The following is a 220,337-nucleotide window of genomic DNA, read 5'->3' on the forward strand; positions in this document are numbered from 1 at the left end:
TGCGATCCATCATCGCTCATCTGGAATGATTGCGTTTGCCCGCATCCTCGGCGTTCTGACGCTGCTTGCGCTGGCAATCACCGGTGCCATCCCGCAGGGCTGGATGCCCGCGCGAGGTCACGATGGCAAAATTCTTCTGGTGCTCTGCACTGGTGAGGGAACGGTCGAGCAATGGGTCGATCTTGATCCAAGCGACCCGATCCATGACGAAACGGATGAGCGTGTCATGTGCCCCTTTGCGGGTCTGACCGCTGATGCCACTGTGCCGGAACACAAGGTCATTCTTCCTTTTGAGATGCCGATTCAGCCTCGCTGGTCGCACGAAGACTTTACGCATCGAAGCGCGGGTTTCTTTGCCCGATATGATGCGAGGGCACCGCCCCTACACTCCTGATTTCGCGAAACAAACAGGTAAGTCCGCGCGTTAGCTGCGCGGGCCTCTTTCTCGAATTTGGAGACTATTATGGCAATGGACAGCCAAAACAGGGCCGCCGACGCGGCCCCGCGCGATGCTGCGCAAAAATTCTACTTCGCCGCCTGGCGGTGGCACTTTTATGCAGGGATCTTTGTGATCCCGTTCCTGATCATACTTGCCGTGACGGGGTTGATGATGATGTTCATCACTCAGTTCGACGGTCGTGATGGGGAAAAGATTGCGGTCGAAATTCAAGGGGATCCATTACCGGTTTCTCGGCAGGCAGAGCTAGCCCTGGCCGAAGTTCCGGGACAGGTTGTGGAATGGATCGGCCCCAAAGCTGCCGATCTGGCCACAGTCTTTCGCATCAAAACCGACGCGGGTCAGCTTATGGTCGCCCTAGACCCGTATAGCGGTGATGTGATCGAAACATGGGACCGTCGCGCTGGCTGGTATGACCTCGCCGATAACATCCACTCGACCCTGATGATTGGCGATACGGGTGACCGAATTCTCGAGATCGCAGCCGGGCTCAGTCTGGTTCTTGTTTTCACGGGCCTCTATCTCTGGTGGCCGCGCGGGAATTCCATGTCAGTCTTCGTCCCCAACCTGCGTGCACGTGGGCGGGCGCTCTGGAAATCGCTGCATGCTGTTGTTGGTTTCTGGATGTCAGGGCTTTTAATCGTCTTTCTGGTCTCAGGCCTGTCGTGGGCCGGCGTGTGGGGTGGCATGATCGTGCAGCCGTGGAGCAGTTTTCCGGCCGAGAAATGGGACAATGTGCCCTTGTCGGATGACATCCATGCCAGCATGAACCACGGTCACCAGAATGATGTGCCCTGGGCGCTGGAGCAGACGCCAATGCCTGCCTCGGGGTCTGATGCCGGTATCGATGGAATTGCTCAGAGCGTGCCAATCGATATTGATGCGGTGGTACAGTTGGGCACCTCACTGGGAATGCAGGGCCGGTTCCGCGTTGCCTACCCCAGCGGGGAAAACGGGGTCTGGACCCTGAACCGCGACAGCATGAGCAGTGACTCCACGGATCCGGTCAACGACAGAACCGTGCATGTTGATCAATACACTGGCAAGATTCTGGCTGATGTCAGATATCAGGATTACTCCGTGATGGGTAAAAGCATGGCCATTGGCATCCCGCTGCATATGGGCCTGATGGGTGTTTGGAACTTTGTTCTGAATCTGGTGTTCTGCCTATCCGTGATTTTTGTCTGCATCTCTGGTGTCGTTATGTGGATCAAACGTCGTCCCAAGGGGGAGGCGCGTCTCGCACCGCCCCCCTTGCCAGCGGAAATGCCGATCTGGAAGGGAGCCGTGCTCATCGGCCTGTTCACCGCGATGGCGTTCCCGCTGGTGGGGCTGACGCTGCTTGGCGTTCTGGCACTTGATCTGCTGATCATCAGCAACATTCCTGCGATGAAGCGCGCGCTGAGCTAACCGGTTGGGGCTGCACCTGCCGGTGCGGCCCCGCTGCGTGGCACGTTTGCGTCCCTTATGGCGTGCCGCGCAGCAAATCAGGTGTTTCGGGTCATCTGGACTTGGCAGCCCTCTCCAAAGCCCCTAACAGGGTTGATCAGAGGGACGACAGCGATGAAGACAAGAGACATGGACCGGGACTGGATCGCCACTGCGGCCACTTTGAACAGTGCGCTGCCTTATCTGCAACGTTACGACGGTGCTATCGTCGTCATCAAACTGGGTGGTCACGCCATGGGCAGTGACGAAGCGATGGAAAGCTTTGCTCGAGACGTTGTTCTGATGCGACAGGTTGGCGTGAACCCGGTGATCGTTCACGGCGGTGGCCCCATGATCAATTCGATGCTGGATCGGCTGGACATTCAGTCCGACTTCGTCAACGGCAAACGCGTCACCGATCAGGCCACGGTCGAAGTGGTCGAGATGGTGCTGTCAGGTGTCGTCAACAAACGTATTGTTCAGGCGATCAACGCACAGGGTGGCATGGCTGTTGGGCTTTCCGGAAAGGACGCACATCTGATGATGTGCGAGCAAACAGACGCCTCGCTGGGATACGTGGGAACACCTGCGAAGATGGACCCGAAGATCCTGCATGACCTGTTCTCGCATGACGTTATCCCGGTGATTGCCCCCTTGGGCGCCGGCGCTGAAGGGGAGACCTTCAACGTAAACGGTGATACGGCTGCAGGTGCGATTGCCTCCGCTCTGAAAGCGGATCGCCTGTTGCTGTTGACCGATGTTTCCGGCGTAAAAAACGCGGCCGGAGATGTCGTGACCGAACTGAAGGCCGGGCAGATCCGTGAAATGACCCGCGAGGGCACCATTGCAGGTGGTATGATCCCAAAGACCGAGACCGCGCTGGACGCCCTGCACAGCGGTGTGCGTGCCGTTGTCATCCTAGACGGCCGTGCACCAAACGCCGTTCTACTGGAACTGTTCACCGAGCACGGTGCTGGGTCTCTGATCCGACCAGACTAACACCTAAGTGATCCCGGTGGCCTTGCGCCGGGCACTAACATGCCTGAATGTGAATGTATGGACAATGAAACCATCATTCGACTGGGTGTGTTTGTGGTGCTGTTTGCGATCTTTGCAGGTGCCGAAGCGCTTGCACCACGTCGGCCACGCAACTGCCACAGATCGCGGCGTTGGCTGACCAACCTGTCAATTACTGTTTTGAACACAGTGATGCTCCGGGCGATGGCGATTGGCTTCCCGCTTCTGGCTGTTGGGGCCGCAATTGATGCCAGCCAGCTTGGGATGGGTCTGTTCAATAATCTCAACTGGCCCGGTTGGTTTGAGGTCATTCTCTGTGTCCTGATCCTCGACTTCGCGATCTGGCTGCAGCATCTGATTACGCACAAGGTTCCAATCCTCTGGCGGCTGCACCGTGTACACCATGCCGACAGAGATATGGATGTCACAACAGCCATCCGGTTTCACCCAATTGAAATCGCGCTGTCCATGATCCTGAAAATCGGCCTGATCTACGTTCTCGGCCCAAGTGCACTGGCCGTGGTCCTGTTTGAAATTTTGTTGAACGGGACTGCCCTTTTCAATCATTCGAACCTGAAACTCCCTCTTGCTGTGGACGCCGTGTTGCGTAGGGTTCTTGTGACACCTGATATGCATCGGGTGCACCATTCGGTTCTGAGGTCAGAGCACGACAGCAATTATGGCTTTGCGCTGTCAGTCTGGGACCGGCTGATGGGAACCTATGTGGCGCAGCCCGGGGGCGGGCATGAACAGATGAATGTGGGGCTGGAATGGCAGGACGATCGACCGACCCGACTGGGATGGAGCCTGTCTCTTCCGTTTCAGCGCAGATGACCTATCAGGAGGTTGAGAGAGCGGCGCAGGAGGTCGGCCTCATCGTGATGGGCACCCAACATCCCCGAGAAAGCGGTGCAAAACAGCTGGATGCGGGCACATTGATCCTGTTGGGTACAGCGGCCGAATTCTGGCCGCTTTTCATCGCCTCGCCTGAATGGACTGATGGCCGTTCAGATCCAGTGGATCGCTGGTCGTCGCGTGTGATTGGCAAACTGGCATCCGACATGGGCGCCACACCCTACTTCCCCTTTGGGGGACCGCCTTATACCCCGTTCATCGACTGGGCGTTGAAATCCGCACGCACGTACCAAAGCCCGGTTGGTGCACTGGTGCATGACACGGTTGGTATGCTGATCTCATACCGAGGAGCGCTGCACTTCCCGATGGAGTTTGACTTGCCGCCAGTTCCCGGCAGCTCGCCCTGTACTGATTGTCCAGCCCCCTGCACGACGGCCTGCCCCGTAAGCGCGCTGAATGCCGACAGCTTCTATGACGTCGAAGCCTGCCATGGCTACCTTGACACTCAAGCCGGACAAACCTGCATGACAAGTGGCTGTATGGCGCGATTGGCCTGTCCCGTCAGCGAAGGTGCAGGTCGGCAGCCTGATCAAACAGCACATCACATGAAAGCCTTTCATCCTTCATGACATATACCCTGATCCTGACACGCCACGCCAAATCAAGCTGGAATCACCCCGGCCTGACCGACCACGACCGACCCCTGAACAAACGTGGCCAAAAGTCCGCTACAGCGATTGGTGACTGGCTAAAGCGACATAGTTATTTACCGGATGAAGTCCTCAGCTCCAGCTCAACCCGTACCCGCGAAACCTGGGATGGCATGGGGCTGGAAGCGTCGAACATCAGATTTTTACAGGACCTGTATCACGCAGACCCGGCGCAAATGCTGAACATTCTTGCAACAGCACAAGGGGCCACAGTTTTGATGCTTGGGCACAATCCCGGGATCGCCGAATTCGCTGAGCGTGTCGTTAAGAAAGCGCCGGATCATCCAAGGTTCTTTGACTACCCCACCTGCGCGACCACCGTGATCCGATTTGATTTTGCGGGTTGGGAAGACCTGCACTGGCACAGTGGAAAAGTGCAGGATTTCATAATTCCACGCGAATTGCTGGAATAGAAAAGGCGGGGAATGCCCCGCCTTTTCATAAACTTGCTGATCCAGGTTTGTCTTAGTGTCCCAGGATCTGGCTGAGGAACAGCTTGGTCCGTTCGCTCTGCGGATTGTTGAAGAACTCTTCCGGTTCGTTCTGTTCCACGATCTGACCTGCATCCATAAAGATCACGCGGTTCGCCACCTGACGGGCAAAACCCATCTCGTGCGTCACGCAGAGCATGGTCATGCCCTCTTCGGCCAGTTCGATCATGGTGTCGAGCACCTCTTTGATCATCTCCGGGTCCAGCGCTGATGTCGGTTCATCGAACAACATGATCCGCGGGCGCATGCACAGGCTTCGCGCAATCGCCACACGCTGCTGCTGACCACCCGACAACTGGCCAGGATACTTATTGGCCTGCTCGGGGATCTTCACCTTCTCAAGGAAATGCATCGCCGTTTCTTCGGCCTCTTTCCGGGGTGTCTTGCGAACCCAGATCGGAGCCAGCGTGCAGTTCTCCAGAATGGTCAGGTGTGGGAACAGGTTGAAGTGCTGGAACACCATGCCAACTTCGGACCGGATCTTGTCGATGTTCTTGAGGTCATTCGACAACTCGGTTCCATCCACCACGATCTTGCCCTGCTGGTGTTCCTCCAGCGCGTTCAGGCAGCGGATCAGGGTGGACTTACCCGACCCCGACGGCCCCGCGATCACGATCCGCTCGCCCTGATTGACGGTCAGATTGATGTCGCGCAGCACGTGGAAGGACCCGTACCACTTGTTCATGTTGTTGATTTCGATGGCGACCTCGTCGCTCACCTGCATCTTTGAGCGGTCAATTTCGCGTTCTACGGCAAGTTGAGACATTGGGCCCTCCTCAGCGATGGCCAGTGTGGAGCTTGCGCTCCAGATACATGGAATAGCGGGACATGGAGAAACAGAAGATGAAGAACAGCAGGCCAATAAAGCCGTAGATCTCCCATACAATACCGTTCCAATTCGCGTCCGCGCGGATTGCGGTGGCAAGGCCCAAAGGATCCAGAAGCCCGATGATCGAGACCAGAACGGTATCTTTGAAAACACCGATAAAGGTCGAGACGATGCCCGGGATCGAGATTTTAAGCGCCTGAGGCATGATGATCAGTCGCTGTGCCTGCCAGTAATTGAGGCCAAGCGAATCCGCGCCCTCGTACTGGCCACGTGGCAGCGCGGCAAGACCACCCCGGATCACTTCAGCCATGTAGGCTGCCGAGAACAGGGTCACCATGATCAGAACCCGCAGGATGATGTCAAAGTTCGTGCCCGGCGGCAGAAACAGGTTCAGCAAGGTCGACGCCACGAACAGCAACGTGATCAGCGGAACGCCCCGGATGAACTCGATGAAGCCTACACTCAAGTATTTGACGATCATCAGGTCCGATTGACGACCCAAAGCCAGCACAATGCCCAGAGGCAGTGAGCAGGCAATGGCCACGACGCCGATGGTAATCGACAGCATGAAGCCACCAAACTTGCGGCTTTCGACAACCTCGATGCCAATCGCCGCAACAGAATCCATTGCACCGACAAAGTAGCTCGAGATAACCAACCACCAGACCAGCGAAGCAAGAACACCGAGGATGATGCCAAGCAACCCGCTCATCGTTTTGCTGATGAGTGTGTAAACTGCCCAGCCCACAACAAAACCAAGCAATGCCGAGATCGGTCCCCAGATCGTTCCACCCCAAAGAAGCCAGGGGAAGATGAACGGGTACAGGCCTGAGAAAATCAGGAGCTTCGACGGTACCTTGTCAGCGAACAGCACAGGTGCCAGTGCAACACCCAGCAGCACAAAGGCTGCAATCGGGCGCCAGTACAGTTCCGGTGGGTAGAACCCGAAGATCAGCTGAATCCAGCGCTCGTGGATCACACCCCAGCACGCGCCGGCATAGTGGCCTTCACGTCCAAGCGCATGCAGGATTTCACGACACTCCGACAACGATCCGGCATCCCATGTGGGAGAAATTATCCACGGGACCACAGCTGCCAAAATCTTGTAGACAAAGTAGATCGACAGCAGCGTCAGTATCGAGTTGAACCAACCGGAGAACAGGTTGTGGCGCATCCAGCCAATTATACCAACCTCTGAGGCTGGTGGCTCCTTCTCAGGGAGCATTTCGGTACGGACATATCCAATGTCAGACATCTTAACGCTCCTTCAGCTTCACGGATTCATTGTACCAGTTCATGACCGCTGAGATCGTCAGCGATATGGACAGATACACAAGCATCAGCAACAGAACGCATTCCAGCTCGCGACCGGTCTGGTTCATGGTGATGCCACCCAGAGTACCGGTGATATCCATGTAGCCCACGGCAATCGCCAGCGACGAGTTCTTGGTCAGGTTCAGATAGTTCGAGATCAGCGGTGGAATGATGACGCGCAGCGCTTGTGGCAGGATCACCAGATTCATGATCTTGTTCTGACGCAGACCCAGAGCGGCCGCAGCCTCAGACTGACCTTTTGAAATCGCCATGATACCGGCACGCACGATTTCTGCGATGAATGCCGCGGTATATAACGAAAGGGCAAGCCACAGCGCGATCAACGAGTTCCGCATATGGGTCCCGCCCTTGAAGTTGAACCCTTTCAGTTCGGGGTAACCAAGGTGAAAGCCCAGAGCATACATCAGAAGACCAATAGGCACGACGAAGACAGCAAGACGCTGCCACCATGTGACAGGCCGGTCACCGGTCTGTTCCTGAATCCCGTCTGCGCGACGTTTGATCCACCGCGAGGTCCAGATGGCACCCCCGAGTACGATCAGAAAGGCAACCAGGTCCAGGCTGACATCGAAACGCAGGCTGGAGGCACCAAACAGGTGAATATCGCCCAAACTGTTCGAGAACAAAACCTCGGGCACATAGACACCGCGGTTCGTCACCGCAACACTATCGGCAAGCATCATGCTTGCTTCCGGGTTCTCTCCTCGGAATGCGCGCGGTGCGGGTAGAGATTCGATCAGGACCGCCATGATGAAAACGATCCAAAGAAGGACAGGCACGTTGCGGAACATCTCGACATAAACGGTCATCAACCGCGCGATGATCCAGTTGTGCGACAGACGCAGAACACCAATTACCACGCCCAAGATAGTGGCCGTGATACACCCCAGAACCGCAACTACCAACGTGTTGAGCAAGCCGACGAAAGCTGCCCTCAGGTGCGTGTCACGTGAGGAATACTCCAACAGTCTCTGGTTGATGTCATAGCTGGCGGGTTCACCAAAGAAACCGAATTCAACCGGTTTTCCCAGTGCTGCCAAGTTGTTGATAGTGTTGGATACAATCCAGGCTGCCAGTAGCATGAAACCGATCAATGCGATGACCTGAATGGTCGCAGATCGATACCGCGTATCATAAAGGAGCATGGACAGCCGGAACTGCTCCTTCGGCGGGTCAGTGAGAGTCGTCATGACCTATGTATATCCCCGTGACATCCCGGTTATTTTTGTCGGCAGAGTTTCTCTCTGCTCAATCTATCCGGGCATGTTTTTCTATGATGCAAAAAGGGCGCAGGTTGCCCTGCGCCCTTTTCGCGGTTTTCTTAGCGGAACGGCGGCGAGTACAGCAGACCACCTTCGGTCCATTGTGCGTTCAGGCCACGTGCCAGACCGATCGGAGTTTCTTCACCGATGTTCTTGGCAAACACTTCACCGTAGTTGCCACCCGCTTTAACAGCGCGCTTGGCCCATTCGGCGTCCAGACCCAGCATCTCACCCAGAGTGCCTTCGCTGCCCAGCAGACGGTTCACTTCGGGGTTGTCGGTGCCAGCTGCCATCTCGTCGATGTTGGCCGAGGTGATGCCCAGCTCTTCAGCCGAGACCAGCGCGTTCAGAGTCCAGCGGACAACGTCGCCCCACTCGTGATCGCCGTGACGGACCAGCGGGCCCAGAGGCTCTTTCGAGATGATTTCGGGCAGCAGGACGTGGTCACCGGGGTTTTCGAACGTGGCGCGAGTAGCAGCCAAGCCCGATGCGTCGGTGGTGTAAACGTCACATGCGCCAGCCAGGTACTGCTGCTGTGCTTCGGCGTTGGTTTCGATCGGAACCGGCTCGTAGCTGATGTTGTTCGAGCGGAAGAAGTCCGCCAGGTTCAGCTCGGTTGTGGTACCGGTCTGGATGCAGACGGTCGCACCGTCCAGCTCTTTCGCCGAGGACACGCCCAGCGACTTGGGAACCATGAAGCCCTGACCGTCGTAGTAGTTGACGCCAGTGAATTCAAACTTCAGGTCCACGTCGCGACTGAAGGTCCAGGTGGTGTTACGGGCCAGCATGTCAACTTCGCCCGATGCCAGCGCGGTAAAGCGTGTCTTACCGGTGGTCGGAACGAATTCAACAGCGTTTGCGTCGCCCAGAACAGCTGCAGCTACGGCGCGGCAAACAGCCACGTCAAAACCTTGCCATTCGCCATTTGCGTCGGGCGCAGCAAAGCCGACCAGACCGGTGGTAACACCGCAGTTCAGCTTACCGCGCGCCTTGACGTCGTCTACGGTTCCCGCCGCAGCTGCGCCAGCGGCCAGACCGGCAATCGTAGCCGCGCCCAAGATTACGGATTTTTTCATTTTTACCTCTTCCTGATTTCCCATCCCCAGAGGGAACGGTTTTGTCCGACAATAGATGCCGGTAAGGTTACCCCAAAGGTGTCTCCCCTTTAGTGGGCATGAGTTTGGTCGCATTCATAAACAAACGTCAAGGGTTCGATCAGGGAATTCGATGAGTTGACCGGTCTTGAATGCGCCAGATTACTGAAAATCAAGAAAATAAGGCTCAAACCGATAGATCGTAGAACCGTTTGGCGTGCAAAAAGGCCTCTCGTTTGGTCTTCTCGACCTCCTGAGCCTCTTCATCCTCGCCCCATTGCTCGGTCTGCCAAATTTCGTCCAGCCTAGAAATGCGCCATATCTCGTCCGGATTGCGCCAATTCTGCGCTGCGGCGAAACCAAGAATCAGGGAACCGGACAGGCTGACAAGGTCGTGAAAGGCGGCGAGTCGGTACTCATCCAGCTGATGGACCTGCTGCCGAAGTGTGTCCAATGCGGTCGACGATTGAGGCTGATGCAAAACACCCGATACCGGAACCAGACGGGCGTTCAAAACGTCCGCCGCCCAGTCCAGCGCGGGATCCCATGCCTCGGCTTGTCGCTGTTCCAACGCTTCGGGATGCGTGGCGCGATAGCACAGCAGATCCGTGTCGCCATAGTCGGCGAGCATGTCGGCAACTTCAGCCTTTTGATGGCGCACTTTATCGATTGCTGCATTGGCGGACCGGGTGAATGGCATCGTGGTCGGATCGACCTCTTTCTCCTGCGCGTCCCATTCATCTGCGACCGCTTGCGCCATCGCAGCCGTAGGCAGGATCAGAGCCGCTTTTGCCGGAGTTTTCACACTGCGACCATCCAACTCGACAGAATAACCCCCGTCAGCCTCGACCACAGCGCTTGATGTCCAGAAGCGTTTTGGTTTCCATTCGCTCATGTTCTTAGTCCCATATCCCGGCCAAAGCCGCTGGTAGCTGATCAAATGCATCGATCACACAGAATGCGTCACGCAGCGCAGATCGATCGTGATATCCCCAGGACACACCAACGCCCGCGACACTGGCTGCCCGCGCCATTTCCATGTCAAAACTTGTATCGCCGATCATGACCGCATCTGCAGCGGAAACACCTGTATCTGACAGTGCCGTTTCAATCATTGAAGGATGCGGTTTCGACGGATGGTGATCCGCCACCTGCCGAGTGACGAAGTAGCTTTCCAGCCCGTGCACCTCCAGCAAGGCATCAAGACCACGCTGTGATTTGCCTGTTGCCACACCCAGCAACACTTCCGGTACCGCGTGCAGGGTTTCGATGATGTCCCTGGCACCTGGAAACAGGGGTGAGCTTGCAGCACCCTGATCCAGACGATGCGCGTGATAGGCCTGCTTATAGCCTTCGACCAGTCGATCCTGCACCGCTGGTGCCTCGGTTGGGGCCAGCCGGGCAATTGCGACCGGCAGCGACAATCCAACAATCGAAAGGATCGCACTTCTGTCAGGTACGGGCAGCGAAAGGGCCTCGAAACTTGAAGTCATGGCCAGAACGATGCTGCCCTGGCTATCGACCAGCGTTCCATCTACGTCGAACAGAACCAGACGCAATTGTGCGCTCATTGCAGTTCCTCGAACGGATCATCGGCCGCCAGATCTTCGGTCCAGCCGAACGTATTCCAACTGTCTTTCATGTGATCCGGCAGAGGTGCCTTGATCGTCACCTGCTTGCGGGTAACCGGGTGTTCAAAGGAAATCTGCCGTGCGTGCAGGTGCAGTTTCTTACTGATGATCCCACCCAGTTGCGCACCCCAGCCATCGCCGAGGTTTTCCTGACCCGAACCGCCGTATTTGCCGTCTCCGATGATCGGGTGACCAATCGCGGCCATGTGCGCGCGCAGCTGATGTGTACGGCCCGTGATCGGCTCCATCGCCACCCACGAGGCGCGTCCGGCAACCCGGTACAGCGTGGCATAAAGCGTATGCGCGCGCTTGGCGCCCGGCGTGCTGTCCACCTCGTTCAGATGTATGGCGATCATCTTTTCGCCCTCGCCGTGTTTGCCGTGCCCCGGGGCCTTAACCAGCCCGGTCTTGATCTCGCCCAGATATGGCGTAGGCACGCCGGCAACCAGCGCCCAATAGATTTTGCGCGTATTGCGATGACGGAAGGCCGCCGTCAGCCCTTTGGCAGCTTCGCGTGTGCGTGCCAGCAGCAGGACGCCCGAAGTATCCTTGTCCAGCCGGTGCACAAGCCTCGGGTTTTCATCAAAGCCAAAGCGCAATGCTTCGGACAGGCTGTCGACATGGCGGCTCTGGCCGCTGCCGCCCTGAACCGGCAATCCGCTGGGCTTGTTCAGGGCCAGTACGTGATCGTCACGATAGATCACGCAGGACTGGATCATCTCGGCGTCGCTGTCCGAGACACGATGCTTGACCTCGGCCGGTTTGTGATCGGCATCCGGCAGCGGTGGCACACGAACGGTTTGACCGACTTCCAAACGGGTCGAGGCCTTCACCCGCCCGCCTTCAACACGCAGTTCACCCTTGCGGCACATCTTTTCGATACGCCCCTGGCTGACATGCGGGAACAGGCGCCGCAACCAACGGTCCAGACGCTGGTCGCCATCACCTTCGGCTACCGTGATCATTTGTACGCCACTCATGCCAATGCCCCTTGCCCCGTGCGGCGATCCCGCCCGGATTGCGTGTTCGTCAGTGCCTTAGAAAACATGCGCGTCTGTCGCGCGCTATACCAAAAGAGTCAAGGCAGGACGGAGTATGCAAGCAGCACCGGATTAGATTTTTGAGAAATCTCCGTGACGTCCCGCACCATCCCGGAAACGTCCGGCACCGGCAGTCCCTTCCCTTCGGATCGCTTCGGTCCCATTGGCCCATTCTACCTTCAGGGCTTCACGAACGGGCATGCCACGGGTCTCGATGATTGAACGGCGGTCCGCCAACACGGCCTCCTGAGGGAAACGCGCAATTTCATGGGCCATCGCTTCGGCGACCGCACGTGCTTTGCCATCCGGCGCGATTTTTTCCGCCAGACCAATGCGATAGCATTCCTCGGCTTCGACCTTTCGCCCCGTCAGTGCGATCTCCAGCGCCTTGCCCTGTCCCACGAGCCTAGGCAACCGCACCGTTCCGCCATCCATCAAAGTTATGCCCCAGCGCCGGCAATACACGCCCATATAAGCTGTTTCGGCCATCACCCGGATATCGCACCACAGTGCCAGCTCCATCCCTCCCGCGACAGCTGCCCCTTCAATCGCGCCGATAACCGGCTTGGACAACTCCAGACGAGACGGCCCCATAGGACCCAGTGTTGAGGGTGCCGAACCCAACGGAAAGGCGTGCTTGTCCATGTAGCGCTGAAGCAGGTCGGGATCGGACAGCGTCGCGGCCATCTTCAGATCCCACCCCGCGCAGAAGTTGCCGCCTTTGCCCCAGAAAACTGCGGCTTTGGCCGGGCTTTCATCGAATTCCAGAAATGCCTCCATCAGGGCCTTGGCGTGGTCTGCATCCACTGAATTCCGTGCTGCTGGCCTATCATGTACGATGGTCCAGACGTCTTCGGTTTTTTCGATTGAGACGGTCACAGGCTTCCCTCCCTTGAAACTGCTGCCCCAAGGGAAACCTTTATGCCGTGCCTGTCGCTTGTAACGCCACGGCACGCGCCAAACTGACCCTGCGTAATTAGCTGTTTCGCTGTGTGCGCAGTTTGGCGAAGTAGTCCAACCGCTTTTTCAGCTCTCTCTCGAACCCGCGTTCGACAGGCTGATAAAGAACCGGGCGTTTCATCGTTTCCGGAAAATAGTTCTGCCCCGAAAACCCATCGTCGGCATCGTGGTCGTAAGCGTAACCCGCGCCGTACCCCTGATCTTTCATCAATGAGGTTGGCGCATTCAGGATATGCTTGGGCGGTGGTTCACTGCCGGATTGCTTGGCCAGCCTCATGGCAGCTTTGTAGCCAACATAAGCACCGTTCGATTTTGGCGCGAGCGCGAGATAGACAACGGCCTGCGCCAAGGCAAGCTCACCCTCGGGGGAACCCAGCCGCTCATAGGTCTCCCAGGATTGCAGACAAACTGCCTGCGCCTGAGGGTCGGCCAGCCCGATATCCTCGACCGCCATGCGGGTAATGCGGCGCGCCAGAAACCGGGGATCCTCGCCTCCGGTCAGCATCCGGGCAAACCAGTAAAGGGCCGCATCGGGATCTGATCCGCGCACCGATTTATGCAGGGCTGAAATCAGGTTGTAATGCTCGTCACCTGATTTGTCGTACTTTGCCGCGCGCTTCATCAGACGGGTGGACAAAGCATCCGGGTCCAGTGGCGTCTCGACTTTCCAGGCAGATATTTGCTCGATCAGGTTGAGTAGAGCACGACCATCGCCGTCTGCCATCTCTTGCAGCGCGTCACGCGCGGCGGGCGTCAGCGGCAGGGCTCGACCAAGTTCCTTTTCAGCCCTTTGGGTCAGTCGCTCAAGATCACTCAAACTCAGCCGTTCGAGCACCAGAACCTGTGAACGGCTCAAAACCGCTGCGTTCAGCTCGAACGAGGGGTTCTCGGTCGTCGCCCCGACCAGAAGAATGGTGCCGTCTTCCATATGTGGCAGGAATCCATCCTGCTGCGCCTTGTTGAACCGGTGAATCTCATCAACGAACAGCAGGGTTCCCTTGCCGTTCTGCCGGCGCAGTTTGGCTGCCTCGAATACCTTCTTGAGGTCAGGGACACCTGTGAAAATCGCGCTGATCTGCACGAAATGCAGGTCGGTCTCGCTGGCCAGCAGACGTGCGATGGTCGTTTTACCAACCCCTGGCGGCCCCCAGAAAATCAGACTGGAAAGGCTGCCTGATGCAAGCATCACGCCCAATGGCGCGTCCGGCCCAAGAACCTGTTCCTGCCCGATCACCTCTGCCAAAGTTTGCGGCCGCAACCTGTCGGCCAATGGCCGATGGGGTTCAGCCGCAGGCTCAGCCGTACCGGTGTCGAACAGATCGCTCATCGGGTCACAGCCGGAACCGCAGGGACACGACCTGACCGCCACGCAGTACGTCCATCTGCAACCGGCGCCCCGGTTCGGTCAGCACGGAAACCACATCTCCGGAACGTTCCATCACTTCACCATTGATGGCCTTCAACACATCCCCGGCTCTCAGACCAGAACGCCCCCCATAAGGACCGGGATCAACAACGACCACGCCGGTCTGAGACAACAACAAACCCATCCGCGCGATCAGCGCCGGGTTGACCCGTGCCACTGTGAGGCCGGGCATGACCGTGTCCTCATCCAGCGTCGTTTCTTCGGCGGGTGGCGTTTCCGGGGCTTCGATAAGTGCCACGTCGATCTCTGGCTGTTCCTCACCACGCAGTAGCGTCAGGCGCGATGTACCCCCAACACCGGCAATGGACATGCGGAATTTCATCTCGGCCGGAGAGTTCACCTCATCCCCATCCACATGGGTAATGATATCCCCGACCTTCAGCCCGGCTTCGGCAAGTGGGCTGAGATCGTGCAAGTCCGAAACCACTACCCCCAAGGGCAAAGCCAGACCCAGCGACTCCGCAATATCAGCACTCATATGTTGCCCGGCCATGCCGGCCCATGGGGTGACAAAGCTGTCATTGCCCGCTTGCGCCTGGCGTAGGAATTCCGCCACCAAATTGGCCGGTATCGCAAACCCGATGCCATTCGAACCACCGGATCGAGACAGGATCGACGTGTTGATGCCAATCAAGTCTCCGTTCACGTCGATCAGCGCGCCACCAGAGTTACCCGGATTGATCGGTGCATCGGTCTGAATGAAGTACCCACGCGCATTCCCGGTCGCCGTACCAGTACGCGCCAGTCCAGAGATGATCCCTGAAGACACTGTCTGCCCCACCCCGAACGGGTTGCCGATGGCCAGTGCAAGCTCGCCTACTTCAACATGATCAGAGTCGCGCATGTTCAGCGACGGCAGGCCTTCTGCTGCGTTCAGACGCAGGATCGCGATGTCACTCTCCTGATCCCCCAATACAACTTCGGCCGAGAATTCACAGCGATCCGTTGTCACCACCCGGATTTCGGTCGCTGTTCCCACGACGTGATAGTTTGAGACCACATATCCATCGTGAGTCAGAATGACCCCCGACCCCAACGAGTTCTGCACGCGGGGTTGTGGTGCACCGAATCCACCACCAAAGAAGTCCTGAAAAAACGGGTCCGAGAAGAACGGGTTCGCCCGACCCTGCCTGACGATCTTGGCATAGATATTCACCACCGCCGGTGAGGCCTGCTTGACGACGGGCGCAAACCCCAGACTGATCTCGGACTGGCTTTGAGGGACCCGGGTTTCGGCGGCGGCGGAAAACGCCCCCAACAGCAAAACAAGCGAACACGCGATTTTCCGCATCATCAGTCCTCCGGCACCTTTGCTCATCGGATATGCGGGGCTGACGGCGGGAATGCAAGCGGCTTGGGCCAAACACTTATTGGAAAGCAAATTCCCCGGTTTGAGGTATAGTGAAAGGGAAGTTGTTTTTTGAAAGAGAATTACATGCATCAGGATCGTGAACTGACATTCATATCAGCCGTCGCAAGCCATCATCAAAAGCGGCAATTCACCCCGGATGAGCACGCGCATGAATACTATCAAACCTCGTTGCTCAGTGCCGTGATGCAGGGTGTCTATGATGGCACTGTGTCCATTGATGAACTTCTGAAACATGGCGATTTCGGCCTGGGCACGTTCAACGCGCTGGATGGAGAGATGATCGTTCTCGACGGTGTCGCCTATCGGCTGGATGGAGACGGCAAAGCATCAATTGCCCAAGGCAAAGCGCTGACCCCATATGCAGCGGTCATAAACTTCGAACCTACAGTGTCACTCGCACTGGAAACGCCTGTCGAAAAACAGGCCTTCGAAAACGGGCTGGATTCCATCGCCGAGGCCAGAAACCTGTTCTATGCAGTGCGGTTTACCGGGCAGATCAAACACATCAAGTATCGAAACGTATTGCGGCAGGAACGCCCCTACAAACCACTACTGGAAGTCGTGAAAACTCAGGCCGAGTTCGAATTGAGTGAAACCGAAGGTACGATACTGGGCTTCAGATGCCCTGACTACGCCGTGGGCATAGGCGTGCCCGGCTATCATCTGCATTTCATCTCCAGCGACCGTTCAACCGGCGGTCATGTCCTGGACTACACTCTGACCAGCGGCCAGATCGAGATCGACCACACATCGTCGCTGCATCTGGAACTTCCGGAAACCCGAGATTTTTCAGACGCCAACCTGTCAGCCGGAGCTTCGGCCGATGGTATACGGAAAGCGGAAGGTGATTAAGTTCGCAAAGCTACAAAGCGCCGTTGGTTACAGTCCCAGAGCAACAAAAAACCCCCGCGCCTTGGGCACGGGGGTTAGAAATCAGATCTGGATCGATCTTATTCTTCGTCTGCTGCCTCTGCGGCGGCAACGCGGGCTTTGTCAGCCGCGCCTTTGGCGTCAACGTCACGATCAACGAATTCGATGATCGCCATCGGAGCCATGTCGCCATAGCGGAAGCCAGCTTTCAGGATGCGGACATAACCGCCCTGACGCTCGGCATAGCGGGGGCCAAGAACTTCGAACAGCTTTGCGACGTCTTTGTCTTCTTTCAGCTGTGCTGCGGCCTGACGACGGGCGTGCAGGTCGCCGCGCTTGCCCAGGGTGACCAGCTTTTCGATGATCGGGCGCAGTTCTTTTGCCTTCGGCAGAGTTGTTTTGATTTGCTCATGCTCGATGAGCGAGCCAGCCATGTTCGCAAACAGCGCCTTGCGGTGCTCATGAGTACGGTTCAGGCGGCGGTAACCACGTGCGTGACGCATTTTCTAGTTCCTTCTTTCGCGTTTTGCTTTGTCTGGCCGGCGATGCGTGTCACCGGCTCTCCTTGGGGCATCATCGCCCTTGTATTCCCCGGCATCCCGGGCATTGGGGAAGACGCGCTTAGAACGCGTCTTCGAATTTCTTCGCCAGATCTTCGATGTTGTCGGGCGGCCAATCCTCGACATCCATGCCGAGGTGCAGACCCATGCCGGACAGCACTTCTTTGATCTCGTTCAGCGACTTGCGGCCGAAGTTCGGGGTGCGCAGCATCTCGGCTTCGGTCTTCTGGATCAGGTCGCCGATGTAAACGATGTTGTCGTTCTTCAGGCAGTTTGCCGAACGGACCGACAGCTCCAGCTCGTCCACTTTCTTCAGCAGCAGTGGGTTGAACTCCAGACCATCGTCTTCGTCCTGGCGGCCAGCCGATTCCGGCTCGTCGAAGTTGACGAAGATCGACAGCTGATCCTGCAGGATACGTGCGGCAAAGGCCAGCGCGTCTTCCGGCGTGATCGAACCATCGGTTTCGATCTTCAGGGTCAGCTTGTCATAGTCCAGAACCTGACCTTCACGGGTCGGCTGAACGTCATAGGCAACCTTTTTGACCGGCGAATAGATCGCGTCGATCGGGATCAGACCGATAGGCGCGTCTTCCGGCTTGTTTTTCTCAGCCGAGACATAGCCCTTACCGGTGTTGACGGTCAGTTCCATGAACAGGTCAGCGCCATCGTCCAGGTGGCAGATGACGTGATCGCGGTTCAGAACCTCGATGCCAGCGCTTTCGCTGATGTCGCCTGCGGTGACAACTGCGGGGCCTTTAGCATTGATCGACAGGCGCTTGGGGCCTTCGACTTCCATGCGCAGGGCAACCTGCTTGAGGTTCAGGATGATGTCGGTGACATCTTCGCGAACGCCTGCGACGCTCGAGAACTCGTGCAATACGTTGTCGATCTGAACGCTGGTAATGGCCGCGCCTTGCAGCGAGCTCATCAGAACGCGGCGCAGCGCGTTGCCCAGAGTCAGACCAAAGCCGCGCTCCAGCGGCTCGGCAACCAGAGTCGCCTGACGCGCGGGATCGTTGCCCGGCTTGCCTTCCAACTGGGTCGGCTTGATCAATTCTGCCCAATTCTTATGGATCATGTAATCCCTCCATTCCTGTCCGCGCCCCATGACCAACAAGGTGCAGACGCCCGAGGTTTAAAATGACGTGCTGGGGCCGTGCAAAAACACAGCCCCAGCTCAATTCAAAATCGCTTAGACGCGGCGGCGCTTCGGCGGGCGGCAGCCGTTGTGAGCAATCGGAGTCACGTCGCGGATCGATGTGATGTTGAAGCCCACTGCAGCCAGCGCGCGCAGAGCCGATTCACGACCCGAACCGGGGCCCTGAACTTCGACTTCCAGCGTCTTTACGCCATGTTCCTGCGCCTTTTTGCCTGCATCTTCTGCAGCCATCTGAGCGGCGTAGGGGGTCGATTTCCGCGATCCCTTGAAGCCCATGGTACCGGCAGACGACCACGAGATGGCGTTGCCCTGTACGTCCGAGATCAGGATCTTGGTGTTGTTGAAGGTCGAGTTCACATGGGCAACGCCCGATGCGATGTTCTTACGCTCTTTGCGCTTAACGCGAGTCTTATCACGTGCCATCAGTCAGACCCTCCCTTATTTCTTCTTACCAGCGATGGCCTTTGCGGGGCCTTTGCGGGTACGAGCATTGGTGTGGGTACGCTGACCGCGAACCGGCAGGTTGCGGCGGTGACGCAGACCGCGATAGCAGCCCAGGTCCATCAAGCGCTTGACGTTCATCTGAACTTCACGACGCAGATCACCTTCAACGGTGAAGTTTTCGTCGATGTATTCGCGGATTTTCAGAACTTCGGCGTCGGACAGTTCGTTGACGCGACGGGTCGCTTCAATGCCCACGGCTTCGCAGATCGCTTTGGCCGAGGTGTTGCCGATACCGGTGATATATGTGAGGGCGATAGGTACCCGCTTTGCAGTCGGGATGTTTACGCCGGCAATACGTGCCACGTGTCACTTTCCTTTTTGTTGCGGTTCCGTAGCTCCGGAACCTTTTTTCACAACACTTGATCTTGGCAGTGACGCCAGAGGATCCAGCATTTGTAAGAGGTAGTTACGACAAACAGGACGAATCCCGAATGCGCAGTTGATTCCCAAAAGGGATGGGGGTCGATATGGGCTTTTGGCGGTGCCGTCAAGCCCATTTCAGATTTAGCCGAGAACAGCCTCGATCGAAGCGGTCACTTCGTCAATGCTGGCCAGACCATTGACCGGGCGCAAATCGCCCTTGGCGTAGTAGTAGCCGATCAACGGAGCGGTTTTCTTGTAGTACTCCATCAGACGGATGCGAACGCTCTCTTCATTGTCGTCTGCCCGAACGGGTTCACCGGCAGCGCGTGCCTCTTCGGCCCGGTTGACGATGCGCTTGACCAGCGTTTCGTCATCAACACGCATTTCGATCACGGTGTGCAGCGACTGACCCAGCTTGGCAAGCAGAGCCGCCAGCGCGTCGGCTTGCGCCAGCGTGCGTGGGAAGCCATCGAAGATAAAACCAGCGCCTTTTTCGGTCATCAGCTTTTCTTCGATCAGGCCGATCACGATCTCATCGGTGACCAGCTTGCCCGCGTCCATGATAGCCGCAACCTTCTTGCCCATATCGGTGCCCGAGGTCTTGGCTTCGCGCAACATGTCGCCGGTGCTCAGCTGGACCATGCCGCGTGTCTTGACCAGGTGTTGCGCTTGCGTCCCTTTACCTGCCCCCGGGGGGCCCAACAATATGATGTTCATCGACGAGCGGGTCCCTTCCTGCCGCGTTTCTTGCTTTTACCGCGCAGCTGGGACTTTTCGATAAGCCCTTCGTATTGATGCGCCAGCAAATGGCTCTGCACCTGTTGGATCGTGTCCATGGTCACAGAGACGATAATCAGAACCGACGTGCCGCCGAAATAGAACGGGATGGCAAACTGGTTCCGCAGAATTTCCGGCAACAGACAGACCAGCGCCAGATAGGCCGAGCCCAGCACCAGCACACGATTGACCACGTATTCCAGGTACTCCGAAGTTTTCTTGCCGGGACGAATGCCAGGCACAAAACCGTTCTGCTTTTTCAGGTTGTCTGCAACATCGTCCGGCTTAAACGACACGTTGAACGTGTAGAAGTAGGCAAAGAACACGATCATTGCAGCGAAGAACAGCAGATAAAGTGGCTGCCCGGGGCCAAAGTTGGCCAGCAACCAAGACATGACCGGTCCATTCGTTGCGCCCGACGAGAAGGTCGAGATCGTCACAGGCAACAGCAGCAGTGAGCTGGCGAAGATGGCAGGGATAACACCTGCGGGGTTCACCTTGACCGGCAGGTGGCTGGAACCACCCTCATAAACCTTCATGCCGACGTTACGGCGCGGATACTGAATATGGATCTTGCGCAGTGCGCGTTCCATGAACACCACGAAGGTGATGACTGCAATCACCATGACGATGACGCCAACGATGACAGCTGGGCTGATCGCGCCCGAACGGCCAGAAGCAAAGAACTGTGCCAGTGCCGCAGGAACCTCGGCGATGATGCCGACAAAGATAATCAGAGAGATACCGTTACCGATGCCACGCGCGGTGATCTGCTCACCCAGCCACATCAGGAACATGGTGCCGCCAACCAGCGTGATCATGGTCGACATACGGAAATAGAGACCGGGATCAGTCGCAAGGTCACCCGATTCCAGCGAAACGGCCAGGCCATAGGCCTGAACAGTCGCCAGAGCCACGGTGCCAAAGCGCGTATACTGGTTGATTTTCTTGCGCCCTTGCTCGCCCTCTTTCTTGAGTTGCTCAAGCGCAGGAACCATCGCAGTCAGCAGCTGCACGATGATCGAAGCCGAAATGTAAGGCATGATGCCGAGGGCAAAGATACCCATCCGCCCCAGCGCCCCGCCGGTGAACATCGAAACCATGCCGCCGATGCCTTGCCCCGCCTGCTCCATGAACTCGCGCAGCGCTTGTCCGTCAATCCCCGGCACCGGAATAAAGGTGCCCAGACGATAGACGATCAGCAATGCAAGCGTGAACAGGATGCGGTTGCGCAGATCGGTGGCTTTGCCAAGGGCAGCCCAGCTTGTGTTGGCCGCCATTTGTTCTGCTGCTGATACCATAAATCGGTCTCTCTTGTGAAAACGCCGCCCGGAACCGTTTTCCGGCTCGGACGGCGTCTTGGAAAACTCTGAAGTCTATGTAAGCGGGTCTTCGCCCGCTCACAAGCGCTTACTCTGCCGCAGCAGCTTTTGTGACTTTCAGTGAACCGCCCGCTTTTTCAACTGCCTCTACGGCAGCTTTCGAAGCACCGGTGACTTCCAGGTTCACTTTGGCGCTGATTTCGCCTTTGGCCAGAACGCGAACACCGTCCAGTTTGCGACGAACCAGACCGGATGCAACCAGTGCGTCCTCGGTGATCGCAGCTTTGGCGTCCAGCTTGCCGGCGTCGACGAATTTCTGGATCAGGCCCAGGTTGATAACAGCGAATTCCTTGCGGTTCGGCTTGTTGAAGCCACGCTTGGGCAGGCGCTGGTACAATGGCATCTGGCCGCCTTCGTAGCCATTGATGGCCACACCCGAACGGGATTTCTGGCCTTTGATACCACGGCCACCCATTTTACCTTTGCCGGAACCGGGACCACGACCAACGCGGGTGCGTTTCGGTGCGGCGCCAGGATTGTCGCTCAATTCGTGCAGTTTCATATCGCTTCTCCTAAGCCGGATGTGGCCCCCGAAGCGTGATGGGCCAAACACGGCATTTCTTGGTTTTGATTCTCGCAGCCCATACGGCCACCGAGCGCGTATAGACGGATGACATCTGTGATTCAAGAGGGTTGCAAACCTTGCACCTAGGGTCACGTGCCTTTGAATGCCCGACACATATTCCGATTGCCGGATCAGTGTCCACAACGATGCTTTGTACGAATGGCGATCCCGGAAGGACTCGAACCCTCAACCTGCTGATTAGAAGTCAGCTGCTCTATCCAGTTGAGCTACGGGACCGCTGGGCCCTTCTTGATGGTTTTAGCGACCGGGTTCAAGAGCCAAGCGCATGAATGCGCTGTTCGGGTCGTTGGTGTAGCCGAAGATTGGTTCGCAATAGGAATAACCAAGCGCTTCATAGAGTTTGCGCGCGGCATCATATTCGGTCAGGTGCGCCGCGCCAGTCTCAAGCACCAGTGCCGAAACCCCCTCGTCCCGCGCCAGTTCGGCAAGGTGATTCATAATCACCCGGGCCAATCCACGACCGCGCGCCTGCGATATTATGTGAACCGATTTTACCTCGGCCGTTCCATCGGGCAATGTCTTGAGTGCGCCACAGCCGAGCGGCTGGTCGGACTCATACAGCGCCCAGAACCGCATATCCGGCCCCGCCAGCGAGTCGGCATCCATTGTGTGATTGCTTTCTGCAGGCCCCGCCGTCTCACTATGAGCAAAATGCGCCTGCACCACCGGACGCAGATCGTCCGAAGTAGGATCGGCCTCGCGGATATCGATCATGCGATGGGTCTCGCTCAATGTGTCCAGGGACTGCGGCGGTCTGTGGCGAAGTTTTCGCCATAGCCCCGTGCGCGCAAGTTCGGTTTGCGCTTGTGTGGTTCACTGACCTGCACCTCGATGCCATTATCCTTGGCATAGTCCAGTGCTTCTTCCTTGGTGTCGAACTTCAGACGCACCTGAGTCTGTGTGTCGTCGGACGATGTCCAGCCCATCAGCGGATCAACCTCACGCGCTGACGCGGGTGCATATTCCAGAACCCACTTGTGGGTCTTGGCCATGCCCGAAGTCATCGCATTCCTTGCAGGCTGGTAAATCCGTGCGCGCATGTCGCCTCTCCGTACTCACTTGGCTGACGTTGTTTATGCGTCAGAGCGTGCGCTGGGACAAGATAACAATTGTCACAGCAAGCTTTCGTGCCTCGCCCTCTCGCACAAGACCACTGATGTCAGAAACTGTCATCAGCCTACGCTATCTTTTTGATCAATCCAAAACGAGGACACCACGATGATCCATCATGAACGAAGACTGCAGATCGACGCCAACCCCGAAGCAATCTGGATGGTTCTGAGCCGCTTCATGCATATCGACGAATTCGCGCCACAGGTCACATACGTCGAAGCATTGACGAACGGCAAGGATGGCGTCGGATCAAAGCGGCGCTGTCACTTTGAGAACGGAACTTCACTGGTCGAAGAGGTAACAGACTGGCGACCCAATCGGGGCTACGGCGTCCGCTTGTCCGAGATGCCGGCGATGCCCCTGGCTGAGGCACATGCAGCGATTGCCATCGAACCACTCGCAGATAGTCGTTCGCGGGTGATCTGGAGCATGGATTACGAGATGAAGTACGGCCCATTGGGCTGGCTGTTGGGGCAAACGCTATTAAAAGCGATGATAGGTCGGGTGCTGAACAGCAATCTGAAAGCACTGGCTGAAAAACTGCGCACAGACCGGATTCCGGACGCTCAGTTTGCCTTTTACTGAAACTTTAGATTCTGGACCGGATCAGCCCTTGCAGTTGGACAAAATAAGAACAAATGTAGGGGCCTGACCCGGAGCCTGCTTATGCCATACGCCCATTCCGACAAGACGCAACTGACCGCCGAAGACGTCCGCGCACGCCTGAAACTCGAGGGCGGCAAGCAATTCGTCATGCACACCGAGTTCGCCCCGGCTGGTGATCAGCCCACCGCGATCAAAGAACTGGCCGGAGGTGTTCTGGACGGGGAACGCGATCAGGTTCTGCTGGGCGCGACCGGCACGGGCAAGACGTTCACCATGGCCAAGGTGATCGAGGAAACGCAGCGCCCCGCGATCATCCTCGCGCCCAACAAGACATTGGCAGCGCAGCTATATGGAGAGTTCAAAGGCTTCTTCCCTGAGAACTCGGTCGAATACTTCGTCTCGTACTATGACTACTATCAGCCCGAGGCCTATGTGCCGCGGAGCGACACATATATCGAAAAAGAATCGCAGATCAACGAACAGATCGACCGGATGCGCCACTCGGCCACCCGAGCGCTGTTGGAGCGGGACGATGTGATCATCGTCGCCTCGGTCTCCTGCATCTACGGTATCGGGTCCGTTGAGACCTATGGGGCGATGACGCAGGACCTGAAGGTCGGCAATGAATACGATCAGCGTCAGGTAATGGCCGATCTGGTCGCCCAGCAATACCGCCGCAACGATCAGGCGTTTCAGCGCGGCTCGTTCCGCGTGCGGGGCGATTCACTCGAGATCTGGCCTGCTCACCTCGAGGACCGGGCGTGGAAGTTCTCGTTCTTTGGTGAGGAGTTGGAAACCATCACCGAATTCGACCCGCTGACCGGCGAACGCGCCGCGTCGATGGAACAGGTGCGGGTCTATGCGAACTCGCACTACGTAACGCCGAAGCCGACGATGAACCAGGCGATCATCGGCATCAAAAAAGAACTGCGCATACGGCTGGATCAACTCGTCGGCGAAGGCAAGCTGCTGGAAGCCCAACGGCTGGAGCAGCGCACAAATTTCGATCTCGAAATGCTCGAGGCCACCGGCGTCTGCAACGGGATCGAGAACTATTCGCGCTATCTAACGGGCCGCGCTCCGGGCGAGCCTCCCCCAACCCTGTTCGAATTCATCCCCGACAACGCCATCGTCTTTGCCGATGAAAGCCACGTCAGCGTCCCGCAAATCGGCGGCATGTACCGGGGCGATTATCGGCGCAAGTTCACGCTGGCCGAGCACGGGTTCCGCCTGCCGTCCTGCATGGATAACCGCCCGCTGAAGTTCGAGGAATGGGACGCCATGCGCCCGCAATCCGTCTTTGTCTCGGCCACCCCGGCCAAGTGGGAGATCGAACAAACCGGCGGCATCTTCACCGAACAGGTCATCCGCCCCACCGGTCTGCTGGACCCCGAGGTCGAAATCCGACCCGTCTCGATGCAGGTGGACGACCTGCTGGACGAGGTGCGCAAAGTGGCCGCCGATGGCTATCGCACGCTGGTCACCACGCTCACCAAGCGCATGGCCGAAGACCTGACCGAATACCTGCACGAGCAGGGCATCAAAGTGCGCTACATGCATTCGGATATCGACACGCTGGAACGCATCGAAATCCTGCGCGACCTGCGGTTGGGCGCGTTCGATGTGCTGGTTGGGATCAACCTGCTGCGTGAAGGGCTCGACATCCCCGAATGCGGGCTGGTCGCCATTCTGGACGCGGATAAAGAGGGCTTCCTGCGCTCGGAAACATCCCTGATTCAGACCATCGGCCGTGCTGCGCGGAACGCGGATGGCCGGGTGATCATGTATGCCGACAAGATCACCGGTTCGATGGAGCGCGCGTTGAACGAGACCAACCGCCGCCGCTCCAGACAGATCGCCTATAACGAGGAACACGGCATCACCCCCGAAACGGTGAAGAAGAATGTCGAGGACGTTCTGGCCGGTCTCTACGAAGGCGACGTGGATATGAACCGCGTCACCGCCACCATCGACAAACCGATGCACGGCGCCAATCTCGAGGCCCATCTAGACGGGTTGCGCGACCAGATGCGCAAGGCCGCCGAGAACCTGGAATTCGAAGAGGCCGCCAACATCCGGGATGAGATCAAACGTCTGGAAGCGGTCGACCTGGCCATCGCCGACGACCCCATGGCGCGCCAATGGGCGGTCGAGAAGGCCTCGGAAGACGCAGTGAAATCCCGCGGACGGTCAACGGCTGGCAGGCCAGGGCAGCGGGGTGGGAATGTGAAGCGGAGGAAGCGTTAGAACAACACGCAACTGATAGTTGCAATTTGCCTCAAAGCAAGAAATCTATCTTCCTAGACAATTGGTTTAGGAAAGTTCTTTGATTGCATTTCTTATTGTAGTTGGATTGCTCGGCTCAATCTCCATCCTAGCAATGGCTTGGGTTTGGGTGACTGTTCTTGCGGGATGGCGTGAAACTTCACCCGGCAGAGCTCTTACAATGCTTTGGTTCCTACTACTTCTGATTGGCATCTTGGGACTTGGAATAGACTCAGACTACGGGATGGCCCGGCTGCTGGTGCTAGCCTTGTGGCCAGTTTCAATTCTATTTTTGCTGAAAGCCGCCTTTGCCGCGAAACTCTTTATTTTCATTTTTATGGCGTTGATCTTGGTTGCTTTGACTAGCGTAGTCGCTGCAATTATGCCGGGCAAAGCAAAAGTTCCGACCGTAATTGTCGGTGCAATGCTTACGGTGTTGGGCCCGGTCGCTCTGCAGAACGCACAGGTGCAATGGCAAATGACAAGATATGCAGAAGCATCCGAGTTACGTATCATCGAACGTTCGTCGTTGTTCGAATCTATCCGGGCTCGCTCCGATGGCTACCAAGACCCCCATGGTATAGCGTGTGACAACGAGAGTTGGCCTTATCTTTGGAGCTATCGGCATAGAGACTGGATCGCTCTACCGCCCAACACCCGTTACGGCGGTGATACCAAAGAACGTGTTATGAGCGTTTGTGTCCACAGATAACACGCGCTCTACACTTCAAACTTGCACCCCGCCCCACCCTCCTCCACGTTTGAAATCACAAATTGTGATTCCAAACGGCTGCCATGACGATACCGAACACCCTGCCCAGCACCCATGAAGTCAAAAGCGCCATTCACCGGGTGCGCGGCACCCGCGTGGTGCTGGCCGAGGATCTGGCGCAGTTCTACGGAAAGTCCGTCAGCGCCTTCAATCAGGCCGTGTCGCGCAACAAAGACCTGTTCGAGGGTTACCGCTTTCAACTCACCGATGCCGAGGTCGCTAATTTGCAATCACAGAATGTGATCTCAAAACCCAAAGGCCGCGGCGGGCGGCGGGTCAATCCGTGGGTCTATACGGATTACGGCGTGGCCATCGCCTCGGCCCTGTTCAAAGACCCGCGCGCGATCAAGATCACCCGTATGATTACTGAGGCCTTTGTTGACGGCGCAAACGCATTGGCCGAAACCCCGCGCAGCGTGCCGGAAATCCTGCCACCTGAGGACGCCCCAGCCCCGCTGCTGCCCAATGGCGATCAACTCCGCGATCTGGCCGAAAACATCCTCGATTCCGGGCAGCAGAGCCTTGTCGACTACATCGCCAACCCGACCACCAAGCGGCAACAGGCGGTGGCAGTAATCATGAAAACCCTCGCCGAAACCGCAGGCGAAGAGGTGCGCACCCAACAGGAACGCCTGCGCCTGCGCATCGCCGAACGTCTGGCCACCGGTGACTACACCGATGACGATGACCGCAAGCGGTTGATCGAATTGCTGCACGCGATGAAGGGATAACTTATTTAAAGTGAACGCTTTTCTTTCGGATAGTTCCCCTTAGGAACAGATCCTGTTGAGCAACCTGCGGAAACTGCTCTTCCCAATCTCGAAAGCGGTCATTCGTGACAATCCGTGCATTGAGCTTTGCCGCATCTGCGATCAACAGCGGATCAGCCGGAGTTCCTTTTGGAGCCACCCAAATTTGCCGTGCAGGAAAGCGCAGGGCCCTCGAGAGCTTAGCCGGATTCATATAGTGACCCACAACCAAATAACCAATGTTCGCATCAAACCACACAATAGGTTCAAATCCTTCCGAAACCAGTTTTTCTATAACCAACCGGACCGATTGCAACGCGGGCTCATCATTTTCCCAATAAAGAACATTCGACCCATCAACGACCACCCAGTTTGCTGGCTTACGAAGCTTGAGTCTGAGAAGCTGAATAATGGCAAAAACAACACCAAGGGCCGCGACCAGCAGTGGTAGAGTGATGACCGGGCCAAACACCCATATGGACCACAGCACTATGCCTACTGAAACGCAAAGAAAGTAAATCAATCCAAACATGCTTAGGTTGATAATCAAACGCGCGGCCACTGCAATATCAAGATGCTGTCACCCGTAGAACTGACAAGCGGCTTAACGTCTCATCCCGCCAAAGTGGTGCAACTTCAGGGGGGGGTCAAACCCCCAATTCTGCCCGCATTTTCTTGGTCAGCTTGGCCACAACCAGATCATAAGAAATCACGATATGCTCGCGAAGGGATGCGTCACTCATCCCACGTTCCTCATAGACCTGCAGCCACTTCATCCCGCGTGAGGCGAGATAAGGCGCTGGGCGGATGCCGGGTTCGTCGCTGAGAACTTCGAAGGCCAGATCAGTGGCCTTGAAGGTGAACGCATCTGCACCATCGTTCCAGCCACAGATCGCAAACACCTTTCCGCCCACTTTCCATACATCCGCATTGCCCCACTGCACCACATGGCTGGTAGCTTTGAGACTGGCGCAAAAAGTGTTGAATTCATCGCGGGTCATGACGTCATTCATGGCGACCATGTGGGGTGAAGACAAGCCTGTCCGGCAGATTGCCCGCGCCATTTCGCAATGTTCGGATCAGACGGCAGACCTTCATCGCTGCGTGGGATAACCTGCGTTGCTGTGGAAGATCTGGCGCTCAGGGAACACTATTTGCCAGATCAGGATCATCTGGGTTCCTTGCCGTGGCTGGCGATGGCTGGCTGCAGCTGGGTACCTGTAATCCTGTTACGTCCTACAGATAGTCATGTTGATTATGATGTCAACAAAAAATCCAACAAAATCATATAGTTGACAGTTTTTGTCGGTTATAGATTACCTTCGTCGTTCAGGGTTTCACAAATTTTGCATTCCCTACCCTGCGCTGTGCTGGGGCCTCTGCCTGTGCGGGTGCAGAAGACGGCACCGGAGCAGTGATGACCGCTGTCGGATTTTCCACGACAAACGTTCCGCATGCGACCCCATCTCCATCAGGATCGTTGCGCTTGTGATACCCGGGCTGCCCTTCGCGCACGGCCCCCATGCCCAAGGCATGCGCTGCATCACATCCCGCCAGTGCGACCAGATGAATGACCGCCTCCGCATGTTCGTAGTCGGTCGTTCGCAGATAAACCCCAAGGGCGATCGTCGCGGTGGTAATTGGCAACGCCAGTACCATCATAAATATGCGGAGTGGCGAGAGAGCCTTACGGCGCACGGCCTCAGCCCGCCGCTGCCTTCTGGATGGCCTCGGTTTGCTTTCTTCGTATGGAGGTTTCTCAGACGTCATAATTTGAATGCTACCGAAACTATGTGGCAAAGCCGAGGCGGTCAGGGGAGTTACACAATTTGCCTATGAAGGCGCATTGCGCTGCGACGGATCCCGCGCAAAGGCCTCAGGATGGGACAAAGCCTCGCGTTGATGCACAGCGGCACCAGCCCACCAGGACAGCTGTTCAAATGCCCGCCCCATATAGCCGCGCCACCGATCAGCTTCGACATCATGAGCAAACGCTCCATCCACCTCAAACACCTCATGAGCTTTGGGGACGTGGATCATCGCAGAAACTGGCAAGCAACCCAGCTCACTCAGATACGTACGCATATTGACAGCGGCCCGTGCCCCACCCCACTGGCCCGCAGAATAGGTCGCGATGACGCTGGGTTTGTATGAGAACAGGGAACTTCCGAAGTGGTTCAGCAGATCCGCCAGAGCAGGCGACATCGAGTGGTTGTACTCAGGGCTGACCATGACATAACCATCTGCCCGTTCAATCTTCTCAGCCAGCACATTCAATGCATCGGGCGCACGGCCTTGAGCATATGCGAAATGCGGCTTGAACGGGTGCGAGGGCTGCAACTCCAGCGGGTCGATCAGTTCGACATCAGCGCTCATTTCGGACAGCTGTTTATGGCAGGCACGGGCCACACGTTCACCCAAGCGGGCCGGGCGCGGAGGTGTGCTTTGCCGGACCGAGCCCAGAAAGACAAGAAAATTCAACGGTACTTTTGCCTCCTTTGATGGTCACTTCCGCTCTCGTACTTTCGCAGAATAAGTGCTTATGTCACCCGACATTATCCGGTGAAGAAGATATGACACGATCCGATCCATTCCAACCGTTTGACGACACCGCCCGTGCTCTCGCGCATGAATTGCTGGCTGGCGCGGAATATGCGGCCCTTGCGGTGCTGCAACCCGGAACATCCCTGCCCTCGGTCACCCGGATCGCCCTGGCGACCGACACCGATAACCAGCCCATCACTCTAATCTCGACCCTTGCCGAACACACACGCGCCCTGCAGGCGAACCCAGCTTGTGCGTTGTTGATTGGCGAACCCGGAGAGAAAGGTGACCCGCTGACCCACCCGCGCCTGACACTGCATTGCACCGCTAATCTGATCGCCCGCGACAGTGCCGAACACACCACCCTGCGCACGCGATATCTTTCGCTACGCCCCAAGGCCAAGCTTTATATTGATTTTATCGACTTCGGATTTGTCCGGTTCAATACGACCGATGGGCTGCTGAATGGCGGCTTTGGCAAAGCCTGGCGCCTTTCAGCAGCTGATCTCTGACTCTATCGGACAACATGCACCGCACATCCTGCGTGTCGCACGACATGAGTGGCAGTTGATCCCAGCAACAAGTCCTGCATCCCGGGGCGATGCGAAGCCATGATAATCAGATCAGGCTTATTGGTTTCCGCCCAATCCAGAATCGTCCGACCCGAATGCCCTTCGATCACCACACCGGTGGCGTTTGGCAGTTTTTCCGCAAGCATATCGAGCTCGGTCTGAATCGCCTTGCGCGCCTCGGTCAGATATTCCACAGGCATGTAAGAAATAGCATAGTCCGGAATATGCTCGACCACATGCAGCAACGTGACCTGAGCATCCGGAGTGGCAAGTATCTGCGCCAGCTTCAGCGGCCCCGAAGTGTCACGTTCGGCATCAAAGGAAATCGGAACAAGAATATTGTGATACATGGCGCATGCCTCCGTAATTTGCACACCCAGATTGAACCGGATCGTCCTATTCAGCTTTGATTCAGGTCAGGATCAGCCAAAGGTTTCTGCCACGTCATACATGACCGGCTCAAAACTCTTGCACAGCTCATTGATTTTTCGATTACGATCCCGCATCTCTGGGGTGCGCAACATAGCCAGAAAATCCTCACGGCGCTGCCATTGCGAATAGTTGGCGATCCGGGTCTGGGCATCATTCACATGCAGACCCGCTGATACGAACCCAGGCTGTTTCGAAATGAAATCCGCATACGCATCGGTCAGTGCTTCCAACAGATCCTGACAGGTTCCCGGGGTCATCTCGAATGTGGTGATAACGGTTTGAACGCTCGCGGTTTTCGAAATTTCTGGCATCTGGAATCTCCTTTGGCTGATCCAAGCCTAGCACAGCTTTCTGAAACGTCTCCTGTTTCCTGTATGCACTGAACGGACGCAGGCTGATTTTTTCGAAAAAGCAAAATTGGATAACCCTCCGTTAACCAAGCTTAAGGATGCTGCCCGCATGGGTCGCATCATCACCATCCTTCTATACGTGTTCGTATCTGCAGGGCCTGTCTGGGCCGGGGCCTGGCTAAGGGAAAAGGGGCATGGCTTCACCGCTGTGGCTGTCTCCGGCTTCTCGGAAAATGACGGAACCCGCAAGTACAAGTCATCCCTTTATGCGGAGTGGGGTCTACGCCCCAAACTGACCATCGGCCTCGATGCCGAGGAACATCAGGACCAATATGGCCACGCTGTGGTTTTTGCCCGTTTCCCGCTTGCAGATCTGGGGGATCCCGGCCGCTTCGCAGCCGAACTTGGTCTGGGCGCGCATCATCGGGGACTTCAGTCCTGGGCGATGTATAAGGCCACACTGTCTTATGGCAAAGGGCTGCAGACCGGCTTGGGCAACGGCTGGCTCGCCGTCGATACAGCCCTTGAATACCGGACGCATGCAGATTTGATCAGAAAGCTCGATGTGACGGTCGGACTTTCAACGGATCGCCTCCTGGATCCACTGCTACAGATCGAAACATATTATGCGCCCGGATATCCGTTTTACTGGAGCGCGCGCCCATCATTGATGATCCGCCCAAGAAAGGGAAAATTCACCTGGATTGTTGGGGTGGAAAAAACCTCTGCACAGGATGCCATCGGGGCCCGACTTGCACTCTGGCGCGACTTCTGAAGACGGACCGGCCACCCGGTTAGGGGTGGCCGGCGCGATGTCTAGTGTTCAACACTCATCGTGACAGATGCCTCACCGCGCAAGGCTTCGGGCCAGCGCAGGGTAACCGACCGGTTATTGATACCCTGCTGCAGGTCAACATACGGTGCCACATGGCTTACCCCGTTGAACACGTTTCTGAGCGGCCCGAGCGCAACCACACTTTCACAACTGCGCGCCTTGCCTCCAAAAGGCAGCCGATCCAGTGAATCCACTGTCCATGCATGGGAATGAGAGTGTTGGGTATGACGCATCCGCAACGGATTGGCAGTCTTGAAACTTATACCGTGGAAGGTGTTATCTTCGAACTTGACGTTCGAATAGCGATCGCGATCGAGATTGGCAAAAGTGGTGTCCACCCGCTCGACCCGGTCGATTGATCCGCTGCTCGTTCGGAACAGATTTCCGGTCACGTTCATGCCGTAGATGGTGTGGCCTGCGCCATAGGGGCGAATAACGATAAAGCTGAACCAGTTCGCCGGTTTACTTGCGTAAAAGATGTTGTCGGTAATGCTCATGGCACTGAACGAATAGCCAGCTGTATAGCTTGGCGTGGTATCGCGCTCATTTGTCCACTGAATGAAGCAGTTATCGACATAGTTTTCAGAGATTTTCGAACTGTTATAGGCACCAATCATCACCAATCCCGGATGGCGCACGCCATTCGGAATGCTGTCCCCCTGGTGGAAATGGTTGCCCAGAACCAGATTGTTGTCCCCGCCCAGAACGGCAAAATGCTTGAACCGGTTCGCAAGATTATGGCGCAACTTGATGTCATTCGCATTCGCGTTCACAGCAATGGATGTGCGCTGCGGTACGTTAAAGGACTCCTCGCTCGACAAGAACTGGCAATTGTCGATCAGCATACCCTGACATCCTGTCGCGATCGAGGTAATCCCCCGATCTTTGGGGCGGCTCACAAAGCAATTCGCCAACGAAAAGGTACTGCCTGACGGCGCAAGGCGGATGGCGCTGCAGCGGCCGTTACACTGGAACTCGATCTGCTCCATGCCAAGTTTTCGCAATTTGGCGAAACCACTGAAATCTAGCAAATACTTGAAGGCGGTGAAGCCGAAATTCTGCGTACCGCTACCACTGTAGAGCCTTGCGCTCAGCGTGAGTTCTCCGGCACCCACATTCTTTGCGCTCACATAGACCTCGCGCCCGACGCCGCTGCCGGTAACCAGCGACCCAACGGGGATGTTGGCAACATTTGCGACGTTGGTCAGGTTGTGAGGCCGGGACGGATCGTATGTTGCGACCGATGTGAAAACCTCGGTATCCCAAGCCGAACTACTTCTGACGTCGAACTGCCCGTTGCGGATGATACGACGAGTTGAGAACCCTCCCTGCCGGTTGGGCACAGCCGCGGCCATGTCGATCGGTTCGGTAACCGATATCTTGCGACCACCCAGATCAAGCGACTCATGATCGGTATTGTTCAGCAAGGCCTGAAACGCCTTCTTGAACGCCAACGTCTCATCCCCGAATGCTGAGATATAGGTGGGCAGGTCAAAGTTCTTGGTCAGCAGCAACATCTTGTCATCGGGCATGGTGACCGTGCCCTCAAACTCGATCTCCGACGACATGCTGGTGTTCTGCGCCAACAGGTACGTCCCCTTGGGAACCAGAATACGACCCCCGCCCGCAGCCTGATCCGCTGCCTCGAACGCTGCCGAGTCATCGGCCACTCCGTCACCAATCGCCCCGTAATCGCGGACATCGACAAACCCGATCATGTCGCGCAGGAATACGTTGGTTACATCAGTGATCTCGATGTCATCAATCCGTACCAAAGCCCCGTTTGTGCCGTCGATATCCACGCCAAAATGGCCGTACAGGGCGGAAACACCCCAAGGCATATCCACGCCCGGGCGTTTGCCGGTGCCAACGATGGCAGTGATCTCGTGCACGGTACCATAGCCCGACAGTTGCGTCGCAGGTCCCTGTTCGACCAGACCTGTTACGTGCGTATCTCCCCCACCACCGGCCCAACCGGCGATACGCACCTGAGGCAATGGGCCTGATATCGCCTTGACCCGGGCCTTTATCTGCAAATAGCAACCCGGCAACAAAGTCGTCTGCCCCATGTGGCGCACCTTCTGCGTTGCGCTGGTCTTCAGAACTTCCAGGCATCCGGCAAAATCCGCATCGGCGGGAACGAAAGCCCCTGTTCCCGATCCTGCATATGTCGGTGAACCGGGCGTGCCGTCACCGCTCGACCAGACATCCAGTCCATTGGAGAATGCAGGTGGTGTGAAGACTATACCGTCGGTGATTGCCTTGTTCATTGAAATCCCTTTCCCAATCATGCCGCAGCCTGTCGCGCGGCACACGTCTAACCCTCAGTTCGGGACCGGCCCCAAACGCGAAAGCCTGAGTATCGGAAAGGAATTAACCGGTGCTCATATCACCGTGACGATGGTGTTGCCTCAGGCAGCGGGATCCGAATTGCCAAGCAACTGAACACCGTTGATCTTCCAGCCACTTTCCTGCTGCACCATCTGATAATCAAGAATGTGTACGCGCCCGTCACTATCCGTGATCATGACCTTTTGCCACAGCGCTCCTGCAACCTCGCGCAGTTCCAGAAACCGTACATCTGCGGGACGCCAGACCATGGGATATCCACGCCGAACCATGACCCCGAAATTCTCGGGCGTACCAAACAGGCGCTGGATATTGGGGCTGGCAAAGGTGAAGGCGGTGCTAAAATCATCCGCCTTGAATGCCTGTATCTGTGCCGTGATGTTCGCTTCGATCTCGGCATTCTGTGCAATTGCACCCGACGCCAGACCGGCACTCAGGGATACAGCAAGCAATAAACGACGCATGGGGACACCTCCTGACGAAAGGGTAGCCCCATGCGGTATCAGGTCAAATCAGGCCAGTTCTCCGGCCAGTGCCTTGTCGATCAGGGCAATCGTCTCGGGCACACCGTACAGAGCGATAAACCCGCCAAATCGCGGCCCCTGCGACGCGCCCAGCAGCACTTCGTAAAGCGCCGTAAACCATCCGCGCATCGGATCGAACCGCTCGCGACCAATGGAATAGACCACCGATTGCAGCGCCTCGTCCTCGATTGGTCCGTCATAAGCCTCAAGCTCAGCTTTCAGCGCTTCCAATGCCTCACGCTCTTGCTCCGTCGGCGTGCGATGCTTGCGGGTCGGCTTGACGAAGTCGTTGAAGTAACGCACCGCAAAACCTGCCGCCTGATCGAGGTCGGGATGGCTTTCGGCGGTGGCTTCGGGCGCATAACGACGGATGAAGCCCCACAACGCCTCTTTGTCCTCGGCCCCGGAAACAGAGGCAAGGTTCAGCAACATCGCAAAAGGCACAAGCAACGTCGAAGCCGGAACATCGCCGCCATGAATGTGCCAGACCGGGTTGTTCAACTGCGCTTTCAGATCCTGACCCGGATAGGCCCGCAACTGCTGGTGGTATTCATCATAGGCTTTCGGAATAACGTCGAAATGCATCCGCTTGGCCGTTTTGGGCTTCTGGTACATGAAGTAGGCCAGCGACTCGGTCGGCGCATAGGTCAGCCATTCGTCAATCGACACGCCATTGCCGGACGATTTGGAAATCTTCTGACCGTTTTCGTCCAGGAACAGCTCATAAGAAAAATGTTCCGGCGCACGCCCGCCCAGCGCACGACAGATCGCGTCATAGATCTTTTCGTTGGTAGCGTGTTCCTTGCCGTACATCTCGAAATCAACGCCAAGCGCAGCCCAGCGCGCGCCAAAATCAGGCTTCCACTGCAGCTTTACGTTGCCGCCGGTGACAGGCAGCGTCCATTCCTTGCCGTCTTCATCATCGAAAGTAACCGTGTAAGTTTCGGCGCAGACCTTCTTCATTGGGACATACAGAACCCGGCCGGTCTCGGGATGGATCGGCAGGAAGATCGAATAGGTCTGCTGGCGCTCTTCACGCAGGCTTTTCAGCATGATCGCCATGATGTCATCATAACGTTCAACCGCACGCTTCAGGATCTCGTCGAACTGACCCGACCGATAAAAGTCACGGGCCGAATAGAATTCGTACTCGAACCCGAAGGTATCAAGAAACCGCCGCAACATCGCATTGTTATGCTCGCCAAAGCTGGGATACTCGCCAAACGGATCGGGAACCGAGGTCAGCGGGCATTGCAGATATTCCTGCAGTTTTTCGGGGTTCGGCACGTTGCTGGGCACCTTGCGCATGCCGTCAAGATCGTCAGAGAAACAGATCAGCTTGGTCGGTATATCCGACAATGCCTCAAAGGCGCGCTTGACCATTGTGGTCCGCGCCACCTCACCGAAGGTGCCGATATGCGGCAGACCCGAGGGGCCATATCCGGTCTCGAACAATACGTATCCCTTTTCCGGAGCACCCTTCTGATAGCGTTTGAGCAACCGGCGCGCTTCTTCAAAAGGCCAGGCCTTGGACGCAAGAGCGGTTTCACGCAATTCAGACATTTGATTTGATCTCCATCGGGGGAACAGCGCCGGTTACCCCATGCAACCGGACCGACCCCTCCTATTGTGCGGATGCAGCATGAGTCAATAAACACTCGGAGAAACAGAGACTATTTCTGACCGGTTTCCGCAATCCAGGTCAGAATATCACGAACATGAGGTTCTGCCGCCAGCCCATCCCGCGCAGAAAGAAAATACCCGCGTGCCGAAACAGCTGTTGATCCCTCCAGACGGGTCATTGCACCTGTGTCCAGAAAGCTGTCCAGCACGCCATCCCAGCACAAGCACACGCCCTGCCCTGCCAGGGCTGCATTCACCAGCATCGCATAAGAGTTGAAATCGAGTACCCGCGCACCTTTGGGCATTTCCAGACCAGCTGACTGAAACCAGCTTGGCCAGTCATGCCACTGGCTGCGGGCCGTCTCCATGGTCAGCAGCGTCATCCGGGAAAAATCATAATCCTGACCGTTCATCCCTCGGTTCGCCAGATACAAGGGGCTCGCGGTTGGGAAAACCGCATCCCCAAGTAACCGTGTTTCTTCCTCGGCCTCCCTGTGACCAAAACGAATGACAATATCACCGGGCCGCATCGCCTCACCATACTCTTGGCTTATGATCCGAATCGTAGTTTCAGGAAAGTCCGCCTCCAGTTCCCCCAACCGCGGGATCAGCCAAAATGCAACAAAACCCGAAGGTGCGGTGACGCTGACAACTTTACCCTGTGACGCCTGTCTGATCTGGCCGACCGCGCTTTCGATTTGACCAAACCCGCCATGTAGTGCCTTGAGCAAACTTCGCCCATGTTGTGTCATTTTAACGGGTTTTCGACTTCGATCGAACAAATGGCATCCGAGGTCTGCCTCGAGATCAGCAATTCTACGTGACACCGCAGGCTGCGATACATTTAGTTCGCGCGCCGCTGCAGTCAGCGTTCCAAGCCGTGCGGCCGCATAAAAGGCCGTAAGCCCTGCGAAACTTGGCAATCTGTCCATCTATCATAACCTCAGCGTATGATGTGTTTCACCTTTCCCTTATTGCCCCGATAGCAGAACGGCGTCAAATGGCGATCAGAGGAGGACCCGCCATGACGCAGCAACTGGACACTTTGGCCACCGATTACAGCGACACTGTGATGCTGAATCAGGCAAGCAATCTGACACATCCCCCGCTTGCAGTGGATGCAGCACAGGTGCCTCTGACTGGCGGCACCGATCCGACATATGGTGAGGTCCGTTGGCGCACTTTGATCAACGGCACACAGGACAGCCCCCGCGACATGGTTCTGGGCGTTGCCGAGTTTGGCCCCGGCGATCGCCTGCTGCCTCACCGGCATGACCCGGCCGAGTTTTATTTCGGTCTGGATGGCAACGGCACAGTCACCATTGATGGAGTGCCGCATGAAATGCGCCCCGGCGTGGCACTTTACGTACCTGGTGGCGCCGAACATGGCGTGATCGCCGGTGAAGGTGGTCTTCGCTTTGCCTATGGTTTTGCCAGCCAGAGCTTTGAAGAAATCGAGTACAAATTCTCGGCAACAGCCTGAAATCGTGATGCACGGGCGGGTTAATCCTGCCCGGCACAAAACCGTCACACCGCCTGCGTGACAAAACAAGGTGTTGAACCTGCTTCCGCCCCCTCATATCGTGCGCGATCAGAGATACCCAAGCAGGACGATCCAATGACCGAGCAAGTTACCCACCCAATGTCCCCGCAGGATTGCCTCGTGGCGATCATGGTTGCGGTCTCGGCATCGGACGAAACCATCCGCACAGCCGAGCTGGTCAAGATCGAAACTGCCGTGAACATGCTGCCGGTTTTTGCCGACTATGACATCGACCGGACACGCCGAGTATCTCAGATCGTGTTTGACCTTTTCGAACAGGAAGATGGGCTGGACGCATTGTTTGGCCTGATCCGCGACAACCTGCCAGAGCGTTTGAACGAAACCGCTTATGCGCTGGCCTGCGATGTCGCTGCCGCTGACGGCTCTTTGGCTGAGACCGAGCTGCGCCTGCTGGAAGAAATCCGGTATGAACTGAACATTGACCGGCTTCACGCGGCGGCAATTGAACGCGGCGCACGAGCGCGCCACACCGTCTGATCCGGCACTGTCAGCTTCCGTATAAAGCACCCCAGCGCTCGATCAGCGTTTGCTGCAGCTTTCTGGACCTGCGGTTCCAGCTGCGTGCACCATCAGGCCTCTCCCGGTTTTCGCGGCTAATCGTGGCGCGATGCGGGACATCTGCAGTGAAGATGGCAAAGGCCAACTCCGCCCCTGCTGCGGTTGTGACATAACCCCCAAGTCCGGACACAAAATTCAGGGTTCCGGTCTTGGCATCAACAGTGATCGGGTGACCCTTAATGGCGCGCCCCTTGCTGTCCTTCAGTGTAAAGGGCTTCAGCAAATGCCGCAGCGCCTTCGATTCGCGTGCTGCAACCAGTGCTGTCACCAGATCTGCCGGGTCCATGCGTGATGCATCCCCCAAACCCGAATGGTCCACCATACGGATGTTGCTGGTCCCGTAAGTCTCGGCAGCCCATCGGTTCATCTCTGCGGCAGAGTCCGCAAGGGTTTGCGGCTCAACGCCTCGCGCCTTTGTTGCTGCCAGCCCGACCATCTCGGCGGTCAGGTTGGTCGAGTACTTGAGCATTCCCTTCAGAATGCTCTCCAAAGGATCACTCAGGTGGACAACCAGAACCTCACCCTTCGGGGCCTGACTGGTGACCTGAACCCGACCCAGTACGATCCCGTTGGCCCGGGCCAGAGTTCTGAATACATCCCCCGCATAAAGCGCGGGTTTGCGCACCGGCAACCACCGCGCGCCTCCGTTACCCAACGCACCCTTGGCGACGGTCCACCGATCCTGTCTTGCACTGGATTGATAGGTGTATATCGGCAGGCTGCGGTTCTCGACCCGCATCGCAGCCATATCCACGGCCGGGGTATAGCGCGCGCTACGGGCATCCATGGTTACGTCATAACCACCAGTCCCGCGCTTCCATTCGAAATGCACACGGTTGAAGTTCAGCGATATTCCACTGATTGACGGACTGTAACCCACATGATCCGGTTGCCCCGGATCGATACTGAACACATAGGGCAGCGCACCATCATAGACTTTGAATGAACCCTGAACCTCGGTAATGCCCGCCTCGCGCAGATTGGCAGCCATCGTGGCCAGCGCATCGGTATCCAGCAAGGGGTCGCCCCCACCAACCAGGATCAGATCGCCTTTGAGTATGCCGTTCACGATCGGACCATCGGCCACCAGCTGAGTCTCGAACCTGTAATCCGGCCCCAGCACATCCAACGCATAAAGCGCGGTCAACGCCTTGGCGACACTGGCGGGCGGCAAACCTTCCTTGCCTCCAAATGCCTCAAGCTGCGTTCCGGTTTTGACGTCAGCGACAGCGAACACAACCTCGCCTTTCAGCCCCGCGGCCTGAATGACCCGCTCGACACCGCTCAGCTCGGCACCACGCAGTTGAGGGCGCAAAGATCTTGCCGGGGCCTCAGCCAGTCCGGCAACCGGGATCACAAGTGACCCCAATCCCCCCAGAAACAAACGGCGCGAAATACGATCAACCATGGGTCAATTTAAATCCCAGAGATCACGGGCAAACAATCATTCAAATGAATTATGCTCCCATGGTCGCTCTTCAGGCAACACCCGATTGTTCCACTCACCGCGCAAACGAATATCGGTCGAGCTGACATCAACCATCGGCACATTCACAAAACACCAAGCAGGCGCGCCGCTCCGACCCAGCAGATGCCGCGCCTGACTATCAATTCTGTACTTCGCGTAAATCCGCGCCGCAGGGGACATCCGGGCCGAAATACGATCTCCCGGTCGTGCCAGGACACCCACCGGAACACTGTCCATGATCAGCCGCCAATCCTTCCACTTGTGGAACTGCGCCAGATTGTCTGCCCCCATCAGCCAGACAAAACGTACTCCGGGATACAGCCGCCTTAGTTCAGTCAGCGTATCCGCTGTTGCCCGCGTCCCGGTCAGCGCCTCGATATCCGTCACCTCGACCCGAGGGTGTTGCATCAGCGACCCCGCCACCGCCATCCGTTGCGCCAGCGGCGCAGGTCCACGCTGCTTGAGCGGGTTTCCGGGGGACACCAACCACCACACCCGGTCCAGCCCAAAGGCTTTCATCGCCTCAAGCGTCACATGCACATGGCCCTGATGAGGCGGATCAAAGGACCCGCCAAACAACCCAATGACCTGCCCGGGCCGCGCATATGGAATAGAGCTTCGCAACATCCCTTGCTGATGTTCAGAACTGAGAGGCGTTGTCAATCAACAGGCTGCACCGCATCGCCCAGCCGAACCCTCCCGGGCTGCACCACCTCGGCACACCATCCCCCATGCCCGCGCACGGCAGAGTAGCCACCCTTACCCAGCGCCTCCTCCATCCGACTGCATGGCGCGCAGATCACGGTAAAGCGCAGTATGGCCTCGCCCACCTGCACCTCACGCCCTTTGAGCGCCGCCAGATTGATCCCCGAAACCACCAGATTGCGCCGCAGGATTTCTGGTGCCACCGCCCCTTGGCCGAGATAAGAGCCAATCGCCCCCAGATGCTCCTGCTGGATCAGAGTCACCGCCCGCTTGCCCGCGCGGCCCCGGTCACCATCAAGACCATCTGTGGAGATAACGACATCGTCCACAATAGTCATCTCTGACCGCCGCTCGGACCGAAGGCCAATCCATTCAACACGTCCCGGCTGCATCCAGCCCGCTATGAGATCTTTCAAGGACATCAAAGGCTCCGAGATTTTCACACCTCCCCTCATCTAGCAGTCTGGCCGTTCCCGAGGCAGCCGCTAATAGTAGCGCTGATTGATTTGTGAATTGGAGCCAATCATGCGCCTGACCATCCCTGAACCCAAAATCAAGCTTTACGAAGACGGGTTTGACAAGCACGACAAACTCTCACGCAAACCCACCGGCGACAAACTGTCGGAACTGGTCGAGCGTATCGACGACCCACTTGTGATCGCTTTGGACGGAGCGTGGGGATCCGGCAAATCGTTGTTCCTGAAGTGTTGGGTTGGTGAGCATCTGAAACGCGAAGAGAACACGACACTGACCGTCTATTTCGATGCGTTCAAGTATGACTATCTGGATGATCCGCTTGTTGCCTTGACCGGAGCAATTGCTGATCGGTTTCGAACACCAGAAGATCAACAGCATGTAGAAAGCGAAAAGCGGACACAAAACCTTAAGAAGACTGCGTGGGCTGTAAGCAAGGCCGCGGGGCGAATTGGGCTATCTGCAGTCACTTTCGGTGCAACCGAAATTCTCAGCGATTTGGGTGATGAAATTGCTTCGGCCGTAGGCGAAGAAGCTAAGGCATTCCTCAACAAAGAAACCGGCAACGAACAAGCTGAGCATTTTTGGGACGCGCATAGAGCGAAAATGGCAGCGATGGAGGCCTTTCGTCTCGCACTGATCGAATTAACCGAACCCGAGACAAAAGATAGCGAGGAAAGACCCGCAAAGAAACTTGTGATTATAGTAGACGAATTGGACCGCTGCCGCCCAGATTTTGCTCTTTCTTTATTGGAAGTTATCAAGCACTTCTTTAATGTCGATGGCGTTCACTTTATTCTGGGCGTTAACCTTAGCGAGTTACGAAACAGTGTGATTGCTCGGTATGGCAACAAATCCGATGCACAGACCTACCTGCAAAAATTCGTAACTTTGACGCTTCGCCTACCAGATAAAAATACATATTTGCAGCCGATCCCGATTTGGGTCGAGCACTTTCACAAAGCAAGCGAACAAATGCAGTTTCCCGATAGGGCAAAACCGCTGTTGGAAACCGTCGAAGTAATTCTAAAAAGCTTGAGAATGGACAGGCCTGTTTCACTTCGGGACGCCGAAAGAGTTCTGACAACCTTAGCTACGATCCCAAGGCTTCAAGAGGGATTTAATGCCATATACCTTGCCGGTTTAGCGACCATGGCCGTATTTAAGGTGTTCTTGCCGGAAACCTATTACAGATTTCGGGACAACGAAGACGCCAATTTTCGCTACTTAGATTATTTTGACAAAGAAATGATTTTAAGCACCCACATCGGTGGTCGTGTCGAGCTGACGTGGCGGGCCATCCAAGACTTCTCGACGTTGACCGAGGAAGATAAAACAACGATTAGGCAGACAGATTTTATGTATGGGGAAAACCTCATTAAAGATTTGCTAGCTAAAGTATCTAAAGACCTGCTCGAAACCTTTCAGTTTTATGATACTTGACGTCCATTGCCCCCGCCCCAACCATCCGCTATCACACCGCCCAACTTGATTTCCCCGACCCAGAGGACGCGACATGGCCGCCTATCAATATGTCTACCACATGCAGGGTGTCTCCAAGACCTATCCCGGTGGCAAGAAGTGCTTTGAAAACATCCACCTGAGCTTTCTGCCCGGTGTGAAAATCGGCGTTGTCGGCGTCAACGGCGCGGGTAAATCGACCCTGATGAAGATCATGGCTGGCCTCGATACAGACTTCACCGGTGAGGCATGGGCGGCTGAGGGCGCCAAGGTCGGCTATCTGCCGCAGGAACCACAGCTGGATGAATCGCTGTCGGTGCGCGAGAACGTCATGCTGGGCGTTGCCGCGAAAAAGGCCAAGGTTGATCGGTTCAACGAGATCGCCATGGAGATCGCCGAGAACTACTCGGACGAGCTGATGGAGGAAATGACCACCCTGCAGGACGCGATCGACGCGGAAAACCTCTGGGACCTCGACAGCCAGATCGACGTCTCGATGGAGGCGCTGCGCTGCCCCCCGGACGACGCTAACATCGCCAACCTTTCGGGCGGTGAGAAACGCCGCGTGGCGCTCTGCAAGCTGCTGTTGGAAGCGCCCGACATGCTTCTGCTCGACGAACCGACCAACCACCTAGACGCCGAGACCATCGCCTGGCTTCAACAGCACCTGATCGACTACAAGGGCACCATCCTGATCGTCACCCACGACCGCTATTTCCTGGATGACATCACCGGCTGGATTCTGGAACTCGACCGTGGCCGCGGCATTCCTTACGAAGGCAACTACTCCGCTTGGCTGGAGCAAAAGGCCAAACGGCTGGAGCAGGAAGCCCGCGAGGACAAGTCCAAGCAGAAGACACTGCAGCGCGAGTTGGAGTGGATGCGTCAGGGTCAGAAGGCGCGCCAGGCCAAATCCAAGGCCCGGATCAACGCCTATAACGAACTGGCCGAGCAGTCCGAGCGCGAAAAGCTGACCCGCGCCCAGATCGTCATCCCCAACGGCCAGCGCCTTGGCGGCAAGGTGATCGAGGTTGAGGGGCTGTCCAAGCACATGGGCGACAAGCAACTGATCGAAGGGCTCGACTTCGCCCTGCCCCCCGGTGGCATTGTCGGCGTCATCGGCCCCAACGGTGCCGGTAAATCGACCCTGTTCAAGATGCTCACCGGTCAGGAACAGCCCGACAGCGGCACCATCACGCTGGGCGACACGGTCGAGCTGTCCTATGTCGACCAGTCCCGCGACGACCTGAAAGACAACGACACCGTGTGGGAGGCGATCACCGGCGGCGCTGAGATCATCCAGTTGGGTGACGCGCAGGTTAATTCCCGCGCCTATTGCTCGTCCTTCAACTTCAAGGGCGGCGACCAGCAGAAGAAGGTCTCGTTGCTGTCAGGTGGTGAGCGCAACCGCGTCCACATGGCCCGCCTGCTGAAAGAGGGCGGCAACGTGCTGCTGCTCGACGAACCGACCAACGACCTCGACGTCGAAACCCTGCGCGCGCTGGAAGACGCGCTGGTCGATTTCGCCGGCTGCGCTGTTGTGATTTCACACGACCGCTTCTTCCTCGACCGCATCTGCACGCATATTCTTGCGTTTGAAGGCGATGCACATGTGGAATGGTTCGAAGGCAACTTCGAGGATTACGAAGAGGACAAAAAGCGCCGCCTCGGACCGGATGCGCTGGAGCCCAAGCGGTTGAAGCACAAGAAGTTTGCTCGGTAAAAAAACTCTTAGCCTTGCAGCTTTTTGAATTGCATGTCCTGGTTGTTTAATGCAGAAATCACCACATCTTAAAGTGGTGATTTCTATGGATTTAATTGTTAAACTTCCAGATCGAGACGTCGGTGATGACGAGCTAAGATCCCCCAAGCATCAAAAGAAGTTTCTTCGAAATACACGGTCAATCTGTGTTCACACCTGTGGCACACCGTTCACCTCAAAGCAGATGTATTACGTAAAATTTATTGTTGGAGGTGTTTGTGTTCACGAGGGTATTTATTGCATCGACAGATTAGGGTCCCAAAAAGGTTATGTCATCGTCGGAGATGACAGAATTCTTGATGCCTGCGATTCACAACCGGTCCAATTAGCCATTCAAGAAGCCGACGCAGATTCAATCACAGAATGGCTCAAATCAAACGTCGACCCAGAGCGTAGAGCTTTAGGCACGATTCTGAGCGAAGACCTCAATAAATCCGAGAAACTCCACCATGAGCTTTCAGATCTTGCAATTGAAGCACGAAAAAACTTTGAGAGTGCCCATCTCGAACGCGAAAAGCTAAAAGCTTCGCGACGCTGGGTCTGGGGAATGTCAGCTGCAGCATTCGTTGGAGGTTCTTTGCTAGACCTTGGATTGCTCGAAGACAAATTTAATTTCACAATCGATCCACTTGCTCTTTTTGCAAGCGCAGTTTGCGTTTTGATTGTTCTTGTCCTGTCGTGGCTGAAGCTCAGAACAAAACAGTAAACGCGGTTTTCGCGATGGATCGACAAACGCAGCCCATCATTCGGATGCTCTACCAAATCGTACTTGACCGAGGCTCCACCCGTCCGCACCTCGAAGCGTCCACTGAACGTTTCGCCATCTGCGCTAGACCGGCACTCACCCCCACACCAGTACGCCATGTGACTGCGGCAGTCCCTTTCATTATGAATGGTATGTTTCCAAAACCTACGCCACCAAACAGCCGCTTCCACTGGGTAATCGCAAAAGCCGAGCGAAATACGCCATCTCGCGCGTCAACAGGTTTAACGATCGGCCCACCGGAAGCACTGTGAAAAAACTTTCCTCCCGCTTTCCGGACACGGCGGCAATTGCCTGTGTCTCGACACAATCACGTCCACAATTAAAAGCCGTTCAAAACCCGATCACCTGCACTACCCGCGCGGGCGTCACATCCTCACCCGCCATCCGGACCGATTTCTGCGGCCCGTCCCGGCCGATCCGCAGCCGGGCCTCGATCTGCTTCATGTGCTCCGGGTCGATCCGGGGGGTGGGACAGGTATCATCCTCCCACAGACCTTTTGAGATTCCACCCGAAACCGCCCAGGTGATCGCGCTTGGTTGCAGATCGCTTTCGGCAACCGCCGTTTGCCGCTCCAGCGTTTTTAACATCTCAGCCATGATCTCAAAGCTCTCGCGAAAGGTAACATCGTTCACCTTCGCCTCATCTGCATCTGCATCCCCGGCATTCAGACATTTGCGCGCGGCGAACAGCCAGTCATGTACCATATAGGCGGGCGCATAGCCCCAGGGGTTTAGCCCCTTCACCGGCTGCACCAGTCGTGGAATGCTACCCCCATCAGTGTACATCAGCCGCGGTTCGACCTCGGCGATATGCACCGCCCGCCCGTCCGTCTGCACGCCGCGCCGGAACATCAGCGCACGCCCCTGCCGATCCAGATCGGGGACATAGACAAACCGACCATCTCCGGCAGAGTCACTACCGCCATCCACCCACATCACCAGCAGAGATCCAGTGAACTCACCGGGTTGAGACTCGTCGTATATCCGGCTGCCGCATGCGGTCAGAACGACCAGTGAAATCAGGGCAAGACTGCGGAAAATCATCGCGCGCTCCAATAAATTCAATCAATTGAGCAAGCCTAGGACGATAATCGAAGCAGCGTCAAAACTTTCGGCGGATTTTTGTACAAAACGGAAAATTGGCCCTTTTTGCGCTGTACAAGCCGAACAATCTCCCTTGTCACACCCCTTTAGCGATGCCATATCCAAAGGGCTTACGTTTTTCTATTTCGACCTACTGTCTCCTTCTACGGCGTTCAGTCTATCGATACAGACAACGACGCCGGGCTGCCGCAACACCGTGGGCAGCACTAAACAGGAGACAACGGATATGCCCGCAGGCACCGTAAAATGGTTCAACACCACCAAAGGCTACGGCTTTATCGCACCCGAAGATGGCGGCAAAGACGTGTTTGTACACATCTCGTCCGTCGAGCGCTCGGGCCTGACCGGTCTGGCCGACAACCAAAAAGTCACTTACGAGCTGCGCTCGGGTCGTGACGGCCGCGAAAGCGCGGACAACATCGAGCTTGCATAAGCTCTTGAAAGGGTGAGGTGATTTCCTCACCCTTTTTCAATTATGCATAGTTTTTCCGCAATCCTACTGTGGCATGCGGAATACATCACTTTTCAGTTATCCTTGCCCGACGATTGACCAAATCGGCTATCATTTTGAAAGTATAGTCATGATTTCTTTGGTCATTTGAAGGAACCCACCATGGTCACACGCCGCGTCTTTATGGCAGGTACCGCTGTCAGTCTGCTGCCGGGAATCGCCAGTGCCAAGAAGAAGGCGGTCGAGTATGATCCAACGCCACAATACGTGCGGATCAAGAAACAGTTCCTACCCGGACAGCTGCTCGTCGCCCCCAGATCTTTCTACTTGTACTACGTGACCGAACCCCGAAAAGCGATCCGCTATGGATGTGGTGTCGGCAAGGCCGGGCTGGAATTCACGGGCACAGCGACTATTGACGTCAAAAAAGAGTGGCCAACCTGGCGACCAACCGAAGAGATGATCGAACGGGATCCGGTTGCTTACGCCAAATTCAAGGACAACGACTATGTCCAACCCGGCGGTGGTGACAATCCGCTGGGTGCGCGAGCGCTGTATTTGTTTCAGAACGGCGTTGATACCTATTTCCGCATCCACGGGACAACACAGCCACAAACCATTGGCCGCGCCGTATCAAACGGGTGCATCAGGATGCTGAACGAGCATGTGATTGACCTCTATAACCGGGTTCCCGTCGGCACTGTCGTGACTGTTGTCTGACGCGATCTCAGGGCGCAGACCAATCCACATCGTTTGCCTCTTCGATATGCAAACGACCATTCGGCCATGAGCGGGTAAGAGATTTCGCCCGCTCTTCTGATCCGTTCAGCCAGTCTTCGACATCTGATCGCTCAAGCAGAACACCCATGCGATGATGGATAGGTTTGACGTCAGCGTTGGGCTCACATGTCACCGCCGCGATCTGATCGATGGTCAAACCTCCGGGGGCCTGCCATCTGTCGGTGATCGCAGCAAAAAGCAATGGCGCACCATCTGCCGAGGAAATCCGCCACGCCGTTTTACGGCGCTTTTCCCCGGTCCATTCATACCAACCATCCACCGGGATAATCGCCCTGCCAACCCCTTCGAAAGCAGTTTTGTCAAAGACAGTTTCAGATCTCGCGTTGATGATAGTCTCCATAACCGGGCGTCCCCGTGCATTCACGCGACCGACGGGGATCATACCCCAGCGCATCGAAACCAGCCCTTCACTGGTCAGCGCAAGCACATCTTGTCCGGGCTGTATGTTCTTGCGAGCAGGCTGAGCATCCCGGGTTTCTGAAACTCCGAGAAACTGTGCGATGTCAGAAATCGGCCTTGTCAGAAAGAACCGCCCCGGCATACCTGCCTCCTATTTGCTCGCCTCTGTCACAAGCTCCAGCACCGTTGGTCCCAGATTCTCAACGATCAGCGCAACTCCTTGCGCATTTGGATGAATACCATCGGACTGCATGTATTGCGAAACTGCACCCGGATCGCCTTCTGCCTCAAGTCCAACAAAAAAGCTGTCGACAAAGAGTGTGTCGTACTTCTTTGCCAATTCGGGGTACATGCTATCGAATGCTTGTTTGTAATCCGGGCCATAGTTGCCCGGCGCTTCCATCCCAACCAGCAAAACCTCAACCTCTGCCTTGTCCGCTGCATTCAGGATTTTATCCAAATTGGCGCGGGAAACTTCGGGGGCGATACCCCGCAGCAGATCATTCCCCCCCAGCGCAACGATCATACCATCGACCTCGGGCGTCAGTGTCCATTCGACACGGGATGCACCGCCAGCCGTGGTGTCACCTGAAACACCTGCGTTGATCAGCCGGACATCTGCACCCTGAGCATCCAGCCAGCGGCCAAGCTGTGGAACCAATCCGTCGTCCTCGATCAGGCCATATCCTTGTGTGAGTGAATCGCCCAGTGCGGCGATCACCACCGGTTCTGCTGTGGCAGCAAAGCCGCAACATGCAAACAGGCCCGACATCAAAGTCTTGCGCAATTTTTTTACCGCTCCATATCCCAATTGACTGCTCTCCTTCGGAAAGACCGATGACAACATCTGTTCTGGAACTCCAAAATGCCGCTTTGTCACTGGATGGCAATGCCGGTCGCGTTAAAATTCTGCACGACATCAACCTGACCGTGGCGCAAGGTGAAACACTTGGGTTGGTTGGCCCGTCCGGATCAGGAAAATCCTCATTGCTTATGCTGATGGGCGGTCTCGAACAGGCGACTGGCGGCAAAGTAGCTGCCCTTGGACGCGATCTGACCAGCATGGGTGAAGATGAACTTGCCCGGTTCCGGCGCGATACGATGGGCGTGGTGTTTCAGAATTTCCACCTGATCCCCACCATGACCGCGCTGGAAAATGTGGCAACCCCTCTGGAACTGGCCGGTTACAAGGACGCGTTTCAGCGTGCCGAAGCTGAACTGGAGGCCGTTGGCCTGTCCCACCGCCGAGACCACTACCCGGCACAATTATCAGGTGGCGAACAACAGCGCGTGGCACTGGCCCGCGCGTCAGCTCCACGCCCCCAGATCCTTCTGGCGGATGAACCGACCGGCAATCTGGACGAGACAAACGGAGAGGCCATCGTCGAGCTTCTGTTTGGCCTTCGCGACAAACATGGCGCTACGCTGATTCTGGTGACTCACAGTCATTCACTGGCAAGAAAATGTGACCGCGTTGTCCGATTGCGCGATGGACGCATTGCCGATGAAGCCCAGCGCGAGGCAGCAGAATGAGCCTGAGACTGGCCGGAAGGCTGGCTCGGCGCGAGCTTCGGGGCGGTCTACGTGGTTTTCGCGTATTTCTTGCCTGTCTTGCCCTTGGTGTGGCCGCAATCGCGGCTGTTGGTTCGGTACGCTACGCGATCCAGACTGGCCTGACGCAAGAGGGTGCGTCGCTGCTGGGTGGCGATGCCGAACTTGAATTTACCTATCGCTTTGCAAGCGACGAAGAACGCGCCTGGATGGACAACACAGCGCTGGATGTGTCCGAAGTAGTCGATTTCCGATCTATGGCGGTTGTGCGCCAAGGAGAAGATACGGAAAGGGCGCTGACACAAGTCAAATCCATCGACGACGCTTACCCATTGCTGGGGACAGTTACGCTGAACCCCGAAATGTCGCTGGCGGACGCGCTGAACGGATCGCAAGACCTGCCGGGTGCGGTGATGGATCCGGCGTTGATAGATCGCCTTGGCCTTTCAGTAGGTGATCGTTTCGCCCTTGGCACACAGGATTTCGTTTTGTCGGCAGCGCTGATGAACGAACCCGACGGTGCATCGGATGGGTTTGGGTTGGGCCCGCGCACATTGGTTCGTACGCGCGATCTACAGGCGTCAGGCTTACTGGCTCCGGGCACCTTGTTCTCGACCAAATACCGTCTGGATTTGCCTCAAAATACCGATCTGGCCGTTTTGTCGTCCGAGGCTGATCGTGCATTTGACGGCACGGGTATGCGATGGACCGACGCCCGCAATGGCGCACCCGGAATTGCCGAGTTCGTTGCCCGCCTCAGCGCCTTTCTTGTCCTGGTTGGCCTTTCGGGTCTGGCCGTTGGTGGCATCGGTGTGTCGGCTGCTGTACGGGCTTATCTTTCACAAAAGACCGAAACCATTGCGACCCTGCGAACTCTTGGGGCTGACCGGTCAACCATCTTTCAGACATATGTGATCCAGATTGGAGTTTTGTCTGCAATCGGAATAACCATTGGCGTGGCACTGGGTGGTCTGGCACCGCTTATGCTGGCCCCGCTGATTGAAAGCCAGCTGCCTGTGCCCGCTGTGTTTTCAATCTATCCGCAACCACTAGCCGAAGCCGCTCTCTATGGCTTGCTGACCGCCTTCCTGTTTACGCTCTGGCCACTGGCAAGAACCGAGGAGGTGCGCGCCGCAACTTTGTTCCGCGACGCTCTGACTTCCGCCCGCAGCATTCCGCGTCCGGTCTATGTGATCTCAACGGGTCTTGGGTCGGCAATCCTGATCGCCTCGGCGTCCTGGTTTAGTGGTTCAACCTGGCTGACCCTGTGGACAAGCGGCGGTCTGGCAGGCGCGCTGCTGCTGTTGTCACTGTCTGCGATTGGTATCCGCTGGCTGGCCCGCCGCGGTGCCCCATCGGCACGCGGGCGTCCTGCCCTGCGTTGGGCCCTGTCCGCTATTTCGGACCCGCGTGAAGGGGCGGCCTCGGTTGTTCTCTCACTGGGGCTTGGCCTGTCGGTTCTGGCAGCCGTTGGACAAATCGACGGTACCCTGCGCAACGCGATTTCAGGCAATTTGCCGGATGTCGCGCCATCCTACTTCTTCGTCGATATCCAAAAGGATCAGATGCCCGGATTTTCCGAGCGGCTAGAGAACGATCCGGCTGTCAGCAGGATTGAAAGCGCACCGATGTTGCGTGGCATCATTTCAGAGATAAACGGGCAACCTGCCCGAGAGGTCGCGGGCGATCACTGGGTTCTGGAAGGTGACCGAGGTGTAACCTACTCTGAGCTGCCGCCAGCGAATGCGCGCATCACCGGTGGGAAATGGTGGCCCGAAGAATATGATGGTCCGCCGCAAGTCAGCTTTGCCGCGGAAGAAGCGCTGGAAATGGGGCTGAAGCTTGGTGATGAACTGACAGTGAACATACTGGGCCGGGACATCACCGCTGAACTGACGTCGTTTCGCGAAGTTGATTTTTCAACCGCAGGCATGGGCTTCATCATGTCTATGAACCCATCTGCGCTCGCAGGTGCTCCGCACAGTTTCATTGCGACTGTGTACGCTGAAGAGCAGGCCGAAACAGCAATCCTGCGCGATTTGGCCGGACAGTTTCCAAACATTACAGCCATTCGGGTCAGAGATGCGATCGACCGGGTTTCAGGCCTGTTGGCAGGGCTTGCCGCAGCAACGTCTTATGGCGCAGGTGTCTCGCTGCTAACCGGTTTCCTTGTCCTGATCGGAGCGGCCGCAGCCGGTGAACCTGCCCGGCGTTACGAAGCAGCCGTCCTGAAAACCCTTGGAGCGGACCGACGGCGTATCCTGATCAGCTTCGCCCTGCGCGCTATCCTGTTGGGCGCGGCAGCAGGGTTCGTCGCCCTGTTCACCGGCATTCTGGGGGGCTGGGCTGTAGCCACCTACATCTTCGACACCGATTTTGCAGTTATCTGGCCGTCAGCACTGGGGATCGTGATCGCAGGTGTCGCGGTCACGCTGGGTGCCGGTTTGATCTTTGCACTGCGCCCATTGTCAGTCAGACCGGCCCGTATTCTTCGGGCCAGCGACTAATGTCAGCGCACGCAGGCAACCGGCTGAAGGATCTTGATCAACTGATCGTTGTCACAAACCAGCGCGTCCAGAGTGATCTCGTCCAGCGAGGCATAGAACACCTCGGCCGCGTCCCTTAGGGCCAGGCGCAATCGACAAGCATCGGTCAACGGGCAGGTGTTGTCGGCGTCCGCAAAGCACTCTGCAATCGGCAGGTTGCCTTCGACATGCCGAAAAACCGAACCGATACGAATCTGATCCGCCGGACGGGCCAGTGACATACCGCCATTGCGGCCTCGTTGCGTGCTCAGGTAGTTAAGCTGGCTCAATTGGTTGATGACCTGCGCCAGATGGTTCTCTGAGATGTTGCACACTTCGGCAATCTCGGATTTCGTCACCAGCCGGTCCTGGTGCGCCGCACAATACATCAGCAGGCGCACGGCAATGTTTGTCCGTTTGGTAATCCGCATAAGGGCCTCCCTGAAATCAAGATGAAGCCTTATTGCATGTCCTGCAAAAAAGCGGTTTGACATACATCAATCGTCAGAAAGGACGCCGCTGGATATGGCAGACCCCTATTTCTTTGGCTACGGCAGCCTCGTGAATCTCTCCACGCATGATTTTCCAGACCCGCGACCTGCGCGTCTTAAGGGTTGGCGGCGGGCATGGCGGCATACAGACCTGCGCCCGGTCGCGTTTCTGACTGCGATCCCCGCCCCCGAATGCGAGATTGACGGCATGATCGCCCATGTCCCCCGGAATGACTGGGCAGCCTTGGATGAGAGAGAATGGGCCTATGATCGCATCCCCGCGACGCAGTCGATCTCACATCCGTTGCAGCAGGAAGTTGAGATCGCCGTTTATGCAGTACCGGCAGAGCGACAGAATGCACCTGATGGACCCCATCCGATTTTGCTGAGCTATATCGACGTTGTGGTTCAGGGATACCTGCGAGCCTTCGGGACCGAAGGTGCTGATCGTTTTTTTGCCACCACAGACGGGTGGGACGCGCCTATCTTAAACGACCGACCTGCGCCCCGTTATCCGCGTCACCAGCAACTAAAGCCATCTGAGACGGAGTTCGTGGATGATCGCCTCAAGCAGGTTTCTGCCAGGATTTCGGAGATAGCATAAGAAAGGCGGGGTAAAATACCCCGCCTTTTATGTCTCGAATTGTCCGTATGCAGTTATCCGCGCGCGCGGATCACCTGCAGCAATGGAAGCAAACTCGCCATTTCCGGGCCCCGCTCCATCCCGGTTAGTGCCTTACGCAGTGGCATGAACAAGCCTTTGCCTTTGCGGCCTGTTGCCTCTTTTACGGCCTTGGTCCACTCACCCCAGGTTTCGCCGTTGAACGGTCCTTCGGGCAGCAGGGCCACTGCAGCGGCGATGAATTCGCGATCTTCTTCATCGATCAGCGGCTCGGCGCCATCACGGCACAGTTCCCACCAGCCTTTGAGATCGGACAGAGTGGTGATGTTCTCGCGTGCCATCGCCCAGAACGGTTCAGCAAGCTCTGCCGGAACCCCTGCATCAGCGACCGCATCGGTAACATCGGCCAGAGGCAGCGATTGCAGATGTCTGGCGGTCAGTGGGAACAGATCCTGCACGTCAAATTTGGTTGGCGCCGCACCGAACCGGTGAATGTCAAAACCTTCGATCAGTTCAGCCATGTCCGAACGCAGTTCAACCGGATCGGAAGAGCCAAGACGCGCCATCAAGCTCAGCAAAGCCATCGGTTGCACGCCCTGTTCACGCAGATCGCGCAGGGCCAGAGTGCCCAGACGCTTCGACAGCGCCTCACCCTGTGGCCCGGTCAGCAGCGAATGGTGTGCGAAACGCGGGCATGTGCCGCCCAGTGCTTCAATGATCTGAATCTGCGTTGCAGTGTTGGTCACGTGGTCCGAGCCGCGTACAACATCGGTTACACCCATCTCGGTATCATCAACCACTGACGCAATCGTATAGAGCACCTGACCGTCGCCGCGGATCAAAACCGGGTCAGAAACCGACGACGCATCGATCGAGATGTCGCCCAGAATGCCGTCAGTCCACTCAATCCGCTCATGATCCAGCTTAAAGCGCCAGACACCATTTCCACGTTCGGCGCGCAGTGCTTCTTTTTCAGCATCAGACAGGTTCAGCGCGGCGCGGTCATAGACCGGTGGCTTGCCCATATTCAGCTGTTTCTTGCGCTTGAGATCCAGCTCGGTCGGTGTCTCGAACGCCTCATAAAACCGGCCCATCTCGCGCAATTTATCGGCGGCCTCGGCATAACGGTCCAACCGCTCTGACTGACGCTCGACCTTGTCCCAATGCAGGCCCAGCCACTCCATATCCTGTTTGATGGCATCGACATATTCTTCTTTCGACCGCTCTGGGTCGGTATCATCGATGCGCAGGATGAACGTGCCGCCAGCCTTGCGGGCGATCAGATAGTTCATCAGGGCGGTGCGCAGGTTGCCCACATGGATGTAACCGGTGGGCGACGGGGCAAAACGGGTGGTGGTCATAGGTGTCTCCTGTTGGCGCGGCTCATCTCATATGAGCGCGATTTTGTCCAGCAGCGCCTGCGGAGACGTCTTGTTTTACATCAGTTCAATTGGGTTCAACCGGCCAATGGCTCCCAAGATCTTCCAGCCCGGCCAAGATAAGTTCAGAAAGAACATCAAGGTCTATATCCGACAGCTTGTTCACATACAGACATGACTTGCCCAGTTTGTGTTTTCCCAAACGGGACAGGATACCCCCGAAATCCGCGTAGCCGGGCATGATATAAATGGAATGCGCAGCCTTGCGGGGTGAAAATCCCGTAGCCAGAAAATCCCCCTCACGCCCTGACGCATAACGATAATGGTATCTGCCATAGCCAATGATCGAAGGGCCCCACATCACCGGTTCAAACCCGGTCACCTTTCGAAACAGCGCGTCCAGCACCCGTGCCTCGCCCGCTTTTTTGGATGGCGATACACCCGACAAAAAGCTGTCGACGCTTTGCTTTGTTTGAACGGTTTTGTTCTGGGATCGCGGCATTAACAAAATTTAACACGTAATGTTCAACCACGCAGCCCATTTCAATGGCGTATAAAGTGGCAAGACTCACGCGCCGACCTAATTCTCACAATCATGTTCTGACAGGGAGAACGAATATGACCATCAAATTGACACGCCGGGCCGCACTCGGGGCCGCCGCTGCATTGCCGTTTGCATCAGCCGCTGCGCCCGTTCTGGCCGCGGGTAAGGAAACCAAGGCCAATTCGACAGTAGCAAAATCGTTTCAGCTGGGTGATTTCACTGTGACCACGTTGCTGGATGGCAGCCTTCCGCGAGACGGAGCGCAGGAGATTTTTGGCGGCGGCGCATCTGACGAGGACTTTGCCCGTGTATCAGCCAACAACTTCATTTCACCGGACGTAGCGCAGTTTTTCTTTACGCCAACGCTGGTCAACACAGGGTCCGAACTGATCCTGTTTGACACTGGCCTTGGACAGGGCGGAATTCAGGCTGCTTTGGCAGATGCCGGTGTCGCACCAGAAGATATCAATGTTGTCGTCCTGACCCATATGCACCCCGACCACATCGGCGGCATGACAACCAATGACGCCCCAACCTTTGCGAATGCACGCTATGTCACGGCAGCACCGGAATACGACTTTTGGGCTGCACAGGACGCGGGCAATCGGGTTGGCGATCTGGTTGCTGCCAAAGTCACACCCCTGGCTGAGAAAATGACCTTCATCGAAGACGGTGGTGATGTGGCTTCGGGCGTGACAGCAATGGCAGCCTTTGGTCACACTCCGGGACACATGGTTTATCATTTGGAAAGCAACGGTCAGCGTTTGATCCTGACTGCGGATCTAGCCAACCACTATGTCTGGTCCTTTGCGCATCCGGAATGGGAAGTCCGCTTTGACATGGACAAGGCCGCAGCGACTGCGTCACGCCGCAATGTGCTGGGCCTGCTGGCTGCCGACAAGGTGCCGATGATCGGCTACCACATGCCCTTCCCCGCTGCCGGTTACGTTGAAACCCGCAATGACGGGTTCCGTTTCGTGCCGGTTAGCTACCAGATGATGGGCTGAGATTGATCAGTAACCCGGATCTAGCCGTATCTTTGAGCCGTCTGTGAAACGGGACAGCCTGAAAGCTGTCGGATCAACGCAAGGTGTGGTCTGCGTCGCCAGATCGGCGACCAGCCTGCCTGCGCCCGGCCCGATACCAAATCCGTGGCCCGAAAAACCGGTCGCGATGATCATCCCCGGTATGTCATCAACATGCGAGATGACCGGGATTGCATCGGGCGTTACATCGATCATTCCTGCCCAGCTTTGAACGATCTCAGCCTGTTCGAGAACCGGAAAGGCCTTTCTCGCGCTCGCCCAAGCCTGTCTTAGCGCCTTTTGCGAAGGTTCCGGGTCCAGCACACGGCAATGTTCGAACGGTGTTACATCGGTAGGCAGCCATGACCTGTCCTGCCCAGCTTCGGTTAGCCAGCGACGGGACAGGCGAAACCTCAGGGATCGCCATTCCTGCCTGAAGGCCGGCAGAAACCTTAGCGCTAGCCGGAAACTGTCGGGTACGATGTCGACGGTGTTTTCGTGCCCCGACGCAATCGTATACCCCCCATCTGCGCGCTTTCGAACGGCAAAGTCATCGGACCAGAGCGCGGCCTGCGGTCCCGGCTCCACCGGAGATGTGCGCAGAACCGTGTTCAGAACTTTCAGTTGCGGTAGTTCAATCCCGGCGTTTCCAGCAAACAGGCGCGACCAGGCACCACCAGCAAGCACGACCTGCTCACACACCACGCGCCCACGCTCAGTAAATACACCTGCGATGCGACCCGCCTGAACATCGATACTGCGAACCGCGCAGCTGGTCATGATTGCAGCGCCTTTGTCGCGCGCACCCTCCGCAATTGCCGGGGCCGCCCATTGCGGTTCGGCGCGACCGTCCTGCGGAGTGTATAACGCCTCGGTCAATCCCATCGTATTGTCCGGCAAGAGATCGTCCAGCTCAGAACCCGAAACCATTTTTGCTCCGGTCTGATACCCTTCAAGGTTTTCCAGCCATCGGTGCAAATTCCCTGCCGAACGCTCTCCGGATGCACCAAACAATATACCCGACTGAACATAACCCGTCTTGCGACCGATCCGTTCGTCAAGACCTTGCCAGATGCGAATGGCCTCTTGCATCAATGGGATTTCTCTTGGATCCCGCATACCAAGACGCACCCATCCCCAGTTGCGAGAGCTTTGCTCACCCGCGATCTGCCCCTTCTCACAGAGCAGAACTGAGTAACCGCGTTCGGCTAACTCAAATGCTGTCGATGTCCCGATGATTCCACCGCCGATAACGACGACATCCACAGCTTTGGGCAAGCAAAGATCTGGTTCTACTGGGTTGGGTTTTGGGCCGGGCATCTACCGCTCATTTTCAATCGCTCGGACCGCCAAGGATGCTCAAGATGAGAATTCAGGCAATGGCGAAAGGAAGCTGGCAGAGGAAATCTTCGCACGTGTGGCGAATACGCCGATAACAGGCGCGGCAAGCGCTTTGGCTTTGCTCAGAACAGGTTCGCGAAGGTCAGGCAGCGCCCGAAAACTCAGCCCATTTCTGACGAATGATTGCCGCAACACCAGAATTCTGATCCGGTGTCTGAGCGGCCAGTGTTTCCTGAGCACTCAGTTCCGGAAATTCAGAACGATCATCTTGCTCGACGGATGTGTCTTTCTGTGCTGCTGAAACTCCGTCACCCAGAATGTCAGCAATAGCTGCGTCCACACGCGCTTCATCAAGATCGCGCGCAGGGGACTCCATCGTTTTCCATCTCAATGGAGCGTGCAGGGGCTTATCATAATTATCAACCATTTGATCACCAAAACATTTAACCGGCATCGAAATTCAGATGCACCACCAGAAACTGTATTCCCAGCGCAGTACGAAATGGTTCAACCCACCCAATCGCAATGCGTCAATATCGCCCTACATCGGGCGGCATTGGATCTAAATTATGGCGAGAAAATGGCACTCAAGCAAGGCGCTTCGCGCCCATTCATCGCCCGAAAACCTTTCAAACAGAAACAATTCAGCTCTGAAATAACCACTGAACCCACCACGTGAACAATTCGGAAGGAACCCAACCCTTTACTAGGTGAGTTTCCCCATATCCCACCCGATAGAATCTGAGATCTAGTTAGGGTCGCGCCACCGATTCACAATCGGATACCGTCGATCCAGCCAGAACGCGCGTTTCGTCAAACGGGTACCCGGAGCAGACTGAAAACGCTTGTACTCACTGATGTAGATAAGGTGCTCAACGCGACGGGCATCAGCTTCGTCAAATCCGGAGGCCACGCAATCTGCAATCGACCCGTCCTGATCGACGAGAATTTCCAGGATGGCATCCAGAACCGGATAGTCCGGCAGACTGTCGCTGTCTTTCTGATCGGCACGCAGCTCGGCGCTGGGGGGTTTGTCGATGACAGAAGGCCGGATGACCTCGGTTGCGGGCCCCTTCATCCAATCGCGGTGGTTGGCATTCCGCCAGCGGCAGGTTTCAAACACGCGGGTTTTGTAAAGATCCTTGATGGGATTGTAGCCGCCATTCATATCGCCATAGATCGTGGCATAGCCCACAGCGACCTCGGATTTGTTGCCGGTGGTCAACAGCATCTCGCCAAACTTGTTCGAGATTGCCATCAGCAAGAGACCACGCAGACGGGATTGAACGTTTTCTTCGGTCAGATCTTCCTCACGCCCAGCAAAGAGCGGAGCCAGTGTGTTTGTCACGGCTGAGCGGCCTTCAGAGATCGGTACGTAGTCGTAGTGAACGCCCAGTGCCTTGGCCACTGCTTCGGCATCATCCAATGATGCGTCGCTGGTGTACTCAGACGGCAGCATCACGCAGCGTACATTCTCGGCTCCGATAGCATCCACGGCAATCGTCGCAACCAACGCGGAATCGACCCCACCTGACAGGCCCAATACAACCTTACCGAACCCGGTCTTGGCCATATAGTCGCGCAAGGATTGTACCATTGCGCGATAGTCTTGCTCCCACTCGTTCGGTTGCGGTGCCACTTCGGCAGGTACAATCCGCCAGCCTTCGTCTCCCTGCTCCAACTCAATCTGCGTGACGGCCTCATCAAAAACCGGCATCCTGAACGCGAGCTCTCCGCCCGGGTTCAGGCCAAAGGTGCCACCATCAAATACCTGATCGTCCTGGCCACCCACCATGTTGAGATAGATCACCGGCAATCCGGTTTCGACAACCCGCGCCACCATGTGGTTCAGTCGGATATCATATTTGTTCCGGAAATACGGAGAGCCGTTCGGGATGAGCAGAAATTCCGCCCCGGTCTCCTCAAGCGTCTCAGCCACATCCTCATGCCAACCGTCTTCACAGATCGGGCTGCCGATCCGGGTGTTGCCTACGGCATATGGCCCACCCATCGGACCGGCATCATACAACCGGACCTCATCAAACACTGTTTCATTCGGCAAGTGATGCTTCAGAACCTTGCTGGCGACTTTTCCGCCTTTGAGGATCAGATAGGCATTAAACAGCTTATCGTCTTCGACCCATGGTCCGCCAATCGCAAGCGCCGGACCGTCAGCACATTTAACGGCTAATTCCTCAACCGCTTTCATCGCTGCAAAATGAAACGAGGGCTTAACGATAAGGTCCTGCGTGTTGTAGCCGGTGATGAACATCTCAGGCAGTGCAACAAGATCCGCGTCAGCCATCCGGCCCTGTTCCCACGCGGACAGTGCTTTGGCAGCGTTCCCCTCAATATCCCCCACAGTGGGGTTTAGTTGCGCCAGCGAGATACGGAAACGATTGGCCATTTTGCCCTCTTGCCCACGTCAGTCCACAAGGGATTTAGCAGATCATGCAGCGAGTAAAAGGCAAATGCGGCAAAACACGTTGCTCTGCCCCTGCCTGTGTCTTAGTTTTGCGCCAACGCAAACAACCGATGATGACCGGGCAGGCAGGAACGACCATGAATGTAATTCGCAATTCGATTGCTGTTTTCGCATTTGGCTTGACGGCACAGGCTGCTGTTGCCCAACAGGAGCAGGTTATTGTTGCGGATGACGACGTCGGCGGCGTCTACGAGGGTACATTCGAGAACGGCTTGCGCCACGGGACCGGGACGTACCGCCTGCCTGACGGCTTTGAGTACACCGGTGAATGGGTCGAAGGTGAGATTCAGGGCGAAGGCACAGCCCGCTACGCCAACGGCTCGATCTACGAAGGCATGTTTTCCAAGGGTCAGCCCCAAGGGAAAGGCAAGATCACCTTTGCTGGTGGCGGGACCTATGAAGGGGATTGGTCCAATGGCGCAATCAATGGCCAGGGCATAGCGCAATATGAAAACGGCATGCGTTATGAGGGCGGGTTCAGGAATGCACGTCACCACGGTAAGGGCGTGATGACGGATGCCGATGGCTATATCTACGACGGCGATTGGGAAGACGGTGTTCGGCAAGGCAAAGCCAAAATCACTTACGCGAGCGGCGGTGTCTATGAAGGAGATATCCTGTCCGGACAGCGACACGGCAAAGGTGATCTTACGCTGCCAGATGGCATGACCTATTCCGGCGACTGGTCCGAAGACCGGATCACCGGGTCTGGGCGGCTGACGCAGGCAAATGGCGATGTTTACGAAGGCAGCCTGATCGAAGGGCGTCGTCAGGGCAAAGGCAAAGCGGTTTACGCAAATGGCGATGTCTATGAGGGCGATTTCGTAGATGATCAGCGTCACGGTCAGGGAACGTTCACCGGAACCGACGGCTATATCTATACCGGTCAGTGGACCAACGGGCAGATCGAAGGATTAGGTGAACTGACCTATCCTGATGGCTCGGTTTATACAGGTGATTTCAGCGCCGATCTGGCCGATGGCAAGGGGCTTATCACCTATCCCGATGGCTCTACTTATGATGGCGACTGGATCGCCGGGGTGATCGATGGCCGGGGCGTCGCAACCTATGCGAACGGTACCATCTACAAGGGTCAGTTCAAGAATGCCAAAACCCATGGCAAAGGAGTTCTGACCCGTGCAGATGGCACGGTCTACGATGGTGATTGGGTCGAAGGTGCGCGGCAAGGCAAGGGTAAGACCACCTATGCCGATGGCACCGTGTATACAGGCGATTTTGCCCAGGGGCAGCGCCACGGTCAGGGCGAGATCGTGATGGCAAACGGCTTCAAATACACCGGCGAATGGAAAGAAGGAAAAATTACCGGTGTCGGTATCGCGACCTATTCAAACGGAGACATCTACGAAGGCAGCTTTGTAGACGCGAAACGCCAGGGCAACGGCACCATGCGCTATGTGAATGGCGAGGAAGAAACCGGCGTCTGGGAAAACGGTGCGCTTTCTGAAGAAGCTGCTAGCGAACCAGATGCAGTCACCACCGAGCCGGAAGCAACCGAACAAGCGCCCGCTCAGACAGAGCAGCCTACGGAAACAAACAATTCTGACAGCTAGTATCGGCAGGATTCAACCGGATCACCATGGGATCGGTTTGCCCGCCCAGTCAAAGAACCGACCCGATTCTGATGGGCTCAGTTGATCTATCACGCGCAGAAGGTTTCCTGCAGCCTCATCCGGTTCGACCGACGGATGCCGCCCCAGATACTTTTCAGTAAAGGCTGTTTTAACGGTTCCGGGATGTAAGGACACGCAGATGGCTTCCTTGTGCGTTCGGGCCAACTCAATCGCAGATGTGTGCACAATCTGGTTCACAGCTGCTTTGGCAGCGCGGTAGCTGACCCAACCGCCGAGCCTGTTATCTCCAATCGACCCCACCCTTGCCGAGAGAACAGCGATTACAGATCGACCGCCTCTGGGAAGCAGTCGGTTCGCATGTTTCAGCACCATCGCGGGCCCAACTGCATTCAGGGCGAACTGATCCATCATTGCTTGGGCCGACAGTGCGCGCAGTGTCTTTTCGGGCGCAGCGCCATTGATTTCCAGCGCTCCACTGGCCACAAACACCAGATCAAACGGGCCTTCGACAGCACTTAAGACTTGCTCGACCATGTCCGGGATCATCAGATCAAACCCGTCGCCCGACCGCGACAGAGTCGTAACCGAGACGTCCTGCTGCGCAAGCCGGCTACACATAGCCTTACCGATTCCGCCCGTCGCCCCAATGATCAGTGCTGTTTTCATGAACTGCTACCTAGGCGCACACCCAATCAGATCAATGAGCGTTGAAAAGAATTGTTCAGCTGAAGAATAAGGCATTTTGGTCCTTTTCATTCCCTGCGGGCTCTGTATAAATTCCGCCTCATGATCAACCGCGCAGATATCCCTTTTGCCGACACCGCGTTTCGTGGTGCCGATCTGCGTGGCCTACTGATCCTAATCCGCCTCTGAGCGTGCCATCCGGCGCGCCCGCTCAGAGGAGGACGCCAGCGCGCCATAGGCTTTAGGACAGACAAGAAAGAGATTCCCATGACCAACGTGACCGACCAAGACCGCGTCTTGATCTTTGACACCACTTTGCGCGACGGCGAGCAAAGCCCCGGCGCAACCATGACCCATGCCGAAAAGCTGGAGATTGCCGAGCTGCTGGACGACATGGGCGTCGACATTATCGAGGCGGGCTTCCCCATTGCCTCCGAGGGCGACTTCAAGGCGGTATCCGAAATCGCGCAGCGTTCTAAGAACAGCCGCATCTGCGGTCTGGCGCGCGCCAACTTTGCGGATATTGACCGCTGCTGGGAAGCGGTGAAACACGCCGGAAAAAGCCGCATTCACACTTTCATCGGCACCTCGCCGCTGCACCGCGCCATTCCGAACCTGACGCAGGACGAAATGGCCGAGAAGATCCATGAAACCGTAAGCCACGCGCGCAACCTGTGTGAAAACGTGCAGTGGTCACCGATGGACGCGACGCGAACCGAATGGGACTATCTGTGCCGCGTGATCGAGATTGCGATCAAGGCGGGCGCCACGACGATCAACATCCCCGATACAGTGGGTTACACTGCTCCGGTGGAATCCGCTGACCTGATCAAACGCCTGATCGAAACGGTCCCGGGCGCGGATGAGGTCGTCTTTGCGACCCACTGCCACAACGACCTTGGTATGGCGACCGCGAACTCACTGGCTGCGGTTGCAGGTGGCGCCCGTCAGATCGAATGCACCATCAACGGTCTGGGTGAACGCGCTGGCAACACTGCTCTGGAAGAGGTCGTGATGGCGCTGCGCACCCGCAACGACATTATGCCCTGGCACACCGGCATCGACACGACCAAGATCATGCATATCTCGCGTCGGGTCGCGACGGTGTCGGGCTTCAACGTCCAGTTCAACAAGGCCATCGTTGGTAAGAATGCCTTCGCGCATGAAAGCGGCATCCATCAGGACGGTATGCTGAAGAACCGCGAGAATTTTGAGATCATGCGCCCCGAGGATATCGGTCTGTCCGGCACATCCCTGCCTTTGGGCAAGCATTCGGGCCGGGCCGCGTTGCGCGATAAGCTGAATACGATGGGTTACGAAGTTGGTGACAACCAGCTCAAGGATATCTTCATTCGGTTCAAGGAGCTGGCCGACCGCAAGAAGGAGGTCTTCGACGACGACATCATCGCCCTGATGACTCTGGACGATGACGACGGCAACGATCATCTGCAGCTGGTTTCACTGAAAGTCACCTGTGGAACGGTTGGCAAAGCCGAAGCAACCATCGAGATGGAAGTGGACGGCAAAGAGATCATCGCAACCGAAACCGGCGATGGGCCCGTCGATGCGGCGTTTCGCGCTATACGGGTGGTTCACCCAAATACGGCGCATCTCCAGCTTTATCAGGTACATGCTGTGACTGCGGGAACCGATGCGCAAGCCACGGTTTCGGTCCGGTTGGAAGAAGACGGTATGATCGCTACCGGGCAGTCGGCCAACACCGACACGGTCGTTGCATCTGCCAAGGCTTACATCCATGCGCTGAATCGCCTGATCGTCCGGCGCGAAAAGGCCGGTCCCGGTGCGGATGCACGAGAAATCTCGTACAAGGATCTTTCCTGAGAATGAACAAGGGGCGGCCTATCATGGACCGCCCCTTTGCATTTCTTCTGATCTGGCTACGGCCAGTAGAACAGTGTCAGGTCGACCGGTTTCCCCGGTTCAACCAGCGAGTAATAGAAGACCGGGTTGTCATGCAGGTCATTCATGCCTGACACCGCATACCCCTCGGTCGGGGTGTATTCCGCATCATAGTTCAGATCGTAGTCACCGTTTGCATCATGAAACGCGATGACGGAGTAGTAGTTGTTGTTGAGGTCCGGAAAGTCGAACCGTTGCGGTTGCCCCGTCGCAGGAGCCTCGAGATATCCGGCCGCGTTGTTGTAATCCATGCTGTCAAACGCTGACTGCTGATCAAACGCCATGACGATGATGTTGCCCTTGTCGCTACGTGCCCCGTGCAGGTTCACGATCAAACCCTGGTGATCCTGCACGCCGGTTGAAGAAGCAGATGCCTCGGCGATATCCGTGCGAAAGCCGGAGGCAAACCAGGCCCCGGCAATGAACAGCCCGGCTGTTGCGATGGCTGCGACGATGCGTTGCGTATTGTTTGGCATCTCATCCAGTCCTTCGTATTATTCCGCTGGCTTTCGCTGGCTCTTTTTGGGCTGCCAGCCAGGAGGTCCGAAGAGAACGCCCAGCTTGTTTCGGAAGCCCGGCATGTTCCAAACATCTCTGAAGAGTCGGGTAAAACCATGCAGGAAGGCGACAAAAGGATTTACCGAGTCGATCGGGGTGACCAGACCGTAAACAACATCCTCTTTTTCTTCCTCAAAGGTGCCGAACATACGGTCCCAGATGATGAAGATACCGGCATAGTTTTTATCCAGATACTTACGGTTCGATCCGTGGTGCACCCGGTGATGCGACGGCGTGTTGAAGAGGTATTCGATTGGGCGCCACAACTTTCCGATAACCTCTGTGTGCAGGGCGGTCTGATACAGCTGCACCAGCAACTCTACGATCAGAACCATGAACGGATTGAACCCCAGCAGTACCAGCGGCAGATGGAAAAACAGCGGCCAGAAACCATCCAGCGGGCCATGACGATATGCAACCGAAATGTTGAAGAACGGCGAGCTGTGATGCACCGAATGCGTCGCCCAAAGAAAGTTGATGCGATGCAGGATACGGTGTTCCCAATAGTAGGCCAGATCCGCAAGTATCAGCACGATGATGAATGACGCCCATGTCGTTGGGATGTCGAACACGGCAAACTGATAGGCCCAGACATAGGCACCTATGTAGAAGCCCGCCAGCAAAACGAAGCTGATCCCGATAAAGAACGCGAGCGTGATGAAATTGGTGACCGTATCGCCCACCATTTCCCAGTTCAGCTTTTTGACGATGGCATAGCGCAGCAACTCGAATGCCAAAAACGCCAATGCAAAGACAAAGAACCAGTTATTGATAAAAGTTTCCCAGTAACTCAGATGAAAGTCACTGATGTGGCGGCTTAGGAAGTCCATGGATATGTCCCAATTCCTGTTTATTGTCAGGTGTGACAATTTACTTACTGAACTAGCCTGGGAAATCAAGTGGACCACCTGATCTTTCAGAGAGGCCGCGACTACATCCTGACGTAGATACGCGACAAGGCAGCCAGTAAAATGCAACGAAAACAGAGGCATCGACCCACAAAAGCGGACCGTGCGCAAATGTCAGAAAATGTGGAGTTACCTAAGGGAACTAAGCTTGAACACGAGCGAAAAGCGCGTCGAGTCGCCCGGCTGCCTCTTCTAATCCATAGGTCGCATTCACGATAAACATGCCCGAGCCGACCATGCCATGACCCTCACGCGCGGCAGGAAACCGGACTTGGTGATGCAGCACCTTTGGCAGATCCCGTTTCCGCAAGGCATCACACATGGCTTCATGGCGTCCGTTTGTCAGGATCGGATACCAAAGGGCAATTATCCCGACATTCCATTTGCGGTTCAGCGTTGTGATGATGTTTGGCAACCGATCGTAATCGGCCTTAACCTCGTAGCTAGGATCGATCAGCAGCATCCCCCGACGCGGTGTCGGCGGTAGCAAAGATTGCGCCAGTTCAAATCCATCTTGCTGATAGGTCCTGGCTCCATAAGGCGCGACCGCGTTTTTAAGAGCCCGGTATTCCTGCGGATGTAGCTCGGCCAAGTGTAAACTATCCTGTGGCCGCAACAGGCTGGCCGCGATCAGGGGAGAACCCGGATAAGCAGATCGGCCATGTTGATCTTTCACGCCGGAGATTGCACGGCTCAGAGGGTGATCCTCTTCGAACCAGCCCTCAAGCAAGGCACGCTCGATACCGGCCGAGGCTTCGCCGGTCCGAACGGCTTCGTCCGAATCCAGCTGATACAACCCCCGCCCAGAATGGGTTTCGGCATAGGTCAGCGGCTTATCTTTCCGGGTCAGATAAGCGAGTATTTCCGCCAAAAGGGCATGCTTATGCACATCAGCCAGATTTCCCGCGTGGTAAATATGTTGATATGAGAGCATTTTGCCTTCTAAAGTCCCTGTTAATGAGGCGGAAAGGTGCTGATTACCGCGGAATCAGGCCTTTTACCGGGCGTCGTGGCACCCTATAAGTCATCCATCCCGGAACCGTCGAGTCGCGGGCAGTAGAAAAAATCTGACATACAGGATCAGGGGACATATGGGGATCTTTGACAATCTGGGCGGCCTGTTCACAGCGGATATGGCCATTGACCTTGGGACTGCTAACACGCTGGTCTATGTCAAGGGTCGCGGCGTTATCCTGTCCGAACCTTCCGTTGTGGCCTATCACGTCAAGGACGGTGTCAAGAAAGTTCTGGCCGTCGGTGAAGACGCCAAACTCATGCTGGGTCGTACCCCCGGCTCGATCGAAGCCATTCGCCCGATGCGCGAAGGTGTGATCGCCGACTTCGATACAGCCGAGGAAATGATCAAGCACTTCATTCGCAAGGTGCACAAGCGGTCGACCTTTTCGAAACCGAAAATCATCGTCTGCGTCCCACATGGCGCGACACCTGTTGAAAAACGCGCGATCCGTCAGTCGGTTCTGTCTGCCGGTGCACGCCGCGCTGGCCTGATCGCCGAACCCATTGCAGCTGCAATCGGGGCCGGAATGCCAATCACCGACCCAACGGGCAACATGGTCGTCGATATCGGCGGTGGTACAACCGAAGTTGCGGTCTTGTCGCTAGGCGACATCGTGTACGCCCGTTCGGTGCGTGTTGGTGGGGACCGCATGGACGAAGCCATTATCTCGTACCTGCGCCGTCAGCAAAACTTGTTGGTCGGTGAATCGACCGCTGAGAGAATTAAAACAACTATCGGCACAGCGCGTATGCCTGACGATGGCCGTGGACAGTCGATGCACATCCGTGGCCGCGATCTGCTGAACGGTGTGCCAAAGGAAATCGAAATCAGCCAGGCGCAAGTCGCCGAGGCCTTGTCCGAGCCCGTCCAGCAGATTTGCGAGGCGGTGATGACCGCCTTGGAAACCACTCCGCCCGACCTTGCGGCGGATATTGTGGATCGCGGCGTGATGCTGACTGGTGGCGGTGCGCTGTTGGGTGATCTGGACCTGGCGCTGCGCGAACAGACCGGTCTGGCCGTGTCGATTGCCGATGAAAGCCTGAATTGTGTGGCTTTGGGCACCGGCAAAGCGCTGGAATACGAAAAACAACTGCGCCACGCGATTGACTACGAAAGCTAAGGCGCGCACCCTTAGAACTGAGGGTGTATAATCGGGCGCGAGCAGCACGGGAAGGAGTCCTGTGGCAAAGGACCGATCACAGCGCGACGACTACGCAACCCCCTTGCGCCGCTTGTTCCTGGGGATTGTTGTGTTGTGCCTGCTGGGCATCTTTCTGGTGTGGCGTATCGACAGCCCCCGCGTGGAACGGTTTCGCGCTCAGGTCGTTGATGCAGTTGTGCCGTCGATGGAATGGGCCATGGTGCCGGTTACTGCGGTGGTCAACCTGGTCCGGGACTTCCAAAGCTATCAGCGCCTCAGCGAACAAAATCAGGAACTGCGCAGCGAATTGCGCCTGATGCGCGCATGGAAAGAGGCAGCACTACAGCTCGAGCAGGAAAATGCGCGGTTGCTTGACCTGAACAATGTCCGTCTTGATCCGCGTTTGACCTACATCACAGGTGTGGTGATGGCCGATAGCGGATCCCCTTTCCGTCAGTCGGTACTCCTGAATGTCGGGGAGCGCGACGGGATCGTGGATGGCTGGGCTACGATGGACGGTATCGGGCTGGTTGGACGCATCTCTGGTGTTGGCTCTGATACAGCCCGTGTCATCCTGATGACCGATGCCTCGAGCGCGATTCCGGCAACCATACAGCCCTCGGGCCAGACAGCATTGATCGCGGGTGATAACACCTCAGCACCTGTCGTCGAGTTTCTGGAAAATCGAGAGTTGGTCCGGCCCGGCGATCGGGTGATCACCTCGGGCGATGGCGGTGTGTTTCCGGCTGGTCTTCTGATTGGTCAGATCACGGTTGATCCGGGCGGCAGGCTACGCGTTCGGCTTTCGGCGGATTTCGAACGCTTGGAATTCCTGCGCGTACTTCGTTATCAATCTGCGCCCCCAATTCGTACCCCTGGCAGCATCGTGGGGCCACAACGCCCTGAGGCCGCGCTGACACCCGAAGAGGCCGGCGATGGATAAAGCCACCTCACATCTCTGGCTCATGCGTGGCATGTATTTCGCACTCGCCATACTGGTGGTGTTTCTGCATTTGTTGCCTCTGGACACCAAACCAGATCGCTGGCCTTTCCCAGACATTTTGATCGCACTGACATTTGTCTGGGTGCTGCGTCGTCCCGAGTATGTGCCAACGCTCAGTATCGCCATCGTGATGCTAATGGCTGATCTTCTGTTTCAGCGCCCTCCCGGGCTGCTGGCTGCTTTGGTTGTCCTTGGGGCAGCATATCTGCGCTCGGCGGCACCGGGCATGCGGGACGCTGGTTTTGTCGGCGAATGGACAACAATCGGAGTTGTGACGGCAATGGTCTTCCTGGCAGATCGCGTTATCCTTTCCATATTGTCTGTTCAGCAAGTCGCTTTGGGCCCTGCTATGATCCAGCTAATCCTGACCATCCTGGCCTATCCTTTGATCGTATTGATCAGTCAGAGTGTGTTTGGAGTGCGTCGGATCTCAGCCGCGGATGCAGGTGCTACGGGAGCACGGGTATGAAACAGCGAAAGCCAAAATCAGAGGGTCTTGCATACAAGCGCTTGCCACGCCGTGCTATCGTATTGGGCGGCCTTCAGGCAGCCTTTATTGGCGGGCTAGCAGCCCGTATGCGTTTCATGCAGGTCGATCAGGCCGATCAATATCGCCTTCTGGCAGAAGAAAATCGCATCAACATCCGCCTGATACCACCAACCCGCGGTCGTATCTATGACCGGAATGGTCAGGTCATCGGACAAAACACACCTTCGTACCGCATAGTAGTTGTTCGCGAAGATGCGGGTGACGTCGACAAGGTCATTGCCAAGCTGTCGGAACTGATCCCGCTGAACGAGGATGAGATCGAGCGCGCACGCACAGAAATGCGCCGTTCAGCGCCGTTTCTTCCCGTCACACTGGCGGATCAGGTGACATGGGAAGATATCTCCAAAGTCGCGGTTAACGCACCTGCACTGCCGGGTGTCACCCCAGAGGTCGGCTCGACGCGTCAGTACCCCCGGTATGAGGATTTTGCGCATGTAGTGGGCTATGTCGGCCCGGTCAGTGATTATGACCTAAGCCAGATACAGGATCCCGAACCGGTACTGCGCATTCCGCGATTTCAGATTGGCAAGGTCGGGCTTGAGGCGAAGCAAGAAAGCTCGCTGCGCGGCAAAGCTGGTGCCAAACGTGTCGAAGTCAATGCCACTGGCCGCGTCATGCGTGAGCTGGACCGTCAGGAAGGACAGGCAGGCGCGGACCTGCAGCTATCAGTCGACGCCAATCTGCAGCAATACGCTCAAGCCCGTCTGGCCGGAGAAAGCGCGGCTGCCGTCGTTATTGACTGTGAAACCGGAGATATCCGGGCGATCAGTTCAGCGCCCAGCTTCGATCCCAACCTGTTTGTCCGCGGTATCTCTGTCGCGGACTATCGGACCCTGACACAGGACAAATACCGCCCACTGGCCAACAAAACCGTTCAGGGCACCTATCCGCCGGGATCGACGTTCAAGATGATCACCGCTCTGGCCGCGCTTGAGGCGGGTGTAATCGGTCCCGCCAACACGGTTTACTGTCCCGGGCACCTCAAGGTCGGCAGCCGCCGGTTCCACTGCTGGAAACGTGGTGGGCATGGCACGGTTGACCTCGAGACCTCTCTGAAGCGCAGCTGCGATGTGTACTACTACGATGTTGCCCTGCGAGTTGGGATCGACAAGATTTCCGACATGGCTCGCACCTTCGGTCTGGGTATCCGGCATGACATCCCCATGTCTGCGGTCGCCGCAGGTCTGGCCCCGAACCAGGAATGGAAACAGCGGGTGCACGGTCAGGACTGGCTGGTGGGTGACACGGCCAACGCGTCCATCGGGCAAGGCTTCATGCTCGCCTCTCCCTTGCAGCTTGCGGTCATGACCGCACGGCTTGCCACAGGGCGAGCTGTCTCCCCACGTCTGGTTCGCTCGGTCGATGGGGTTGAGCAACCGTCAGGAGCGGGCGAACCCCTTGCCGTCAATCCGTACAATCTGGAACAGGTGCGTAAGGCGATGTTCTCGGTTTCGAATGACCGGCGCGGCACTGCTTATCGCAGCCGTATCATCGCTGATGATTTCCGCATGGCAGGGAAAACCGGAACAAGCCAGGTGCGCAACATCACCAAGGCCGAACGCGCTGCGGGTGTGATCCGCAACGAAGACCTGCCTTGGGAACGCCGCGATCACGCGCTGTTCGTAAGCTTCGCCCCCTACGACAACCCCAAATACGCAATCGCCGTGGTCGTTGAACATGGCGGTGGCGGTTCCAAAGCGGCAGCTCCTGTTGCAAGGGACATCATGCTGCAGGCTCTCTATGACGGTACTCCACCGCTTGAGGCATATCCGGTAGCAGATCGCGAACGTATCAAGGAGCAGCAAAAACGGCTGGAGGGCGATCGTCGTCCCAAGGCGCGTCCGGATGAAAAGGACCGCGCATGAGCTATCTTGAATACGCCGTCAAATCCACGCCATCGGGGTTCCGCAAATTCCTGTACATGAACTGGCCCCTTACCCTGCTGTTGATCAGTACGGCCAGCGCAGGTTTCCTGATGCTGTATTCGGTGGCAGGAGGTTCATGGCTGCCCTGGGCCGAGCCACAGATGGAACGGTTCGGGCTTGGTCTGACGGTGATGTTCATCATCGCTCTGGTCCCGATCTGGTTCTGGCGGAACATGTCGGTACTGGCCTATCTTGGATCGATTGCCCTGCTGGTGTTCGTGGAACTCTTCGGCACAATCGGTATGGGCGCACAACGCTGGATCGACCTTGGGTTCATGCGGCTTCAACCGTCCGAAGTCATGAAGGTCGCCTTGGTCATGGTTCTGGCCGCCTATTACGATTGGCTGCCGTCTCACAAAACCTCTCGGCCGCTATGGGTTCTGATCCCGGTACTGCTGATCCTGATCCCAACTTTCATGGTTCTGAAGCAGCCCGATCTGGGGACGTCGATCCTGTTGCTCGCGGCCGGAGGCGGCCTGATGTTTCTGGCGGGCGTACACTGGGCTTACTTCGCAGCAGTGATCGCCGCAGGCGTCGGGCTGGTTGCGACAGTCTTCAACAGTCGTGGGACGGAATGGCAATTGCTCAAAGATTACCAGTTCCGGCGCATCGATACGTTTCTTGACCCTTCAACCGATCCGCTTGGGGCCGGCTATCACATCACCCAATCCAAGATTGCGCTTGGTTCAGGTGGCTGGAACGGGCGTGGCTTCATGCAGGGAACTCAGTCGCGCCTCAACTTTCTTCCCGAAAAGCACACAGACTTCATCTTTACCACTCTGGCGGAAGAATTCGGGTTTGTTGGCGGGATCACTCTGTTGATCCTATACGGTCTGATCCTGATATTCTGCATGGTGACGGCTCTGTCGACACGGGACCGCTTTTCCTCGCTCGTTACGCTCGGAATTTCACTGAACTTCTTCCTGTTCTTTGCCGTGAACATGTCAATGGTTATGGGGCTGGCACCAGTTGTGGGCGTCCCGCTGCCCATGGTCAGCTATGGTGGTTCTGCCATGCTGGTTCTGATGGCCGCATTTGGCATCGTGCAAAGCGCCCATATTCATCGTCCCCGTTAAACTGAGAGACTGCCCATGCCCGTAAACGTCCTGTTTTCCGCGCGCCCTGCCCTGTGGCCTGTGTATGAACCACTATTGACCAATGGGCTGAGCGAAGCTGGTCTGGATTTTCGACTGGGAACCGAATTCGAACCGGATGAGGTCGATTACGTGGTCTATGCCCCTAACGGGGGCTTGTTGGATTTCACACCTTATTCACGGCTCAAAGCGGTGCTGAGCCTTTGGGCCGGAGTTGAGAGCATTGCGGGCAATGAGACCCTGACCGTTCCACTGGCGCGGATGGTGGATCATGGGCTGACCCAAGGCATGATAGAATGGGTGGTCGGGCACACATTGCGGTACCATCTTGGCATGGACAAACACATAACAGTTCAGGACGGCGTCTGGACTCCGGATGCGCCCCCGCTTGCACAAGAGCGGCAGGTCTGTGTTTTAGGGCTGGGCTCACTGGGCCAGGCCGTGGCTCAGGCGCTTGCTGCACTGAACTTTCACGTTACCGGCTGGAGCAGAACACCCAAAGAAATCGGCGGAGTTACCTGCCTGCACGGCGCAGATGGATTGCGTGAGGCTCTGAGCCGCGCAGAGATTGTTGTCCTTCTGCTACCTGACACTCCAGCGACCGAGAACACAATGAATGCCGAAACACTTGCCCTGTTGCCGAAAGGCGCACGGATCATCAATCCGGGGCGTGGGCCATTGATTGATGACGATGCCTTGCTGGAAGCACTGGGTTCGGGTCAGGTCGGTCATGCCACGCTGGATGTGTTCCGAACTGAGCCTCTGCCGCCCGAGGATCCGTACTGGGCGCATCCAAATGTAACGATCACTCCCCATATCGCGTCTGAGACTCGCCCCATTACAGCGGCGCAAGTCATCTGCGAAAACATCCGTCGTGGCGAGGCGGGTGAGCCGTTTTTGCATCTGGTGGACCGTCAGCTCGGATACTGACGGTCCGACTGGTTCAGGCCGCGATCAGGCCACGCCCTTTCAGCAGGGCTTCAACACCCGGCAAACGCCCGCGGAACGCCAGATACAGGTCTTCCGCTTCCTTTGATCCGCCGGTCGAGAGGATATGCTCTTCCAGAGCCTTTGCACGCTCTGGATCAAAGGCTCCACCGGCTTCTTCAAAGGCCGCAAAGGCGTCCGCATCCATAACCTCGGACCACATGTAGCTGTAGTAGCCTGAACTATAGCCATCCCCGGCGAACACATGAGCAAAATGTGGCGTTGCGTGGCGCATCCCAATGGCCTGCGGCATCCCGATGCTTGCCAGAACCTCAGCTTGTTTCGCCATCGGATCAGCCGGAGCCGCGCCGTCGTGGAACGCCAGATCAACGAGGGCCGAAGCGACATATTCCACGGTCTGGAAACCCTGATCAAAATTGGCGGCCTTCAACACTTTCTCGAGCATATCCTGCGGCATCGGCTCACCGGTTTCAGCATGCGTAGCGAATTCTGCCAGAACTTCGGGAACTTCCAGCCAGTGTTCGTATAGCTGGCTGGGAAGCTCCACAAAATCGCGCGCAACGCTGGTACCCGAGATGCTTTCATAGGTCACGTTGGACAACATCTGGTGCAGGGCATGGCCAAATTCATGGAACAGCGTACGCGCATCGTCGTAGGACAGCAGCGCCGGATCACCCTTGGCGAAATTGCAGACATTGATGACGACAGGCGCTTGAATCTCAGGGAATTTCGCCTGAGCCCTCATCGCGCTACACCAAGCACCTGACCGCTTGGAGCCGCGCGCGAAATAGTCGCCAATGAACACCGCGATGTGCTGACCGTTGCGGGTCACCTCCCATGCACGGCAATCCGGATGATAGAGCGGCACATCAAGTGGTGCGAACTCCAACCCGAACAAACGATTGGCGCAGGCAAACGCCGCTTCGATCATGCGATCCAGCTGCAGGTATGGCTTTAGCGCAGCCTCATCCAGTTCATGTTCAGCCTTGCGGCGCTTCTCGGCGTAGTAGCGCCAGTCCCAGGCCTCGAGCGGCCCGTTGACACCATCCTCCTGCATCATCTCTGTCAGGATGTCAGCATCCACATCAGCACGGGTTTTGGCTGCATCCCAAACCTCCATCAGCAAATCACGTACACGGTCTGGCGTTTGCGCCATCTCGGTTTCCAGCTTGAAATCGGCAAAGCTGTCATAGCCCAGCAGCTTTGCCCGTTCCTCGCGCAGTTTTAGAATTTCGGATGCGATTTCGCGATTGTCGGTTATTCCACCATTGGCCCCTCGCGCAGTCCATGCCCGGTAAGCCGTTTCGCGCAAATCCCGACGCGGGGAAAACTGAAGAAACGGAACGATCAACGAGCGTGAAAGAGTGACAACCGGCCCGTTGGTTCCCTTTTCCTGCCCCGCCGCGCGAGCCGCATCCACTACAAAATCCGGCAGGCCTTGAAGGTCGTCCTCGCTCAATTCCATGAACCAGTCCCGCTCATCGGCCAGAAGGTTTTGAGTGAATGAGGTCCCCAGCGAGGCGAGCCGCGATTTGATCTCCTGCATCCGGGCATCTTCGTCACCCTGCAGCGCAGCACCTGCGCGCACAAACCCCCGATGGGTCAGCATCAGAACACGCGCCTGTTCGTCGCTCAGCCGCAGTTCATCGCGACGGTTCCAGAGGTCAGCGACCCGATGAAACAGCGCCTTGTTCGAGGATATGCCCGAGAAATGCGCCGACAGTTTGGGCGAAAAGTCCCGTTGCAACTCTTCCCGCTTTGGATTGCTGTCCGCTCCGGCAACCGTGAAGAAAACCGACAGCACCTTGTCCAGTTCTTCACCGGCCGCTTCCAGCGCTTCGATCGTGTTGGTGAATGTGGCGGCGTCCTCATTGGACGCGATGGCTTCGATCTGAGCGTTATGGGCCTGCATTGCCTGATCCAGCGCAGGGGCAAAATCGTCATCCGATATCTCGGCAAACGGGGCGATTTCAAATGGTGTGTTCCAGTCGGACAGGATCGGGTTGGTCATGCAAATCTCCTTTGATCGTCAAGCTAGGTAGGCCGGGCACAATGGTCCAGAGGCAGACCGACTGATACGTCATATTCTGTCGCAATAACGCTTGCGCCATATGAACCCAGCAATCAGGGTCCGTTGGAAAGGGAGACAGGACATGACCAAAACGAACCGCACTGCTGGCATCATGACAACGGCCATTCATGCGGGTGATCCACCGGACGCCTCAACCAATGCATCGGCACCACCGATCCACATGAGTTCGACCTATCTGACCGAAGATGTCGCCGGGTTTTCCGCCCATGACCTGACACCTGACAGCCCCTATGTATACTCTCGGTGGGCCAACCCGACTGTTGCGGGGCTCGAAGCAAAAATCGCGGCTCTGCAAGGCACCGAAGCTTGCCTTGCCACAGCTTCCGGAATGGCAGCGGCGTCTGCGATCTTTTTCACCTTTCTCTCAGCCGGTGATCACCTGATCGTATCGGACGTGTCTTACGCAGGCGTGGCGGAACTGGCACGTGAAACTCTGCCTCGGATGGGGATCGAAGTTTCTGCCGTCAATATGTCCGATCCCGCATCCGTTGCGGGCGCGATCCGCCCAAACACAAAGTTGATCCATACAGAAACCCCTGTAAATCCAATCGGTCGCCTGACGGATCTAGCGGCGATCTCAAAACTGGCCCGAGAAGCCGGAGCGTTGTTGAGCTGCGACTCAACCTTTGCGTCACCACTGGGAATGGATGCGGGCGCGCTCGGGGTCGATCTGACGATGCACTCGATTACGAAATACATCGGCGGACACGGCGATGCAGTGGGTGGGGCTGTTGCAGGTTCTGCCGAATTGATCGCGAAGATGCGGGCTGAAGCAGGCATTCATCATGGCGGTGTACTGTCCCCATTCAATGCTTGGCTGATTGCGCGTGGGGCATCGACCCTGCCCTTGCGCATGCGAGCACATCAGGAGGGAGCTACCGCCGTTGCAGAGTGGCTGGAAGCAGACCCGAGAGTTACAAAGGTCATCTATCCCGGTCTGGCATCGCATCCTCAGGCCGAACTGGCGGCACGACAGATGTCAAACATGTCCGGGATGATATCATTTCAGGTTGGCGATGCAGCCACGGGCGAACGTATCGCACAGCAGATGATCGAGCGGCTGCAAGTTATCCACTATGCGGTATCTCTTGGGCACCATCGCAGTCTTATCTTCTGGATGGGAACTGACGGCCTGATGGAGACCTCGTTCAAATTGCGGGACGCCCAGTTGGAGGACTATCGCGCCTATGCCGGAGACGGGATTTTCCGCCTGTCCGTCGGGCTGGAGGATGCCGATGACCTGATTGCCGATCTGGATCGCGCGTTGGGTTAAAAACAGGCTCCCGCCACTGCTGTGCGCATCACAGATGCGCCACGCAGGGTTGGCTGGCTTGGATCATGTGGTTACAGCCGCGCAAATCGGGCAATCTGCACGTTTGGACAAGGTGATCTTCCGGCTTTCACCATAAAGCGCGTCGTAGATCAGCATCTCTCCGACCAGAGGCTGGCCAGCCCCGGTAATAACCTTAATCGCCTCTACAGCCATCATCGATCCAACAACACCGGGCAAGGGGCCGATGACCCCGGCTTCGGCACAGGAAGGCGCAAGACCGGCGGCAGGTGCTTCGGGGAAGATGCACTGATAGCAAGGTCCGCTTTCAGCAGGGTTGAATACGCTTAGCTGCCCCTCCCACTGGGACAACGCGCCCGAGATCAGAGGCTTGCCGCGCGCGACAGCTGTACGGTTCGCCAGATAGCGCGTCTCAAAGTTATCCGTTCCATCCAGAATCAGATCATACTCATCAAAAAGATCAGAGGCGATCTCTTCAGTCAGACGGCGGTGATAAGGACGTACCACAACATTAGGGTTCTGCGATTCCATTGCCTGTTGCGCAGAAAAGACTTTGGGTATGCCGATATCAGTATCACGGTGGATCACCTGCCGCTGCAGATTGGCATTCTCGACCACATCATCGTCGATCACACCAATTGTCCCGACACCCGCTGCCGCTAAGTACTGAAGTGCCGGCGCGCCCAGGCCACCTGCTCCGATCACCAGCACCCGCGCTTTTTTAAGTCGCTTCTGCCCTGGACCGCCAAGTTCCCGAAGAACGATATGTCGGGCATATCGTTCCAGTTCTGTTTCACTGAATTGATCGGAGGCCATCGTCTGCTCCTTGTCCTGCGTGGGCACAGCGCGTGCACGCAGAAGCTTTAGCATCCGACTGTAGAGAAGAACCAGCGCTGCAAACCCACCAAGGATGAGCCACATGGCAGCCGATCCTCCGGTGGCTTCTCGCAGCGGATGGCCATCCGGCAAAATCAGCTGAGCAGTAACCACTCCCAACAGCAACACCGCGACTGACGCCGAGCGGGCTGTTCTGGAAACACCTGCCATCCAGCCGATACCCCAAAGGGCCGCGGCCAGGAAGAACACCAACAGCATCAGCTGCGACCGGTGGAGCCGAAACCGTCAGCGCCGCGTTCAGTGACGTTCAGTTCCTCGACAGCTTCAAAACTTGCCTGAACCACCGGAGCGACAACGAGTTGCGCGATCCGTTCGCCGTGGCTGATCTCGAACCGCTCCTGCCCGGCATTCAGAAGGATCACTCCCAAAGGACCGCGATAGTCGCTGTCGATGGTCCCCGGCGTATTGGGCAGCGTGATGCCATGTTTCAGGGCCAGACCCGAGCGAGGACGAACCTGAACCTCGTACCCATTGGGGATTTCGATCCTCAGGCCGGTTGGCACAAGGGTGCGTTCTCCGGGTTCGAGAACGATCGCCTCGCCATCGGGCAAGTTTGCGCGCACATCCGCACCCGCTGCTCCTGTGGTTTCGTACGAAGGCAACGCCACCGCCGGATCAGCGCCGTCCTCGCGGATCACACGAATTGCAACCATGTTGGCACCCTTTTTTCTGTTTCTGCGCTGATCACGCGTTGAGAGCTTCTGCAATCTTCTCTGCCAGACGTTTGGCGACGGCATCCTTGCCCATACGGGGCCATTCGTCACCGCCATCATCCGAAATCAATATGACCGCGTTCTCGGATCCGCCCATGATCCCGGTCGCCGGGCTCACGTCATTTGCGACGATCCAATCGCATCCTTTGCGCTTACGTTTGGACGTTGCGTGTTCGATCACGTTATCGGTTTCGGCGGCAAAGCCAACTACCAGCCCCGGGCGATTGGTTTCCATATTCGCGACACGTTTCAAAATGTCCGGGTTTTCGGCAAACTCCAGAGCCGGAACACCGTCGCGGCTTTTCTTCAGCTTGCGGTCCGACGCCCCGGCAATACGCCAATCTGCAACCGCCGCCGCGAACACACCCGCGTCGACGGGCAAGGCCTCGTCCACCGCGTCCGACATTTGCTGCGCAGTCTCAACCCGCACGACCTGCACGCCGTCGGGTGGGGGCACATCTGCAGGGCCAGTCACAAAAACAACTTCGGCACCCATTGCGGCAAGAGCCCGGGCAACCGCTGTTCCCTGTGCCCCCGATGATCGGTTTGCAATATAGCGAACCGGGTCAATGGGTTCATGCGTGGGGCCAGATGTCACCAGAATACGCTTGCCAGCCAATGGACCCGCCTCAAACGCATTTTCGATTGCAGCCACGATCTCCAGCGGTTCAGACATGCGGCCCGGTCCGTATTCTCCGCACGCCATATCGCCCTCGTTAGGGCCAACAAAGCTGACACTGTCAGCCAATAGCTGTTCATGATTGCGTCGCGTTGCTGGATGATCCCACATGCGCACATTCATTGCAGGGGCACACAACACAGGTGTGTCTGTCGCCATAAGCAAAGTAGAGGCGAGATCATTTGCCAGACCACCTGCCATCTTGCCCATAAGATCGGCCGTGGCCGGAGCAACAACAATCAAATCGGCAGAGCGTGAGAGCTGGATATGCCCCATCTCGGCCTCATCAGTGAGGTCAAAGAGGTCGCGATACACCTTTTCCCCGGCAAGTGCGGACACCGAAAGCGGGGTTACAAATTCTTCGGCAGCGCGGGTCAGAACAGGCGTCACCGCCGCGCCGCGTTCTTTCAGTCTCCGGATCAGATCCAACGACTTGTAAGCCGCAATTCCCCCGCCGATGATCAGAAGAATACGTTTGGATGCCAGCATGTTCAGCCCTTCCACGTCCCGGTCGGCGCTGACATTAGGCAACGCCACCGATGAGTTCCAGCGGATATTGTTGCAGCTCAGTCCTGTTTTTCAAAGGCTTTGCACGGATCTTCGCGTTCGACCGCAGGGCTGTCGATAACCACATCAAAGTCACCTTCGATGTCGCCATCTTCGGATTGCCCCAACACAAAAACCTTCAGACCCGGTCGCATACGAGACAGAAAAGTGGGAATACCGCGATCTTTGCGTGCATGCCCATTGCCGGTGATTACGGCAACCGGCCCTTCGGTGTCGTCAATCGCTGTCAGGATAGCGCGTGTCAGGACCGCATCCCGCAGCCGCTGAATCGCAACCATCTGAGGCAGCGCCTCTTCGGGGATTGCATTGCAATGAGCCGCCAGTTGATCCGCTTCACGGGCGGCCTGATCTTCGGCGGCCAGTGGCACCGTCAATCCGTAGCGCGCAGCATCCGCCCCCAGAGCAGTGGCTGCACCACGTTCCATCGCCGCCCGAGCAGCCTTGCGCGGAACCATTGCGCCATACACTGGTGCTTCGCTTGCCTGAAACACCGGGTAATACATGCTGAGCGGTGGCCAGCCGGATTCAACCCAGCGCAGGATTCGCGAAAGCTCTTCGGGATCGGAAACGGCTTTTTGAGCAAGGCGCTGCGCACCTTCCTCCGTCACCATTTCCCAGACCACAGCCGAAGGATCAATCACTTCGATCGCTTCGGCCTGGATATAATGGTGCTGTGGATTGTCGTGAATTTCACCCAGAATAATAACATCTGCTGACTGCATCCGCTCGCGCACGTCGTCGGGCAGGTATTCGTCAGCAAGCCCCTGAGGAGCAAAGTTAAAATTCAGAATTGCGGCGGTGGCAAGAATCGCAAGATGTCTCATGCGAAGAAGTGTTGCACCTCACGGGATTGCGCTTCAAGGTTCTTGCGCATTTTGATGAAGGCTGCCGCCTCAAGCTGTCGTACGCGCTCTTTGGACAGACCAAGTTCCTGCCCCAAACTCTCCAGCGTGCGCGCCGGTTCACGTAGTTTGCGTTCACGAACGATGAACCGCTCGCGATCGTTCAGAGCCTGCATCGCTGTCACCAGCCATTCACGCAACTGTTGGGTATCATGGCTGTGTTCAACAGCTTCGGCTGCCTGCTCCCGATCATCTTCAAGCGCATCAATCCATTCGCGCCCGTCCTCATCGGTCGATTGCACCGCGTTGAGAGAGAAATCAGAGCCAGAAAGGCGCCCTTCCATCATCTCGACATCCCGCAGTGGCACCCCAATCTCAGCCGCAATCATCTGGTGTAATTGGTGGCGATCCAACTCAAGCCCATCTGTTGCGGCTTCCCGCTCCAGTCGCGCCTGGACGCGCCGCATATTGAAAAACAGGGATTTCTGGGAAGAGGTCGAACCGGTCCGCACCATCGACCAGTTCCGCATGACATAGTCCTGGATGCTCGCCTTGATCCACCAGACGGCATAGGTCGAAAACCGAACCCCACGATCCGGATCGAACTTGTCGGCAGCCTTCATCAATCCCAAACCAGCTTCCTGAATGAGATCGTTCATCGGCGCACCGTAGCGTTTGAACTTCGCCGCCATCGATATCGCTAAGCGCATATAGGCTGTGATCAAACGATGAAGCGCCTGTTCGTCGCGATCATCTCTCCACGCGTAGGCGAGCCGCAATTCTGTTTCTGCGTCCAGCAATTCGGCCTTCATGGCCCTACGGGACATCGAAAAGTCACTTGGGTTATCCAGTGCCATGCATCTCTCCCTTGTTTGCTGGCGCGGGCCGGTCTTGCTTTGACGTTTTGGTGTCGATACGCAGGGCAAAACCGGGTGGATCACCAGAAAGGTAATAAAAGTGCATCCCAATTTAACCTTTGTTCTAGGCGGCGCAGCATCGGGAAAATCCGCTTTTGCCGAACAACTGGTTGTTTCAACGGATAAAAACCGGGTTTACGTCGCGACATCACAAGTGTTTGATGATGAGATGCGCCAAAAAATTAGGCAGCATATTGCACAACGCGGCGCGGGGTGGACGACAATTGAGGCCCCGTTTGACCTGAAGCCTGCGCTTGCGGACCTGAGTCGGGATCAGATTTGCCTTGTCGATTGTGCCACCATGTGGCTGAGCAATCACTTGCTCGCTGAGAATGACATCGCTCAGGCCCAGGCTGAATTTCTTGATGATCTGCGTACCTGCCCGGCGCAAATCGTCATCGTTTCGAATGAGGTAGGTCACGGGGTCGTCCCGGATAACGCACTGGCCCGCAGGTTTCGCGAGGCGCAGGGGCGTTTGAATATCGCACTGGCTGCGCAGGCAGATCTGGTTGTACAGGTCACTGCCGGGTTGCCACTGGTTTTGAAAGGTCAGCTTCCGTGACACGTCTGCACCTCGTCCGACACGGCCCGACGCATGCCAAAACAATGGTAGGCTGGTCGGATATTCCTGCCGATCTGAGCGATCATGCCGCTATTGCAAGGCTTCAGGCTCATCTGCCGACTGGAGGCATTGTTTTGTCCTCAGATCTTTCTCGCGCTGCTGACACCGCCAGCGCAATAGCAGGGACACGCCGCCGGTTGCCGCATCATCCGGACCTGAGAGAGATTAACTTTGGAACCTGGGAACTGCGGCCTTTTGCGGATATCGAGGCCGAGGATCCTGAACTGGCTTTTGCCTACTGGGATAATCCGGGCGAGGTGCGCCCACCCGAAGGTGAAAGCTGGAATCAGGTCCGTGCAAGGGTTGATGCGGTGATCGACGGGCTGATTGCCGAACATACCGGATCTGACCTGATCGTTGTTGCACATTTCGGCGTCATACTCACGCAGGTACAGCGTGCGTTGGCACTTGATGCCCAACAGGCGTTCTCGCATCGTATCGACAATTTGTCTGTCACCGAAATCACGGATCATGGCGACAGGTGGTCTGTGGAACGGATCAATCACATTCCGTGATAAAACTCCGCACAAATAACCGATTTACGAATGATATATGATCCGACATCGTCGGGGCATGACTTATGATCTATTTATCGGGGACAGGCTGTTTTCCAGCTGGTCCATGCGCGGATGGCTGATGCTGGAGAAGTTTGGCCTTCCCTATAAAACCCATATTATTGGCCTCTATTCCGGGACTATGGACGAGGATATGAAACCCCTCGCCCCGGCCCGTCTGGTACCGGCATTGCGCTTGCCGGACGGAACAGTTGTTGGTGAAAGCCTGGCCATGGCCGAAACACTGGCTGAACGTCATCCAGATGCAGGGCTTTGGCCCAAAGATGCCGCCGCACGCGCAACTGCAAGATGGTTATGTTCCGAAATGGTTTCCGGCTTCACTTCCCTGCGAAGCGAATGCCCGATGCAACTTTTGCATTGCTGGGAAGGCTTTGTGCCATCAGCGGGCACATTGGCAGATCTCGAAAGAATCGAAACGCTGTGGGATCACGCTCGCAAGGTTTCCGGCGCATCATCCGGGCCGCTGTTTGGCGAATATTCTCTGGCCGATGTGTTTTATACCCCTGTTGCAGCCCGGATCATCGGATATGGGCTACCGGTATCTGACAAGAACCGTGACTATTGTCTGGGACTGCTCTCGGATACACCGGTCAGGCAGTGGAGAGCGATGGGTTTGACCGTGCAGTATGATCCGTTTCCCTACGCTCAGGAGCTGCGCTCCAAGCCATGGCCGGTTGGCGGTGCCTCCAAGGCAAAACCTCTGGAGGCTGGCCCCTCGATCAATGCGAATTGTCCGTATTCGGGCAAACCCGTCTCCGACTACCTGGAACTCGATGGAAATCGTTGGGGGTTTTGTAATCCGTTCTGCAGGGACAAAACAGTGGCCGACCCGGAAGCCTGGCCAAAATTCATGGCACTGATCAATTGATCCGCGTCGTTAACACTTCCTAAACCGCGGCCATGGCAGCAACGACCTGTTAACCAAGAACAGGACAGCCATGGTCGCCCGAGCTCATACCGTTGCCTTTCAGGGTGTCGATGCCCGACCGGTCGAGGTCCAATGCGCCGTTTCGCCCGGTCTTCCTGCGTTTTCAATTGTCGGCCTGCCGGACAAAGCTGTGTCCGAGGCCCGTGACCGAGTGCGCAGTGCGCTCAGTTCGATGGCGATCGCACTCCCTTCAAAACGGATAACGATCAACCTGTCCCCTGCCGATCTGCCAAAAGAGGGCAGCCATTTCGACCTGCCGATTGCTGTCGCCTTGCTGTCGGCACTGGAAATCATCCCAGCCGATGCTGCCGAAGGTGCCGTGGCACTTGGGGAGCTGTCGCTGGATGGTTCTTTGGTTCCCGTGGTTGGTGCCTTGCCTGCGGCCATGACCGCCGCAGCCGAAGATCGAACGCTTCTATGTCCTCGCGCCTCAAGCGCCGAGGCGGCATGGGTTGATGCGACACAGGTAATTGGAGCCGGTTCCCTTGGGGATGTGGTCCGGCATTTCTCTGGCCAGTCACCTTTACCTATCGCCCAGCCCGGCGAGGTAAACCTGACGCCCAGCGCCCGCGATCTGCGCGACGTCAAGGGTCAGGAGCGTGCCAAACGAGCGATGGAGATTGCCGCAGCCGGGCGCCATCACCTCATCATGATCGGCACGCCCGGATCAGGCAAATCCATGTTAGCAGCCCGATTGCCGGGAATACTTCCTCCTCTTACGCCTGTTGAGGCGCTTGAAACTTCGATGATTCAATCCCTGTGTGGATTACTGGATGAAGGTGGCATCAGCCGAACACGTCCATTTCGAGAGCCGCACCATACAGCTTCGATGGCAGCCATTGTGGGCGGTGGGAAGGGCGCGAAACCCGGCGAGATTTCCCTTGCCCACAATGGCGTACTGTTCATGGATGAATTTCCGGAATTCCCGCGAACAGTTCTGGAAACTCTGCGCCAGCCCATCGAGACCGGTGAGGTCATGGTGGCGCGCGCCAATGCCCATGTAAAATACCCCTGCCGGTTTATGCTGGTTGCGGCCGCAAACCCATGCAAATGCGGATATCTGACCGATCCGTCTCGCGCCTGCTCGCGCGCACCCGGCTGCGGGGAAGATTATCTTGGACGCATCTCGGGGCCGCTCATGGATCGCTTTGACTTGCGGCTCGAGGTGCCACCTGTCGGTTTCACAGACCTTGACCTGCCCCCATCCGGCGACAGCTCCGAAATCGTTGCCGCCCGGGTTGAAAAAGCCCGGTTGGTACAAGCTGATCGCTATCAGGGAACTGCCACGCGTCAGAATGCAGATGTGGAAGGAAATCTTTTGGAAGAGATCGCCGCGCCGGATGCAGAAGGTAAAGATCTGCTGCTGAAGGCGGCCGAGCGATTCGGCCTTTCAGCCCGCGCCTTTCACCGCATTCTTCGGGTCGCCCGGACAATTGCTGATCTCGAAGGTGCGCCACATGTCAGACGCCCGCATGTGGCCGAGGCGCTGAGCTTTCGCATCAGCGCCAAAGTCGCTGCTTAAATCTTAGCCTCAATCGCTTCCCAGATCTTCTGAGCAACGTTGACGCCGTTAAAGCGTTCAAGCTCCTGAATACCGGTTGGGGAGGTCACGTTGATTTCAGTCAGGTAGTCGCCAATCACATCGATCCCGACAAACACCTGCCCCTTTTCTTTCAGCAACGACCCGATGGTGGCGCAGATCTCCAAATCACGCTCTGTCAGGCCGATTTTTTCGGGTCGACCGCCGACATGCATATTCGAACGTGTCTCACCCTCGGCAGGGACGCGGTTGATGGCACCGACCGGCTCGCCATCCACCAAAATCACGCGCTTGTCGCCGTTGCTGACGTCCGGCAGGAACTTCTGGACGATCAGAGGCTCTCGTGAAAACCCGGTGAACAATTCATGCAGCGAGGTCAGGTTGCGATCGTTTGCATCCAGCCGGAACACACCCGCACCACCATTGCCATAAAGCGGCTTCAGGATGACATCGCCATGTTTTTCTTTGAAGGCTTTGATGGTCTGAAGATCTCGCGCGATGGTCGTTGGCGGCGTCAATTCCGGAAAATCCAGCACCAGCAGTTTTTCCGGGTAGTTACGGACCCAGAACGGATCATTCACCACCAACGCCTGCCCTTTCAGCCGATCCAGCAAGTGGGTCGATGTGATGTAGTGCATATCGAACGGCGGATCCTGCCGCAGCCAAACCACATCGAAATCCGCAAGATCAACCTCGCGTTCCGAACTCAACACAGCCGGATCACCAGCGACACGCTGCACCGTCATGTCCTGACCACGTGCGGTAATACGCCCTTCCTGATAAGCCAGTTGATCCGGGCTGTAAAAGAACAGCTCATGCCCGCGTGCCTGTGCCTCTTCGGCCAGACGGAACGAACTGTCGGCGTTGATATCCACGGCCCCGATCGGGTCCATCTGAAAGGCGATCTTCATGGCTTATCCCTCAATTCCACGCTCGATACATGGCGCAGAGGGACGAAGGGTTCAATGGTGATCAGGCCTGACCAAACGCGTTTTCGATAATTTGAAGCTCACCAAAAGCATTCACCAACGCCGCATCAAAACGTGCATTGGCCAAATGTCCCCGAGGCTGCTGATCAAGATATTGCGCGGCCGAGGCGCAAATGCGGTCCATCTGACGACGGCTGATCCGGGCAGCGGCTGCATCAAAACTTGAGCTTTTCTTTACTTCGACAAAAACAAATCCATCCGCATTTCGTACGATCAGATCAATCTCGCCACCGGCGCCACGCCAGCGGCGCTCTGCAATGTGATAACCACGACGCTCATAGTCTGATGCAACGAAATATTCGGCTGATTGCCCTGCGTGATATGAAACAGAGCTACGAACCGATCGTCGCATGAACTCATCCTTTTCCCAGCTTCAGCGCCTTTTGATAGATCGGTCTGCGCGGGAGGTTGTACATCTCTGAAATAAGATCGGCAGCGTCCCGAACCGAATGCGTCTCCAAGGCTTTGATCAAAGCCTCTTCTACGTCGGATTCCTTAACAGATTGCGAATGAGAGCGATCAACAAGCAGGACTATTTCACCTTTGACGGTTTTGGACTGATACTCCTCAGCCAATTCCCCAAGTGTCCCTCGGCGCACTTCCTCGAATTTCTTGGTCAGCTCGCGGCACAAAGCGGCCTGACGATCTGATCCCAACACGTCGGCAAGATCCGCCAGGCTGCTGGAGATGCGTTTGGGAGATTCGTAGAACACCAGCGTTCCCGGAATGTCGCGTAGCGTTTCAATTCTCGTCCGCCGCGCACCTGAGGCATTAGGCAGGAACCCAGCAAAAAAGAACGCGTCTGTCGGCAACCCTGCCAGTGTCAGCGCAGCCAGAGCGGCAGAGGGCCCGGGCGCACATGTCACCGCATGACCCGCTTCAGCGGCCTGACGGCCCAGATCATAGCCCGGATCGGCAATAAGTGGCATGCCAGCTTCGGAGGCGTAGGCAACTGATTTTCCCTGCTCAAGCGCTTCGAGGATTTTGCCACGCGCACCCGCTCCGCTGTGATCGTGATAGGCAAGAATACGACGCCCATCCAGCGGAACACCGTGTATTTCCATCAACCTGCGCAGGCTGCGAGTGTCCTCGGCTGCAATGACATCAGCCGACGCCAGTACATCCAATGCCCTGAGCGTGATGTCACGCGCCGTTCCGATCGGAGTGGCAACAAAGTACAGGCCAGCAGCCAATCTGATCTTTTGGAAATTCAAAGCTGGACCCTCGCAGCATGACGTTTATTATCGCGGCTCAACAGAATAGCAGCATTCTAAGCCGCTGGATCAGGGAGTTTTCATTTAGATGTTTACCGTTTGCAAGCCCGTACGCAAGCTGGCGAAATCCGCCGCTGTATTAGCTACCGCGGCGTTTCTGGCCGCATGTGAGCCGGGGGCAATCGGCGGCGGCCCGTCGATCAATACCTCCAAACCTGTTCCGGTCGCATTGCTGGTTCCGAAAGGGTCGGCGCAGTCGGGTGATGCAGCGCTGGCACAAAGCCTTGAAAACGCAGCCCGGCTAGCGATGGCGGATCTGAAGAACGTACAGATCGACCTGCGGGTCTATGACACTGCTGGCAATGCGAGTACCGCATCGGCAGTTGCACAGCAGGCGGTATCCGACGGGGCCAAGATCATCATCGGGCCGGTATATGCACAGGCTGCAAACGCCGCCGGACTTGCCGTTCTGAACAACAAAGTCAACGTTCTGTCCTTTTCGAACAATACCAGCATTGCAGGCGGCAATGTCTTTGTCCTTGGGCCCACATTCGATAACACCGCCAGCCGTCTGGTGAACTTTGCCGGCAGCCGCGGCAAAACCGGAATGGTCATCGTCCACAGCAATGATGCTGCCGGTCAGTTGGGACAGTCGGCCATTTCAACTGCATTGAGCAGCAGCCGCGTCAACAATGCGGGTACGGTCGGATATGATCGTTCACAGCAAGGTGTCATCAACTCGGTACCCACCATCAAGGCAACCGTTGATTCTTCGGGCGCGGATTCGATTTTCCTGACGGCGACGACTGCTGGTGCTCTGCCCCTGTTTACCCAATTGCTGCCCGAATCCGGTGTGTCGCCCGCGACAACACAATTTATCGGGCTGACCCGCTGGGATATCCCGCCCCAAACGCTGGAACTGCCCGGAGTTCAGGGTGGCTGGTTTGCCCTGCCCGACCCGGCAAAGGCACAAGCTTACAGGCAGCGCTATAACGCCACCTACGGTACTGCGCCGCATCCAATCAGCGGCCTTGCCTATGACGGAATTGCTGCAATCGGCGCATTGGTCAGCCAGGGCAAATCCGACGCTTTGACAGCCTCGGCCCTGACACAGAATGCTGGTTTCCAAGGCGTTGGCGGCATCTTCCGCCTGCGTCCGAACGGTACGAATGAACGCGGTCTGGCAGTGGCCACGATCCAGAACAAACAGGTGGTTGTGATTGACCCTGCCCCACAAAGCTTCACTGGCGCCGGCTTCTGATCGACCGGCGCAGGTACGATTGCCAACCGGCGAACTTATCTGCCCGGCGAACGATATATTCGACAGTGACAGGGTAAGCACCCTGTTGTCGGAAGCGTTCGAGAAAGACCTCGACACTGCATCGATGCGCAATGAAACAGTGCGCATCCTGCGTGACGTGCAAAAGACCGGGCGCAAGGCGATTGCCGAGGCATTTGCCAAGCGTCCGTTTGAGGCGCGTGCGCTTACCCGCTCGTATACCTATCTGACAGACGGGCTGGTCTGCACGGCGATGAAAATTGCCAGCGAGTATCTGCATCCTCTGGCGACTCCGACACGTGGCGAAAAGATCGCCGTGCTGGCGGTTGGAGGGTACGGGCGCGGAGAGATGGCGCCATCCTCGGATGTCGATCTGTTGTTCCTGACCCCGTACAAAATCACGGCCTGGGCCGAGAGCGTGATTGAGTCCATGCTCTACATGCTCTGGGATTTGCGACTTAAGGTCGGCCATTCATCGCGCACGATCAAAGACTGCCTTCGGTTGGGAACGGATGACTTCACCATCCGGACAGCGATGCTGGAACAGCGTTATCTGGCCGGAGATGAGGATCTGGCAAAGGAGCTTGATCGTCAGCTCAAAGCCGATCTTTTCAAGGGATCTGAGCAGGAGTTCATCGAAGCAAAACTGCAGGAACGAGATGAGCGTCACCTCAAACAGGGTGAACGTTATATGGTCGAGCCCAATGTGAAAGAGGGCAAGGGAGGCCTGCGCGACCTCCAGTCGCTCTATTGGATCGCCAAATATATCTATGGCGTTCAGGATGTCGCGGAATTGGTGCCGCTGGGTCTGTTTACACCGGAAGAGTTCAATACCTTTGTTCAGGCAGAAGAGTTTCTGTGGGCCGTCCGCTCGCACCTGCATCTGGTCACAGGACGTGCCACAGAACAGCTGACATTCGATCTGCAGGTCGAGGTCGCAGACCGCATGGGTTACGAGGACCGCGCCGGTCGCCGGGCTGTCGAAGTGTTCATGCAGCGCTATTTTCGCGAAGCCACCCGCGTGGGTGAACTGACCCGGATCTTTCTGACAAAGCTGGAAGCTTCACATATGAAAAGCCCGGCACTGTTGGAGCGTATCTTTCGCAGACGCCCACGGGTTAAGCCCGGTTACAGGATCGTGCACGGTCGGTTGGATGTCGCTGATCCGGACAAATTTCTATCCGACAAGATGAACCTTCTGCGCCTGTTCGAAGAAGGTTTGCGAACCGGGATGCTGATCCATCCGGATGCAATGCGGCTGGTCACAGCCAATCTGAATCTGATCGATGACGAAATGCGTAATGACAAAGAGGCTCAGCGCATCTTCCTCGATCTGATGTTGAAGCACGGTAACCCGGAACGTGCCTTGCGGCGAATGAATGAACTGGGCGTGCTGTCAGCGTTTCTCCCGGAATTCGAGCACATTGTCGCGATGATGCAGTTCAACATGTATCACAGCTACACCGTCGACGAGCATACGATCCAATGCATCATCAACCTAGCACAAATCGAACGCGGCGAACTGATTGAGGAACTTCCGCTCGCGTCATCAATCCTTGAAGGTGACGTCAGCCGGCGCGTTTTGTATGTGGCCTTGCTTTTGCATGACATCGCCAAAGGACGGCCAGAGGACCATTCAATCCTCGGAGCCAAAATCGCCCGCAAGGTTGCGCCGCGACTAGGCCTGAACAAATCCGAGGCCGAGACTGTCGAGTGGCTGGTACGCTATCATCTGCTGATGTCAGATATGGCGCAGAAACGGGATATCTCGGATCCAAGAACAGTGCGCGATTTTGCCAAGGCCGTGAAAACGGTCAAACGGCTGGATTTGCTGACCGTGCTGACTGTCTGCGACATCCGGGGTGTGGGACCGAATACTTGGAACAACTGGAAGGCCACACTGCTGCGGGCGCTCCATGCCGAAACCAAGCGCGCGCTGGAAACGGGAATGGAAGACCTCAACCGGGCCAATCGCGGTGCAGAAGCCAAGAAAGCACTACGAGCCGAGCTTGAGGACTGGTCCAAAACTGATCTCAAGGCCGAAACCTCGCGTCACTATGATCCCTACTGGCAAGGCCTGAACCTTGCGACACATGTCGAGTTCGCCGAGATGTTGCGCGTTCTGGAGCACAGTGGTGATCCGGGTTCGATGGAAATCCGCCTGCATCCTGATGAAGATCGCGACGCCACCCGTGCCTGTTTCGCGATGGGCGATCATCCTGGTATCTTTGCGCGGATTTCCGGTGCGCTGGCATTGGTCGGGGCAAATGTCGTTGATGCGCGCAGCTACACAACCAAAGACGGATATGTGACCGACGCGTTCTGGATTCAGGATGCAGAAGGTCATCCGTTCGAGGCGGATCGCCTGCCACGCCTGACCCAGATGATCCACAAAACCCTCAAGGGTGAGGTCGTGGCTCGCGACGCCCTGAAATCCCGCGACAAGATCAAGAAGCGTGAAAAGGCATTCAACGTGCCGACCCATATCACGTTTGATAACGACGGCTCTGAAATCTACACGATCATCGAAGTTGATACCCGTGACAGGCCCGGTCTGCTGTATGATCTGACGCGGACACTCGCGGCTGCGAATGTCTATATCGCCAATGCCGTGATCGCCACCTATGGCGAGCAGGTTGTCGACACTTTCTACGTCAAGGATATGTTCGGTCTGAAATACCATTCCGAAAGCAAACAGCGCGGTCTTGAGGCCAAGTTGCGCAAGGCGATCACCGAAGGTGCGGAGCGCGCTGCCTCATGAAGCAGATCCGGTTGTTTTCGGGCCTCTTCACGGTCGGCTTTTGGACCCTGACCAGCCGTATTCTGGGCTTTCTCAGGGAAATCCTGCTGAATGCCTATATCGGACCGGGACCGGTGATGGATGCTTTTGTCGCCGCGTTTCGTCTACCAAACATGTTCCGCCGCTTCTTTGCTGAAGGTGCATTTAACGCAGCTTTCGTACCCATGTTTTCGAAACGTTTGGAGGGAGGGGCAGATGCGCAGGGCTTTGCGCAAGACGCCTTTAACCTTCTGTCAGCCGCCGTTCTGGCTCTGGTCGGGTTGGCAATGGTTTTCATGCCCGGGCTGGTATGGCTGGTGGCCGACGGGTTTTCGGATGATGGGCGCTTCGATCTTGCGGTCGACTATGGGTACATTGTGTTTCCGTACATTCTGTTCATGTCCCTGGCGGCTTTGTTTTCCGGTGTTCTCAATGCGACCGGCCGCTTTGCTGCAGCTGCCGCAGCGCCGGTTCTGCTCAACATATTTGCATGCGCGGCCATGATCACAGGTGCGGTTTTGGGAGGCGAGATCATTCGATGGCTGCTTGTCGTTATTCCAATCGCAGGCGTTGCACAGCTAAGCTTGGTTTGGTTCGCAACTGAACGCGCTGGCTTTCGCATCCGCCCTGGCCTGCCCAAGTTGAGCCCCGATATGCGTCACATGGTTCGCGTGGCGGTTCCGGCAGCTCTGGCCATGGGGGTGACGCAGGTCAATCTGGTGGTCGGGCAACGCGTCGCGTCGCAGACTGACAAAGCTATAAGCTGGTTGTTCAGTGCCGACCGGCTGTACCAGCTACCGCTCGGTGTGGTTGGCATTGCTGTCGGCATCGTTCTGCTGCCCGATTTATCGCGCCGGTTGCGTGCCGATGACAAAGAAGGGGCGCGAAACGCGTTCTCTCGGGCCGGTGAGTTCACATTGTTGCTGACCATTCCTTCAACGGTAGCGTTTGTGATTATCCCAAACCCACTGGTTTCGGTCCTGTTTGAACGCGGTCAGTTCAGCGCGGAAGACACTGCCGCCACTGCGCTTGCCGTGGCTATCTATGGCATCGGCCTGCCCGCATTCATGCTGCAAAAACTACTGCAGCCTTTGTTCTTTGCTCGGGAGGATACGAAATCTCCGTTTCACTACGCCCTGGTTGCCATGGTCGTGAACGCAGCGCTTGCCTTCGGTCTCTATCCGCTTATCGGCTGGATCGCTCCGGCCATCGCTGCGTCTGTCGCTGGGTGGGCCATGGTTGCCTTGCTGGCTATCGGCGCGCGAAAAATGGGGGAAGAAGCCCGTTTTGACGACCGGTTCAAACGACGGGCATGGCGGATCATAGCAGCCTCATTGGGGATGGGAGCGGTTCTTTATACAGCAATCCATTTCTTTGGTTGGACGCTGGAACTATCGGGCTGGCGTTACCTTGCACTGATCTTGCTGATCAAGATCGCGGCGGCCTCGTATTTCTTCCTTGGCCACCTGCTGGGCGCTTTCGAAATCTCTGAGTTCAAGCGCGCCCTACGCCGGTCATAAGCTATCAGTCCCGACGGATTCGGCTGACAATACGCGCCCAGCCCCCCGGGGCCAGAAAGAAAGACAGGCCAAAACCGGTGGCAAATCCACCTAGGTCGGCCACCCAATCCGATGTGCCGCCAAAGATCAGTCCAAACAGCAACTGAATGCCCATCAAAACTGCGATCAACTGGAAGGCACGCGATTGGTTTTCTCCGACCAGAGACAGTTTGCGCCACAAGAGCCAGGTAAATGCACCGATCAGACCATAGACCGGTGGGAACCCACCAATCAGCGGGTGGCTTGGGTTAAGAAGCAGAGCATAAACCAGTGCGCCTCCGGTACCGGACAGAACAAAGATCAACAACATAGCAATGCTGCCAAACACTTCGGCAACCATCTTGCCCATCGCCAGAATAAAGACGCAGACAAAAATTGCCTGGGTAAAGGTTCCTGAAACAAAAGGATACGTTACCAAACGCTTGAGGCTATCTATGCGCCAGTCGCCGGTTTCCAGCATTCGATCAAACTGACCTGCAAAGAACGAGTAGCTGTCTATTGCGTGTAGTCGCCACCCGACGGCATCTGGTCCGCCGACCAATCCTCGGCTGCCCAGCGTGAACGCCAATTCAATGCCCATGACAAACAGCACCAGTGCCATCACGACGGGGGGCAGAGGATTAACTGCAGGTGTATAATGCTCACTGCTCATTGGGCTTTACCTTTGCGGCTGTTGACGTCCCTTGGCCTCATGGGTAAGCGACGGGGACTGATTTTTCCAGACGGGAGTTCCCTTCGATGACCGAGACCCAATTCACGCCACGCGTGTTTTCCGGCATCCAGCCTTCGGGAAACCTGCACCTTGGCAACTACCTTGGTGCGCTCAAGCGCTTTGTGGATATGCAGGGCCCAGAGATGGAGACCGTGTATTGCATGGTCGACCTGCACGCGATCACCGTCTGGCAAGACCCCAAGGAACTGGCCCACTCGACGCGAGAATTGTGCGCCGGCTTTATTGCGGCGGGGATCGACCCTGAGCAGTCTATCTTGTTCAACCAAAGCCAGGTGCCCGAACACGCTCAGCTGGCCTGGGTGTTCAACTGCGTCGCGCGTATGGGCTGGATGCAGCGCATGACCCAATGGAAGGATAAAGCAGGCAAGAACCAGCAAAACGCTTCGCTGGGCCTGTTCGCCTACCCGTCCCTCATGGCTGCGGACATCCTGACCTATCACGCGACTCACGTGCCAGTCGGCGATGACCAGAAACAGCATCTCGAGCTGACCCGTGACATTGCGATCAAGTTCAACAATGACTTTGGCGTCGATTTCTTTCCGATCACCGAGCCGGTGATCGAAGGAGCCGCGACGCGGGTCATGAGCCTGCGCGACGGTTCGAAAAAGATGTCGAAATCCGACCCGTCCGACATGAGCCGGATCAATATGACGGATGATGCCGAAGCGATCGCCAAGAAAATCCGCAAGGCCAAGACAGATCCTGATGCTCTGCCCTCAGAAATCGACGGATTGGAAGAGCGTCCCGAGGCTCGCAACCTAGTCAACATCTATGCCGCACTCAGCGATCAATCGGTGGAGCAGGTTCTGGCTCAGGTTGGCGGCAAGCAGTTTGGAGAGTTCAAGCCGATGCTTGCTGATCTGGCAGTTGAAAAGCTGTCTCCGATCTCGACCGAGATGGCACGTCTGATGGGAGATCAGGCAGAGATCGACCGCATTTTGGCACGTGGCGCGGAACGCGCGCGAGAGATCGCAGCCCCGATCCTGCGCGACACCTACGAGATCATCGGAATGGTGGGCGCAGGTAAATCCTGAGTTCGCTCAACAAAACAACATAGAACGCCGCCCCAAACCGGGCGGCGTCTCGCTTTGGAACCTTACGCTGCCTGAGGGCGCAGTACTTCCTGTACAATCGATTCCGCCACCTCGTGCGGACTGACCGATTCAGCCTGCGCACGGGTCAGAATTCGATCCATCGTACGTTCCAAAGCCTGTAATCTGAGATCGACAAAGGCCTGACGTTCCGCAACCTGCAGGATCTCGGTCGCGACGTTTACGATGCCGCCACCGTTCGCAACAAAGTCCGGAGCATAGAGGATACCGCAGTCATGCAGTCGCTGCGCATCAGCATCCGTGGCCAATTGATTGTTCGCCCCCCCCGCAACGGCAGAAACCTTGAGTAACGGGATGCTGTTCTCGTTCAGAATGCCTCCAATCGCGCAGGGTGCAAATATGTCGGCCTCTACTGAATAAATCACATCGGTCTCGACCACCTTCGCCGAAAACTGATCTGCTGCCCGAGCACATTGCTGCCGGTCAATATCGGCTACAACCAACTCAGCACCGCCTTCGTGAAGCAGGTGGCACAAATGCCAGCCGACATTGCCCAAACCCTGAACCGAGACAGTTTTACCTTTCAGCCCAGCCGTTCCAAATCGATGGCGTGCAACAACGCGGATCGCATTGAAAATGCCCCTAGCGGTGATCGGAGACGGATCCCCGCTGGCAAAATCACCCTCTGCCAGACCGGCGACGTACCGGGTTTCAGACCCGATATGCGCCATGTCGGCAGGCGTCATGCCCATATCCTCGGCAGTCCAGTATTGACCATCCAGATGCTGAACGACGCGGCCAAAGGCTTTCATCAATTCAGGGGACTTTTCTGCCGCAGGATCACCTATGATAACTGCCTTACCACCCCCAAGCGGAAGGTCAGCGGCAGCGTTCTTGAATGTCATACCGCGTGAAAGTCTCAGCGCGTCATTCAATGCCTCAGTCGGATGCCCATAGGGTCGCATTCGTACGCCACCAGCGGCTGGCCCCAATTGCGTTGAGTGGATCGCAACATAGCCCAGCAATCCGTGTGCCGTATCTTTGAATTCAACCACGCGCTCGTGCCCTGGCGCGTCAATTGGGTGGATTTCCATTATCTACCTCCGGAATGACAAAGCGATTCTGGCACGTTTTGCCTAGAGATTTTCGCCAATGGGCACTGCTGGCTTGCGCAATTTTAGTGCTTTACTCTACAATCCGTATCTCAGATGGAGTATTTCACCATGGATCAGATAGATATAAAGATCATTCGCGCGCTGCAAAAGGATGGGCGAATGACGATCATCGATCTGGCCGAACATGTCGGACTGTCTGCAACACCTTGTGCGCGGCGCCTCGAAAGGCTTCAGCGAGACGGCGTGATCACGGGATATGCCGCGCAGGTAAACGCAGAATTGCTTGGATTTGGCGTCACGGTTTTTGTTTCGGTCGAACTGGAAAAACAGGACCGGAACGCCATTGATGCATTCGAGAAAGCCATTCGCCGCTGTGATGAAGTCATGGAGTGTTATCTTATGACCGGATCCCGCGACATATTGCTGCGAGTTGTTGTACAAGACCTGAATGCATTCGATGCATTCCTGGAAAACAGGCTGATGAAAATTCCGGGAATTCGAAATCTGCGGTCCAATTTCGCTCTGCGCACCATGGTCAAACGGGATGTGTTGCCCTTGTCGATTGGATAATCCTCTGGACCTCGGTGCCGTGCCCTCCTAGGTTTCGCCAGAATGAACGGAGGGGATCATGGCAGTCGGTACGAACATCCGAACCTATTTCGAAGGTCAGTGGCATGATGGGGACGCCCCGATCATGCGTGCAGCCGATCACGGTTCCTGGCTTGGGTCATCTGTGTTTGACGGCGCACGTTACTTTGAAGGGATGGCTCCTGATCTTGCAGCCCATTGTGAACGTGTCAATCGCTCGGCCGAGGCGCTGATGCTTTCGCCGAATGTCGCCACCGAACAGATGGCAGAGATCGTAAAAGAAGGCCTGGAAAGCTACGCTCCGGATGCCGCCGTTTATATCCGTCCGATGTACTGGGGGATCGACGGGGATGCGACTGCGATCGTCCCTCAGGAGGACAGCACGGGTTTTGCGATCTGTCTCGAAGAAATTCCGATGGCAGCGGAAACTGCCTCAGCCACGCTGACTTCGACCCGATTTCGACGTCCGATTTTGGAATCCGCAGTCGTTAATGCCAAGGCCGGATGCCTTTATCCCAACAATGCGCGGATGCTGAAAGAAGCCCGGTCCAAAGGGTTTTCAAACGCACTGGTAACTGACGCAATGGGCCATGTCGCTGAAACCGCCACCGCGAATATCTTCATGGTACGTGATGGCGAGGTTTTCACGCCGACACCCAACGGCACTTTCCTCGCTGGAATCACCCGTGCCCGCCACATAGACAACCTGCGACAGGACGGCGTAACCGTGCACGAAACCATTCTGAGTTTCGAAGATTTTCATGACGCGGATGAGGTGTTCATGTCAGGTAATATGAACAAGGTTACACCTGTGACTGCACTGGACGATACGCAGTACCAGATTGGCCCTATCGCCCGCCGCGCGCGTGCGCTTTATTGGGACTGGGCCGCAAGCAACCGCTAGCGCGTTGCCTCTGTTTGTTCGAGTTGCCAGCAGGCAAATGCTCGGGCATGATCCCTGAAAACAAAGAGGATATTCATGCGCAAGTTCCTGGTCGTACTTGATGACAGTCGCGAGTGTCTGAACGCGATGCGTTTTGCCGCGATGCGTGCAGCGCATACTGGCGGTGGCGTCACTGTCCTGTCCGTTATTCCACCAGATGAGTTCAATCACTGGATCGGTGTCGCTGAAGTCATGCGTGAAGAAGCGCGCGAACGTATTCACGCACATTTCGAGGTATTCGCGAAATGGATGCGTGACAAACAGGGTGTTGAACCCGAACTCGCCATTCGCGAGGGCGAACCGGTGCCACAAATCATCGAACATGTTCGTGACGATCCGGAAATTGGTGTGCTTGTTCTGGGTGCCGGTACAGACAAAAAGGGCCCCGGCCCGCTTGTTACTCAGCTGTCACGCAACGCAGGCAGCCTGCCAATTCCGATCACGATCGTCCCCGGTGATTTGAGCAAAGAGAAACTGGAAGAAATTACCTGAGGCAGGCTAATGGCAAGGCAAATTCAGTTCTGGTTCGAATTTGCCTCGACCTATTCCTATCTCAGCGCAATGCGGATCGAGCGAGCCGCAGCAGCAAAGGGTGTGGTTGTCGAATGGCAACCATTTCTGCTGGGTCCGATCTTCGCAGAACAAGGCTGGGACAACTCTCCGTTCAACATCTATCCCGCCAAGGGCCGCTATATGTGGCGCGATATGGAACGGCTTTGTACTGAGCGCGGGCTACCCTTCGCGCGGCCTGCCAGGTTCCCTCAGAATGGCCTGAAAGCAGCGCGTTTGGTATTAGCCATCGAAGCACCCAATCAAAAGGCCGCGTTTGTTCGCGCCGTTTATTCTGCAGAGTTTGGTTCGGGGCGCGACATTTCGGATGAATCTGTGCTGGCCGAGTGCCTGCAAACAGCGAATTTATCTACTGAAATGCTTGATAAGGCCAGCGACCCCAGCATCAAGTCAGCCTTGATTGAACAGGTGGCAACGGCAAAGTTGCACGACATCTTCGGGGCACCCAGCTTTCTGGTCAGAGAAGAGTTGTTCTGGGGTGATGACAGATTGGATGCAGCTATTTCTTACGCCGCCCAAATTTAGAACGGTTCCAAATCTTGACTTCCCGGGCCCCTACCCGCATATCTGGAGCAACTGAAACGGAGCTCCGCCATGTTCATCCAGACCGAATCCACACCGAACCCGGCAACATTGAAATTCCTGCCCGGCCAGGCTGTTCTGGACGCTGGAACAGCAGATTTTCCCAACGCCGAAGCTGCTGAAAAGTCGCCGCTGGCCAAACGCATCTTTGCCGTAAGCGGTGTAACCGGTGTGTTCTTTGGCAATGATTTCGTGACCGTGACCAAGTCGGATGATGTCCAGTGGGATCACATCAAACCGGCTGTTCTGGGCGCTGTTATGGAACATTATCAGTCCGGTCAGCCTGTCATGGGCGCCGAAGCTGTCACCGAATCCGGCCACGCTGAGCACTTTGGTGAAGATGCAGAAATCGTGAACCAGATCAAAGATCTGCTGGACAGCCGTGTGCGTCCGGCCGTTGCTCAGGACGGCGGAGACATCACGTTCCATGGGTTCGACCGGGGCGTTGTATATCTGCACATGCAAGGGGCCTGCGCAGGTTGCCCGTCATCGACTCTGACCCTGAAAATGGGCATCGAGAACCTGCTGCGCCACTACATCCCCGAAGTGACCGAGGTTCGCCCTGTTGCCGTCTGAACCAACAATACTGGCATTTGATACATCGGCCGCGCATTGCGCGGCCGCTTTGCTGCGCGGGGGTGAAATCGCGGTATCAAAGGCCGAATCCATGACCCGCGGACAAGCTGAGCGGCTGATGCCTCTGCTTGAAGAGGTTCTGGCAGAAGCGGATTGCGCCTGGCAGGATCTGGATGCGATCGGGGTTGGCGTAGGCCCTGGCAATTTTACTGGCATACGAATTTCGGTCTCAGCGGCACGGGGTCTCGCACTAGGTCTTGCGATACCTGCAGTTGGCGTTTCGGGGTTTGAAGCGTTGACAGATCTTGCACCCGATGGCGAGATTCCCGTCATCGTTGCTCCGCGAGATCAGGTGTACGTGCAACTTCCAGGGTCTTCACCGCAACTGAAGTCTCGGGATGAGGCAGAATCACTTGGGCCTCTTTTCAATTGTTCTGAGCCCGTATCTCATGCATCGGCTATCGCCCGCATTGCCGCGCAACGTTGGGCAACAATTAAAGAACCACCCGCACCGCTCTACATACGGCCGGCTGACGCCGCACCATCCAGAGATGTGCCACCCGTACTGTTAGACGGATGACACCTCAGGGCCTGGCATCGACTCACGCTGCGGCATTCACCCAATCCCGCCCATGGACAGAGGATGAGTTCTCCGATCTTCTGACCAATCGTTTCACCCATGTTGTTGGAAACGAACAGTCTTTTGCTTTGTTTCAGGTCATCGCTGGAGAAGCTGAGTTGCTGACACTTGCGACTCACCCGGCGTATCAACGGCTAGGGCTGGGTCGGCGCTGCATGGAGAACTGGCACGACAAAGCCATCGAACTGGGTGCCACCCGCGCGTTTCTGGACGTAGCGGAAGACAATCATCCCGCCTTTGAGTTGTACCAAAGTTGCAATTATCGCCCCTGTGGACGGCGCAAAGGCTACTATTTGCGGAAAAACGATAAAAATGCGGACGCAATCGTAATGGAACGCAGCTTGCCCTAGCGGTAGATGCAATTTTTTCGACCATATGGTCAAAATTCAGTTGACCCCGCCTGTTGCAAACGGCCTTAATTCCCGCCATCACAACGGTTATGCTCGCTCTGAGTGGGTAAACGGGGCTATCTTGGCACCGAACCGACAAAAACCAACGGGAGTAACATATGACCCTGATGAAATCTTTGATGGGCGCAGCCGCTGCGGTTGCACTGACAGCTGGCGCAGCTCTGGCCGAGCCCGCGCTGATCTTTGACCTGGGCGGTAAATTCGACAAGTCGTTCAACGAAGCGGCACATAATGGCGCGCAGCGTTGGGCCGACGAAACCGGCGGCACCTACCGCGAGATCGAGCTTCAGTCCGAAGCTCAGCGCGAACAGGCTCTGCGCCGTTTTGCCGAAGCGGGCGCAAACCCGATCATCACCATGGGTTTCGCGATGGCAGATCCGCTGTCCGCAGTAGCCGGCGACTACCCCGACACCAAGTTCGTCGCGGTTGACGTAACCTGGCTGGACGCGCCGAACATCCGTCAGATCGGCTTTGCCGAGCATGAAGGCTCGTATCTGGTCGGCATGATGGCCGCGATGGCCTCCCAATCGGGCACCGTGGGTTTCATCGGCGGCATGGACATTCCGCTGATCCGTCACTTCGGTTGCGGTTATGCGCAGGGTGCCAAGGCTGTGAACCCTGATATCAACGTTGTCGCCAACATGACCGGCACAACTCCTGCGGCCTGGAACGATCCGGTTAAAGGCTCGGAACTGACCAAAGCCCAGATCAGCCAAGGTGCAGACGTGATCTATGCCGCTGCGGGTGGCACAGGCGTTGGTGTTCTGCAGACCGCAGCTGACGAAGGTATCCTGTCGATCGGCGTGGACAGCAACCAGAACCACCTGCACCCGGGCAAGGTTCTGACCTCGATGCTGAAACGCGTCGACGTTGCTGTTTATGACGCAATGAGCGGCGGCGAAGACCTGGAAACCGGCGTATTTGCTATGGGTCTGGCCGAAGAAGGTGTTGGTGTCGCAATGGACGACAACAACGCGGCACTGGTCAACGACGACATGAAAGCCGCAGTTGACAAGGCACGTCAGGACATCATCGACGGCAACGTCGCGGTTGTCAGCTACTACGAGAACGACAGCTGCCCAGCACTGCAGTTCTGATATCGCGCGGGACGGGGATACCCCCGTCCCGCATCCACTCTGCCGCTGTTCGCGCACTGCAGTTATGGTGTCACAGCGGCCTTTTCGGCAATTGAGGACAAGACATGACCGTCCCCGCCATTGAGCTCAAAGGGATATCCAAAGCCTTTGGGCCGGTTCAGGCCAACAAAGACATTTCCATCAGCGTCGCCCCCGGTACGATCCATGGGATCATCGGTGAAAACGGTGCGGGCAAATCCACGTTGATGAGCATTCTCTACGGCTTTTACAAAGCCGACAAAGGTGAAATCTGGATCAATGGTCAAAAGACCGACATCCCCGACAGCCAGGCTGCAATAGCCGCAGGTATCGGCATGGTTTTCCAGCACTTCAAGCTGGTTGAGAATTTCACCGTTCTGGAAAACATCGTTCTGGGTGCAGAGGACGGCGGCCTGCTAGGGCCGTCTCTGACCAAAGCGCGCAAAGAACTGAAAGAGCTTGAGGAAGAGTACGAACTCTTCGTCGATCCGGACAAACGCATTGATGAAATCGGCGTGGGCGCACAGCAGCGGGTCGAAATCCTCAAAGCGCTTTACCGCCGGGCCGAGATTCTGATTCTTGATGAACCAACCGGTGTTCTGACCCCGGCCGAGGCGGATCAGCTGTTCCGCATCCTAGATCGCTTACGGCAAGAGGGTAAAACTATCATCCTGATCACGCATAAACTGCGCGAGATCATGGAAGCCACAGATACCGTATCGGTCATGCGGCGCGGACAAATGACAGCGACGGTCAAAACCTCGGAAACCAATCCCGAGGAACTGGCCGAGCTAATGGTAGGTCGCAAGGTTCTGCTGCAGGTGGACAAGGTTCCCGCACAGCCTGGCAAACCGATATTGGAAATCGAAAACCTGCGTGTCAGCGACGAGGCCGGTGTCGAACGCGTCAAAGGCATCAATCTGAACGTTCGCGCGGGTGAGATCGTCGGCATTGCCGGTGTGGCCGGCAATGGTCAATCCGAACTGCTGGAAGTTCTGGGCGGAATGCGCCCTGGTCACGGGACCATCAAGCTGAACGGCACTCCGCTTGCCCTCAGCGGGCCGGGATCTGATGGTCAGGCCCGCCGCGCGCAGCATATCGCGCACGTTCCCGAAGACCGTCAGCGCGAGGGTCTGATCATGGATTTCCACGCCTGGGAGAACGTGGCCTTCGGCTATCACCGTGATCCGGCCTACAAGCGCGGGATTTTCATGGATAACGCTGCTCTGCGTGCCGATACCGAACGCAAGATTGAGAAGTTTGACGTGCGCCCGCCAAATGGATGGCTGGCGGCCAAAAACTTCTCGGGCGGTAACCAGCAAAAAATCGTGGTTGCACGAGAAATCGAGCGTAATCCTGACCTGCTGCTGGTGGGGCAACCAACGCGTGGCGTAGATATTGGCGCGATCGAGTTCATTCACAAGCAAATCGTTGCCCTGCGTGATCAGGGAAAAGCGATCCTGCTGGTGTCGGTCGAATTGGAAGAGATATTCTCACTTTCCGACCGGATCGCAGTGATGTTTGACGGACATATCATGGGCGAACGCCTGCCTCATGAAACAGATGAAAAAGAACTGGGCCTGTTGATGGCCGGTGTTGCGGGGGAGGCCGCGTAACATGGATAAAATGCCCAAATGGGCTGATGTCGTTCTGATCCCGTTGATCAGTCTGATATTGGCAGCAATCCTGTCGGCGCTGGTCATCCTCGCCATCGGAGAAAATCCGGTCGAGGCGGTGAACCTGATGGTCACCGGCGCACTGGGGTCGACCTATGGTTGGGGTTATACCCTCTACTACGCCACCAACTTCATGTTCACGGGTTTGGCGGTAGCCGTCGCGTTTCACGCACGCCTGTTCAACATCGGTGGTGAAGGTCAGGCAATGTTAGGTGGTCTCGGCGTGGCCATGGTCTGTCTGTATATCCCATGGCCTCACTGGAGTATCGCATTGCTTGCTGCTTGCGCCGGCTCAATGCTCTTTGGTGCCGCCTGGGCTGCGATCCCTGCCTATTTGCAGGCCAAACGCGGCAGCCACATCGTGATCACCACGATCATGTTCAACTTCATCGCAGCAGCCTTCCTGAACTATATGCTGGTCAATGTGATGCGCCCGCAAGGTTCGATGGACCCGGCAACTGCACGGTTCCCCGAAGCGGTCCATCTGCCAACCTTCCAATCTATGTTCTCGACCGCTGAGAATGTGGTCTTCCGGGGTGCTCCTGCCAACATCTCGTTCTTCGTGGCAATTCTTGCCTGCGTCGTTGTCTGGGCGCTGATCTGGCGTACGCGATTGGGTTATGAAATTCGTGCCTATGGTCATTCAGAAACCGGTGCGGTTTATGCAGGTATTTCTCCTGTACGGATCACCATTATTGCGATGCTGATCTCCGGTGCGCTTGCAGGAATGATGGCGATCAACAACGTCATGGGTGAAGCGGAACGGCTGGTTCTGAATTCCACTGAAGGAGCCGGATTTATAGGTATCGCCGTGGCGCTGATGGGCCGTTCTCATCCCTTTGGCGTGTTCCTGGCCGCGATCCTGTTCGGGTTCCTCTATCAGGGCGGGGCTGAGCTTGCTCTCTGGACATCGATTCCGCGCGAGTTGATCGTTGTGATCCAGGCGCTTGTAATCCTGTTCACCGGAGCGCTGGACAACATGGTACGCATGCCGCTTGAAAAGCTGTTCCTAAGTCTGCGGAAGGGGGCCGAGTGATGGAGTTCTTCATTACACTCATCCAGGTTCTGGATTCCACAATCCGTCTGGCCACTCCGCTGTTGCTTGCCTGTCTGGCGGGTCTCTATTCCGAGCGCGCGGGCATTTTTGACATCGGCCTTGAAGGCAAGATGCTGATGGCTGCATTCTTTTCAGCTGCAATCGCGGCTGTAACAGGATCGGTCTGGCTCGGATTACTGGCCGGGATTGTTTCGTCACTGGTTTTGTCGGGATTGCACGGTTTGGCGTCGATCACCTTCCGGGGAAATCAGCTCATCTCGGGGGTTGCGATCAATTTCCTTGCGGCTGGCATGACAGTCCTTGTGGCGCAAAGCTGGTTCCAACAAGGCGGGCGCACGCCATCCCTGTTTGACGGCGGTCGCTTTTCACCGATCGAGTTTCCCTTTGCCGACGCGTTGAGCGGTGTCCCGATCATCGGCCCGATCTATTCCGAGCTGCTGTCAGGCCATTCGATTCTGGTCTATGTCGCGTTTCTGATGGTTCCGGCCACATGGTGGGTGCTTTTCCGTACCCGCTTTGGCCTGCGCCTGCGTGCGGTAGGTGAAAACCCGGCCGCTGTTGATACGGCAGGCGTATCGGTCGTTGGGTTGCGCTATGCCGCCGTTGCGATCTGCGGCGTGCTTTGTGGTATCGCCGGAGCTTACCTTGCCACAGCGTTGCAAGCGGGTTTCGTGAAGGACATGACGGCAGGCCGTGGCTTTATCGCACTTGCCGCATTGATCTTTGCGAAATGGCGGCCTTGGCACGCGATGTGGGCCTGTTTGCTGTTCGGATTGCTTCAGGCCATCGCCCTGCGGTTCCAGAACATTGATCTGGGTGGCATCGTCATACCGGTTCAAGTCATGGATGCCCTGCCATACATCCTGACGGTTGTGATCCTGGCAGGTTTTGTCGGCAAGGCAGTTCCGCCCCGTGCAGGTGGCGAACCATACGTCAAGGAACGCTGATAAGGCCAGTTCAGAACAGAACTTCAGTCCTGTTCGCTGCAAAGCGGCATGCAGAGTTGATTTTGCATGCCGCAACCGCTCTAAAGGGATATGCATGTGTCCCGCCCTATAGCGGAGGTTTCCACGGCCCTTGAACTTTTGACGAGGGTCTCTGCCGCAACCCGTATTGGGCCCGATCACGTTCACAGACCAATTTCGTTAACCGAACCGGGGGCCAGTCATTATGCGCGTCGTTCAGGGCACATCCGGTTTCTATCTTGGACTGACAAGCAAACTGCGAGCGTTTTGCCACATGTCACCTGATCTTTACGATACAGGTGTTTGTGTCGCGTTGCGCCGCTCAGCCAGGCTCGTCTAGAAAACAACATGCAAATATATCTCCCGATAGCCGAAGTCTCCGTAAACGCCTTTCTGTTGTTTGGCCTTGGCGGAATGGTGGGAATTCTGTCCGGTATGTTCGGCGTGGGTGGCGGGTTTCTGATGACCCCCCTGCTGTTCTTTATCGGCATCCCACCTGCCGTCGCTGTTGCGACCGAAGCCAACCAGATTGTCGCCTCGTCCTTTTCAGGTGTGCTCGCACATTTTCGACGAAAGACGGTCGATCTCAGGATGGGTACGGTCCTGTTGATCGGGGGATTGACGGGCGCCGCGCTTGGTGTCGTGGTGTTCAACTATCTCAAAAGCCTTGGACAGGTCGATCTGCTGGTCAAGCTTTGTTATGTGGTGTTCTTGGGCATCATCGGCAGCCTGATGTTCATCGAAAGCCTGAACGCCCTGCGCAAATCCCGCAGAGCGGACGCCTCGCCACCTAAAAGACGACAGCGAGGTTGGATTCATGCGATGCCGTTCAAGATGCGCTTCCGCACTTCGGGCCTTTATATCTCGATCATTCCACCGCTGGTCGTCGGCCTGTTTGTCGGTGTTCTGTCTGCCATCATGGGTGTTGGCGGCGGCTTCATCATGGTGCCCGCAATGATCTATCTGTTGGGGATGCCGACCAAAGTGGTTGTCGGAACGTCGCTGTTCCAGATCATCTTTGTGACCGCATTCACCACCATGCTTCATGCTACAACGAACTATACGGTTGATGTCGTGCTTGCAGTCCTGCTGCTGGTTGGTGGCGTCGTCGGAGCACAAATCGGCACCGTCATCGGCGCGCGTATGCCTGCGGAACAGTTGCGGGTCCTTCTGGCCGCACTGGTACTGGTGGTTTGCGGCAAGCTGGCATTGGATCTATTGCTGCAACCGTCCGAGCTGTTTTCGCTCGGCGATGGCGGAGGGCACTGACATGTATCGCCTGATTGCCGCCTTTTGCCTGATCTGCCTTCCCGCTTTTGCCTCGGAAGAACAAGTTGTACTGGGTCTTAGCCAGGATCGCGTCGCTATCACAGCCAACTTTGATGGTTCGGAAATCCTGATTTTTGGCGCCGTCAAACGCGAAGCCCCGATTCCAGCGGGACCGCCACTGGAAGTTATCGTCTCGGTCGTAGGTCCTTCAAAACCCGTCACGGTCAGACGCAAAGAAAAGAAATTCGGGATTTGGGTGAATGTTGACAGCGTACTGGTCGATTCCGCACCCAGTTTCTACGCGGTTGCGACCAGTGCTCCGTTCGATGACATCATTACCGACACCGAAGACCTTCGGTATCGGATTTCAATCGAACGTGCGATCCGGTCGGTCGGAGCAGCGATGCATATCCGAGGTGCACAGGAATTTGCAGACGCCGTAATTCGGATCCGCGAAGCAGAGGATCTGTATTCGATCCGTGAGAACACCGTTGCCGTCGATCAACAGACCCTGTTTCGTACGTCGATCGAAATGCCTGCAGACCTGACCGAAGGGGACTATGTCGCACGTATCTTTCTGACGCGAGGCGGTGAGGTCGTATCGCAGCTCGAAACAACCATCGATGTGCGCAAGGTGGGGCTGGAACGGTTCCTCTACAACATGTCCCGTGAGCAGCCCATTTGGTACGGGCTGATGTCACTGGTCATTGCGATTGCCGCAGGTTGGGGCGCATCGACGGCATTCCGGATGCTGCGGGAAAACTGACGGTCATCCCCTGCCAATGTAAGGCATGGTCGTTGCCATAACGGTCATGAACTGCACATTTGCTTCGGCTGGCAGGTTTGCCATGTGCAGAACCGATTTGGCGGCATCTGCGACGGCCATGGTCGGATCGGGTTCATTCCCCTCCGCGATGGCTGCATCGACCAGCCCCTGCACCATCGGTGTGCGAGCGTTGCCGATATCGATCTGACCACAGGCAATCCCCAGCTCGCGACCATCCAATGACAGGCTGCGGGTCAATCCCGTTATCGCGTGTTTGGTCGCCGTGTAATGTACCGAGTTCGGGCGCGGCACATGCGCGGCGATTGAACCGTTGTTGATGATCCGCCCGCCCTGCGGCGACTGGTTGCGCATCGTTTTGAAGGCTTCGCGAGCGCACAGGAACATGCCGTTCAGGTTCACGTTTACGGTCTGATACCAGGCATCCAGGGCGATCTTATCTATCTTACCGCCCGGTGCAAATACACCTGCATTGTTGAAAAGCACATCCAGACGATCTGTGTGTTCCGCAAATGTCTGAAATGCCCCGGTGACCGCATCCGGGTCAGTCACATCCGCGACCAATGGAATCGCATTCGAATGTGCCTTGGCCATCTCATTCAGCGTATCCGCACCGCGGGCGAGGATGCCAACTGTCCACCCCTGTTCCAGAAACAGCTCTGCCGTCGCGCGACCAATACCAGAGCTGGCGCCGGTTACGATGATCGATTTCATGTTTCTTCAGCCTCCAATGTCAAAGACGCCGCAGGGATTGCACGCAGATCGTCCACACGTAGCGGATGCGTTGGCTTTGACAATCGGTTGCGAACCACCCAGATCAATCGCTCTTGCGCGCGTGTGATCGCGACATAGGCAAGGCGCTTCCACAGGGGTTGGCCAGCCTCGGTCCGGCCCATACGGGCAGCAGCGTAGATGTCCGGGGCAAAGACCTGAACGGTATCCCACTGTGAACCCTGTGCCTTGTGGATAGTGACCGCAGCGCCGTGCAGAAAGGTTGCACCCATGCGGGCAGCATATGGAATGAAAGGTTCTTCCTCGTCCGGCTTTTCAATCTGAACGATGGAAGCGGCACTGACCTGAGGATCCTCAGCCCCCATCACATGCAAGCGTGAAAAACCCGGTTTGCGCCCGGGGCCGAGATATATGACCTGAGCGCCCTTGATCAGCCCGCGCGCTTCTAGATCCAGCCGTTTCTTTCGGTGTTTCAGAGGCAGCTCGATGCCATCGCAAATCAGGGGCTCACCTTCCAATAACTCGGTTTCCGGCGCATGGTGAACTTGTCGGAAGGCCTGTATCAACCGAATACGCGTTGCATTGCGCCATACGAGCACCGGGCTGCGCGCCATCAGGTCCACCTCGACCCGCTGTCCCCAGACAACGCGATCGTCTTTACGCGCAGTTTCTTCAATCAGACACTCAAAATCCTCGAACCCCATCGCAGGATCTGCCAACGCATGAGCCAGATCCAGAATGGGGTTGTCAGCATCTTGCCGATGTACCCGATGCAAAGTCAGCTTTCGTGGTTCGGGCAAGCCCTCGAACACCATTGAACCTGACTGATTCACCGGTGCCAACTGGGCCGGGTCACCAAACAGCAACAGGGTCGGAAAGATCTCCTGAAGATCCTCGAACTGACGGTCATCCAGCATCGATGCTTCGTCGACAAACCCGATATCCAACGGTTCATCCCGGCGCTTCCAACCGGTGATGAAATCAGACCCGCGCAGACCTGCTGCCGCGAGGGCACCCGGAATCGATTTGTTGTTTTGATAAAACGCTGCAGCACGGTCGAGGGCTTCATCTGTCAGCCCCTCAATCTCGGGCCTTTCATCGTTGCCCGCCAGCCATTCAGCGATGCGTTCGTATTCCGGATCATAAACCGGTGTGTAAAGGATACGGTGAATAGTCGTCGCCGGTACGCCGCGCAGTCGCAGAACACTCGCCGCCTTGTTGGTAGGGGCCAGGATGGCAAGGCTGCGTTTATCATGGGACTTACGGCTTTCGAAATCTCCGGAAACCAGATTAACACCTGTCTCGGCCAAGGCTTTGTAGAGTTCGGCCAGCAAAAGCGTTTTGCCCGACCCAGCCTTGCCGATCACCGCCATGACACCCGATTTACCGGTGCCGGGCAGCTTGAGCAGCGCATCGTCTTCAAGGTCGACACCTGCTGTTCGCAGCATCTCAGCGATACTGTCAAATGCGGCGGCCTGATCTTCGGAAAAGGTAACTTGGGGCAAGGACATGGCGCGACCCTACAGGGCCACGCCACCCTCCACCAGATGTGGATTTTGTTTTCTCAGAAATCAGGCAGACAGCGCGAAACGATGCTGCGTTGCACTGCCAAATGCTGTCTTGAACCACAGCCGGGACAGCTCACGCGGAATGCCCGCCCGCTCTGCCACGCGATTGCAATCGTCAGCAGAGTATGGCCACAAGCCAACCGATATCTGATCCCGTCCCTTTCCTTCGGAACCCAATACAGTTGGGGACGACCCTATAAGCCGGTAAATCCGGATCATGCGGGCGTCGAACACACCTGCGATGTGGGTCAACCCAAAGCCTTCCATCACCTCACCACCGCTCAGCATAATCGCGCCAGCGGTGTGCGGGCTGGCTGTACGAGACAGGCAAAACCGCGTCACTTCCCAAATAAGCGGACTTCGTATCGGACTGCCACCGGTCAGGTGCCCGAAAACCTCGTTGATCATAACGGGTCCGGTGGTCGGCAGAATGCGCATCGACCCACCATGACTGCCATCAGGCTCTTCCCAGATGACATAGATCGGGTTCAGTTCATCATACTGATCCCGCTCTTCCCCCTTTTCGTTAATTTTGACGTCCCAACCCAATCGGGTTTTGAACTGATCGGCGCGATCCCGAAACATTCCCTCGGCCAGTTTTGGATATTTGTGCAGCTCATCGGCATACAGATAGCGCAGCATGACTTGTTCCCCTTGTCGTCCAGTGCTGGAACGAAGGGGGTACAAACTCGTGGTTAATATTCGGTTCGACGACCGGGCGTTGCTTAAACCACTATTAATCCTCGACTTAGCGCCGTCGCGATTGCGTGCGTGGTATTCAAAGCACCCAGCTTTGACCGGGCGCTCTCGATGTAAACACGCAATGTATGCTCTGAGATCGAGAGCGAATGCGCGACTTGAGCCCGGCTGTAGCCCAGCGCCAGAAGCGTCATCGCATCAACCTCGCGCGGAGAAAGACCACGTGCCGCATCGGGTTGCCGGTCACGCTCAAACTCCAGTGCCTTTCGATTGAAATAGTGGGCAATAAGGATCAGTTCGCGCCCATAGGTGGTGACGAATTCCTCCCACTGGACGTCATTGCAAGTGTGATTGACGGTAAACAGCGCAAATTGGCCATTTGGACCTCGCAAGGGGATTGAATATCCCTGATTTCCGACACCGTGGTCCAGAGCGTCCTGTAGAAAAGCTTTGGCAACCTTGCTAGACCAATCGAGCTTTTTCCAGTCAACAGGATGAAAACGCTGAAAGCAGCCTAAGATGACCGGGTCGATTCTGTGGTAGTTTCTTTCACGATAACGTTCGGCCCATGCGTCGGGATAGGTTGTGTAACCGTATTGGTCGCCCGCGCCATCAACCCAGTGATAGATAATATGCTCGATTTCGAGCCGGTCTCGCAGTCGAATGGCGACCTGACTTAACTCATCAAGCGTGCTGGTGTTTTCCAAATCTTCGGGGATCTGGCTTAAATCGAATTTTGTTCCCATTCGCGGGCGCTGATGCCTCATCGTTCAGGGACGCGATCTCGGCCGCCGCAATCAACCGTGTATCATCAAGCTGCTCGGCAAGTGCGCTCAACCCGTTGGCAACAGCGAAAGCGTTGAGGTCCGACAGGACGTCCAATATCCACTCATTTTGCGCCATCAGGGTCTCCCCGAAATAGTTAACGAAGGGTTAACACAACCATAGCATGTAGAAGTTTTTTTTGCCTATTCACTGCTTTCTACTCCCCAAAAATAGTGAGGGTGAACTAGTTAAATCATTGTAAAATAATATCATATTTCAAAAACAGAAACACCTGCGAGCCGCAAAAGCGATTCGCAGGTGTCTATACTTAAGATTGTACTTATTAGCCGCGTGCTTCCAGAACTTCTTCCAGAGTACGCATACCTGTACGCGGAGCCTGAACCAGTACCGACATGTTGCCCGGCTTGTGTTCGTTACGCATCATCTTCATGTGCGCTTCGGGCAGGTCCTGCCAGGTGAACACTTCGGACATGCAAGGGTCCAGACGGCGCTCAACCATCAGCTGGTTTGCGGCCGAAGCTTGCTTGAGATGCGCAAAGTGCGAACCCTGCAGGCGCTTCTGGTGCATCCACATGTAGCGCACGTCAAAGGTCAGGTTATAGCCGGTGGTACCTGCACAGATCACGACCATGCCGCCTTTTTTGACGACAAAGGTAGATACCGGGAAGGTGCTTTCGCCCGGGTGCTCGAACACCATGTCAACGTTAACGCCCTTGCCGGTGATGTCCCAGATGGCCTTGCCGAATTTGCGGGCCTCTTTGAACCACTCTGCATATTCCGGCGTGTTCACTGTGGGCAGCTGACCCCAGCAGTTGAAGTCCTTGCGGTTCAGAACGCCCTTGGCACCCAGACCCATGACAAAGTCACGCTTGCTTTCATCCGAGATCACGCCGATCGCGTTTGCACCCGCGGTGTTGATCAGCTGGATCGCATAAGAACCCAGACCACCCGATGCGCCCCATACCAGAACGTTCTGGCCCGGCTTCAGGTCATGCGGCTCGTGGCCAAACAGCATACGATATGCGGTTGCCAGCGTCAGCGTGTAGCAGGCGCTTTCTTCCCAGGTCAGATGCTTGGGACGCGGCATCAATTGCTGAGCCTGAACGTTGGTGAACTGCGCGAACGAACCGTCGGGTGTTTCATAGCCCCAGATCCGCTGGCTGTCCGAATACATCGGGTCGCCGCCGTTGCAGGCTTCGTCGTCACCATCATCCTGGTTGCAGTGGATTACGACCTCGTCGCCGACTTTCCAGCGCTTGACCTTGTCACCAACGGCCCAGACGATGCCCGAAGCATCCGAACCTGCGATGTGGAAAGGCTGACCATGGCCGTCAAACGGGCTGATCGGCTTACCCAGCGATGCCCATACGCCGTTGTAGTTCACACCGGCCGCCATAACGAGAACCAGAACTTCATGGCTGTCCAGCTTAGGCACGTCCACGACTTCGAGCTGCATGGCCGTATCTGGCTCACCATGACGCTCTTTCCGAATGGCCCAAGCGTACATTTGTTTCGGGACATATCCCATCGGGGGGATTTCACCCATCTCATAGAGGTCTTTTTCCGGTGCCTCGTACGACGCTATGCCGCTGTCGGTGTCCAGAGCCATGTTGGCCTCCTTTAATCATTTCTTTTGCCGCGACGCAGAATCGCGGCCTCAGAAGATGGAATATTGGCCACAAAGCAATAATGCAATAGTTTTTGGATCAAATTTGTAATTTTATGACCCTGCAGTTGCAGAATATTCTTTCGCTATCGCAGCATACGCCTCATTCTTTTCCAAAGCAGCCGACGCAGCATAGTAGTTCATGAGATTCAATCGCTCGACAGAGGGTTTCAAATTCCCGCTTTCGCGACAAAGGATTCTGCGTTCAACCAGTTGATCGATCGCCTCCGTAATCGCGACAGAATCGGTTTCACGCATTCCACCCTCACTTCGCATAAGATCACTGATCCGGGCCTTCACCTGATCTTCTGGAATGGGCCCTTCCTCGCGAACAATCCAGCAGGCCGCAGGTGCGGGCACGATGGGGATCGCTTGTCCAATGCGCTTCATCAGTTCCCGCGCCAGATCGGTCATCAAGTCGCGGCTTTCGCATTCACGAAAATCGTGGAGTGAAATTGGCATGCCGTAACGAACCGAAGCGATCCCAAAGCGTTTGTAGCGGCCGATCAGACGGCGCCAGATCTGCTTCAGGCTCCAACGTGTGATCACTCCGATTCTGGCACGGAACCGTCGTTCGGAATTCTCAGCAGCGGCTGTCAGAATGGTGTCTTCCAGAACCCGGTCATAATTGAGCGCAACAGGAACGAAAACCACGTCACGACCTTCGGGCGTTGTACCGTCGATGATATACTTCAGTAGTCCCAGCTTCGGTCGGCCTGGCGCGCCCGTCAAACTCAGACCACCTTCGGGAAACATCGCCTGAGTCACACCTGCTTCCGTGGCAAGGCGAACATAGCTGGCCAGAACCTGACGATAGAGGTCGCTGCCGGATTTGCGCCGAATGAAGTATGCACCCATAGCCCGGATCAGGCGACTGAGCGGCCAGACCCTCGCCCATTCGCCAACGGCATAGGACAATGCAGATTGCTGCGCCGCCAGATAGGTCACCAGCACATAATCCATATTGCTGCGGTGGTTCATTACGAAGACCACCGTCGCTTGGGGATCGATTTCCTTCAGCGCATTTTCATCTTCATAGCTAAGTCGAACGTTATAAAAGGCGTTGCTCAGCAAACGCGCAACGCGAATGGCAAAGCTGAAGTAGGTAAAAGCCGAGAACGAAGGGACGATCTCTCGCGCGTATCTACGGGCCTGTTCGTATGCAACCCCTTCGGGAATGTCCGTTTCATGCGCATGGACCTGCGCCGCTTTAGCGACCTGCGGATCATAGATCAGACGCTGAATCATGTCATGCCGCCGCGCAAGTTTGAACGGCTGAATTGGCCGCTGCAGGCGTTCATTCAGCCGGGCCACAGCCCTTTCAAGCCGACGACGAAAAAACCAGCGCACCGATGGAAACAAGAAATGCGAGGCAAAAGTGACCGCAGCAAAAACCACGATCAGCACAAACAGCCAAAGCGGAAGTTCCACGGTCTGAGTCATGAGGGGCACACTGCCATCAAACGCGATTGCTCACAATCTCAAGAAACTCGCACATGCCGCAACGCAGCGAATTGACATATCCCAAAAATTGCGATTTAGAACCTGTGTACGTAATTTTGTTACCCACCCAGATGCGAGGCTCAAATTATGACTCAGATGCAGAAAGATCGCCCCTGGCTCATCCGAACATATGCTGGCCACTCTACCGCCAAAGCCTCGAACCAGTTGTACCGTGCCAATCTGGCCAAAGGTCAGACCGGCCTGTCCGTAGCTTTCGATCTGCCCACACAGACCGGCTATGACAGCGATCATACGCTCGCGCGCGGTGAAGTGGGTAAAGTTGGCGTGCCCGTCTGCCATCTGGGAGACATGCGGGTTCTGTTCGATCAGATTCCGCTTGAGCAAATGAATACCTCGATGACGATCAACGCCACAGCCCCTTGGTTAATGGCACTTTATATCGCTGTGGCCGAAGAGCAGGGGGCTGATGTCGCCAAACTGCAGGGCACGGTGCAGAATGATCTGATCAAGGAATATCTCAGCCGCGGCACATATGTCTGCCCGCCAAAACCATCGTTGAAGATGATCGCTGATGTGGCTGAGTACTGCTACACGAATGTACCTAAATGGAACCCGATGAATGTGTGTTCCTATCACCTGCAAGAGGCGGGCGCGACGCCCGAGCAGGAACTGGCATATGCGCTGGCCACCGCGATTGCAGTTCTGGATGAGTTGCGACCAAGGGTTCCAGCTAAAGACTTCCCTGCTCTGTGCGGCCGCATTTCGTTTTTTGTGAATGCCGGTATCCGTTTTGTTACCGAGATGTGCAAAATGCGGGCATTCGTCGATCTTTGGGATGAGATTCTGCAACAGCGATATGGTGTCGAAGACCCCAAGTTCCGCCGATTCCGTTACGGTGTTCAGGTCAACTCGCTGGGCCTGACCGAACAGCAGCCGGAAAACAACGTCTATCGCATCCTGATCGAGATGCTGGCCGTGACACTGTCCAAGAAAGCACGCGCCCGCGCAGTGCAGTTGCCAGCGTGGAACGAAGCCCTTGGCCTGCCCCGCCCATGGGATCAGCAATGGTCAATGCGCATGCAACAGATCTTGGCCTATGAAACAGATCTTCTTGAATATGGCGACCTGTTCGACGGTAATCCGGTGGTCGATGCGAAAGTCGAGGAGTTGAAGGACGGCGCTCGTGCTGAGTTGGCCAATCTGGACTCGATGGGCGGTGCCGTTGCTTCGATCGAATACATGAAGTCGCGTTTGGTCGATTCCAATGCCGAACGACTCAATCGTATTGAGCGCAACGAAACCGTCGTGGTCGGCGTGAACAAGTGGACCGAAGGTGAGCCATCACCACTACAAACCGAAGATGGCGGCATCATGGTGGTCGACCCCGCGGTTGAACAGGAACAGATCGCCCGTCTGAACGAATGGCGGTCAGAGCGTGACGATGCCGCTGTCGCAGCGGCCCTAAACGCGCTGCGCGAAGCCGCGCAATCCGGCGCAAATGTCATGGGGCCTTCGATCGCTGCAGCCAAGGCTGGTGTAACCACCGGCGAATGGGCCGAGGAAATGCGTAAAGTCTACGGCACCTATCGCGGCCCGACTGGCGTATCAGGATCTGTCTCGAACAAAACCGAAGGTCTGGATGACCTGCGCGCAGCCGTTGATGCGGTCAGCGACAAACTGGGACGCAGACTGAAATTCCTCGTGGGCAAACCCGGTCTGGACGGACATTCCAACGGGGCCGAGCAAATCGCATTCCGCGCGCGCGATTGTGGAATGGACATCAGCTATGAAGGTATCCGACTGACCCCGGAAGAGATCGTGACCGCGGCAGTTGAAGACAACGCACACGTCATCGGTCTTTCGATCCTGTCCGGCAGCCACCTGCCGCTGGTTGAAGATGTCATGAAACGTCTGCGTGAAGCAGGGTTAGATAATATCCCGGTTGTCGTTGGTGGCATTATCCCTGACGAGGATGCTGAAAAATTGAAGTCGATGGGTGTATCCAAAATCTACACGCCCAAAAACTTTGAATTAAACGCAATCATGGGCGATATCGTTACTTTGGTAGATCCGCAATCGCTCGCTGCTGAATAGAGGCGGCAAATACCGTCAAATTCCCCGTATCTATTCCATATCTGAAAAGGAATAGATAAAGACGATGAATGGAATTAACGTGGGCGACTGTGTCCACGAATAATATATGTCGTACGGAGAAGAATGATGGGGATCAATCTTGAAAAAATGTCACGCAAGGAATTGCTGGAATTGCGTGACCAAGTTGAAAAAGCACTAAAAGGTGCTGAAATTCGCGAACGTCAGGAAGCTTTAAAAGCAGCTGAAAAGGCAGCTGCGGAATTCGGCTTCTCGCTTTCCGAGCTTTCGGCCGACGCTCTGCGGTCGTCAAAAGGTACGAAAGCCAAGCCGAAATACAGAAATCCTGCTGATCCGGCACAAACCTGGACTGGTCGCGGCCGCAAACCGCAATGGGTTCACGACGCGCTGAAAGCGGGTGCTGATATTTCCGATCTGGAAATCTGAACGGAGCTTTGGCCTCGAAATGACAATTCATATTGGCGCAGAAAAAGGTGATATTGCAGAAACCGTTCTTTTGCCCGGCGATCCATATCGTGCGAAGTGGGCGGCTGAAACGTTTCTGAGCGAAGTGCGGCAGGTTAATGACGTACGCGGGATGCTTGGGTTTACAGGAACCTGGAACGGCAATCCCGTCACCATCCAAGGAAGCGGCATGGGGATGCCGTCTCTATCGATATACGTCAACGAACTGATCCGCGACTATGGCGCTAAAACTTTGATCCGGATTGGGTCTTGCGGTGGAATGCAGGACAGCGTGAACGTACGCGATGTGATTTTGGCGATGACCTCGACAACGCTCAGCACACCGTCGCGTGGCATCATGAAAGAACTAAATTTCGCACCCTGCGCCGACTGGGGACTGCTGCAGGCAGCAGCCAAAGCGGCTGAAGCAAAGGGAACACCCACTCATGTAGGTGGCATCTATTCTTCGGATGTCTTCTATGACGAACGACCAGATCTGAACGAACAGATGGTTCGCCATGGCATTCTTGGTGTCGAAATGGAAGCTGCAGAGCTTTACATTCTGGCTGCACGCCACAAGTGTCGAGCGCTGGCGGTTCTGACCGTGTCAGATCATTTGTTGACCGGCGAGGCGCTGCCTTCATCTGAACGCGAACGCAGCTTTGGCGACATGGTGGAAATCGCCCTCCAGGCTGCGTTTCCCGGAACTGCATAAAACGTGATGAACAAGGGCACGGTTCGTAGACTGCGCCCTTGCTTCAATCGTACATCACCGTCCGTGGGACCGATCATACCCATTTCTGGCAGGGCTTTCCCAGCCCGCCAGTGCGTCCTCGTCAGGGGCAAAAACTTCGACCAGTAATGGATAACAGGCGGCAACGTCCGACGAATGCTCGGATGAACAATCCCCGCCAGGGCAAGCGCTGAGATTACCCAACAGATCGATCTCGGCAAAAAACTCCAGATAGTCCCCGGGTCGGACCGGCGAAGCCTTCATGAAATACTGGCCCGTATCCCGTGTGAAACCTGTACACATAAAGACGTTGAGTACATCGTGCACTGCAGGCTCTGCCTCGGCCAATGAAATGCCCAGATGATCCGCCAGAGCCCGCGTCAGGTTAGAATGGCAGCAATGATGGTACTGTGAGCCAGATAGCAGATTCCCGGTATAGGGATCACAGCGTGTACCAATGACATCATGAACCGAGCCGCCATATTCATCGATTCCATACCAGCCAAGCGTATCGTCTATGATCGTCGCCATCGGGCGCATATGTGGAAAGCTTGACCACATCCGCTCGCCAGTCGTCAGATGCGTTCCATGAAGCGCCCGGGTCTTACCAGAATAGAACCGTTCGGACAGGTCCTGGCGGTTCCAGAGGTTCAGATCGCCAACCTGCGGACCTTCGACAGATGTTATCCGGAAGAAATGTCCGGCGGGCACTTCAAAACACTTCGCGTCTCTCGCCGGCACAAGCACCTCATCGGTCTTTTGCGCATTCATTCTGGCACGGCGATACAAGTCCAGAATTGGTTTAGGCAAACCTTCATTTGGATAACAAATAACCGGGACGATGGCGCGACGGGCGTCCGCATCTGAGGGGGGCAAAGCCATTCTCTCACCTTCCTGCAATTTCGCGCAGATTGGCGTAGTTTCTGACTTCTGGAAACCCTGTTACGGATTGAAGTGTCAGGTATTTACTGCTGACCCTTTAGGCAGCTGGTCGGTTCGGCGTCTGAATGGGAAACTGCACCGCAATAGGCACACATCCATGAACCTTCTTTTCTGTGCTGCCGCCATCGGCAGTCGCGCGTCAAAGAAGACGTGCGGGACCGCCAGAAAAAAAAAGCAAAAACGCCAGCAGCGAGCAAAAGCAGAAGTAATGGCATCCTTCTGCTTTGCTGATTACCGCCCGGATTTCAAGCTCGGTGTTAAGTAGTTCAGCTAATCTGCTTTAGGCAGCGTTTGCGTATTCGAACAACTCGGGTTCCTGCTCAGCATTCGGAGCTACCGGCTCCGGCGTGTAATAAGCCCATGCCTGTTCCAGCAATTCCAGAGCTTCTTCAGCGTCGAATTTGGGTTTTTTGTTTTGAATGCTCATCGGAGTGATCCTATCTCGATCTCGTCACTCCTCCCTGACACGAACATATGCCGTCTCGGGGAAAGTCGCAGCATACAAGTTTGCAACTGCGTGTTGCACCTGCCGCAATGCGGCAAGTGCAAATCCTAAAAGGAACGTCAGACGGTACGTTCCACCATCATCTTTTTGATCTCAGCGATCGCCTTAGCCGGGTTCAACCCTTTCGGGCAGGTCTTGGCGCAGTTCATGATGGTGTGGCAGCGGTAGAGTTTGAACGGATCTTCCAACTCATCCAAACGCTCACCCGTTGCTTCATCGCGCGAGTCGATGATCCAGCGATAGGCATGGAGCAATGCTGCCGGGCCAAGATACCGGTCGCCGTTCCACCAATAGCTCGGGCACGAAGTCGAGCAGCTGGCGCACATCACACATTCATAGAGACCATCCAGCTTCTTGCGGTCCTCGATAGACTGCTTCCACTCTTTCGCGGGGCGATTGGTCTTGGTTTCCAACCACGGCATGATCGAAGCGTGCTGGGCATAGAAATGGTTCAGATCAGGGATCAGGTCCTTGACCACCGGCATATGCGGCAGCGGGTAAATCTTTACGTCGCCCTTGATCTCATCCATGCCATAGATACAGGCCAGCGTGTTGATCCCGTCGATATTCATCGCACAGGACCCGCAAATGCCTTCGCGGCAGGACCGGCGGAATGTCAGCGTTGGGTCGATCTCATTCTTGATCTTGATCAGCGCATCCAGAACCATCGGGCCGCATTCGTCCATGTCGACAAAATAGGTGTCGACGCGCGGGTTCTGTCCGTCATCCGGGTTCCAGCGGTAAATCTGGAACTTGCGGACATTGGTCGCGCCTTCCGGCTTGGGCCAGGTTTTGCCCGTGGTGATGCGCGAATTCTTCGGGAGGGTCAGTTGTACCATGGGTTCCTCTCCTTAGAAGGTCCGCGCCTTGGGCGCGATTTTCTTGAGGCTGATGCCGCCTTCGTCCTCGGTGGTCAACGGGTTGACGATGACCGGACGATAACTCAGCTCAACGTTATTGCCGTCAACATGGCTGATCGTGTGCACACGCCAGTTTTCGTCATCACGCTCGGTGAAATCCTCATGCGCATGTGCGCCCCGCGATTCCTTGCGGGCCTCAGCACCGACAATCGTGGCCAGAGCGTTGGGCATCAGGTTGGTCAGTTCCAGCGTTTCCATCAGATCGCTGTTCCAGATCAGGCTGCGGTCCGAAACCTTGAGGTCGTCCATCTTGGCAGCAATCGCGGTCATCTTCTTGACGCCATCGGCCATGGTTTCGGCAGTCCGGAAGACCGCAGCGTCAGCCTGCATGGTCTTCTGCATCTCAAGACGCAGCTCGGCAGTTGGGATGGACCCGCTTGCATTTCTGATCGCGTCAAAGCGGTCAAAAGCGTGATCAACCGACGCTTGGTTCAGAACTGGATTTGCTGCTTCGGCATCCACGACCTTGCCGGCCCGAATGGCTGCTGCGCGTCCGAAGACCACCAGGTCGATCAATGAGTTCGAACCCAGGCGGTTCGCGCCATGAACCGAGGCACAACCAGCCTCGCCCACGGCCATCAATCCGGGCACGATGGCGGTCGGATCATCCGCAGTAGGGTTCAGCACTTCGCCCCAATAGTTCGTGGGAATACCGCCCATGTTATAGTGCACGGTCGGCAATACCGGGATCGGTTCCTTGGTTACGTCCACACCTGCAAAAATCTTGGCCGACTCTGAGATGCCCGGCAAACGCTCATGCAGCGCTTCGGCGGGAAGGTGGCTCAGGTTCAGGTGGATGTGATCGCCATCCTTACCAACGCCCCTGCCCTCACGGATCTCCATGGTCATCGAGCGCGAGACATAATCGCGTGGCGCAAGGTCTTTGTACTGAGGCGCATAGCGCTCCATGAACCGTTCGCCTTCTGAGTTGGTCAGGTATCCACCCTCGCCACGTGCACCTTCGGTGATCAGGCAGCCAGAGCCATAGATGCCGGTCGGGTGGAACTGAACGAATTCCATATCCTGCAGGGCCAGCCCGGCCCGAGCGACCATGCCACCACCGTCACCGGTGCATGTATGGGCCGATGTCGCGCTGAAATACGCACGGCCATAACCGCCGGTCGCCAGTACAACCATCTTGGCGTTGAAGACATGCATCGTGCCGTCGTCCAGCTTCCAGCAGACAACACCCTGACACTGCCCGTCTTCAGACATGATCAGGTCGATGGCAAAGTACTCGATGTAGAACTCGGCATTGTTCTTCAGCGACTGGCCATACAGTGTATGCAGGATCGCGTGACCGGTGCGGTCAGCGGCAGCACATGTCCGCTGCACAGCGGGGCCTTCGCCAAATTCAGTGGTGTGTCCACCGAACGGTCGCTGATAGATCTTACCTTCCTCGGTCCGCGAGAACGGAACGCCATAGTGTTCCAGTTCATAAACAGCCTTGGGCGCGTGACGTGCGAGATATTCCATCGCATCGGTATCGCCCAGCCAGTCCGAGCCCTTGACCGTGTCATACATATGCCACTGCCAGTTATCCGGCCCCATGTTCGACAAGGATGCCGCGATACCACCCTGAGCGGCCACGGTATGCGAACGGGTTGGGAAAACCTTGGTCACACAGGCAGTGCGAAGTCCCTGTTCAGCCATACCCAGCGTTGCGCGCAGGCCAGCTCCGCCGGCTCCAACAACCACGACGTCATATTCGTGGATTTCGTATTCGTATGTTGTCATCTTACCTGATCCTCTACGCGCATTTTACAGGGCGAGCTTTACGAGGGCGAAAAGCCCTGCAGCGATCAACGTGTAGGAAAACGCCGTAACCGCCATCAGCGTCAGTTTCTCTGCAACGCCGTGCACATAGTCTTCGATTGCAACCTGCGCCTCGCGCATCAGGTGAATGATGACCACTACAAGGGTCAGTCCTGTCACGATCGCGGGGAAGGGTCGGCTGTAATAGGCCAGCACTTCTTCGTATGTGCCGCCCAGGCCGTTGGCAAATGTGATAACAAAAAGCGGAACCAGAATGACCAGCGCCGCCGAGCTGACCATCATTTGCCAATGATGATGCGTGCCCTGCCCTCCGGCACCCATGCCTTCTGCGCGCTTGCGTTCGGTAAGATATTGCATAGCCATCCCTCCTTAGACCGCGACCGCTGTGATCAGGGCCAGAACCGTCGCCAACACAAACATGCCGATGCCCAGTTTTTCCGAAACCTGAACATTCAGGCAGTACCCGAGATCCCAGATCAAATGGCGAAGACGACCAAGCATGTGATAGAAAAGCGCCCAGGCCGCACCAAACATAACGAGGTCGCCCAGAAAGCTCCTCATCAATCCGTCGATGAAATTGAATGCGCTTTCCGATGTCGCTGCCGCAAGCAGCCACCAGACCACGAGCACAGAAAGAAGCAAAGCCGCAATGCCGGTGATGCGCACCATGATCGAGGACACGGACGTCATTTGCGGACGGTATATCGTCAGATGTGGTGAAAGTGGGCGGTTGCCCCGATTTACATCGGCCATGTTGGCTCCTTTTCGGTTGGCTACCGAACGTTTTACTGTTTTTTGCGACTCTGTCACGCGCTGCAGGTGCAAAAAAGAGCAAAATTGGCCTAAAAGCACCTATAAATCCAAAACGTGATCACACGAAATATTCTCGTGATCACAAATACCATTCCCCCCTTGCAATGTTAGCGTTTTCAATGCCGAAGCATTGTGATCACGAATCTCCGCCCTGGTCACCTCAGGTCCGCTGTTTGTTGCGTCACCTCGCGCAGCAGCTTTTTTCGAATTCTTTCGGGATAATCGGCGAACCCCGCAGCTGAGACGACGAACGCACCTTCGCCAACAATCACGTTCTCAAAAAAATAGGCCGTCAGGTCAGGCTCGCTTTCTTCGATCGCGATCGCATTAACGGTCACACCCCGATGTCGCAAAAGCGCGTGTAGCTCCGAAGGTTCAACACCTTCGTTGGATATTCCGTCACCGGAGATGTCGATCAAATGCCTTTTGCATTCCGACACCGCGTCAAAGCTGGCCATTGTAGTTTCCAGAGCTTCACCAATCGCTGTTGAGAAATTCCGCCACACACGCGGGTCTGTCGCCACCTGCCCTGCAAACCGGTCTAGCGTTTCAAAACTGTCGATGTAAGTCCAAGGAATTGTTGTCCTCTGACGCGATGCACCGGTCCACTGAACCAGCATGAGCCGCGCCTGCCCCCGCACCAGCGCCTCGGACACCACCGGATCGCGCAATCCTGCGGCCAGGCCATCCATCTGAATGCGATATTCCTTTGTGTCCACCGAGCCTGACACATCAACCGCCAAAGCCAACGCGAGATCGCAGGCGACCGATTGGGTAGCAAACAAAGAAGCAAGAGTTGCTGCACGCAAAATATGCATGCCCCAACCCTAGCACAGATGAATGAAACTCAATTCAAATTCTCATCAGGGGGCAATTTCGCGAAGCCAGCCTTCAAACTCAGAGCAAATCGTGATCTCAGTCCGCTCAAGATCATAATACGCGTTTGCCTCACCACAGTCTTCAACCGTCACCTTCAAGGTCTGTGGCAAACGGAAGTTCTGGTTCAGGGCGGCAACTTCTTCCGAGATGATCTGTTCGGTCAAACTGGAAGTGCCACCAGCGTAACGAATGGATGTGCCTGAACCTTCAATTTCGTCGAACACCGGACCCCAGCTGCTGTTGGCCAGATCAAATTCTTCTTCGCAGCTATCCTGACGTTCTTCTGGCAGCTCCAGATCTTCAATCATATCCGATCGCGCATCCATGTCTGCGCCGACGAACAGGCAGACAAGGTTATAATATCGCTGCAAATCGGGTCCGTGTACGTCCCACCATGCTATATCGCTTCCGGCAGCATGCGCCTCACCTAAAAACCCAAAGGCCGCATCATAGGCTATGCTGACTGCATATTCCTCTTCAAAGAAGGCATCAATCAGCAGGATCGACGCGACATCTGCAGCGTCCTCTTCCTGTCCGAACACAGGTAGTTTCAGGATGTCGATCAACGCATGCCCGAGTTCGTGATAGAAGATCGACAACAGATTGGCTTCGACAAAATCATCGGTATCAGCCGCAACCGGAGCCGCAATCATCGAAGCGCAAAAGGCAATACGTTTCAACATCTTAATATCTCTGTTCTACTTTGGAACAAGTACCCAGACATCCAGATCAAGTAGCACGTTGGGCAGGTATTTTCCGTTTTCATCCTTCAACTCAAACGGTGCTCCGCCCTTTGTTGCAACCAATCGCAGCCGCAGCGCGCCGACCCCAGGGGTATCTGTGTCGGCCTTATCCAGAACCTCGGACCATGCTTTGACCGTGTCGCCAGCGAAACATGGGTTGGCATGCGCACCGCCGTTCAGACCAACGATCATCTGGGCATTGGCGAGACCATTGAAAGACAAGGCCCGCGCCATCGAGATGACATGGCCGCCATAAATCAGTCGTCCTTCCGGGCGGAATGTCAGGTCGAAATGCACTTTGGCGGTGTTCTGCCACAGACGGGTGGCGAGCATGTGCTCGGCCTCTTCAATCGTCACGCCGTCCACATGATCGATCAATTCGCCTGTTTTGTACTCATCCCAGCGGTGAGATTCGCCGGATTGTACAAAATTGTAGTTTGAGAAATCGAGGCCTTGCGGCACCACCAGATCCGCTGGATCGAGTACCTTTTTCAATTCGGGCACCACTGTTTCCGGTGCAGGTGCGTCGAGGTTCGATTTGCGAACCATGACCCAGCGAACATATTCGATCACCACCTCATCGCGCTGGTTCAGTCCGCGGGTTCGCACCCAAACGACACCGGTTCTCCCGTTCGAATTCTGTTTGAGGCCGATCACCTCGGATTCCGAGCGCAACGTGTCGCCGGGATAGACCGGTTTCAGCCAGCGACCTTCGGCATAACCTAGATTGGCAACCGCGTTCAGAGAGATATCCGGCACCGTCTTGCCAAACACCACATGGAAGGCGGCCAGATCGTCAATCGGGCTTTCAGGCAATCCACAATTCCGGGCGAACTCATCCGAGGAATAAAGCGCATGGCGCGCAGGATAGAGCGCGTGATAGAGCGCGCGTTCTCCTACAGTGACGGTGCGGGGTACTGCATGGTGCAGCACCTGTCCGACCGAATAATCCTCGAAGAAGTGACCCGGATTTGTTTTTGCCATTATTGCTGTCCCAGTTTCATGTCGGGTGAATAGTCGGCCTCGACCTCTTTGGTCACGGCCTGCGCGCAGCGCATCATGCGGCTGTTTTCGTCATAGGCGTAGGATGGGTCGCCATACAGCTCCCAGCCTTTTGCCAATGCGTCCGACACTTTGTGGCAGAAGGCGGATGTGTCTTCCTCGGTCAGCAGACGATAGAGTTTTGCCATGGTGTCAGATCCTTATGAAGGGAACGGTGACGGGCCGACCAGCCCGTGAATGTATCCGATGATGCCCATCAGCACGATCGAGGCCACAAAGAACACCGCATCCTTGCCATAGGTCCCGGGTTCGCCGGGCGTCCAGTCGGGCTCGGATTTGTTGATCACGATCACTTCGACCACAGCCCAGGCCAACAACCCGCCAAACAGGATGATCGAAGCCAGATCGCCATTCACCAGAAGATGCGCAAAGGCCCATAGTTTGAACCCACCAAGCATCGGGTGGCGCATCTTGTTCAAAACACGCCCTTTGGTTCCGGCGGGGCTCAACATGAAGATCGCGATCAACACCAGCAGGTTGTTGATGTGAATCATGAAACTTGGCGGGGCCCAGACATAGATGAAGTCGGTCATGCGATAACCGAAAATCATCAACAGGATCGACGCCACCAGCGCCAGCGCGACCACGCCCTTGCCGGCATCGCCCATCGCAGCGCGACGTTCAGGCATCACGCGTTTGAACAGGTGCGCGGCCCACCATAGTGCCACGCCGAGAATCAGAAGAACAAAGCCCATGCTGGCTTACCCCGCTTGCAAAGCTGTAATTGCCTCCGCTTTTGCCAGAATTTCGCGGGCAGTTACAACGTGCAGGTTTTCAACGATCTTACCGTCAACCACAGCCACGCCCTGCCCCAGTGCTTCGACCTCTTCGAACGCGGCGATCTGACGACGCGCCAGATCAATCTCGGAATCGGACGGGGCAAAGGCCGCATTGGTGACATCCACCTGCGCGGGATGGATCAGGGTCTTGCCGTCAAAGCCCATATCGCGCCCTTGTGCGCATTCTGCAGCCAGCCCTTCTTCATCCTTGAAGGCGTTGTAAACACCATCGACGATGATCAGACCCTCGGCCTTTGCCGCCAGCAGGCACAGACCCAGCGAGGTCATCAGAGGCACGCGGTCAGGGCGGAAACGGGTTTGCAGTTCCTTGGCCAGATCGTTGGTTCCCATGACGAAACCAGCCATCAGTGGATGTGCCGCAATCGCCGCCGCGTTCAGCATTCCGCGCGGGGTTTCCATCATCGCCCAGATTGGCATGTCGCCAGTGATTGCAGCCAGGTCATCAACATCGGCAGCACTTCCGACCTTGGGCAGCAGCACAACGTCTGCGTCCATCTCGCGCACCGCTTCGGCATCCGCGCGACCCCATTCGGTATCCAGACCGTTGATTCGCACGATCTTGACGCGCGATCCGTATCCGCCTGCTGCCAATGCAGCCTTGAGCGTCTCGCGCGCATTGTCTTTTTCATCTGCCGCGACGGCATCTTCGAGATCGAAAATGATCGCATCCACAGGCAGGTTGCGCGCTTTTTCCAGCGCCCGCTCTTTCGAGCCGGGAATATACAGAACCGAACGATATGGGCGCTGACGCGGGTCCATGGGCTTCTCCCATTGAAATAATGTTGCGCGGAATGGGGCATTTTTTGTCGGAAAGTTCAAGCGCAAAATCGCCGCAACGCAGCATTCGGGACGCAACGTGCGTTCTCTTAACCGAATTTCGGTCTGGTCGCGGCAGCCTGAATGCCAGTTGGGATCGAAAGGGGTCAGAGATGAAAAAGACGCTGTTCAAGATGACGATGGGCCTTGGAATAATGGTTCTGGCCGCGCAACAGGTCCAGGCCCGCAATTGTGCGCCGCGGGATGAGGTGATCAAGCGTTTGACCGAAACCTATGGCGAAACCCGTCAGGGAATTGGCATCGCGCGCCGGGGCGCGGTGATGGAGGTTTATGCCTCGGACCAAAGCGGAAGCTGGACGATCACGGTGACGTTGCCGGATGGGATGACCTGCCTGGTGGCCTCGGGTCAGGCCTATGAGGCGATGGCCGAAGTACTGCCGCCGAATGTCTAAAGCTCAGGTCAGAGCGTCCCAGATCAGCTTGCTGCCGGTCAAGGTCAGCAGGACATAGGCGATGCCAAAAAACAGGCGTTCGGACAGCATGAAATGTGCCCGTACGCCCAGCCAAGCCCCTAGGATCGCAAACGGCGTCAGCAGCAAATCGGCCCATGCCGTATGCCATGTGAACATCCCCAGATAGGCATAAGGCACGAATTTCGCGATGTTGATGACCCAGAAAACCAGCACTGTGGTGGCCTGAAATTCGGTCTTCGACAGGCGTTGCGACAGCAGATAGACAGCGGCGGGCGGGCCACCTGCATGACTGACAAAACTGGTGAACCCCGCAACCAGGCCGGCAAACAAGCCCGCAGGAGGCGGCAACCGGTTGGCAAAGCCGCGCACCCAACCCTTGGTCTGCGCGATGTGCCAGACGACAAAGCCGACAGATATCCCTCCAATCAGCAGACGCAACAGATCATCATCGGTCGCGCGATAGAGCCACGCGCCCAGTACCACACCCGGCACGGCACCGAGCATCAGCAATCGGGAATCCGGCCAGCTCCAGCGTTTCCAATAGGGTCCCAGCGTCGCCACATCGATGACCATCAGGATCGGAAGCATCAGGGCAAGTGCCTGTCCGGGTTCCAAAATCAGCGCCAGAATCGAAGAGGACGCAAAGGCCACGCCGGACCCGAACCCGCCCTTTGAAATGCCTGCAAAGATCACGGCCGGGATCGCCACAGCAAAAAACATCAGGTTCAATTCGAACATGGCCCGGCCCCGGAAACGGCTTGTTTCGCAAGCCCTTTAGCGCAACCAGCATGACACTTGCAAACGGTATGCGGTCGCATGCCGCGTCGCAGAACCCTTGCACGATGCCGTTTTAACGACTAGCAAAACCGCGATTTCAAAACCGACCGGAGATATTCCAAATGGCCAGACCCAAGATTGCGCTGATCGGCGCGGGGAACATCGGCGGCACGCTTGCGCATCTTGCAGCTGTCAAAGAACTGGGTGACGTTGTCCTCTTCGACATCGCTGACGGGCTGCCGCAGGGCAAAGCGCTCGACATCGCTGAATCCGGCCCCTCCGAAGGGTTCGATGCGTCCATGTCCGGCACCAGCGACTATGCCGACATCGCAGGTGCAGATGTTTGCATCGTCACCGCCGGCGTTGCGCGTAAACCGGGCATGAGCCGCGATGACCTGCTGGGCATCAACCTGAAAGTCATGAAGTCGGTTGGCGAAGGCATCGCAGCCCACGCACCCGACGCATTCGTGATCTGCATCACCAACCCGCTGGATGCGATGGTCTGGGCTCTGCGCGAATTCTCGGGCCTGCCGCACAACAAAGTCTGCGGCATGGCAGGCGTTCTGGACTCGGCTCGTTTCGCACACTTCCTGTCGGAAGAGTTCAACGTTTCTATGCGCGACGTCACCGCCTTCGTTCTGGGCGGCCACGGCGACACGATGGTACCATCCGTCCGTTACTCAACCGTTGCCGGTATCCCGCTGCCCGATCTGGTCGAGATGGGCTGGACCACGCAGGACAAGCTGGACGCTATCGTTCAGCGCACCCGTGACGGCGGTGCCGAGATCGTTGGCCTGCTGAAAACCGGTTCGGCCTACTACGCGCCTGCCACTTCGGCGATTGAAATGGCCGAAGCCTATCTGAAAGACCAGAAGCGCGTACTGCCTTGCGCCGCATACTGCAGCGGTGAGCTGGGCGTCGACGGTCTGTATGTAGGCGTTCCAACCGTCATCGGTGCCGGTGGCGTCGAGCGGATCGTGGACATCAAGCTGAACGAAGACGAGCAGGCCGGTTTCGACAACTCGGTCAACGCAGTCAAAGGCCTGATCGAAGCATGCAAGGGCATCGACAGCTCGCTGGCGTAAGTTCAACGTCTAAGTATTCTGAGACCGGCCCTGATTTGGGCCGGTTTTCTTTTGGCAAGTCACAGTCCCGATCAATGCGCGGGTCGTGAATGTTGGCGCAAACGCCGCAAATGCCTTTTTTGAATGTGTTTTCTCAAGCAGTATCCGGGCATTCGAATCAAATCCAACCCTCACGACACTTTGTGATCACACGCAAAAAACCTGTGATCACAAATACTGAAAATCTTCGTGAAAAACCTCTTTTTCATCAAAAAACCCTTTAAACTTACCCGCTAGACACGCCTATATCGGTTAAATCGCAGTCAGACGGGACAGTTTCGATGAACATTCACGAATATCAGGCCAAAGCCCTCCTTCGCAGCTATGGCGCACCGGTGTCCGATGGTCGCGCCGTGTTGCGCGCCGAAGAAGCCAAAACCGCAGCAGGTGAGCTGGATGGCCCGCTTTGGGTTGTCAAAGCACAGATCCACGCAGGTGGTCGCGGCAAAGGTTCGTTCAAAGAGGCCGATGCCGGTGAAAAGGGCGGCGTTCGTCTGACCAAGTCGGTTGAAGAAGCCGCTGAAGAAGCCAAAAAGATGCTGGGCCGCACACTGGTCACACATCAGACCGGTCCGGCAGGCAAGCAGGTCAACCGCATCTACATCGAAGCCGGTTCAGGAATCGAACGCGAACTGTATCTGGCGCTGCTGGTGGATCGTCAGACCAGCCGCATCTCGTTCGTCTGCTCGACCGAAGGCGGCATGGACATCGAAGAAGTTGCCGCTGAAACCCCTGAGAAGATCCTGTCCTTCTCGGTCGATCCGGCAACCGGATATCAGCCTTACCATGGCCGCCGCATTGCGTTCTCGCTGGGCCTGGAAGGTGCACAGGTCAAGCAATGCGTCAAGCTGATGGGTCAGCTGTACAAGGCCTTCGTCGAGAAGGACATGGAGATGCTGGAGATCAACCCGCTGATCGTAGCCGAAGGCGGCGACCTGAAGGTACTGGACGCCAAGCTGGGCTTTGACGGCAATGCGGTCTACCGCCACCCCGACATCGCCGAACTGCGCGACACCACCGAGGAAGACCCCAAGGAACTGGAAGCCTCCAAGTACGACCTGAACTACATCGCGCTGGATGGCGAGATCGGCTGCATGGTCAACGGGGCAGGTCTGGCGATGGCCACGATGGACATCATCAAGCTGTACGGGGCTGAGCCTGCCAACTTCCTCGACGTGGGTGGCGGCGCGACCAAAGAGAAAGTGACCGAAGCGTTCAAGATCATCACCTCAGACCCGCAGGTCAAAGGCATTCTGGTCAACATCTTCGGCGGCATCATGCGCTGTGACGTCATCGCCGAGGGCGTTGTAGCTGCGGTGAAAGAAGTTGGTCTGAAAGTACCGCTGGTCGTACGTCTGGAAGGCACGAATGTCGAGAAAGGCAAAGAGATCATCAACAATTCGGGTCTGGACGTGATTGCGGCGGACAACCTGAAAGACGGTGCCGAAAAGATCGTAAAGGCGGTTAAGGGTTAAGTTTGTGATAGTTGGTATCAAAACTACAATTCTGGCATGTGCGGTTGCCCTGGCTGGCTGCGCGCCCTCGCCAGAAAGGATTGCCACCGCATCTTTCTCGCTCTCGGAAACCAATCAACCTGTTCAGCTCTTTACTGACGCTTGTCTGAAAACACTTCCGAACTTTGATAGTTTCCCAAGCGTCGTAGAAAAACGTGGCTTGACCCCTGCTGAGAAAAAAGGAGGCATCACAGCCTACAAAGCACCTGGTGAAAAATTGCTGACGGTGACGTCGGCAGAGCTTGGGGACAAATCAGCATGCGGCGTTGGATTTCTTGGATCAGAGAATAGCGCCGAAATTGGCACTCTTTTCTTGCAGGAAGCTACAAAACGCACAGGTGGCAAACCCCGTGAAAAATTTCCGAGCTCCAGATTCGCCTATGCGTATCAACTCAGAAACGGCAGCGTCATGACATACGAAGTCAATCAAAAAAGTGGTCAAATTCGGCACATCGTTTTGATCTCAAAACCGGCAACCCGGGAAGAGGTTGATGAGTACATTTACAATTGATGCTCAACAAGAAGGCGAAAGCACTTTCGCCTTCTTGAACGAATGCCAACGGAAAATACCCACCCAATTCGAAGGAGAACGCCAAATGGCAGTCCACATCGACGAAAATACCAAAGTGATCTGTCAGGGCTTTACCGGCTCTCAAAACAGATTGCATTGGATGCGGACTGCCTGATCTGACTGGAAACGTAACCCCATGAGCATCCCCATCTTCCTCATAGGCCTCGAACGCGCCACCGGGCGGGCGCGTTTGATGGAACAGGAACTGCAAAAGGCAGGCCTGTCGGCAACGCGGGTCAATGCAGTCGACTGCGATGCCGCAACCCGCGAGGATTTCCTGCGCGATTGCAGCAGCGAAGGACCCTGGGGATATTTTCAGACCAAGGACATGGCTTGCACACTGAGCCATGCCAAGGCGTGGGAAGCGGTGATTGCCTCGGGTGCCGAGCAAGCACTGATTCTGGAAGATGACGTGTTCCTGACGCCTGAACTGGCGACATGGCTCAACGATCCGTCCTGGTGGCCCGAGGATGCGGATATCGTTCGGTTTGAACGCTGGCGCAGCACCAAGCTGTATGTGGCGCTCGGGCGGAAACGCCAATCCCATCTGGGGCGCGAGATCCGGCTGATGAAGTCGCGACACCCCGGTGGCGCGGCCTATGCCCTGACCCGCAAGGCGGCACAGCACTTTCTGGCGCAGAAGCCGTTTGACATCACGCTGGATGGCCTGCTGTTCAACCCGTCGGCGTCGGCCGCTGCGCGCCAGATCAACACCTATCAGGTGATCCCCGCTATGGTCGAACAGGGCAATGAGGCGCCCGGCGAGCATCAGATGGGCTCGCCGCGCCATCGCCCCAAGGGCTGGCCCCTGCTGCGCCAGAAGATCCGGCGCGGCATTGCCGAAATCGATGGCGGAGCCCGCACCATCGCCAATCTGGCGCTTGGTCGCGCCACGCTCGAAAAAATTACTTACGCGCCGCAGGTTCTGCCGGACGCGCAACCCAATCAAACCAGCATCGCCTAAGGAAAGGGACAACATGGCAGTCCTCATCGACGAAAACACCAAGGTCATCTGTCAGGGCTTCACCGGCTCGCAGGGTACATTCCACTCTGAACAGGCCATCGCCTATGGCACCAAGATGGTCGGCGGTGTGACCCCCGGCAAAGGCGGAATGGAGCATCTGGGCCTGCCCGTGTTCAACTCGGTCCACGAAGCCAAGCATGTGACCGAAGCCAATGCCAGTGTGATCTACGTTCCTCCGCCCTTCGCGGCAGACTCGATCCTCGAAGCGATTGACGCCGAGATGGAAGTGATCGTCTGCATCACCGAAGGCATCCCGGTTCTGGACATGATGAAGGTGAAGCGCGCGCTGGAAGGCTCAAGCTCGCGTCTGATCGGCCCGAACTGCCCCGGTGTCATCACGCCGGATGCCTGCAAGATCGGCATCATGCCCGGCCACATCCACAAGCGCGGCTCGGTCGGTGTTGTGTCGCGTTCCGGCACCCTGACTTATGAGGCCGTGAAACAAACAACTGACGTAGGACTGGGCCAGTCCACCTGTGTGGGCATCGGCGGTGACCCGATCAAAGGCACCGAGCATATCGACGTGCTGGAATGGTTCCTGGCCGATGACGAGACCGAGTCGATCATCATGATCGGTGAGATCGGTGGCTCGGCCGAAGAAGAAGCCGCCCAGTTCCTGGCGGATGAGGCCAAGAAGGGCCGCAAGAAGCCGACCGCCGGTTTCATCGCAGGCCGCACAGCCCCTCCGGGCCGCCGCATGGGCCACGCGGGCGCCATTGTCGCCGGCGGCAAGGGCGGTGCCGAGGACAAGATCGAAGCCATGCGCTCGGCCGGTATCGTCGTGGCCGAAAGCCCGGCGCAGCTGGGTGAGGCTGTGCTGGAAGCGATTGGGTAATGGCAATCCGTCCCTCCAAAAGCGCTGAGCGCAGCGCGCGACCCTGGGTGGGAGCTGAAAGCACCTTCCCGGGGGGAGGGTCGGGCGCTGCCCGGCGTTCACGCCGGGCGGGTGGGTGCTGATGGGACCAAAACACGCCATATCGACGGGTTTCAGAAAAGCCTTTGTCTTTTCGGGCAGAGCAACGCGCACCGAGTTCTGGTGGTTCGCGCCCGTGGCTGCCGTGCTGCCGCTGGCTGTAGCATTGAACATTGACTGGCGCGTTTCCTTAGGATGGGGAAGTGTGCAGTTGCTTTTGGTAATGGCGGCTTCTACCCCTTTGCTTTCGGCTATGAGCCGACGGTTACAGGATACTGGCGAAGAGGGTCAGCAAGCCGTGTATCCTTTTTTGCTGATTATCCTCGTCTGGCTCGGATATCAGGTCTGCTTGGGGTTTAGTTTGCTGATAGGTGGACCGGTTTTGTGGCTGATCTTGGCATTTCTGACCCTTGGGCCAGTTTTTCTGGCGGCAATCTTAGCGAGTGTGATGATAACAGCAAACATCGTGGGAATGATGCTTGTCGCGTCTGAGCCCAAGAGTAATAGATTTGGTGTGCCATGCGGAGACGTGCCCGCATGACCTTCTCCGACGCCATCCGCACCTGTTTCTCCAAATTTTTCACTTTCTCTGGTCGTGCCTCACGGCCCGAATACTGGTTCTTTTTCCTGTTCATCGTGATCTGGAACATCATTGCTGGCATCATCGACTGGCAGTTCTTCACACAGGTCTCGGTCACCCAAACGGATGAGGTCAAATCCGTTGCCGCCACGTCCCGGCAACCGGTCCAAAGCATCGTCGGTCTGATCGTCTTCATCCCGCATCTGGCGGTGGCGTTCCGGCGGATGCATGATACCGGTCGCAGCGGGCTTTATGCCCTGCTCCCGATCCTGCTGATTGTGGGCGCGTTTGCCGTTCTGATCTTTGGCATTGGCATCGCCAGCCAGTTTCACGGTGGCACGTTGGACATCCTGTTCACGCGGGCCACACTGCTTATCGTCATTCCGACATTGCTGGTTCTGGCAGTGTCGCCCCTTCTGGTTCTGTGGTGGCTGACCCGCCCCAGCCAGCCAGGCGCCAACCAATACGGTCCCAACCCATATGAGGTCGCGCAATGAGTTTCAGACAGGCCGTCAAGACTTGCTTTAGAAAGTACATCACGTTCTCAGGCCGCGCATCGCGCGCCGAGTACTGGTATTTCTGGCTATTCTTCCTGCTCGTTTCGGTCATTCTGATGCTTGTGAATTCTGCTTTGTTCGGACCTGAGATCATTGTCACCGAAGAAACCGTGTTTGCAGCGGATGGCAGTCAAAGTGTCCAGAGAAACCTCAGGCACAGTTACAATGGAGGGCTCGTGGGGACGGCCTTTTCCCTCCTGGTTTTTCTGCCCGGGCTAGCAGTGGCATGGCGTCGTTTGCATGATACCGGCCTTAGTGGTTGGTGGGTGCTCGCCCCTTTTGGCCTCACAATGGTGACGGCCCTGTCCTTGGTCCTTAGCTCCATCGGCTGGACCGCAATGGTGGAAGCCCTTGCAGCTACTGGCCACGTGACAGTTCAAGGGGGAACGGGCACAGCAATCCTCGCTCTCGTAGTCTTTGCATCGTTCCTGATGTTGCTCTTCTGGCTCTGCGCAAAATCGCAACCTGGCCAAAACAAATACGGTCCCAACCCATATGAGGTAACCCAATGACCGAACATTCGCCCAACTCAGCCTTTCATGCCTCAAGCTTTATGCAGGGGCATAATGCCGAATATCTGGAGCAGCTTTATGCCCAGTACACAAAGGACCCGAATGCGGTAGATGCCGCCTGGGCCGAATTTTTCAGGCAAATGGGTGACGCCACACCGGATGTGCAGAAAGAGGCCGAGGGACCATCCTGGGCGCGCACCGACTGGCCTCCGATGCCGACCGATGATCTGACGGGTGCGTTGACCGGGGAATGGGCCGAGGTCGATGCCAAGGCCGCCGGAAAGAAGATCAAGGACAAGGCCGCCGCCAAAGGTGTTGAGGTCAGCGAGGAGCAGGTCAAACGCGCCGTGCTGGACAGCCTTCGGGCGCTGATGCTGATCCGGGCCTATCGTATTCGCGGACATCTGGCCGCCGATCTGGACCCGCTGGGCATGCGCGCCGCCAGCACGCATCCTGAGCTGGACCCGAAAACATACGGTTTCACCGATGCGGATATGGATCGCCCGATCTTTATCGACAACGTGCTGGGCCTGCAGATGGCCTCAATGCGGCAGATCGTCGAGATCGTGAAACGGACCTATTGCGGCACGTTCGCGCTGCAATACATGCACATCTCGAACCCGGAAGAGGCCTCGTGGCTGAAAGAGCGGATCGAGGGGTATGGCAAGGAAATCGCCTTTACCAAGGAAGGACGTAAGGCGATCCTGAACAAGATGGTCGAGGCCGAAGGGTTCGAAAAGTTCCTGCATGTGAAATACATGGGCACCAAGCGCTTTGGTCTGGACGGCGGCGAAGCGCTGATCCCCGCGATGGAACAGATCATCAAGCGCGGTGGCGCGCTGGGTGTCGAGGATATCGTGATCGGTATGCCGCACCGCGGGCGTCTGAACATTCTGGCCAACGTGATGGGCAAGCCTTATCGCGCCATCTTCAACGAATTCCAGGGCGGCAGCTTCAAGCCCGAGGATGTGGATGGATCGGGTGACGTGAAATATCACCTCGGTGCCTCCAGCGATCGGGAGTTCGACGGAAACTCGGTTCACCTGTCGCTAACTGCGAACCCCTCGCACCTTGAAGCCGTGAACCCGGTTGTTCTGGGCAAGGTCCGCGCCAAGCAGGACCAGTTGAACGATACGGATCGCACTAAAGTGATGGGCATTTTGCTGCACGGTGATGCGGCCTTTGCCGGTCAGGGTGTTGTGGCCGAAGGCTTCGGTCTGTCGGGTCTTCGCGGTCACAAGACCGGCGGCACCATGCATATTGTGGTGAACAACCAGATCGGCTTTACTACTGCGCCGCATTTCTCTCGCTCCAGCCCGTATCCGACGGATATTGCACTGATGGTTGAGGCGCCGATCTTCCACGTGAACGGCGACGATCCCGAGGCGGTCGTTCATGCGGCCAAGGTCGCAACTGAGTTCCGCCAGAAGTTTCACAAGGACGTGGTCATCGACATCTTCTGCTATCGCCGGTTTGGTCACAACGAGGGCGATGAGCCCATGTTCACCAACCCGATCATGTACAAGAAGATCAAGACCCATAAGACCACGCTCAGCCTCTATACCGAGCGTCTGGTCAAGGACGGCCTGATCCCCGAGGGTGAGATCGAGGACATGAAAGCCGCCTTCCAGGCTCATCTGAACGATGAGTTCGAGGCCGGCAAGGACTACAAGCCTAACAAGGCCGATTGGCTGGACGGACGCTGGTCACATCTGGACAAGAACAAGGAAGAATACGTACGCGGCGACACCGCCATTGCACCGGAAACTCTGGCCGAGGTCGGGAATGCCCTGACCCGCGCGCCCGAAGGGTTTGCCCTGCACAAGACTGTCGGCCGTCTGCTCGATCACAAGAAACAGATGTTTGAGACCGGTCAAGGATTTGACTGGGCGACTGGTGAAGCGTTGGCATTTGGCTCCTTGCTGACCGAAGGCTATCCGGTGCGTCTCTCTGGGCAGGATGCGACGCGCGGAACGTTCAGTCAGCGCCATTCCGGATTTATCCATCAGGAATCCGAGGAACGGTACTATCCCCTGAACAACATCCGCTCGGGCCAGTCGCATTACGAAGTCATCGACTCGATGCTCAGCGAATATGCGGTTCTGGGTTTCGAGTACGGCTTCTCGCTGGCGGAACCCAACGCGCTGACCCTGTGGGAGGCGCAGTTCGGCGACTTTGCCAACGGTGCGCAAATCATGTTCGACCAGTTCATCAGCTCGGGCGAAAGCAAATGGCTGCGCATGTCTGGGCTGGTCTGCCTGCTGCCACACGGGTTCGAAGGGCAAGGCCCCGAACACTCATCCGCGCGGCTTGAGCGGTTCTTGCAGATGTGCGGTCAGGACAACTGGATCGTGGCGAACTGTACAACGCCTGCGAACTACTTCCACATCCTGCGCCGTCAGCTGCACCGCACCTTCCGCAAGCCGCTGATCCTGGTGACCCCCAAATCGTTGCTGCGCCACAAACTGGCCGTCAGCACGGCCGAGGATTTCACCACCGGCTCCAGCTTCCACCGGGTGCTGTGGGATGACGCGCAGAAGGGCAACTCGGACACCACGCTGGTTGCGGATGACAAGATCAAGCGTGTGGTGATGTGTTCGGGCAAGGTCTACTACGACCTGCTGGAAGAACGTGATGCGCGCGGCATCGACGATGTCTACCTGCTGCGGATCGAACAGTTCTATCCGTTCCCTGCGCACTCTCTGATCAATGAGCTGGAACGCTTCAAACAGGCAGAAATCGTCTGGTGTCAGGAAGAGCCGAAAAACCAGGGCGCGTGGACATTCATCGAGCCCAATATCGAATGGGTGCTGACCCGTATCGGCGCCGATCACAAACGGCCGCGCTATGTCGGTCGCGCAACATCGGCCTCGCCCGCGACGGGTCTGGCCAGCCAACACAAAGCCCAACAAGAAGCGCTGGTGAACGAAGCGCTGAGCATTGAAGGAAAGTAAACGATGTCGATTGAAGTTCGTGTTCCCACGCTTGGCGAGTCGGTAACCGAAGCCACGGTTGCGACATGGTTCAAGAAACCCGGCGACGCAGTTGCCGTGGACGAAATGCTGTGTGAGCTGGAGACCGACAAGGTCACAGTCGAGGTTCCGTCGCCCGCCGCCGGCGTGATGGGTGAGATCGTGGCCGCCGAAGGTGAAACCGTTGGTGTCGATGCCCTGCTGGCAACCATTGCCGCTGGCGAAGGCGCGGCTCCTGCGCCCGCTGCTGCTGCGCCTGCCCCGGCCGCAGCACCCGCCGCCTCGGGTGGCAGTGTTGACGTGATGGTGCCTACCCTGGGCGAGTCGGTGACCGAGGCAACCGTTTCGACATGGTTCAAACAGGTAGGCGACAGCGTCGCGCAGGACGAGATGCTGTGTGAACTGGAAACCGACAAGGTCTCGGTCGAGGTTCCCGCTCCGGCAGCAGGTGTTCTGGCAGAGATCGTGGCCCCGGAAGGTGCAACTGTAGATGCAACGGCGAAACTGGCGGTGATCTCAGGTTCAGCAGCGGGTGCCGCTGCAGCACCAGTGGCGGCTGCGGCTGCTACACCAGCCGCGACGGCAAGCACCGGCAAGGACGTGGCAAATGCCCCCTCTGCCGAGAAAGCCATGGCTGAGGCCGGATTGTCGGCAGATCAGGTCACAGGTACCGGTCGTGATGGCCGCATCATGAAAGAAGATGTTGCGCGTGCCGTTGCAACGGCTGCGGCCCCTGCGCCTGCAGCAGCGCCCGCCCCTGCAGCTCAGGCCCCACGCGCACCAGTTGCGGCCGAGGACGAGGCCCGCGAGGAACGTGTCCGCATGACACGCCTGCGCCAGACCATCGCAAAGCGTCTGAAAGATGCGCAAAACACTGCTGCGATCCTGACCACCTACAACGAGGTGGACATGACCGAGGTGATGGCCCTGCGCAATCAGTACAAGGACCAGTTCGAGAAGAAGCACGGCGTACGTCTGGGCTTTATGTCATTCTTCACCAAGGCCTGCTGTCACGCGCTGAAAGAGGTTCCCGAAGTCAACGCCGAGATCGACGGAACGGACATCATCTACAAGAACTTCGTTCACATGGGTGTGGCTGCTGGCACGCCGCAGGGTCTGGTTGTGCCGGTCATCCGCGATGCTGACAGCATGTCATTTGCGGCCATCGAAAAAGCTATCGCCGAAAAAGGCAAACGCGCCCGCGAAGGCAAGCTGAGCATGGCCGAGATGCAGGGCGGCACGTTCACCATCTCGAACGGTGGTGTCTATGGCTCGCTCATGTCCTCGCCGATCCTGAACCCCCCGCAGTCCGGCATTTTGGGCATGCACAAGATTCAGGACCGTCCGATGGTCATCAATGGCGAAATCAAGATCCGTCCAATGATGTATCTGGCCCTGTCTTACGACCACCGGATCGTTGACGGTAAAGGCGCCGTGACCTTCCTTGTTCGCGTGAAAGAGGCGCTGGAAGATCCGCGCCGCCTGCTGATGGATCTGTAATCATGGCGACACATGTACTCTGGCAGGCCGATGTGGCCGATTTCGATGTCTGGCTGAAGGTGTTTCAGGAAGACAAACCGATGAGGGAGGCCGCGGGCATTCGCGATCTTCACATCTGGAAAGACCCGGATCAGAAGGACCATGCCGTCGCGCTGTTCGAGATCACGGATCTGGATCGCGCACAGGATTTCATGGAATCCGAGGAGCTGGCGATGCATCACGAACGTGGTGGGGTTGCTCACATCCAGATCAAGGTGCTTGATCCTGTCTGAAATCCGCATTCGCGCCTCATTCAGGGGCGCGAAGTTCACTCGTAATCCGATGATTTGTACCAACTCAGGGGGAACTGACGGATGACCACGGAGCTTACCGTTTTGACCCTTGCTGGATTGCTCTGGGTGGTTCAATTCACGGCCTACCTGGCTGCGGGTCATGGCAAAATCGACCTAGGCCACGCCATTGGCCCACGGGATACCCCATTTGACAAACCCGGTGTCTGTGGCCGTCTGCATCGCGCGCTCAGCAACCATACCGAAGGGTTGGTTCTGTTTGGAATCGCGGCACTTGTCCTGACGGTCTCGGGGCAATCCAGCGGATTTACCGCCGCCTGCAGCTGGATTTATCTGATCGCCCGAATTCTATACGTCCCGGCCTATGCGTTCGGCTGGACACCCTGGCGTACGGTGATCTGGATCGTTGGTCTGCTGGCCACCACCGCAATGTTGCTGGCTGCTGTTCTTTGAGACGGCCACCGGCATAGATTAATCATAAGGGGAACGGCCCTGGCGCAATCGGTACTGCCGCCATCCCCGCAAACGATAAGGACCTGACATATGGCAAACTATGACGTTATCGTAATCGGCGCCGGTCCCGGCGGCTATGTCTGCGCCATCCGCTGTGCCCAGCTGGGGCTCAAGACGGCTGTGGTCGAGGGGCGTGAAACACTGGGCGGCACCTGTCTGAACGTGGGCTGCATCCCGTCCAAGGCCCTGTTGCATGCCAGCCATCAGCTTCACGAGGCTGAGCATAACTTTGCCAAGATGGGTCTGAAGGGCAAAAGCCCCTCAGTCGATTGGAAACAGATGCAGGCCTACAAGGACGAGGTGATCGACGGAAACACCAAGGGCATCGAATTCCTGTTCAAGAAGAACAAGATCGATTGGCTGAAAGGTTGGGGGTCGATCCCTGCCGCTGGCAAGGTCAAGGTGGGTGATGAGGTTCACGAAGCGAAAAACATCATCATCGCTTCGGGATCGGAACCATCGTCGCTGCCCGGTGTAGAGGTGGACGAAAAGGTCGTCGTAACCTCGACAGGTGCGCTGTCACTGAACAAGATCCCGAAAAAGATGGTGGTCATCGGTGCAGGTGTCATCGGGCTGGAACTGGGCTCGGTCTATCAGCGTCTGGGGGCTGAGGTGACCGTGATCGAATTCCTCGACGTCATCACGCCGGGTATGGATCCAGAGGTTCAGAAAACCTTCCAGCGTATCCTCAAGAAGCAGGGCCTGAAATTCGTCATGGGTGCTGCAGTGCAAAAGACCGAGGCCACCAAGACCAAGGCAAAGGTGACATACAAACTGCGCAAGGATGACAGCGAGCATGTGATCGACGCCGACACCGTGCTGGTCGCAACCGGGCGTAAACCATTCTCGGATGGTCTGGGCTTGGAGGCACTGGGTGTTGAGATGACACCACGCGGCCAGATTAAGGTTGGCGCTGATTGGCAAACCAACGTGCCGGGTATCTATGCCATCGGCGATGTAACCGAAGGCCCGATGCTGGCGCACAAGGCTGAGGATGAAGGCATGGCTGCCGCCGAGCAGGTCGCGGGCAAACATGGCCATGTGAACTATGGCGTCATTCCGGGCGTGATCTACACCTGGCCCGAGGTCGCCAATGTTGGTGAGACCGAAGAGACGCTCAAGGAACAGGGCCGCGCCTATAAGGTCGGCAAGTTCATGTTCATGGGCAATGGCCGCGCCAAGGCAAACTTGATGACCGATGGGTTTGTGAAAATCCTCGCCGACAAGGAGACCGACCGTATCCTGGGCGCGCATATCATCGGCCCAGCAGCGGGTGATCTGATCCACGAGGTCTGCGTCGCAATGGAATTCGGTGCATCAGCCGAGGATCTGGCCCTGACCTGCCACGCCCACCCGACCTATTCCGAAGCCGTACGCGAAGCTGCGCTTGCCTGTGGCGACGGACCGATCCACAGCTGAGTTTCCCGATCCCGGCAGCCGTCAGGTTGCCGGGGTCAACCATGCCTCAAGATAGACTTCCAGTCGATCGGCAAAGCTCTGCGCCTCATGCAGCGCGCAAAACTGCAGGGACATGGCCTGTATGGAAAAGGCCTGAACGCCTTCGGCAAGCAGATCGTGTGATACATCCTGCCGCACAGTCGCATGTTCCAACCAGCCGGATACCAGACGGAAGTACCGCTCGAAACAATGGGCAATTGGTCCGATCTCGGCGATTCCCGTGGCACCTGAATACCTTAACAGCAGATCAAAGACATAGCGTTCCGATGTCATGAAACTGTGGACAGGCTCCAATGCCGCTATGATCTCGGACACAGTTTTGGGATCAGGCCCGCTCTCAGCCTGATCAAAACAGGCGCTCAGCTTTTCGCCCATCAGGATTTCCATCAGCGCGTCCTTGTCGTGGAAATGCGCAAAAAAGGTTCCCTTGGCGACACCGGCAGCCTGAACCACTTCTTCGACCCGCAATGCCTCGTATCCATTGCGCTGCACAACGTCCTCAGCGGCGGACAAGAGGCGTGCGCGCGTCTTCAGGGTTCTTTTTTGAATCGGTTTTTGCATAAGGGTTGTTCGCACGAATTTTGACCGCGGTCAAATTTAATATTGACCATGGTCAATTATTGATTCTATAAACTGACCGCGGTCATTTTTGGAGAATCCCGATGCAACCCAAGAAAGTTCTCATCCTCGACGGTCACCCAGGTGAAACCAGCCTGTCCCGTACCTTTGCCCAGACATACAGCGATGCAGCGCGTAAGGCGGGTCATGACGTCCGAATGGTTCATCTGAGCGATCTGCAGTTCGATCACGATTTCGGTCAAGGCAACTATCACGACTTTAAACCACTGGAGCCCGTGCTTGAGCAGGTACTGCAAGACATCGAATGGAGCGATCATCTGGTCCTGACGACCCCTATGTGGTGGGGTGGTCTGCCTGCCAAACTGAAGGGCCTGATCGACCGGATGTTCATCCCCGGACGCACGTTCGATACCCGAAACACGACCAAGATTGGATTTCCTGCTCCGATGCTCACCGGTCGCACAGCGCGAGTTATTATGACATCCGACACGCCCGGCTGGTTCATGCGGCTGATCTATCGTCAGGCGCTTATCCGGCAGGTCCGGGATCAGATACTCGGCTTTGTTGGCTTTAAACCCACCCGCTTCACCTATTTCGCGGGTGCAAGCTATCCCAAATCGGGCAATGTGGAGCGCTGGATTGAAAAAGTAGCCAAAATCGGTGCGGCTGCAGTTTGAGCAGCGCGCCTACCACATCGTCTTGGCGGCGCGGGCACCCCATTCCTGATCATAGCTGGCGCCGCCTTCTTCCCCTTCCGAGGCCTCAGCGAGGATCTCGCCAACCGTCGGCAGATCGGCGGTTTCATCACCGCTGCTCCAGGTGCGTGCACGCATAAGAGCCCGGGCACATTGGGTGTAGATTTCAGCAATTTCTATGACAATCACAGTAGCTGGGAGCTTGCCGTTTTTCTCAAACCGCGCGCGCAAACCTTCATCTGTGGTCAAGCGTGCCATTCCGTTCAAACGCACCACATTGTTTGATCCCGGAACCATGAACATCAGCGATACATGCGGATCGCGCACAATGTTGCGCAAACTGTCCAGCCGGTTGTTCCCACGCCAATCAGGCATGGCCAGAGTACCTGCATCCAGTTCCAGAACCACCGGACCATCATCGCCGCGCGGGCTGCCATCTACGCCTTCAGGACCCACCGTGCTGAGCACACACAGGCGCGAGGCCATGATCCATTTGCGATAAAGCGGCGTCAGGCGGTGCGCGACCTTACGCAGCGCTGGCGCCCCGGGTTTGCCATACAACGCCTCAAGCGCGGCAATATCTTTAATGAACTCCATCCGGATCAAACCCCACTTCGCGCATCAGATCGTTTGAGCGTGTTTCAATCACGTCTTCCAGACGAGAAAGGAATTCGTTGCGATTGACCCCCGGCTCAATCGGATCAAGAAATTCGACAATCGCATGCCCGGGTTTGCGCATGATACCTGTACGGGGCCAGAACACGCCGACATTCGTGGCTGCCGGTACACATGGAAAACCCAGCCCTTCATACAGGACGGCCGTGCCAACCTTGTAGGGTTTATGGACCCCGGGGGCGACCCGGGTTCCCTGCGGATAGATCACCAGCTGACCGGGTTCCGCAAACTCTCGGGACACATCCTTGACCATCTTGGCCACAGCCGCTCCGCGCTTGCCTCGGTTAACCGGGATACAGCCAAGGCGGCGCGCATACATGCCGATGATCGGGGTCCACAGAAGTTCTCGTTTCATGATAAACTTGCCGTGCGGGATAGCGTCAAAGATCATGATGATATCGAGAAACGACTGGTGCTTGGCACCAATCACCACCTCTCCGGTCGGAACGGGGCCGCGCACTTCACTGCGAATTCCGACCATCCAGCGGGCCAGCCAGATTGTGGTGCGCGCATAGGTTTTGCAGGCCTGCAGCGCGCCACGTTTCGCGAACATCGCATAAGGGGCAAAGACCAATCCAAGGATCAGCATCCAGATATAAATCGTGATCATGAAGATCAGCGAACGTACCCATTGAATGGCCATGAGCATCACGAAAGTTCCTTCAACTTGCGACGGGCTGCGGACCAGGTGGCAAAAAAGGCAACAGTGGCCCCGAGCAGCGGAATAGCGGCAGGCAGAAGCCAGCCCATTCCCTGCAAGCCCAGTCCGGTCAGGAAGCCGCCCGCATCGGATGCCTCGGGCAGAAGCAACACACCAGACATCCCCAGCAACGTACCAACTGCAGCACCAAAGAACGCACGATAGGTAAAGCGCCGTACAAAAGCTCCCGCGATGAAGCGGTCACGGGCACCGACCTGTCGCAATACCTCAATGATCTGCGCATTGGCGGCGAGGGACGAATTGGCCGCCAGTGTGATCATCGCCGCCGTTGCCCCGCCAATCAGCAAGATGGAAATCCAGCCCAGCCGCCGTAGCGACATGGCCGCGTCAACCAGTGGTTCACGCCATCTGGTATGATCATCCAGTACCGCGCCGGGGACTTCGGCGCCAAGCCTGAGTCGCAGTCCAATGGCGTCCAGACCGGGTTCGCCTTCAACGATCTCGATCAGTTGCGGAATAGGCAGAGTGTCCAGGGGCAGATCAGGCCCGAACCAGGGTGCCAGCAGCGCTGCCTGTTCTTCGGATGTCAGGGCCCGCGCGGAAGCCACGCCCGGTGTCTGGCGCAGCACATTCAAGGCCGCTTCGGTCTGGGCCGCGCGCTGTTCTGCCGGTGCATTGATACGCAAGGTGGCAGCACCCGCAAGTTCGGTGGCCCAACGGTCGGCTAACCGACCCGATGCCAGCGACAATGCCAACGCAAAGACCGCGAGAAAGGCCATGGCACCGGATACAAACAGGGTCAGCTGCGCAGTAAAACCGGTGGGTGGAACCACCCGGTCGGCCCGCGTGTCGCGGCGCAGCAGCGTTCGGATGTCACCATTGCTCATAGGTCCGCCCCCGCCAGCTGCAGCCGGCGCTGCGAAATCCGCAAAACGCGGGCCTGAACCTGGCTTTTGGCCGCACGGATCAGGCTGAGGTCATGAGTGGCGATCAGAACGGTTTTGCCCATGCGGTTGAGTTCGACCAACAAGCGCAACAGGCGCTGGGACATTTCCCAATCAACATTGCCGGTTGGTTCGTCCGCCAGAACCACATCGGGCGACAAGATAAGCGAACGTGCTAAGGCGGCACGCTGGCGCTCACCACCTGACAATTCCGGCGGATGAGCCTCCAGCCGGTTTCCCAGCCCAACCCAGTTCAGCAACTCATTTAGGTTGTCTTGTTCCGCATCCTGTGCACGTCCTGCAACCATCAGCGGCAGGGCAACATTTTCGGACAGAGTCATGTGATCCAGAAAGTTGCAGTTCTGATGCACAACCCCGATCCGGCGGCGCAGCAAGGCCATCTGATCCCGATCTAGGCCCGCTATGTCTTCACCAAAGGCGCTGATACGCCCCGATGTGGCCAGCAAGGCGCCATAACAAAGCTTGAGCAAAGTCGTCTTGCCGGCCCCGGATGGTCCGGTCAGAAAATGGAACGACCCCGGTTGCAACTGCACCGAAACATCGCTGAGCAGCTCTCCTCCGCCATAGCTGTAGCTGACATTTTCCAGCTCGATCACGCCTGTCCCCATATTTTCTGCCGCTCTTCTTGCCCGAGCGCGGCCTTGGTTTCAATGCCCGTGCCGAGTCCAATTGGTGACACTTGTGTCCTGAGACCAAAAACGCGCTTTGCTGTTGGCTCTTAACGGAATATCATCCCTGAAAAAACTACTATCAGGCCGACAGGCAGGCCGGGGAGGCAGTATGCGTCTAACATGTCCGAAGTGTAGTGCCCAATACGAGGTTCCGGACGAGGTCATTCCAGAAGAAGGCCGAGACGTACAATGTTCCAATTGTGAAGAGACATGGTTTCAGGCCAAATATCCTGAGCCACAGGCTGAGGCCACTCCGGCACAAGATGAGAGTGTCGAAGAGACCGAAAACGAAGAGGTCGCCGCTGAAGCCCCTGCCCCCGAGGCAGAGCCTGAACCCGCGCCGGCAGAAGAAGCCCAACCACCAAAGGAAAGCAGCGGCAATGTAGATCCCGCTGTGGCCAATATCCTGCAGCAGGAAGCAGCCCGCGAAGCGGAACTGCGGGCGCAGGAAGGCTCGGGGCTGGAAAGCCAACCGGATCTGGCACTGGATCCTCCGGCCGAAGAGCCCGAAGTGGAGGCCAAAGAGCCCACGACGACCGAAACGGCAGAGGATGCCGGGCACAAGGACGTGTTACCGGATGTCGAGGCCATCAATTCCAGCCTGCGTTCCGATGAGACCGATAACCCATCAGCGGAAACCGAAGTCGCACCACGCAAATCCAGCGGGTTTGTACGGGGGTTTGTGCTGATCCTCGTGATCGGCGTGATTCTGTTCCTGGTCTACGGTAATGCATCACAGATCAGCGACGCGGTTCCACAAGCCGAACCTGCGTTGCAGTCTTACGTGTCGCTGGTGGACCAGGCCCGTATCTGGCTTGAGACGCAGGCGGGTTCAGCTTCGCAATAATTCCAGAATCTCTGATCAGAACCGTTCAAGCAGACGCTTGAGGTATTCCAGTTCGATTTTCGGGCGGTCGGTCTCGCCTGTCCGACGACGGATTTCGTCCAGCAATTCACGTGCGCGGCGATAGACGTCTTCGCCTTGTAGCAGGTTCTCATCTGTTGAAATCGAACCGGCCGCGCCCGGATTGCGACCCAGCGGATCGCGGTTGTTGGCCTGCATATCGCCTTCCTGTGTGCCCTGACCGGGTTGGTTTTGCTGGTTCTGGGCCATGGCTTCACCCAGCGCACGCATGCCTTCGCGAAGTGCTTCCATCGCTTCGGACTGACGATCGATGGCTTCGGCCAGATCTTCGCTGCGCAGCGCTTCTTCTGCCTCGTCCATGGCGCGACCTGCGCGGCCCAGCGCCTCGCGGGCAGCTTCGCCCTCTTCCGTTCCTGCACCGGGCAGGCCTTGCTCCTGACGGCTCAGTTCGTCTCTCAGAGCCTGCTGGCGGTCCGCCAGCGTTCCCTGACCCTGTTGACCTTCGCCACCCTGCTGGTCAGCACCTTGTCCCTGACCACCCTGGCCTTCGTGACTCTGACCCCGGCCCTGTCCACCCGAACGGCCTTCGTTACCGGTGTTTTCACCCGCCTGCGCACCCGGATTAAACTGTTCCTGCAAATCGCGGAAAGCCTGATCGCTCAGGCCCTGCTGTTCGCGCAGAGTCTCGGCGAGCCCTTCCATTGCCTGCTGACCTTCGGATTGACCGCCCTCACCCTGACCTTGGGTGACACGCATGTTCTCCATCATCTGCTGGAACTCTTCCAAAGCTTGCTGCGCCTCGGCCATACGGCCCTGTTCCATCAGCTCCTGAATACGATCCATCATCCGCTGCAGATCATCCTGCGTCATTTGCAGCGATTCACCGTTTTGCCCGGGCTGGCCTTCGTCGCTTTCGTTTTCCTGCGCCAGACGCTGAAGCTGTCGCAGATAATCCTGCGTCGCGTCGCGCAGCTCCTGCATCAGTTCGGCAATCTCTTCGTCGCTAGCGCCGTTCTGCATGGCCTCGGTCAAACGCTCTTGCGCACGGCGCATGCGTTCCAGCGCATCAGCAAGAGTCCCCTCTTCAATCAGAATCGCCAGATCCCAAAGCGCTTGAGCAATTTCGGCTTGCTGTTCGGGCTTCAGGCCGAATTCATCAAAAGTCTCAAGCCTGCGCAGCAGCACGCGCAGGCGAAGATAAGCCGTCTCGGACCGGAAGAGGCTTTCGGGACGATGCGAAACAGCCCGTAATATCTGCGCGACACGACCAGAGTTGTCACGAGCCCAAAGCAGATCGCGTCTCTGTTCGATCACCGCCGATGCAAGTGGGTCAAAGAAACGGCGCGCAGGCAATGCGGTCAGATAGGGTTCGGATTCCGAATGCTGATCAGATGCGTCACGAACAGAAAGGGTAATCCTGACCGGTAGATGCGCCCAAGGGTGTTGAGAGAAATCCTCGATCAGATCCTCTTCAAATTCGGTACGATCCCCGGTGATTGGCATCGGCAGCTGGACAGTGATCGTCTCGCGCGGTTCCGGCTCAGCGGTCAGGCCATAGCGACGATCCACAGACTCCAGATCAAGCTCAATCCGGGCAGACCCCGATACCACACCGTAGTCGTCACTGGCGGTAAAGGGCAGTTTCATCTGACCACCCGCTTCGGCCTCGGCGATATCGGATACGGCGACCTGTGGCCGGGTGTCCGGAATGACATTTAGTGCCCAATCCCGCCCAGACGGACCATCAATGCGCAACTGACCGGTGCGTTCGGCAACAAAATCCTGTTCCGGTTCTGTCGCAGCCTCAATCCCTGTCGAGGACGCGGTTTCGGTCAGGGTATGCGCCCCGACTTCCCCATAGAAGCGCAATGTTATGCGGCTACCCTGAGGCACCGAAAGCGTCGGATCTGTCTGATCGGCCAGATACAATGTAGGCAAACCGGTATAGCGCGGAGGCTCGACCCATCCTTCCCATGTCGGTCCCTGACCCGCCGTGGCTGTTCCCGGCGTCATCTCGGCAACTGATCCGATGCGCCAGAACGACCCGAAAAAGAACGCCACGACCAGCGCCAGCAAAGCTGCGTAGCGCAAAGCGTAAGGATCGCGCGAAGCCAGCCGAAGATCCGGTTTGACGACACTTGCCTCCGAGGCCTTCTGCGCCATGCGTGTCTGGTGCGCATGCCAGAGCGCGACAGAATCGGCATCCATTGCACCGATGGCCTGATCATCCAGCAAGGCCTGAATGGGACGACCGGGCAGGGTTTCATCCAACCGCACGAGCGCTTCGGCACGCGTCGGGATATGGAATCGTCTGATTCCCCAAACTGCTGCCACCAGAAGCCCTAGCACCGCCAGCGCACTTACGGCCCAGACAATTTCAATACCGACATGATCCTGCAGACCCAGCATCAAAGCGGCCAAAATGGCCATTGCCAGCGAAAAAAACGGCCAGAATGCGCGCCAAACCTGCTCGGCCAGCATCCCTGCGTGCGTCAGCCACAGGGACAATCGGGGAATTGGCAGGTTTGATCTGTCGGTCAAGGCGGGCCTCCTGATCGGGCCCGCGCGTTCATCGCGTCAAAGCCACGAAGGTATGGTATCGCGGTTTATGATTTCGTCAAAGCTTGGCCGTTCACGAATTACTGCGAATTGATCGCCGTTTACCAGAACCTCTGGGATCAGCGGACGTGTATTGTATTCGCTGGCCATTACCGCGCCATATGCGCCCGCGCTTCGAAAGGCGATCAGATCACCGGATTTCAGCGGTGGCATGTTGCGCTGCTTGGCAAAGGTATCACCCGTTTCGCAGACCGGCCCCACGATGTCATAAGGTTGCTGTTCAACGCCCGGAGCAGGCTCCTGCACTGCCACAATATCGTGATGCGCCTCGTACATCGCTGGACGGATCAGATCGTTCATTGCGCCATCGAGGATCAGGAAGTCACGACCTTCTCCGGATTTCACATAAATCACTTTGCTGACCATCAAACCCGCATTCCCGGCAATCAAACGACCGGGTTCGATCTCGATCTCGCAGTCCAGATGAGCGAGTGTCTTCTTGATCAGTGCACCATACTCCACCGGCAGCGGTGGCGCATCGTTGGAACGGGTATAGGGAATGCCCAACCCGCCCCCCAAATCGAGGCGGCGGATGTTGTGACCTTCGGCGCGCAGCTTTTCTGTCAGTTCAGCTACCTTGGTATAGGCCAGCTCGAAGGGCTCCAGTTCGGTCAGCTGCGAGCCAATATGGACGTCGATGCCAATCACCTCGAGGCCGGGCAGGCTGGCGGCATGGGCATAGACCTCGGATGCGCGGGCAATTGGAATGCCGAACTTGTTCTCTGATTTTCCCGTCGCGATCTTGGCATGGGTCTTGGCATCCACATCCGGATTCACCCGAACGGTGATCGGCGCAACCACACCCAACTCCAAAGCGACAGCGTTGATCACTTCCATCTCAGGCTCGGATTCGACGTTGAACTGGCGGATGCCGCCGCTCAGCGCGGTGCGTATCTCATCTGCTGTCTTGCCAACGCCCGAGAACACGATCCTGTCACCGGGCACTCCGGCCGCTTTGGCGCGCAGATACTCACCGCCCGAAACCACATCCATTCCCGCACCCGCCTGTGCCAGCGTCTTCAGGATTGCCTGATTGCTGGCCGCCTTCATCGCGTAACAAACGAGGTGATCGGTACCGTCCAGCGCATCATCGAACAGCTTGAAATGGCGCAGCAGTGTCGCAGTCGAGTAGACATAGAATGGCGTTCCGACCGCAGCAGCGATTTCGGAGATCGGTACATCCTCGGCGTAAAGCGCGCCGTCGCGGTAAAGAAAGTGATCCATGACAGCGCGCTTAGACTGAAATGCAAGCGTTGATCAATGGTTTTGAAGCGCCATCGCGCGCCTTTCAGGAATCAAAAAAAGGGCCCGAAACGAATTCGGACCCCTTTCAAAGAAACAATCAGTCAAACTTCAGGAGTTAACCTCGTCGATCAACTCATCGTAGTAAGCGCACAAACCTGCCAGATCACCGGATGCCTGTGCTTCTGTAGCTTTGGCCTGCATTTCAGATGCAATCTCTTGCATGCGCGTAGGGTTCGTTGCAGCCAGCGTTTGCAGCGCAGTGGACAGTTCCAGCGCCTTGGACTGCGCATTCTCGGCAGTGCAGTCCTGATCCGCAGCAGACGCAATTCCGGCAGAGGCAGCAATCATTGCTGCGGCAATAAAGATTTTTTTCATTTTGTACTCTTGTGTGTTTACCTGATGAATTTTCAGGCACGGCCCTTTTGCTCAGGAACACCGACACCAACAAGGGGGAAGAATCTGAAATTTAACCCATTGTTATAAAATATATTTTGTAGGCGTGCCAAATGGCCGAGCATTAGCGTACAACTCCAGCTCGTAAACACAATTTGCGCAATGGTTGCTGATTGACGCGTTACTTTCTGGTGGAAACACCAACGCGACCGTAGCCGGAAATTGAGATGCCCGATTTCTTCGGCTCTGCCGCAGGTTCAGGGCGCGACTGATAAGACGGGTCGCAAGCTGCGAGTACAACAAGCGCGGTCAATACACCGATGAATTTCATTCTTTATTGCCTCTGAGTTTCAGTCATGAGGGCATGACCACCCAAAGGTGGGTGATCAGACCATGGTTTTCAATCGGGCGTCAGGTCAGAGCCCAAAAAAGACGCTGAGAGGGCCACGGTTTACACCCACGCCGCCACTGACATATGCACCGTTGTTTGAAACGCCGACATTTGCGTTCAGCGTTGGCTGAATGGGCTCGCCATCCGCCCCGCATCCCGACAGCATCGCAGTAGCGGCCACAAGAGCAATTGCGCGCAAAAGGGTCATCACAGGTTCGCCTTCCATCTTTCAATCTGGATACGGACCTGATCCGGTGCCGTACCGCCGTAAGATTGTCGCGAGTTTACCGAATTTTGTACGCCAAGAACAGAATAGACATCCTGAGTGATGTCCGCGTGGACCGACTGCATGTCGTCAAGCGTCAGGTCGGGCAGGTCGCAGCCCTTGCTTTCTGCCATTGCAACCAGAGATCCGGTAACGTGGTGTGCATCACGGAACGGCAGGCCCAATACGCGGACCAGCCAGTCGGCCAGATCGGTCGCGGTCGAAAACCCCGAGCCCGCTGCCGCGGCAAGGCTCTCGCGGTTGGCGGTCATATCCTTGACCATGCCTTCCATTGCCGCCAGCGCCAGCATCCAGTTGTCGGCCGCATCAAAGACCTGTTCCTTGTCTTCCTGCATGTCCTTGGAATAGGTCAGGGGCAGGCCTTTCATGACCATCATCAGACCGGTATTGGCTCCATAAATCCGCCCGACCTTGGCCCGGATCAGTTCTGCAGCATCGGGGTTCTTTTTCTGCGGCATTATCGACGAGCCGGTCGAGAAGCGATCCGATAGAGATACAAAACGGAATTGGGCCGAAGACCAGATCACGAGTTCCTCGGCAAAGCGTGACAGGTGCATGGCACAGATCGAAGCCGTCGACAGGAACTCCAGCGCGAAATCGCGGTCGCTGACGGCGTCCAGCGAGTTGGCGGCAGGGCGATCAAAGCCCAACGCCGCGGCCGTCATATGGCGGTCGATGGGAAAGGACGTTCCGGCCAGCGCAGCAGCGCCCAGCGGGGATTCATTCATCCGGGCACGGGCATCACGGACGCGGCTCAGATCACGGCCAAACATCTCGACATAGGCCATCATGTGGTGACCCCAAGTGACAGGCTGCGCGGTTTGCAGGTGGGTAAAGCCCGGCATGACCCAATCAGCCCCGGCCTCGGCCTGCGCCAAAAGCGCGCGGATCAACGCCAGCAAGCCGCTCTCAGCCGCGTCCAGTTGATCACGAACCCAGAGTTTGAAATCGGTCGCAACCTGGTCATTACGGCTGCGACCTGTATGCAAACGGCCTGCGGGCTCACCAATGACCTCTTTCAGGCGCGCTTCGACATTCATGTGGATGTCTTCCAGTGCGGTTGAGAACTGAAATTCTCCGCTCTGGATTTCTGACAAAACGGTGAGCAGCCCTTCCCGAATAGCCTCGGCATCACTATCACTTATGACGCCTGTGGCAGCCAACATGGCGGCATGGGCGCGCGAGCCTGCAATGTCTTGGGCTGCCATCCGCTGATCGAACCCGATCGAGGCATTGATCGCCTCCATGATCGCGTCTGGACCGGCGGCAAAGCGGCCGCCCCACATCTGGTTCGAGGATTGATCGGTCATGTAAGAAAACCCGGAGTTGATATGCGCCTATTTCGTCTGATCCCCCTTTATATGGCCCTTGCGCTGGGTGCAAACGCCGCTTTGGCGACAGATGCCGAGACTCTTGGCCCACTGCGCGAAGGAAGTCTGAAACGCCTGATCCTGCACAAAGAGCCCAAGCCGGTCGAAGCCGTTGAGTTTCAGCTGGAAGATGACGGTGGCACTGCGTCTCTTGAGGATTACAAGGGCAAGTATGTGCTGCTGAATTTCTGGGCCACCTGGTGCGCCCCTTGCCGCAAGGAGATGCCGCAGATTGCCGAGCTTCAGGACGAGTTTGGCGGTGACAGTTTCGAAGTTCTGACATTGGCCACCGGACGCAACTCTCCTGCCGGGATCAAGAAGTTCTTCGACGAGAACGGCATCGACAACCTGCCCCGCCATCAGGACCCAAAGCAGGCCGTCGCAAGCAAAATGGGTGTGATTGGCCTGCCGATCACCGTGATCATCGACCCGGACGGCAATGAAATCGCCCGCCTGATCGGTGATGCCGAGTGGAATTCAAACAGCGCGAAAGCCATCATCTCGACCCTTGTTGAAGGCGACAGCTGACGGCGCAGCCAGCCTCAAAGTTTTGTGCTACACTGAAACCGGCCCTGTGAAGGGCCGGTTTTTCCTTTGCTGACCAGTAGAAGGGAGGCAGCGATGAAACCGGTAGTTCTGTTGATTGGACGTTTGCCGAACGTAATAGGCGATGTGGCACGGCAGTTGGATCATCTGCCGATCCAATGGCTGGGCGCTCATGATCAGGAAGAGGTCCGGCGGCAACTGGAGGCGGAACCGCGGATTGTCTGTGCCATCATGGGCGCAGGTCTTGATGACAAGATTCGCGGCGAAATGGTGGGCATCATTGCAGCACGCAGGCCTGACATTTGCATCCACCTCAAGGATCGCGCGTCAGGTCCTGAAGGCTTGGTGCCCTTCGTCGAACGCGTTGTGCAGCACGAGATTCTGGAAACTCTGGAAAACAGCTGACGCAACGCCACCTTTGACAGCCTTTCAACTCCTTTGCAGGTTGTCTGCAGGAGGATGGAATGCCACTCGAAATACTATTGGTTCTGGTGGTCGGCGGGATCGCCGGGATCACACTGTTGCTGCACGTCACAGGCAGATCGCGGTTGCGCGTCCTGACCAAGGCCAGCGCGCAAAAGGAATGGTTGCGTCACTTTCCCGATGATGACGTGATTGATGTCACCATATCGCATGACTGCCATTCAGCGCTGATCAGAACCAATGTCGGCGCTGGTCTGCTCTGGTCATTTGGCGCAGACACTGTTGCGCGGCATCTTATGGATTTCGACTGGCTTGAGCACCCAAAGGGACTGGAGGTTCAGTTCCACGAGTTTGGCGTGCCGCGCGTGGTTATCCATCTTGATGAAAGCGAACGCCGCCACTGGCGACACCTGATGGAGCCCGCATGACTGATCAAGTGACATTTCCGGACGCGGTGCAATGGGCCGTTCCCTTCTTCATTGCTGCAATCCTGGCAGAATTCCTGTGGATCTCGATCAAGGGTCGGGGCGGGCGATATGAAACCCGTGATGCGGTGACGTCGCTGATCATGGGGGCTGGCAATATAGCGTCGGGCTTTCTGCTGGGCTTCATCGCCTACGCATTCTTCATGTGGCTGTGGCAGATCACGCCCTTAAATCTGGGCACATCGATCCCTGTCATTATTCTGTGCTTTGTTCTGGATGATCTGCGTTACTACTGGGTCCACCGTTTGGGACATCGAGTGCGCTGGGTTTGGGCCAGCCACGTTAATCACCACAGCTCACAGCACTATAATCTCACAACCGCGTTGCGTCAGACATGGACCTATACGTTCACCTTCATGATGGTTGTTCGGGCTCCGCTGATCCTGCTTGGCTTCCACCCTGCGATGGTATTGTTCGTCGGCGGTATCAACCTGATCTATCAGTTCTGGATACATACCGAAGCGATCGGAAAGATGCCCCGCTGGTTCGAGGCCATCATGAATACCCCCAGCCATCACCGCGCGCATCACGGCCGCAATGCGCGGTATCTGGATTGCAACTATGCCGGTGTCTTCATCATCTGGGACAAACTCTTTGGTACCTTTGTGCCCGAGCAGGATGATGACCGCGTCGATTACGGGCTGGTGCACAATATCGGTACGTTCAATCCCTTGCGCGTCGCATTCCACGAATGGGTGGGGATCTGGCGGGATGTAAAACAGCCGGGCCTGAGCCTGCGCCAGCGGCTGGCTTATTGCTTTGCACCCCCCGGTTACAGCCACGACGGAAGCCGCGACAACTCTGAACAGATCAAAGCCAAACACCTTGCACGCCACCCAGAAGATCGCGGAACGCCCGGATTTGAGCAATTTGACGCGAAACCGCCTAATGCACAGGCAGAACGGGCTTGATCTTGCCCGACTGACCACCACGGCGACTTGAAATTCGGCCCAGCTACTCCATATCGACCAGATGTGCCGCGTATGAGTAGCTTGGAGGCCAGCATGTCCCGTCTGACAACTGTTTCGACTGTTATTGGCCTTTTGGGTCTGGTGATGGCGATGGTATCTGCGCTGATAAGCAATGTACCCTCTGGCATTCTGGCGCTTAGCTTCGTCATGTTGGTCATGGGCATTCTGGGGGCCGTGATCGGGGCTGCAGCATCGCTGGGTCGCGCATGGCAATCGGCCCGCTGACGGACCGCAGAGCATTAACCAATCTATTCATACATCTTACTTCTTAACCGCAGATTCACCTGTTTGCCCTGAGAATGAGGCCGAACCCCATTCGGCAACCCTCAGGGAACGGTATCCATGCGGGACAAGAAACTTTCAGACCTGCCAGAAGGCGCGGATAGCCCTTTGAATTCAGCGGTTACGGCCCGGGATCGCTCGGTCGTCCAGATGGCGACCGACGCCGTTAGGCACAAGCAGTGCAAACTGGCCTATCAGCCAGTCATGCAGGCCCATCCTCCGCAGGGTGTCGCCTTTTACGAAGGGTTCATCCGCGTCCTTGACGAAACCGGCCGTGTAATCCCCGCGCGCGAATTCATGCCGCAGGTCGAGAACTCGCCGATTGGACGGGAACTGGATTGCATCGCACTGGAAATGGGGCTGCGAACCCTCGTCAGAAACCCCGGAATCCGCCTGTCGATCAACATGTCGGCCCGCTCCATCGGATTTGCGCGCTGGTCCCGCGTACTGGACCGGTTCCTGAAAAAGGACGCCAGCATCGGGGAAAGGTTGATTCTGGAAATCTCGGAAAGTTCGGCGATGCAAGTACCGGAGCTGGTCGTGGATTTCATGGACCGCCTGCAGGAACGTGGTGTCGCCTTTGCGTTGGACGACTTTGGGGCCAGTAATTTCAGCTTTCGCTATTTTCGCGAGTTCCTGTTTGATGCCGCCAAAATCGATGGCCAGTTCATACGCGGGATAAGTGAAAACTCAGACAATCAGGCGCTGGTTCGCGCGCTGATCGCTGTCGCCCGTGAGTTCGAGATTTTGGTAACCGCCGAATCGGTCGAGACCAGACAAGATGCCGAGTTTCTGGTGGCCAATGGGGTCGACTGCCTGCAGGGCTTCCTCTTCGGCGCTCCTTCGATCACGCCGCCCTGGAAGACGAAAAGTGAAGCGAAGACAGGAAGTTAACAAGCACCGCACTGTCGCAACTAATTGCCGATCACAACGCTGAGACAAGCTGTCCGTTGCTGCAACTGCAGCATTACGCTATGGCAAGAGGTGCTTGAGCGGGGGATCACGAGGCGCTCTTGTATCCGGAGAGTGCCTCTCCACGACCTGCGCCGTCAGATTTCCCACAGGACCATGACGGTAAAGGATTGACTGTATGACCAACGTAGTAATCGCATCCGCCGCACGTACAGGCGTCGGTAGCTTTGGCGGTTCGTTTGCGAACACCCCTGCACATGATCTGGGCGCTGCCGTCCTTGAAGCAGTCGTGGAACGCGCTGGAATCGACAAGGGCGAAGTAAGCGAAACCATCATGGGTCAGGTCCTGACCGCTGCACAGGGCCAGAACCCGGCCCGCCAGGCGCATATCAATGCTGGCCTGCCGCAGGAAAGTGCCGCTTGGGGCATCAACCAGGTTTGCGGCTCGGGCTTGCGCGCTGTGGCACTGGGTGCTCAGCACATCCAGCTCGGCGACGCTGATATCGTTGCCGCAGGCGGACAAGAGAACATGACTCTGTCACCCCATGCCGCCGCTCTGCGCGCCGGTCACAAGATGGGTGACATGAAATACATCGACACGATGATCCGCGATGGTCTGTGGGACGCCTTCAACGGCTATCACATGGGTCAGACCGCTGAAAACGTCGCCGAGAAATGGCAGATCAGCCGCGACATGCAGGACGAGTTTGCAGTCGCGTCGCAGAACAAGGCTGAAGCCGCGCAAAAGGCCGGTAAGTTCGCTGACGAAATCACTCCCTTCACCATCAAAACCCGCAAGGGCGACATCGTGATGGACAGCGACGAATACATCCGTCACGGCGCAACCATCGAAGCCATGGGCAAACTGCGCCCGGCCTTCGCCAAGGACGGTTCGGTCACCGCAGCAAACGCTTCGGGCCTGAACGACGGCGCGGCCGCCACCCTGTTGATGTCGGCCGAGAATGCAGAAAAGCGCGGCATTGAGCCTCTGGCCCGTATCGCATCCTACGCAACCGCTGGCCTGGATCCGTCGATCATGGGCGTCGGTCCGATCTACGCCTCGCGCAAGGCGCTGGAGAAGGCAGGCTGGTCCGTAGATGATCTGGATCTGGTCGAAGCCAACGAAGCCTTTGCCGCTCAAGCCTGCGCCGTAAACAAGGACATGGGTTGGGACCCGTCGATCGTAAACGTCAACGGCGGCGCGATCGCCATAGGTCACCCGATCGGCGCATCCGGCTGCCGCGTACTAAACACCCTGCTGTTCGAAATGAAGCGCCGCGATGCCAAGAAGGGTCTCGCGACCCTCTGCATCGGTGGCGGCATGGGCGTCGCCCTCTGCGTGGAGCGCGACTAAGTGCTTTGATAACCAAATAAAAAAGGGCGCCGACTGGCGCCCTTTTTTGTTACAATCAACCACTACCTATTGGATGCGACGATATTGACACCTCGAAAGCGAAGATTCACGGCGAAACAATATTGCGCATCTGCATCTCTCAGAGTAACAGCATTACCAAGGCGACAAAATTTGGAGGATTCCTAAATGGCACGTACAGCACTCGTTACCGGCGGCTCCCGCGGCATCGGCGCAGCAATTTCCAAGGCGCTCAAGGCCGAAGGGTACAACGTTGCAGCCACCTATGCGGGGAATGACGAAGCCGCTGCGAAATTCACCGAAGAAACCGGCATCGCCACCTACAAATGGAACGTCGCCGACTACGATGAATCGAAAGCGGGCATCGAAAAGGTTGAGGCCGAAGTTGGTCCGATCGACATCGTTGTCGCCAATGCGGGCATCACCCGCGATGCGCCATTCCACAAGATGACCCCGGAACAGTGGCATCAGGTGATCGACACCAACCTGACCGGCGTGTTCAACACCGTGCACCCCGTCTGGAACGGCATGCGCGAGCGTAAGTTCGGTCGTGTCATCGTCATCAGCTCGATCAATGGTCAAAAGGGTCAGTTTGCGCAGGTGAACTATGCCGCCACCAAGGCCGGTGACCTGGGCATCGTCAAATCGCTGGCGCAAGAAGGCGCACGTGCAGGCATCACTGCAAACGCGATCTGCCCTGGCTATATCGCAACCGAGATGGTGATGGCGGTTCCGGAAAAAGTACGCGAATCGATCATCGGCCAGATCCCGGCCGGTCGTCTGGGTGAGCCTGAAGAAATCGCACGTTGCGTGGCGTTCCTGGCGTCCGACGATTCTCAGTTCATCAACGGCTCGACAATTTCGGCCAACGGTGCTCAGTTCTTCGTCTGATCCGATTGGACAACATTAGACGCCCGCCAGTTTGGCGGGCGTTCTCTTTTTGCGGTGGAGACTCGCCTACACTGCAACCCAAGCCAGAAAAACGTCGCGATTTGTGCTATCATGCTCCCATTCTTTTAAAGGAGCATTTGATATGAAATTCGTGATGTCCAATCGACGAGCCGGTAAGTTTCGCGAACAGGAAAAAATGGCTTCGCGCGATGCATTGAGCGCAGCTCTGGCCTTACCATCAAGCACAACACATATGCTGTCTGATCTGGCTCCGCCTGATGATCTGGCGCGCCGCAGCGTCGTCATGGAGGGCACAGAAGGCGAAATGCAGGCCCTTGCGGCCACCAGCACAGACGATGTCATTGTCGAGCCTCTGATCATGCACGAGCGCGTCGGAGGCGCTCGCAGCCTGTTTGCAGGCACCAATGTGCCAGTCATCGACCTGTCCCATACCGCCGGATCCGGGCTTTTGTTCGAAATCGAGGTACGCGGTGGTGGCAGGGGACTGCCTTTTGCCAGTGTCACACTTTTCCTGCGCGCCCTTGGTGGTGATGTCGCGCGCGTTGAAGGCATGACTGACGCAAGCGGTATCGCAGTTTTTGACGTCGTCCCTTCGATGCAACCGCTCGCATATATCGTCAGCCCATATGATGGTTTCTGGTCACGACAGGTCATGGTTGGAGGTCCAAAGACGACGGTGGTTTGCGACAAGCTGCCGGGCAATCGCAGAATCGACTGGTGGCATCGGGCTCTAGGGGTAAACTCATTTGAGGCCGATGCGGGAGATGGAATCGCCGTTGGTGTCATCGATACCGGGTTCGGCCCTCACCCCCATCTTATAGGTACCGATCACGGGGCCTTCATCGACAATCAGCACGATCCGGTCGCTGGGGCAGATGTCGACATTCATGGCTCGCATGTTGCCGGCAGCATTGGAGGGCGGCCCGGGGGCCAGATGGTACAGGCCGGTGTTGCGCCGGGTGTTGATCTGCACTCCGCGCGCGTATTCCCGCCCGGTTCTGGGGCTTCGAACGTCGATATCGCCAACGCGATTGACCATCTGAGCAAGGCTGGAGCAGACCTGATCAACATGAGCCTCGGTTCTCCGGTAAAATCCGAACTGGTAGAGGATGCGGTTCAGGACGCAGCGGAACGAGGAACGCTGTGCCTGTGTGCAGCCGCCAATGACGGTGGTCCACCGGTCAAATTCCCGGCCGCCTTGTTGGAAACCGTCGCAATCTCAGCCGCGGGGAAAATCGGGACAGCTCCGGATACCTCGACCTCGGGAAATCAACTGCCGCAGGAACCATGGAAATTCGGGCTGGATGGGTTCTTTCTGGCACGATTCTCGAATTTCGGCCCCGAGATTGATGCAATTGCTCCCGGCGTCGGCATCATCGCTACGGTTCCCGAGCGCCACGGCATTGTCGCCCCGTATTCCGCGCTGGATGGTACTTCGATGGCGACACCTGTTGTTTGCGCGACGCTTGCCCGGGTTCTGGCAAAGGATGCCGCATATCTGTCGTTGCCCCGGAACATTCACCGCTCGAACATGGCGCGACATATCCTGACGCAAATCTGTGTTACTATCGGCCTCGCACCTGAGTTTCAGGGGCACGGAATGCCGCGCGATTGATCGGATTTATATGCAGGAGCGGGAATGACGGACTATGTGATGGCCATACGCCGCGAGCGGCGCGGCTCGGAACCTGCAGACCTGACACAGCAGATCACCAATGTACCTGGGGTCGTGAATGTGACGCCGGGACCATCTGGCCGGATTGTGATTTCGGCAAGCCCGGCAGGCATCGCCGAAGTGAAGAACCGGTTTGGTGAACTGTGCCGGATCGAACCGATCATCCTGCACGACCTGTCAAAAAAAGGTCGGTAGATACGAAAAAGGCCGATCCCAAAAGGATCGGCCCCTCTTTTTATCCCGTAAGAACGCGCGCGCTGCGTTCAGCGGGAACCAAAGAACCAGTTCCAGAACTGCCTGATGGCTTTGCCGCGCTCGGCATGCGCGCGCAGAATTGCGCGGTGCGCAGCTGGGTTTGTGGTCATCTCGATCATTGCACTTCCCCTTTTGTAAAGGTGAACTTGACTTGCTCCCAAGATGACTGTTGTTTTTAAAAGGTACAAACGAGAGTTTTCGAGAGTTCAGTTTAGAAATTCTTATCTGTTATGACCGATCGCCTTCCCCCTTTGACTGCCCTGCGCGCGTTCGATGCCGCTGCCCGGCACATGTCCTTTGCCAAAGCAGCGGAGGAGTTGAACGTGACACCCGCCGCCCTGTCCTTTCAGATCAAATCGCTTGAAGAGCATCTGGGCCAACCGCTGTTTCGCCGCCTGAACCGAGCCGTAGAACTGACAGAAGCAGGACGCTCGCTTGCTCCGGGCGCTGCTGAAGGATTTGCAACGTTGCAATCAGCATGGGCCGCGACTCGCAGATTGCAGGACAACACCACGCTGACCATCACCGCGGGACCGGCGTTGACCGCAAAATGGCTGGCGCCTCGCCTGTATGAATTTGCCCGTGCACATCCGGAAATTGACCTGCGGTTCTCTGCCACGCTGCGCAGCATGGATCTGGAGCGGGACGACGTGGATGTCGCGATCCGGTTTGGGTACGGACAGGATGATGGATTGTATTCTGTACCCGTGCGCAAGGAATGGCTGACGCCTGTGATGACGCCCGATTTGGCAGAGCAATTCACGACACCTCAGAGTTTGAAAGACGCGCCCCTGATACACGACGATTCCATCGGGTTCTTAAAGCCTGCGGTCGATTGGCCCGCTTGGTTCAGGGCAGTAGGCGTGAATTTTGTGCCCGAACATGGCGCCCATTTCTCTAACGCCGATCATGCAATTGACGCGGCTGTGGCCGGGCTGGGTGTTGCCCTTGGCCGCCGACCGATGATTATCAAGGATGTGCTGGAGGGGCGCCTGATCGCTCCATTCAAAACCGCCATCGAAACCAATGCCCGTTTTCGGTTTTTGTGCCTGCCCGGCGCTGAAGATCGCCCCCAGATCAAGGCGTTTCGTGATTGGTTTCTGGCAGAAATTGAAAAAACCGCGCATATCTCGGATGGATTCGAAATCATTCCGGTCGAGGATATCCCGCAACATGACTAAGACCCGTGCGACAGCAATTGGATTTGTGGCCGTTCTGCTGTGGGCACTGCTTGCGCTGTTTACAGTTGGCTCCGCTCCGACTCCGCCACTGCTGCTGAATGCGATTTGCTTCAGTATTGGCGGCACGCTGGGAATGATCTGGACATACGCATCGGGCGGACTGAGCCAGTTGCGCGAAATCAATTGGAAAATCTATCTCTTCGGCGCGGTCGGGCTATTCGGATATCACGCATTGTATTTTTCGGCCTTGCGCATGGCCCCTGCGGCCGAGGCGGGGCTGATTGCCTATCTCTGGCCTCTGCTGATCGTCTTGCTGTCGGGTCTGCTGCCAGGAGAGAGCTTGCGCATTGGACATCTGATCGGTGCCTGTCTTGGCTTCTCCGGCGCAGCGCTGATCATAACCGGAGGCGGCAGTGCAGGGTTCCAGCTTGATCACCTGCCAGGATACGCCCTGGCCCTGCTTTGTGCTCTGACATGGTCTGGGTATTCGGTTCTGTCGCGACGTTTGGGCGAGACACCGACCAGCTCGGTCGCTGTTTTCTGTGTCCTGACGGCAATCGCGTCATGGATGCTGCATTTCGCACTGGAAGAAACCATTTGGCCGGAAACGCCAATCGCATGGGCGTCGACACTGGCACTTGGGCTCGGGCCTGTTGGTCTTGCCTTTTATGTCTGGGATATCGGGGTCAAGCGTGGCGACATTCAGATGCTTGGAACCAGCTCATACGCGGCACCGCTTCTGTCTACGCTTGTTCTGGTTTTGGCCGGGATCGCCATGCCGTCTTGGTCATTGGCGATCGCGGCGCTGCTTATCACTGGCGGTGCCATCATTGCGGCACGCGCCAGCTTCCATTCTTAAGTAGAAAGGCGTTCGATCTCTTCTTTTAGCCTGAGCTTCTGTTTTTTTAGCTGAGCTATGTGGAGATCGTCAATGCCGGGCGAGCGCTGGGCTTGTTCTACTTCGAGACTGAGGTGTTCGTGCTTCTTCTTCAGTTCGGTCAGATGTGCGCTCACGCTCATGGCGATCCTCCTTCTCTCGTGTAAGTGTCACGTAAGAAGTTGATCACATCGTTTCCACCCTGTCACGCTGCAGACGCACAGAATCTGTTACAAATCCGACAATTTCGGCTGGTCATTGCCTATCGCGCGGCTGGCCAGGGCAATTCAGCCCCTTCGCGCAGGATTTTCATCACTTCGGGCGTGTAACTTTCACCATCGCGAATATGTCTTTCACCGACGTGCAAAACCAATGGTGCGTGAAGTTTGAAATCAGCCCGACCACCCTTGCGCGTGCGCAGTATCAACAGCTCGGCTGCCCTGCCAATCCGTGGGGCAAGAGGCAGGATTTCGACCGATCCCAGCAGCCCCGAACAAGCCGACAACATGTCCGGTAGTCGTTCGACACGCTGGATCATGTGCAGATAACCGCGCGGGGTAAGACGTCGTGCGGCCACTTCGAACCAATGGGACAATGGTGTTTGTTCACCCAGTGCGATTTGGCGACCGCTATCGGTGGCAGGGCTGTGCGCTCCGGGGCGATAATACGGTGGATTGGCGATAACGTGATCGAACTGCCGCTGCCTGAGTTCAGTGGGCAAAGCGGACAGATCCGCCTGAACAACTTCAAAATTTGCACCGTTTTCTACAGCGTTTTTGCGCGCCAGCTCAGCGTATTCAGCCTGCAATTCAACTCCTGACAGGTGAAGTCCCGGAACGCGCGCAGCAAGGCATAGCGCCGCAGCCCCCGCCCCGCAGCCCAGCTCGAGTACAGACTGGCCGGATGTTGCCGGAACAGATGCCGCCAGAAAAACCGGATCTACACCAGCTCGGTACCCGTCAACGGGCTGCCAAAGCCGGACACGGCCGCCCAGAAAATCGTTACAGGTCAGTTCGTTGTCAGCAAACCCACTCATCTGCCCAGTGGGATCTCATTATCACGCATCACCCGCTCGGCCCGATCAAGATCATCCGCCCGAACCATCAGCCGTCGCGGAAAAATTCCAATGCCACCTTCGAGGATGCTCATATTTACGTCCATCTGAAAGCAGTCTATATCCTCGCCCTCAAGGAGAGCGGATGCAAAGGCCAGAATGGTGGGATCGGTGCTGCGCAGAAGTTCTTTCATGGGGATGGATGTAAGGGCAAGGCGGGACGGAAGTCGAGCCTTGTATCAGGAGTGTGATGAATATCAGCACGATCTCGAAACCGCATGAGCGACTGGCGGACATTCTGGCACCGGAAATGGAGGCCGTGAATGAACTGATCCGGACGCGCATGGCGTCGGAACATGCACCACGTATCCCCGAAGTGACGGCCCATCTGGTCGAAGCCGGTGGCAAACGCCTGCGCCCGATGCTGACCCTCGCTGCGGCACGGCTGTTTGGCTATCCGGGGGATCACCACGTGCGTCTCGCAGCCACGGTCGAATTCATTCATACAGCTACGTTGCTGCATGACGACGTTGTGGATGAAAGCGCCCAGCGTCGCGGACGCCCCACAGCGAACCTGCTTTGGGACAATAAATCCAGTGTTCTGGTAGGTGACTACCTGTTTTCCCGCAGTTTCCAACTGATGGTTGAAACCGGTTCGCTGCGCGTGCTGGACATCCTTGCAAATGCTTCCGCGACGATCGCAGAAGGCGAAGTTCTGCAAATGACTGCCGCCACCGATCTGCGCACGGATGAAAGCGTGTACCTGCAGGTGGTTCGCGGCAAAACCGCCGCACTGTTTTCCGCAGCCACCGAAGTTGGGGGCGTGATTGCAGGCGCAACCGAAGAACAAGTCAAAGCCCTGTTCGACTACGGCGATGCCTTGGGTATCGCATTTCAAATTGCAGACGATCTGCTGGATTATCAGGGCGATAGCAAGGCGACCGGTAAGAATGTCGGTGACGATTTCCGCGAGCGCAAGCTGACTCTGCCGGTGATCAAGGCAGTCGCTCAGGCAACGCCGGAAGAGCGCGCCTTTTGGGAGCGCACAATCGAGAAAGGCCGTCAGGAAGACGCCGATCTGGATCACGCCCTGAGCCTGATGAACAAATACAGCACGCTGGATGAAACGCGCTCTGACGCATATGGCTGGGCCGCCAAGGCAAAGACCGCGCTGGATGTGCTGCCCGATCATGAAATACGCAATCTGTTGCGTGATCTGGCCGACTACGTGGTCTCGCGCCTCAACTAAGCTGCGTGGCGCGGCACCACCAGTTGGGAAAGGTCGCGCCAATTTCATAAGCTGCGAAATGGGCTGCTTTCATCGACGGATAGAGCGCAAAGCAGGTCGATCCCGATCCAGACATCCGCGCGAGCAGGACGTTGCGGGTTGCGCGCAATTCATCAAGCGTCCGTTCGATTTCAGGCGCCAACGCCTTGGCAGGCGCTTCCAGATCATTGCGTTGTTCATCCAGCCACTCCGCCCACTCTTCGGAAGTTTCAAGCGCAGGAATATTTTCTGGCATTGGCGGGTTGTGCCGTGATGCGAGCGCTTTGAATATCGGTCCCGTCGGCACCTCCACACCCGGATTAACCAGCAGCGCTGCCAGTGGTGGCAGAACAATCGGGGTTATCTTTTCACCAATGCCCCGCATTCGTGAGGCCTGGCCTGCCACACAAACGGGAACGTCTGCCCCCAGGGACAACGCCGCATCGGGTGAGGCATCAAACCCCTGCTCGGACAGCACCTTCAGCGTAGCCGCAGCATCCGATGAACCGCCGCCTATCCCAGCACCATGCGGAAGAACCTTGTTGAGGCTGATATGTCCTGACCATCCTGCAGCCTCGGCCGCTTGCCATACGAGATTGCGGCTATCCGTTGGAACGCCCTTGGCAAACTCGCCCGCCACATCCATCGACAGGTTGGGCGCAGTCGCGAATTTCAGATCATCACCGACATCCGCAAAGGCAACCAGCGAATCCAGCAAGTGATAGCCATCCGTGCGCTGGCCGGTCACATGCAGGGTCAGGTTGATCTTGGCAGGCGCAAAAGCCTTAATTGCCATTGGCGACCTTCAATGGTTCAGCACCTTCCTCGGAAAGCACCAGATCCAGGCCCACATCCAGCTTGCGACGGATACGTTCCGGATCTGCTTCGCCATCGGTATCCTCGGGGTCGATGAACGACAGCGCTCGCTTCCACTGGAACTCAGCCTCACGTTCCCTGCCTACAGCCCAGTACACATCGCCCAAATGATCATTCACGACCGGATCAACCGGCATCAACTCGACGGCGCGTTCCATATGATCAACGGCCTCATCGTAGCGGCCAAGGCGGAAAAGGACCCAGCCAAGGCTGTCAACGATATAGCCGCTGTCAGGGCGCGCTGCGACGGCGCGTTCGATCATGTCCAGCGCCTCATCCAGTTTCTCGCGGCGTTCTACCAATGAGTATCCAAGGTAGTTGAGGACCTGAGGTTGATCCGGGTTCAACTCCAGCGCCCGCCGGAAATCGGCCTCGGCATTTTCCCAGTTTTTCAGGCGCTCGTGCGAAATTCCGCGGGCATAATGCAGGAACCAATTCCCACCCGAGTCTGTTTCGGTCAGCTCGATGGCTGTGTTGTAGGATTTGATCGCGGCCTCGTAATTCTCCTGCTGGCGCTCAAGGTCCGCAAGCGCAACATGGACGCTGGGCAGACCCGGTTGGCGGGCAGCCAGATTCTGCAGCACTTCGACGGCGGCATCATTTTTACCCGAACGGCCCAGAACTTCGGCACGGCCAAGTTCAGCAGCGTGGTAATCCGTACTGTCCGCCGGAACCGAACGATACGCAGCCACGGCCAGATCATACTGTTTCAGCGCATCCAGCAATTCCGCGCTTAGCAATATTGCATCTATGTGATCGGGCCGCAGGAACGCAGCGATACGTGCATAAAGCAGGACATAATCGGGGGCAGCTTCTGTATTCAGCGCGGCGCCAACCGAGAAAAAGACCTCGGCCATGCCATCCTGCGCAGAACCCACATGGGTGAATGGCAGCGTTTCCCCCGCTTTCAAACGGTTCACATAGCCATCAATGGACGGATCGTTTCCGGCTGCGAATACCTCGTCCAGAAACTGCAACGCGTCTTCGTTGCGGTCGAGTTGCGATAGCACCTCGACCCGTGCCAGCACAGCGCGACGCGAGAAACGGGATACGGCACCACCATTTGCCTGGAAAACCTCTTCGGCCCCTTCGAAATCACCAACCGAAGCCAGCGCCATCGCCTTGTGATACAAAGCAAAGTCCCGCAACCCTTCCTGAGTTGCGACTTCGTCAAACTGCTCCATCGCCTTGGTCATTTCGCCCTGACCGATATAGGTCCAGGCAATCATCAGCCCGTCAACTAATGGTCCTACGCCCTGTGTTTCGGGGTCGCGGGCGAGAAACTCATCCAGTTTTCCTTCGGACACCAGGCTGGCTGAAATGACCATTTTCGCGGCCTGGCTGGCCAGATCGCTTTCTTCCATCCTTTGCGCGATGGGCAATGCGCCCTCAACCTCGCCCAGCGCAAGACGGGCAACGAGAACGCTCTCAAGCAGCTGTTCATTTTGTGGATCGAATTTCAGCGCCTGCGCATAGTATTTCTCAGCGGCAGTATAATCGCTTTCGTAAACGGCCTGGCGCCCAGCCAGATAAGACCCCGAACCGGTATCTGAGAAAGCCGGCAACGCGAATGTCGAGGTAATAAGCACGGTCAGAGCCGCGCGACGAACCAGGGAAACCACCAAAATCCTGCCTTATTGTCATTGACTGACCGTAAAGCTAGGGCTTTGGCCTGAAAGAGGCAATGGCAGAGCCTTCACGACCCTGCCAGTGCCCGTGTTTTTGCCTACATGTTCGGATAGTTCGGACCGTCACCACCCTGCGGCGTCGTCCAGGTGATATTCTGGCTCGGATCCTTGATGTCGCAGGTTTTGCAGTGGACGCAGTTCTGGAAGTTGATGACGAATCGCGGACCGTCTTCATCTTCGACCATTTCATATACGCCAGCCGGGCAATAGCGCTGCGCCGGTTCATCGAACTTGGGCAGGTTGACCTTTACCGGAATTTCCGGGTCGGTCAGCTTCAGGTGACAGGGCTGGCTTTCCTCGTGGTTGGTCATCGCGAAGGACACGTTGGTCAAGCGGTCAAAGGACAGCGTGCCATCGGGTTTCGGATAGTCGATCGGCTTGTGCTTGCTGGCCTCTTCGGTCGCCTCGGCATCGTTCTTGCCGTGGCCCAGCGTACCCAGAAGCGAGAAGCCCAGCGTGTTGGTCCACATGTCCATACCGCCCAGCACCAGCGAAGCGGTCAGGCCATATTTCGACCACAGCGGCTTGACGTTCCGCACCTTCTTCAGGTCCGCGCCGATAGCACCATCGCGAACATCAGCCTCATAGGCGGTCAGTTCATCACCCGAACGCTCGGCCTTGATGGCATCATACGCAGCCTCGGCCGCAGCTTTACCCGACAACATGGCGTTGTGGTTACCCTTGATGCGAGGCACGTTGACCATACCCGCAGAACAACCCAGCAGCGCCACACCCGGAGCCACCAGTTTTGGCATCGACTGATATCCACCTTCGGTGATCGCGCGGGCGCCGTAAGCGACGCGCTTGCCGCCTTTCAGCAGCTCGGCCACCATCGGGTGGTGCTTGAAGCGCTGGAATTCCATGTAGGGGTACAGGTGCGGGTTCTTGTAGTTTAGGTGAACCACGAAACCGACATAGACCTGATTGTTTTCAAGGTGATAGATAAACGATCCGCCACCTGCGTTGCTGCCCAGGGGCCAGCCCATGGTGTGCGTGACCGAACCTTCCTTGTGCTTGGCCGGGTCGATCTCCCAGATCTCTTTCATGCCAACGCCGTATTTCTGCGGCTCTTTGCCAGCAGACAGGTCATATTTGGCGATGACTTCTTTGGACAGCGAGCCGCGGACACCTTCCGACAGGAAGACATATTTGCCGTGCAGCTCCATGCCCGGCTCGGTGTTTGGTCCATAGGACCCATCGGGTTCCAGGCCAAAGACACCAGCAACAACGCCTTTGACTTCGCCATTGTCGCCGTAAACCAGTTCAGAACACGCCATACCAGGGAAGATCTCTACGCCTAGCTCTTCGGCCTGTTCAGCCATCCAACGGCAGACATTGCCCATCGACACGATGTAGTTGCCGTGGTTGTTCATCAGCGGCGGCATCGGGAAGTTGGGGATGCGGATCTTGCCCGCCTCACCCAGCATGTAGAAATTGTCTTCGTGCACAGGCACGTTCAGCGGTGCACCTTTCTCTTTCCAATCCGGGATCAGGGCGTCCAGACCGCAAGGATCAAGAACCGCACCGGACAGGATATGCGCACCTACTTCGGAACCCTTTTCAAGCACCACGACGTTCAGGTCAGCGTCCAGCTGTTTCAGACGGATGGCGGCCGACAGACCCGCAGGGCCTGCACCCACGATCACCACGTCATATTCCATCGCTTCGCGTTCAATTTCGGCCATCGCGGGCTCCTTAGCTAACTTTTCCGAATTGGCGCTCTCATTGCATGGTTCGCGCAATTTTGTTTCACGGCTGATTACCCGTTGTGAAAGACCTTGGTCAATCAAAACACGGCGTAACATCGCTGCAATGCGGCAGTTCACCCCTCTGGAGCGTCACCCATGAGGTATCTGGGACCGCTACCATGCGATTTTGCCCTGTCATCGGGGTTGTAAAGGGCACATTTCGGCAAACTCAGGCACCCACACCCGATACACCCGTCCAAATTATCCCGCAGTCGGATCAAGGTATCGATTCGCTGGTCCAGATGAGAACGCAGGTCCTTGCTAATTTCCTTCCAATCCTTGGGGGTCGGCGTACGGTTCCCCGGCAGACCGGACAATACCTCTCGGATTTCAGGCAGGGTCAGTCCGAATTGCTGGGCGATCATGACAAAACTCAACCGCCGGATATCTGCCCTCTGATAACGTCGTTGTCCGCCCGGGTTTCGCCAGGGCGAGATCAAACCCTGTGCTTCGTAGTACCGGATCGCGGAAACTGCCAATCCGGTTCTGCGTGCCAATGCGCCTATCGACAACCCATCTGATACGGCCATCTGAATCTCCAAATAATACCTTGACCTAAAGTTAGGTTTAGAAATTACGGTGAGTCGGGACAAGCCAAATCTGAAAAGGAGATCCCATGATGGCAACTTTGGAACATACCAACTTCACCGTTCGCGACCCCAAAGCCTCGGCTGAATGGATGCACAAGGTGTTTGACTGGAAAACCCGCTGGGAAGGCCCTGCAATTGCTGGTGGGTACACCGTGCATGTGGGCAGCGCCCATACTTACCTTGCGCTCTACGCACCCGGCAATCCAAAGCCCTCGGGCGAAAGCAGCTATGACATAGTCGGCGGGCTGAACCATGTCGGTGTTCTGGTCGAAGATATCGACGCCACCGAGGCAAAGGTACGCGAGGCGGGCTTTGAGCCCCACAATCACGCCGACTACGAGCCCGGGAAAAGGTTCTACTTCGAAGATGATAATGGCATCGAATTTGAAGTTATCAGCTACGACTAGGCCGTATTCCGCGCGTTGGTGAGCATAGCCCTCTTGCAATCCCCGCCCTGATTGGTTCAGGTAATGGCTAACCCCATCTGTCGCCCCGACGCTTTAGTGCGGCGGGGCGACTCAATTTCTGCGTGGACGACAAGAGAATGGAAAAAATTCCAATGACGCCTGCGGGCAACGCCGCGCTCGAGGCGGAACTGAAAAACCTCAAATCCGTCGAGCGCCCGGCGATCATCGAAGCCATCGCTTCGGCGCGTGAGCTTGGCGATCTGAAAGAAAATGCCGAGTATCACTCGGCCCGGGAAAAGCAGGGCTTTATCGAAGGCCGCATCAAAGAGCTGGAAGGCATTTTGTCTCTGGCCGATGTCATCGACCCCAAAAAACTGGCAGGCGCCATCAAATTCGGTGCCAAGGTCACTCTGGTGGACGAAGACACCGATGAAGAAAAAACCTGGCAGATCGTTGGTGAGTACGAAGCCAACATCGAAAACGGTCTGCTGAACATCAAATCCCCCATCGCCCGTGCCCTGATCGGCAAGGACGAAGGTGACAGTGTAGAGGTTCGCACTCCCGGTGGTGTGCGGTCCTATGAGATTCTGAGTATCCAGTACTCCTGACCGGAGCGTGTAACATGTCGGGGTCAACACCTGACCAGGAAACCGAGCGTCCGACGTCGCTGGGCATCTATGATCGCCCGGGGCGTCCTTCGGTGACAATTATCGAGATCGTAGCCATCGCGCTGAGCGTGGTATGGCTGATCGTGGCGGTGGTCTTTCTGGTCATGCCCGGTCCGAATCAAACCGGTGGGTTTGTGGTGACCCTACTGGCAGTGTTCATGCCTGTCGCGATGATCTGGGTTGCGGCCACCGCGATGCGCGCCAGTCGGATCATGCGCGAAGAAAGTGCCCGGCTACAAACCGCGATCGATGCCATTCGCAACGCCTATGTCATACAGCAGCAACGAGCAGCCAGCACCTATGAGCCAACCGTCAGCAAGAAGCTGGATGAAATAGCTGAGACCGCCAAAAACACCGAAACCGCACTGGCAACCTTTTCGTCCCAGCGTACCGAGCCGGCAAAGATTACTCCGCCGACAAACGGAACTGGTGATCAAACCTCGCTGGAGCTCGGGACTTCGGCCGAGGATATCGCGCCGCCCCTGACCACGGATATCTTCATTCGCGCGCTGAACTTCCCCGAAACTGCGGAAGACACCGTTGGGTTCGATGCATTGCGACTGGCCCTGAAGGACCGAAAGACCGCGCAACTGGTACAGGCGTCGCAGGATGTTCTGACATTGCTGAGCCAGGAAGGCATCTACATGGATGACCTGCGGCCTGACATGGCCCGCCCCGAGGTTTGGCGTCAGTTTGCCCAAGGCGCGCGCGGGCGCGCCGTTGCAGCACTCGGCGGCATCCGGGACCGCTCCTCGCTGGCGCTGACATCGGCCCGGATGAAGCAGGATCCGATATTCCGGGATGCAGCCCATCATTTTTTGCGTCGCTTCGACAACATGATCGTGGAGTTCGAACCCGCAGCCAGCGATGCCGATCTGACCGCGCTGGGTGAGACCCGAACCGCACGGGCGTTCATGCTGCTGGGTCGCGTCGCCGGAACCTTCGACTAGTCTTTCGGGACGGGCCAGCTCATCCGTGTTGAAATGCTAAAGCCGAACAGGTGACGAAAAGGTCCGGTTTCTTCTTCACCGACGACTCTGAAACCCTCGCGCGCATACAGTTCGCGTGCGCGAGGGTTGGTGTCGATAACGTCCAGCTGGACTTCGGTCATTCCGGTTCGCAGCGCCTCCGCCTTGATGGCAGATAGCAGCTTGGTCCCGACCCCTTGCCCGCGTGCTTCGGCAGCCACAAAGATTCCATCCATCTGAAATACACCGGGCTGCGTTTTGCGTTCGAGCACACTCAGGATCAGACCGCGCCACGTGCCACCAAGCCAACCATAGATCCGGGCTAGATCTGTAATCGAGCCTTCAGTCAGCCCGCCAGATGATGTTTTGAACCCGGCCAGTCCCAGCATCTGCCCATCCTTATCCCGCGCAACCAGTGCATAGTCGGGGTTCAGGACGCGCTCGAAGAACGCGATCCCGCGTTCTTCGGGACCCATGACCTTGTTGAGCTTACCCGAAAACGCCTGCCAGAACAGGTGCGCTGCCAGACCACGCTCAGCTTCACTGAAACCGCGCGAGACCGAAACTGTCACAACCCAAAGCTTCCATAGGGAATGAACCGCACCGGATCACCCGGTTTGATATGGCGCTCACCATCTTCGATCTCGACCAGTCCTTCGGCCCAGCTGAGACCGCTGATACGCCCTGATCCTTCTGAATGGAACACTTCGACACGACCGTCCCTAACCCGGGCTCTCTGGTATTCGCGGCGACCCGGTTTCTTTCGTTTCTCGAAGCCTGCAGGCAGCTCAAACCCCTGAGGTTCAGACCAGCCTGCCCCCGCCATGAGGCAAAGCGCAGGGCGTGCGAAAATCAAGCTACATACCATTGCTGCCACGGGGTTGCCCGGCAATCCGAATACGGGCGTTTCATTCCACATGCCCAATGCCAGCGGGCGTCCGGGTTTCAGTGCTATGCGCCATTCCTGCATTGCTCCGGCCTCGCGCAGCAGGGCAGAAACGTGATCTTCATCGCCCGCCGAGGCGCCACCGCTGCTCAGAATCACATCCACCTTCTGCGCTGCCTCATCCAGACAGGTACGCAGGGCCTCGCGACTATCTGCGATGCGACCCAGGTCGACCGGCACAAATCCCATCCGTTCGATCAGCGACAACAGCATAGGTCGGTTGGCATCATAAATCTGCCCCGGACCTGCGGCAGCGCCCGGCTCAACCAATTCATCCCCGGTCGACAAGACCGCCACACGCAATTGCTGACGAACAGGCACTTCGGACACTCCGACCGACGACAACAGTGCCAGATCCGCTGGGGTCAAGCTGCGGCCCGCAGACAGGGCCAGCTCTCCTGCCGCCACATCCTCGCCCGCACGGCGCGTATTGGCACCTCGCTTCAAGGGGCCACGAAAGGCGATATGGCCGTCCTGAACCGTGACATCTTCCTCAAGTATGACCGTATCGACACCATCGGGTAACGCTGCGCCAGTAAGAACCCTGAGCGCAGAACCTTCGGGAACCTGACCATCGAATGGGATACCCGCTGCCGCCCGTCCTTCGGTCAAAGGCAAAACATAGGTTCCGTCCGAAATTTCCACCGCAAATCCATAGCCATCAACAGCGGTGTTGCGCTGCGGCGGGTTGGATCGTTGTGCGATCATGTCTTCCGCAAGAATACGGCCAGAAGCCTGCATGAGCGGCAGCGTCGCCACACCCGTCACGGGCCTCAGCCTGTCGCGCAGCAAAGCCAGCGCATCATCAACCGGCGTCCAGTTCACCCCTGCGGGCAGAGCGAAGCAATCGTTCTGCAAAGGCGGCGGCGCAATGTCAGGTTTGTTTTGCGAACTGGTCAATTTCAACGTTCCTTTTGTTCGCCGACACTCAGGTCTCTGATCCGCTGGACGTGTCTGGAATACCTTGATCCTTTGACTTTGATAATTGGGGGATTGGCCTCACAATCCAACCTCCTGCAGCACAAAGTCAGCGATAGCCTGCGTATCGTTCAGATCAAAAACCGGACGATCCAGAGTAAGTTCCGTGTCACTGGCGACTGCGCGAATAGTCTCGTCATTGGCCGCGATCAGGGGATTTCCGGGTTCTTTTCGAAAAGCCTCAATCTTGGGGTGCCGCTCGCGTTTATAGCCCTCGATCAAAATCAGATCGACAGGCGACAGGCGGCCAAGCAATTCCTCCAGTGATGGTTCCGGAGCGCCGCGAAGTTCCTGCATCAGCGCCACGCGCTTGCCCGAGGCTAATAGCACCTCATTGGCGCCAGCCGTCCGATGGCGATAGCTGTCGCGCCCCGGCTGATCGACATCAAAGGCGTGATGGGCGTGCTTTACGGTTGAAACGGAAAAGCCACGCCCGGTGATTTCAGCCACCAACCGCTCCATCAACCCGGTTTTGCCCGCGTCTTTCCAACCGGTGACTCCGTATAACCTCATGCGCGCTCCAGCATGTCTTGCGCCAGTTGCAAATCATCGGGCGTGTTAACGTTAAAAAACGGATCGAATGGGTCAGATGAAAACAGCGCCTCACGCCCGTCATGCTTGTCGGTCCACAGAACCACCTTGCGCAGCCCGTCATTCAAAGCCGCCCGCAGGTCGTCCCGCAGGTCCACCGGCCAAAGCCCAAAGGTGGGGTGCCGATTGACCCGCTTTCCACCTCCGGATTTCAGCGCCTCCTCTCCGGTGCGTGGTGTCGTTGCCATGACCAGTGGATGTTTCTGATCCTCAGCCGCATTCATCAACCGCATAACCAGATCGTGCGGGAAAAACGGCGTGTCGGCGGCAGCGGTCACGATGCTGTCCGCACCCTGTTCCGCAGCCCAATCCAGTCCGGCGAGAACACCGGCCAGTGGTCCGGCAAACCCCTCGATCGTGTCTGCAATCACCGGTAAATCAAAATCGGCAAAGCGCGCTGGATCACCATTGGCATTCAGCGCAAGCCCGTCCACCTGCGGGGCGAGACGGTTGATCACATGGCTCAATAGGCTCTGCCCGCCAAGTTGCAGCAAACTCTTGTCTCCGCCGCCCATTCGGGTGGCGAGACCACCAGCGAGGATAACCCCCAAAGGTCGCTTCATTCTCTAACCTCGTTCTACGCCCAATGCCGCTGCCACCCTACAGTTCCTTCAGCCTAGCTGAAATGCCGATGGATAAAGTTGATGCAGGACAAACAGCCACATGATCAGCGTTCCGACCGCCAGAAACGAAGTTGCCGAGACTATATGTGCCGCTAGCTGAGGTTCCTGATCATAGTGTTTTGCCAACAGAAAGATATTCTTTGCAGTCGGCACCGCCGCCGAAACCGTCGCCGCAATCGTCCAAAGCGGATCGAGCCCCACAAGATGCGCGGCGATTAGCACAAGGCCGGGGGCGACAATCAGTTTCGTCAGGGTCAGAAACAGGATCAGAGGGCCGGTCTGCAGGATCGTGCGGACGCTGGTCGTATACCCGATTGCAAACAGTGCAACTGCGGCCAGTGCCTGGCTCAGCAGTGCGAGGTAATCTGAAACAGCGTCTGCGAAACCGATCCCGGTGAAGGAATAGATGACACCGGCCAGCGTCGCGGCGATGATCGGGTTTTTCAGGATATTCAGGATAATCGTCGGCACAGGCGTTTTTGTCGCCGCCGATTGCCTCGAGCTGCTTTCCAGAATGGTGGTCAGCAACAACAACAGCATCGCCACCACCAGATTTGCCAGCACCGCTGGCAGCGCACCGCTTGCACCAAAGATCGCATGCAGCACAGGCAGAGCGACAAGCGCGGTGTTGGAGGCAACGGCCGCGAATGCAGCAACGGTGGCGGAACCGACTGACTTCCCCAGTACCAGCCGGAAGCCGATGAACAGCACCACAAAAAGCACCAGAAGAGTTCCCCCATAGGCAAGGTAGAAGCCGTAGTTGAGGAGGTTTTCAAATTTTTCCTGCCCGATCAGATAGAACATGATCGCTGGGATCAGGACATAAACCGCAAACTGCACCAACGACTCTGAGGTGTCCTTGGCCAACAGGTTAGTCCAGGAAAAGACGTACCCGGTAAGGATGACTGCAAAAACCGGTGCGATGAGATTAATGAGTTCCATGCAAACCCCAATCTAAAATATGGCCGGCGCTTTGGCCCGGGAAACGGGCCGCACATTGCGACACCCTAGGACATATCTTCAGGATTTTGCAGTGTTTTTTGTATCAGGACGATCCGATCGCACTCAGTCGGGGGCCGGTAAGTCTGCAGCGCTCTTCCGGCGATGCTTCTTGTCTTCTACTGCCACGGTTGCCGGGTCGGCGTCTCGGACCAGTCGGTCTTCGCCAGACAGGCAGACAAACCGCTGACCACGCATGCGACCGATCAGGGTCAGGCCAACTTCGCGCGCGATTTCGACGCCCCATGCGGTAAATCCGGATCGAGAGGCCAGAACGGGGATGCCCATCATCGCCGTCTTGATCACCATCTCCGAGGTCAGCCGTCCCGTCGTATAGAGTATCTTGTCTTCGGCTGCTTCCCCTTCGGACAGCATCCAGCCCGCAATCTTGTCCACGGCATTGTGGCGTCCAACATCTTCCATATAGACCAGTGGACGATCCTCGCGACACAGGACCGTGCCATGGATCGCCCCCGCTTCGAGATAAAGAGAAGGGGTGCGATTGATCTTGGCCGCCAGATCATAAAGCCACGACGTCCGGACCTGGACCTGTGGCAGGCGCACATCTTCGAGCCCTTCCATCATGTCTCCGAATACCGTGCCCACGGCGCATCCGCTGGTGCGGGTCTTTTTCTTCAGCTTGTCTTCGTAAGAGGTTTCACGCGCGGTACGCACAATTACAGTTTCCAGATCGTCGTCATAATCAACCCGCGTGATCTGATCATCGGGCAGCAACATGCCCTGATTGCGCAGAAAGCCCAGCGCCAGGTACTCAGGGTAGTCTCCGATCGTCATTGCCGTCACGATTTCCTGTGAATTCAGGAAGATCGTCAGCGGGCGCTCCTCAACCACGGAAATGTTGCTGACATCACCATTCTGATCCACGCCCTCAACTGCGCGTGTCAGGCGCGCGGCACTTGGGTCTGGCGCGATGACGTATTCCGACAGATCTGTTTCGACGGCCAATTGCAACCCTTTCACAAGCCAGCTACTGCTTTGTCCAACACCATAGGATTTAGCCATGGCATTCACCACATCCAAGTCATACTTCTGGAAGGGTTTTCGGGATGGAACCCCGTTCATTTTCGTAGCGATCCCATTTGGCACCCTGTTTGGCGTCTTCGCGACCGAAGCAGGGCTGAATATCGTGCAGACGATGGCCTTTACCGCGACGGTGTTTGCCGGGGCCGCGCAGTTTGCAGCGCTACAATTGCTGCAGGAAAACACACCAACGGCGATCATCCTGGTTTCGGCTTTGGCGGTCAATCTGCGGATGGCGATGTATTCAGCCTCGCTGACCCCCTATCTGGGGGCTGCTCCGATGTGGCAGCGCGCTATCGCAGCCTATCTGACGGTCGATCAATCCTATGCCTGCTCGATCGTGCAGTTCGAGAAAGAACCCGATCTGACGATCCCGCAGCGCATGGCTTATTTCTTTGGTTCAGTGGCACCGATCACGCCACTCTGGATACTGGCCACTTACATGGGTGCCGTGCTTGGCACGCGTATACCCGAAAGCTGGGCGCTGGATTTTGCGCTGCCAATTACGTTTCTGGCGATGATTGGCCCAATGATGCGAACGCTGCCCCATGTGGTCGCCGCAATGGTCGCAATAGTCGTTTCGCTGCTGACGGTGGCCATCCCTTACAATCTTGGCCTGCTAATCGCGGGGTGTGCCGGAATGATGGCTGGTGCGCAGGCTGAACTGATGATGGAACGCAGAAAGGCCAACGCATGAACCAGGTCGATCCAGTAACCATGTGGACTATCATCGTAGGGCTGGCTGTCGGCAGCTATACCCTGCGCTTTGTCTTCATCGGATTTGTCGGGGATCGCCCGATGCCACCATGGCTGCTGCGCCATCTGCGCTACACGGCGGTTGCGATCCTGCCTGCATTGATTGCGCCACTGGTTGTCTGGCCATCCGCAACTGCGGGGCAGCCTGATGCACCACGCATGGCTGCAGCGGCAGTTGCCCTGACCGTTGGTCTTGTCACCAAGAATGTGCTGGCGGCCATCTTTACCGGGGCCGCCACACTTTATGGTCTGCTGTATTTACTGGGATAAACCCGCTGCCTGCTGATTGAGGCGCGCATTGTTTGCTGCAAGACCTTTCTGAAGGTCCGCATCATCATATTCCCGGTATTCCGTGGTCACGACGCCCGGGATTTGCCCAAATTGCTCTGCCAATTTGACCGGGAAAAAGGTCACATCGATCTGCTCGAACCCGGGAACCTGCTGTAGAATCCGAGAGGTTGAATTGGCGCAATAGGCCCCCGCCACCGGTCCGGATTGCTTGGCAAGCTGATAGGCAACCTCGGCCTGCTGTGGGCTGACCTCGATCGTCTGAACGAGGGCATAGTGCGTCTCGCGTGCATGCGAGCTGCGATAGGCCCGTTCGACAGCCGGGGTAATTCCGTACAGGACGTCATCCTTGACCGGCACTATATCTGCCCGGAAAGAACCCGCCGGATCAAAAATCACCCGCTCGCTGGCGCCGATCATCAAGGATGTATGCGCGCCAGACCCTGTACGGGTGTTGATCATGGTATAGAGCGTGAGTGTGGATGGACCCGGATCTTGATAGGATCGCGCAACAATCTCAGCCTGATCGGCTTGCGGACGCTTGGATACTGCGCAGCCAGCCACGGTCACTGCCAGAAGGCAGGCAATCAAAATCCTGATCACGGATGCACTCGCCCAGATTTACGCAGCGAACACTGCCAGGAACAGGCACAGAAGGACGATCGCCACTACGCACCATGTGGTGAATTTGATGAAACCGTCAAAGGTTTTGGTTTGAACGGTGATGTCCATCTCGCCGTGCTTGTATTCAGCCATGTCTCTAGAATCCCAATTCGCGTGTTTATCGGTTGAATAATGGAAAACTCAGGGCCTGTCACCACGTCATTCCCGCGCAGGGGTGGGCAAAGCAAAGACCGAGCAGTTTGGGTAACCAAACCCCCAACGCCATGGCAGGCCGGTGCAGGGGCCCCCGCCAAAACGGACCGCCATGTACATGCCTTCTGCAGTAATAGAATGTGCCGAGCGGACCTGATCCGGTGTCATGTCGTAACGGATCGCGTATTCGTCGGCATGGGCATTCCCGTGCTCTTTGACACAGGACCGCAGTGTCTGATCTGCGGATAGTCTGGCATCAAAGCTATCTTCTGCGCGCAACGCACCGCCAGCGTTGTGATAGGCCCGATCGTGATTAACGCAACAGTCTTCCCAAGGAGGGCGCTCCTCGTAAAGTCTTGCGAATTCCGGAAAGGTGTCCGCCACCAGCCGCCAACTTGCCGACATACCGCCCGAACATCCGTCGGTTTCGAACTCTGTCAGTTCACCAGTACCGCGTTGTTCAATCAATGCGCGGTGGCCCGGCATTTCCACACCGCGCATCAATTCCTGCGCCTGAACGGGAACTGCCAGACAAGCCAGAACCAGTGACAGTTCAGGGGCTTTCATCGCGCATTGCCTCAGTATCCACCGAAAGACCAAAGGTTGTTGCAAGCCACAGCAGCAACCGCTCACCCGGCCCCATTTCAGCGCGAACCCGCAGCACCTCGTTGGCCATTGCAGGCCGGTCGGTGATCAGACCATCCACACCCATCGAAGCCATTGCAGACATCTGCAACGGGTCATTCACGGTCCAGACATAGATATCCTTGTCTGCATCATGAACCGACCGGATAAGGCCCGGAGTGACCATCGCAGCGTTGACGGCGACAAAATCCCCTTCCAGACCGGACAGGTCTCCAATGGCTGTCGCGGCCAAAACACCGGAGCGCCAATCGGGGCGCAGAGATTTCATCTTTTGGACAGCTGGGTATTTCAGCGACATTGTCGCAATGTCATCCTGCATTCCCAGTTCTTCAACGATCTGAATCACACGGTTTTCCAGATCGACATCATGGCCGTAGTACTTCAGCTCGATGATGACCTTGGACTTTCCCTTCGCCGCGCTCAGAACATCCCGCAGAGTCGGGGTGCGTTCTGCGGCATACTCCGGACCAAACCAACTGCCGATATCAATTTCAGCCACATCCTCCATCGTGGCGTCCCAGACCTTCAGATTCACGCCGGCAAGCTTCATGAAGTCACTGTCATGGGCGACGATGACCACGTCGTCTGAGGTCTCCTGAACGTCAATCTCGACCCAATCCGCGCCATCCTCGATGGCCTTCAGGACCGAGGCCATGGTGTTTTCCGGGCGCAGCGCAGCAGCACCGCGATGACCGATAACCTCGGCATGATCAGGGGCCTGAACCCGCTCGAGCAGGCCCTGCCCCATCCACAATCCAAATAGCAACGCCGCAATTGCAGCGCCAACCGTCACAAACACGGGTGTGCGTATGTTTGTGGGTTCGGGATGCGGGATTTCACCGGTTTTGGTTTCAAAGAACCCGTCCAACAGCACCGCCAACGCACCCAGTGCAGTCGCTGCCAAAACCAGCCCGGCCAGAGACCACAGTCCAGCCACCAGCAAACTCAGGGTCAAAGCAAATCTCAGATTTACCCCATCCTGCAAAGGCACCAACGCGAATAATATGCCTGCAACAGCTGCAATCAGTGCCGCGATGACGAAACGCAGAGCCAGCCACAACACAAGCTCAACCTTCAGGCGGCCACGCTTGCCTTCCATCCGTTCAGCGCTCTGATCAAACGCGGCAGAGGGTTCACAATCTTCAAAAAGAACCAGATGCAAGGACAAAGCCCAGGCCGAGAGCTTGCGGATCAGGACCCATGCCAGTGCCAGCACGACAATCCCGATCAGAACAACGGCAACCTTAAAGGCAGGCGGGTGAAAGGTCAGATAATAGTTGATGTCATACTCGGTCAGCGTCCACCACGCGATTATTCCGGCGACCGCCACGAATGGCAGGGCCAGCAACAGAACCCGTAATATGAAGCGCACTGCAAAGCCAAACAGCGCAGGTAGACGTGACAGGATCAGACGGATGGCGGCACTGCCTGCGCGCCATGGATCACGCTCACCCATGCGCAGTGAGCCTGCCATGACAGAAAACACGAAGACTTCTGCCAGCAGAAACAGGCTCAAAACCACGATCGCAGCGATAAATCCTGCTGGGGAAAGGATGAACATTGCGATGTCCTGATCCGTCAGCGCTGTTTGATTGGACAGCGAAACGGCCAGATTTACAGCGATGGCAACACCCGGCGCGATCAGGGCCACCAAGAGCAACCGCACGGCAATATAGATCGGCACAAAGACCCGCCGCCGGGCCCAGGCACCGGCATAGGCATTTGTAACAGCTGAGAAATATGTCACGCGGCGCCCTCCTGAGTATCGCACTCATTCAAGGCTGCGAAAGCGTGAATTGCAAGTCAGGTTGTCAGGTTTCTTCCAGATCTGCCGCCAGTCGGAAACCGATACGGTTGGCAGGCTTATCCTCAACGGACTTGGGCAAGGCACGCAGCATCACGTTCAGCTGGCTGACATGTTGCACCAGTTGCGTACGTGCGCCGGCGCCATCTGAACCATAGAAGGTGATGATATCGGGATCGAAATACCCCATCCCTTCGATCCGCATCACGCCCGCGTCGCCTCCGGTAAAGCCCATGGCAACTTCATGATCGCCATCCAGCGTCTTTTCAAAGTTCTGAATGTACAGGATCAGTCGCTCATATGCCCATTGGGCGGGGCTTTTGGTTGCAACGGGCTTTTGCAGGGGCTCGGGCAGAGCTTTGGTGCCGGATTCAGCATTCGGGTTGGCATGCACTTCATAGCAGCGTGGCAACGCTGCTGCCTCGGCAGCCTCGGCCGATGTTTCGATCTTGTCCTGCATACGCATCTACCCTTTGCGCTGGTATTCCCATGCCCCGTCCGCGCGACGCGACCGGCTCACAGACCCAATGTGGTAGAGATGGTTCAGGTGTGCAACCGCTTCGACCAGTGCGAGGCCATATTCACCTTCGCGAATTGGTCGCTTGAACAGGGGGGCAAAGCAATCAGCAGCGGCTTTTGGCGTATCCAGATCGTCAATCAAACGCGCCAGCGCGCCATGGTGGTTTTCGATCAGTTGCCGCATCCGCACAGGCAATCCGGTAAACGGCAGCTTGTGACCGCCCAACACCAGTTGATCCGGATGCGCCAGCGATTGCAGACGCTCACAAGCCTCAAGCCAGTCCGAGACCGGATCGGCCATGGGTTCCGTCGCATAGACGCCCAGGTTGGGGCTGATCGAACTGATGATCTGATCACCTGTCAGCACCAGATTGTCGTCCCGACTCCAGAACGTGGCATGTTCGGGGGCATGGCCATTGCCCATATGCACATCCCAGTCGCGCCCGCCCATATGGATCACGTCGCCCTGCTTGATCCGGGTAAAGCCCAGCGGCATCGGATAAACAGTGTCCGAGAAATTGAACGGCCGCTCGGCCATACGCTTTTCAAGAACGTCCGCAGCCATACCTGCGCTGCGATAGAAATCTAGCGTTTCCTGAGGCCAGTTCTCCTGAACGTCCAGCGTCAGCATCCGGGCGAACAGCCAGGCTGTACGGCTGGTTATCAGTTCGGCACCGTGTTCTGACTGAAACCAACCCGCATTCCCGACATGATCGGGGTGGTGATGTGTAACCACGATGCGTTTGACCGGTTTCCCAGACAGGGGACCGGACATCAGTTGTACCCAGATGCCACGCGTCTTTTTCGATGACATGCCAGTGTCGATGACAGTCCAGCTGTCACCGTCATCCAGCGCAAAGACGTTGACGTGATCCAGTGCCATCGGCAACGGAAGACGCATCCACAAAACACCATCGGCGACTTCAATTGCCTCACCTGGTGCCGGTGGTTCGGACCAGGGGTATCGGATCGCCGGAGGCTGCACGCCGTCCATCACGCGGCCAACTCATCGGCGCTGAGCGCAAAGAGGTCTTCGGCACCATTCTGCGCCTGCGCCAGCAAACCCGCATGTTCAGGAAGCAGGGCGTTGATATAATAGCGCGCCAGTTTCGCCCGCGGACCGTCCGGATCAGCCAGCGCTGCGGACAGGTGGTAGTGCCCGCCCAGCACCCGCGCGAAAGCGTTGAGATAGGCAACCGCCCCGGCGAAGCGGTTATTGAGGTCATCCTGCGACACAAGCCATTCGGTGGCTTCGCGCAGGGATTCGGTTGCTTCCCAGACCGGACCAGCCAGTTCGGGCACGGTCGCCCGGGCTTTTTCAGCCTGATCCTCGATCTCGTCCAGAAGTCGCGAGGCTGCCTCACCACCATCCATCATCTTGCGGGCAACAAGATCCATTGCCTGAATGCCATTGGTACCTTCGTAGATCGCAGTCACGCGGACATCGCGGTAGTACTGCGCGGCCCCGGTTTCCTCGATGAAGCCCATGCCACCGTGCACCTGCACACCTGTTTCGGCGACCCGCATACCGGTCTGGGTACCAAAGGCCTTGCCGATCGGCGTCAGCAGCGCGGCGCGTGCCGCCCATTCTGCATCGCCGGTCGCCTGCGCCATATCGATGGCTTGGGCATTGGCCAGCATGATCGCTCGCGCTGCAAAGACGTCAGCGCGCATTTCGGTCAGCATACGACGCACATCCGCATGATCGATGATTGTGCCCGAAGGTGTCTTGCCCTGTTTCCGCTCCAACGCATAGGCCAGTGCATGCTGGTACGCGCCTTCGGCGGAACCGACGCCTTGCCCGCCAACACCCAGACGCGCATTGTTCATCATGGTAAACATGGCCGCCATACCGCCATGTTCCTTGCCGACCAGCCAACCGGTCGCTCCGTCATACTGCATCACGCAGGTCGGAGAGCCATGCAAACCCATCTTGTGCTCGAGCGAGACGACCTTGAGATCATTCGCGACGCCGGGCTTGCCGTTTTCATCTGGAATGTACTTAGGCACCAGGAACAGTGAAATGCCCTTTGTGCCTGGAACGCCATCGGGCAGCCGTGCCAGCACCAGATGACAGATGTTTTCGCAGAAGTCGTTGTCACCCCACGAGATATAGATCTTCTGCCCGGTCACAGCGTAGGTGCCGTCACCATTAGGCACCGCCTTTGAGGACAACGCCCCGACATCCGATCCGGCCTGCGGTTCAGTCAGGTTCATCGTTCCCGACCATTCACCTGACATCAGCTTGGGCAGATACAGCTTTTTCAGCTCATCGCTCGCGTGATGTTCCAGCGCCTCGATCTGTCCCTGGCTCATTAACGGAGCCAGCTGCAGCGACAGGCAAGCCGCGCTCATCATTTCGTTCACGGCGGTGGTCACGGTCATCGGCAGCCCCATGCCGCCATATTCGGGATCGCCACTCATCCCGATCCATCCGCCTTCGGCGATCGCTTTCCAGCCATCAGCGTAACCAGTTGACGTACGCAAAACACCGTTTTCCAGCCGGGCTGGTTCCAGATCGCCGGGACGCTGAAGCGGAGCCATGACCTCTTCGCACATCTTGCCCGCCTCGGACAGGATCGCGCTGACCACGTCTGCACTGGCCTCGGAAAACTTGTCGGTGGCGGCGACCTGGTCAAACCCCACAACATTGCTGAGCAGGAACTCGTAATCGGAGATTGGAGCGCGATATGGCATGGCTTCCCTCGGAGTTTGTCTGGCGCCTTGTACACATGGGCTTGGATTCCACAAGCCACGCCGTTAATCATCTGGGCTGGGACGATTACCTACGCTTCCCTATGTTGCAAGCAACCAAAACGCGGCGTCACCATACATGATCCCTAATGGCACTGAATACTTATCCGCCGATCCATCCGGTATCGCTCAGGCTGCTGACCTGCTGCGTCAGGGCTTGCTGGTCGCCTTCCCGACCGAAACCGTCTACGGCCTAGGTGGTGACGCCCGAAACGGTGAGGCGGTCGCCTCTATCTACGCAGCTAAAGGACGGCCAAGCTTCAATCCGCTGATCGCGCATGTCGCCTCGGCCGAAGCTGCCAAGCGTTTCGTGCAGTGGTCCGATCAGGCGGAAAAGCTGGCGGATGCTTTCTGGCCCGGCCCCCTTTCACTGGTTCTGCCCTTGCGTGATGGTCATGGAGTGTCTTCGCTGGTAACGGCGGGTCTGGACACTTTGGCTGTCCGCGTTCCCGCACATCCGACGGCACGCGCGCTTCTCGAGGCGGTTGACGGTCCTGTCGCGGCACCCTCGGCCAACCCATCCGGCCGGATCAGCCCAACCACCGCAGAGCATGTTCGCGAAGGTCTGGATGGACGTATTGCGGCCATTCTGGATGACGGACCTTGTGGTGTCGGTCTTGAGTCCACCATCGTCGGTCTTGCGGGCGAGCCTGCTCTGCTACGGCCCGGAGGTGTGGCGCTTGAAGACATCGAAGCCGTTCTTGGTACCGAGTTGCACCACCACAAGCCCGGAGATTTGCTGACGGCACCCGGGCAGCTGCAATCCCACTATGCGCCGGATGCATCCGTACGCCTGAATGCGCAGTCGCGTCAGGGGGACGAGGTTTTGTTAGGTTTCGGGACAGTAGAGTGTGATGAAAACCTCTCTGCTGAAGGAAATCTGATTGAGGCGGCGGCCAATCTGTTTGCGGCACTGCATAAGCTCGACGGCTCAGGTCGCCCGATAGCTGTCACCCCGATCCCCGAAAATGGGCTGGGTGCTGCAATCAATGACCGTCTGCGGCGTGCAGCGGCCCCGCGCGACAGCTGATCAGGCGCGGCCGGCGCTGGCTGAAAGAGTCAGAGGATCGACACCAAGCGAGGCAAGCGCCGCCGACCATTTCTCGTCATCGGGGACATCAAAGACCAGCTTTGGGGTGGCTTCAGTCGTGAGCCAGCCATTCATGGCAATCTCATCTTCAAGCTGATCCGGCCCCCAGCCGGAATAGCCAAGCATGAGCATCGAATTCAGCGGGCCACGCCCTGCGGCCACATCTTCCAGAACATCCAGTGTGGCCGTCATACTGAAATCATCCGTAATCTGCATCGAGTGCAGGTTAGCCTCGTAGTCCGAGCTGTGCAGGACAAAACCGCGGGACATTTCGACTGGTCCGCCAAAATGAACCAAACGCTCACCAACAACCGGAATCTGGCATGGAATATTGAGCTGTCCAAGCAGGGTTTTGACCCGCAGATCAGAGGGTTTGTTGATGATCAGACCCATCGCCCCGTCATCGCCATGACTACACATATAGACCACCGAATGATCAAAGCGCGGATCGCCCATGCCGGGCATCGCAATCAACAGTTTTCCGGTAAGTTCCATACGTAGAAATCTCTTGGCACTGACTGGTTCAACAATGGCCCCGTGCAATGGGCATTGGCAAGGGACCAACGGCGAATTCCCCCGATTTCATCGTGGTGACCGGAACGTGACTTGGCAATCCGGGCCGTAACACGCATGTATGTAGCATGAAGTCATTTCGCAAACCCATCGCGGCCGCTTTGTCCGCAAGTCTCTGTTTTGCCGCTCCCGCCATGGCGCAGGGCGTCGACAACCTTGTTCAGCTCGAGATTCTGGATGGCGGGAAGACCTCCAAGGGCACCTATCTGGGCGCGCTTCGGCTGGACCTGAAAGATGGCTGGAAAACCTATTGGCGCGCACCCGGCGATGCGGGGATTCCACCGCAGTTTGACTGGAGCGGATCGGCCAATATCGAGGATATCTCGATCACCTGGCCCGCACCTCATGTCTTTGACCAGAATGGGCTGCGTTCAATCGGCTACGAAGACCAGCTGGTTCTGCCGATTGAGATTACGCCGAGGAACGCAAAGAAACCCGTGCGACTGCGCGGCGAGATGGATCTGGGAGTCTGCAAAGATGTCTGCGTTCCCGGGCGCCTGGATTTCGACCACACCGTAGATGCGAATGCGGGGCGTAATCCGGCGATTGCCGCTGCACTGGCGCAACGCCCATATTCGGCCCGCGAAGCAGGTGTCGCCAAAGCCGCGTGCCATCTCACGCCAACAGCAGACGGCATGCAGATCGAAGCGCATATCACCATGCCCTCAAGCGGCGGTGAGGAAATCGCCGTCATCGAACCGGGCAATCCAACGCTTTGGGCGTCTCCGCCCGAAACATCACGGAACGGAAATACTCTGGTTGCAAGATCCGAGGTCATCAGCGCGTCGGGCGGTCCGTTTGCATTGGACCGGTCCGAAGTTCGGATTACGGTGCTGGGTGCAAAACACTCGGTCGATATCCAGGGATGCAGCGCGGGCTGATTGAATGACACCATCGCCAAAGATCGGCGCTCTTGCCGTTGTTCTGCATCAGGAACAGGTGTTGCTTGTCCAGCGCAGCAAACAACCTGACGCTGGATTGTGGGGATTTCCCGGCGGGCACGTGGAATGGGGCGAAACCGTTCTGCAAGCCGCCGAGCGTGAACTACTTGAGGAAACGGGGATCACGGCAGAACCCCTGCACTATCTCGACAACCTCGACCTTTTGAAACGGGATGATGAGGGGCAGGTCAGCGTGCACTACCTGCTTGTCGGGGTCGCCTGCCAATATATCTCGGGCGAACCCGAGGCGGGTGACGATGCAAAAGCCGCAAGTTGGTTTCCAATTGATCAGATCCGTCAGGGCAAACTGCCGATGAGCGAGCGCGTTCCTGATCTGCTAGAGCAGGCGTTGAGGGCGGATCAGGCCTTTGCCCGCCCCGACAGCCGCGCATAAAGCAACCCCGATGCGATTGCGCTGATGGTCAGGATCAGAACAGCGCCGGTCAGGAAAACGCCCAACCCCATGCGCAGGACGGCAACCCCATCTTCGCCTGGATAGAAGCCGGAAAGCAGATCAAGGGGCGTGCCAGCAACGGCAGGCCAGATCATCGATACGCCAAACCACGCCATCAAAATCGCACCGGTCATCGCAACTGCACCGCGCACAACATGGTCCGGCGCCCGAACAGCTCGTCGCATCGCGGTCATTGGCCGGGACATATCCTGTAAGATCGCCAGCAACGCAGGCACCAAAAGCAGTACCAGCAACATTCCGAAACCCAGGCCGTAAACCAGCGTGATGACCGTTGGCTTCAGGAACTGAGCCTGCTGAGACCCCTCATACAGCAATGGCGTGAGGCCCAGAACTGTGGTCAGGGTTGTCAGCATGACGGGTCGCAATCGGTCGGCAGTACCCTCGACAATCGAAGGCACAAGGCCACGGTCTTTTTGATAGCCGTCAATTGTGGTCACCAGAACGATAGAATCGTTGATGATGATCCCGGTCATCCCAAGCAAGCCCACGACCGTGAACATGCTCAGCGGTACATCCCAGATGTAATGTCCCCAAATCGCGCCGACCAAACCAAACGGAATGATCGCCATCACCACCAGCGGCCGTGTCCAGCTGGCAAAAACCCAGGCCAACACAAGATAGATACCAGTCAGGCAAAGGATCAGCCCCGAGCGTGCCTCGGACAGGAATTCATCCTCCTGCTCACTCAGGCCGGCCATACGCCATTCAACCTGACGCTCAGCAGCAATGTTGGGCAGGATCTCTTCGCGCATGGCCCGGCCAATTTCGGCAGCCTGTGTCGGGTCATCCTCGGAAATGTCGCCATTCACCGAAATCACTCTCAGACCGTTTTCGCGTCGCACGGTCGAGAACCCGGATTTGCGTTCAACTGAAACGATATCGGCCAGAGGTACATAGACGCCATCCGGGGTACGCATCAGGGTTCGTTCAAGAAAATCAGCGGTCAGCTCACCCTCAGGCAGTTCCACCCGGATTTCAGCACTGCGCGGACCATCCGGGAATGTTGCTGCCTCGATCCCGTTCAGGCGGTCACGCAGGACGCGACCCAGCGTTTCGATCCGGAAGCCCAGCGCCTCACCCTGAGCCGTCAGATCAAGGATGTACTCTTCTTTGTCATAGGCAAGGTTGTCCTCAAGCGCTGACACCTCGGGGTATTTGGAGAGCTCGGTCTGCAAGTCCTCAGAGGCTGATTTCAGCGTGTTCACATCAGCGCCGTAGAACTGAACATCAATGGCATCGCCACCGGGCCCCGATCGCCAGCCTCGGAAGCTGAGCAGTTCAACCTTGGGATGGCGTGGAACAAAATCCTGCAGCTCACCTACAAACTCAAAGCTGGAATAGGGTCTCAGATCGGCATCGATCAATTCAATTGAAATGCCGCCCAACAGGTCTTCGTCTTTGCCTTCGGCAGCGGACAAGCCAAATCCGGCGCTGCCGCCAACCTCGGCGAGAACATAGTCAATAGGATTTCGTCCGTGACGCTCTTCGTAAATCTGCCCAAGCTCGTCGGTGGCTTGTTGCAGCATCCGCATCATTTCCAGCGTATCCGCACGTGTCGCACCTTCGGCCATGATGAAGTTGCCGGTCACCGAACCGCGTTCGGGTGCGTTGAAGAAGCGCCAGTTCACATCGCCTCGGATGAACAGCGCAATCTGACTGGCGAGTATCGCGATCATCAGTGCGACAACCACATATCGCGCCCAGACCACCCAGGCTACCAAGGGACGGAACAGGTGATCCCGCACCCAGCGGAAGCCCCTGTTCACGATCCGGTTTGGCCAGTCATACCAATGTTCCTTGGCCGAATGCGCGATGGCGTGTGCCATGTGGTTGGGTAGAATCAGGAAACACTCGATCAGCGAGGCAATAAGAACCGCGATCACCGTGAAGGGTATGTCCCGGATCAACTCTCCGAACCGCCCACCAACCAGCGTCAGGCCAAAAAAGGCGATTACTGTGGTCACGGTTGCCGCAAAGACCGGCATCGCCATACGGCGAGCGGCACGTTCGGCTGCGACCATCGGGGCCTCACCCAATCGGCGGGCACGGAAATCAGCGTGTTCTCCCACCACAATGGCATCATCAACCACAATACCCAGCGTGATGATCAAACCAAAGAGCGAGACCATGTTGATCGACAACCCGCCGATATACATGAATGCGATGGCTGCCGACATCGCAACGGGAATACCCGCTGCCACCCAGAACGCGATGCGCGCATTGAGAAACAGGAACAGCAGACAGACCACGAGGCCAAGACCAACCAGCCCGTTATCGACAAGGATATCCAGACGATCAGTGATGGCCTGCGCGCGCGTGCGGATCAGTTCGGCCGTGATACCTTCGGGCAGACTGGCCTGCATTTCGGCCACCACATCCTCGACCGTATGCTGAATGCCAATCGCATCCCCAAGATTGGAGCGGTCCACGCGAATGGACATGGCCGGGTTGTCCCCGACGTAATAGCTGCGATTACGTGTTACGCCTTCGACACGGATCTCGGCCACGTCGCCGACCACAAGCTTGGAGCCATCCTCGAAGGTCCGCAGCGCAATCGCTTCGATTTCCTCAGGCGTGCGCTTTTCAACTCCGGTCCGAATGCGGGCATTCGCTCCTGTGACATCACCTGCCGGGTTTGTCGTGACTTCGGCCGCGACCGCCGAGGCGATCTCGGACATCGTGATATCGTTGGCGATCAGTTGGGCTGTCGGCACCTCGACCACAATGCGCGGCGCCGCCACACCGCGGATCGTGGTGCGTGTGACCCCTGCTGCGAACAGCCGATTGATCAGTTCATCGGTGAACTTTGCCAGTTGTTCAGCTTCTATCGGGCCAGTAATCACCACATCGGTAACCCGGTCCCGCCACGCACCACGCCGGATTGAAGGTTCCTCGGAATCCTCGGGCAGATTGGTCACGCTATCGACGGCTGTGCGCACTTCTTCGACTGCGCGCGACATGTCCCAGTTGGGCTCAAACTCTAACCGAATACGAGCCGACCCTTCACGAGAGGTGGCTTCGGTGCTTGCCACGCCTTCAACGGCCAGCAGCGCAGGCTCGAGGATTTGAACAATTCCGTTGTCGACGTCTTCGGGTCCTGCACCATCCCAGACGACGTTAACGTCAACGCGTTCCAGAATGACATCAGGAAAGAACTGCGCCCGCATATTGGGGATTGCCGCAGCACCCAGTACCAGCATCACCAGTAACAGCAGGTTCGCGACGGTCCTGTGACGTGTAAAATAGCTGAGAATGCCGCCCGCCGCGCCGGGAATCTCGCGGACCATACCCGTCAGCCCCCGGCCCGGTTTTCAAGGCGACGCAGAAGCGTGGCAGGAATCTTCGCCTCGTTCAGCTGCCCCAATACCTGGGCTTTCACATCTTTCGGCATCCGGTCACTTGCCTCGACCTGCGCGACAAAGCGGGCGCGTTGTTCATCGGTCAGTTCAACCATATCCGGTTCGGCTTCGACGCTTGCTTCGACCCGCAGGGGGCGCACTCGGACCCCGGTTCCCAACAGGGGTGTACGCCCGACCACTACCTCGCGACCTTCGAGACCCGGGCCGCGCAGCAATACCTCGTCCCCCTGACGGCGCACCAGTTGCACGGGCAGAGTTTCCAGCCGGTCATCCACGCCCAGCACCAGAACCGATCCATTTGCATCCAGAACCGAAGACGGCAGTCGGACAACACGCTCAAGCGGCTGTTCTTCGACCGAGACCGTGACAAAATCACCGGGTTTGAACCCGGGCGCATCATCAAGGCGTGCATAGATCAACCGCCCTGTCTGACCTTCGCCGGCCGAGCCACTGTCACGGCTGATGCGCCCGCTGGCCGTCAGATCCGTGCCGGTAACCTCAAGCGATACGGTGACCGGAGCATCGATCAGATCGCCCTCGGGATCCAGCAGGCGAACATATTGTGCTGTTGAGACACGAAAGGCGACTTCAAGCGCGTTCGGGTCGACAAGTTCCGCCAGCTTCTCATTCGCCGCGACCAATCGGCCTTCAACCAGCGTGACACCGGTAAGGGTTCCGTCAAAGCGTGCGCGAATTGTCATGTCATCCAAATCACGTTCGGCAGCCTCAAGCGCGATACGAGCCCGGGCCAGAAGAGTTGTCGCCTGGTCCACCCGGGATTCGGCTTGTGCCAGCGCAATCCTGCGCGCAAGCACCGCCTGCTGGGCGGAAGTCGCGGCCAGTTCTGCCTCTTCCACGCTGGCCGTGGCACCAACCCCCCGGGATTCCAAATCACGCTGCCGCTGCAGCGCCCGATCGCGTAGGTCTGCCTGTGCTTCGGCAGCTTTCAGTTCGTCCTGCGCCAGCAACAATGAGCGTTCCGCGTCCCGCTCTTCAAACTGTGCGTCCAGCAAATCGGATTTGGCCCGATCCAACGCCGACTGGGCGTCTGCAGGATCAAGCTCTACCAGTAGTTCACCGGCGGTTACGGTCCCGCCATCTTCGAAATCTTCGGCCAGTGACATCACCCGCCCGCCCAGCGCAGCCCGCAATTCCAGTCGGCGGCGGCTTTGCACCTGACCAAATGCCTCTAGCTGCGGGGTCACGGTATCAAGTTCAGCAGTCTGCACGGTCACGGCAAATATCCGTTCGCGGGCCTGCGGCGGCTGATTGTCCCGTGTCAGAACTTCCTGCACCGCGCCTGTGATCAATTGAACGGCAACAAACAGCAGTGCCAGCGTCAGAGACGCCAGAAAAACGCCAACCAGGCTCTGCCGCAAAAATCGCATTGATCACTCACTCCGGTTGCATCGGGCTGCCATCCGCAAAAGGTAGCCGGACGTAGAAAAATGCCAAGCCACAAAGCGGTTATGAGACGTTAAACGTACGACCAGTCTACTTCCGTCGCAGATGTTCGTCCAATCTGGGCATTATTTCCACGAAATTGCAGGGGCGGTGCCGATAATCGAACTGTTTTTCCAGAATTCCGTCCCAAGCGTCTTTGCATGCCCCCGGGCTGCCAGGCAGGGCGAACAGGTAAGTGCCACCCGCAACGCCACCCGTCGCACGCGACTGAACAGCCGATGTGCCAATCTTTTCCATTGAAATAATTGTGAAAACCGTACCGAACGCCTCGATTTCCTTTTCGTAGACATCGCGATGGGCCTCAACCGTCACATCGCGCCCTGTCAGCCCGGTCCCCCCGGTTGATAGCACGACGTCGATTTCCGGATCGGCCACCCAGGCGCGCAACTGATCTGCGATCTCCCCACGCTCATCCCGCAGGATTTTGCGATCGGCGACCGTGTGACCAGCGCGCTCAATACGATCAACCAGTGTTTGGCCCGAGCGGTCTTCCTCAAGCGAGCGGCTATCCGAAACTGTCAGAACAGCGATCCGGACCGGGATGAAGTCCATGGTTTCATCGATGCGTGACATACTGTGTCAGGCCCTTTCCATGATGGCGAGCCGGATAGCCAATGCGGTGAAAATACCGCCACTGACCCAGCCCAGAATACGAGACGCTCGTGGATTGTTGATCAGGACCTTTCCTGCGCCACCTGCGAAAACCCCGACCAGGCCGTTTATGACAAAGCCGCCGATTGAGATGATCAATCCGAAGATCAAAAACTGCAGCAGAACAGACCCGGTCGCCGGATTCACGAATTGCGGAATGAATGCGAGAACGAACAGGATGACCTTGGGATTGGTGAGGTTGACCAGAAACCCGTCGCGAAACGCAAATCGGGTAGGTCTGGCAGAGCCATCCGCAGATATCGCACCATGACGAATTGCACCCCAAGCCAGATACAGCAGGTATGCGACCCCAAGCCACCGGATGGCGTCAAACATCCAAGGTAAGGCCGCGACTGCAGCCCCCAATCCCAGACCAGCCAGAAAGACGTGAATCATCGAGCCTAATGATATCCCTGCGCTAGCAGCAATTGCAGGCTTTGCGCCAGATCGCAGCCCCTGACCGAAACAGAACATCATATCCGCCCCGGGTGTCAGGTTCAGGGCGATGGCTGCCGGAACGAAAGCCAGCAACGTTACCGTTTCAATCATGCGTCGACCTCGAACCAATTCACGCGCGGACCAAGATTGGCGATATTGGTTTGGCCAATCGAACCGCGATATCCCCAACTGTCATGGATATGACCACATAGCGTCAGCGCTGGTTGAATCCGCTCAACAGCATCCCGAATGGCGGATGAACCGACAGACACACCTTGTGATGTCTTGTCCCCGTATCCTTTGGGCGGCGAGTGTACGATGAGGATATCGGCACTGTCGCACCGCATCAGCAACTCGGCCGCGGCCCCTTCGGACAGATCGCAGGACCAGTCACCAAAGGGGGTGACAGGTACACCATAGCCCAACCCGAACAGGTGTATGCCATCCAAGGTCATCCCAGACCCGTGCAAAACATGAACACCATCAGGGACTGCATCAGCAAGCTCTTCGGCACTTTCGGCATTGCCCGGCACCAGAATCATGGGGGCCGCGATGCCCGAGAGCATGACCATGGCCTCATCCAGACCGTGTCGCATGTTGCAATAGTCACCTGCGCCGATCACCAGATCCGCCTCGGAGCTGGCCGCAACCAGCTCTGCTGCCCGATTCCGGGCCAGGTGCAGATCGGAGAAAGCCAGAACTTTCATCACCCGTTCTCCAGCCGTGCCTTGAGCTCCAGCAGATCGGCCCAGGCCTGACGCTTCATCTGCGGCTGACGCAACAAATAGGCGGGGTGAAACATTGGAATGACGGGCAGGTTCAGTGCCTGATCCCACTTGCCGCGCAACCGCGTGATACCACGTTTGCCCAGCACCGCCTGACAACTGATGTTGCCCATGACGACCAGCACTTCGGGTTTCGCCAGCGCGATATGGCGTTCGAGAAACGGCTTCATCATGCCAATTTCTTCTGGCTTGGGATCCCGGTTCTGTGGTGGGCGCCATGGCAGAACATTGGTGATATAAACGCTTTCGGCGCGATTCAGATCGATGGCCGCCAGCATCCGGTCCAACAACTGCCCGGCTCGACCAACAAAGGGCTTGCCTTCGCGATCTTCATCCCGGCCTGGCGCTTCGCCAACAATCATCACGCGAGCCCCAGGTGTGCCATCTGCAAAAACCAGTTGCCGCGCGCCGCGCTTAAGATCGCAAAGATCAAACGCTTCCATCGTCGCGCGCAGTTCGGGCAGTGATCCTGCTGCTCGTGCTGCCTTTTCGGCCACGGCAGTCGGATCGACTGGCTTTGGTTTCTCCGGCGTTTTCTGAACCGCGGCAAGCTTTTTCGCTTTGGGTGCAGTATCCGGCAGCGCATATCTGTCAACCGGGGTGTCACCGATCGCATCAGTCACGCCCAGTTCAGCCTGCCATTCCAGCAAGGCACGCGCCGTATGATAGTCCAAAGCCGATTCCATGCTTCTCAATCTAACCACCTTTTGACCGAGGGAAAGCGAATAGACCTTGCCATGGCGCTCAGTCGCACCGACGATGCGGATATTCATGCTGTTTGCCTTACGATTCCTTCTGATTGGATTGCTGTTTGCCGTCTTTAGCGGCGAACCTGCCTCAGCGACTTTTCACGACCAGCATAACCAATGCCGCGCCGGTCAGTTCCAATGTGGCAGCAGCTGCTGTTCGGTCGGACAAAGGTGCAGCTTTGACGGGCACTGCATCCGGGCTGGCGGCACCTATTGCGGTGGTGGACGATCCTGCGGACCGTTCGAGCGTTGCGTCGCTGGCGGCACCCGATGTGCGCCTGCCGGGGCGAATAAATGCGCCTCCAGCCTTGATTGTCCAAGTGGTTCACGTTGCAACGGACGCGGAGAATGCGAGCGGATCACGCCCAACTTTGATCCCAGCCCCCGCCCTAAGCCGATCAATCAATGCGACGATGGGTTGGTCTGTGCACCGGGTTCCGTTTGTTTACCGGGGGGCGGATGCAGTCGCCCCGGCTGGTACTTGTGTGAAGAAACCGGTTCCCAATGCCGTCAGGGGTTCAAATGTTCTGCCGGTCGGGGATGTGTACCACTCAAGGCCATCGACTGCGGAAACGGCAAGTGGTGCAAACCCGGCGAGCAATGCCTGCCCGAAGGCGGTTGCGAGAAACTGCCCGAAGGAACGAAACCTTAGGTTGCCTCGGGCCGCGCAGCTTTCTATAAGCGGCCCGATTGTCAGACAGGAGCCCGCCAATGCGTTTCGCCCATCGTCACCTTCTTGGCATCGAGCATCTGTCGCAATCCGATATCACTGCCATTCTGGATCTGGCCGAGAAATATGTCGACCTGAATCGCCAGTCGACCAAGCATTCGGACGTGCTGGCAGGGCTGACCCAGATCAATATGTTCTTTGAAAACTCGACCCGGACACAGGCCAGCTTTGAACTTGCCGGCAAACGTCTGGGTGCGGATGTGATGAACATGGCGATGCAGGCCAGCTCGATCAAAAAGGGTGAGACCCTGATCGACACCGCGATGACGCTGAACGCGATGCATCCTGATCTGCTGGTGGTACGCCATCCACATTCCGGCGCGGTCGATCTGCTGGCGCAGAAAGTGAACTGCGCGGTGCTGAACGCGGGCGATGGTCGGCACGAGCACCCGACCCAGGCCTTGTTGGACGCGCTGACCATCCGCCGTGCCAAGGGTCGCCTCCACCGCCTGAACATTGCAATCTGCGGGGACGTGGCCCACAGCCGCGTTGCCCGGTCGAACCTGATCCTGCTGGGCAAGATGGAAAACCGCATTCGCCTGATCGGCCCTCCGACGCTGGTGCCCGCTCAGTTCTCGGAATTCGGTGCCGAAATCTACGACGACATGCGTGAAGGCCTGAAAGACGTCGACGTCGTGATGATGCTGCGCCTTCAGAAAGAACGCATGGATGGCGGCTTTATTCCGTCCGAGCGGGAATACTATCACCGTTACGGTCTGGACGCCGCCAAACTTGCGCTGGCGAAACCGGATGCGATCGTGATGCACCCCGGTCCGATGAACCGCGGTGTCGAAATCGACGGTACGCTGGCCGATGACATCAACCGCTCGGTGATTCAGGAACAGGTCGAAATGGGCGTGGCTGTCCGCATGGCCGCGATGGAGTTACTTGCCCGCAACCTGAGCGAGGCCGCATGAACAAACTGATCGTCGCCCCACATGAACATGGTGTCCTGCGTCTGTTTTCGCTGAACATGCGCCCGGAAGAGGCGAAGTTCCTGCGTGAGCCGGGTGCCGTTGATCAGGTGCTTGGTGTTCAGGGTCTTGATCCCAAGCAGATCGATATCTTTCCCGTCTCCGACCTCGAAGAGCTCGGCCTGTTTGGCTACCTGAACGAAGGGTGCGGCGTTTCAGAGGATCAACTGGATCGCAATGCACTGGATGCCGTTGAAGGTTGGGTTCTTGTCCTGCGCAGCGCTGCCTTTGCAGGAAAGGGCGCAACGCTGAAACCTGATCCCCGGGTTCGTCTGATCGGCCTTTACACCGAAGAGGCCACCAACTGGACAGGTGGCCCGATTGAGACCGAAAGCGCGAAACCATTTTCGGCACCTCAAGGCGCAGCGCAGGATGACAGGCCACGTCGTATCGGATCAGCGGCGCTGGCCCTTCTGATCCTTCTGATTATAGGAGGCGTTCTGTGGCTGATTCTGTGATCCGTTTCGCCCCTGACAAACAGGCCTATATTCGCACAAACGCATGGCTGGCTGCTTTGGCCATGGCTGGTGCGATGCTTGTTCTCTGGCTGATCGGAAACCCATATGTCTGGACCGGCGCGCCCGCTGGACTTGCCGCTATCGGTATACGTGCCTGGTATCTGGCCTCAGAAGAAATGACCGCCGCCTGGGAAATGACCAAGACAACTCTGACCGGCCCTGGCCCCCGCAAAGTGCCGCTAAACCAGATCACTGCCGTCAACACAATGGGCAGTTTCGTCCAGATCGTCACCAAGGGCGGTGACAAGCATCTGATCAAGTACCAGGCCGATCCCGCTGCCACCAAAGCCGCTATCGAAAGGGCGTTGCCATGAGCAATATTATTTTCACCAATGCCCGCCTGATCGACCCCGAAACCGGAACGGAGGGCACAGGCTGGCTGCACGTGACTGATGGGCAAATCGTGGCGCGTGGCGAAGGAAGTGCCCCTTCGAACGACGCCCAGGTCATCGACTGCAACGGGCAATGTCTGGCCCCTGGCATTGTCGATATCGGCGTCAAAGTCTGTGAGCCGGGTGAACGGCACAAGGAAAGCTACAAATCCGCAGGTCTTGCCGCGGCGGCGGGAGGTGTGACCACCATTGTCACCCGTCCCGATACCAGCCCGGCCATTGACACCCCAGAAACGCTGGAGTTCATCACACGCCGGGCGCAGGCTGACACACCCGTCAACATGCTGCCGATGGCCGCCCTGACCAAGGGACGCGAAGGGCGCGAAATGACCGAGATCGGATTCCTGCTGGATGCAGGTGCCGTTGCCTTTACCGATTGCGATCACGTCATCGCGGACACCAAGGTGTTTTCCCGCGCACTAACCTATGCCCGGTCTTGCGGCGCACTGGTCATCGCGCATCCGCAGGAACCGGGGCTCAGCTCTGGCGCGGCGGCGACCAGCGGCAAGTTTGCCGCACTGCGTGGGTTGCCCGCCGTTTCCCCCATGGCTGAGCGCATGGGTCTTGATCGCGATATCGCTTTGCTGGAGATGACCGGCGCGGCTTATCACGCTGATCAGATCACCACCGCCCGCGCCCTGCCCGCCTTGGAACGGGCCAAACGCAACGGGCTGGACATCACCGCCGGAACCTCGATCCATCACCTGACGCTGAATGAGCTGGACGTGGCCGACTATCGCACCTTCTTCAAGGTCAAGCCGCCGCTGCGATCCGAGGACGACCGGCAAGCTGTGATCGAAGCGGTGCGAACCGGCCTGATCGACACGATCAGTTCGATGCACACGCCGCAGGATGAAGAAAGCAAACGCCTGCCGTTTGAAGAGGCCGCCTCGGGTGCGGTCGCCCTCGAAACGCTGCTGCCGGCTGCGTTGCGCCTCTATCATGCAGGCCAGCTGGACCTTCCCACTCTGTTCCGCGCCATGACACTGAATCCCGCGAAACGGCTGGGTCTGGACTGTGGCCGACTGTCCGACGGGGCACCTGCTGATCTGGTCTTGTTTGACCCGGATGTACCCTTTGTGCTGGACCGCTTTACGCTCAAATCAAAATCGCAAAATACTCCGTTTGACGGCCAGCGCATGCAGGGTAAGGTCACCGCGACTTTTGTCGCTGGAAAAGAAGTTTACCGGAGATCCTAATGCCCTTTTTCGACAGTACCACGACCCAACTTATTCTTTGGGCCGCACTTGGGTATCTGATGGGTTCGATCCCGTTTGGCATGATCGTTGCTCGGGTGATGGGGCTGGGGAACCTGCGCAATATCGGGTCTGGTAATATCGGCGCCACCAATGTTCTGAGAACCGGCAACAAGGCCGCCGCCGCGCTGACTTTGCTGTTTGACGCGGTCAAAGGGGCCGTGGTTGTTCTGCTGGCCCGGGTTCTGGCTGGTGAGGACGCCGCACAAATCGCGGCGCTTGCCGCGTTTCTGGGCCATTGCTTCCCAGTCTGGCTGGGCTTCAAGGGTGGCAAAGGCGTCGCGACCTTTCTGGGTCTTTGGCTGGCACTGGACTGGCGAGTTGGGGTTGCCTGCTGCCTGACTTGGCTTGTGGCGGCTGCAATCTGGCGAATATCCTCGGTCGGCGCGCTGGCCGCAGCGGCGTTGTCGACAACCTGGATCATGGTACTGACCGACGGTTCGACCTTTATCCTCGGGATCATTCTCACCCTATTGGTCTACTGGCGCCACAGCACCAACATCGCCCGCATCAAGGCCGGTACCGAACCTAAAATCGGAAAGTCGTGAACGCATCTGATGCGTTCCTGAATGCGTTCTTCGCCCTGCCATCCGGTACGTTCACCGGACAGGCAGGAGCACGCAGATATGTCGTGACACGACAGGCCATGGCAGGCGGAAAATCCCACAAGCTGGTTGCACATGAACTGGGCGGGACCGACTACATCAGCCTGAATCTCTATCTCACACAGAACAGCGGTGCATTGCTGCGACCTTGCGAAATGTCCGCAGACAAGGTTTCAAACTTTGTATTGATGCTTGTTCCCGATCAGCCCTGACTCAGCATTTCTGAACACTTGTTATTCACCTCTGCACAATCACGATTGATTGCTTTGAACGTGATCACGGCGCTGCCCAATTGGGTTTTGTGACGGCCAATTACCGACCGCACAGGACAAAAAACTCAGGGTTGCTGCGCCATGTTTTCAGACGGTTCAACGCAACCCAATTCACGAAAGGTGAAGTTATGAACAAGATCAAATCCGTACTGGGTGGCGTTGCGCTGTCCGTAGCAATCGCAAGCTCGACACTGGCCGCAGGCGTCGAAATCAACGCATCCTCAACCGGCCTGGCCATGCAGGGTTATGACCCGGTCGCCTATTTCACCGAAGGCGAAGCGACCAAAGGCAGCTACAAGATCACCACGCTGCATGACGACGCGATGTACCGCTTTGCCTCCGAAGAGAACAAAGCCGCTTTCGAAGCCAATCCTGCGGCCTACCTGCCCGCATATGGTGGCTACTGCGCATTCGGTGCTGCAATGGGCTTCAAGTTTGACGGTGACCCGAACCACTGGAAAATCGTCGATAACAAACTGTACCTGAACCTGTCGCAGGACATTCAGGAACGCTGGGAAGGCGACATCCCGGGCTTCATCGAAAAAGCAAGCGCCAACTGGACAGACATTGCCGACAAGGATCCGGCAGAACTGCAGCAATAATCCGCTGATAAAAAACTGCATTTCGGCGGCGGATGTATCCGCCGCCGTTCTTCATTTGGATACTGAATTTCCCGAACCTATCTGCTGATCATAAACGCCCGGAAACACGGGTGCGCGCGCTTCAACACGGCAAATGCGCAAACAATCGGGTTGGAATAGGTGAAACATCGGTGATCCGGCCTCCGGGCCGGGACGTAATGATCAGTACAGGTTCGTGATTGGCGATGCCCTCACGAGCTCAATTTCCGAATGGAAGGATAAAAAGATGACAGGAAAATTGGCAATCGTCACCACTGTCGCGACTTTGGCGGCAGGAACGGCCATGGCTCAATCCTCAGGTGATTTCACCGGGTTTTATGGTGGTGCTCAGTTTGGTTATGCCGACATCGACACCAGCCTTTCAGGCGTCGACGGTGACGGCGCCATCGGTGGTATCATCCTCGGGTATGACTACGACATGGGCGACTGGGTCTTCGGTGGCGGCTTTGACTATGACTGGAGCGACGTAGACCTGTCTGGCGCAGCCAAGGTAGAAGACGTGTGGCGCCTGAAGGTGCGCGCCGGTTACAAGGTCAACCCACAGGGGCTGCTCTATGGAACCACCGGCTATGCCGAAGCGAGCACCAACACGCTGGGAAGCGATGACGGCTGGTTCATCGGTGCAGGTTACGAACAGATCGTGGCACCGAATGTCAGCATCGGTGGTGAAGTGCTCTACCACCAGTTCGACAACTTCAATTCAAGCGGCATCGATGTCGATGCGACGACGATTCAGGTCCGGGCAGCGTACCGCTTCTGAATTCATTCACTTGAATGCAGAGACCCGGCTAACGCAGCCGGGTCTTTTTTGTTCAGAGTTCCAGGATCGTGCTGCCGGTGGTCTGCCGCGCCTCAAGCGCGCGATGCGCGTCAGCGACCTGATCCAGCGGAAACCGCTGATCGATGTGAATTTTAACTTCACCCCCCTCGACCTTGCCGAACAGACGGCGTGCCATTGCCTGACAAACCGCATGATCCGAGATATGCGTGAACAATGTTGGTCGGGTGATTTTGAGAGACCCCTTCTGCCCCAGAATGCCGATATTGAACGGCGGAACCGGCCCGGATGCGTTGCCGAAAGAAATCATCATTCCCAATGGTTTGAGAGAATCCAGCGATCCTTCGAACGTATCCGCACCAACTGAATCCATAACGGCGTCTACGCCTTTGCCATTGGTGATTTCAGCCACCCGTTCAGCAAAGTTCTCGGTCCGGTAGTTGATGCAATGTGCGGCCCCATTGAACTGCGCCAACCGGCATTTGTCATCCGTTCCGGCGGTTCCGATCAGAGTGATCCCTTCGGACTTGGCCCACTGACACGCAATCAGCCCCACCCCCCCGGCAGCCGCGTGAAACAGGACGGTATCGCCACGTTTCAACGGCGTGGTGCGGTGAAAGAGATATTCAACAGTCATCCCTTTGAGCATCATGGCGGCCGCCGCATCGAACGAGATGCCTTCAGGCAAAGGACAGACCTGAGATGCAGGCATTACCCGGGCTTCGCAATATGCCCCGGACGGGGTGGCAGCATAGGCGGCACGCTGGCCGGGTTCCAGATGAGTAACGCCTTCGCCAACTTCTTCAATGATACCAGCCGCTTCCATGCCCAATGCATGCGGCAGTTCCAACGGGTAAAGGCCCGTTCGCTGATACACATCGATAAAGTTCAGACCGCAGGCATGATGACGAATGCGCACTTCGCCAGGTCCCGGACTGCCCAGTTGCCTGTCTTCAATCTTCAGAACCTCGGGTCCGCCGGTTTCGTGAATGACTACGGTTCGTGCCGTTTGCTGCATGCTGACCTCCTGTTGCCTGCTGCAAGGCTAGCACGCCTGCACATCAGAGCAATCCGTGTGATCGCGAGGCAGTGATCCGGTTTCGGCAAAAATATGCTATACTGGGTCAAGGCGTTGCCGGCTGATCCGGCCACGGGCAACCTTATGCCGGATACATTCCGCGGCGCGAACCCGCCAAGGAAGGGGATGAAGATGGCAAAAACAATCGGTAACCCGATCAGTTGGGCCGCCCAAAATCTTGGAGCGACCAGCGATCATATTGCGGAAAGCGTAACCCGGATCGGCAGTTCGGACACCCGGCATCTGCCAACCGTGCAAACTCTGACATTACAGGATCTGCGCGACAGCCTGAGGGCGGGATATCATGATTTCCTCGAAACACGCGCAGACGCGATCTTTGTGGTGTTGATCTACCCCATTGCGGGATTGCTCATGTTCGGGATCGGGCTGAACATGAATATGGTGCCTTTGCTGGCCCCGCTGATTGCAGGTTTTGCCCTGATCGGCCCGGTGGCAGCGGTTGGACTGTATGAAATCAGCCGCAAACGCGAACAAGGGAGGGCCGTGCACTGGCTGGATGCCTTTGGCGTTTTCCGATCACCTTCTTTCGGAGCGATTTTGGCGCTTGGGTTTTATCTGGTCATGCTGCTGCTGGTTTGGCTCATGGTGGCGCAAGCTGTCTATGTGCTGACGCTTGGTCCCGAACCACCAACATCCATCAGCACCTTCGCCGCCGAAGTTTTCACCACAGGCGCAGGTTGGAGCATGATCATTTTCGGCACAGCAATCGGGTTCCTGTTCGCGCTGGTCGCATTGGCCGTTAGTGTTGTCAGCTTTCCGCTGTTGCTGGACAAAAAAGTGGGGCTGCCGGTGGCGGTGGTTACATCAGTCCGCGTGCTGCGACACAATCCCGGCGTCATCCTGACCTGGGGTTTCATCGTCGCCGCATTGTTAGTGATCGGTGCCATACCGATGTTATTGGGCCTGATCGTCGTCATGCCCGTTTTGGGCCACGCAACATGGCACTTGTACCGCAGAGCAGTGTCCTGACCGGAAGGTTACGCGCGGGGCGGGCCCGCGCCTTGAATTTCAGTCAGCCACTTTTAAGACGATCTTGCCGATATGGCCCGAGCTTTCCATGCGTGCATGGGCGGCTGCCGCGTCTGCCAGATCAAACTCGCTGTCCATGACCGGCGCAACTTTTCCAGCCTCCAGCAATGGCCAGACAGCTTCATGCAAATCCTGAGCAATCTTTGCCTTTGCCAGATCGCTTTGCGGGCGCAGTGTGCTGCCGGTCAGAGTCAGTCGTTTCACCATCATCAGCGCAAAGTTCAACTCGACGACGGGACCTTGCAGAAAGGCAATCTGAACAAGTCGCCCATCCTCGGCCAGGGCCTTGACGTTGCGCGGGATGTAGTCGCCGCCAACCATGTCCAGAATCAGGTTCGCACCTCCCTCGGCGCGCATGGCTGCGACGAAATCCTCATCCCGGTAGTTGATCGCTTTCTCGGCCCCAAGATTGACACAGGCTTCGCATTTCTCGGCCGATCCGGCCGTGGCAAACACCCGAGCACCAAAGGCGTTGGCCAATTGAATGGCTGTCGTGCCGATTCCGCTGGAGCCACCATGGACTAGAAAACGCTCTCCTGCCTTCAAGCTACCGCGCGTGAAGACATTGGACCAGACTGTAAAGAATGTCTCGGGCAGGCAGGCCGCTTCCTTCAGACCCATGCCTGTGGGGACTGGCAGACAATGCGCGGCAGGTGTTGCAACATATTCAGCGTATCCGCCACCAGGCAGCAACGCACAAACCTGATCGCCAACCGCAATCCCTTCGACCCCTGTGCCTATGGCCACGATTTCGCCCGAAGCCTCAAGCCCTGGCAAATCGCTGGCACCCGGAGGCGGATCATATGCCCCGGCCCGTTGCAATGCGTCCGGACGGTTCACACCGGCATAGGCGACCTTGATGATCACCTGCCCTTCGCCCGGTTCCGGCATCGGACGCTCGGTCAGTTGCAGAACATCGGGGCCGCCCGGCGAAGTGATTTCAACGGCGCGCATCATCTGAGTCATGGGCAATTCTCCTTTGCCCCTTGCCTAGCAGCCAGACATGCAGACGCCTAGCGACAAGTTGCAGTTCCGCCGTTATTTCCGGAACGATACCGAACCCGGTAGATCGGTGCGCATTTTGACAGGTGCCTTCACCTGGCCTGCCAGCCAGTTTGGGACGGCGAGGAACGGCTTGAACAACGGGTTCTCATTCACCTGCGCCTTGAGCTTTTCGAACTGCATCACACCCTCGATGCGACGATCCAGAAACTCCCATGTGGCCTGATAGCCGGGCGTCTCGTCCCCCAGCCAGAACAACAACGTCGAGGAATAGACCCCCGACAGGGTGGCCCGTTTGGTGTACCAGTTCACGTCATCTGATGTATCACCCAACGCGTCCCAGATAAGATCACATGTGCCCCAGATCGCCTTGGCGCCATCGGCGGCATAAACAGGCAGTGCAAAAAGCGTCACACCACGGCGCACCGCCTCTTTGTCCTCAACCGCCTGCAGGCGGAACCGGACCGCAGCCGCGATTTTCTCGCGAAACTTCAGGCCGCTCAGGTCTTCGGTCTTCAGCCGTTCCAGCATGGCCGCGTCGCCCCGCGCGTGAAACGCCAGCGCCAGATCAACCGCCCCGCGCGGACAGATGGCGCGCGCCAGCCCATCGTCGATATCACTGTCTTCTATCGCCGCGCGAAAGCTTGTCTCGGACCAGCCATCAAAGGGGACGTGGTCAAGAATTGCGTTCAACAGCTGCTCTTTTGCGTCTTCGTAAGTCACGGTCATGGCGGTTCTCCGGTGTTCGGGCCCAGTACTAGACAAGTTAGGTGCGCTTTGCTATACGGCCAACTCCTGCAATTTCCTTGCAACTCGAATCTAGAAAGGTGGTGACAACCACATGCAGGTTAGTGTTCGCGACAACAATGTCGATCAGGCGCTTCGTGCCCTGAAGAAAAAGCTGCAGCGCGAAGGCGTGTTCCGTGAAATGAAGCTCAAGCAACATTTCGAGAAGCCGTCCGAGAAAAAAGCGCGCGAGAAAGCTGAAGCGATCCGCCGTGCCCGTAAACTGGCACGCAAGAAAGCCCAGCGCGAAGGTCTGCTCTAAGACTTTCCTCGTCCAGCTTTGGATGACACTATTTGACGACCCCCGAGGCATCGCCCGGGGGTTTGTCGTTTCCGGGGTCGGATACATTTCGCCGACTCGGCTCGTGCGCCAAGCGACAACCAGCCATTTGCCCCTCAGCAACATTTTGCCCGGCATCTTACAGCGCAGCGAATCTCGCGCTGGTAGCATCGCCTCGCCAAAACTCGCCTTCTGGAAATCCCTGTCTATGAACCCGGCACCCGGCCTCTGTAACTGGCGGCGTCTGCAAAGACACAACACCAAACGGAGGCAAAAATGTCGACTGCAAGTAGTATCGAACGAGAAATGCTGGCGCTGATCAATCAGGAGCGCACATCCCGCGGACTGGAGCCGCTGCAACTGGAAACACGCCTGAATGAATCATCCGAGGATCACAGCGAATGGATGCTGGCCACGGATACGTTCAGCCACACAGGTTCGGGTGGTTCTACCGCAACCCAGCGGATGGAAATGGCTGGCTTCGATTTTTCGGGCAGCTGGAGATCGGGCGAGAACATCGCGTGGCAATCCGAGCGTGGTGCACCCGGCATCAGTGATGATGTCCAACAGCTTCACCAGAACCTTATGAACAGCCCCGGTCACCGGGCCAATATCCTGAACCCGGATTTCAAATACATCGGTATCGGCGTTGAAACCGGTGACATGCAAGGGTTTAACGCTGTAATGGTCACCCAGAACTTTGCCACAACCGATGCAGCGGTCATGCTGGACAATGGTGGCACCACCCCACCTGCCCCCACACCGCCAGTTGAAGAAACCCCGCAGCCAGAAGAACCGGTAGCCGAAGTACCTCAGCCCGAAGAACCCGTAACCGAAACACCGGATACTGATGTCACCGAGACCGAAGAGCCGGAGACCGAAACTCCGGGAACCGACGTCACCGAAACCGAGGAACCGGAAGTCGAAACGCCGGATACCGACGTGACCGAAACTGAGGAACCGGAAGCTGAAACACCGGATACCGATGTGACCGAAACTGAGGAACCGGAAGCTGAAACACCGGATACCGATGTGACCGAAACTGAGGAACCAGAATCCGAAACCCCAGGAACAGACGTCACGGAAACCGAAGAGCCGGAGACCGAAACTCCGGTGGCTGAGACACCCGAGCCAGAACAACCCGAATATGCATGCTTTGATGTTCAGGCCTTCCTTGCCGAGATCGAAGCATTCGTCCAATCTCTGAGAGCTCAGCTGGATCAATTCGACTGGAACGAAACCGAGATGGCAGATGCGGAGCCTGAAACGGACGACTTCGAACTGGTCATGGCTGGCGAGAACAATCCTGCGTCCGAGTTGGAGACCACAAATTCGGATGTGGCGGAAGACACCTGCGGGGACGTCTTTGTGTTCAACTACTATGATGTTGATTTCATGATGGACGCCGCCTAACGGCTTTCCGGTGCGAGGCTGGAATTTCCCGACCTCGCACCATTCTTTCTTTCGAGCCGTCAGTAAACCTTGGGAACATAGAGTTCATCAGGAAGTATGCGGCGCTCGTACTCGGGATTGTAACGACGATCCGGGAGCGTGACCTTTTCCTGCGGTACGTCGTCATACGGAATTCTGGTCAGCAGGTGCTCGATACAGTTCAGGCGTTCACGCTTCTTGTCATTGCCCTCAACGATGTACCACGGTGCTTCTGGAATGTTGGTGCGGAAGAACATGTCTTCTTTAGCCTTGGTGTAGGATTCCCAGCGGATACGGGATTCCAGATCCATGGGGGAGAGTTTCCACTGTTTCATCGGATCATGAATGCGCATCAGGAATCGCAACTGCTGTTCTTCATCCGTGATCGAGAACCAGTATTTCAGCAGAATGATGCCCGAACGGACGAGCATACGTTCGAATTCGGGAACGTCCTGAAAAAACTGCTCGACCTGGTCTTCGGTTGCAAAACCCATAACGCGTTCGACACCCGCCCGGTTGTACCATGACCGGTCGAACAGCACGATTTCTCCAGCCGCGGGCAAATGCGGAACATAGCGCTGAAAATACCACTGGCTTTGCTCACGGCGGCTGGGAGCTGGCAACGCGACAACACGCGCAACCCGCGGGTTCAGGCGTTGCGTGATCCGCTTGATCACGCCCCCCTTGCCCGCACTGTCACGGCCTTCGAACAAAATACATACCTTGGCACCGGTGTGCTGAACCCAATCCTGAACCTTGATCAGTTCAGCCTGCAGACGCAGCAGATTGCGGAAATACACCTTGCGGTTCAGCATTTCGGGATGCTGGTCGCGATAGATCTTGCGGACTTCCATCGAGAGCATCGGCTCGCTGAACTCGATCTCAAAATCTTCGTCCAGCGTATCTTCCAGCTCAGCTTCCAGCCAGTCTTTGGGCTCGTAGTTGTTTTCGTAAGCCAAGGTCTGCTCCTTATCTTTCATCGGGTTCGGACCGTAACGGGCGTGTGTAAACAGCGGATGTCATAAAAACGGTCATGCGCGTTCCAAGACATGAATGTGAACCTGTCGAGGGCGGGATACAAGCGTCTGGATTGACGCAATGACAAGCAGTTGACGTCCTGCGCAAATCTGAGTCCAAGTTGATCCACAACCCGGAGGTACCTTTGGCGCCCTTTCTTGCTCTTCTCCCAACGATCTGGCCCTGGCTCATTCTGGTGCTTGGTCAGATTTTCGCACTGTCTGGCCAGCGTCTTCTGGGTTTGGTTATGCTGCTGCTGTTTGGCTTTGTGTCTACTACGTTAGGTCTGATCACACTTCCGGCAATGCTGTTCGCCACTCTTGGATTGATTGGTGCGTCTTACCTGCCCCGCCTGAAGGGTTTGACTGCTATACTCGGACATCTTGCGCTGATCATATGGAGCCTCGCTCTGGGCGCCCACCTGATGCCAGGTTTCAATAATCTTCTGGTTCTGGATCAGGTGAATGCCGGACCAGACAGTGGGCCATTCACGATGTACCTGAACCTGGACAAACCCATCGTGTTCTTTGCTGTCCTGTTGGCCTGCCCCATGATCATCAATGGGGCGATACCCACCCGCCGACTGCCACTGGTTATCGGTATATTACTCCTTCCAGCGCTGTTCCTTTTGGGCGCCACGTCAGGGGCAGTCCAGCCTGAACTCGGTCTGCCTGCCTGGTGGATGATCTTTGCCTTCTCAAATCTGTTTCTGACCTGCCTGACAGAAGAGGCCTTCTTTCGCGGTTATCTGCAGTCCGTTTTGTCAACAAAAGCCGGTCCTGCCATCGGGATCACCCTTGCCAGCATTCTGTTCGGGTTGGTTCATTTTGGCGGAGGGCCAGCGCTGGTTTTCTTTGCCTCAATCCTAGGGCTCGCCTGTGGTTTGGGCTACTATGCAACCGGCAGACTGTGGGTACCGACGCTGATGCATTTCGGGTTCAACTTTGCACATCTGGCCCTGTTCACCTATCCCGGTCCGGCTTGAGGATAACCTAGACGGGCAATGCGGTCGTTTTGAACACTGTGCGCAGGGCAAAGGAACTTTGCATCTGTGCCACGCCTGGCAGTCGCGACAGGTACTGACGGTGAATGCGTGCGAAGTCTTCGGTGTTTTCGGCAACGACCTTGAGGATGTAGTCAGCCGTCCCTGCCATAAGATGGCATTCCAACACGTCGGGAATGCGACGAACCGCCTTTTCAAAAGCCTCAAGCAACTCTTCAGCTTGCCCTTGCAACGTAATCTCAACGAAAACGGTCGTCGGTACGCCCATTTTGCGCGCATCAAGCAGCGCAACGTAGTCGCGAATAAAACCCTCAGCCTCCAGACGTTGAACGCGACGATGACACGCCGAAGGTGACAGATTCACTTGCTCGGACAGTTCCGAGTTCGACATTCTGCCTTTGCGCTGCAGTGCAGCTAAGATCTTTTTGTCGGTTGTATCAAGGCTCATTCACGCACATCCGTCGCAAGAAACTGGTATTTCTTCGAATATTCTCCCATACCTTTACTTGTCAATGCATCGAGTTTCACAAAAATTGCACCCGAATTTGCACATAATTTAAGCAGTTTATGAACGGAGAGCCCTAATGAAAATCGGTTGCCCCAAGGAAATCAAACCCCAGGAATTCCGCGTCGGCATGACCCCGAACGCCGCTCAGGAAGCGGTTGCCCGTGGACATGAAGTGATCATCGAAACCGGAGCCGGCATGGGTTCGGGCTTTGACAATGACGCCTATATCGCTGCCGGTGCCCGCATCGTTGACACGGCGGCAGAGGTCTTTGCCACAGCCGACATGATCGTGAAGGTCAAGGAACCGCAGGCCGGTGAGCGCAAGATGCTGCGCGAAGGTCAGCTGCTGTTCACCTACCTGCACCTGGCACCGGATCCGGATCAAACGCATGATCTGTTGGAATCGGGCTGTACTGCCATCGCTTATGAAACCGTGACGGATGCGAATGGCGGCCTGCCCCTGCTGGCCCCGATGTCCGAGGTTGCGGGGCGTCTGGCACCTCAGGTCGGATCGTGGACTTTGCAGAAAGCCAATGGCGGTCGCGGCGTTCTGATGGGCGGCGTTCCCGGTGTCAGCCCGGCCAAGGTGGTTGTGATCGGTGGCGGCGTCGTGGGTACTCATGCCGCGCAGGTTGCTGCCGGAATGGGCGCAGATGTCACTGTTCTGGACCGCTCGCTGCCGCGTCTTCGCTATCTGGATGACGTGTTCGGTGGCCGGTTCAAAAACCAGTACTCGACTGCCGGTGCCACCGCAGAGCTGATTCAGGAAGCCGACATGGTGATCGGCGCTGTTCTGATCCCGGGTGCAGCGGCGCCCAAGCTGGTCACCCGCGCACAGCTTTCAACCATGAAGCCCGGCGCAGTTCTGGTAGACGTCGCCATCGACCAGGGCGGCTGTTTTGAAACGTCCAAAGCGACCACCCATGCGGATCCGATCTATGAGGTGGATGGCATCATGCACTACTGCGTCGCCAACATGCCGGGCGCAGTTGCACGGACATCCACCATCGCGCTGGGTAACGCGACGATGCCGTTCATGCTGGCGCTGGCCGATAAGGGCTGGAAGCAGGCATGTCAGGATGATCCACATCTTTTGGCCGGCCTCAATGTGCACGCAGGTCAGCTGACCTATTATGCCGTCGGCAAGGCGTTGGGCATCGACGTCGTATCACCCAATGTCGTGATCAAAAGCTGATCGTCGCGACCGATTGATTGTCTAAAGAAACAGCGCCGCGCAATTGCGCGGCGCTTTGCCCAACGGGAAGTGGGCATTTGTAATGCCCAATTGACGGGCGGGAGGGCTCAGCCCTTTTTCTGGATTTCCACCGAATGCGGATAGGGAATCGAAACACCTTTGGCATCAAAGGCTTCTTTCACCGCTTTGGTCGTCTCAAATTTGACGTCCCAAAAATCCGGCGCGTTACACCACAGACGTGCGGTCAGATCGACAGAGCTATCCCCCAGATTGGTCACCCGTACCCATGGTTCCGGATCGCTCAGGATGCGGCTATCGGCTTTGGCGACATCAAGAATGATGTTCATCGCTTCATCGGCATTGTCACCGTAGTCGATCCCAAACACCAGATCGACGCGGCGCGTATCATGCGCGGAGAAGTTTGTGATGATCGATCCCCAGGCCTGACCATTGGGAACAATGATCTGCACATTGTCCGGAGTTACAAGCTCGGTCGTGAACAGGTTCAGATCCTTGACCGTACCAGAGGTGCCCCCGATGTCGACATATTGGCCCAGTTTGTAGGGCCGGAACACGACCAGCATGACGCCCGCAGCCAAGTCGCTGAGCGTGCCCTGCAGCGCCAGACCGATGGCAAGCGAAGCTGCACCAAGAATAGCGACGATACTGGTGGCCTGAATTCCGAAGATCCCCAGAACGGCGACCAGCACTATGGCAAGGATCACCCATTTCACCATGCTCGCGGCGAAATTCCCCAATGTGGGGTCGATCTGCGGAGTTTTGTTTATCCGACGCCGCACCATTCCAGCAATCGCTCCGGCCACAATCCAACCCAGGATTATGACGATCAGTGCTTTGACCGCATTCATGATCAGCGGGGCAAACGCGCCCATCTGTGTTACGACCTCGTCCACGCGCATCTCCTTTCAAGTAACAACAAACCCGCGTCTTTTGCGCGGGATCATGCAAATACTGTGCGAAAATAGCATTTTGGTCTAGGTGCGAGTTGTTCCGGTTTTCCCCGTTGTTCCTCAACACACATCCGCTGACCAACCACGCACATGACAGATACTGGTAAGATCGCGATCCCATGCCTAGCTTCTGAGAGCAGCCCGAAAAGGAGCGTCTCATGCTGGATACCACATCACATCCCATTACCGGCCGCTGGCCCGCCAAGCACCCGGACAAGATTCAACTCTATTCCTTTCCAACTCCGAACGGGGTCAAAGCCTCGATCATGCTGGAAGAAACCGGCCTGCCCTATGAACCTCATCTGGTCACTCTTTCGGATTCGGACGTCAAAAGCCCCGAGTTCCTGTCGCTGAACCCAAACAACAAAATCCCGGCCATCATTGACCCCCATGGCCCGGACGGAGAGCCGCTTGGCCTTTTCGAAAGCGGTGCGATCCTAATTTATCTTGCGGAAAAGAGTGGCAAGTTTCTGGGACAGACCAAAGCTGACAAGTACCGCGTGATTCAATGGGTCATGTTCCAGATGGGTGGCGTCGGTCCGATGTTCGGTCAATTGGGCTATTTCCACAAATTCGCAGGCAGCGAGATTGAAGACCCCCGCCCTCGCGAGCGTTACGTGAACGAGGCAAAACGACTGCTGAATGTTCTGAACCAGCAGCTTGAGGGTCAGGACTGGATTGCCGGTGAGTATTCGATTGCCGATATCGCCATCGCGCCATGGCTGCGCGGGCTCGAATTCTACGGCGCACACGACCTTGTCGGCTGGGAAGGCCATTCCAACGTTGTGGCCTATCTTGACCGTTTCCTGGAACGGCCAGCGGTGCAAAAAGGTCTGGTCACACCTGCGCGGGACTGATCGCGTCAGCGATTTTTTCAGCAATCATGATAGTGGGCGCATTGGTGTTACCACCGATCAAGGTAGGCATAACTGATGCGTCCACCACCCGCAGCCCGTCAACCCCATATACCCGGCCTTCAAGATCAACGACGGCCATATCATCGACACCCATCTTGCAGGTTCCCACGGGGTGATAAATCGTGTCCGCCCGGTTGCGAATATCTGCCTCAAGCGCCTGATCGCTACCGTCATGCGCATATAAGCGTTTGGCGCGCCACGGCTCCAGCGGCGACGCCTCAAGAATCGATTCCATGATCCGCGCGCCCCGTTTCAACAGGTCCAGATCGCGATCGTCGCTGAGGTATGCCGGATCGATACGAGGTGGTGCGCCAGCGCGATCTGCAGTCAACCCGACACTGCCCCGGCTGTACGGACGCAGAACACAGACATGGCAAGAAAACCCGTGGTGAAGGTGAATCTTGCGCATGTGATCGTCAACAATCCCAACGACAAAGTGCAGCTGAAGATCCGGCCTGGGAACCGATGGGTCGGACTTGAAGAACGCACCACCTTCGGCAAATGGAGATGCGAATAGGCCCTCTCCGCTACGGCGCCAGTCTAAGCCCGCTTTGGCCAGGTTCCATAACCCACCCGGTGTCAGGCCGATCACATCCTTACGTTTTGATCGATAACTCAGGACATAATCCAGATGATCCTGAAGATTCTGACCAACACCCGGCAAATCATGCAGAACGGGAATACCATGCTGGGCCAATTCGGATTCAGGCCCGATCCCCGACAGCATCAGCAGTTGTGGGGAACCAAATGCGCCCCCGGAAACGATGACTTCCTGACGGGCACGGATTTCAACGATCTTCTTTTTGTGGCGCACCTTTACGCCGGTCGCCCGCTTCTGATCAAAGAAGATTTTCTGGGCCTCAGCACCGGTCAGGATCGTCAGGTTCTGCCGCAGTTTCACATCGCGCAGATAAGCAGCAGCGGCTGAACATCGTTCGCCCTTGTGCGACCCGTCGTGAAACTGTGTCACCTGATACAGGCCTGCCCCTTCTTGCTCTGGCCCGTTGAAATCATTCGTTTCGCGAATTTGTTGCTGGCCGCAGGCTTCAACGAAGGCATGCGAGATGGCGCGAGGCTCGGATTGATCGGCAACCTGCAGGGGACCATCTGCCCCATGCAGGTCATCGGCACCACGCGCATTGCCCTCTGCCCTTCGGAAATAGGGCAACACGCTTTGCCAATCCCACCCCTCGCAACCAAGATCGGCCCATTCGTCGTAGTCGCTGGGATTGCCACGCACATAGAGCATCGCGTTGATCGCCGACGATCCGCCTAGCGCCTTGCCCCGTGGCTGAAATCCTTTGCGCCCGTTCAATTGCGGTTGTGGCACCGTGTGAAAGGCCCAATTGTTCAGCTTGGGCCGCCCCGAGATCATCGCCGCAACAAGGGCCGGAGCCCGGATCAAAAGATCCTCTCCGGCTCCGCCAGCTTCGATCAGGCAAACGCTTGTATCCGGGTGTTCACTAAGACGGGCCGCCATGACACAGCCTGCAGAACCACCACCTACAATGACATAGTCGAATTCCATGGCCGCCTCTCCCGCTGCTGTCTGAAACAACGGTAGAAAGCACGCAGAAATCCGGCAATCAGAACGTAACGTGAGTTACTTTGGCAACTTCCCGGTCAGGACATAGCGCAGCACTTCAACCACCTGCGAAGGTTGCTCAGCCACAGCCAGGGCAGCAGCATCAACCTCTTTCAGCGCATGCTGGTGGTCGGGACTGTGCAGAACGATCAGTGATTTTCCCAAAGCCGCCGCGTATCCCGCATCAAAGGCCGCGTTCCACTGTTTGTATTTCTCACCAAACCGCACGACGACCACATCCGCATCTGAAATCCCCTTTCGGGTACGGATGGCATTGACCATCGCGCCCTTGTGGTCGTGCCAGTACTTGTTCGGCTCGGCACCCAGAATGGCTACACCGCAATCGTCGCTGGCATCGTGATCGGTCACGGCGCTGTTGAAGGTAATATCCAAACCCTGCGCACCATCGATGATCTGTTCGCGCCAGTCGGTGTGGATTTCACCAGAGAGGTATACGTTCAGGCCCATAGCAAACTCCGAATTTGTTTCAGAGCATGCATAGGACACAATGGGCGCTGGCCCAATGCGGAAAGTGTCGGTTCGGGCTTAAATCTTGCGCGCCACCAAAAACCGTCTTGCATCGCGTGCCGGGAAACTGTCGCATTCGACGATTTCGAACCCCGCCCTTTCAACGGCTGCATCCAGCTCTGCTTCGGACAGAAACCGCACAAACGGTGCCTTGCCCAGCAACTGCATGACCGGCAAAGCCAACCGTACAGCTTGAAACCGCAGGTTTATGCCGCGTTGTGGCGGGCAGAAGGTTTTTGAGATGAACAAACCACCCGGCTTCATCACCTCATGAACAGAGGCCAGAGCCGCATTCAGGTCTTCGACCAGATGCAACACATTGAATGCCAGCACCACGTCGTAGGACCAGGAGGGAGGACGGCTTGCATCAGCCTGAACAAAGGCCACGTTTTCGATCTGTTGCTCTGTTGCGTTCTTCTGACCGACCGCCAGCATGCAGGGGGAAACATCGCTGGCGGTAATCGTATCGGCATAGGGGGACAGGCGCAGCGCGGTCATTCCCGTGCCACATCCCAGTTCCAACACGTCGTCGGTTTTCTTGAGATAGGAAGCAGTCCGTTCGAGCGTATGCTCATAGGAATCCATATCCTTTATTGGAGTTCGGGCATATTTTTCAGCCACTCCGTCCCAGAATTTCGCGGCGGTCGTCATGAGGGGGTCTCCTTTGCAGGCAAACTACTCATGCATATACCGAATAAAAATTGCCGAAATTTGCAGAATACTTATACATATTTGTATGAAACAGCTCGGAGACTTTGACTGGAATCACATCCGCGCCTTTCTGGCGACGGCCGAGACCGGGTCGTTTTCTGCAGCCGCCCGTAATTTGGGGCAGACGCAACCAACGCTCAGCCGACAGATCGCAGCGCTCGAGCAAGATCTGGGTGTGATGCTGTTTGAACGTGTAGGGCGCGCGTTAGAGATCACACAGGCCGGAATGGAATTGCTGGAGCATACCCGGTTGATGGGTGATGCAGCGAACCAAATTGCGCTGACCGCTTCGGGGCAGGCACAATCCATCGACGGGCTGGTCCGCATCACCGCAAGCGATGTGATGTCTGCCTATTTCCTGCCAGACCTGTTGCGCGAAGTCCGGGCGCAGGCTCCGCGCCTGAGAATCGACGTGATCGCCTCGAATGACATTCAGGATCTGATGCGCCGTGAGGCAGATATCGCGATCCGTCATGTACGACCGGAACAGCCCGAACTGATCGCTAAACTGGTGCAGGAAGCCTCGGGTCATTTCTATGCCACGACCGAGTATCTGAACCACGCGGGGCGCCCTAAATCCAAGCGCGCCCTGTCACAGCATGAATTCATCAGCTTCGGCAATACGGATCAGATGATTGCCTATCTGAAGCCACTGGGCATTCACCTGAGCGATGAGAACTTTAGGTTGGGATCACAGAACGGAATCGTGGCCTGGGAATACGCCAAGCAGGGTTTTGGCATCGCACCCATGTCTGAGGTTGTTGGCGATGCAACACCCGGCGTCGAACGAGTGATGCCCGGAATGGAGCCCATCAAATTCCCGATCTGGCTGACCACCCACCGCGAGTTACATACCAGCCGCCGCATCCGGTTGGTCTTTGATCTGCTGGCCGACTACCTGTCCAAATAAACGCGCCCGAAGGCGCGTTTAATAAAAGATATGCAGTGGCTTTATCCGCGCAGGACACCGCCAGTTGCCTTTGTGACCTTGGCGATGATTTTCTCGGCAACCGCTTCGATGTCTTTTTCCTTCAGCGTCACATCTGTCGGCTGCAGACGCACGGTGATCGCCAGAGATTTCTTGCCTTCACCCAGGCTGCCACCAATGAACTCATCAAAGACGCGGACGTCTTCGATCAACGCCTTGTCGGCACCAGCAGCGGCATTGACCAGCGTCAGCGCCTCAACGCCTTCGTCGACTACAAAGGCAAAGTCGCGCTCGACCGCTTGCAGGTCGCGCAATTCCAGCGCGGCACGGGTCGCACCGGACTTACGGGGCAAAGGCACCTCATCCGGCCAGATGGTGAAGGCCATTGCCGGGCCTTTGATGTCCATTGCCTGCAGGATGCGCGGGTGCAGTTCACCAAACACGCCCAGTACCTTTTTCGGACCCAGACAGATTTTGCCGTGACGTCCCGGATGCCACCAGGCATCGCCATCACGCAGAATCTGAACCTTCGCGGGCGCACCGATAGCGGCCAGCACAGCCTCGGCATCCGCTTTGGCGTCGAACACATCGACAGGGCGTGACGCCCCGTGCACATCCTTGGGACCATTGCGACCAACCAGCAGGCCGGTGATCTGGGTTTTCTGGTCGCCGGGCTCACCATCATGGAAGACAGGGCCGACCTCGAACAACGCCACGTCCGCATATCCACGCGCCTGATTGCGGGCCGCGGCCTGCAGCAGACCGGGCAGCAGATCGGGGCGCATATGGCTCATCTCGGACGAGATCGGGTTTTCCAGCTGCGTGGCTTCATCCCCGCCACCGAACAGAGCGGCAGAGGCCTGATCAATGAAGGTGTAGGAAACGCACTCATTGTACCCCAGCGCCGCACAGGTTCGCCGCGCCATCGACTGACGGCGTTGAGTCGGTGTCATCACCGGTTTGGGGATGCCATCGGTCACACGCGGCAACGGCTTGCCCTGCAACTTGGTCAGCGACGCAATCCGCGCGACCTCTTCCACCAGATCAGCCTCACCCATGATATCGGGGCGCCAGCTGGGAACGTGAGCCATCTCACCCTCCAGACGGAAGCCCAGACGGGTCAGGGTTTGACGTTGCTCGGCCTCGGGAATGTCCATGCCAACCAGCGACTGCACACGCTCGGCATCCAGCTTGTAGGCTCGTGCGTGGTTCGGTGCTTTGCCCGCTTCGACCACCTTGGATACTTCGCCGCCGCAGATATCCAGGATCATCTGTGTCGCGTGTTCCAGCCCTTCCAGCGTGTACTCAGGGTCCACGCCACGCTCAAAGCGATAGCGCGCGTCCGAGTTGATCTTCAGAGCACGACCGGTCAACGCGATCTGCACGTGATCCCAGAACGCGCTTTCGAGGAAGACGTTCACGGTCTCTTCGGTACAGCCGGTTTCCTCACCACCCATGATACCAGCGATGGATTCGGGACCTTTGTCGTCCGAAATCACCATCATGCCGGGCTGCAGGGAGTATTCCTTCTCATCCAGCGCCACCAGCTTTTCGCCACCCTTGGCGCGGTGCACACGCAGGTTGCCCTGTACCTTGTCAGCATCAAACACGTGCAACGGCCGGTTCTGATCGAAGGTCATGTAGTTGGTGATATCGACCAGAGCCGAGATCGGGCGCAGGCCGATTGCCTTTAGCTGATCCTGCAGCCATTGCGGGCTGGGGCCGTTCTTGACGCCCTTGATCAGGCGACCGGTGAAATGCGGGCAGCCGTCCAACGTGTCTTCATCAATGGTCACCTTGATCGGGCTTTCATAATCACCCGGCACAGGCACATAGTCGCGCTGCTTGAGCGTGCCGATACCGCGCGCTGCAAGGTCGCGGGCAATCCCTTCGACACCCAGTGCATCGGGGCGGTTCGGAGTAATCGCGATCTCAATCATCGGATCGACCTTCGAGGGGTCGTTCTCGGCCAGCCAGTCGACGAACTTGTCACCCACCTCGCCCGAGGGCAGCTCGATGATGCCGTCATGCTCGTCCGACAGCTCCAACTCGCGCTCCGAGGCCATCATGCCAAAGCTTTCGACGCCGCGGATCTTGCCGACGCTGATGGTCAGGTCCAGACCGGGGATGTACATGCCCGGTTTGCAGACGACGACGGTGATCCCTTCGCGCGCATTCGGGGCACCGCAGATGATCTGCAGCTCACCCTCATCGGTATCAACCTTGCAGACGCGCAGTTTGTCAGCATCCGGATGTTTCTCGGCATGCTTCACATAGCCAAGGGTAAAATCCTTCAGCCGGTCCGCCGGGTTCACGATCTCTTCGACCTCAAGCCCGAGATCGGTCAGCGTCTCGGCAATCTCATCTACCGACGCATCTGTGTCGAGGTGGTCTTTCAGCCAGGACAGAGTGAATTTCATTGCACGGGGCCTTTTTTGGCAAACATCCAGTCGGCACAGGCAATGGCAAAGATTGGACCAAGGTGCAAGCGCTGCGCGTCACGGATAGGTCGGGGTGCGGCCCAAAAGCTCATCCAACTGCCAACCGATCCAGCCATGAGGGATGAAATGTCCGCCCGGATGGGTGTCCAGCGTGACCTGCCCTTGCGCGCAATCGGTCCATTCCACGCGGCTGAGTGTCAGAAACGGCCTCACGCTCCAATCGCCGCGCGGGGTCGCACCATTGCAGTTGTACTTTTCCCGCCACAGCGCCACCGGATAGGTCGTGTCGCCACCCGGACCAAAGGGGAAATCCATCACCGTATCATCCGTCCCATGCACATGGCGCACCTGAGCCGGCGCTTGCGGGCAATCCTCGGTCTGGCGGATCGATCCTGCGATGGCGAGCAATGCCGCCGTATCGTTGCCCGACTGACAGACATAGCGCCATGCCATCGCGCCACCGAAAGAATAACCCGAGACATAAATACGCTGTGGATCAATTGGATACCGTTGCGCAACGTCCTCCAGCACGCGATTGGCAAACTCTACATCCCCGGTTTCGGGTGACCAAAAGTTCCAGCTTTTGCCCAATCCGTTCGGTGCCACCAGCAGCACACCCCGCAGTTTCGTCGCGCCTGCAATGCGTTCATGGTTCACGACAACATTACCCTGCCGCGCCCAGCCGTGGAAATGCAGCAACACCGGCAGAGGCGTTTCACCGTCCCAGCCATCGGGTTCCAGCACATGGTATGAGCGGTCACCGACCTCACAGGCGGTCTCGCCATGGCAATCGGATTTCCAAGGCCCCATTGCAAGGGCCGGAGCAGAGGAGAGCAGAAGCAGGCAGAGCAAACGATAAATCATTGGACGGAGCCTAGCTGCCTAACACCACCTGTCACGTCACAACCTCGTGGGGGAGTGTAACAAGCAGCGCCGTCACTAGACGGAGGGATGTCCAGGGCGCGGCTTATCGATTTTGCTCAGCCCCTGCCTTGCGCAGGCAAAACCGATGGTTAGCTCACTTGAAGCGGCCGATTAGCTTTTTGGTCTTCTGCAATTGATTTCGCTGGTCGCGCCAGATTTCATCACGTTTTTTCCAAACGCTGTAATGCGCTGCGCCAAAAACACTGACCGGGCCACACACGATCACCCAATAGATAAACAACACCCAATTAGGCGCAAGTATGGCCACTGCGATAAAGCCTAAGGCAGCTAAAATCTCAATAACGTAACCTTGCCAGCGCGGCATGCTTTCAGTGCGAGTAAGACACCAGTTGTAGCACCAAGCCATTACCGCGCTGAGCTGATACACTTAACGGCTCAAACCACCATGCAGGTTCGGCATATCCAGCGCGGCAAACCCGTAGTGCCGCAGCCAGCGCAGGTCGGAATCAAAGAAAGCTCGCAGATCAGGGATACCGTATTTCAGCATCGCCAGACGGTCGATGCCGATGCCAAAGGCAAAAC

Annotated in this window: 237 protein-coding genes and 1 tRNA gene (2 of these 238 running past the window's edge); 111 read left to right on the forward strand and 127 right to left on the reverse strand. The window is 56.9% G+C overall.

Annotated features, from left to right (window positions below; genetic code table 11):
- From yihA to ACR0IO_RS09815, 7 genes are all read left to right on the forward strand, one after another.
- Positions 1-29: the 3' end of a ribosome biogenesis GTP-binding protein YihA/YsxC gene (gene yihA / locus ACR0IO_RS09785; protein WP_480741251.1), read on the forward strand. Its footprint begins 625 nt before the window's first position; the window shows 29 of its 654 coding nt (coding positions 626-654); the start codon falls outside the window, past its left edge; the stop codon is at positions 27-29.
- The gene (locus tag ACR0IO_RS09790; protein WP_170332187.1) at positions 26-394 is read left to right on the forward strand and encodes a DUF2946 domain-containing protein; all 369 of its coding nucleotides are present in this window, start codon (positions 26-28) and stop codon (positions 392-394) included. Before yihA ends, ACR0IO_RS09790 begins: the two co-directional genes overlap by 4 nt.
- A 69-nt stretch (positions 395-463) precedes the next feature.
- The gene (locus ACR0IO_RS09795; RefSeq protein ID WP_480741256.1) at positions 464-1,867 is read left to right on the forward strand and encodes a PepSY-associated TM helix domain-containing protein; all 1,404 of its coding nucleotides are present in this window, start codon (positions 464-466) and stop codon (positions 1,865-1,867) included.
- 153 nt (positions 1,868-2,020) lie between these two features.
- Positions 2,021-2,884, forward strand: a complete 864-nt coding sequence (argB, locus tag ACR0IO_RS09800; protein WP_480741257.1) for an acetylglutamate kinase — start codon at positions 2,021-2,023, stop codon at positions 2,882-2,884.
- Positions 2,885-2,941: 57 nt separating this feature from the next.
- A complete protein-coding gene (locus ACR0IO_RS09805; protein ID WP_480741259.1) occupies positions 2,942-3,736 on the forward strand; it encodes a sterol desaturase family protein in 795 nt (264 codons plus the stop codon).
- A complete protein-coding gene (locus ACR0IO_RS09810) occupies positions 3,733-4,386 on the forward strand; it encodes a ferredoxin (protein ID WP_480741260.1) in 654 nt (217 codons plus the stop codon). The genes ACR0IO_RS09805 and ACR0IO_RS09810 overlap by 4 nt, the downstream gene beginning before the upstream one ends.
- Positions 4,383-4,880, forward strand: coding sequence for a SixA phosphatase family protein (locus ACR0IO_RS09815; protein WP_480741262.1), 498 nt, complete (start codon positions 4,383-4,385; stop codon positions 4,878-4,880). Before ACR0IO_RS09810 ends, ACR0IO_RS09815 begins: the two co-directional genes overlap by 4 nt.
- Before the next feature lie 52 nt (positions 4,881-4,932).
- Here ACR0IO_RS09815 and ACR0IO_RS09820 read toward each other — a convergent pair whose 3' ends face one another.
- The 10 genes from ACR0IO_RS09820 to ACR0IO_RS09865 all read right to left on the reverse strand — a co-directional run bounded on the left by ACR0IO_RS09820 (position 4,933) and on the right by ACR0IO_RS09865 (position 15,829).
- Entirely contained in the window at positions 4,933-5,724 is a 792-nt protein-coding gene (locus tag ACR0IO_RS09820; RefSeq protein WP_155150062.1) for an amino acid ABC transporter ATP-binding protein, read from the reverse strand.
- Positions 5,725-5,734: 10 nt separating this feature from the next.
- A complete protein-coding gene (locus tag ACR0IO_RS09825) occupies positions 5,735-7,042 on the reverse strand; it encodes an amino acid ABC transporter permease (RefSeq protein WP_155150060.1) in 1,308 nt (435 codons plus the stop codon).
- Position 7,043: 1 nt separating this feature from the next.
- Entirely contained in the window at positions 7,044-8,312 is a 1,269-nt protein-coding gene (locus tag ACR0IO_RS09830) for an amino acid ABC transporter permease (protein ID WP_155150058.1), read from the reverse strand.
- Between the two features lie 131 nt (positions 8,313-8,443).
- The gene (locus ACR0IO_RS09835; protein WP_155150056.1) at positions 8,444-9,460 is read right to left on the reverse strand and encodes an amino acid ABC transporter substrate-binding protein; all 1,017 of its coding nucleotides are present in this window, start codon (positions 9,458-9,460) and stop codon (positions 8,444-8,446) included.
- A gap of 205 nt (positions 9,461-9,665) precedes the next feature.
- A complete protein-coding gene (locus ACR0IO_RS09840) occupies positions 9,666-10,373 on the reverse strand; it encodes an ATP12 family chaperone protein (RefSeq protein WP_480741265.1) in 708 nt (235 codons plus the stop codon).
- A gap of 4 nt (positions 10,374-10,377) precedes the next feature.
- Positions 10,378-11,049: an HAD-IA family hydrolase gene (locus ACR0IO_RS09845; RefSeq protein WP_480741267.1), complete on the reverse strand. Its 672-nt coding sequence runs from the start codon at positions 11,047-11,049 to the stop codon at positions 10,378-10,380.
- Positions 11,046-12,089, reverse strand: coding sequence for an RluA family pseudouridine synthase (locus ACR0IO_RS09850; protein ID WP_480741268.1), 1,044 nt, complete (start codon positions 12,087-12,089; stop codon positions 11,046-11,048). Before ACR0IO_RS09850 ends, ACR0IO_RS09845 begins: the two co-directional genes overlap by 4 nt.
- 132 nt (positions 12,090-12,221) lie before the next feature.
- Positions 12,222-13,028, reverse strand: a complete 807-nt coding sequence (locus ACR0IO_RS09855; RefSeq protein ID WP_480741269.1) for a crotonase/enoyl-CoA hydratase family protein — start codon at positions 13,026-13,028, stop codon at positions 12,222-12,224.
- 97 nt (positions 13,029-13,125) lie between these two features.
- The gene (locus tag ACR0IO_RS09860) at positions 13,126-14,436 is read right to left on the reverse strand and encodes a replication-associated recombination protein A (protein ID WP_480741271.1); all 1,311 of its coding nucleotides are present in this window, start codon (positions 14,434-14,436) and stop codon (positions 13,126-13,128) included.
- Positions 14,437-14,440: 4 nt separating this feature from the next.
- Positions 14,441-15,829, reverse strand: coding sequence for a trypsin-like peptidase domain-containing protein (locus tag ACR0IO_RS09865; RefSeq protein ID WP_480741653.1), 1,389 nt, complete (start codon positions 15,827-15,829; stop codon positions 14,441-14,443).
- 141 nt (positions 15,830-15,970) lie between these two features.
- Here ACR0IO_RS09865 and budA point away from each other — a divergent pair, with 141 nt between their 5' ends.
- On the forward strand, positions 15,971-16,759 hold the full coding sequence (gene budA, locus ACR0IO_RS09870; RefSeq protein ID WP_480741272.1) for an acetolactate decarboxylase: 789 nt from the start codon (positions 15,971-15,973) through the stop codon (positions 16,757-16,759).
- 98 nt (positions 16,760-16,857) lie between these two features.
- Here the strand turns inward: budA and rplQ are convergent, their stop codons facing one another.
- The 10 genes from rplQ to ACR0IO_RS09920 form a co-directional block, all read right to left on the reverse strand.
- A complete protein-coding gene (gene rplQ, locus ACR0IO_RS09875) occupies positions 16,858-17,280 on the reverse strand; it encodes a 50S ribosomal protein L17 (RefSeq protein ID WP_155150040.1) in 423 nt (140 codons plus the stop codon).
- Between the two features lie 118 nt (positions 17,281-17,398).
- Complete coding sequence (locus ACR0IO_RS09880) at positions 17,399-18,415, reverse strand: DNA-directed RNA polymerase subunit alpha (protein ID WP_058276312.1); 1,017 nt, start codon at positions 18,413-18,415, stop codon at positions 17,399-17,401.
- Positions 18,416-18,529: 114 nt separating this feature from the next.
- Positions 18,530-18,919, reverse strand: a complete 390-nt coding sequence (gene rpsK / locus ACR0IO_RS09885; protein WP_008757289.1) for a 30S ribosomal protein S11 — start codon at positions 18,917-18,919, stop codon at positions 18,530-18,532.
- A 15-nt stretch (positions 18,920-18,934) separates the two neighbouring features.
- Entirely contained in the window at positions 18,935-19,303 is a 369-nt protein-coding gene (rpsM, locus tag ACR0IO_RS09890) for a 30S ribosomal protein S13 (protein ID WP_170332212.1), read from the reverse strand.
- A gap of 201 nt (positions 19,304-19,504) precedes the next feature.
- Positions 19,505-20,080 (reverse strand): adenylate kinase, encoded by a 576-nt coding sequence (locus ACR0IO_RS09895; protein ID WP_155150038.1) that lies wholly within the window; start codon positions 20,078-20,080, stop codon positions 19,505-19,507.
- Positions 20,077-21,441 (reverse strand): preprotein translocase subunit SecY, encoded by a 1,365-nt coding sequence (secY, locus tag ACR0IO_RS09900; RefSeq protein ID WP_155150036.1) that lies wholly within the window; start codon positions 21,439-21,441, stop codon positions 20,077-20,079. Before secY ends, ACR0IO_RS09895 begins: the two co-directional genes overlap by 4 nt.
- Positions 21,442-21,550: 109 nt before the next feature.
- Positions 21,551-22,024, reverse strand: coding sequence for a 50S ribosomal protein L15 (gene rplO, locus ACR0IO_RS09905; RefSeq protein WP_155150034.1), 474 nt, complete (start codon positions 22,022-22,024; stop codon positions 21,551-21,553).
- A gap of 223 nt (positions 22,025-22,247) precedes the next feature.
- Positions 22,248-22,324: transfer RNA gene (locus ACR0IO_RS09910), tRNA-Arg, on the reverse strand.
- A gap of 21 nt (positions 22,325-22,345) precedes the next feature.
- Entirely contained in the window at positions 22,346-22,822 is a 477-nt protein-coding gene (locus ACR0IO_RS09915) for a GNAT family N-acetyltransferase (RefSeq protein WP_480741277.1), read from the reverse strand.
- A 14-nt stretch (positions 22,823-22,836) separates the two neighbouring features.
- Positions 22,837-23,148 (reverse strand): ETC complex I subunit, encoded by a 312-nt coding sequence (locus tag ACR0IO_RS09920; RefSeq protein WP_155150030.1) that lies wholly within the window; start codon positions 23,146-23,148, stop codon positions 22,837-22,839.
- 178 nt (positions 23,149-23,326) lie between these two features.
- Between ACR0IO_RS09920 and ACR0IO_RS09925 the strand changes: the two genes are divergently transcribed.
- The 4 genes from ACR0IO_RS09925 (at position 23,327) to ACR0IO_RS09940 (ending at position 27,595) form a co-directional block, all read left to right on the forward strand.
- A complete protein-coding gene (locus ACR0IO_RS09925; protein ID WP_480741282.1) occupies positions 23,327-23,806 on the forward strand; it encodes an SRPBCC family protein in 480 nt (159 codons plus the stop codon).
- Between the two features lie 81 nt (positions 23,807-23,887).
- Positions 23,888-26,074: an excinuclease ABC subunit UvrB gene (gene uvrB / locus ACR0IO_RS09930; RefSeq protein ID WP_480741285.1), complete on the forward strand. Its 2,187-nt coding sequence runs from the start codon at positions 23,888-23,890 to the stop codon at positions 26,072-26,074.
- Between the two features lie 79 nt (positions 26,075-26,153).
- Positions 26,154-26,804, forward strand: coding sequence for a hypothetical protein (locus ACR0IO_RS09935; RefSeq protein ID WP_480741288.1), 651 nt, complete (start codon positions 26,154-26,156; stop codon positions 26,802-26,804).
- Between the two features lie 83 nt (positions 26,805-26,887).
- Entirely contained in the window at positions 26,888-27,595 is a 708-nt protein-coding gene (locus ACR0IO_RS09940) for an ORF6N domain-containing protein (RefSeq protein ID WP_480741291.1), read from the forward strand.
- Between the two features lies 1 nt (position 27,596).
- On the opposite strand, the gene ACR0IO_RS09945 is transcribed toward ACR0IO_RS09940, so the two are convergent.
- The 4 genes from ACR0IO_RS09945 to ACR0IO_RS09960 all read right to left on the reverse strand — a co-directional run bounded on the left by ACR0IO_RS09945 (position 27,597) and on the right by ACR0IO_RS09960 (position 30,094).
- Positions 27,597-28,145, reverse strand: a complete 549-nt coding sequence (locus tag ACR0IO_RS09945) for an NYN domain-containing protein (RefSeq protein ID WP_480741293.1) — start codon at positions 28,143-28,145, stop codon at positions 27,597-27,599.
- A 115-nt stretch (positions 28,146-28,260) separates the two neighbouring features.
- Positions 28,261-28,614 (reverse strand): MmcQ/YjbR family DNA-binding protein, encoded by a 354-nt coding sequence (locus ACR0IO_RS09950; RefSeq protein ID WP_480741654.1) that lies wholly within the window; start codon positions 28,612-28,614, stop codon positions 28,261-28,263.
- A gap of 328 nt (positions 28,615-28,942) precedes the next feature.
- Positions 28,943-29,383, reverse strand: a complete 441-nt coding sequence (locus tag ACR0IO_RS09955) for an excalibur calcium-binding domain-containing protein (protein ID WP_480741295.1) — start codon at positions 29,381-29,383, stop codon at positions 28,943-28,945.
- A gap of 63 nt (positions 29,384-29,446) precedes the next feature.
- Positions 29,447-30,094, reverse strand: coding sequence for an NADPH-dependent FMN reductase (locus ACR0IO_RS09960; protein ID WP_480741296.1), 648 nt, complete (start codon positions 30,092-30,094; stop codon positions 29,447-29,449).
- Between the two features lie 92 nt (positions 30,095-30,186).
- Between ACR0IO_RS09960 and ACR0IO_RS09965 the strand changes: the two genes are divergently transcribed.
- Positions 30,187-30,669, forward strand: a complete 483-nt coding sequence (locus ACR0IO_RS09965; protein ID WP_480741298.1) for a HugZ family pyridoxamine 5'-phosphate oxidase — start codon at positions 30,187-30,189, stop codon at positions 30,667-30,669.
- Positions 30,670-30,671: 2 nt separating this feature from the next.
- Here the strand turns inward: ACR0IO_RS09965 and ACR0IO_RS09970 are convergent, their stop codons facing one another.
- Together ACR0IO_RS09970 and ACR0IO_RS09975 are read right to left on the reverse strand one after the other, a co-directional pair.
- Positions 30,672-31,079, reverse strand: a complete 408-nt coding sequence (locus tag ACR0IO_RS09970; protein WP_155150017.1) for a universal stress protein — start codon at positions 31,077-31,079, stop codon at positions 30,672-30,674.
- A 72-nt stretch (positions 31,080-31,151) separates the two neighbouring features.
- On the reverse strand, positions 31,152-31,472 hold the full coding sequence (locus ACR0IO_RS09975; RefSeq protein WP_155150015.1) for an antibiotic biosynthesis monooxygenase family protein: 321 nt from the start codon (positions 31,470-31,472) through the stop codon (positions 31,152-31,154).
- A 148-nt stretch (positions 31,473-31,620) separates the two neighbouring features.
- Between ACR0IO_RS09975 and ACR0IO_RS09980 the strand changes: the two genes are divergently transcribed.
- Entirely contained in the window at positions 31,621-32,286 is a 666-nt protein-coding gene (locus ACR0IO_RS09980) for a hypothetical protein (RefSeq protein ID WP_480741303.1), read from the forward strand.
- A 41-nt stretch (positions 32,287-32,327) separates the two neighbouring features.
- Here the strand turns inward: ACR0IO_RS09980 and ACR0IO_RS09985 are convergent, their stop codons facing one another.
- From ACR0IO_RS09985 to ACR0IO_RS10000, 4 genes are all read right to left on the reverse strand, one after another.
- Positions 32,328-34,616, reverse strand: coding sequence for a glycosyl hydrolase family 28-related protein (locus ACR0IO_RS09985; protein ID WP_480741305.1), 2,289 nt, complete (start codon positions 34,614-34,616; stop codon positions 32,328-32,330).
- Between the two features lie 141 nt (positions 34,617-34,757).
- Positions 34,758-35,159, reverse strand: a complete 402-nt coding sequence (locus ACR0IO_RS09990) for a DUF4864 domain-containing protein (RefSeq protein ID WP_480741307.1) — start codon at positions 35,157-35,159, stop codon at positions 34,758-34,760.
- 48 nt (positions 35,160-35,207) lie between these two features.
- On the reverse strand, positions 35,208-36,782 hold the full coding sequence (locus ACR0IO_RS09995) for a lysine--tRNA ligase (protein ID WP_480741309.1): 1,575 nt from the start codon (positions 36,780-36,782) through the stop codon (positions 35,208-35,210).
- 110 nt (positions 36,783-36,892) lie between these two features.
- The gene (locus ACR0IO_RS10000; RefSeq protein WP_480741311.1) at positions 36,893-37,774 is read right to left on the reverse strand and encodes a LysR family transcriptional regulator; all 882 of its coding nucleotides are present in this window, start codon (positions 37,772-37,774) and stop codon (positions 36,893-36,895) included.
- Positions 37,775-37,866: 92 nt separating this feature from the next.
- On the opposite strand from ACR0IO_RS10000, the gene ACR0IO_RS10005 reads away from it, so the two are divergent.
- Both ACR0IO_RS10005 and ACR0IO_RS10010 read left to right on the forward strand, forming a co-directional pair.
- Entirely contained in the window at positions 37,867-38,325 is a 459-nt protein-coding gene (locus ACR0IO_RS10005) for a cupin domain-containing protein (RefSeq protein ID WP_480741312.1), read from the forward strand.
- Between the two features lie 135 nt (positions 38,326-38,460).
- Positions 38,461-38,883: a tellurite resistance TerB family protein gene (locus ACR0IO_RS10010; protein WP_155150003.1), complete on the forward strand. Its 423-nt coding sequence runs from the start codon at positions 38,461-38,463 to the stop codon at positions 38,881-38,883.
- 10 nt (positions 38,884-38,893) lie between these two features.
- Here the strand turns inward: ACR0IO_RS10010 and dacB are convergent, their stop codons facing one another.
- From dacB to ACR0IO_RS10025, 3 genes are read right to left on the reverse strand one after another with little or no spacing between them, the layout of a single operon-like run.
- On the reverse strand, positions 38,894-40,372 hold the full coding sequence (gene dacB, locus ACR0IO_RS10015) for a D-alanyl-D-alanine carboxypeptidase/D-alanyl-D-alanine endopeptidase (protein WP_480741315.1): 1,479 nt from the start codon (positions 40,370-40,372) through the stop codon (positions 38,894-38,896).
- A gap of 36 nt (positions 40,373-40,408) precedes the next feature.
- Positions 40,409-41,056 carry a nicotinate-nucleotide adenylyltransferase gene (locus ACR0IO_RS10020; protein WP_480741657.1) on the reverse strand — a complete coding sequence of 216 codons (648 nt, stop codon included), beginning with the start codon at positions 41,054-41,056 and terminating at the stop codon, positions 40,409-40,411.
- A gap of 35 nt (positions 41,057-41,091) precedes the next feature.
- Positions 41,092-41,562: an MOSC domain-containing protein gene (locus tag ACR0IO_RS10025; protein ID WP_480741659.1), complete on the reverse strand. Its 471-nt coding sequence runs from the start codon at positions 41,560-41,562 to the stop codon at positions 41,092-41,094.
- Between the two features lie 100 nt (positions 41,563-41,662).
- Between ACR0IO_RS10025 and ACR0IO_RS10030 the strand changes: the two genes are divergently transcribed.
- From ACR0IO_RS10030 to ACR0IO_RS10040, 3 genes are all read left to right on the forward strand, one after another.
- Entirely contained in the window at positions 41,663-43,054 is a 1,392-nt protein-coding gene (locus ACR0IO_RS10030; RefSeq protein WP_480741316.1) for a KAP family P-loop NTPase fold protein, read from the forward strand.
- Between the two features lie 73 nt (positions 43,055-43,127).
- Complete coding sequence (ettA, locus tag ACR0IO_RS10035; RefSeq protein ID WP_170327107.1) at positions 43,128-44,795, forward strand: energy-dependent translational throttle protein EttA; 1,668 nt, start codon at positions 43,128-43,130, stop codon at positions 44,793-44,795.
- A 49-nt stretch (positions 44,796-44,844) separates the two neighbouring features.
- Entirely contained in the window at positions 44,845-45,540 is a 696-nt protein-coding gene (locus tag ACR0IO_RS10040; protein ID WP_480741318.1) for a hypothetical protein, read from the forward strand.
- 390 nt (positions 45,541-45,930) lie between these two features.
- Here the strand turns inward: ACR0IO_RS10040 and ACR0IO_RS10045 are convergent, their stop codons facing one another.
- Positions 45,931-46,644: a hypothetical protein gene (locus tag ACR0IO_RS10045; protein ID WP_480741320.1), complete on the reverse strand. Its 714-nt coding sequence runs from the start codon at positions 46,642-46,644 to the stop codon at positions 45,931-45,933.
- 286 nt (positions 46,645-46,930) lie between these two features.
- On the opposite strand from ACR0IO_RS10045, the gene ACR0IO_RS10050 reads away from it, so the two are divergent.
- Both ACR0IO_RS10050 and ACR0IO_RS10055 read left to right on the forward strand, forming a co-directional pair.
- Complete coding sequence (locus tag ACR0IO_RS10050; RefSeq protein ID WP_155149991.1) at positions 46,931-47,137, forward strand: cold-shock protein; 207 nt, start codon at positions 46,931-46,933, stop codon at positions 47,135-47,137.
- Between the two features lie 180 nt (positions 47,138-47,317).
- Positions 47,318-47,875 (forward strand): L,D-transpeptidase, encoded by a 558-nt coding sequence (locus tag ACR0IO_RS10055; RefSeq protein WP_155149989.1) that lies wholly within the window; start codon positions 47,318-47,320, stop codon positions 47,873-47,875.
- A gap of 7 nt (positions 47,876-47,882) precedes the next feature.
- Here the strand turns inward: ACR0IO_RS10055 and ACR0IO_RS10060 are convergent, their stop codons facing one another.
- Positions 47,883-48,497 carry an SOS response-associated peptidase gene (locus ACR0IO_RS10060; RefSeq protein ID WP_480741323.1) on the reverse strand — a complete coding sequence of 205 codons (615 nt, stop codon included), beginning with the start codon at positions 48,495-48,497 and terminating at the stop codon, positions 47,883-47,885.
- Between the two features lie 9 nt (positions 48,498-48,506).
- Complete coding sequence (locus tag ACR0IO_RS10065; RefSeq protein WP_480741325.1) at positions 48,507-49,127, reverse strand: arylesterase; 621 nt, start codon at positions 49,125-49,127, stop codon at positions 48,507-48,509.
- Positions 49,128-49,192: 65 nt separating this feature from the next.
- Between ACR0IO_RS10065 and ACR0IO_RS10070 the strand changes: the two genes are divergently transcribed.
- Positions 49,193-49,888 (forward strand): ABC transporter ATP-binding protein, encoded by a 696-nt coding sequence (locus tag ACR0IO_RS10070; RefSeq protein WP_480741327.1) that lies wholly within the window; start codon positions 49,193-49,195, stop codon positions 49,886-49,888.
- Complete coding sequence (locus ACR0IO_RS10075; RefSeq protein WP_480741329.1) at positions 49,885-52,413, forward strand: ABC transporter permease; 2,529 nt, start codon at positions 49,885-49,887, stop codon at positions 52,411-52,413. Before ACR0IO_RS10070 ends, ACR0IO_RS10075 begins: the two co-directional genes overlap by 4 nt.
- A 2-nt stretch (positions 52,414-52,415) precedes the next feature.
- On the opposite strand, the gene ACR0IO_RS10080 is transcribed toward ACR0IO_RS10075, so the two are convergent.
- Positions 52,416-52,862, reverse strand: coding sequence for an RrF2 family transcriptional regulator (locus ACR0IO_RS10080; protein ID WP_155149981.1), 447 nt, complete (start codon positions 52,860-52,862; stop codon positions 52,416-52,418).
- Between the two features lie 94 nt (positions 52,863-52,956).
- Here ACR0IO_RS10080 and ACR0IO_RS10085 point away from each other — a divergent pair, with 94 nt between their 5' ends.
- Positions 52,957-53,526, forward strand: a complete 570-nt coding sequence (locus tag ACR0IO_RS10085; protein ID WP_480741330.1) for a gamma-glutamylcyclotransferase family protein — start codon at positions 52,957-52,959, stop codon at positions 53,524-53,526.
- A gap of 53 nt (positions 53,527-53,579) precedes the next feature.
- On the opposite strand, the gene gltX is transcribed toward ACR0IO_RS10085, so the two are convergent.
- Both gltX and ACR0IO_RS10095 read right to left on the reverse strand, forming a co-directional pair.
- Positions 53,580-54,905 carry a glutamate--tRNA ligase gene (gene gltX, locus ACR0IO_RS10090; RefSeq protein ID WP_480741331.1) on the reverse strand — a complete coding sequence of 442 codons (1,326 nt, stop codon included), beginning with the start codon at positions 54,903-54,905 and terminating at the stop codon, positions 53,580-53,582.
- An 85-nt stretch (positions 54,906-54,990) separates the two neighbouring features.
- Entirely contained in the window at positions 54,991-55,425 is a 435-nt protein-coding gene (locus ACR0IO_RS10095) for a DUF1801 domain-containing protein (protein WP_480741334.1), read from the reverse strand.
- A gap of 116 nt (positions 55,426-55,541) precedes the next feature.
- Between ACR0IO_RS10095 and ACR0IO_RS10100 the strand changes: the two genes are divergently transcribed.
- On the forward strand, positions 55,542-56,474 hold the full coding sequence (locus ACR0IO_RS10100) for an MBL fold metallo-hydrolase (protein WP_480741336.1): 933 nt from the start codon (positions 55,542-55,544) through the stop codon (positions 56,472-56,474).
- 6 nt (positions 56,475-56,480) lie between these two features.
- On the opposite strand, the gene ACR0IO_RS10105 is transcribed toward ACR0IO_RS10100, so the two are convergent.
- The 3 genes from ACR0IO_RS10105 to ACR0IO_RS10115 all read right to left on the reverse strand — a co-directional run bounded on the left by ACR0IO_RS10105 (position 56,481) and on the right by ACR0IO_RS10115 (position 60,240).
- Positions 56,481-57,812 (reverse strand): NAD(P)/FAD-dependent oxidoreductase, encoded by a 1,332-nt coding sequence (locus ACR0IO_RS10105; RefSeq protein ID WP_480741338.1) that lies wholly within the window; start codon positions 57,810-57,812, stop codon positions 56,481-56,483.
- A 163-nt stretch (positions 57,813-57,975) separates the two neighbouring features.
- Positions 57,976-58,209, reverse strand: a complete 234-nt coding sequence (locus ACR0IO_RS10110) for a hypothetical protein (protein ID WP_480741340.1) — start codon at positions 58,207-58,209, stop codon at positions 57,976-57,978.
- 372 nt (positions 58,210-58,581) lie between these two features.
- Positions 58,582-60,240, reverse strand: coding sequence for an NAD+ synthase (locus tag ACR0IO_RS10115; RefSeq protein WP_480741341.1), 1,659 nt, complete (start codon positions 60,238-60,240; stop codon positions 58,582-58,584).
- A gap of 155 nt (positions 60,241-60,395) precedes the next feature.
- Here ACR0IO_RS10115 and ACR0IO_RS10120 point away from each other — a divergent pair, with 155 nt between their 5' ends.
- Positions 60,396-61,889: an MORN repeat-containing protein gene (locus ACR0IO_RS10120; RefSeq protein ID WP_480741661.1), complete on the forward strand. Its 1,494-nt coding sequence runs from the start codon at positions 60,396-60,398 to the stop codon at positions 61,887-61,889.
- 21 nt (positions 61,890-61,910) lie between these two features.
- On the opposite strand, the gene ACR0IO_RS10125 is transcribed toward ACR0IO_RS10120, so the two are convergent.
- Positions 61,911-62,576: an SDR family NAD(P)-dependent oxidoreductase gene (locus tag ACR0IO_RS10125; RefSeq protein ID WP_480741343.1), complete on the reverse strand. Its 666-nt coding sequence runs from the start codon at positions 62,574-62,576 to the stop codon at positions 61,911-61,913.
- A gap of 285 nt (positions 62,577-62,861) precedes the next feature.
- Between ACR0IO_RS10125 and ACR0IO_RS10130 the strand changes: the two genes are divergently transcribed.
- Complete coding sequence (locus ACR0IO_RS10130; protein WP_155149959.1) at positions 62,862-64,436, forward strand: 2-isopropylmalate synthase; 1,575 nt, start codon at positions 62,862-62,864, stop codon at positions 64,434-64,436.
- A 56-nt stretch (positions 64,437-64,492) separates the two neighbouring features.
- On the opposite strand, the gene ACR0IO_RS10135 is transcribed toward ACR0IO_RS10130, so the two are convergent.
- The 3 genes from ACR0IO_RS10135 to ACR0IO_RS10145 all read right to left on the reverse strand — a co-directional run bounded on the left by ACR0IO_RS10135 (position 64,493) and on the right by ACR0IO_RS10145 (position 66,914).
- Positions 64,493-64,990: a DUF2141 domain-containing protein gene (locus ACR0IO_RS10135; protein WP_480741345.1), complete on the reverse strand. Its 498-nt coding sequence runs from the start codon at positions 64,988-64,990 to the stop codon at positions 64,493-64,495.
- An 18-nt stretch (positions 64,991-65,008) separates the two neighbouring features.
- Entirely contained in the window at positions 65,009-65,902 is an 894-nt protein-coding gene (locus ACR0IO_RS10140; RefSeq protein ID WP_155149955.1) for a sterol desaturase family protein, read from the reverse strand.
- Between the two features lie 220 nt (positions 65,903-66,122).
- The gene (locus tag ACR0IO_RS10145) at positions 66,123-66,914 is read right to left on the reverse strand and encodes a 23S rRNA (adenine(2030)-N(6))-methyltransferase RlmJ (RefSeq protein ID WP_480741347.1); all 792 of its coding nucleotides are present in this window, start codon (positions 66,912-66,914) and stop codon (positions 66,123-66,125) included.
- A 157-nt stretch (positions 66,915-67,071) separates the two neighbouring features.
- Between ACR0IO_RS10145 and ACR0IO_RS10150 the strand changes: the two genes are divergently transcribed.
- From ACR0IO_RS10150 to ACR0IO_RS10175, 6 genes are all read left to right on the forward strand, one after another.
- A complete protein-coding gene (locus ACR0IO_RS10150) occupies positions 67,072-68,118 on the forward strand; it encodes a rod shape-determining protein (RefSeq protein WP_005978801.1) in 1,047 nt (348 codons plus the stop codon).
- 61 nt (positions 68,119-68,179) lie between these two features.
- Positions 68,180-69,082, forward strand: coding sequence for a rod shape-determining protein MreC (mreC, locus tag ACR0IO_RS10155; protein WP_209016367.1), 903 nt, complete (start codon positions 68,180-68,182; stop codon positions 69,080-69,082).
- Positions 69,075-69,611: a rod shape-determining protein MreD gene (locus ACR0IO_RS10160; RefSeq protein WP_480741350.1), complete on the forward strand. Its 537-nt coding sequence runs from the start codon at positions 69,075-69,077 to the stop codon at positions 69,609-69,611. Before mreC ends, ACR0IO_RS10160 begins: the two co-directional genes overlap by 8 nt.
- Entirely contained in the window at positions 69,608-71,557 is a 1,950-nt protein-coding gene (gene mrdA / locus ACR0IO_RS10165) for a penicillin-binding protein 2 (protein ID WP_480741352.1), read from the forward strand. Before ACR0IO_RS10160 ends, mrdA begins: the two co-directional genes overlap by 4 nt.
- Positions 71,554-72,693: a rod shape-determining protein RodA gene (gene rodA, locus ACR0IO_RS10170; protein WP_170332289.1), complete on the forward strand. Its 1,140-nt coding sequence runs from the start codon at positions 71,554-71,556 to the stop codon at positions 72,691-72,693. Before mrdA ends, rodA begins: the two co-directional genes overlap by 4 nt.
- Before the next feature lie 15 nt (positions 72,694-72,708).
- Complete coding sequence (locus ACR0IO_RS10175) at positions 72,709-73,641, forward strand: 2-hydroxyacid dehydrogenase (RefSeq protein ID WP_480741355.1); 933 nt, start codon at positions 72,709-72,711, stop codon at positions 73,639-73,641.
- Between the two features lie 13 nt (positions 73,642-73,654).
- Here the strand turns inward: ACR0IO_RS10175 and ACR0IO_RS10180 are convergent, their stop codons facing one another.
- Positions 73,655-75,670 carry a M3 family metallopeptidase gene (locus ACR0IO_RS10180; protein WP_480741357.1) on the reverse strand — a complete coding sequence of 672 codons (2,016 nt, stop codon included), beginning with the start codon at positions 75,668-75,670 and terminating at the stop codon, positions 73,655-73,657.
- A 142-nt stretch (positions 75,671-75,812) separates the two neighbouring features.
- Here ACR0IO_RS10180 and ACR0IO_RS10185 point away from each other — a divergent pair, with 142 nt between their 5' ends.
- The gene (locus ACR0IO_RS10185) at positions 75,813-77,024 is read left to right on the forward strand and encodes a trans-sulfuration enzyme family protein (RefSeq protein WP_480741360.1); all 1,212 of its coding nucleotides are present in this window, start codon (positions 75,813-75,815) and stop codon (positions 77,022-77,024) included.
- A 63-nt stretch (positions 77,025-77,087) separates the two neighbouring features.
- Here the strand turns inward: ACR0IO_RS10185 and ACR0IO_RS10190 are convergent, their stop codons facing one another.
- The 5 genes from ACR0IO_RS10190 to ACR0IO_RS10210 form a co-directional block, all read right to left on the reverse strand.
- Positions 77,088-78,137: a HesA/MoeB/ThiF family protein gene (locus ACR0IO_RS10190; protein WP_480741362.1), complete on the reverse strand. Its 1,050-nt coding sequence runs from the start codon at positions 78,135-78,137 to the stop codon at positions 77,088-77,090.
- Entirely contained in the window at positions 78,137-78,592 is a 456-nt protein-coding gene (gene dut, locus ACR0IO_RS10195; protein ID WP_480741364.1) for a dUTP diphosphatase, read from the reverse strand. Before dut ends, ACR0IO_RS10190 begins: the two co-directional genes overlap by 1 nt.
- 31 nt (positions 78,593-78,623) lie before the next feature.
- Positions 78,624-79,820, reverse strand: coding sequence for a bifunctional phosphopantothenoylcysteine decarboxylase/phosphopantothenate--cysteine ligase CoaBC (coaBC, locus tag ACR0IO_RS10200; protein WP_480741662.1), 1,197 nt, complete (start codon positions 79,818-79,820; stop codon positions 78,624-78,626).
- Between the two features lie 77 nt (positions 79,821-79,897).
- On the reverse strand, positions 79,898-80,722 hold the full coding sequence (locus ACR0IO_RS10205) for a ChaN family lipoprotein (RefSeq protein ID WP_480741366.1): 825 nt from the start codon (positions 80,720-80,722) through the stop codon (positions 79,898-79,900).
- Entirely contained in the window at positions 80,719-81,597 is an 879-nt protein-coding gene (locus ACR0IO_RS10210; protein WP_155149932.1) for an RNA polymerase factor sigma-32, read from the reverse strand. The genes ACR0IO_RS10205 and ACR0IO_RS10210 overlap by 4 nt, the downstream gene beginning before the upstream one ends.
- 100 nt (positions 81,598-81,697) lie before the next feature.
- Here ACR0IO_RS10210 and cobU point away from each other — a divergent pair, with 100 nt between their 5' ends.
- From cobU to ACR0IO_RS10230, 4 genes are all read left to right on the forward strand, one after another.
- Positions 81,698-82,219, forward strand: a complete 522-nt coding sequence (cobU, locus tag ACR0IO_RS10215) for a bifunctional adenosylcobinamide kinase/adenosylcobinamide-phosphate guanylyltransferase (RefSeq protein WP_480741367.1) — start codon at positions 81,698-81,700, stop codon at positions 82,217-82,219.
- Entirely contained in the window at positions 82,216-82,794 is a 579-nt protein-coding gene (locus ACR0IO_RS10220; protein WP_480741370.1) for a histidine phosphatase family protein, read from the forward strand. The genes cobU and ACR0IO_RS10220 overlap by 4 nt, the downstream gene beginning before the upstream one ends.
- Positions 82,795-82,852: 58 nt before the next feature.
- The gene (locus ACR0IO_RS10225) at positions 82,853-83,722 is read left to right on the forward strand and encodes a glutathione S-transferase N-terminal domain-containing protein (protein ID WP_480741373.1); all 870 of its coding nucleotides are present in this window, start codon (positions 82,853-82,855) and stop codon (positions 83,720-83,722) included.
- A gap of 70 nt (positions 83,723-83,792) precedes the next feature.
- On the forward strand, positions 83,793-85,304 hold the full coding sequence (locus tag ACR0IO_RS10230; RefSeq protein WP_480741376.1) for a YifB family Mg chelatase-like AAA ATPase: 1,512 nt from the start codon (positions 83,793-83,795) through the stop codon (positions 85,302-85,304).
- Here the strand turns inward: ACR0IO_RS10230 and gshB are convergent.
- The 3 genes from gshB to rsmI form a co-directional block, all read right to left on the reverse strand.
- Entirely contained in the window at positions 85,301-86,233 is a 933-nt protein-coding gene (gshB, locus tag ACR0IO_RS10235; RefSeq protein WP_480741378.1) for a glutathione synthase, read from the reverse strand. The genes ACR0IO_RS10230 and gshB overlap by 4 nt on opposite strands.
- Before the next feature lie 61 nt (positions 86,234-86,294).
- Entirely contained in the window at positions 86,295-86,663 is a 369-nt protein-coding gene (locus tag ACR0IO_RS10240; RefSeq protein WP_480741380.1) for a YraN family protein, read from the reverse strand.
- A 4-nt stretch (positions 86,664-86,667) separates the two neighbouring features.
- Positions 86,668-87,525 (reverse strand): 16S rRNA (cytidine(1402)-2'-O)-methyltransferase, encoded by an 858-nt coding sequence (gene rsmI, locus ACR0IO_RS10245; RefSeq protein WP_480741381.1) that lies wholly within the window; start codon positions 87,523-87,525, stop codon positions 86,668-86,670.
- An 88-nt stretch (positions 87,526-87,613) separates the two neighbouring features.
- On the opposite strand from rsmI, the gene ACR0IO_RS10250 reads away from it, so the two are divergent.
- The 3 genes from ACR0IO_RS10250 to murJ are packed head-to-tail and all read left to right on the forward strand — an operon-like array spanning position 87,614 to position 93,103.
- Entirely contained in the window at positions 87,614-88,786 is a 1,173-nt protein-coding gene (locus tag ACR0IO_RS10250) for a penicillin-binding protein activator (protein WP_155149921.1), read from the forward strand.
- Positions 88,746-91,565 carry a [protein-PII] uridylyltransferase gene (locus ACR0IO_RS10255; protein WP_480741383.1) on the forward strand — a complete coding sequence of 940 codons (2,820 nt, stop codon included), beginning with the start codon at positions 88,746-88,748 and terminating at the stop codon, positions 91,563-91,565. Before ACR0IO_RS10250 ends, ACR0IO_RS10255 begins: the two co-directional genes overlap by 41 nt.
- Complete coding sequence (gene murJ / locus ACR0IO_RS10260; RefSeq protein ID WP_480741385.1) at positions 91,562-93,103, forward strand: murein biosynthesis integral membrane protein MurJ; 1,542 nt, start codon at positions 91,562-91,564, stop codon at positions 93,101-93,103. Before ACR0IO_RS10255 ends, murJ begins: the two co-directional genes overlap by 4 nt.
- 4 nt (positions 93,104-93,107) lie before the next feature.
- On the opposite strand, the gene ACR0IO_RS10265 is transcribed toward murJ, so the two are convergent.
- Entirely contained in the window at positions 93,108-93,794 is a 687-nt protein-coding gene (locus ACR0IO_RS10265; RefSeq protein ID WP_480741387.1) for a rhomboid family intramembrane serine protease, read from the reverse strand.
- Positions 93,795-93,880: 86 nt separating this feature from the next.
- Between ACR0IO_RS10265 and trpS the strand changes: the two genes are divergently transcribed.
- Positions 93,881-94,909 (forward strand): tryptophan--tRNA ligase, encoded by a 1,029-nt coding sequence (gene trpS / locus ACR0IO_RS10270; protein WP_170332325.1) that lies wholly within the window; start codon positions 93,881-93,883, stop codon positions 94,907-94,909.
- A 62-nt stretch (positions 94,910-94,971) separates the two neighbouring features.
- On the opposite strand, the gene ACR0IO_RS10275 is transcribed toward trpS, so the two are convergent.
- Positions 94,972-96,021 carry a Glu/Leu/Phe/Val family dehydrogenase gene (locus ACR0IO_RS10275; RefSeq protein WP_480741389.1) on the reverse strand — a complete coding sequence of 350 codons (1,050 nt, stop codon included), beginning with the start codon at positions 96,019-96,021 and terminating at the stop codon, positions 94,972-94,974.
- Between the two features lie 129 nt (positions 96,022-96,150).
- On the opposite strand from ACR0IO_RS10275, the gene ACR0IO_RS10280 reads away from it, so the two are divergent.
- The 13 genes from ACR0IO_RS10280 to ACR0IO_RS10340 all read left to right on the forward strand — a co-directional run bounded on the left by ACR0IO_RS10280 (position 96,151) and on the right by ACR0IO_RS10340 (position 107,199).
- A complete protein-coding gene (locus ACR0IO_RS10280) occupies positions 96,151-96,612 on the forward strand; it encodes an Lrp/AsnC family transcriptional regulator (protein ID WP_480741391.1) in 462 nt (153 codons plus the stop codon).
- A 58-nt stretch (positions 96,613-96,670) separates the two neighbouring features.
- Entirely contained in the window at positions 96,671-97,534 is an 864-nt protein-coding gene (locus ACR0IO_RS10285) for a branched-chain amino acid aminotransferase (protein ID WP_480741393.1), read from the forward strand.
- Positions 97,535-97,609: 75 nt separating this feature from the next.
- Positions 97,610-98,065: a universal stress protein gene (locus tag ACR0IO_RS10290; protein WP_155149905.1), complete on the forward strand. Its 456-nt coding sequence runs from the start codon at positions 97,610-97,612 to the stop codon at positions 98,063-98,065.
- Positions 98,066-98,074: 9 nt separating this feature from the next.
- A complete protein-coding gene (locus ACR0IO_RS10295; RefSeq protein ID WP_480741397.1) occupies positions 98,075-98,668 on the forward strand; it encodes a DsbA family protein in 594 nt (197 codons plus the stop codon).
- 69 nt (positions 98,669-98,737) lie between these two features.
- Entirely contained in the window at positions 98,738-99,301 is a 564-nt protein-coding gene (locus ACR0IO_RS10300) for a NifU family protein (RefSeq protein WP_155149901.1), read from the forward strand.
- Positions 99,291-99,881: a tRNA (adenosine(37)-N6)-threonylcarbamoyltransferase complex dimerization subunit type 1 TsaB gene (gene tsaB, locus ACR0IO_RS10305; protein WP_480741399.1), complete on the forward strand. Its 591-nt coding sequence runs from the start codon at positions 99,291-99,293 to the stop codon at positions 99,879-99,881. The genes ACR0IO_RS10300 and tsaB overlap by 11 nt, the downstream gene beginning before the upstream one ends.
- Positions 99,878-100,291, forward strand: a complete 414-nt coding sequence (locus tag ACR0IO_RS10310) for a GNAT family N-acetyltransferase (RefSeq protein WP_480741400.1) — start codon at positions 99,878-99,880, stop codon at positions 100,289-100,291. Before tsaB ends, ACR0IO_RS10310 begins: the two co-directional genes overlap by 4 nt.
- Before the next feature lie 158 nt (positions 100,292-100,449).
- A complete protein-coding gene (locus ACR0IO_RS10315; RefSeq protein ID WP_170332340.1) occupies positions 100,450-101,448 on the forward strand; it encodes a BMP family lipoprotein in 999 nt (332 codons plus the stop codon).
- 104 nt (positions 101,449-101,552) lie between these two features.
- On the forward strand, positions 101,553-103,082 hold the full coding sequence (locus ACR0IO_RS10320) for an ABC transporter ATP-binding protein (RefSeq protein ID WP_170332342.1): 1,530 nt from the start codon (positions 101,553-101,555) through the stop codon (positions 103,080-103,082).
- 1 nt (position 103,083) lies between these two features.
- Positions 103,084-104,178 carry an ABC transporter permease gene (locus ACR0IO_RS10325; RefSeq protein WP_155149893.1) on the forward strand — a complete coding sequence of 365 codons (1,095 nt, stop codon included), beginning with the start codon at positions 103,084-103,086 and terminating at the stop codon, positions 104,176-104,178.
- Positions 104,178-105,146: an ABC transporter permease gene (locus ACR0IO_RS10330; protein ID WP_480741405.1), complete on the forward strand. Its 969-nt coding sequence runs from the start codon at positions 104,178-104,180 to the stop codon at positions 105,144-105,146. Before ACR0IO_RS10325 ends, ACR0IO_RS10330 begins: the two co-directional genes overlap by 1 nt.
- A 366-nt stretch (positions 105,147-105,512) precedes the next feature.
- Complete coding sequence (locus ACR0IO_RS10335) at positions 105,513-106,433, forward strand: sulfite exporter TauE/SafE family protein (protein WP_480741408.1); 921 nt, start codon at positions 105,513-105,515, stop codon at positions 106,431-106,433.
- A 1-nt stretch (position 106,434) separates the two neighbouring features.
- Complete coding sequence (locus tag ACR0IO_RS10340; protein ID WP_209016362.1) at positions 106,435-107,199, forward strand: TIGR02186 family protein; 765 nt, start codon at positions 106,435-106,437, stop codon at positions 107,197-107,199.
- 3 nt (positions 107,200-107,202) lie between these two features.
- Here ACR0IO_RS10340 and ACR0IO_RS10345 read toward each other — a convergent pair whose 3' ends face one another.
- The 6 genes from ACR0IO_RS10345 to ACR0IO_RS10370 form a co-directional block, all read right to left on the reverse strand.
- Complete coding sequence (locus ACR0IO_RS10345; protein ID WP_480741410.1) at positions 107,203-107,931, reverse strand: SDR family oxidoreductase; 729 nt, start codon at positions 107,929-107,931, stop codon at positions 107,203-107,205.
- Positions 107,928-109,460: an ATP-dependent DNA helicase gene (locus ACR0IO_RS10350; protein ID WP_480741412.1), complete on the reverse strand. Its 1,533-nt coding sequence runs from the start codon at positions 109,458-109,460 to the stop codon at positions 107,928-107,930. Before ACR0IO_RS10350 ends, ACR0IO_RS10345 begins: the two co-directional genes overlap by 4 nt.
- Before the next feature lie 60 nt (positions 109,461-109,520).
- A complete protein-coding gene (locus ACR0IO_RS10355) occupies positions 109,521-110,159 on the reverse strand; it encodes an acyl-homoserine-lactone synthase (RefSeq protein ID WP_480741415.1) in 639 nt (212 codons plus the stop codon).
- A gap of 83 nt (positions 110,160-110,242) precedes the next feature.
- Positions 110,243-110,962, reverse strand: coding sequence for a LuxR family transcriptional regulator (locus ACR0IO_RS10360; RefSeq protein ID WP_155149879.1), 720 nt, complete (start codon positions 110,960-110,962; stop codon positions 110,243-110,245).
- A 362-nt stretch (positions 110,963-111,324) separates the two neighbouring features.
- Positions 111,325-112,611 carry a crotonyl-CoA carboxylase/reductase gene (gene ccrA, locus ACR0IO_RS10365; protein WP_155149875.1) on the reverse strand — a complete coding sequence of 429 codons (1,287 nt, stop codon included), beginning with the start codon at positions 112,609-112,611 and terminating at the stop codon, positions 111,325-111,327.
- Between the two features lie 111 nt (positions 112,612-112,722).
- Positions 112,723-114,111 (reverse strand): 1-acyl-sn-glycerol-3-phosphate acyltransferase, encoded by a 1,389-nt coding sequence (locus ACR0IO_RS10370; protein WP_480741419.1) that lies wholly within the window; start codon positions 114,109-114,111, stop codon positions 112,723-112,725.
- 147 nt (positions 114,112-114,258) lie between these two features.
- Between ACR0IO_RS10370 and ACR0IO_RS10375 the strand changes: the two genes are divergently transcribed.
- The 3 genes from ACR0IO_RS10375 (at position 114,259) to deoD (ending at position 117,403) form a co-directional block, all read left to right on the forward strand.
- Positions 114,259-116,226 carry a protein meaA gene (locus ACR0IO_RS10375; RefSeq protein ID WP_480741422.1) on the forward strand — a complete coding sequence of 656 codons (1,968 nt, stop codon included), beginning with the start codon at positions 114,259-114,261 and terminating at the stop codon, positions 116,224-116,226.
- A gap of 126 nt (positions 116,227-116,352) precedes the next feature.
- The gene (locus ACR0IO_RS10380) at positions 116,353-116,670 is read left to right on the forward strand and encodes an H-NS histone family protein (RefSeq protein WP_155150518.1); all 318 of its coding nucleotides are present in this window, start codon (positions 116,353-116,355) and stop codon (positions 116,668-116,670) included.
- Positions 116,671-116,689: 19 nt separating this feature from the next.
- Positions 116,690-117,403, forward strand: coding sequence for a purine-nucleoside phosphorylase (deoD, locus tag ACR0IO_RS10385; protein WP_480741428.1), 714 nt, complete (start codon positions 116,690-116,692; stop codon positions 117,401-117,403).
- A gap of 54 nt (positions 117,404-117,457) precedes the next feature.
- Here deoD and ACR0IO_RS10390 read toward each other — a convergent pair whose 3' ends face one another.
- Entirely contained in the window at positions 117,458-118,303 is an 846-nt protein-coding gene (locus ACR0IO_RS10390; protein ID WP_480741430.1) for an urea carboxylase-associated family protein, read from the reverse strand.
- Positions 118,304-118,460: 157 nt separating this feature from the next.
- On the opposite strand from ACR0IO_RS10390, the gene ACR0IO_RS10395 reads away from it, so the two are divergent.
- Positions 118,461-118,628 carry a hypothetical protein gene (locus tag ACR0IO_RS10395; RefSeq protein WP_480741431.1) on the forward strand — a complete coding sequence of 56 codons (168 nt, stop codon included), beginning with the start codon at positions 118,461-118,463 and terminating at the stop codon, positions 118,626-118,628.
- A 15-nt stretch (positions 118,629-118,643) separates the two neighbouring features.
- On the opposite strand, the gene ACR0IO_RS10400 is transcribed toward ACR0IO_RS10395, so the two are convergent.
- The 11 genes from ACR0IO_RS10400 to ACR0IO_RS10450 form a co-directional block, all read right to left on the reverse strand.
- Positions 118,644-118,790: a hypothetical protein gene (locus tag ACR0IO_RS10400; RefSeq protein WP_480741432.1), complete on the reverse strand. Its 147-nt coding sequence runs from the start codon at positions 118,788-118,790 to the stop codon at positions 118,644-118,646.
- A gap of 137 nt (positions 118,791-118,927) precedes the next feature.
- Positions 118,928-119,707 carry a succinate dehydrogenase iron-sulfur subunit gene (locus ACR0IO_RS10405; protein ID WP_155149866.1) on the reverse strand — a complete coding sequence of 260 codons (780 nt, stop codon included), beginning with the start codon at positions 119,705-119,707 and terminating at the stop codon, positions 118,928-118,930.
- 12 nt (positions 119,708-119,719) lie between these two features.
- A complete protein-coding gene (sdhA, locus tag ACR0IO_RS10410; protein ID WP_480741435.1) occupies positions 119,720-121,525 on the reverse strand; it encodes a succinate dehydrogenase flavoprotein subunit in 1,806 nt (601 codons plus the stop codon).
- A 24-nt stretch (positions 121,526-121,549) separates the two neighbouring features.
- Complete coding sequence (gene sdhD, locus ACR0IO_RS10415) at positions 121,550-121,921, reverse strand: succinate dehydrogenase, hydrophobic membrane anchor protein (RefSeq protein WP_155149862.1); 372 nt, start codon at positions 121,919-121,921, stop codon at positions 121,550-121,552.
- A gap of 12 nt (positions 121,922-121,933) precedes the next feature.
- Positions 121,934-122,317 (reverse strand): succinate dehydrogenase, cytochrome b556 subunit, encoded by a 384-nt coding sequence (gene sdhC / locus ACR0IO_RS10420; RefSeq protein ID WP_155149860.1) that lies wholly within the window; start codon positions 122,315-122,317, stop codon positions 121,934-121,936.
- Between the two features lie 215 nt (positions 122,318-122,532).
- Positions 122,533-123,195, reverse strand: a complete 663-nt coding sequence (locus ACR0IO_RS10425; RefSeq protein WP_155149858.1) for a DUF1194 domain-containing protein — start codon at positions 123,193-123,195, stop codon at positions 122,533-122,535.
- Positions 123,196-123,240: 45 nt separating this feature from the next.
- A complete protein-coding gene (locus tag ACR0IO_RS10430; protein ID WP_480741438.1) occupies positions 123,241-123,939 on the reverse strand; it encodes a DUF4344 domain-containing metallopeptidase in 699 nt (232 codons plus the stop codon).
- 15 nt (positions 123,940-123,954) lie between these two features.
- Entirely contained in the window at positions 123,955-124,983 is a 1,029-nt protein-coding gene (locus tag ACR0IO_RS10435) for a MaoC family dehydratase (RefSeq protein ID WP_480741440.1), read from the reverse strand.
- Positions 124,983-125,189 (reverse strand): DUF1737 domain-containing protein, encoded by a 207-nt coding sequence (locus tag ACR0IO_RS10440; protein ID WP_170332370.1) that lies wholly within the window; start codon positions 125,187-125,189, stop codon positions 124,983-124,985. Before ACR0IO_RS10440 ends, ACR0IO_RS10435 begins: the two co-directional genes overlap by 1 nt.
- Positions 125,190-125,201: 12 nt before the next feature.
- The gene (locus ACR0IO_RS10445) at positions 125,202-125,756 is read right to left on the reverse strand and encodes an NnrU family protein (RefSeq protein WP_480741442.1); all 555 of its coding nucleotides are present in this window, start codon (positions 125,754-125,756) and stop codon (positions 125,202-125,204) included.
- 6 nt (positions 125,757-125,762) lie between these two features.
- On the reverse strand, positions 125,763-126,620 hold the full coding sequence (locus ACR0IO_RS10450; protein ID WP_480741445.1) for an HpcH/HpaI aldolase/citrate lyase family protein: 858 nt from the start codon (positions 126,618-126,620) through the stop codon (positions 125,763-125,765).
- A 170-nt stretch (positions 126,621-126,790) separates the two neighbouring features.
- Here ACR0IO_RS10450 and ACR0IO_RS10455 point away from each other — a divergent pair, with 170 nt between their 5' ends.
- Complete coding sequence (locus ACR0IO_RS10455) at positions 126,791-127,090, forward strand: hypothetical protein (RefSeq protein ID WP_480741447.1); 300 nt, start codon at positions 126,791-126,793, stop codon at positions 127,088-127,090.
- A gap of 3 nt (positions 127,091-127,093) precedes the next feature.
- Here the strand turns inward: ACR0IO_RS10455 and ACR0IO_RS10460 are convergent, their stop codons facing one another.
- Positions 127,094-127,849, reverse strand: coding sequence for a sulfite exporter TauE/SafE family protein (locus tag ACR0IO_RS10460; protein WP_170332378.1), 756 nt, complete (start codon positions 127,847-127,849; stop codon positions 127,094-127,096).
- Positions 127,850-128,010: 161 nt separating this feature from the next.
- Between ACR0IO_RS10460 and mdh the strand changes: the two genes are divergently transcribed.
- The 13 genes from mdh (at position 128,011) to lpdA (ending at position 141,377) form a co-directional block, all read left to right on the forward strand.
- A complete protein-coding gene (gene mdh, locus ACR0IO_RS10465; RefSeq protein WP_155149842.1) occupies positions 128,011-128,973 on the forward strand; it encodes a malate dehydrogenase in 963 nt (320 codons plus the stop codon).
- Positions 128,974-129,293: 320 nt separating this feature from the next.
- Positions 129,294-130,487 (forward strand): ADP-forming succinate--CoA ligase subunit beta, encoded by a 1,194-nt coding sequence (gene sucC / locus ACR0IO_RS10470; protein ID WP_155149840.1) that lies wholly within the window; start codon positions 129,294-129,296, stop codon positions 130,485-130,487.
- A gap of 4 nt (positions 130,488-130,491) precedes the next feature.
- Positions 130,492-131,037: a hypothetical protein gene (locus tag ACR0IO_RS10475; RefSeq protein WP_480741451.1), complete on the forward strand. Its 546-nt coding sequence runs from the start codon at positions 130,492-130,494 to the stop codon at positions 131,035-131,037.
- 196 nt (positions 131,038-131,233) lie between these two features.
- Positions 131,234-132,061: a glycosyltransferase family 25 protein gene (locus ACR0IO_RS10480; protein ID WP_480741454.1), complete on the forward strand. Its 828-nt coding sequence runs from the start codon at positions 131,234-131,236 to the stop codon at positions 132,059-132,061.
- Positions 132,062-132,074: 13 nt separating this feature from the next.
- Positions 132,075-132,956, forward strand: a complete 882-nt coding sequence (sucD, locus tag ACR0IO_RS10485; protein WP_117870362.1) for a succinate--CoA ligase subunit alpha — start codon at positions 132,075-132,077, stop codon at positions 132,954-132,956.
- A 121-nt stretch (positions 132,957-133,077) separates the two neighbouring features.
- Positions 133,078-133,575, forward strand: a complete 498-nt coding sequence (locus ACR0IO_RS10490) for a DUF805 domain-containing protein (protein ID WP_480741456.1) — start codon at positions 133,078-133,080, stop codon at positions 133,573-133,575.
- On the forward strand, positions 133,572-134,111 hold the full coding sequence (locus tag ACR0IO_RS10495; RefSeq protein WP_480741458.1) for a DUF805 domain-containing protein: 540 nt from the start codon (positions 133,572-133,574) through the stop codon (positions 134,109-134,111). Before ACR0IO_RS10490 ends, ACR0IO_RS10495 begins: the two co-directional genes overlap by 4 nt.
- Entirely contained in the window at positions 134,108-134,683 is a 576-nt protein-coding gene (locus ACR0IO_RS10500; protein WP_480741461.1) for a DUF805 domain-containing protein, read from the forward strand. The genes ACR0IO_RS10495 and ACR0IO_RS10500 overlap by 4 nt, the downstream gene beginning before the upstream one ends.
- A complete protein-coding gene (locus tag ACR0IO_RS10505) occupies positions 134,680-137,637 on the forward strand; it encodes a 2-oxoglutarate dehydrogenase E1 component (protein WP_480741463.1) in 2,958 nt (985 codons plus the stop codon). Before ACR0IO_RS10500 ends, ACR0IO_RS10505 begins: the two co-directional genes overlap by 4 nt.
- A 3-nt stretch (positions 137,638-137,640) precedes the next feature.
- The gene (odhB, locus tag ACR0IO_RS10510; protein WP_480741464.1) at positions 137,641-139,155 is read left to right on the forward strand and encodes a 2-oxoglutarate dehydrogenase complex dihydrolipoyllysine-residue succinyltransferase; all 1,515 of its coding nucleotides are present in this window, start codon (positions 137,641-137,643) and stop codon (positions 139,153-139,155) included.
- A gap of 2 nt (positions 139,156-139,157) precedes the next feature.
- Positions 139,158-139,427, forward strand: coding sequence for a hypothetical protein (locus tag ACR0IO_RS10515; protein ID WP_155149827.1), 270 nt, complete (start codon positions 139,158-139,160; stop codon positions 139,425-139,427).
- 81 nt (positions 139,428-139,508) lie between these two features.
- A complete protein-coding gene (locus ACR0IO_RS10520) occupies positions 139,509-139,898 on the forward strand; it encodes an MAPEG family protein (protein ID WP_480741466.1) in 390 nt (129 codons plus the stop codon).
- Positions 139,899-139,988: 90 nt separating this feature from the next.
- On the forward strand, positions 139,989-141,377 hold the full coding sequence (lpdA, locus tag ACR0IO_RS10525; RefSeq protein WP_480741468.1) for a dihydrolipoyl dehydrogenase: 1,389 nt from the start codon (positions 139,989-139,991) through the stop codon (positions 141,375-141,377).
- A gap of 21 nt (positions 141,378-141,398) precedes the next feature.
- On the opposite strand, the gene ACR0IO_RS10530 is transcribed toward lpdA, so the two are convergent.
- Entirely contained in the window at positions 141,399-141,977 is a 579-nt protein-coding gene (locus ACR0IO_RS10530) for a TetR/AcrR family transcriptional regulator (protein WP_480741469.1), read from the reverse strand.
- Positions 141,978-142,078: 101 nt separating this feature from the next.
- Here ACR0IO_RS10530 and ACR0IO_RS10535 point away from each other — a divergent pair, with 101 nt between their 5' ends.
- A complete protein-coding gene (locus ACR0IO_RS10535) occupies positions 142,079-142,672 on the forward strand; it encodes an NAD(P)H-dependent oxidoreductase (protein ID WP_170332399.1) in 594 nt (197 codons plus the stop codon).
- Positions 142,673-142,681: 9 nt separating this feature from the next.
- Here the strand turns inward: ACR0IO_RS10535 and ACR0IO_RS10540 are convergent, their stop codons facing one another.
- From ACR0IO_RS10540 to ACR0IO_RS10555, 4 genes are read right to left on the reverse strand one after another with little or no spacing between them, the layout of a single operon-like run.
- Positions 142,682-143,287 (reverse strand): pyridoxamine 5'-phosphate oxidase family protein, encoded by a 606-nt coding sequence (locus ACR0IO_RS10540; protein ID WP_480741471.1) that lies wholly within the window; start codon positions 143,285-143,287, stop codon positions 142,682-142,684.
- On the reverse strand, positions 143,274-144,014 hold the full coding sequence (locus tag ACR0IO_RS10545) for a lysophospholipid acyltransferase family protein (protein ID WP_480741473.1): 741 nt from the start codon (positions 144,012-144,014) through the stop codon (positions 143,274-143,276). Before ACR0IO_RS10545 ends, ACR0IO_RS10540 begins: the two co-directional genes overlap by 14 nt.
- Positions 144,014-144,913: a cell division protein FtsX gene (locus tag ACR0IO_RS10550; protein ID WP_480741476.1), complete on the reverse strand. Its 900-nt coding sequence runs from the start codon at positions 144,911-144,913 to the stop codon at positions 144,014-144,016. Before ACR0IO_RS10550 ends, ACR0IO_RS10545 begins: the two co-directional genes overlap by 1 nt.
- Positions 144,910-145,587, reverse strand: a complete 678-nt coding sequence (locus tag ACR0IO_RS10555; RefSeq protein WP_170332405.1) for a cell division ATP-binding protein FtsE — start codon at positions 145,585-145,587, stop codon at positions 144,910-144,912. Before ACR0IO_RS10555 ends, ACR0IO_RS10550 begins: the two co-directional genes overlap by 4 nt.
- Before the next feature lie 184 nt (positions 145,588-145,771).
- Here ACR0IO_RS10555 and ACR0IO_RS10560 point away from each other — a divergent pair, with 184 nt between their 5' ends.
- Entirely contained in the window at positions 145,772-146,509 is a 738-nt protein-coding gene (locus tag ACR0IO_RS10560; RefSeq protein ID WP_480741479.1) for a zinc-ribbon domain-containing protein, read from the forward strand.
- Positions 146,510-146,524: 15 nt separating this feature from the next.
- Here the strand turns inward: ACR0IO_RS10560 and ACR0IO_RS10565 are convergent, their stop codons facing one another.
- The 6 genes from ACR0IO_RS10565 to argH all read right to left on the reverse strand — a co-directional run bounded on the left by ACR0IO_RS10565 (position 146,525) and on the right by argH (position 152,771).
- Positions 146,525-149,068, reverse strand: coding sequence for a TIGR02302 family protein (locus tag ACR0IO_RS10565; protein WP_480741481.1), 2,544 nt, complete (start codon positions 149,066-149,068; stop codon positions 146,525-146,527).
- Between the two features lie 36 nt (positions 149,069-149,104).
- Positions 149,105-150,370 (reverse strand): diaminopimelate decarboxylase, encoded by a 1,266-nt coding sequence (lysA, locus tag ACR0IO_RS10570; RefSeq protein ID WP_480741483.1) that lies wholly within the window; start codon positions 150,368-150,370, stop codon positions 149,105-149,107.
- 129 nt (positions 150,371-150,499) lie between these two features.
- Entirely contained in the window at positions 150,500-150,766 is a 267-nt protein-coding gene (locus ACR0IO_RS10575) for a hypothetical protein (protein WP_480741485.1), read from the reverse strand.
- Between the two features lie 199 nt (positions 150,767-150,965).
- Entirely contained in the window at positions 150,966-151,115 is a 150-nt protein-coding gene (locus ACR0IO_RS10580; protein WP_170332411.1) for a hypothetical protein, read from the reverse strand.
- 85 nt (positions 151,116-151,200) lie between these two features.
- Positions 151,201-151,383: a hypothetical protein gene (locus tag ACR0IO_RS10585; protein WP_155149808.1), complete on the reverse strand. Its 183-nt coding sequence runs from the start codon at positions 151,381-151,383 to the stop codon at positions 151,201-151,203.
- Positions 151,383-152,771 carry an argininosuccinate lyase gene (argH, locus tag ACR0IO_RS10590; protein ID WP_480741488.1) on the reverse strand — a complete coding sequence of 463 codons (1,389 nt, stop codon included), beginning with the start codon at positions 152,769-152,771 and terminating at the stop codon, positions 151,383-151,385. The genes ACR0IO_RS10585 and argH overlap by 1 nt, the downstream gene beginning before the upstream one ends.
- Positions 152,772-152,792: 21 nt before the next feature.
- On the opposite strand from argH, the gene ACR0IO_RS10595 reads away from it, so the two are divergent.
- The 12 genes from ACR0IO_RS10595 to yddG all read left to right on the forward strand — a co-directional run bounded on the left by ACR0IO_RS10595 (position 152,793) and on the right by yddG (position 162,704).
- The gene (locus ACR0IO_RS10595) at positions 152,793-153,359 is read left to right on the forward strand and encodes a TlpA disulfide reductase family protein (RefSeq protein WP_480741490.1); all 567 of its coding nucleotides are present in this window, start codon (positions 152,793-152,795) and stop codon (positions 153,357-153,359) included.
- A 93-nt stretch (positions 153,360-153,452) separates the two neighbouring features.
- Positions 153,453-153,782 (forward strand): hypothetical protein, encoded by a 330-nt coding sequence (locus ACR0IO_RS10600; protein ID WP_155149802.1) that lies wholly within the window; start codon positions 153,453-153,455, stop codon positions 153,780-153,782.
- A gap of 59 nt (positions 153,783-153,841) precedes the next feature.
- On the forward strand, positions 153,842-154,228 hold the full coding sequence (locus ACR0IO_RS10605; protein ID WP_155149800.1) for a hypothetical protein: 387 nt from the start codon (positions 153,842-153,844) through the stop codon (positions 154,226-154,228).
- Positions 154,225-155,196: a sterol desaturase family protein gene (locus ACR0IO_RS10610; RefSeq protein ID WP_480741495.1), complete on the forward strand. Its 972-nt coding sequence runs from the start codon at positions 154,225-154,227 to the stop codon at positions 155,194-155,196. Before ACR0IO_RS10605 ends, ACR0IO_RS10610 begins: the two co-directional genes overlap by 4 nt.
- Positions 155,197-155,289: 93 nt before the next feature.
- The gene (locus ACR0IO_RS10615; RefSeq protein ID WP_155149796.1) at positions 155,290-155,481 is read left to right on the forward strand and encodes a hypothetical protein; all 192 of its coding nucleotides are present in this window, start codon (positions 155,290-155,292) and stop codon (positions 155,479-155,481) included.
- A gap of 117 nt (positions 155,482-155,598) precedes the next feature.
- Entirely contained in the window at positions 155,599-156,432 is an 834-nt protein-coding gene (locus ACR0IO_RS10620; RefSeq protein WP_480741498.1) for an EAL domain-containing protein, read from the forward strand.
- A 196-nt stretch (positions 156,433-156,628) separates the two neighbouring features.
- The gene (locus ACR0IO_RS10625; protein WP_155149792.1) at positions 156,629-157,804 is read left to right on the forward strand and encodes an acetyl-CoA C-acetyltransferase; all 1,176 of its coding nucleotides are present in this window, start codon (positions 156,629-156,631) and stop codon (positions 157,802-157,804) included.
- 186 nt (positions 157,805-157,990) lie between these two features.
- The gene (gene phbB, locus ACR0IO_RS10630) at positions 157,991-158,713 is read left to right on the forward strand and encodes an acetoacetyl-CoA reductase (protein ID WP_155149791.1); all 723 of its coding nucleotides are present in this window, start codon (positions 157,991-157,993) and stop codon (positions 158,711-158,713) included.
- A 142-nt stretch (positions 158,714-158,855) separates the two neighbouring features.
- Positions 158,856-160,349, forward strand: a complete 1,494-nt coding sequence (locus tag ACR0IO_RS10635; RefSeq protein WP_480741500.1) for a S8 family peptidase — start codon at positions 158,856-158,858, stop codon at positions 160,347-160,349.
- A gap of 24 nt (positions 160,350-160,373) precedes the next feature.
- Positions 160,374-160,604 (forward strand): hypothetical protein, encoded by a 231-nt coding sequence (locus ACR0IO_RS10640; RefSeq protein ID WP_155149787.1) that lies wholly within the window; start codon positions 160,374-160,376, stop codon positions 160,602-160,604.
- Between the two features lie 290 nt (positions 160,605-160,894).
- Entirely contained in the window at positions 160,895-161,845 is a 951-nt protein-coding gene (locus tag ACR0IO_RS10645) for a transcriptional regulator GcvA (RefSeq protein WP_480741503.1), read from the forward strand.
- Positions 161,838-162,704, forward strand: coding sequence for an aromatic amino acid exporter YddG (gene yddG, locus ACR0IO_RS10650; protein WP_480741506.1), 867 nt, complete (start codon positions 161,838-161,840; stop codon positions 162,702-162,704). The genes ACR0IO_RS10645 and yddG overlap by 8 nt, the downstream gene beginning before the upstream one ends.
- On the opposite strand, the gene ACR0IO_RS10655 is transcribed toward yddG, so the two are convergent.
- The 3 genes from ACR0IO_RS10655 to ACR0IO_RS10665 form a co-directional block, all read right to left on the reverse strand.
- Positions 162,701-162,865, reverse strand: a complete 165-nt coding sequence (locus ACR0IO_RS10655; RefSeq protein WP_155149761.1) for a YdcH family protein — start codon at positions 162,863-162,865, stop codon at positions 162,701-162,703. The two genes, yddG and ACR0IO_RS10655, sit on opposite strands and share 4 nt — an antisense overlap.
- A 119-nt stretch (positions 162,866-162,984) precedes the next feature.
- Positions 162,985-163,758, reverse strand: coding sequence for a tRNA1(Val) (adenine(37)-N6)-methyltransferase (locus ACR0IO_RS10660; protein ID WP_480741509.1), 774 nt, complete (start codon positions 163,756-163,758; stop codon positions 162,985-162,987).
- Positions 163,755-163,970: a putative signal transducing protein gene (locus ACR0IO_RS10665; RefSeq protein ID WP_155149757.1), complete on the reverse strand. Its 216-nt coding sequence runs from the start codon at positions 163,968-163,970 to the stop codon at positions 163,755-163,757. Before ACR0IO_RS10665 ends, ACR0IO_RS10660 begins: the two co-directional genes overlap by 4 nt.
- A gap of 56 nt (positions 163,971-164,026) precedes the next feature.
- On the opposite strand from ACR0IO_RS10665, the gene ACR0IO_RS10670 reads away from it, so the two are divergent.
- Positions 164,027-165,025, forward strand: coding sequence for a polyprenyl synthetase family protein (locus ACR0IO_RS10670; protein ID WP_480741512.1), 999 nt, complete (start codon positions 164,027-164,029; stop codon positions 165,023-165,025).
- Here the strand turns inward: ACR0IO_RS10670 and ACR0IO_RS10675 are convergent.
- The 4 genes from ACR0IO_RS10675 to soxR form a co-directional block, all read right to left on the reverse strand.
- Entirely contained in the window at positions 165,018-165,839 is an 822-nt protein-coding gene (locus ACR0IO_RS10675; protein WP_480741513.1) for a 4-(cytidine 5'-diphospho)-2-C-methyl-D-erythritol kinase, read from the reverse strand. The genes ACR0IO_RS10670 and ACR0IO_RS10675 overlap by 8 nt on opposite strands.
- On the reverse strand, positions 165,829-167,541 hold the full coding sequence (locus ACR0IO_RS10680; protein WP_480741514.1) for a tetratricopeptide repeat protein: 1,713 nt from the start codon (positions 167,539-167,541) through the stop codon (positions 165,829-165,831). Before ACR0IO_RS10680 ends, ACR0IO_RS10675 begins: the two co-directional genes overlap by 11 nt.
- Positions 167,542-167,645: 104 nt before the next feature.
- Positions 167,646-169,292, reverse strand: coding sequence for an electron transfer flavoprotein-ubiquinone oxidoreductase (locus tag ACR0IO_RS10685; RefSeq protein ID WP_170332440.1), 1,647 nt, complete (start codon positions 169,290-169,292; stop codon positions 167,646-167,648).
- Between the two features lie 137 nt (positions 169,293-169,429).
- Complete coding sequence (gene soxR / locus ACR0IO_RS10690; protein WP_480741515.1) at positions 169,430-169,885, reverse strand: redox-sensitive transcriptional activator SoxR; 456 nt, start codon at positions 169,883-169,885, stop codon at positions 169,430-169,432.
- An 86-nt stretch (positions 169,886-169,971) separates the two neighbouring features.
- Here soxR and ACR0IO_RS10695 point away from each other — a divergent pair, with 86 nt between their 5' ends.
- The 3 genes from ACR0IO_RS10695 to ACR0IO_RS10705 all read left to right on the forward strand — a co-directional run bounded on the left by ACR0IO_RS10695 (position 169,972) and on the right by ACR0IO_RS10705 (position 171,970).
- Positions 169,972-170,352: a VOC family protein gene (locus tag ACR0IO_RS10695; RefSeq protein ID WP_170332442.1), complete on the forward strand. Its 381-nt coding sequence runs from the start codon at positions 169,972-169,974 to the stop codon at positions 170,350-170,352.
- Positions 170,353-170,489: 137 nt separating this feature from the next.
- Positions 170,490-170,960, forward strand: a complete 471-nt coding sequence (greA, locus tag ACR0IO_RS10700; protein WP_155149743.1) for a transcription elongation factor GreA — start codon at positions 170,490-170,492, stop codon at positions 170,958-170,960.
- Between the two features lie 14 nt (positions 170,961-170,974).
- Positions 170,975-171,970 (forward strand): hypothetical protein, encoded by a 996-nt coding sequence (locus tag ACR0IO_RS10705; RefSeq protein ID WP_155149741.1) that lies wholly within the window; start codon positions 170,975-170,977, stop codon positions 171,968-171,970.
- Here ACR0IO_RS10705 and ACR0IO_RS10710 read toward each other — a convergent pair.
- The 6 genes from ACR0IO_RS10710 to ACR0IO_RS10735 form a co-directional block, all read right to left on the reverse strand.
- Positions 171,967-172,560 (reverse strand): GNAT family N-acetyltransferase, encoded by a 594-nt coding sequence (locus ACR0IO_RS10710; RefSeq protein WP_480741518.1) that lies wholly within the window; start codon positions 172,558-172,560, stop codon positions 171,967-171,969. The two genes, ACR0IO_RS10705 and ACR0IO_RS10710, sit on opposite strands and share 4 nt — an antisense overlap.
- Positions 172,557-173,834: a molybdenum cofactor synthesis domain-containing protein gene (locus tag ACR0IO_RS10715; RefSeq protein ID WP_480741519.1), complete on the reverse strand. Its 1,278-nt coding sequence runs from the start codon at positions 173,832-173,834 to the stop codon at positions 172,557-172,559. The genes ACR0IO_RS10710 and ACR0IO_RS10715 overlap by 4 nt, the downstream gene beginning before the upstream one ends.
- A 99-nt stretch (positions 173,835-173,933) precedes the next feature.
- Complete coding sequence (mobB, locus tag ACR0IO_RS10720) at positions 173,934-174,425, reverse strand: molybdopterin-guanine dinucleotide biosynthesis protein B (protein ID WP_480741521.1); 492 nt, start codon at positions 174,423-174,425, stop codon at positions 173,934-173,936.
- Entirely contained in the window at positions 174,422-175,066 is a 645-nt protein-coding gene (mobA, locus tag ACR0IO_RS10725; protein WP_480741522.1) for a molybdenum cofactor guanylyltransferase MobA, read from the reverse strand. The genes mobB and mobA overlap by 4 nt, the downstream gene beginning before the upstream one ends.
- Positions 175,067-175,114: 48 nt before the next feature.
- Positions 175,115-176,068 carry an AEC family transporter gene (locus tag ACR0IO_RS10730; RefSeq protein WP_480741524.1) on the reverse strand — a complete coding sequence of 318 codons (954 nt, stop codon included), beginning with the start codon at positions 176,066-176,068 and terminating at the stop codon, positions 175,115-175,117.
- Between the two features lie 123 nt (positions 176,069-176,191).
- A complete protein-coding gene (locus ACR0IO_RS10735) occupies positions 176,192-177,148 on the reverse strand; it encodes a formate dehydrogenase accessory sulfurtransferase FdhD (RefSeq protein ID WP_480741526.1) in 957 nt (318 codons plus the stop codon).
- On the opposite strand from ACR0IO_RS10735, the gene ACR0IO_RS10740 reads away from it, so the two are divergent.
- Complete coding sequence (locus ACR0IO_RS10740; protein WP_170332454.1) at positions 177,147-177,863, forward strand: AzlC family ABC transporter permease; 717 nt, start codon at positions 177,147-177,149, stop codon at positions 177,861-177,863. The genes ACR0IO_RS10735 and ACR0IO_RS10740 overlap by 2 nt on opposite strands.
- Entirely contained in the window at positions 177,860-178,192 is a 333-nt protein-coding gene (locus ACR0IO_RS10745; protein ID WP_155149728.1) for an AzlD domain-containing protein, read from the forward strand. Before ACR0IO_RS10740 ends, ACR0IO_RS10745 begins: the two co-directional genes overlap by 4 nt.
- Here ACR0IO_RS10745 and ACR0IO_RS10750 read toward each other — a convergent pair.
- The 7 genes from ACR0IO_RS10750 to ACR0IO_RS10780 all read right to left on the reverse strand — a co-directional run bounded on the left by ACR0IO_RS10750 (position 178,181) and on the right by ACR0IO_RS10780 (position 184,691).
- A complete protein-coding gene (locus ACR0IO_RS10750; protein ID WP_170332456.1) occupies positions 178,181-178,813 on the reverse strand; it encodes a hypothetical protein in 633 nt (210 codons plus the stop codon). The two genes, ACR0IO_RS10745 and ACR0IO_RS10750, sit on opposite strands and share 12 nt — an antisense overlap.
- Before the next feature lie 18 nt (positions 178,814-178,831).
- Complete coding sequence (locus ACR0IO_RS10755; RefSeq protein WP_155149726.1) at positions 178,832-178,966, reverse strand: aa3-type cytochrome c oxidase subunit IV; 135 nt, start codon at positions 178,964-178,966, stop codon at positions 178,832-178,834.
- 66 nt (positions 178,967-179,032) lie between these two features.
- Positions 179,033-179,593 carry a hypothetical protein gene (locus ACR0IO_RS10760; protein ID WP_480741528.1) on the reverse strand — a complete coding sequence of 187 codons (561 nt, stop codon included), beginning with the start codon at positions 179,591-179,593 and terminating at the stop codon, positions 179,033-179,035.
- Positions 179,580-181,418 (reverse strand): glycerophosphodiester phosphodiesterase family protein, encoded by a 1,839-nt coding sequence (locus tag ACR0IO_RS10765; RefSeq protein ID WP_480741530.1) that lies wholly within the window; start codon positions 181,416-181,418, stop codon positions 179,580-179,582. Before ACR0IO_RS10765 ends, ACR0IO_RS10760 begins: the two co-directional genes overlap by 14 nt.
- A 64-nt stretch (positions 181,419-181,482) precedes the next feature.
- The gene (locus ACR0IO_RS10770; protein ID WP_170332626.1) at positions 181,483-181,935 is read right to left on the reverse strand and encodes a DUF6173 family protein; all 453 of its coding nucleotides are present in this window, start codon (positions 181,933-181,935) and stop codon (positions 181,483-181,485) included.
- A gap of 6 nt (positions 181,936-181,941) precedes the next feature.
- Positions 181,942-182,988, reverse strand: a complete 1,047-nt coding sequence (locus ACR0IO_RS10775; protein WP_480741532.1) for an MBL fold metallo-hydrolase — start codon at positions 182,986-182,988, stop codon at positions 181,942-181,944.
- Complete coding sequence (locus tag ACR0IO_RS10780) at positions 182,988-184,691, reverse strand: acyl-CoA dehydrogenase (protein ID WP_480741534.1); 1,704 nt, start codon at positions 184,689-184,691, stop codon at positions 182,988-182,990. The genes ACR0IO_RS10775 and ACR0IO_RS10780 overlap by 1 nt, the downstream gene beginning before the upstream one ends.
- 136 nt (positions 184,692-184,827) lie before the next feature.
- On the opposite strand from ACR0IO_RS10780, the gene ACR0IO_RS10785 reads away from it, so the two are divergent.
- Positions 184,828-185,778, forward strand: coding sequence for an L-threonylcarbamoyladenylate synthase (locus tag ACR0IO_RS10785; protein WP_480741535.1), 951 nt, complete (start codon positions 184,828-184,830; stop codon positions 185,776-185,778).
- Here ACR0IO_RS10785 and ACR0IO_RS10790 read toward each other — a convergent pair whose 3' ends face one another.
- Positions 185,779-186,333, reverse strand: a complete 555-nt coding sequence (locus ACR0IO_RS10790; protein ID WP_155149715.1) for a YqgE/AlgH family protein — start codon at positions 186,331-186,333, stop codon at positions 185,779-185,781.
- A gap of 146 nt (positions 186,334-186,479) precedes the next feature.
- Between ACR0IO_RS10790 and ACR0IO_RS10795 the strand changes: the two genes are divergently transcribed.
- Positions 186,480-187,292, forward strand: coding sequence for a protein-disulfide reductase DsbD domain-containing protein (locus tag ACR0IO_RS10795; protein ID WP_480741536.1), 813 nt, complete (start codon positions 186,480-186,482; stop codon positions 187,290-187,292).
- Positions 187,293-187,296: 4 nt separating this feature from the next.
- A complete protein-coding gene (locus ACR0IO_RS10800; protein WP_480741538.1) occupies positions 187,297-187,746 on the forward strand; it encodes an NUDIX hydrolase in 450 nt (149 codons plus the stop codon).
- On the opposite strand, the gene ACR0IO_RS10805 is transcribed toward ACR0IO_RS10800, so the two are convergent.
- The 6 genes from ACR0IO_RS10805 to ACR0IO_RS10830 form a co-directional block, all read right to left on the reverse strand.
- Positions 187,713-191,114, reverse strand: a complete 3,402-nt coding sequence (locus ACR0IO_RS10805) for an efflux RND transporter permease subunit (protein WP_480741539.1) — start codon at positions 191,112-191,114, stop codon at positions 187,713-187,715. The genes ACR0IO_RS10800 and ACR0IO_RS10805 overlap by 34 nt on opposite strands.
- A gap of 5 nt (positions 191,115-191,119) precedes the next feature.
- On the reverse strand, positions 191,120-192,574 hold the full coding sequence (locus ACR0IO_RS10810) for an efflux RND transporter periplasmic adaptor subunit (RefSeq protein WP_480741540.1): 1,455 nt from the start codon (positions 192,572-192,574) through the stop codon (positions 191,120-191,122).
- Positions 192,575-192,680: 106 nt separating this feature from the next.
- Positions 192,681-193,223: a molybdenum cofactor biosynthesis protein B gene (moaB, locus tag ACR0IO_RS10815; RefSeq protein ID WP_155142065.1), complete on the reverse strand. Its 543-nt coding sequence runs from the start codon at positions 193,221-193,223 to the stop codon at positions 192,681-192,683.
- A gap of 6 nt (positions 193,224-193,229) precedes the next feature.
- Complete coding sequence (locus ACR0IO_RS10820) at positions 193,230-193,850, reverse strand: LysE family translocator (protein WP_480741543.1); 621 nt, start codon at positions 193,848-193,850, stop codon at positions 193,230-193,232.
- On the reverse strand, positions 193,847-194,446 hold the full coding sequence (locus ACR0IO_RS10825) for a metallophosphoesterase family protein (protein ID WP_170332483.1): 600 nt from the start codon (positions 194,444-194,446) through the stop codon (positions 193,847-193,849). Before ACR0IO_RS10825 ends, ACR0IO_RS10820 begins: the two co-directional genes overlap by 4 nt.
- Positions 194,446-195,210 carry a uracil-DNA glycosylase gene (locus tag ACR0IO_RS10830; protein WP_480741664.1) on the reverse strand — a complete coding sequence of 255 codons (765 nt, stop codon included), beginning with the start codon at positions 195,208-195,210 and terminating at the stop codon, positions 194,446-194,448. The genes ACR0IO_RS10825 and ACR0IO_RS10830 overlap by 1 nt, the downstream gene beginning before the upstream one ends.
- A 774-nt stretch (positions 195,211-195,984) precedes the next feature.
- Here ACR0IO_RS10830 and ACR0IO_RS10835 point away from each other — a divergent pair.
- From ACR0IO_RS10835 to ACR0IO_RS10870, 8 genes are all read left to right on the forward strand, one after another.
- Positions 195,985-196,920 (forward strand): aspartate carbamoyltransferase catalytic subunit, encoded by a 936-nt coding sequence (locus ACR0IO_RS10835; RefSeq protein WP_170332487.1) that lies wholly within the window; start codon positions 195,985-195,987, stop codon positions 196,918-196,920.
- Positions 196,917-197,435, forward strand: coding sequence for a hypothetical protein (locus ACR0IO_RS10840; protein WP_480741545.1), 519 nt, complete (start codon positions 196,917-196,919; stop codon positions 197,433-197,435). The genes ACR0IO_RS10835 and ACR0IO_RS10840 overlap by 4 nt, the downstream gene beginning before the upstream one ends.
- A complete protein-coding gene (locus tag ACR0IO_RS10845) occupies positions 197,420-197,809 on the forward strand; it encodes a hypothetical protein (protein WP_480741546.1) in 390 nt (129 codons plus the stop codon). Before ACR0IO_RS10840 ends, ACR0IO_RS10845 begins: the two co-directional genes overlap by 16 nt.
- Entirely contained in the window at positions 197,806-199,086 is a 1,281-nt protein-coding gene (pyrC, locus tag ACR0IO_RS10850; RefSeq protein ID WP_480741549.1) for a dihydroorotase, read from the forward strand. Before ACR0IO_RS10845 ends, pyrC begins: the two co-directional genes overlap by 4 nt.
- Positions 199,086-199,691, forward strand: a complete 606-nt coding sequence (gene plsY / locus ACR0IO_RS10855; RefSeq protein ID WP_480741551.1) for a glycerol-3-phosphate 1-O-acyltransferase PlsY — start codon at positions 199,086-199,088, stop codon at positions 199,689-199,691. Before pyrC ends, plsY begins: the two co-directional genes overlap by 1 nt.
- Complete coding sequence (locus ACR0IO_RS10860; protein WP_480741553.1) at positions 199,688-199,960, forward strand: hypothetical protein; 273 nt, start codon at positions 199,688-199,690, stop codon at positions 199,958-199,960. Before plsY ends, ACR0IO_RS10860 begins: the two co-directional genes overlap by 4 nt.
- A 188-nt stretch (positions 199,961-200,148) precedes the next feature.
- Positions 200,149-200,622: a YHS domain-containing (seleno)protein gene (locus ACR0IO_RS10865; RefSeq protein WP_480741556.1), complete on the forward strand. Its 474-nt coding sequence runs from the start codon at positions 200,149-200,151 to the stop codon at positions 200,620-200,622.
- A 265-nt stretch (positions 200,623-200,887) separates the two neighbouring features.
- On the forward strand, positions 200,888-201,421 hold the full coding sequence (locus ACR0IO_RS10870; RefSeq protein ID WP_155142081.1) for an outer membrane protein: 534 nt from the start codon (positions 200,888-200,890) through the stop codon (positions 201,419-201,421).
- Between the two features lie 52 nt (positions 201,422-201,473).
- On the opposite strand, the gene ACR0IO_RS10875 is transcribed toward ACR0IO_RS10870, so the two are convergent.
- The gene (locus tag ACR0IO_RS10875; RefSeq protein WP_170332497.1) at positions 201,474-202,457 is read right to left on the reverse strand and encodes a quinone oxidoreductase family protein; all 984 of its coding nucleotides are present in this window, start codon (positions 202,455-202,457) and stop codon (positions 201,474-201,476) included.
- A gap of 192 nt (positions 202,458-202,649) precedes the next feature.
- On the opposite strand from ACR0IO_RS10875, the gene ACR0IO_RS10880 reads away from it, so the two are divergent.
- Complete coding sequence (locus ACR0IO_RS10880) at positions 202,650-203,507, forward strand: DUF2189 domain-containing protein (RefSeq protein WP_480741559.1); 858 nt, start codon at positions 202,650-202,652, stop codon at positions 203,505-203,507.
- A 39-nt stretch (positions 203,508-203,546) separates the two neighbouring features.
- Here ACR0IO_RS10880 and ACR0IO_RS10885 read toward each other — a convergent pair whose 3' ends face one another.
- Both ACR0IO_RS10885 and ACR0IO_RS10890 read right to left on the reverse strand, forming a co-directional pair.
- Complete coding sequence (locus tag ACR0IO_RS10885; RefSeq protein ID WP_480741560.1) at positions 203,547-204,533, reverse strand: NAD(P)H-quinone oxidoreductase; 987 nt, start codon at positions 204,531-204,533, stop codon at positions 203,547-203,549.
- A gap of 72 nt (positions 204,534-204,605) precedes the next feature.
- Positions 204,606-205,298, reverse strand: coding sequence for a COQ9 family protein (locus ACR0IO_RS10890; RefSeq protein ID WP_480741562.1), 693 nt, complete (start codon positions 205,296-205,298; stop codon positions 204,606-204,608).
- A 112-nt stretch (positions 205,299-205,410) separates the two neighbouring features.
- On the opposite strand from ACR0IO_RS10890, the gene rpsU reads away from it, so the two are divergent.
- Together rpsU and ACR0IO_RS10900 are read left to right on the forward strand one after the other, a co-directional pair.
- On the forward strand, positions 205,411-205,617 hold the full coding sequence (gene rpsU, locus ACR0IO_RS10895) for a 30S ribosomal protein S21 (protein WP_005614280.1): 207 nt from the start codon (positions 205,411-205,413) through the stop codon (positions 205,615-205,617).
- 294 nt (positions 205,618-205,911) lie between these two features.
- The gene (locus ACR0IO_RS10900) at positions 205,912-207,048 is read left to right on the forward strand and encodes a CAP domain-containing protein (RefSeq protein WP_480741564.1); all 1,137 of its coding nucleotides are present in this window, start codon (positions 205,912-205,914) and stop codon (positions 207,046-207,048) included.
- Between the two features lie 59 nt (positions 207,049-207,107).
- On the opposite strand, the gene ppk2 is transcribed toward ACR0IO_RS10900, so the two are convergent.
- On the reverse strand, positions 207,108-208,046 hold the full coding sequence (gene ppk2 / locus ACR0IO_RS10905; RefSeq protein ID WP_155142089.1) for a polyphosphate kinase 2: 939 nt from the start codon (positions 208,044-208,046) through the stop codon (positions 207,108-207,110).
- 182 nt (positions 208,047-208,228) lie between these two features.
- On the opposite strand from ppk2, the gene ACR0IO_RS10910 reads away from it, so the two are divergent.
- Entirely contained in the window at positions 208,229-209,068 is an 840-nt protein-coding gene (locus tag ACR0IO_RS10910; protein WP_480741566.1) for a CPBP family intramembrane glutamic endopeptidase, read from the forward strand.
- Between the two features lie 7 nt (positions 209,069-209,075).
- Here ACR0IO_RS10910 and ACR0IO_RS10915 read toward each other — a convergent pair whose 3' ends face one another.
- On the reverse strand, positions 209,076-209,534 hold the full coding sequence (locus ACR0IO_RS10915; RefSeq protein WP_155142093.1) for an Lrp/AsnC family transcriptional regulator: 459 nt from the start codon (positions 209,532-209,534) through the stop codon (positions 209,076-209,078).
- Positions 209,535-209,670: 136 nt separating this feature from the next.
- Between ACR0IO_RS10915 and ald the strand changes: the two genes are divergently transcribed.
- Entirely contained in the window at positions 209,671-210,789 is a 1,119-nt protein-coding gene (gene ald, locus ACR0IO_RS10920; RefSeq protein WP_155142095.1) for an alanine dehydrogenase, read from the forward strand.
- Between the two features lie 107 nt (positions 210,790-210,896).
- On the opposite strand, the gene ACR0IO_RS10925 is transcribed toward ald, so the two are convergent.
- The gene (locus ACR0IO_RS10925) at positions 210,897-211,682 is read right to left on the reverse strand and encodes a mechanosensitive ion channel family protein (protein ID WP_244327842.1); all 786 of its coding nucleotides are present in this window, start codon (positions 211,680-211,682) and stop codon (positions 210,897-210,899) included.
- 236 nt (positions 211,683-211,918) lie between these two features.
- Here ACR0IO_RS10925 and ACR0IO_RS10930 point away from each other — a divergent pair, with 236 nt between their 5' ends.
- Positions 211,919-212,617, forward strand: a complete 699-nt coding sequence (locus ACR0IO_RS10930) for a glutathione S-transferase family protein (RefSeq protein ID WP_480741568.1) — start codon at positions 211,919-211,921, stop codon at positions 212,615-212,617.
- On the opposite strand, the gene ACR0IO_RS10935 is transcribed toward ACR0IO_RS10930, so the two are convergent.
- From ACR0IO_RS10935 to ACR0IO_RS10945, 3 genes are all read right to left on the reverse strand, one after another.
- Positions 212,598-214,205: a GMC family oxidoreductase gene (locus ACR0IO_RS10935; protein ID WP_480741570.1), complete on the reverse strand. Its 1,608-nt coding sequence runs from the start codon at positions 214,203-214,205 to the stop codon at positions 212,598-212,600. The two genes, ACR0IO_RS10930 and ACR0IO_RS10935, sit on opposite strands and share 20 nt — an antisense overlap.
- Before the next feature lie 75 nt (positions 214,206-214,280).
- Positions 214,281-214,730 carry a YtoQ family protein gene (locus tag ACR0IO_RS10940; protein ID WP_480741572.1) on the reverse strand — a complete coding sequence of 150 codons (450 nt, stop codon included), beginning with the start codon at positions 214,728-214,730 and terminating at the stop codon, positions 214,281-214,283.
- Between the two features lie 78 nt (positions 214,731-214,808).
- A complete protein-coding gene (locus ACR0IO_RS10945; protein WP_480741574.1) occupies positions 214,809-215,441 on the reverse strand; it encodes a class I SAM-dependent methyltransferase in 633 nt (210 codons plus the stop codon).
- Positions 215,442-215,526: 85 nt separating this feature from the next.
- Between ACR0IO_RS10945 and ACR0IO_RS10950 the strand changes: the two genes are divergently transcribed.
- Positions 215,527-216,411, forward strand: coding sequence for a LysR family transcriptional regulator (locus ACR0IO_RS10950; RefSeq protein ID WP_480741576.1), 885 nt, complete (start codon positions 215,527-215,529; stop codon positions 216,409-216,411).
- A 41-nt stretch (positions 216,412-216,452) separates the two neighbouring features.
- On the opposite strand, the gene pheT is transcribed toward ACR0IO_RS10950, so the two are convergent.
- The 4 genes from pheT to pheS form a co-directional block, all read right to left on the reverse strand.
- The gene (pheT, locus tag ACR0IO_RS10955; RefSeq protein WP_480741577.1) at positions 216,453-218,849 is read right to left on the reverse strand and encodes a phenylalanine--tRNA ligase subunit beta; all 2,397 of its coding nucleotides are present in this window, start codon (positions 218,847-218,849) and stop codon (positions 216,453-216,455) included.
- Between the two features lie 78 nt (positions 218,850-218,927).
- On the reverse strand, positions 218,928-219,734 hold the full coding sequence (locus ACR0IO_RS10960) for a CE1 family esterase (RefSeq protein ID WP_480741579.1): 807 nt from the start codon (positions 219,732-219,734) through the stop codon (positions 218,928-218,930).
- Positions 219,735-219,888: 154 nt separating this feature from the next.
- Positions 219,889-220,182, reverse strand: a complete 294-nt coding sequence (locus ACR0IO_RS10965; protein WP_480741581.1) for a hypothetical protein — start codon at positions 220,180-220,182, stop codon at positions 219,889-219,891.
- On the reverse strand, positions 220,183-220,337 hold the end of the coding sequence (pheS, locus tag ACR0IO_RS10970; protein ID WP_480741583.1) for a phenylalanine--tRNA ligase subunit alpha. Its footprint extends 919 nt past the window's final position; the window shows 155 of its 1,074 coding nt (coding positions 920-1,074); its start codon lies off the right edge, out of view; it ends in the stop codon at positions 220,183-220,185.

This window comes from Ruegeria sp. CE12 (genome assembly GCF_056537525.1).

What these genes read in the sequence shown, in the direction of transcription:
- ACR0IO_RS09925 (WP_480741282.1), top strand. Translation starts at nt 23,327, where the DNA reads ATGATCCATCATGAACGAAGACTGCAGATCGACGCCAACCCCGAAGCA.
- ACR0IO_RS10795 (WP_480741536.1), top strand. Translation starts at nt 186,480, where the DNA reads ATGAAGTCATTTCGCAAACCCATCGCGGCCGCTTTGTCCGCAAGTCTC.
- ACR0IO_RS09840 (WP_480741265.1), bottom strand. Translation starts at nt 10,373, where the DNA reads ATGAGCGAATGGAAACCAAAACGCTTCTGGACATCAAGCGCTGTGGTC.
- ACR0IO_RS10310 (WP_480741400.1), top strand. Translation starts at nt 99,878, where the DNA reads ATGACACCTCAGGGCCTGGCATCGACTCACGCTGCGGCATTCACCCAA.
- ACR0IO_RS10960 (WP_480741579.1), bottom strand. Translation starts at nt 219,734, where the DNA reads ATGATTTATCGTTTGCTCTGCCTGCTTCTGCTCTCCTCTGCTCCGGCC.
- ACR0IO_RS10505 (WP_480741463.1), top strand. Translation starts at nt 134,680, where the DNA reads ATGACCGAACATTCGCCCAACTCAGCCTTTCATGCCTCAAGCTTTATG.
- ACR0IO_RS09970 (WP_155150017.1), bottom strand. Translation starts at nt 31,079, where the DNA reads ATGTATCACAATATTCTTGTTCCGATTTCCTTTGATGCCGAACGTGAC.
- ACR0IO_RS10950 (WP_480741576.1), top strand. Translation starts at nt 215,527, where the DNA reads ATGAAACAGCTCGGAGACTTTGACTGGAATCACATCCGCGCCTTTCTG.
- ACR0IO_RS10520 (WP_480741466.1), top strand. Translation starts at nt 139,509, where the DNA reads ATGACCACGGAGCTTACCGTTTTGACCCTTGCTGGATTGCTCTGGGTG.
- ACR0IO_RS10760 (WP_480741528.1), bottom strand. Translation starts at nt 179,593, where the DNA reads ATGAAAGCCCCTGAACTGTCACTGGTTCTGGCTTGTCTGGCAGTTCCC.
- ACR0IO_RS10830 (WP_480741664.1), bottom strand. Translation starts at nt 195,210, where the DNA reads ATGGAATCGGCTTTGGACTATCATACGGCGCGTGCCTTGCTGGAATGG.
- ACR0IO_RS09795 (WP_480741256.1), top strand. Translation starts at nt 464, where the DNA reads ATGGCAATGGACAGCCAAAACAGGGCCGCCGACGCGGCCCCGCGCGAT.
- ACR0IO_RS10140 (WP_155149955.1), bottom strand. Translation starts at nt 65,902, where the DNA reads ATGGACTTCCTAAGCCGCCACATCAGTGACTTTCATCTGAGTTACTGG.
- ACR0IO_RS10885 (WP_480741560.1), bottom strand. Translation starts at nt 204,533, where the DNA reads ATGACTCAGATGATGCGCGCCGTTGAAATCACTTCGCCGGGCGGCCCC.
- budA (WP_480741272.1), top strand. Translation starts at nt 15,971, where the DNA reads ATGCATCAGGATCGTGAACTGACATTCATATCAGCCGTCGCAAGCCAT.
- ACR0IO_RS10610 (WP_480741495.1), top strand. Translation starts at nt 154,225, where the DNA reads ATGACTGATCAAGTGACATTTCCGGACGCGGTGCAATGGGCCGTTCCC.
- ACR0IO_RS10560 (WP_480741479.1), top strand. Translation starts at nt 145,772, where the DNA reads ATGCGTCTAACATGTCCGAAGTGTAGTGCCCAATACGAGGTTCCGGAC.
- mdh (WP_155149842.1), top strand. Translation starts at nt 128,011, where the DNA reads ATGGCCAGACCCAAGATTGCGCTGATCGGCGCGGGGAACATCGGCGGC.
- rplQ (WP_155150040.1), bottom strand. Translation starts at nt 17,280, where the DNA reads ATGCGTCACGCACGTGGTTACCGCCGCCTGAACCGTACTCATGAGCAC.
- ACR0IO_RS10535 (WP_170332399.1), top strand. Translation starts at nt 142,079, where the DNA reads ATGCAACCCAAGAAAGTTCTCATCCTCGACGGTCACCCAGGTGAAACC.
- ACR0IO_RS10065 (WP_480741325.1), bottom strand. Translation starts at nt 49,127, where the DNA reads ATGTCGGGCCTGTTTGCATGTTGCGGCTTTGCTGCCACAGCAGAACCG.
- ACR0IO_RS10635 (WP_480741500.1), top strand. Translation starts at nt 158,856, where the DNA reads ATGAAATTCGTGATGTCCAATCGACGAGCCGGTAAGTTTCGCGAACAG.
- ACR0IO_RS10185 (WP_480741360.1), top strand. Translation starts at nt 75,813, where the DNA reads ATGACCAAAACGAACCGCACTGCTGGCATCATGACAACGGCCATTCAT.
- ACR0IO_RS09880 (WP_058276312.1), bottom strand. Translation starts at nt 18,415, where the DNA reads ATGATCCATAAGAATTGGGCAGAATTGATCAAGCCGACCCAGTTGGAA.
- ACR0IO_RS10040 (WP_480741318.1), top strand. Translation starts at nt 44,845, where the DNA reads ATGCAGAAATCACCACATCTTAAAGTGGTGATTTCTATGGATTTAATT.
- ACR0IO_RS10655 (WP_155149761.1), bottom strand. Translation starts at nt 162,865, where the DNA reads ATGAGCGTGAGCGCACATCTGACCGAACTGAAGAAGAAGCACGAACAC.
- pheT (WP_480741577.1), bottom strand. Translation starts at nt 218,849, where the DNA reads ATGAAATTCACTCTGTCCTGGCTGAAAGACCACCTCGACACAGATGCG.
- pyrC (WP_480741549.1), top strand. Translation starts at nt 197,806, where the DNA reads ATGAGCAATATTATTTTCACCAATGCCCGCCTGATCGACCCCGAAACC.
- ACR0IO_RS09915 (WP_480741277.1), bottom strand. Translation starts at nt 22,822, where the DNA reads ATGATCGATATCCGCGAGGCCGATCCTACTTCGGACGATCTGCGTCCG.
- rpsK (WP_008757289.1), bottom strand. Translation starts at nt 18,919, where the DNA reads ATGGCACGTGATAAGACTCGCGTTAAGCGCAAAGAGCGTAAGAACATC.
- ACR0IO_RS10840 (WP_480741545.1), top strand. Translation starts at nt 196,917, where the DNA reads ATGAACAAACTGATCGTCGCCCCACATGAACATGGTGTCCTGCGTCTG.
- mobB (WP_480741521.1), bottom strand. Translation starts at nt 174,425, where the DNA reads ATGAGGTTATACGGAGTCACCGGTTGGAAAGACGCGGGCAAAACCGGG.
- ACR0IO_RS09965 (WP_480741298.1), top strand. Translation starts at nt 30,187, where the DNA reads ATGACACGATCCGATCCATTCCAACCGTTTGACGACACCGCCCGTGCT.
- ACR0IO_RS10300 (WP_155149901.1), top strand. Translation starts at nt 98,738, where the DNA reads ATGTTCATCCAGACCGAATCCACACCGAACCCGGCAACATTGAAATTC.
- ACR0IO_RS10790 (WP_155149715.1), bottom strand. Translation starts at nt 186,333, where the DNA reads ATGGAACTTACCGGAAAACTGTTGATTGCGATGCCCGGCATGGGCGAT.
- ACR0IO_RS10925 (WP_244327842.1), bottom strand. Translation starts at nt 211,682, where the DNA reads ATGGGCGCGTTTGCCCCGCTGATCATGAATGCGGTCAAAGCACTGATC.
- ACR0IO_RS10820 (WP_480741543.1), bottom strand. Translation starts at nt 193,850, where the DNA reads ATGATTGAAACGGTAACGTTGCTGGCTTTCGTTCCGGCAGCCATCGCC.
- ACR0IO_RS10085 (WP_480741330.1), top strand. Translation starts at nt 52,957, where the DNA reads ATGGCAGACCCCTATTTCTTTGGCTACGGCAGCCTCGTGAATCTCTCC.
- ACR0IO_RS10240 (WP_480741380.1), bottom strand. Translation starts at nt 86,663, where the DNA reads ATGCGACGATCGGTTCGTAGCTCTGTTTCATATCACGCAGGGCAATCA.
- ACR0IO_RS10190 (WP_480741362.1), bottom strand. Translation starts at nt 78,137, where the DNA reads ATGCTGTTGGTGTTCTTCCTGGCCGCGGCCCTTTGGGGTATCGGCTGG.
- ACR0IO_RS10890 (WP_480741562.1), bottom strand. Translation starts at nt 205,298, where the DNA reads ATGACCGTGACTTACGAAGACGCAAAAGAGCAGCTGTTGAACGCAATT.
- ACR0IO_RS10405 (WP_155149866.1), bottom strand. Translation starts at nt 119,707, where the DNA reads ATGGTACAACTGACCCTCCCGAAGAATTCGCGCATCACCACGGGCAAA.
- ACR0IO_RS09920 (WP_155150030.1), bottom strand. Translation starts at nt 23,148, where the DNA reads ATGCGCGCACGGATTTACCAGCCTGCAAGGAATGCGATGACTTCGGGC.
- ACR0IO_RS10100 (WP_480741336.1), top strand. Translation starts at nt 55,542, where the DNA reads ATGACCATCAAATTGACACGCCGGGCCGCACTCGGGGCCGCCGCTGCA.
- ACR0IO_RS10435 (WP_480741440.1), bottom strand. Translation starts at nt 124,983, where the DNA reads ATGGCAAAAACAAATCCGGGTCACTTCTTCGAGGATTATTCGGTCGGA.
- ACR0IO_RS10075 (WP_480741329.1), top strand. Translation starts at nt 49,885, where the DNA reads ATGAGCCTGAGACTGGCCGGAAGGCTGGCTCGGCGCGAGCTTCGGGGC.
- ACR0IO_RS10030 (WP_480741316.1), top strand. Translation starts at nt 41,663, where the DNA reads ATGCGCCTGACCATCCCTGAACCCAAAATCAAGCTTTACGAAGACGGG.
- ACR0IO_RS10940 (WP_480741572.1), bottom strand. Translation starts at nt 214,730, where the DNA reads ATGGGCCTGAACGTATACCTCTCTGGTGAAATCCACACCGACTGGCGC.
- ACR0IO_RS10285 (WP_480741393.1), top strand. Translation starts at nt 96,671, where the DNA reads ATGGCAGTCGGTACGAACATCCGAACCTATTTCGAAGGTCAGTGGCAT.
- ACR0IO_RS10130 (WP_155149959.1), top strand. Translation starts at nt 62,862, where the DNA reads ATGACCAACGTGACCGACCAAGACCGCGTCTTGATCTTTGACACCACT.
- ACR0IO_RS10070 (WP_480741327.1), top strand. Translation starts at nt 49,193, where the DNA reads ATGACAACATCTGTTCTGGAACTCCAAAATGCCGCTTTGTCACTGGAT.
- ACR0IO_RS09835 (WP_155150056.1), bottom strand. Translation starts at nt 9,460, where the DNA reads ATGAAAAAATCCGTAATCTTGGGCGCGGCTACGATTGCCGGTCTGGCC.
- ACR0IO_RS10110 (WP_480741340.1), bottom strand. Translation starts at nt 58,209, where the DNA reads ATGGAGTCCCCTGCGCGCGATCTTGATGAAGCGCGTGTGGACGCAGCT.
- ACR0IO_RS10330 (WP_480741405.1), top strand. Translation starts at nt 104,178, where the DNA reads ATGGAGTTCTTCATTACACTCATCCAGGTTCTGGATTCCACAATCCGT.
- mrdA (WP_480741352.1), top strand. Translation starts at nt 69,608, where the DNA reads ATGAAACAGCGAAAGCCAAAATCAGAGGGTCTTGCATACAAGCGCTTG.
- ACR0IO_RS10640 (WP_155149787.1), top strand. Translation starts at nt 160,374, where the DNA reads ATGACGGACTATGTGATGGCCATACGCCGCGAGCGGCGCGGCTCGGAA.
- ACR0IO_RS10575 (WP_480741485.1), bottom strand. Translation starts at nt 150,766, where the DNA reads ATGAAAAAAATCTTTATTGCCGCAGCAATGATTGCTGCCTCTGCCGGA.
- gltX (WP_480741331.1), bottom strand. Translation starts at nt 54,905, where the DNA reads ATGACCACCACCCGTTTTGCCCCGTCGCCCACCGGTTACATCCATGTG.
- ACR0IO_RS10770 (WP_170332626.1), bottom strand. Translation starts at nt 181,935, where the DNA reads ATGCAGGACAAGATCGAAACATCGGCCGAGGCTGCCGAGGCAGCAGCG.
- ACR0IO_RS09850 (WP_480741268.1), bottom strand. Translation starts at nt 12,089, where the DNA reads ATGAGTGGCGTACAAATGATCACGGTAGCCGAAGGTGATGGCGACCAG.
- dacB (WP_480741315.1), bottom strand. Translation starts at nt 40,372, where the DNA reads ATGGTTGATCGTATTTCGCGCCGTTTGTTTCTGGGGGGATTGGGGTCA.
- ACR0IO_RS10825 (WP_170332483.1), bottom strand. Translation starts at nt 194,446, where the DNA reads ATGAAAGTTCTGGCTTTCTCCGATCTGCACCTGGCCCGGAATCGGGCA.
- ACR0IO_RS10380 (WP_155150518.1), top strand. Translation starts at nt 116,353, where the DNA reads ATGGGGATCAATCTTGAAAAAATGTCACGCAAGGAATTGCTGGAATTG.
- sucC (WP_155149840.1), top strand. Translation starts at nt 129,294, where the DNA reads ATGAACATTCACGAATATCAGGCCAAAGCCCTCCTTCGCAGCTATGGC.
- ACR0IO_RS10120 (WP_480741661.1), top strand. Translation starts at nt 60,396, where the DNA reads ATGAATGTAATTCGCAATTCGATTGCTGTTTTCGCATTTGGCTTGACG.
- ACR0IO_RS10115 (WP_480741341.1), bottom strand. Translation starts at nt 60,240, where the DNA reads ATGGCCAATCGTTTCCGTATCTCGCTGGCGCAACTAAACCCCACTGTG.
- lysA (WP_480741483.1), bottom strand. Translation starts at nt 150,370, where the DNA reads ATGGATCACTTTCTTTACCGCGACGGCGCGCTTTACGCCGAGGATGTA.
- ACR0IO_RS09995 (WP_480741309.1), bottom strand. Translation starts at nt 36,782, where the DNA reads ATGTCTGAATTGCGTGAAACCGCTCTTGCGTCCAAGGCCTGGCCTTTT.
- moaB (WP_155142065.1), bottom strand. Translation starts at nt 193,223, where the DNA reads ATGTCACGCATCGATGAAACCATGGACTTCATCCCGGTCCGGATCGCT.
- ACR0IO_RS10695 (WP_170332442.1), top strand. Translation starts at nt 169,972, where the DNA reads ATGATGGCAACTTTGGAACATACCAACTTCACCGTTCGCGACCCCAAA.
- ACR0IO_RS10335 (WP_480741408.1), top strand. Translation starts at nt 105,513, where the DNA reads ATGCAAATATATCTCCCGATAGCCGAAGTCTCCGTAAACGCCTTTCTG.
- ACR0IO_RS10340 (WP_209016362.1), top strand. Translation starts at nt 106,435, where the DNA reads ATGTATCGCCTGATTGCCGCCTTTTGCCTGATCTGCCTTCCCGCTTTT.
- ACR0IO_RS10180 (WP_480741357.1), bottom strand. Translation starts at nt 75,670, where the DNA reads ATGACCAACCCGATCCTGTCCGACTGGAACACACCATTTGAAATCGCC.
- ACR0IO_RS10495 (WP_480741458.1), top strand. Translation starts at nt 133,572, where the DNA reads ATGACCTTCTCCGACGCCATCCGCACCTGTTTCTCCAAATTTTTCACT.
- mobA (WP_480741522.1), bottom strand. Translation starts at nt 175,066, where the DNA reads ATGAAGCGACCTTTGGGGGTTATCCTCGCTGGTGGTCTCGCCACCCGA.
- gshB (WP_480741378.1), bottom strand. Translation starts at nt 86,233, where the DNA reads ATGAAGATCGCCTTTCAGATGGACCCGATCGGGGCCGTGGATATCAAC.
- ACR0IO_RS10545 (WP_480741473.1), bottom strand. Translation starts at nt 144,014, where the DNA reads ATGCTCATGGCCATTCAATGGGTACGTTCGCTGATCTTCATGATCACG.
- yddG (WP_480741506.1), top strand. Translation starts at nt 161,838, where the DNA reads ATGACTAAGACCCGTGCGACAGCAATTGGATTTGTGGCCGTTCTGCTG.
- ACR0IO_RS10445 (WP_480741442.1), bottom strand. Translation starts at nt 125,756, where the DNA reads ATGGGCTTTGTTCTTCTGATTCTCGGCGTGGCACTATGGTGGGCCGCG.
- ACR0IO_RS10095 (WP_480741334.1), bottom strand. Translation starts at nt 55,425, where the DNA reads ATGCCGCGATCCCAGAACAAAACCGTTCAAACAAAGCAAAGCGTCGAC.
- ACR0IO_RS10375 (WP_480741422.1), top strand. Translation starts at nt 114,259, where the DNA reads ATGACTCAGATGCAGAAAGATCGCCCCTGGCTCATCCGAACATATGCT.
- ACR0IO_RS10615 (WP_155149796.1), top strand. Translation starts at nt 155,290, where the DNA reads ATGTCCCGTCTGACAACTGTTTCGACTGTTATTGGCCTTTTGGGTCTG.
- ACR0IO_RS10550 (WP_480741476.1), bottom strand. Translation starts at nt 144,913, where the DNA reads ATGAGCAATGGTGACATCCGAACGCTGCTGCGCCGCGACACGCGGGCC.
- ACR0IO_RS10205 (WP_480741366.1), bottom strand. Translation starts at nt 80,722, where the DNA reads ATGAGACATCTTGCGATTCTTGCCACCGCCGCAATTCTGAATTTTAAC.
- ACR0IO_RS10945 (WP_480741574.1), bottom strand. Translation starts at nt 215,441, where the DNA reads ATGACGACCGCCGCGAAATTCTGGGACGGAGTGGCTGAAAAATATGCC.
- odhB (WP_480741464.1), top strand. Translation starts at nt 137,641, where the DNA reads ATGTCGATTGAAGTTCGTGTTCCCACGCTTGGCGAGTCGGTAACCGAA.
- ACR0IO_RS10530 (WP_480741469.1), bottom strand. Translation starts at nt 141,977, where the DNA reads ATGCAAAAACCGATTCAAAAAAGAACCCTGAAGACGCGCGCACGCCTC.
- ACR0IO_RS10755 (WP_155149726.1), bottom strand. Translation starts at nt 178,966, where the DNA reads ATGGCTGAATACAAGCACGGCGAGATGGACATCACCGTTCAAACCAAA.
- ACR0IO_RS10490 (WP_480741456.1), top strand. Translation starts at nt 133,078, where the DNA reads ATGGGACCAAAACACGCCATATCGACGGGTTTCAGAAAAGCCTTTGTC.
- ACR0IO_RS10210 (WP_155149932.1), bottom strand. Translation starts at nt 81,597, where the DNA reads ATGGCACTGGATAACCCAAGTGACTTTTCGATGTCCCGTAGGGCCATG.
- ACR0IO_RS10665 (WP_155149757.1), bottom strand. Translation starts at nt 163,970, where the DNA reads ATGAAAGAACTTCTGCGCAGCACCGATCCCACCATTCTGGCCTTTGCA.
- ACR0IO_RS10455 (WP_480741447.1), top strand. Translation starts at nt 126,791, where the DNA reads ATGAAAAAGACGCTGTTCAAGATGACGATGGGCCTTGGAATAATGGTT.
- ACR0IO_RS10230 (WP_480741376.1), top strand. Translation starts at nt 83,793, where the DNA reads ATGGTCGCCCGAGCTCATACCGTTGCCTTTCAGGGTGTCGATGCCCGA.
- ACR0IO_RS10275 (WP_480741389.1), bottom strand. Translation starts at nt 96,021, where the DNA reads ATGGAAATCCACCCAATTGACGCGCCAGGGCACGAGCGCGTGGTTGAA.
- ACR0IO_RS10160 (WP_480741350.1), top strand. Translation starts at nt 69,075, where the DNA reads ATGGATAAAGCCACCTCACATCTCTGGCTCATGCGTGGCATGTATTTC.
- ACR0IO_RS09945 (WP_480741293.1), bottom strand. Translation starts at nt 28,145, where the DNA reads ATGTTTGGATTGATTTACTTTCTTTGCGTTTCAGTAGGCATAGTGCTG.
- ACR0IO_RS10785 (WP_480741535.1), top strand. Translation starts at nt 184,828, where the DNA reads ATGATCCCTAATGGCACTGAATACTTATCCGCCGATCCATCCGGTATC.
- ACR0IO_RS09980 (WP_480741303.1), top strand. Translation starts at nt 31,621, where the DNA reads ATGGGTCGCATCATCACCATCCTTCTATACGTGTTCGTATCTGCAGGG.
- rplO (WP_155150034.1), bottom strand. Translation starts at nt 22,024, where the DNA reads ATGAAACTGCACGAATTGAGCGACAATCCTGGCGCCGCACCGAAACGC.
- ACR0IO_RS10865 (WP_480741556.1), top strand. Translation starts at nt 200,149, where the DNA reads ATGAACAAGATCAAATCCGTACTGGGTGGCGTTGCGCTGTCCGTAGCA.
- ACR0IO_RS10805 (WP_480741539.1), bottom strand. Translation starts at nt 191,114, where the DNA reads ATGGTCCGCGAGATTCCCGGCGCGGCGGGCGGCATTCTCAGCTATTTT.
- ppk2 (WP_155142089.1), bottom strand. Translation starts at nt 208,046, where the DNA reads ATGAAAGATAAGGAGCAGACCTTGGCTTACGAAAACAACTACGAGCCC.
- ACR0IO_RS10320 (WP_170332342.1), top strand. Translation starts at nt 101,553, where the DNA reads ATGACCGTCCCCGCCATTGAGCTCAAAGGGATATCCAAAGCCTTTGGG.
- ACR0IO_RS10400 (WP_480741432.1), bottom strand. Translation starts at nt 118,790, where the DNA reads ATGAGCATTCAAAACAAAAAACCCAAATTCGACGCTGAAGAAGCTCTG.
- ACR0IO_RS10010 (WP_155150003.1), top strand. Translation starts at nt 38,461, where the DNA reads ATGACCGAGCAAGTTACCCACCCAATGTCCCCGCAGGATTGCCTCGTG.
- rodA (WP_170332289.1), top strand. Translation starts at nt 71,554, where the DNA reads ATGAGCTATCTTGAATACGCCGTCAAATCCACGCCATCGGGGTTCCGC.
- ACR0IO_RS10705 (WP_155149741.1), top strand. Translation starts at nt 170,975, where the DNA reads ATGTCGGGGTCAACACCTGACCAGGAAACCGAGCGTCCGACGTCGCTG.
- ACR0IO_RS10460 (WP_170332378.1), bottom strand. Translation starts at nt 127,849, where the DNA reads ATGTTCGAATTGAACCTGATGTTTTTTGCTGTGGCGATCCCGGCCGTG.
- secY (WP_155150036.1), bottom strand. Translation starts at nt 21,441, where the DNA reads ATGGTATCAGCAGCAGAACAAATGGCGGCCAACACAAGCTGGGCTGCC.
- sucD (WP_117870362.1), top strand. Translation starts at nt 132,075, where the DNA reads ATGGCAGTCCTCATCGACGAAAACACCAAGGTCATCTGTCAGGGCTTC.
- murJ (WP_480741385.1), top strand. Translation starts at nt 91,562, where the DNA reads ATGAAGCAGATCCGGTTGTTTTCGGGCCTCTTCACGGTCGGCTTTTGG.
- ACR0IO_RS10355 (WP_480741415.1), bottom strand. Translation starts at nt 110,159, where the DNA reads ATGCTGCGCTATCTGTATGCCGATGAGCTGCACAAATATCCAAAACTG.
- ACR0IO_RS09975 (WP_155150015.1), bottom strand. Translation starts at nt 31,472, where the DNA reads ATGCCAGAAATTTCGAAAACCGCGAGCGTTCAAACCGTTATCACCACA.
- sdhC (WP_155149860.1), bottom strand. Translation starts at nt 122,317, where the DNA reads ATGGCCGATGTAAATCGGGGCAACCGCCCACTTTCACCACATCTGACG.
- ACR0IO_RS10810 (WP_480741540.1), bottom strand. Translation starts at nt 192,574, where the DNA reads ATGCGATTTTTGCGGCAGAGCCTGGTTGGCGTTTTTCTGGCGTCTCTG.
- argH (WP_480741488.1), bottom strand. Translation starts at nt 152,771, where the DNA reads ATGACCGATCAATCCTCGAACCAGATGTGGGGCGGCCGCTTTGCCGCC.
- ACR0IO_RS10580 (WP_170332411.1), bottom strand. Translation starts at nt 151,115, where the DNA reads ATGAAATTCATCGGTGTATTGACCGCGCTTGTTGTACTCGCAGCTTGC.
- ACR0IO_RS10430 (WP_480741438.1), bottom strand. Translation starts at nt 123,939, where the DNA reads ATGTTGAAACGTATTGCCTTTTGCGCTTCGATGATTGCGGCTCCGGTT.
- ACR0IO_RS10935 (WP_480741570.1), bottom strand. Translation starts at nt 214,205, where the DNA reads ATGGAATTCGACTATGTCATTGTAGGTGGTGGTTCTGCAGGCTGTGTC.
- argB (WP_480741257.1), top strand. Translation starts at nt 2,021, where the DNA reads ATGAAGACAAGAGACATGGACCGGGACTGGATCGCCACTGCGGCCACT.
- ccrA (WP_155149875.1), bottom strand. Translation starts at nt 112,611, where the DNA reads ATGGCTCTGGACACCGACAGCGGCATAGCGTCGTACGAGGCACCGGAA.
- ACR0IO_RS09985 (WP_480741305.1), bottom strand. Translation starts at nt 34,616, where the DNA reads ATGAACAAGGCAATCACCGACGGTATAGTCTTCACACCACCTGCATTC.
- ACR0IO_RS10515 (WP_155149827.1), top strand. Translation starts at nt 139,158, where the DNA reads ATGGCGACACATGTACTCTGGCAGGCCGATGTGGCCGATTTCGATGTC.
- ACR0IO_RS10835 (WP_170332487.1), top strand. Translation starts at nt 195,985, where the DNA reads ATGCGTTTCGCCCATCGTCACCTTCTTGGCATCGAGCATCTGTCGCAA.
- ACR0IO_RS10360 (WP_155149879.1), bottom strand. Translation starts at nt 110,962, where the DNA reads ATGGGAACAAAATTCGATTTAAGCCAGATCCCCGAAGATTTGGAAAAC.
- ACR0IO_RS10745 (WP_155149728.1), top strand. Translation starts at nt 177,860, where the DNA reads ATGAACCAGGTCGATCCAGTAACCATGTGGACTATCATCGTAGGGCTG.
- ACR0IO_RS10060 (WP_480741323.1), bottom strand. Translation starts at nt 48,497, where the DNA reads ATGCCGGGGCGGTTCTTTCTGACAAGGCCGATTTCTGACATCGCACAG.
- sdhA (WP_480741435.1), bottom strand. Translation starts at nt 121,525, where the DNA reads ATGACAACATACGAATACGAAATCCACGAATATGACGTCGTGGTTGTT.
- ACR0IO_RS10595 (WP_480741490.1), top strand. Translation starts at nt 152,793, where the DNA reads ATGCGCCTATTTCGTCTGATCCCCCTTTATATGGCCCTTGCGCTGGGT.
- ettA (WP_170327107.1), top strand. Translation starts at nt 43,128, where the DNA reads ATGGCCGCCTATCAATATGTCTACCACATGCAGGGTGTCTCCAAGACC.
- soxR (WP_480741515.1), bottom strand. Translation starts at nt 169,885, where the DNA reads ATGGCCGTATCAGATGGGTTGTCGATAGGCGCATTGGCACGCAGAACC.
- ACR0IO_RS10450 (WP_480741445.1), bottom strand. Translation starts at nt 126,620, where the DNA reads ATGGACCCGCGTCAGCGCCCATATCGTTCGGTTCTGTATATTCCCGGC.
- ACR0IO_RS10125 (WP_480741343.1), bottom strand. Translation starts at nt 62,576, where the DNA reads ATGAAAACAGCACTGATCATTGGGGCGACGGGCGGAATCGGTAAGGCT.
- ACR0IO_RS10440 (WP_170332370.1), bottom strand. Translation starts at nt 125,189, where the DNA reads ATGGCAAAACTCTATCGTCTGCTGACCGAGGAAGACACATCCGCCTTC.
- ACR0IO_RS10645 (WP_480741503.1), top strand. Translation starts at nt 160,895, where the DNA reads ATGACCGATCGCCTTCCCCCTTTGACTGCCCTGCGCGCGTTCGATGCC.
- trpS (WP_170332325.1), top strand. Translation starts at nt 93,881, where the DNA reads ATGACCGAGACCCAATTCACGCCACGCGTGTTTTCCGGCATCCAGCCT.
- ACR0IO_RS10280 (WP_480741391.1), top strand. Translation starts at nt 96,151, where the DNA reads ATGGATCAGATAGATATAAAGATCATTCGCGCGCTGCAAAAGGATGGG.
- ACR0IO_RS10175 (WP_480741355.1), top strand. Translation starts at nt 72,709, where the DNA reads ATGCCCGTAAACGTCCTGTTTTCCGCGCGCCCTGCCCTGTGGCCTGTG.
- ACR0IO_RS10145 (WP_480741347.1), bottom strand. Translation starts at nt 66,914, where the DNA reads ATGCTCTCATATCAACATATTTACCACGCGGGAAATCTGGCTGATGTG.
- ACR0IO_RS10500 (WP_480741461.1), top strand. Translation starts at nt 134,108, where the DNA reads ATGAGTTTCAGACAGGCCGTCAAGACTTGCTTTAGAAAGTACATCACG.
- ACR0IO_RS10080 (WP_155149981.1), bottom strand. Translation starts at nt 52,862, where the DNA reads ATGCGGATTACCAAACGGACAAACATTGCCGTGCGCCTGCTGATGTAT.
- ACR0IO_RS09865 (WP_480741653.1), bottom strand. Translation starts at nt 15,829, where the DNA reads ATGATGCGGAAAATCGCGTGTTCGCTTGTTTTGCTGTTGGGGGCGTTT.
- sdhD (WP_155149862.1), bottom strand. Translation starts at nt 121,921, where the DNA reads ATGCAATATCTTACCGAACGCAAGCGCGCAGAAGGCATGGGTGCCGGA.
- ACR0IO_RS10620 (WP_480741498.1), top strand. Translation starts at nt 155,599, where the DNA reads ATGCGGGACAAGAAACTTTCAGACCTGCCAGAAGGCGCGGATAGCCCT.
- ACR0IO_RS10585 (WP_155149808.1), bottom strand. Translation starts at nt 151,383, where the DNA reads ATGACCCTTTTGCGCGCAATTGCTCTTGTGGCCGCTACTGCGATGCTG.
- ACR0IO_RS10395 (WP_480741431.1), top strand. Translation starts at nt 118,461, where the DNA reads ATGAACCTTCTTTTCTGTGCTGCCGCCATCGGCAGTCGCGCGTCAAAG.
- ACR0IO_RS10875 (WP_170332497.1), bottom strand. Translation starts at nt 202,457, where the DNA reads ATGCAGCAAACGGCACGAACCGTAGTCATTCACGAAACCGGCGGACCC.
- ACR0IO_RS10345 (WP_480741410.1), bottom strand. Translation starts at nt 107,931, where the DNA reads ATGAAATCGATCATCGTAACCGGCGCCAGCTCTGGTATTGGTCGCGCG.
- ACR0IO_RS10005 (WP_480741312.1), top strand. Translation starts at nt 37,867, where the DNA reads ATGACGCAGCAACTGGACACTTTGGCCACCGATTACAGCGACACTGTG.
- ACR0IO_RS10135 (WP_480741345.1), bottom strand. Translation starts at nt 64,990, where the DNA reads ATGCCAAACAATACGCAACGCATCGTCGCAGCCATCGCAACAGCCGGG.
- ACR0IO_RS10740 (WP_170332454.1), top strand. Translation starts at nt 177,147, where the DNA reads ATGGCATTCACCACATCCAAGTCATACTTCTGGAAGGGTTTTCGGGAT.
- ACR0IO_RS10775 (WP_480741532.1), bottom strand. Translation starts at nt 182,988, where the DNA reads ATGGACGGCGTGCAGCCTCCGGCGATCCGATACCCCTGGTCCGAACCA.
- ACR0IO_RS09845 (WP_480741267.1), bottom strand. Translation starts at nt 11,049, where the DNA reads ATGAGCGCACAATTGCGTCTGGTTCTGTTCGACGTAGATGGAACGCTG.
- ACR0IO_RS10685 (WP_170332440.1), bottom strand. Translation starts at nt 169,292, where the DNA reads ATGGCCGAAATTGAACGCGAAGCGATGGAATATGACGTGGTGATCGTG.
- ACR0IO_RS09805 (WP_480741259.1), top strand. Translation starts at nt 2,942, where the DNA reads ATGGACAATGAAACCATCATTCGACTGGGTGTGTTTGTGGTGCTGTTT.
- ACR0IO_RS10900 (WP_480741564.1), top strand. Translation starts at nt 205,912, where the DNA reads ATGTCGACTGCAAGTAGTATCGAACGAGAAATGCTGGCGCTGATCAAT.
- ACR0IO_RS09860 (WP_480741271.1), bottom strand. Translation starts at nt 14,436, where the DNA reads ATGAGCGATCTGTTCGACACCGGTACGGCTGAGCCTGCGGCTGAACCC.
- deoD (WP_480741428.1), top strand. Translation starts at nt 116,690, where the DNA reads ATGACAATTCATATTGGCGCAGAAAAAGGTGATATTGCAGAAACCGTT.
- ACR0IO_RS10780 (WP_480741534.1), bottom strand. Translation starts at nt 184,691, where the DNA reads ATGCCATATCGCGCTCCAATCTCCGATTACGAGTTCCTGCTCAGCAAT.
- phbB (WP_155149791.1), top strand. Translation starts at nt 157,991, where the DNA reads ATGGCACGTACAGCACTCGTTACCGGCGGCTCCCGCGGCATCGGCGCA.
- ACR0IO_RS09830 (WP_155150058.1), bottom strand. Translation starts at nt 8,312, where the DNA reads ATGACGACTCTCACTGACCCGCCGAAGGAGCAGTTCCGGCTGTCCATG.
- ACR0IO_RS09815 (WP_480741262.1), top strand. Translation starts at nt 4,383, where the DNA reads ATGACATATACCCTGATCCTGACACGCCACGCCAAATCAAGCTGGAAT.
- ACR0IO_RS10295 (WP_480741397.1), top strand. Translation starts at nt 98,075, where the DNA reads ATGGCAAGGCAAATTCAGTTCTGGTTCGAATTTGCCTCGACCTATTCC.
- ACR0IO_RS10735 (WP_480741526.1), bottom strand. Translation starts at nt 177,148, where the DNA reads ATGGCTAAATCCTATGGTGTTGGACAAAGCAGTAGCTGGCTTGTGAAA.
- ACR0IO_RS10325 (WP_155149893.1), top strand. Translation starts at nt 103,084, where the DNA reads ATGGATAAAATGCCCAAATGGGCTGATGTCGTTCTGATCCCGTTGATC.
- ACR0IO_RS10250 (WP_155149921.1), top strand. Translation starts at nt 87,614, where the DNA reads ATGTTTACCGTTTGCAAGCCCGTACGCAAGCTGGCGAAATCCGCCGCT.
- ACR0IO_RS10390 (WP_480741430.1), bottom strand. Translation starts at nt 118,303, where the DNA reads ATGGCTTTGCCCCCCTCAGATGCGGACGCCCGTCGCGCCATCGTCCCG.
- ACR0IO_RS09820 (WP_155150062.1), bottom strand. Translation starts at nt 5,724, where the DNA reads ATGTCTCAACTTGCCGTAGAACGCGAAATTGACCGCTCAAAGATGCAG.
- ACR0IO_RS10290 (WP_155149905.1), top strand. Translation starts at nt 97,610, where the DNA reads ATGCGCAAGTTCCTGGTCGTACTTGATGACAGTCGCGAGTGTCTGAAC.
- ACR0IO_RS10370 (WP_480741419.1), bottom strand. Translation starts at nt 114,111, where the DNA reads ATGACTCAGACCGTGGAACTTCCGCTTTGGCTGTTTGTGCTGATCGTG.
- ACR0IO_RS10265 (WP_480741387.1), bottom strand. Translation starts at nt 93,794, where the DNA reads ATGAGCAGTGAGCATTATACACCTGCAGTTAATCCTCTGCCCCCCGTC.
- lpdA (WP_480741468.1), top strand. Translation starts at nt 139,989, where the DNA reads ATGGCAAACTATGACGTTATCGTAATCGGCGCCGGTCCCGGCGGCTAT.
- uvrB (WP_480741285.1), top strand. Translation starts at nt 23,888, where the DNA reads ATGCCATACGCCCATTCCGACAAGACGCAACTGACCGCCGAAGACGTC.
- coaBC (WP_480741662.1), bottom strand. Translation starts at nt 79,820, where the DNA reads ATGCTGGCATCCAAACGTATTCTTCTGATCATCGGCGGGGGAATTGCG.
- ACR0IO_RS10670 (WP_480741512.1), top strand. Translation starts at nt 164,027, where the DNA reads ATGAATATCAGCACGATCTCGAAACCGCATGAGCGACTGGCGGACATT.
- ACR0IO_RS10675 (WP_480741513.1), bottom strand. Translation starts at nt 165,839, where the DNA reads ATGGCAATTAAGGCTTTTGCGCCTGCCAAGATCAACCTGACCCTGCAT.
- ACR0IO_RS10870 (WP_155142081.1), top strand. Translation starts at nt 200,888, where the DNA reads ATGACAGGAAAATTGGCAATCGTCACCACTGTCGCGACTTTGGCGGCA.
- dut (WP_480741364.1), bottom strand. Translation starts at nt 78,592, where the DNA reads ATGGTTGCAATTCGTGTGATCCGCGAGGACGGCGCTGATCCGGCGGTG.
- ACR0IO_RS10930 (WP_480741568.1), top strand. Translation starts at nt 211,919, where the DNA reads ATGCTGGATACCACATCACATCCCATTACCGGCCGCTGGCCCGCCAAG.
- ACR0IO_RS10625 (WP_155149792.1), top strand. Translation starts at nt 156,629, where the DNA reads ATGACCAACGTAGTAATCGCATCCGCCGCACGTACAGGCGTCGGTAGC.
- ACR0IO_RS09940 (WP_480741291.1), top strand. Translation starts at nt 26,888, where the DNA reads ATGACGATACCGAACACCCTGCCCAGCACCCATGAAGTCAAAAGCGCC.
- greA (WP_155149743.1), top strand. Translation starts at nt 170,490, where the DNA reads ATGGAAAAAATTCCAATGACGCCTGCGGGCAACGCCGCGCTCGAGGCG.
- ACR0IO_RS10605 (WP_155149800.1), top strand. Translation starts at nt 153,842, where the DNA reads ATGCCACTCGAAATACTATTGGTTCTGGTGGTCGGCGGGATCGCCGGG.
- ACR0IO_RS10225 (WP_480741373.1), top strand. Translation starts at nt 82,853, where the DNA reads ATGACTTATGATCTATTTATCGGGGACAGGCTGTTTTCCAGCTGGTCC.
- ACR0IO_RS09955 (WP_480741295.1), bottom strand. Translation starts at nt 29,383, where the DNA reads ATGACGTCTGAGAAACCTCCATACGAAGAAAGCAAACCGAGGCCATCC.
- ACR0IO_RS09990 (WP_480741307.1), bottom strand. Translation starts at nt 35,159, where the DNA reads ATGCGTCGTTTATTGCTTGCTGTATCCCTGAGTGCCGGTCTGGCGTCG.
- ACR0IO_RS10540 (WP_480741471.1), bottom strand. Translation starts at nt 143,287, where the DNA reads ATGGAGTTCATTAAAGATATTGCCGCGCTTGAGGCGTTGTATGGCAAA.
- ACR0IO_RS10600 (WP_155149802.1), top strand. Translation starts at nt 153,453, where the DNA reads ATGAAACCGGTAGTTCTGTTGATTGGACGTTTGCCGAACGTAATAGGC.
- ACR0IO_RS10105 (WP_480741338.1), bottom strand. Translation starts at nt 57,812, where the DNA reads ATGCCCGGCCCAAAACCCAACCCAGTAGAACCAGATCTTTGCTTGCCC.
- ACR0IO_RS09895 (WP_155150038.1), bottom strand. Translation starts at nt 20,080, where the DNA reads ATGAACATCATATTGTTGGGCCCCCCGGGGGCAGGTAAAGGGACGCAA.
- ACR0IO_RS10050 (WP_155149991.1), top strand. Translation starts at nt 46,931, where the DNA reads ATGCCCGCAGGCACCGTAAAATGGTTCAACACCACCAAAGGCTACGGC.
- ald (WP_155142095.1), top strand. Translation starts at nt 209,671, where the DNA reads ATGAAAATCGGTTGCCCCAAGGAAATCAAACCCCAGGAATTCCGCGTC.
- ACR0IO_RS10915 (WP_155142093.1), bottom strand. Translation starts at nt 209,534, where the DNA reads ATGAGCCTTGATACAACCGACAAAAAGATCTTAGCTGCACTGCAGCGC.
- ACR0IO_RS09950 (WP_480741654.1), bottom strand. Translation starts at nt 28,614, where the DNA reads ATGACCCGCGATGAATTCAACACTTTTTGCGCCAGTCTCAAAGCTACC.
- rpsU (WP_005614280.1), top strand. Translation starts at nt 205,411, where the DNA reads ATGCAGGTTAGTGTTCGCGACAACAATGTCGATCAGGCGCTTCGTGCC.
- ACR0IO_RS10350 (WP_480741412.1), bottom strand. Translation starts at nt 109,460, where the DNA reads ATGTCCTTGCCCCAAGTTACCTTTTCCGAAGATCAGGCCGCCGCATTT.
- ACR0IO_RS10730 (WP_480741524.1), bottom strand. Translation starts at nt 176,068, where the DNA reads ATGGAACTCATTAATCTCATCGCACCGGTTTTTGCAGTCATCCTTACC.
- ACR0IO_RS10480 (WP_480741454.1), top strand. Translation starts at nt 131,234, where the DNA reads ATGAGCATCCCCATCTTCCTCATAGGCCTCGAACGCGCCACCGGGCGG.
- ACR0IO_RS10045 (WP_480741320.1), bottom strand. Translation starts at nt 46,644, where the DNA reads ATGATTTTCCGCAGTCTTGCCCTGATTTCACTGGTCGTTCTGACCGCA.
- ACR0IO_RS09810 (WP_480741260.1), top strand. Translation starts at nt 3,733, where the DNA reads ATGACCTATCAGGAGGTTGAGAGAGCGGCGCAGGAGGTCGGCCTCATC.
- ACR0IO_RS10150 (WP_005978801.1), top strand. Translation starts at nt 67,072, where the DNA reads ATGGGGATCTTTGACAATCTGGGCGGCCTGTTCACAGCGGATATGGCC.
- ACR0IO_RS09790 (WP_170332187.1), top strand. Translation starts at nt 26, where the DNA reads ATGATTGCGTTTGCCCGCATCCTCGGCGTTCTGACGCTGCTTGCGCTG.
- ACR0IO_RS10880 (WP_480741559.1), top strand. Translation starts at nt 202,650, where the DNA reads ATGGCAAAAACAATCGGTAACCCGATCAGTTGGGCCGCCCAAAATCTT.
- ACR0IO_RS09825 (WP_155150060.1), bottom strand. Translation starts at nt 7,042, where the DNA reads ATGTCTGACATTGGATATGTCCGTACCGAAATGCTCCCTGAGAAGGAG.
- ACR0IO_RS10425 (WP_155149858.1), bottom strand. Translation starts at nt 123,195, where the DNA reads ATGCATATTTTGCGTGCAGCAACTCTTGCTTCTTTGTTTGCTACCCAA.
- ACR0IO_RS10800 (WP_480741538.1), top strand. Translation starts at nt 187,297, where the DNA reads ATGACACCATCGCCAAAGATCGGCGCTCTTGCCGTTGTTCTGCATCAG.
- plsY (WP_480741551.1), top strand. Translation starts at nt 199,086, where the DNA reads ATGCCCTTTTTCGACAGTACCACGACCCAACTTATTCTTTGGGCCGCA.
- ACR0IO_RS10315 (WP_170332340.1), top strand. Translation starts at nt 100,450, where the DNA reads ATGACCCTGATGAAATCTTTGATGGGCGCAGCCGCTGCGGTTGCACTG.
- ACR0IO_RS10660 (WP_480741509.1), bottom strand. Translation starts at nt 163,758, where the DNA reads ATGAGTGGGTTTGCTGACAACGAACTGACCTGTAACGATTTTCTGGGC.
- ACR0IO_RS10000 (WP_480741311.1), bottom strand. Translation starts at nt 37,774, where the DNA reads ATGGACAGATTGCCAAGTTTCGCAGGGCTTACGGCCTTTTATGCGGCC.
- ACR0IO_RS10055 (WP_155149989.1), top strand. Translation starts at nt 47,318, where the DNA reads ATGGTCACACGCCGCGTCTTTATGGCAGGTACCGCTGTCAGTCTGCTG.